We start from the raw sequence: 223,629 nt of genomic DNA on the forward strand, positions 1-223,629 counted from the left end.
GTCGCGGATGATGATGGCCGAGTCGCTCGATCGGCCGATCGTGATCTCGTCGCGTCCGAGGGGGAACTCGGCGCCGGCGCGCGCGCCGCTCGTGATGACGAGCCGCGACGCGTTCTCGGTCGACGCCGTCTCGCCGCCGGGGCCCGACGCGGGAGCCGCCGGGTGCGACACCGCCTCGGTGGGGGCACCGGACGAGGCCGGGAACACGGATGCCGCGACCGGCGCCGCGGCGGCCGCGTCGGGTTGGAGTTTCCGCACCCGCTGGCCGAAGAGGTCGCTGCGCAGGGAGTAGATGATCGCGAAGATGAAGACCCAGAGCAGCAGGAGGAATCCGAGCTGGAGGACCAGGAGGGTGAGTTCACTCATTCGCCGGGCCCCCAGAACCCGCCCGCGTCGTGGCGTTCGGTGGCCGGGTCGGGTCGCCGCGCCGCGGCCGGGGCGGATGCCTGGGCCAGCACTCGGAACACGATGCGGGTGCGGCCGATCGTGATGACGGAGTCGGGTTCGAGCACCGCATCCTTCACCGCGGCGCCGTTGAGCTGCGTGCCGTTGGTGGACCCGAGGTCGCGCACCCGGGCCCGTGAGCCGTCCCACTGCACCTCGGCGTGGCGGCGGGACGCCCCCGAGTCGTCGAGGGTGAGGTCGGCCTCGCTGCCGCGGCCGATGACCGTGCGGCCCTTGAGGATGGGATGGCGGGCGCCGTTGACGTCGAGGACCGGGGTCCAGGCGACCTGCCCCTTCACGTTGCGGGAGTCGACCTGCACCATGCCCTCGGCGAGGCCGGGGTCGGACTGCAGGGTGATCGAGATGCCGCCCGCGAACTGGAAGCGCTGGGTCGCGGCGTGCTTCTGCACGAGGTCGGTGAGCTCGTCGATGAGGGCGGGACCGAGGCCGGCCATGCGGTCGTGATCGGCCGGCGACATCCGCACCGCGAAGGTGTTCGGCACGAGCACGCGGTCGCGTGAGACGACCGCCGCCTTCGTGTCGATCTCGCGCTTGAGTGCCGCGGTGATCTCGACGGGCTGCAGCCCCGAACGGAAGGTCTTCGCGAAGGCGCCGTTGACGGCGCGCTCCAAACCCTTCTCGAAGTTGTCCAGTAGGCCCACAGGTCTCCCGATCCGGTATCCGTGATTGTGTGACATGGTAGCCCGAGCGGCTGTGAAGCCTCGCGCTCAGTCCACCGACAGGGGCAATTCCTCCTCGTCGACGTCGAGCGAGAGCGTCGGCAGCGACGCGGTGAGCAGGGTGCCGTCGGCGCGCCGGGATCCGGTGACATCCCGCATCGTGGGAGCCCCGTACAGCCGCGGCCCGTGTCCTTCCAGCGGCACGGTCAGGGGAGCGCCGGCGCTCACGACCACGTCGGTGCCGCGCACGCGCACGTGCGCCTCGTCGCCCGTCTCGACCGTGAACGAGATCGACTCGGGCACGAGCGTGACGCGGAGGCGCGCCCCGCGCAGCGTGATGCGGAACGTGATGCGGGTCCAGTCGTCGGGAAGACGCGGGTCGAACGTGAAGACGCCGTTGTGGTCGCGGAATCCGCCGAAGCCCGACACCAGGGCGCTCCAGACGCCACCGGTGGACGCCACGTGCACGCCGTCGGCCGCGTTGTGGTGCAGATCGGCCAGGTCGACGAACAGGGCCGCGCGGAAGTACCGGATGGCGAGCTCGTGGTAGCCGACCTCGGCCGCGATGATCGACTGCACGACCGCCGAGAGCGTCGAGTCGCCGGTCGTCAGCGGATCGTAGTACTCGAAGTTCGCGCGCTTCGCCTCGGTGGAGAACCGGTCGCCCTGCAGGTAGAGCGCGAGGACGACGTCGGCCTGCTTGAGCACCTGGAATCGGTAGATGACGAGCGGGTGGTAGTGCAGGAGGAGTGGGCGGCGATCCTCGGGGGTGTTCTCGAGGTCCCACAGCTCCTTCTGCAGGAACGCGGAGTCCTGCGGGTGGATGCCGAGCTGCTCGTCGAAGGGGATGTGCATGTGCGCGGCCGCGCGGCGCCAGCTCGCGACCTCGCCGGGCGTGACCCCGAGGCGCTCGACGAGCCGGTGGTAGGCGATCGGATCGAGCAGCTGCAGGTTGTCGACCGCGGCCGCGGCGGCGGCGAGGTTCGCCCGTGCCATGACGTTCGTGTAGAGGTTGTCGTTCACGACCGTGGTGTACTCGTCGGGCCCGGTCACGCCGTGGATGTGGAACACGTCGTCGGCGTTCGACCGCCAGAAGCCGAGGTCCTCCCACATCCGTGCGGTCTCGACGAGGATGTCGATCGCCCCGCGGCCGAGGAAGTCCTCATCGCCGGTGGCGGCGACGTACTGGCACAGCGCATACGAGATGTCGGCGTCGATGTGGTACTGCGCAGTGCCCGCCGCGTAGTACGCCGAGGACTCCTGCCCGTTGATCGTGCGCCAGGGGAACAGTGCGCCGTGCTGGTTGAGCTCCATGGCCCGGGAACGGGCGGGCTCCAGCATCCGCTGCCGGAACCGCAGCGCGTTCCGCGCGACGATCGGCGCCGTATAGGTGAGGAACGGGAGGACGTAGATCTCGCTGTCCCAGAAGTAGTGGCCGCCGTATCCGGTGCCAGTCACGCCCTTCGCCGCAACGCCGCCGCCGTCGGTGCGGGCGGTGGCCTGCGCGAGCTGGAACAGGTTCCACCGCGTGGCCTGCTGGATCGACGGTTGCGCCTCGACCTCGACGTCGGAGCGGTTCCAGAAATCGTCGAGCCAGGCGCGCTGCTGCGCGAACACCTCGGCGACGCCGAGTTCGGCGGCACGATCGAGCGTGCGATCGCAGCGATCGACCAGCTCGCGGGCAGGCACCCTGCGCGCGGTGTGGTAGCTGATCGTCTTGGTGATGCGGATCGGCATGCCGCGCCGCGCGTGCACCCGGTAGCTGTGCTTCGCGAGGTCGTCGCCGACCGACCCCGACTCCGTGTACGCGTTCTCGGTGGCGATCGAGTGCTCGGCGCCGATCGCGATCGTCATGCCCGAGTTGGTGGTCTGGTACCCGAGCACGTACCTGGCGTTCTCGGCGCGCTTGAATCGGGGTTGCAGCACGCGCTCGTTGAACTGCTCCGCCTGACGCGGATCGAACACGCCGACCGTCTCAGGCACACCCGAGCGGTACTCGTCGCGCCCGTCCTGGCGGTTCAGGATATGGCTCGTGATGGTGACCGCGGCATCCGCGTCGAGCAGTTCCACCTCGTAGTCGAGCACGGCGAGGTGCCGGTCGGTGAACGACACCATGCGCCGGCTCGTGATGAGCACGCGCTTGCCCGACGGCGTGCGCCACTCGATCGAGCGGCTGAGCGCCCCGAGCCGGAAGTCGAGGCGCCGCTCATAGGAGAGGAGTTCGGCCTCGGTGAGCACGAGCGGCTCGTCGTCGACGTAGAGGCGGATCACCTTGGCGTCGGGGACGTTCACGATCGTCTGCCCGACGCGCGCGAAGCCGAACGCCTCCTCGGCGTGGCGGATCGGCCACGTCTCGTGGAACCCGTTCACGAACGTGCCGTGGTAGTGGCCGTCGCGGCCCTCCTCGACGTTGCCGCGGAACCCGAGGTAGCCGTTGCCCACGGTGAACAGGGTCTCGGTGCGCCCCATGTCGTCGACGCCGAACTCGTGCTCGACGAGCGCCCACTCGTCGATCGGGAACCGCGTGCGGTTCAGCGGGTCGTGGTCGGCGAACCTCATGCGGGTTCCTCTCGGGTGCTGCCGGGGGCTGCGTCGGGGGTGTCGGATGCCGCCGCAGCGCGATCCACGGCGGGGATCAGCTCGTCGAGCTCGTCGACGATCACGTCGGCCCCGAGCTCGGCGAGGGTGTGGCGACCGACGCCGCGATCGACGCCGATGACGATGCCGAACTCGCCCGCGGCGCCGGCCTTCACACCCGACTCGGCGTCCTCGACGACCGCGCAGACGGTGGTCGGCAGGCCGAGGAGCTCCGCGGCGCGCTCGAACGTGTCGGGCTCGGGCTTGCCGGGGAGCCCGTCGCGCGCGGCCACGGTGCCGTCGACGACGACCTCGAACCGGTCGGCGAGGCCGGCGGCCGCGAGCACGGCGGGCGCGTTCTTCGAGCTCGAGACGACGGCCACGTGGCATCCGCTCGCCTGCACCGCATCGAGGAACGCGACGCTCGCGGGATAGGCCTCGACGCCCTCCTCGGCGAGGGTGGCGTTGAAGGCGTCGTTCTTGCGGTTGCCGAGGCCGTGCACGGTGTCTTCGGATGCCCCGTCGGTCACATCTCCCTCGGGCACGACGATGCCGCGGCTCGCGAGGAGGCTGCGCACGCCGTCGTACCTGGGCTTGCCGTCGATGTGCGCGAAGTAGTCGGCGTCGGTGTACGGCTCGGCGCCGTGCTGCTCGAGGAACGGCGTGAAGAGTCGCGACCAGGCGTGCATGTGCACGACAGCGGTCGGCGTGAGCACGCCGTCGAGGTCGAAGAGGTAGCCGCGGATGCCGGTGAGGTCGACGTCGCGGGGCGAGGCGGGCCGCGTGGGCGCGCTCTCCCGGGTGGGCTCGGTGGGCTGGGTTGAATCAGTGGGGGAAGTCATGGAATCACGGGTGTCGTCGGGCGAGGTCACGGCCGTCCTCTCGTCGTGTCGGTCGGGGCAGCGGACCCGCTGATCGATGCTATTCCCGTGCGAGGGGGCGAGCGCAAGTGGCTGGGGAACTCGAAGCAATCCCGAAGGGTCGCGTTGCCGTTCGGCCGAATGGCGATTCGCGTCGTCGGGGTGATAACCTCGATTGGTTGGCGCACTTCGGTGCGCCCCACGTGCGCGAGTGGCGGAATTGGCAGACGCGCTGGCTTCAGGTGCCAGTACTCGCAAGGGTGTGGGGGTTCAAGTCCCCCCTCGCGCACCACACGTCCTGCGTCGCGAGCCTCCAGGATCGACTCGGCGGGGTCGCTCCGTGCGCGGCGGCCGGCCCTGCGCCAAGAGGCTGCGGGGCCAATAGGCTGCGGGCATGCGTCCGATCCTCCGCCCGTTCGTCCACTCGGGACTCGGAGCGATCGCGATGCTCGGCGCCGCCGGTTGGGCCGTACGGCTCATCGGGGGCGACGACCCCCGGGAGGACCGAACAGTACGCGCGCTCCAGTCCGCGTTCGGCCACCGGCACGCCGACGACGGCGCGCCGCTCGACCCGCTCAAGCGTCGCGAGCTGCTCGATCGGGCGACCCAGCCGCTCTCGTGGTACTCGGGGGTGCCGCAGACGATCGCGAACGGGACGTTCTGGTGCGGCGTGGCCTGGTGGCTGACGCACGACCGCCGATCCGCCGTCGCGCCCGGCGCGGCGCTCGCGCTCGAGACCGCCTGCTTCGTCGCGGCCGCTGCCCTCGTCGGCCGGCCGCGGCCCCGGGGCGTATGGCGGCCGGAGAAGCCACACGCAACGTCGTCGTTCCCGTCCGGGCACACGGCGGCAGCCGTCGCGATCCACACCACGCTCGCCGACCTGCTCGACCGCCACGGAGTCGGCGGCGCCCGGGTCCTCGGGCACGTGCTGCGGTACGGGATTCCCGTCGGCATCGCGTTCTCACGGATCTACCGCGGGCAGCACCACATCTCGGACACGGTCGCGGGTGCTCTGTTGGGGTGGTGGAGCGCTGCGGTGGTCCGGCGGGAGTTGCTCTCGTCGTTCGACTGAAGCGCCGAGGCGACGAGCGGTGCTCAGAGTTCGGTCTCGAAGGGCCATCCCGTGTACGCCTCGGCGAGGTAGCGGCGGCCGGCCTCGGAATCGACGACCGAGCGGAGCTCGCCGGCCTGGCGCAGGCGGTCGAAGTCCGAGGCGTCCGGTGCCACGTGGAGCATGCTCGTCATCCACCAGGAGAAGTGCTGCGCCTTCCAGATGCGGCGCTGGGCGGCCTCGGCGTAGGCGTCGAGCGGCCGCTCGTCGTTCTCGAGCAGGAGCGCGCGCAGGGCGCGGTCGAGCAGGAGCACGTCGGCCACGGCGAGGTTCATGCCCTTGGCGCCCGTGGGCGGCACGGTGTGCGCGGCGTCGCCGACGAGCGCGACACGGCCGCGGCGGAGCTCGTGGGCCACGAAGCTGCGGAAGCGCAGCACGTCGCGCTGGAAGATCGGGCCTTCGATGAGCTCGTGCCCGTCGACGCGCGCCTGCAGGTCGTCCCAGATCTCACGCTCGCTGAGCGACTCGGGGTCGATCTCGGGGTCGCACTGGAAGTACATGCGCTGCACCGTGGCGCTGCGCTGGCTGATCAGGGCGAAGCCGTTCGGCGAGTTGCTGTAGATGAGCTCGGGTGCGCTCGGCGGTGCCTCGCAGAGGATCCCGAACCATGCGAACGGATATTCGCGGAAGTAACCTCCAGTGGTGGACCCCGTCACCGCGGTGCGGGCGACACTGCGCGAGCCGTCGGCGCCGACGACGAAGTCGGCCTCGATCACGAGCGGCTCGCCGTCGGCCGTGGTCGCGTGCACCGTCGGCCGCTCCGTGTCGGCGCCCTCGACGCTGACCGCCGTCACCCCGAACCTGAGGTCCTGGCCGGCGGCGAGGCGCACGGCGATGAGGTCGATGAGCACCTCGTGCTGGGGGTAGAGCCACACGCCGCGGCCGGTCAGCGCCTCGAAGTCGATGCGGTGGCCCTCACCCCCGAAGCGGAGTTCGATGCCGTCGTGGCGATGGCCGGCCGTCATGACTCGGTCGGATGCCCCCGTGGCGGCGAGCACCTCGGCGGTGCCGTGCTCGAGGATGCCGGCGCGGATCGTGTGTTCGATCTCCTCGCGCGAGCGCTGGTCGATGACGATGGACTCGATGCCCGCCGACCCGAGCAGGTGCGAGAGGAAGAGACCGGCGGGGCCGGCTCCGATGATGGCGACCCGGGTGCGGACGGCGTCGGTCATGGCGTCTCCTTCGACGAGCGTGGGGGCATGCGGATGTCGCCGTCCAGTGTGCGATGGAATCCGGGCCGCGCCGACCGCCTTCCCATTGATCGGGAAACGAAGTCACTCGCGTCGGCGCGACAGCACTTTGGTGATCCCCGCGGACGCCGCGGTCAGCTCCTCGATCGCCGCCGCCTCCGCGCCCGAGTCGCGGGGGAGCACCACGGACAACGCTGCGATGACGCGTCCCCGCTCGTCGCGCACCGGCACGGCGACCCCGGTGGACACGCGTTCGATCGACCCGGGCGAGACGACGTGCCCGCGCCGCCGCACGTCGGCGAGCGTGCGGCGGAGGACCGCGGCATCCGTGATCGTCTCGGCCGACACCGCTTGGAGCGGTGTCGCGAAGACCCGCTCGACGACGTCGGCGTCGGCGTACGCCAGGAGCACGAGTCCAGACGACGACGCGTGCAGCGGAAGGCGGCCCGCGACGCGCGTGATGTTGGCGCCCGAGGTCGGCGACGAGAGCCGCTCGAGGAACAGCGCCTCGTCCTGCTCGAGCACGGCGAGCTGAGTGTGCTCGCGAATGCGCGCCTGCACGCGCTCCATGAAGGGGAGCGCGGCCTGGCGGAGCCGGAGTGCGCGAGAGCCGCGTAACGCGAGCTCCCACAGCCGCATGCCGAGCCGGACCCGGTGGTGCTCGTCGCGTTCGAGCAGGCCCGCAGCGACGAGGTCGTCGACGATCCGATGCGCGGTCGACGACGGCAGCCCGGCACGCCGCCCGATCTCGGCGCCGGTCTGCACGGTGCGATCGGTGGAGAAGGTCTCGAGGATCCGCACGAGCCGGTCGATCGTGGAGTCACCGGATGGTGAGTTCGCCATGCCCTCAGCGTCTCACGCTCGGCGGGCGTGGGTACCGTGGGTACCGTGAGCGACGGCGACGAGGACACTCGGGCAGGCGAACCGGAGCCGGCCGAGGGCGTGCTGGCCCGCGCGGTGCGCGTGCTGAGCTGCTTCACCGAGGAGGAGCCGGTGCTCACGGCCGCGCAGCTCGCCGCGCTCACCGGCACCCCGACCTCGACCATGCATCGGCTGCTCGCCCAGCTCGTGGGATTCGGGCTCGTCATGCGCGTGTCCGGCCACGCCTACACGATCGGGGCCCGGCTCTGGGAGCTCGGCGAGCTCTCGCCGCTGTCGCTCCGGCTCCGCGAGACCGCGCTCCCGCACATGATGCGCCTCTACGAGGCCACCGGCGAGAACGTGCACCTCGCCGTGCTCGACGCGCCGACGCCCGAGACGGCGACCGCGTTGTTCGTGGGGCGGCTCACGGGGCAGGGATCGATCCCGACGCTGGGTCGCATGGGCGGGAGGCATCCGCTGCACACCACCGGCGTCGGCAAGGCGTTGCTCATGACCCGCGACGAGGCATGGCTCGCCCGGTTCCTCTCGGTGCCGCTGGAGCGGGAGACGACCCACTCGATCACCTCGCACGACGAGCTGCGCACCGACCTCGAACGCGCCCGCACCCGCGGCTACGCCACCACACGAGAGGAGATGACGCTCGGCAACCTCTCGGTCGCGGCGCCGCTCGGTCGCGTCGATGGTCTGCCCTCTGCCGCCGTCGGCGTCGTCGCGCACCTCAGCCGTGCCGATGAGCGACATCTCGGCCCGCTGGTCGCCCAGGCGGCGAAGGACCTCACGAAGACGCTGCGTGCGGGCGGATCCTGATTCATTCCCACTGAGTGAGAATCGGAACCGACCGAGGGTGCCTCGGATGTCACGCTGGATGAAGCCACCAGCCGCGGGTGACAGTCGAAGGAGACCCATGACCACGAACAAGACGGCGGCGGCGCCCGAGGAGCTGCTCGCAGCACCCGATCAGGCGACGCAGAACCAGATCACGCAGGAGATCCGCGACCTGCACGGTGAGTACGAGCGACGCGAGGGCGAGGGCGAGCACGTGCCCTCGACGCTCTGGAACTTCCCGCCCTACCGCTCGAGCATCCTGCGCCACCCGACCAAGAACCCGCGACTCGTCGACCCCGAGTCGATCGAGTTGTGGTCGCCGGCCTACGGCCAGCGCGACGTCGCGGCCATCGAGGCCGACCTGACGCTGCAGCACTCCGGTGAGCCGCAGGGCGAACGCATCACGGTCGAGGGGCGCCTCCTGGACTCGTGGGGCCGTCCGATTCGCAACCAGCTCATCGAGGTGTGGCAGGCGAATGCGGCCGGTCGCTACATCCACCAGCGCGACCAGCACCCGGCGCCGCTCGACCCGAACTTCACGGGCGCGGGTCGCATGATCACGAACGACAACGGCGAGTACAAGTTCACGAGCATCAAGCCCGGGCCCTACCCGTGGAAGAACCACGTCAACGCGTGGCGCCCTGCCCACATCCACTTCTCGATCTTCGGTTCGGGCTTCACGCAGCGGATCGTGACGCAGATGTACTTCCCGGGCGACCCGCTCTTCGCGCTCGATCCGATCTACAACACCATTCCGCGCCAGAAGGATCGCGACGCGCTGGTCGGGCAGTACGACCACGACCTCACGGTGCCCGAGTTCTCGATGGGCTACCGCTGGGACATCGTCGTCGACGGTCCGGATGCCACGTGGTTCGAGCCCGAGGGAGAGCACTGATGACCACCCGCACCGAGCGCGACCTCGGCCCGAAGACGCACGAGAAGACGCCCGGCCAGACCGTCGGCCCGTTCTTCGCGTTCGGCACCGTGTACGAGAAGATGAACGAGGTGGCATTTCCACACAGCCCCAACTCGATTCGACTCTCGGGCACCGTCTACGATGGCGCCGGCCAGCCGATCCCCGACTCGTTCGTCGAGATCTGGAGCGCCGACGCCGAGGGCAACATCCCTCGCGGCCGCGGATCGCACCGTCGTGACGACTTCACGTTCACGGGCTTCGGCCGGTCCGCCACCACCGACGAGGGCGCCTTCTCGTTCTGGACGGTGAACCCCGGGCCGGTCGACGGCAAGGCGCCGTTCTTCGCCGCGATCGTGTTCGCCAGGGGCCTTCCCGACAAGCTGCACACGCGCATCTACCTGCCCGACGACCAGGACCTCCTCGACGCCGACCCGTTCCTCTCCTCGCTCACGCCGGACGAGCGCGCTACGCTCATCGCAACGCGCACGCCCGACGGCAACCTGCACCACGACATCCGGTTGCAGGGCGAGAAGGAGACCGTGTTCATTGCCTTCTGACGCATTCCCCGACGAGGCGCCCAGCGCGCTCGACGTGGGTCTGCTCGCGCCGGTGGCCGTCGGCCACGACGCGGAGGTGACGGATGCCGCGGTGCTCGACGCACTCGTGGCCGCCGAAGTCGCGCTCGTGCGCGCCTACGCCGACGTCGGCACGGCCCCCCGCGCCGTCGCCGACGCGGTCGAGTCGGCGCTCGGATGGGTCGGCCCCGGCCAGCCGTGCCGCGGACACGGCGTCGACGTCGTGGCGCTGGCCGAGGCATCCGTCTCGGGTGGCAACCCGGTCATACCGCTGGTGGTCATGCTGAAGGAGCGGGTGCCCGACGACGCCCGACTGTGGGTGCACCGCGGCGCGACGAGCCAGGACATCCTCGACTCCGCGCTCATGCTCACGGCGTACCGGGCGGCGACGCACGTGGCCGCCGCGCTGCGTGCGACCGAGCGCGCGCTCGCCGCGTTCGCCGAGGAGCATCGCGACACGGTGGCTGCGGCCCGCACGCTCACGCAGCACGCCGTGCCCACGACCGTGGGACTGCGGGCGGCGGCGTGGCTCCGGGGCGTCCGCCGCAGCGCCGACCGACTCGTGCCGGCGATCGAGGAGCTGCCCGCCCAGCTCGGCGGCGCCGGCGGAACCATGGCGTCGTTCGTCGAGGTCGCGGGGCCGGATGCCGCGGGGCGGCTGGCCGAGCGGTTCGCCGCCTCGCTCGGGCTCGCCGCTCCCGAGGCGCCGTGGCACACCACCAGGTGGCCCGTCACCGAGCTCGGCGACGCCCTCACGGCGGCCACCGATGCGGTCGGCGTCATCGCGGCGGATGTCGCGACCCTCAGCCGCACCGAGATCGGCGAGCTCGCCGAGGGCGTCGGCGGCGGGTCATCCGCGATGCCGCAGAAGCAGAACCCCGCGGCCGCCGTGCTCATCCGCTCGGCCGCACTGCGCGCCCCGCAGCTGGCCGCCACGCTGCACCTCGCCGCCGCCACCGCGGTCGACGAACGACCCGACGGCGCCTGGCATGCCGAGTGGCCGACGCTCCGCGAACTGCTGCGACTCGCGCTCGGTGCGACGGCGCAGGCGGCGCGACTCGTCGAGGGCCTCACGGTCGACCGCGAGGCCGTCGCTCGCAACCTCACGCTGTCTCGAGGACTCATCGTCGCCGAACGACTCTCGCTCGTGCTCGGCCCGCGCATCGGACGCGACCGGTTGGCGGCGCTCGTCGCTGCGGCCGGCCGGGGCGACGCCGACGGGGACGGCGACGACTTGGCCGCGCTCGTGCGGGCGCTTCCCGAGGCCGCCGACCTCGACGTCGACGCGCTGCTCGACCCTGCGAACTACACCGGGCTCGCCGCCCGATTCATCGACGACGCCGTGGGCGTCGCAGGCATCTCGCACGCCGGCGGGCAGCCGGCTCGACCGGAGGACACCCCATGACCGTCCCGCCCATCGCCCTCACCCAGGAGTTCGGTCCGGCCGGCGCGCCGCTCGTCGTGCTGGGACCGTCGATCGGCACCTCCTCGATCCTCTGGGAACAGGTCATTCCCCTCCTCTCCGACCGGTATCGCGTCGTCGCGTGGGACCTGCCCGGGCACGGTCGAGCACGTCCGGCGACCGAGCCGTTCACCGTCGGCGAGCTCGCCGACGCGGTCGCCCAGGCGGTCGGAGGTTCGAAGCCATTCCTGTACGCGGGCGTGTCGCTCGGTGGTGCGGTGGGTCTCGAGCTGCTGCTGCGGCATCCCGAGGTCGTGAAGGCGGCGGCGATCGTCTGCTCGGGGCCGAAGATCGGCGAAACCGAGACGTGGCATGAGCGGGCCGAGCAGGTGCGGGCGCAGAGCACGTCGGTGCGCATCATCCCCTCCGCGGAGGTCTGGTTCGCGCCCGGCGCGATCGAGCGCGAGCCCGACCTCACCGGCCGCCTGCTGCACGTGCTGCAGGACGCCGACGACGAGAGCTATGCGGCGTGCTGCGATGCGCTCGCCGAGTTCGACGTGCGCGACCGGCTCGCCGAGATCACCGCTCCGGTGCTGGCGGTGTGGGGCGAGCACGACACGGCGACGCCCGAGGCATCCGCCGCCGAGATCGCGAACGGCGTGCGCGACGGACGTCTCGAGCGCATCGCGGGTGCCGCTCACCTCCCGCCCGCCGAGCGTCCCCAGGAGACGGCAGAGCTGCTGCGTGACTTCTTCGAGGCGAAGGGCTGAGCGCGATGGCCAGGCCACAGGGCGACGGGCTGACCGACGGCGAGCGATACGAGCAGGGCATGACCGTGCGGCGCGAGGTGCTCTCGAACGAGCACGTCGACCGGGCGACGGCCGCCGCGACCAGCCTGACCGCCGACTTCCAGGACTTCATCACGCGCGTGGCGTGGGGCGACGTGTGGTCGCGACCCGGCCTCGAGCGACGCCTGCGGTCGGTGGCCGTGCTCACCTCGCTCATCGCGCACGGACACCACGAGGAACTCGCGATGCACCTGCGCGCGGCCCGACGCAACGGCCTCACGATCGACGAGATCAAGGAGGTCATCCTGCAGTCCGCGATCTACTCGGGCGTGCCCGCCGCCAACACCGCGTTCCGGATCGCAGGCGAGGTGTTCGCCGACGAGGTGTCGTAGCGGTAGCGGCAGCGTCAGCCGCCGGCCGCGGCATCCGTCACGAACCGCCGCGGATGGAGAAGAACTCGCCCCGCAGGCCGCGGAGCGCCCGCTCGACCGTGTCGTACAGCCAGTCGAGTGCGGCGAGATGCTGCGTGGTCGTGCGGCGGTAGAGGCACACGTCGACCGGATGCATGTCGATGGGCAGCGGCTTCAGCGTGAGGGGCCAGGCGGTGGTCCACGCCGCCCCGATGGTGTCGGGCACCGTGGCGACGAGATCGGGGCTCGCCACGAGCATCGACGGCACGGAGGCGAAGTGGTTCACGGTGAGCGGATCCTCCATGGCGATGTCGGCCCGCCGGAGCGCGGCGCGCAGGTTCGGAAGCCCCGAGTCGCCGGCCACCACGATGTGGGTCGCCGCCGCATACGACTCGGCCGTCAGTTCGGCCCGAGCCAGCGGATGCCGCGTCGACATGAGCACCCCGTAGGCCTGCTGCTTCAGCACCACGTGCTCGAGCCCCGCACGCACGGGGGAGGAGGTGACCGCGAGGTCCACCGTTCCGGCCGCGAGCCATTCGGGCAGCGCCGCGACGTCGAGGGGCACCGCGTCGATGCGAACGTCGGGCGCGGCCTTGCGCACGAGCTGCGTGATCGCGGGCAGGTAGCCGATCTCGCCGAGCTCCGACAGCGCGATGCGGAACCGCCGCCGGGAGTTGCCGGGATCGAACGCGCGCACGGTGTCGAGCGTTCGGTCGACGCCCACGACGGCGTCGCGGAACCCCGGGAAGACGACGTCGGCCAGGGGTGTCGGCACCATCGTGCGCCCGACCCGACGGAACAACGGGTCGCCGAGCTCCCGTCGGAGGCGGCCGAGTGACTGGCTCACCGCGGGTTGCGTCACGTAGAGCCGTTCGGCCGCGATCGTGAGGCTCCGGGCCTCGTAGATCGCGACGAAGACGCGGAGGAGGTTGAGGTCCATGAATGTGCTCCGAACCACTCAGGAATCGTTCACCAAGGATAAGTGCTGCTTATCGGCAAACCCTCTCGCGACCGCGGCATCCTCATAGCATGGGCACATCCCCGCGCCTCGCTGCGCGATTCGAACGAAGGAGTTCCCCATGGCCGAGTCCCTTGCGGACGCCATCGCCCGCGCCGGAAGCGCGGTCGAGCTGCTGCGCAACGCGCCCGCGCGGCCGACGATCTTCCCGGTGACGCCCGAGTACAGCAACTGGCGCTCCGAGCAGCAGTCCTGGCGCACGTCGGTGGCGCTGCTCGACCAGTCGCACCACATGACCGACCTCTTCATCTCGGGACCCGACGCGCTGCGCCTCCTCGCCGACGTCGGCGTGAACAGCTTCGCGAAGTTCGCGATCGACAACGCGAAGCAGTTCATCGCCGTGAATCACGAGGGGTACCTCATCGGCGACGCGATCCTCTTCTACCTCGCCGAGAACGAGTTCGACCTCGTGGGCCACCAGATGGTCATCGACTGGGTGCAGTTCCACGGCGAGACCGGCGACTACGACGTCACCTTCGAGCGCGACGGCAACTCCATCGTGCGCGCCGGCGACCCGAAGCTCTTCCGCTTCGAGCTGCAGGGACCCGATGCGCTCGCGCTCATGGAGAAGGTGACCGGAGCCCCGGTTCCGCCGACGAAGTTCTTCCACATGGCGACATTCACGATCGACGGCTTCACGGTGCGCTCGCTCCGGCACGGCATGGCCGGACAGCCGGGCTTCGAGCTCTTCGGCCCGTGGGAGCAGGGCGAGCGGGTGCGTTCGGCGCTGATGCGCCACGGCGAGGAGTTCGGCCTCGTGCTCGTGGGGTCGAAGGCGTACTCGTCGGCGAACCTCGAGTCGGCGTGGGTGCCGTCGCCGCTCCCGGCGATCTTCAGCGGCGAGGGCACCGAGGAGTACCGGCGGTGGCTCCCCGCCGCTGCCGCCGGGTCGCTCGCCGGCAGCTTCGCCTCCGACCGCATCGAGGACTACTACATCACCCCCTACGACCTCGGCTACGGGCGGAGCGTCGCGTTCGACCACGACTTCATCGGTCGCGAAGCCCTCGAACGGCACGCGCAGAACCCCGGGCGGCAGAAGGTCACCCTGGTCTGGAACGATGCGGATGTCGCCGACGCCATCGGCTCCCTCATGAAGCCCGGTCTCCCGGCGAAGTACATCGACTTCCCGAAGGCGCGCTACGGCCTCTACCAGGTCGACCGGGTGCTCGCCGATGGTCGCGACGTCGGGATCTCGCACGACGCCGGGTACATCACGAACGAGCAGGTCTTCGCCTCGCTCGCGAGCATCGAGAACGACTTCGCCGCCCCGGGCACCGAGGTGACCGTCGTGTGGGGCGAGGAGCCGAACTCGCGCAAGCCGGCGGTCGAACCGCACCGGCAGATCGAGATCCGCGCCACCGTGCAGCCCGCGCCGTACTCGTCGTTCGCACGCGAGAACTACCGGAAGGACACGTCGAGCTGACGGGCCGGCGGTCGGGCTACCGCACCACCGCCATCGCCCCGCTGTGCCGCAGCGCCTCGTCGATCTGCGCCGCGGTGCGCAGGAGTGCGGGCAGGTACTCGTCACGAAGGCGCTCGAGGCTCGACGTGCTCGCCGCGCCCGACACGTTGACGGCAGCGGTCACGCTGCCGTCGCGAGCGTGCACGGGCGCCGCGATGCTGCGTACCCCGATCTCGAGCTCCTGGTCGACGAGCGCCCACCCCTGCGCCCGCACCTCGTCGAGGATCGCGCGGAGCTCGGCGGGGTCGGTCACCGTGCGATCGGTGTGATGCTCGGCGTGCAGGGTCCGCAGCAGCGGGTCGAGCTCGTCGTCGGGAAGCGAGGCCAGCAGCACCCGGCCCATCGAGGTCGCGTGCGCGGGGAACCGCGTGCCGATCGTGATGCCGACGTTCATGATGCGCCGCGTGGGTACGCGCGCGACGTAGACGATGTCGGCGCCGTCGAGCACCGATGCCGACGTCGACTCGCCGAGTTCGTGCGAGAGCGCCTCGAGGTGGGGCTGCGCGAGCTCGGGCAGCGACAGCCCCGAGAGGTAGCTGAAGCCGAGCTCGAGCACGCGCGGCGTGAGTTGGAAGAGCCGGCCGTCGCCCGACACGTAGCCGAGTTCGACGAGCGTGTGCAGGAATCGCCGCGCGGCCGCGCGGGTGAGCCCGGTGCGTTCGGCGACCTCGCTCAGGGTCATCCGCGCGTGATCCGCATCGAAGGCACGGATGACCGCGAGCCCCCGCGCGAACGACTGCACGTACTGGTCGCTCGGCTCGGGCTGCATGCGTGCCACGCTACCGTTCGAGCACGACGGCGAGGCCCTGGCCGACGCCGATGCAGATGGCCGCGACACCCACGCCGCCGCCCCGCCGAGCGAGCTCGTGCGCGACATGGCCGATGATGCGACCACCGGATGCCCCGAGCGGATGCCCCATGGCGATGGCACCGCCGTGGATGTTGACCTTCTCGGGGTCGAGGTCGGGCCACAGCCGGAGGCACGCGATCGACTGCGACGCGAACGCCTCGTTGAGCTCCACCACGTCGACGTCGGCCCAGGTGCGCCCGGCCCGCGCGAGCGCCCGGTTCGCCGCCTCGACGGGCGCGATGCCGAACGTGTTCGGGTCGTTGCCGAACGCGCCGCGACCCGTGATGCGAGCGAGCGGCTCGGCGTCGATCGGGGCGTCCTCGCCGCCGATGAAGAGCATCGAGGCGCCGTCGTTCAGGGGCGAGGCGTTACCGGCGGTGACGGTGCCGTCGGGCCGGAAGGCGGGCTTCAGGCCCGACAGCGTCTCGACCGAGGCATCCGGCCGGATGCCCTCGTCGCGGGTGAGCGACGTACCGGGCACGGGCACGACCTCGGGGTAGAGCCCCGCGTCCCACGCGGCGGCGGCGAGGTGGTGGCTGCGCACCGCGAACTCGTCCTGTTCCTCGCGCGTGATGCCGAACCGGTCGGCGAGCTGCTCGGCCGTCTCACCGAGCGACACCGTCCACTCCTCCGGCATGCGAGGGTTCACCATGCGCCAGCCGAGTGTCGTCGAGTGCATGGTCGCGGATGCCGCGGGGTACGGGTTCTGCGGTTTCAGCACCACCCACGGGGCGCGGCTCATCGACTCGACGCCGCCCGCGAGCACGAGGTCGGCGTCGCCGGTCTCGATGGCGCGGCTGGCCTGGATGACGCTCTCGACGCTCGAGCCGCAGAGCCGGTTCACGGTGCTGCCCGTGACCGAGGTCGGCAGGCCGGCCAGCAGCGCGGCCATGCGGGCGACGTTGCGGTTGTCCTCGCCGGCCTGGTTGGCGTCGCCGAGGACGACGTCGTCGATGCGGGCGGGGTCGAGGTCGGGATGCCGCGACATCAGCGCCTCGATGGTGTGCGCCGCGAGGTCGTCGGGGCGGATGCCCGCGAGGCCCTTGCCGAACCGGCCGAACGGGGTGCGGATCGCGTCGTAGACGTAGCTCGCGGTCATCGGTTCTCCTTCAGGTCGAGCCCGAGCAGCTCGCGCAGCTCGTCGACGGTGGTGCCGAACGTCTCGCGCACGACGAGGCCCTCGGGGGTGACGTCGAACACGGCGCGGTCGGTGTAGATGCGGTCGACGCATCCGACGCCCGTGAGCGGGTAGGTGCAGTCGGCGACGACCTTCGGGGTGCCGTCGCGGGTGAGCAGGTCCATCATCACGAACACCTGCTTGGCGCCGATCGCGAGGTCCATGGCGCCGCCGACCGCGGGGATCGCGTCGGGCGCGCCCGTGTGCCAGTTGGCGAGGTCGCCGCGCTCCGACACCTGGAAGGCGCCGAGCACGCACACGTCGAGGTGACCGCCGCGCATCATCGCGAACGAGTCGGCGTGGTGGAAGTACGCGGCACCGGCTTGCTCGGTCACGGGCTGCTTGCCGGCGTTGATGAGGTCGGGGTCGACCTGGTCGGGCTCGGGAGCCGGCCCCATGCCGAGCATGCCGTTCTCGGTGTGCAGGATCACGGCGTCGCCCGGCGGGAGGTAGTTGCCGACGAGCGTCGGGATGCCGATGCCGAGGTTGACGTACGAACCCTCGGGGATGTCGCGCGCGACGATCGCCGCGAGTTCCTGCCTGCCCATGCTCATGATGCTTCCTCCCCGATGAACACGCCGTCGCGGAGCCAGGGCCGCTCGCCCACCTCGACGACGTGGTCGACGTAGATGCCCGGGGTCACGATCACCTCGGGGTCGAGCGCGCCGAGCTCGACGACGGAGTCGACCTGCGCGATGGTGGTGGTGGCGGCAGCCGCCATGATGGGACCGAAGTTGCGTGCCGTCTTGCGATACACGAGGTTGCCCCACGGGTCGGAGTGGAGCGCGCTGATGAGCGCGAAGTCGGCGCGCAGCGGATACTCGAGCACGTAGGGGCGCCCGTCGATCTCGCGTGTCTCCTTGCCCTCGGCGAGGAGCGTGCCGTAGCCCGTCGGTGTGAAGAACGCGCCGATGCCGGCGCCCGCCGCCCGGATGCGCTCGGCCAGGTTGCCCTGCGGCACGAGTTCGAGCTCGATGAGGCCCGCTCGGTAGAGACCGTCGAAGACCTGCGAGTCCGACTGTCGGGGGAACGAGCAGACGATCTTGCGAACGCGTCGCGCGGCGAGGAGCGCCGCGAGGCCCGTCTCGCCGTTGCCCGCGTTGTTGTTCACGATCGTGAGGTCGGTCGCGCCCTGCTCGATCAGCGCATCGATCAGCTCGACCGGCTGGCCGGCGCGGCCGAAGCCGCCGATCATGATCGTCGCGCCGTCGCGGATCTCGGAGAGCGCGGCTGCGATGCTCTCACTCACCTTCGATTTCACCGAGCACCATCCTTGTGTTCGTGATACGAACAGTTGTTCGCACAGCGACAGAATATCATGAGGGACGCCGGCCCCGCGAGCGCTGTTGCGGAGACCGGGTCGGCGGGGAAGCGCTCAGTCGAGCGGTTCGATGAGCGACGGATCGTCGGGGTCGGCGGTGCGCGTGTTGTTCACCTTGCGATCGACCTCGTGGCTCTCGATGGTCGAGGCCACCTTCTCGGACTCGGCGTCGAGGAGTGCCACCATGCGCTGCTTGCCCTCATCGTCGAGCTTCTCAGGAGCGAGGTATTCGTCCCACACGTCGCGGTCGAGGAACACGGGCATGCGGTCGTGCACCTCGCCCGAGGCATCCCGAGCCTCGCGCGTGATGATGGAGGTCGAGACCTCCCACTCGTCGCCGACCATGCGCGCCGTGTAGATGCCGGCCGCGGCCAGCAGCGGCTGGTCACCGTGCAGGAAGAAGGCCTGCTTGTGCCCGGGCTCGCCCGTCCACTCGTAGTAGCCGCGCATCGGAACGAGGCAGCGCGACGACGCGAACGCGCCCTTCCAGAGACCGTTCGTGGCCACGGTCTCGATGCGCGTATTGAACTGCGGCCGCTTCGACTCCTTCATGAAGGAGGGGTGGAAGTTCCAGACGGCCGGATCGACCGATCGCACGACCTCGCCGGTGTCGCGGTTCGGCCGCTCGCGCACGATCGGGATCACCGCGGTGGGGGCGATCGAGTACTGCGGCCGCCAATCGCGGTAGTCGCCGCCCTGCGCGACGAACTCCTGGATCATCTCGTCGACCTTGGCGTCGTTGGCGAAGCGTCCGCACATGCTGCCAGTCTGCACCCGTCCGCCGACATGCGCAGCAGGTCGTCAGGCGGTCAGGCCGTCGGGCCCTCGGCCGGCTCGTCCTCCTCGTAGGTCACCGCGGGCGTTCGCGGCGGCGGCCCTGTGCGGAACCCCACGAGCTTGTGCGACCCGTCGCAGAACGGACGCACGGCCGACGCACCGCACCGGCAGAGCGCGAACGTGCGGCGGCCGGGCTCGACCGGTTCTCCGTGCTCGTCGAACAGCGAGAGATCGCCGCGAACGAGCAGCGGCCCGTCGGGGCATGCCGTGATCGTGGCCGGGCGGGCGGGGCCCGGGGGTCGAGCGGATGCCGCTGCGCCCATCACAGCGGTTTCCTCAACACGGATTCGCCGCGCTCGAAGTGCTCGCGCAGGCTGCCCCAGAGCCGCCCGTCGACCGTGAGGCACGCCGACGCACCGAAGAGGATGTCGCGGGCCAGGTCGGGTTCCTCCTCCGCGAGCGATCCGGCGAGGTCGCGCGCCGCGAGCTGCTCGTGCACCGCGTCGGCCTCGACGTGCTCGTCGAAGTAGTCGGCGACATCCTCGCCGAAGTCGAGCCGGCGCAGCCCGGCTGCATAGGCGCGGCAGGGCAGCGACGACGTCATCTCGTACGCGGCGAGATGACCGACGATCGCGCCGCGCAGGCGCCGGTGCAGCCCGAACAGCGACATGAGGTTCATCGACGTGTACACCTCGACCGGCACGTGGTCGGCGTAGGCGCCATATCGGTCGTCGAGCCCGGCGCCACGCAGGGTCTGCGCGAAGATCGTGGCATGCAGGCGGTCGGCGCGGCCACCACCGTACTCGTCGGCCTGGATCTCGACGAGCGCCGACTTCGCGTGCCCGTGCAGGCGCGGGATCGCCCAGCTGTGCGGGTCCGCCTCCTTGAGCGTGTAGATCGAACGGCAGACGAGGATCTCGCGCACCTGTTCGGCCGTGGCATCCCGTTCCACGAACGCCGACAGGCTCGGCCCGTCGTCGTCGCCGACGAGCGCGAACAGGGCCTCTGGCACGTCGCGCGCCGCGAGGGGCTGTCGCACCGTACGACGCAGGGCGCCCTCGAACTCGCGCTCGATCGGACGGCGCACGGCGAGCAACCGCGGGTCCCACTCCCATGAGTCGGGAACGCCGTCGAGGCCGCCGTAGTGCAGTTCGTACATGAGGAACAGCGCGAGTTGCACGTCGTCGTCGGCGAGCAGGTCGTCGGATGCCGCGAGCCCCTCGGTCGTCGCGACGGCGAGGTCGCCGACCGGGGCGCGCTCGGGTCCGGTGAGGAGGTTCATGAGGGCGGCGCTGACCGGCCCGCGCGGCTCGGGGAGTGCCATCGGCCGCATGGGCGCGTCCGAGCGCGACGCAGCGGCCTGGTCGCCGGCCATCGGCGCCGCGGCGGCCCGGTGTGGTTGGGCGGTGATGGTCATGACGGCCCCCCTCGGTCGGTCATCACTCCCAAGGTACGGAGGTCGCGGCGCCCGGCGGCAGGGGTTGACCCGGGCACTCCATGTGACCTTCGGCCCACGGATGCCGCGGGAAGGCGGAGATGATGCGGACATGCCCGACGCTGAGGGACCCGAACCCACCGGATCCGAGCCCTGAACCCGAGCCAGGACCGCCCGGCGTGATCGTCGGCGTCGACGGCTCCGAGCCGTCGATCTCGGCGCTCCGATACGCGGCCGACCTCGCTCCGAAGCTGGGCCTTCGCGTGCGAGCGCTCGCCGTGTGGAACTACCCGTCGTTCATGTACGGCGGCTTCTACCCGCAGCTGGACTGGACGCCCGAGGAAGACGCGGAACGCGTCGTGGCGAAGGTGGCCGAAGAGGTCTTCGGCACCGAGACGCCGGAGTGGTTCGCCACGCGAACGCGGCAGGGCCGCCCAGCCGAGGTGCTCATCGACGAGTCGAATCACGCCGAGATGATCGTGGTGGGCAGCCGAGGGCACGGCGGCTTCGCCGGCCTGCTGCTGGGATCGGTGAGCGGAGCGGTCGCCGAGCACGCGAAGTGCCCGGTGCTGGTCGTGCACGGGCGATGACGCGCGTGCCCGCCACCCTGCAGTTCCTCGGCGCGGCCGACACCGTCACGGGCTCGAGGTACCTCATCGAGACCGGCGACGCGCGCGTACTCGTCGACTGCGGGCTCTTCCAGGGCTTCAAGGTGCTGCGCGAGCGCAACCGCGCCCCCTTCCCCGTGCCGCCCGAGTCGATCGACGCGGTGGTGCTGAGCCACGCCCACCTCGACCACTCGGGGTACCTTCCCGCACTCGTGCGCGACGGATTCCGCGGGCCCGTGTACGCGACGCCAGGAAGCGTGGAGCTGTGCGGCATCCTGCTGCCCGACAGCGGGTACCTCCTCGAGGAGGAGGCCCGGCACGCGGCATCCGCTCGTTGGTCGTCGCATCGCGATCCGACCCCGTTGTACACGGCGGCGGATGCCTCGCGGTCGCTCGAGTCGTTCGCGCCCGTCGAGTTCGACCAGACCCGACGGATCGGCCACGACCTCGAGTTCACACTCGTGCCGGCCGGACACATCCTCGGGGCATCCGGGGTCCGCGTCTCTGTCGGCGGGAACGTCGTGCACTTCACGGGAGACCTGGGCCGTTCGTCCGACCCGCTCATGCGTCCGCCGCGACCGCTCGAGCCGGCGTCGGTGCTCGTCACCGAGTCCACCTACGGTGACCGGGTGCACACTGCGGACGACGTCGAGGCGGTGCTCGGCGACGTGGTGCGCCGGGTCGCGAAGCGCGGCGGCGTCGTGCTCATCCCGGCGTTCGCCGTCGGACGCACCGAGTCGGTGCTGCTGCACCTCTCCCGACTTCGCGACCGCGGCGAGATCCCCGACCTCCCGATCTACCTGAACAGCCCGATGGCCGTCGAGGCGGCCCGGATCTACGAGCGCCACCCCGACGAGCATCGGCTCGAGCCCGACGAGCTCGAGCGCATGTACCGGCTGCCGACGAGCGTGCACACGGTCGACGACTCGAAGCTGCTGAACCTGCGCGGCGGGCCGATGGTCATCATCTCGGCGAGCGGCATGCTCACGGGTGGCAGGATCCTGCACCACCTCGTCGCATATGGGCCGGATCGCCACAACGCGATCGTGCTCACGGGCTTCCAGGCGGGCGGCACACGCGGTGCCGCGCTCCTCGGTGGTGCGACGTCGTTGCGAATCTTCGGCCAGGACGTGCCGATCCGCGCCGAGGTCGTCCCGATCGACGGCATGTCGGCCCACGCCGACGCCGACGAGTTGATGGACTGGATGCGGGCCGTCGGCGAACCTCCCGCGGCCGTGTACGTGACGCACGGGGAGGCCGCCGCAGCCGACGCGCTCCGCGCCCGAATCAAGCGCGAGCTCCGCTGGCCGGTGCGCGTGCCCGAGCACCTGGAACGCGTTCCGCTGACCGAATCCGAACGACAGGAGATCGCATCATGACCGATCACGTGATCCTCGCCCTCGACGGCGGCGCCGCCAACTCGGTGGCCGAGCGCTGGGTGGCCGAACGGTGCCGGAACGCGCCCGTGGACATCGAGCTCACGACGGTGCTCGAGCATGTGCCGCTCGCGGCGGGGTACCCCGACACCGAGCGCGATCGGCGTCGGGAGCGGCTCGACCAGGCAGCCGATCGGCTGCGCGAGCAGCTTCCGGATGCCTCGGCGCGCGTCCTGATGCGCGAGGGCGACCTGGTCGACGAGCTCCTCGAGGCGTCGAGGCTGGGAAACATCCTCGTGGTCGGCATGACCACGGTCGACGCCGTCGACGAGCTTGCGCATCTCCCGCTGGGACTGCGGCTCGCGGGCCGCACGAAGGGCATGCTCGTCGTGGTCCCCACCGCGTGGACGGGCGGCGGCAGCGGCGTGGTCGTCGGGTGGGCAGCGGATGCCGCCGGCGAGGCCGCCATGGCGTTCGCGGCCCGCGAGGCGCGGCGTGCGGCGTCCGCTCTCACCGTGGTGCACGCCGGACGCGGAAGCGTGCCGCGCGAGCTCGAGCTGGCGACCGAGCGGCTCCGCGCGAGCCACCCCGAGAGCGTCGTGAACGTCGTGTCGAAGGAACGGTCGGCGGCGGACGCGATCCTCGAAGCCTCGCCCGGCGCGGCGCTCGTGGTGGTCGGCTCGCACGGCCGAGGCGCGCTCCAGGACCTGCTCGTCGGATCGGTGAGCGAACACGTGCTCGCGCGTTCGAGCGTTCCCGTCGCGGTCGCGCCCATGCCGACGGAGCCGATCGACGTGTCGCCCGACCTCGAGGACGAGGACCTCCTCTGACGCGGAGTCGCCCTTGGGGTCAGTCGCGTGGGCGGGTCAGTCGCGCGGCCCGACGATCATGAGCGGCGCGGGCAGGGAAACCAGCAGCTCGTGGCTCACCGAGCCGAGAAGGAACCTCGCGATGTTGCCGCCGCCGTGACTGCCGACCACGAGCAGCGCGGCGTCCTCGGCCATGCGGTGGAGCACCTCGGCCGCGGGCCCGGGCTCGAGTCGGCCGGTCGGACGGGAGTGCAGGCCGCGGGCGAACTCGACGGCCTCCTCGAGGAGGCCCCGATGCATGTCCTCGAGGGCCTGGATGTCGCCGAGGTACTCACCGTAGGCGGCATCCCAGTCGGGCGGGATGCTCCACGCGTGCACGACCTCGAGGTCGGCTCCGAGGCGCTTCGCCTCGGCGGCGGCGATCTCGACGGCGACCCTGGAGGCGGGCGAGCCGTCGACGCCGACGACGACCGCGGAGCCCGCGTCGGTCGTCGCGCCCGACGGGATCACCGCCACGATCCCCCCTCCGTGACGGCCCGCCAGGCGTGATCCCACCGTCCACCGCGAGCCCGCGTGTCTGGCCGGCGCACCCACGACGACGAGCGTGTCGGCGTCGAACTCGGCGGCGAGCACGCTGAACGGCGAGCCGTGCTCGGTCTCGGTCGTGACATTGAGGTCGGGTCGCTCGGTACGCAGCCGCTCGGCGAGGTCCATGAGGCGGACCCGCTCGTTCGACAGCTCGCCGCCCGCCCGCAGGTACTCGCTCGACGTGCTGCTGCCGCCGATGGCGTGCACGATCTTCAGCGGCGTGCCGACCCCGCGGGCGACCGCCCACTCGACGGCGGCCTCGGACTCCGGTGTGCCATCCCAACCGACGACGATGCGTGTGAACATGGCCCGAATGCTGCCCGCTCCGGCGCCAGGCGGCCGGGTCGAAGGTCACATGGGATTGTGCGAGGGCCGCGCGGGACCTTCGGCCCGAACGCGGCATCCGTCGCATCGTACGGTCGAACCGAACCATTTGAGCATCGCTCATGAAGGGAGCCCACCATGGCTGGATCGCTGAGTCGCTTCGACCCGTTCGCCGAGCTGTCGGCATTGCAGAAGCAGTTGTTCTCCGACGGATTGTTCGGTACCGGCAGGCGGCAGCTGCCGACCACCGACATCTTCACGGAGGACGACTCGAAGCTGACCGTCGAGGCGCACCTGCCCGGGTTCGCCGAGCAGGACATCGACATCGACGTCGACCAGGGCGCGCTCGTCATCCGTGCGCAGAAGCACGAGAAGGAGGAGGACAAGGGCAAGAAGTACGTCGTGCGGGAGTCGAGCTCGAGCTACTACCGGCGCATCCAGCTGCCCGAGCAGGCCGACGAGGACGCCGTGACGGCGTCGTTCGAGACGGGCGTGCTGCGGGTGACGGTGCCGTTCAAGGACGTGCCGAGCCCGCGGAAGGTCACGATCAACCGCGGCGGTGGTGCGACCACCGGCGGTGGCACGGCGCCCGGTGGCGGTGCAGCGCCCGGTGGCGGTGCCACGCCCGGCGGTGGTGCCCCCTCCGACAGCAGCGGCACCACGTGAACCAGGTCCGGGCGGGGTGGGCACCCGTCCGGCCCGACGGCGGGACCTTGGGCCTTGCCGACGGATGGCGCGGACGACGAGACTCGAAGCATGAACGATGACGACGTCAACAACCGCCCGCCGACCCGAGCCCTCACCGAGGACGAGTGCTGGCAGCGCATCGCCGAGGCCCCGTTCGGGCGCGTCGCGGCGGCCGCGGCGGGGGAGGTCGACATCTTCCCCGTGAACCATGCCGTGGACTCGCACGGCGCCGACGCCCGCACGATCGTGTTCCGCACGTCGGCGGGCACCAAGCTCCTCGAGCTCACCATCCACTCGGGCGTCGCGTTCGAGGTCGATGGCTTCACGGACACCGATGCCTTCAGCGTCGTCGTCAAGGGCATCGCACAGGAGTTCGACCGCCGCGGTGAGGTCGCGGCCGCCGAGAAGCTCGGCGTCACGCCGTGGGCTCCTGAGGAGAAGACCCGGTGGGTGCGCATCACCCCTACCGAGGTGAACGGTCGTACGTTCCAGCGACGGCAGGCCGTCGGAGCATGACGACGGATGCCGCGGGGCGGGCCCTGCGGCATCCGCTCCCTCACTGCTGGTCGCGGTGCTCGAGCTGGTAGACCGCCGCCTGCGTGCGGCGCTCGAAGCCGAGCTTGCGAAGCAGCCCTGAGACGTAGTTCTTCACCGTCTTCTCGGCGAGGTCGAGTTCCTCGCCGATCTGGCGATTGGTCAGCCCCTCGGCGATGAGCGCGAGCACCTGCCGCTCGCGGAGGTTGAGCGAGCCGAACCGCGGGTCTTCGCGGTCGTCGGAGGCGGCCCTGGTCGCCACCTGCCGCGTGACGGCTGGGTGCAGGAGGCTGCGCCCGGCTGCGGTGGCCCGCACGTGGTCGACGAGCTTCGAGCCGTTGATGTTCTTCAGCACGTAGCCCGATGCGCCTGCGAGCACGGCGCTCATCGCCGCCTCGTCGTCGTCGTACGCGGTGAGGATCAGGCAGTGGATCTCGGGATGTCGCGATCGGATCTCGCGGCAGAGGGCGATGCCGTCGCCGTCGGGCAGCCGCATGTCGAGCAGCGCGACGTCGGGCAGGGTCGCCTCGATGCGCGAGAGGGCGTGAGCGACGTCGCCGGCCTCGCCGACGACCTCGAGGTCGTCCTCACGCTGCAGGAGCTCGGCCACCCCGCGCCGCACGATCTCGTGGTCGTCGACCAGGAACACCCGGGTCATGTGTGGGCTCCGTCTGCCGTGTCTGCGGGTACCGTCCAGCGCACGGTCGTGCGACCGGGCTCGGAATCGATGTGCAGGCGGCCGCCGCGCCGCTCGGCGCGCTCGCGCAGGTTGGCGAGCCCGCTGCGCCGGCCGGTCTCGGGGATGCCGGTGCCGTTGTCATCGACGGCGACGCGCACCGCGCTCTCGTTCGCCACGAGGGAGAGCCGCACGTTCGACGCGGAGGCGTGCCGCACCGCGTTGGTGAGCAGTTCCCGCGAAACGGCCGCGACGTCCTCGGCGACGTCGCCGGTGACGACGAGGTCGACGGGTCCGCTGAAACTCACGGCGACGGGTTCGGGCAGCGACGGCGAGCACTCGGCGGCGATGTCGAGGAGGCGGCGCCGGAGCGAGCTGTCGGCCTCGGGGCGCGGCGACATCGCGAAGATGATCATGCGGATCTGCGCGATGCTGTCGTCGAGGGTCGACACCGCCGCCTGGAGACGCCGCGCGAGCTCCGTATCGGCCGCGCCACCGGCGAGCGCCTGCAGCTCGAGCCCGGTTCCGAAGAGCTGCTGGATGACGTGGTCGTGCAGGTCGCGGGCGATGCGTGAGCGGTCATCGGCGAGCAGGGCGCGCTGCTGCTCCTCGCGGGCGCGAGCCAGTTCGATGGCGAGTCCGACGCGGTTCGCGAGGTCGTCGGCGATGTCGAGCTCGGCCGGGGTGAAGTGACCACTGCCCGGGGTGCGACCGACGGCCACGACGGCCCAGACCGACGACGCGTTCTTCAGGGGCACGAACATCGTCGGTCCCACGCCGACGCCGCTGCCGACGTCGTCGTCGGCGACGATGGCGAGCGCATCGGCCGCTTCTCCGGCGCGTCCGCCAGAGCGGGCGCGGGACTCCCCGCTCTCGAACACCACGGCGGCGGCCGTGAGCATCGACGGGATCACCGTGCCGGCGAGGACCTCTGCTCCGACCCCGCGCGCCTCGGCGACGCGAACCGTGAGGGGGTCGGGGCCCGGAACGACGATGCCGATGCGATCGGCCGCCGTGCGCGCGATGAGCTCGTCGGCGAGCATCGGAATTGCTGCCGCGCTCGCGGTGCCGAGCAGCGCCGACGCGATCTGCGCCGACGACGCGGTCCACGTCTGGCGCATGCGGGTCTCGTCGAAGAGCCGTGCGTTCGCGATGGCGAAGCCGGCGGTCGCCGCGAGGGCCGAGATCAGGTCCTCGTCCTCGTTGGTGAACTCGCCGGCCCGCGGGTTCGACAGGTAGAGGTTGCCGAAGATCTCGTCGCGAACGCGGATCGGCACGCCGAGGAACGCGTCCATCGCCGGATGCCCCTCGGGGAAGCCGACCGACCGCGGGTCGTCGGAAATGTGCCGAAGCCGGATGGGATGCGGATCGTCGATGAGTGCGCCGAGCACGCCGTGACCCTCGGGGAGGTGGCCGATCTTCGCCACCAGGTCGGGAGCCATGCCGACGTGGATGAACTCCTCGAGTCCTCCTTCGGGCGCGACGACACCGAGTGCGCCGTACTCGGCGTCGACCAGCTCGAGGCCGGCGCGCACGATGCGCTCGAGCACGACGGGCAGCTCGATGGGTTCGACAACGGCCTGGGTGGCGTGCAGCAGTGCCCGCAGGCGGCCCTGCGTCGCGATGACGTCATCGGCGCGTTCGACGAGGTCGTGCAGAGCACGGTCGAGTTCCGACACCGGCTGTTCGGGTGGCAACGGATGCGATTCCGGCACGGCACCCCCTCCGTATCGCGGTCTGTCGGCAGGCTATCACCGGCGCACGGGCGGAGACGAGATGGTCGGCGATGGGATCCGGGGGACCAATGGCCCGAGGCGGAATGCCTCCGCCGGGTGATGCTGGGACGAAGCGATCGGAATCATCGCGGCAGCACCTTCGCCGCATCCGCGTCGCAGAGGAGACGGTGGAGCATGGAAAGGTCGATCCTCGTCGGCATCGACGGCTCGATCGCGAGTCGGGCAGCGGTCGCATGGGCGGTCGAGCGGGGCGAGGGCAGCGGTGCGCAGGTCGCGCTGCTGTCGGTCGTCGACGACGAGTGGGGCACGATCAGCGATCGCGACCTCGCCGAACTCCGCACCACGGCCGAGCAGATGGTTGCGCGTGAACTCGAGTACGCGCGTGAGCAGGCCGACGCCGTGGCGGTCAGCGCCCGCGTCGAGGTGGGCTCGCCCATGCTGGTGCTCGCCTCCGAGGCTGCCGGCCACGAGTCGGTGGCGATCGGCACGCACAAGATGGGATCGTTCCACGGCCACGCGCTGGGATCACGCGGCCTCCAATTGGCCGCCATGGCTTCGGTTCCGACCATCATCGTGCCGATCTCGACCTCCACCGGTCGCAGCGGCGTGGCGGTCGGCCTCGGCGACGAGCCCGGCTGGATCGACCCGGTGCGGTACGCCGCGCGCGAGGCCGTGCGCCTGGGCGAGCGTCTCATGCTCATCCGTTCGGGCGGGCCCGATGCCACCGACGATGAGCGGGCGCTCGGACTCGTGCGGGAGATCCCCGAGACGAGCGAGCTCACCGCGGGCATCGTGGTGCGCCGCTCGACCTCGTCGCCGGGCGAGGCGCTCGCCGCGGTGTCGCGTCGCGCGGTGCTCACGGTGAGCGGTCGGCCGACCGCCCCGGGCACGCAGGGATTCCGGCCCCTCGGGCGCACCAACAACGACCTGCTGATGAACGCCGGCGGACCGGTGATGATCGCCCCGTTCCTCGTGGGCGCCCCGGTCACGGGTTGATCGGCATGGAGGAGCGCCGCGGCATCCGGATCACCCTGCTGCTCGTGCAGGCCTTCGTGGCGCTCACCTCGATCGCCGGCGGCATCGCGCTCATCATGGGCGCGGTCGACGCCGAATTCACGAGCGTGCTCAACCCGCCGGGCGAGGAGCTGGCCGACTCGCCCTTCGGCTCCTACGTGTTGCCGGGCGTCGTGCTCGCGGTGGTGCTGGGCGGCCTGCACGTGCTCGCGTTCGCGATGCTCTCGCGACGGATGCCGCGCGCCCTCTTCTGGTCGGCGGCAGCCGGTTTCGCGACGCTCATCTGGATCTTCGTGCAGATGATCTTCATTCCGTTCAGCGTGCTGCAGGCCGTCTACTTCGTACTCGGACTCGTGGAGCTCGGCTTCGTGATGCTGGTGCTCGGGCTGTTGCGGCGTCGGGTCTGACGCCGCGACCCCCGAACTGGTGACGAGCGCCCCGTTCGCCCGGTATGGTGCAGGATCATGGGGGCAACCGAGACCGAAGAAGTCGTCGTCGACAAGCCGAAGCAGTTCGCCATGGAGGGGGCACCCGGCAAGGTGCTGTGGTGGGGCGTCGTGCTCGCCGTCCTCGGCGCGCTGCTCGTGGTGCTGGTGCCGTGGCTCCTCGACCAGCTGGGCGTCGGATTCGACGCGCAGGGGCAGGACCTCCGCGTCGGGCTCGAACTGGGGCTGCGGGTCATCCGTGAGCTCCTCGTCCCGCTCGGGGCGGCGCTCATCGCCGCGGCGATCGTGATGGGGTTCATCCAGGCGCGGTTCTCGCGTCGGGAGTCGGTGCGGCACAGTTGGAAGTGACGGCTTCGACGACGGCGCGGATGTCGGCGACGGCGCGGCCGTTGTCAGGTGCGTCGGGCACACTGAAGCGGTGATCGCCGAGCACGCCCTGACCTGGAGCCCGAGGCATCCGACCGATCTGCACCAGACGATCGGGTCGCTACGGCGAGGGCCCGGCGATCCGACGTTCCGTCGCGACGGGGGAGCGGTTTGGCGCACGACACGCACCGGCGAGGGCGTCGCGACGCTCCGGTACACGCAGCCCGCGGCCGACGAGCTGCACTGCGAGGGTTGGGGGCCGGGCGCCGGTGCGGCCGTGGCATCCGCACCCGAGCTCCTGGGCGAGCGTGACGATCCGAGCGGATTCGAACCCCGCATCCGGCTGCTCGACGACGCGCATCGGCGAAATCCCGGGCTTCGCATGCCGCGCACGGGCCGGGTGTTCGAGGCGCTGGTGCCGGCGATCCTCGAACAGAAGGTCATCACCCTGCAGGCGCACGACTCGTGGCGCCGGCTCGTATGGCGGTTCGGCGAGCCCGCGCCCGGGCCGACGCCGCGCCGCATGATGGTCACCCCGACGCCCGAACGATGGGCGTCGATCCCCGTGTGGGAGTGGCACACGGCCGGCGTCGACCCGAGGCGCGCCCGCACGATCGTGAACGCCGCGCGGTACGCGGCGCGTCTCGATGAGACGGCGAGCATGGGCCCAGCGGATGCCGCGGCTCGTCTCACCCTGCTGCCCGGCATCGGCGTCTGGACCGCCGCCGAGGTGGCGCAGCGGGCCCTCGGCGATGCGGACGCGCTCTCGGTCGGCGACTACCACCTGTCGAACTACCTGGGCCATGCACTGTGGGGGCGTGACATGACGGACGCGGAGATGGTCGAGGCGATGACGCCCTGGTCCGGGCACCGGTACCGGGTCGTGCGGCTTCTCGAGGCCGCGGGCGTGCGGGGGCGGCCGCGACGCGGGCCGCGGATGCCGTTCGTGGATCACCGGGCGATCTGAGGAGCAGGATGTACTACGGTCACGAGTTGCAGTTCGGCACGTTCATCACTCCCCGCAATGATCCGCCGCAGGCGGCGGTGCGGCTGGCCGAGCTGAGCGAGGCATCCGGCTACGACCTCGTCACCTTCCAGGACCACCCGTACCAGCCGAGGTTCCACGACACGCAGACCCTGCTCACCTGGGTCGCGGCGCGCACCGAACGTATCCAGCTCGCGGCGAACGTGACGAACGTGCCGCTTCGACCGCCCGCGGTGCTCGCTCGAGCCGCGGCAAGCCTCGACCTGCTCTCGGGCGGGCGGTTCGAATTGGCGCTCGGCGCGGGTGGATTCTGGGATGCGATCGACGCCATGGGCGGGCGGCGGCTCACGCCCGGCCAGGCGGTCGACGCGTTGTCCGAGGCGATCGACGTCATCCGCGGCATCTGGGATGCGGGCGAGCGCTCACGCTTCGAAGTCGATGGCCGATACCACCGGGTGAGCGGCGCGAAGCGGGGGCCGGCGCCCGCGCACGACATCCCCATCTGGATCGGTGCACTGAAGCCGCGCATGCTGCGACTGGTCGGGCGCAAGGGCGACGGCTGGTTGCCGTCACTCGCCCGCCTGCAGCCGGGCGAGCTTGCCGCCGGGAACGCGACGATCGACGAGGCGGCGCTCGCCGTCGGACGCGACCCCCGCGAGATCCGGCGCATCGTGAACATCGACGGTCGGTTCTCGGCTGTCGCCGGCGGGGGGTTCCTCGAGGGCCCGGCAGGGCAATGGGTCGAGCAGCTGCTGCCCTACGTCGTCGACGACGGTGTTGGAACGTTCATCCTCGCAAGCGACGAGCCCGGCGACATCCAGCGCTTCGCCGCGGAGGTCGTTCCGGCGCTGCGCGAGGCGGTCGCCCGCGAGGTGACGCTGAAATAGGGGATGGCGCCCGGGCGCGGGCGCTGACGCTACATCCGGGCGAGCTCGTGAACGACGACGCTCGTGATCATCGGGTTCGTCTTGGCGACCTCGATCGCGTCGTCCAAGCTGTCGGCAGTGACGATCGAATAGCCGGTGAACGACTCGAGGCCGGGTTCGATCGTGCGCACATCGCCGGGAGTGACCTCAGCCCCGCGGCTCATGGGTTTTCCACTGTCGACCATCCGGTCGCCGACGCTGGCGAACCAGTCCATCCAGGCCTTCTCGATCTCGGGGGTCGGGGTGACGTAGCCCTTGTAGAGGAACATGTAGGTGTTCATGGCTTCTCATTCCATCGGATCGGCGGGGTCGGATTCTCGTTCGGCAGTGTTGCCTGTTCGCTCGATGGCGGCGATGTAGTTCTCGAGGGTCTCCTCGTCGGAGCCCCAGTAGGTCTGGTACCGGTTCGTCCACTCCTGCAGGCGGCGAAGCTGTTCCCGCCGCAAGGCGAGGAAGTTGACCCGGCCGTGCTTCCTCCGCTGGACGAGTCCCGACTCCTCGAGCACCGTGATGTGCCGGTTGATCGCCGGCAGTGACATGCCGACGTGGTCGGCGAGCTGCCCGATGGATGCGGGTCGCATCGCGAGCAGGTCGATCATCTGCCGACGATCGGGGTTCGCAAGCGCGGCGAACACGGCGTCGAGGCCGTCGTCTTCGGGCACCTGATAGTTCACAATGTCGTTAACTATAGGAGCCGGACCCAGTGATGGCAAGGGGCGGCTGCCTGGCTCTGCCTCTGCGTCCGGCGATCGACCGTTTCGTGCCAGACACCGGTGCCGGAGTGCCGGAGTACCGAAGTGCCGGAGTACCGAAGTGCCGGGGTGCCGGAGTGCCGGGGTGCCGGAGTGCCGGAGTGCCGGAGTGCCGCGGTGCCGCGGTGCCGGAGTGCCGGAGTGCCGGAGTGCCAAAGTACCGAAGTGCCGAAGTGCCGGAGTGCCAAAGTACCGAAGTGCCGGGGTGCCGGAGTGCCGGGGATTGGAAAGGGTAAGTGTCGTTCGGCTCAGCTGAGCAGCGGGTCGAGGCTCGGGTGCAGGTGCCGCGTCGTGAGCACGCAGGCCGCGTTCCGTGCTCCGGCCCGCAGCGCCTCGGGCAGCGGTGACCCCGCGAGCGTCGCGTCGAGTACGCCCGCCATGAACGCGTCGCCCGCACCGTTGGTGTCGATCACCTCGACGGGGGCCGCCGCGACGGCGTGACGGGTCATCCGATCGTCCAGCGCGACCGCTCCCTCGGCGCCGAGCGTGCACACTACGAGCGACGCCCCGCCCTCGATGCACCGCTCCATGAAGGGCAGCGGGTCGTCGCCGATCCGGTCGGCGTTCATGAAGATCACGTCCGCCGCCTCGATGAACGGACGGTGGAACTCGGACTCGCCGTCGTAGTCGTGGATGTCGGTCCAGATCGGGCGGCCCGTCGCACGCGCGAGCGGGATGAGCCCGAGCGACAGCGGGGCGAGGTCGAGCACGATGGCCGAGGCATCCGTCATCGCCGCAACGGCAGACGGCGCCGGACCGCTCGCGGGAACATCGGGCGTCGCGAGGAACAGGGAGACGCGGGCACCGTCGCGCGTCATGAGGTTGAGGTGCCGTTCCGTGGTGCCGCCGTCGCCCGCGAGCAACTCGACACCCGCCGCCGTGAGCAGGTTGCGCACGCGCGTTCCCTCGACGTCGCCGCCGAGGAGCGCATGCAGCGTCACGTGTCGTCCGAGGGCGGTGAGCCCCAGCGCCTTGCCCGCCGAGGTGCCGCCCATCGTCTCCCACTCGCCGAGCGCGAACTGCATGTGCGGCACCGGCTCGGGCAGCCGGTCGAGCTCGACGATGCGGTTCCACGAGGCGGGTCCGGCGATGAAGACGTGATCGGTCATCCGTACATTCTGGCGGCGCCGACCGGCGCCACCCGCCAAGAGCCGAGCACCAGCCGCGCTACTCCAGCCACTCCGTGACGAAGCGAGGGTTCGAGTGGATGTTCGTCGACACGAACGGCTCGGGCCCCACCACCTCGAACTTGTGCGGCATGAACGCCGGAACCACGAGCACGAGACCGCCGGATGCCTCGAGCCGCTCGTCACCGACGGTGAACACCGCTCGTCCGCTCCGCACCACGAACGTCTCGGTGTACGGGTGCCGGTGGAGTCGCGGCCCCGCACCGGGCCGCGACTGGTACACGAGGATCACCGAGACGTCGGAGCCGATCGACTCGCCCTCGATGGACTCGTTCCAGCCCACGTCGTCGGTTGCGGCATCCGCTCGCTCGTGCATGAGCACCATGACGTTCCTCCCGTTCTCGAGCCCGATGCGCGCCACGATACGCCGAAGCCGCGCACCGCCGTAGTGTCGAGCCCATGAGCATCAGCGGACGACGGATCGTGGCGTGGCTGATCGACTGGGCGTGCATCCTCGGCTGGGTCGGCCTCACGGCCGCGATCGGGGTCCCGCTGTATCTCGCCGGGGTGACCCCGTCGATGGACGTGGCGACGTTGAACCTCGTCGGCGCTCTGGTCGTCGTCGTGCCCGCGGTCGTCGGCGCCGCCTGGTTCGAGTCCCGGCGGCGCGCAGCGACGCCCGGCAAGCGGGTCCTCGACCTCGAGGTGCGCACGGATGCCGGGAGCCCCCGATTACCCGTCGCGCTGCTGCGGAACGCCCTGAAGATCGGGGTCCCCTGGCTCATCGGCCACGCCGCCGTCTTCGCGATCACTTCGAGCAGCGCCGACGACGGCACGGTCGCGGTCGGAGTCTGGGTACTCACGGCTGCGGCCTACGTGATCCCGCTCGCCTGGATCGTGTTGCTGTTCGTCGCCGGCGGGCGCACACCGTACGACCGGCTGAGCGGCACGACGGTCGTACGTCGCCCCGCACCCGCGATAGCCGAGCCGCCCGTCGCGCCGGCTCGCGCCATGTGATGGATGACGGAGTGGGCGGGGTGGACGCGACGTTCGCGAGCGGCGCCGGGCTGAGTTCCGCCGAGGTCGCGGAGCGGACGGCCCGCGGCGAGACCAACGCGTTCGAGAGTCCCACGAGCCGCAGTTGGTGGAGCATCGTTCGGGAGAACGTGTTCACGCTCTTCAACGCGATCGTCGTGGCGTGCTTCCTCGTGCTGCTCGCCATCGGCCGCTGGCAGGACTCGCTGTTCGGCTTCGCGGCGGTCGCGAACATGATCATCGGTTCGGTGCAGGAGTTCCGAGCCAAGCGCTCGCTCGACCGGCTCGCACTCCTGCACGCGCCGCACGCGCGGGTTCGGCGCGACGGCGTCGACGTGGAGGTCGCGATCGGCGACGTCGTGCGCGACGACCTGCTCGTGCTTCGAGCCGGCGACCAGATCGCGGCCGACGGCGTGGTCGCGGCATCCGAGCGGCTGCAGGTCGACGAGTCGATGCTCACCGGCGAATCCGACCCGATCGACAAGGAGCCGGGCGAGCCGGTGCTGTCGGGCTCGATCGTGATCGGCGGCAGCGGAACGGCCGCCGTCACTCGCGTCGGGGCGGACTCGTTCGCCAACCGGCTCTCGAGCGAGGCGAAGCAGTTCTCGCTCGTGTCGAGCGAGCTGCGCCGCGGCGTCAACCGCGTGCTCGGCTGGGTGGCGTGGATCATCGGGCCCGTGAGCCTGCTCGTGCTCAACGCGCAGATGGTGAACTCGGGTGGCTGGGCCGCGGCGATCGAGTCGGGGGACTGGCAGGACGCGGTGGTGCGGGCGGTCGCGTCGGTCGTCGCGATGATCCCACTCGGACTCGTGCTCATGACGAGCATCGCCTTCGCGGTCGGCGCGCAGCGACTCTCGCGCCGACAGGTGCTCGTGCAGGAACTCGCCGCCGTCGAGGTGCTCGCGCGCGTCGACCTCATCTGCCTCGACAAGACCGGAACCCTCACCGAGGGCGTGATCGTGTTCGACGCGTTCCACGCGGTCGGGTTGGCGCCGCACGGGCTCGACGACGTGCTCGGTTGGTACGGCTCCGAACCCGAGGCGAATGCGACGGCCCGCTGCCTGACGGCCGCGTATCCGGTCGAGCATGCGCTCGAGCCGGCCGCGCGCATCCCGTTCTCGTCGGCTCGCAAGTGGAGCGCCGCGAGCTTCGACGGGCTCGGCACCTGGGTGCTCGGCGGTCCCGAGATGGTCTTGGCGGCATCCGGTGACGCAGAGGCATCCGGTGACGTGCTCGGCCGCGCCGCCGAACTCGCCGCGACCGGCCGTCGCACCCTGCTGCTCGCGCACGCCACGGCCGCGATGAGCGAAGCGGATGCCGCAGCCGAGCGCCTGCCCGCCGGGCTCGCGCCCGTGGCCCTCCTCACCTTCCGCGAGCGGGTGCGTGCCGATGCGCGCGAGACCCTCGCGTACTTCGCCGAGCAGGAGGTCGCCGTGCGCATCATCTCGGGCGACAACCCGCAGACCGTGGCCGCCATCGCGCGCGAGGTCGGGCTCGACGCGCCCAGCGGATACGACGCCCGCGAGCTGCCCGACGATCCCGCCGAGCTCGGTCGGGTGCTCGAGGAGCACGTCGTCTTCGGACGGGTCACGCCCGACCAGAAGCGCGAGATGGTGATCGCCCTGCAGCGGCTCGGACGCACGGTCGCGATGACCGGCGACGGCGTGAACGACGCGCTCGCGATCAAGCAGGCCGACATCGGCATCGCCATGGACTCGGGGTCGGCCGCGACCAAGGCCGTCGCCCGACTCGTGCTCCTCGACGGGCGGTTCGCGCACCTGCCCGGCGTCGTCGCCGAGGGCCGCCGGGTCATCGCGAACATCGAGCGCGTGTCGATGCTGTTCCTCACCAAGACGTCGTACGCGACGATCCTCGCGGTGCTGTTCGGCGTGCTGCTGCTCGAGTTCCCGTTCCTGCCGAGGCAGCTGTCGGTCATCGACGGGCTCGCGATCGGCATCCCCGCGTTCTTCCTCGCGCTGATGCCGAACGCGCAGCGCTATCTGCCCGGCTTCCTGCGGCGTTCGCTGTCGTTCGCGATTCCCGCCGGCATCGTCATCGGGCTCGTGCTCACGGCCTACAGCCTCGCGGCCGACGCGCTCGGCATTCCGCAGGGCGAGCTGCGCACGGGTTCGACGCTCATCCTCGGGGCGGTCGGCATCTGGGTGCTCACCGTGCTCTCGAGGCCGGTCGACGGGTGGAAGATCGTCATCGTCGGCTCGATGATGATCGGCCTCGTGCTGGTCTTCGCGGTGCCGTTCGCGAACGACTTCCTCGAGTTCGTGGAACTGACCCTGCCGACGATGCTGCTCGCGATGGGCGCGGTCGGCGTCTCGATCGCGGGCGTGGAGATCGTGCGGTTCGTGCACCGCAGGATCGACGCGCGAGACCGGGCGGGCCGCGACATCCGCCGCTCCGACGCTGCCGGCGATCGGGTGACGGGCTGAGCGGCGTGAGCCTCAGCGCCGACGCGCTCGCGCGCGGGAGCCCCGGAAGAATGCGGCCGACGTGCCGCGCCACAGGGCGAGGATCACGAGCACCGCGATCGCGATGACCGCGAGCTGGAACCACGGGTCTCCCGGCTCGATCGCGATGTCGACGACGGCGACGAGCGCCGAGACCGCGGCCCCGACCGTCGCGAGCGCGCGGGCATCGCGGCGGCCTCGGGTGAGTCCGGATGCCACGGCGATCACGAACAGGCCGACGATGATCATGGTGGCGCCCCACCAGGTGATGGCGAAGGCGTTGCCGGCCCGACGGATCTCCTCGTCGTAGCGGAGCAGGATCAGCACGAGCCCCGCGGCGATGTCGAGGATGCCGAGCGCGTACGCGAGCACCACGACGACCACGACCTGCGAGGGCGGCTTCGGGCGTTCGGGGCGTTCGGGGCGTTCGGGGCGACGCTGCACGATGCTCCTCCCGTTGTGGCGCGAGTCGCTCCAGCATACGCAGATCGTCATGTCGGGCACGGGCGCTCGGTGCTCCGCTACGCTGAGCGACGCCGCACACCGCGCACCCCGCACCCTGCACCCCCCGCGCGTGCCCCGCCGCGCTCGAACCCAAGGATGAGCCGTGCCCCGTTTCGATCTGCCCGTCGACGAGCTTCGCCGCTATCGACCCGACATCGCCGAGCCGGCCGACTTCGACGCGTTCTGGGCTGACACGCTCGCCGAATCGCGCGCGCTCGCGCAGCCGCCGAACCTCACCCGGGTCGACTCCCCGGTCACGGCATTCGAGGTCTACGACGTGTCGTTCAGCGGGTTCGCGGGGGATCCGATCGGCGGATGGTTCGTGGTGCCGGCGGGCGCCGAGGGCCCGCTCCCGACGATCGTCGAGTACAACGGCTACGGCGGAGGCCGCGGGCTTCCGCACGAGCGGCTCGCGTGGGCGGCATCCGGCTACGCGTACTTCTTCATGGACACTCGCGGGCAGGGCGGCGGCTGGGGCACCGGCGGCACCACGCCCGACCCGCACGGCACCGGCCCCTCGGCGCCCGGCTTCATGACGCGCGGCATCGAGTCGCCCGCGACCTACTACTACCGGCGCGTCTTCACCGACGCCGTGCTCGCGGTCGACGCGGTGCGCACCCTCGACCGGGTCGACGCCTCGCGCGTGTCGGTGGCCGGCGGCAGTCAGGGGGGTGGCATCGCGATCGCCGCGGCCGGCCTCTCGGAAGGGCTCGTGGCTGCCATGCCCGAGGTGCCGTTCCTCTGCCACTTCGAGCGGTCGGTCGGGCTCACCGACAAGTTCCCGTACCAGGAGATCGTGAAGTTCCTCTCCGTGCAGCGGGATGCCGCGGCGCGCGTGTTCGAGACGCTCGCGTACTTCGACGGCGTGAACCTCGCCAAGCGCGCGACGGCGCCGGCGCTGTTCTCGGTCGGACTTCTCGACCCCGTGTGCCCGCCGTCGACGGTGTACGCCGCGCGCAATCACTGGGGTGCGGCATCCGGAACCGCCGCGACCCCGACCGCCGACATCGTCGAGTACGCATTCAACGAGCACGAGGGCGGCGCCGCGGCGCACTGGCTGCGGCAGTCGGCCTGGCTCGCCGAGCGGCTCGGCTGACGCGGATGCCGCGGCCGCGCCTGGCGGCTCGGGGCGTCCGCGCGCTCCGACGTGCACGAAACGGCGGATATACGATCCGACACCCCGGGCCGGCTGGTCGCCGCGCGGCGCGCCGGATCGTATATCCGCAGAATGGGACGGTTGAGGACCGCGGATGCCGCGGCCTCACGCCCCCGCGTAGCGCACGAGGTACGCCTCGAGCCGGTCGAAGCCGCCGACCCAGGCCATCGTCTCGAAGAAGTCCCGTACCTCGGGGGTCGGGAAGCCCGTCTGCTCGACGGTCACGAGCGTGCCGCCGTCGTGGGGCTCGAACGTCATGACGATGTGCGTCGTGAGGGAGTTGCCGTCGGGCTCGTAGCCGGTCGATTCGCTGACGAGCCGGTGCGGGCGGTCGATCTCGAGGAACGTCTGCTCCTCGCGGAAGAGGGTGTCGCGGTTCGGCCCCCAGACGGCGACCTGCTTGCCGCCGACCCGCAGGTCGACCTCGATCTCGACGACGCCGGGTTCCTCGTCGAGGATCGAGAACCAGATCTTCTGCTTCTCGGCGTCGGTGTAGGCGTCGAAGACCTCCTCGGGGCTCGCGGGCAGCTGTCGCTGCATCCGCAGGCCGATGGCCTCGGTGGTCTCGCTGGTGTCGCTCATGATTCCGTTCCTTTCGCTCCGTTACGGAGGGTGAAGTAGGCCTCGAGACCGTCGAGTCGACGCTCCCAGAGCCGTTGATAGAAGGTGATCCATGCCATCGCGTCATCCAAACGCTCGGTGCCGAGCCGGACCTGCCGCACGCGGCCGACCTTCTCGGTGGTGACGAGGCCGGCGGCCTCGAGCACGTCGACGTGCTTCCGGAGGCCGGTGAGCGTCATGCCCGCCGGTTCCGCGAGCTCGGTGATCGTCGCCGGGCCGTCGCCGAGGCGGGTCAGGATGTCCCGACGCGTCTCGTCGGCGAGGGCGGCGAACGCCCGATCGAGTGCCTGTTGCTGAACCATGTGGTTCAGTGTAGAACACTGAACCGAAAAGTTCAATGTTTGATCCGGATGTCTCGGCCGCGACCTCCGAGGATCGACGCTTGACCTTGACGCAACGTCAAGGCTCAGACTCGTCGCATGACCACGATCAGCTCACCAGTGCCGGCGCCCCGACTGGGCGCCAAAGCCCCCGAGATCACGCGCGACATCTACGGCATGCCCGCGTTCGCGACGCTCCTCGCGGCCGACCTCGACGCCACCGTGTCCTGGTACACCGATGGCCTCGGTTTCATCAGCCTCTTCGCGATCCCCGGCCCCGGCGGAGCCCCGGTGCTGGTGCACCTGCGCAGGTGGCAGTTCCAAGATCTGCTGGTTCGGCCATCATTCGGCCCGGTCGAACCCGGATCCGGTCTCACGCTGAGCTTCGCCGCCGTCTACGACGAGCTCGACGAACTGGCTGATCGAGCTCGTGCCCACGGTGGGGGGATCGTCGACGGACCGGTGGATACGCCGTGGAACACGCGGGACCTGACAACGACGGATCCGGACGGGCACGTCGTGGTCTTCACCGCCGGCCGCCCGCCCGAACTCGCCGACGCCGGGTTCTCGGAGCGGATGGGCACATGGAACAGCGAGCAGGGCCTGAGCTGAGCCGCTGACGGTGAGCCCGCGGCATCCGCTCGGCTCAGGCCATCGTGTCGAGGATCCCCACGAGTTGCGCGAACGTCGTCATCGGGTTCACGATCGCGAACCGGGTGTTGGGTCGGCCGCCGTGCGAGCTCGGCGTCACGAATGCACGCTGCTCGTCGAGGAGCCGCGCCGACCATGCGGCGTAGTCCTCACGCGTCCAGCCCTCGCGCTCGAACACCACGACCGACAGCTGCGGATCCCGCACGAGCCGCAGGCCGTCGCGCGACGAGATCTCACGCGCGATGTCCTGCGCGAGCTGGAGCGCGCTCGTGATGGCGTCGCGGTAGGCGGCCCCGCCATAGGTGGCGAGCGAGAACCACAGCGGCAGGCCGCGTGCGCGCCGGGTGAGGTGCGCCGCGTAGTCCGACGGGCTCCACTCGCTCGTCTCGGTGAGCGTGTCGAGGTACTCGGCGTGCTGCGTGTGCGCCCGGCGCCCCGCCTCGGGGTCGCGGTAGATGAGCGCGCACGCGTCGAACGGCGCGAACAGCCACTTGTGCGGGTCGACGATGAGCGAGTCCGCCAGCTCGACGCCCGCGAAGCGGTCGCGCGCGAGCGGCGAGAGCATCGCGGCGAGGCCGTAGGCGCCATCGACGTGCAGCCAGAAGTCGTACTCGTCCTTGAGGGCGGCGATCGAGGCGACCTCGTCGACGATGCCGAAGTTGGTCGATCCGGCGGTGGCGACGACGGCGAAGACGGATGCCCCGTGCTCGGCCAGTGCCGCCCGCACCGCGCTGCCCCGCAGCATCCCGTCGGGGCCCGGGTCCACCGGAACCACGTCGACGTCCATGACCCGCGCGGCGGACGCGATCGAGGAGTGCGCCTCGGAGCTGCACACCACACGCCACCGGCTCGGGGCATCCGCTCCCCGCTCGCTCAATGTGAGGCGCGCCTGCTCGCGGGCGGCGACCAGCGCCGAGAGATTGCCGAGCGTGCCGCCCTGCACGAACACGCCACCGGCGGTGGGCGGCAGCCCGAACTCGCTCGCCAGCCAGGAGAGCACCTCGTTCTCGGCGTGCACGGCACCGGCGCCCTCGAGCCACGAGCCGCCGTAGAGCGCGCTCGCCGAGACGACGAGGTCGAACGCGATCGCGGCCTTCGTCGGCGCGGTCGGGATGAACGAGAGGTACTGCGGGTGGTCGGTCGTGATGCACGCCGGGGCCAGCACGTGCTCGAAGAGCGCGAGGGCGCGGCGGGCGCCGATGCCGCGTTCGTCGATCGTGCGGCCGGCGAGCCGGTCGAGCTCGAACTCCGAGATCGGCTTGTCGAGCGGGGTGTCGCTCGCGAGCATGCGACGCCGCGAGTAGTCGAGCACGAGGTCGACGATCTTCGCGGTCTCGTCGGTGACCGCGTGCATACGGGTGGCCTGCGATTCCATGGGGTGATCCTCTCGTGCGCGCCGGGTCGGCGGGGGCGGGGGCGGCCGCCGACCCTGTGAAGGGTCGCACGACGGATGCCGCCGCCGCAAAATCGGGCAACGGATGCGGCATCCGGCGCACTCATCGTGCGCGAACCCGGTGCGGCGCGCAGGTTTCCGATGGCTGCATCGACCGCTCCTCCACCGCTGCCCCGACCCTCGACTCACGAGTTGTGGCCGTTGCATCAGGTGCAGGGCGACCATAACCCGTGAGTCGACGGATCGCGGGGCCTCCACGCGTGTCGGCGGTCCGTGGTGGAGTCGGGGCATGGGCTTCGACGCGCAGTTCCTGGGGGTGGGCGCGGCGATGCCGCGGGTGGATGAAGCGGATGCCGCGACATCCGTCGAACTCGACTACCTGCACTTCACCGTGCTGCTCGACTGCGCACGGCGGCTGGCTCGGGTCACGGCCGTGAACGTCGACGGCGCGCAGCTCGTGGAGCTCGAGCGCGGCGATCGCTGGCAGCTCGACGAGCGTATCCCCGCCGACTGGCAGGCGGGACCCGAGATCTACGCCGACAACGACCTCGATCGCGGACACCTCGTGCGTCGCCGCGACCCGGTGTGGGGGACCCCCGAGGTCGCGGCGCGTGCGAACGCCGACACGTTCCGCTTCACGAACGCAGCCCCGCAGGCCTCAGGCTTCAACCAGTCGAAGGAGCTGTGGCTCGGCCTCGAAGACCACGTGCTCGAGCATGCCCGGGCGCACCGGCTGCGGCTCAGCGTGTTCACGGCACCGGTGCTCGCTGCCGGGGATCCGCCGTACCGCGGCATCCGGGTGCCCCTGCGGTTCTGGAAGGTGGCGGCCTGGAGCACGGGCACCGAACTCGCCGCGATCGGGTTCGTCGTCGATCAGACGCCGCTCGTCGACACCGGCGCGGTGCGCGAGCCGGCACCGGGCGACGTGCCTCCGCTCGGACCCTTCCGCACGTTCCAGGTACCGATCGCCGACATCGCCGAGCTCACCGGCCTCGCGATGCCCGACCTCGTCGCCGCCGATCACCTGCCGGCCGCGATCGCAGCGGTCGGGTGGCGCCGCATCGAGGAGCCGGGCGAGATCCTCCTCTGAGATGGTGGCGGCGGATGTTCCGCGGTGCGACAGTGGGGACATGGCCGAAGAGCTCCGCACCGACGTGCTCGTCGTCGGCGCCGGTCCGAGCGGACTCATGCTTGCGGTGTGCCTCGCAAAGCTCGGCGTCGACGCCGTCATCGTCGACGGCAAGGACGGCCCGACGCGCGAATCGCGGGCGCTCGGCGTGCAGGCGCGCAGCCTCGAGGTGTACGACCAGCTCGGCCTCATCGACCGGGTGTTCGCCGAGCGCTCGCCGGCGAGCGGCATCGCGCCTGCTGCGGGACGTGGCAAGCCGTTCGGCCGCATCGTCTTCCGCGCCATCGGTGATGGCGTCACGCCGTTTCCCGAGATCACGGTGTTCGAGCAGAGCCGCAACGAGCGGCTCCTCGTCGACACGCTCGGCGAATACGGCCGCGAGGTGCTCTGGCGTCACCGGCTCGACGGGCTCGAGATCGGCGAGATCGGCGAGGCAGGCGAGGCCGGCGAGGCATCCGTCACCGCGACCCTCGAGGGGCCCGACGGGCCGGTCACCGTCCGCGCGAAGTACTGCGTCGGCGCCGACGGTGCGCACTCACGGGTGCGGGAGGAGCTCGGCATCCCGTTCGAGGGCATCACGAACGAGCATTCCTTCTACGTGGCCGACGCCGCCGACGTGACCGGGCTCCTCGACGGGTCGATCAACCTGCGCGTCACAGCCGATCACTTCCTGCTCGCGTTCCCCATGGGCGGCGGACGGATGCGCCTCCTCGGCGTCGTGCGCGACCGTGACCTCGAGGCCGACCGCACCTTCGCCGAGTCGAGCATGCGTGCGCTCGTCGACCGGGAGTTCGGCGTCGAGTACACCGATTCGGCGTGGTTCACGACGTACCGGCTGCACCACCGGCTCGCCGCGCGATTCCGGGTGGGGCCGTGCTTCCTCGTCGGCGACGCCGCGCACATCCACTCGCCCGTCGGCGCGCAGGGCATGAACACCGGGCTGCAGGAGGCGCACAATCTCGCCTGCGCGTTCGCCGACGTGCTCGTGCGCGGCATGCCCGAGCGGCGGCTCGACCGGTACGAGGTCGAGCGCCGGCGCGTCGCCCAGACGCTCGTCGCGACGACCGATCGCGTCTTCGCCACCGTCACCTCCGAAACGCGGTTCGCGCGGTTCGTGCGCGGCCGCGTCATCCCCGTCGTGGGCCCCGTGGCGATTCGACTGCTGCCGCGCCTCGTCGGCGGTCGGCGCGTGTTCGGCTACGTGTCGCAGACCCGGATCCACTACCGGATGTCGCCGCGCGACGTGCACGCGCGCGGTCGAAGCCGGCGCGACCGACGCGACCGCGTCGTGGGCCGGCGGCTGCAGTGGACCGGCTCGAACTACGACGTGCTCCGCTCCATGACGTGGCAGGTGCACGGCTACGGCGTGTACGAACCCGAGGTGCGCGCGATCGCGGAGTCGGTCGGCCTCGAGGGGCACGCGTTCCCGCCCGACCCGTTCGACCGGCTGGATCCGTCGCTCGTCTACCTCGTGCGTCCCGACGGGTTCGTCGCGGCGGCGGCATCCGCCCGCGCCGTGCCCGGCGGACCGCCCGCGTTCCGTGAGCAGCTCGCAGGCTGAACCGAGCGGATGCCGCGGCCGCCGCCCGCGCCGCGTATCGTCGTCTGGTGCGACCTGACGATCACGAGGCGGATGCCGCGCTCAGCCGCCGCCGCTTCACGGGCGCCGCGACGCAGCTCGGCACCGAGGTCTCGATCAACTTCGGGTCGTCGCTCGCGGGCCTCGTCATCCCGATCGTCGGATCGTTCGTCGTCGTCGCCGTGCGGCAGATCGTCATGGTCGCGGCGGTGCTGCCGTTCTACCGGCCGAAGCGCGCGGAGCTCACCTGGGGGCGACTCTGGCCCGCCGTGCTCCTCGGCGTGGTGCTCGCCGTCATGAACCTCACGTTCTACGAGTCGGTGCACCTGCTCGGCCTCGGGATCGCCGCGACGATCGAGTTCCTCGGTCCCCTCGCGCTCGCACTCGCGACGTCGCGTCGAGTCCTCGATGTCGTGTGCGCGCTCGCCGCGGGTGGGGGAGTGGTGCTGCTCATCGGTCCGGGATCGTCGGATGCCGCGGCCATCGACCCGTGGGGCGTGGCACTCGCCCTGACCGCGGCGGCGAGCTGGGCCGCCTACATCGTGCTCACCCGACGCGTGGCCGTGGGGCTGCCCGGCCTCGAGGGACTCACGGTCGCGAGCATCGTGAGCCTCGCCCTGCTGCTGCCGTTCGCGATCGCGACCTTCGATCCGGCGGCGATCGACTGGCGGGTCGTGGGGCTGCTCGTCGGCGTGGGCGTGCTCTCGTCGGCGCTGCCGTACAGCCTCGACACCTTCATCCTGCGGCGCATCACGCCGCGGCTCTACGCGATCATCACGAGCTTCGGCCCGGTGATCGCCGCGGTGTTCGGCTGGCTGGTGCTGTCGGAGACGTTTTCGGTGCTCGAGGTCATTGCCATCGCCGTGGTCTGCGGCGCCGCGGGCACGGCCATCGCCACGCAGCGCGAGCGACCGAAGAGCGACCTCGAGCAGACCGCGGAGGGCCTGGCGTAGCGGATCGCGGCATCCGCCCGCACCCAGTCGACATGTGCACAAACGCACACCGGCTGTGCGGGATCGACGATTGCCGCGAACCTGAATCGCCCGTCAGAATCGCGGCATCGCGTGTCTTCCCCCGACTCGCGCCATCACTACAAGGAGGTAGTCGCCAATGGCTGTCGACAGCTCGACACAGGGCACCAATCCGTCTGCCGGATCATCCGGTGCGTCCACTCCCACCGGTCTGCGCAAGGTCGTCGCGGCCTCGATGGCCGGCACCATCGTCGAGTGGTACGAGTTCTTCCTCTAAGCCACTGCGGCGACGCTGGTCTTCAACGTCATCTTCTTCCCGGCGAGCGACAACCCGCTCGACAACATCATCAAAGCGTTCCTGACGTACGCGGTCGGCTTCGTCGCACGCCCGCTCGGCGGCATCGTCTTCGGCCACTTCGGCGACCGGTACGGGCGCAAGAAGCTGCTGCAGCTGGCGATCATCCTCGTCGGCGTCGCGACCTTCCTCATGGGCTGCCTCCCGACGTTCGACCAGATCGGCTACGCCGCGCCGATCCTGCTCATCGTGCTGCGCTTCCTCCAGGGCTTCGCGGTCGGTGGCGAGTGGGGAGGGGCGGTGCTCCTCGTGGCCGAGCACTCGCCCGACAAGCAGCGCGGGTTCTGGGCCAGCTGGCCGCAGGCGGCGGTGCCCGCCGGAAACCTGATCGCCACCGTCGTGCTGCTGACCCTCTCGTGGACGCTCAGCGAAGAGGCGTTCCTCGGCTGGGGCTGGCGCATCGGCTTCTGGCTCTCGGTCGTGATCGTGGCGGTCGGCTACTACATCCGCACGAAGGTGACCGACGCGCCGATCTTCAAGGAGACGCAGGCCGAGGTCGAGGCGGCCAAGAAGGTGCAGTACGGCGTCTTCGAGGTGCTTCGTCGCTACCCGCGCGGCGTCTTCACCGCCATGGGCCTCCGCTTCGCCGAGAACATCATGTACTACCTGGTCGTCACGTTCTCGATCACCTACATGTCGGCGCACCTCGAGATGAACACGTCGACGATCCTGACGCTCATCCTGTTCGCGCACGTCGTGCACTTCATCGTCATCCCGTTCGTCGGCCGCTTCAGCGACCGGCTCGGACGCAAGCCGGTGTACGCCGCGGGCGCCGTGCTGGCGGCGGTGTGGGGCTTCGTGGCCTTCCCGCTGTTCGACACGAAGAACGACTTCCTGATCGTCGGCATCCTCATCGTCGGCCTCATGATCCACGCGCTCATGTACGCCGGGCAGCCGGCGATCATGGCCGAGATGTTCCCGACCCGCATGCGCTACTCGGGCGTCTCACTCGGCTACCAGGTCACCTCGATCGTCGCGGGCTCGCTCGCACCGGTCATCGCGACCATGCTGCTCTCCACCTACGGCAACCGGGTTCCCGTCGCCATCTACCTCGCGCTCGCCGCGGCCGTCACCCTCGTGGCCGTCGCCGCGCTGCGCGAGACCGTCGGTGTCTCGCTCCGCGACATCGACGCCGCCGACCGCGAGAAGTTCGTCGAGAAGGTGCACGAGTAAGACCGGGGGCGCGGATGCCGCGGGCGGCTGCTCTTCGGAGTCGGCCGTGCCGCGGCATCCGTGCGTCTGCGCTCGCGCTGCACCGAACGCTCGTGCAGGAGAATGGGCCCCATCCCTGCGCCAGAGGCGGGGTGCCTTCACTTTTCCTGCACGAGCTGAGGGCGGTGCGCCTGCCACACCGTGCGGTACTCGACGAGCGCGCGGAACGCGGCGGCCACGGCGGTGTTGCGCAGGCTCTCCTCACGGGTGACCGCCCAGTACTCGACGGGGTGGTCGTACTGCTCGGCGAGCACGCGTCGCAGGCTCGGCTCGCGGGCGGCGACGAAATCGGGGAGGATCGCGATGCCCGCGCCCGCCACGGCCGCCCCGACGTGCGCGAAGACGCCGGTCGAGCGGATGCTCGGCGGCGACGGCGGCAGTTCGCTGAGCGCGTGGTCGAGTTCGTCGATCTGCAGCGCCGGCTCGATGTAGAAGATCAGGCGATGATCGGCCATCTCGGCGACCGTGCGGGGCTCGCCGTGCGCGGTGAGGTACGCCTCGGTCGCGAAGAGCGCCAGGGAGTACCGGATGATCGGCGTCGCGAGCGCCTTGCGCACATCCGGCCGGCCGACGGCGATCTCGATGTCGACACCCGAGCGGTGCTGCCGCACGCGCTGCGTGGCGCTGAGCAGTTCGAACGCGAGGTCGGGATTGGCCTCCTGGAGCGGCGCGATCGCCGGCACGGCGTAGAGCGCGGTGAACGCATCCGGCGCGGCGATGCGCACGAGCCCGGTGAGTCCCGCGTTCTCGTCGCCGACGAGCCCGTGCAGTTCGGACTCGATGCGCTCCGCGGCCGCCATCGCCCGCTGGCCGAGCGGGGTCACGACCCAGGCGCCGGACGCCCGCGTGAGCACGTGGCCGCCCATCGTCTCCTCGAGCGCGGCGATGCGCCGGGAGACCGTGGAGTGGTTCACGCCCAGCACCTGCCCTGCGGCGGTGTAGCGCCCGAGTCGGGCGACCGCGAGGAAGGTCATGAGGCCCTCGGCGTCGGGTGTTCGTGAGGTCGCCATCAGGACATGGTGCATCAATGCACAGCAGCGGTGCAAGATTCGCGCACGCTGTGCATTGAACGCGAGTCCACGCGAACGTAACGTGAGCGGTGCGCGGCGGGCCTTTCGGGCCGGAGCCGCATCACTTCACGTCGAGGACGCCGTAGGAGGCACACATGGCGACGATCGCCTGGATCGGGTTGGGCAACATGGGCGGTCCGATGACCGCGAATCTCGTGGCCGCGGGGCACGACGTGGTCGGGTTCGACCTCGACGCGCGGGCGACCGACGCGGCCGCCGAACGCGGCGTGCGCGTCGCGGCATCCGTCGCCGAAGCGGTCTCGGCCGCCGACGCCGTGTTCACCATGCTGCCGAAGGGCAGCCACGTGCGCGACGTCTACGAGGGCGATGGCGGGGTGTGGGCGAACGCACCGGCCACCGCGCTGCTGCTCGACAGCTCGACCGTCGACATCGAGACGTCGAGGTGGTGCCACGAGGGCTCGGCCGAACGCGGCTTCCGGTTCGTCGACGCCCCGGTGTCGGGCGGCATCTCGGGGGCCGCGGCCGGCACGCTCACCTTCATGCTCGGCGGCAGCGAGGCGGATGTCGCGGAGGCGACACGACTCGTCGACCCCATGGCCGGCAATACCTTCGCCGTCGGCGGCCCGACGATGGGCATCGCCGCGAAGCTCGCCAACAACATGATGCTCTTCATCTCGCTCGTCGCCGCGGCCGAGGGATCGCAGCTCGCCGCGAGCCTCGGGCTCGACGCCAAGACGTTCTGGGACGTCGCGCGCGTCTCGTCGGCCGACTCCTGGGCGGTGCGCACCTGGTACCCGGTGCCCGGGATCACGGAGTCGGCGGCCGCCAACCATAACTTCGACGCGACGTTCGCCACCACGCTCGCCCTCAAGGACGTCGCCCTGGCGCTCGAGGCGGGCGAAAATGCCGGGCTCTCGTTGCCGGCCGCCGCGCTCGCGCGCGACCAGTTCGAACGCCTGATCGAGGAGGGGCTCGGCGGCAAGGACTGCAGCCTCATCGCGAAGTACGCCTCCGCCGACGGCCGCGTGGCCGGCTTCGAGCCGGAGCCGGAGCCGGAGCCCGCCGAGCAGCCCGCCGCCTGACCCAGTTCCACCGAAAGGACAACCGACATGACCGACACACTCACCGCGGTGAAGACCACCGTTCCGCACGTCATCGCCGGCGCACGGGTCGACGACGACGCCCGACGCGGGCCCGTGTTCAATCCGGCCACGGGCGAGCAGACCGGAGAGGTCGTGCTGGCCGACGCCGCGCGCATCGACGAGGCCGTGGCCGCGGCATCCGCTGCGCAGAAGGCCTGGCGCGCGACCGGACTCGCCAAGCGCTCGCACGTGATGTTCAAGCTCCGCGAGCTCATCGAGACGCGCGCCGACGAGCTCGCCCGCATCATCACGGCCGAGCACGGCAAGACCGTCGACGACGCCAAGGGCGAGGTCGCGCGCGGCCTCGAGAACGTCGAGTTCTGCGCAGGCCTCATGCACCACCTCAAGGGCGACTACTCCGAGCAGGTCGCGGGTGGCGTCGACGTGCACCAGGTGCGGCAGCCGCTCGGCGTCGTGGCGTGCATCACGCCGTTCAACTTCCCGGCCATGGTGCCGCTCTGGATGGTGACCACGGCGATCGCGGCCGGCAACGCGGTGATCCTCAAGCCGTCGGAGCGCGACCCCTCCGCCGCGGTCTGGCTGGCCGACGCCTTCCGCGAGGCTGGACTTCCCGACGGCATCCTCAACGTCGTGCACGGCGACAAGGTCGCGGTCGATGCGATCCTCGACCACCCGACCATCAAGGCTGTCTCGTTCGTCGGTTCGACGCCGATCGCGAAGTACATCTACACACGCGCGGCCGAGCAGGGCAAGCGCGTGCAGGCGCTCGGCGGCGCGAAGAACCACATGGTCGTCATGCCCGACGCCGACCTCGACGCCGCCGCCGACGCGGCTGTGTCGGCCGCCTACGGGTCGGCGGGCGAGCGTTGCATGGCGGTCTCGGTGCTCGTGGCCGTGGGCGACGTCGCCGACCCGCTGATCGAGAAGATCGGCGAGCGGATGTCGCGGCTCGTCATCGGCGACGGCACCGACCCGGCGTCCGAGATGGGCCCGCTCATCACGCGCGAGGCGCGCGAACGCGTCGCCGGATTCGTCGAGGGTGCTGCGGGCGAGGGTGCCACGGTCGTGGTCGACGGTCGCGAGAAGCCGTTCGAGGGCGACGGGTTCTTCATCGGCGCCTCCCTCGTCGACAACGTGGAGCCCGGCATGCGGGTCTACGACGAGGAGATCTTCGGACCGGTGCTCTCGATCGTGCGGGTGGCCTCGTACGAGGACGCGGTCGAGCTCATCAACGCCAACCGCTACGCGAACGGGACCGCCGTGTTCACCCGCGACGGCAAGACCGCGCGCAGCTTCGAGTTCGACATCGAGGTGGGCATGGTCGGCGTGAACATCCCGATCCCGGTGCCGGTCGGCGCGTTCTCGTTCGGCGGCTGGAAGGACTCGCTCTTCGGCGACACCCACATGTACGGCCCCGAGAGCTTCAACTTCTACACGCGCCGCAAGGTCGTCACCACGCGGTGGCCGCTGCCCAGCGAGAGCCAGATCGACCTCGGGTTCCCGACGCACTGAGGGCGACACCGATGTCCAGGGTCATCACGGGGGCCGTGCTCGAGGAGATCGGGCGGGCGCGTCCGTTCGCGGAGTCCACGCCGATCACGGTCGGCGAGCTCGAGCTCGACGCGCCCGGCCCCGACGAGCTCCTTGTGCGCATCGAGGCCGCGGGCGTCTGCCACTCCGACCTCTCGGTGGTCGACGGCAACCGCCCGCGGCCCGTGCCGATGCTCCTCGGCCACGAGGCCGCGGGCATCGTCGAGGAGGTCGGGGCGGCGGCATCCGCTGCGGGCTTCGCGGTCGGCGACCGGGTGGTCACGGCGTTCCTGCCGCGGTGCGGCGAGTGCGACGGATGCCGCACCGATGGCGTCATGCCGTGCGTGCCCGGCTCGGCGGCCAACACGAAGGGCACGCTGCTCGGCGGGGGCATCCGGCTGCATCGCGACGGCGAGCCGGTGCACCACCACCTCGGCGTCTCGGGGTTCGCGACGTACGCGGTGGTCGATCACCGCTCGGCGGTGGTCGTGGGTGCGGATGTGCCGCCGGATGTCGCGGCCGTGCTCGGGTGCGCGGTGCTCACGGGCGGCGGCGCGGTCGTGAACGCGGGTGCCGCCGGTCCCGGGCAGGACGTCATCGTGGTCGGGCTCGGCGGCGTCGGCATGGCGGCGCTCATCACGGCGATCTCACTCGGCCACGGGCGGGTGATCGGCGTCGATGCGGTGCCGGCGAAGCTCGACCGGGCACGCGAGCTCGGGGCATCCGACGCCCTCAGCCCCGATGAGGCGGTCGAGGCGGGGCTGCGCGCGCCGGTGGTGGTGGAGGCGGCCGGGCATCCGCGTGCCTTCGAGACGGCCTTCGCGCTGACCGCATCGGGCGGACGCACCGTGACCGTCGGGCTGCCGGCGCCGGGCGCGATGTCGCAGGTGTCGCCGCTCACGATCACCGCCGAGGCGCGCACGATCGTGGGCAGTTACCTCGGCTCGGCGGTGCCGTCGCGGGACATCCCGCGATACGCGGACCTGTGGCGGCAGGGGCGGCTGCCCGTCGAGGCGCTCATCTCGTCGCACATCGAGCTCGACGAGATCAATGCGGCCATGGACACGCTGGCCGACGGCGCGGCGATCCGGCAGGTCATCCGGTTCTGAGGATGCGGGCGGACGCGCGGTCCCGACATCCGTCACGGTTCCGTCGTCTGGTTCCGTTGCCCGGCGGATGTCGCGTCCGTAGGGTTGGAGGCGCGGACGCCGGCCGGTGGCGCCGCGTAAACGCTTCGCGTCGACGACGTCGGGAGGGGTCATGGCGACGATCGCCTGGATCGGGTTGGGCAACATGGGCGGACCCATGTCGGGGCACCTCGTGGACGCGGGTCACACCGTGCGAGGCGTCGACCCGGTCGCCGAGGCACGTACCGCGGCCGCCGAACGCGGCGTCCAGCTCACCGACTCGGTCGCGCAGGCGGTGCGCGGTGTCGACGCGGTCTTCACGTCGCTGCCCCGAAACGAGCACGTGCGGTCGGTCTACGGGGGCGATGACGGCATCTGGGCGAACGCGCCGACCTCGGCGCTGCTGCTCGACACCTCGACCGTCGATGTCGCGACCTCGCGCTGGTGCCACGACGAGTCGGCCGAGCGCGGCTTCCGATTCGTCGACTCGCCCATCTCGGGCGGCATCGCGGGTGCGCACGCCGGGTCGCTGACGTTCATGCTCGGGGGCGACGAGGCGGCGGTCGCCGAAGCCGCGGCGCTCGTCGAGCCGATGGCCGGGCACGTGTTCCAGGTCGGCGGCCCCACGATGGGCATCGCCGCGAAGCTCGCGAACAACCTCATGCTCTTCGTGTCGCTGCTCGGCGTGGCCGAGGGCACCCAGCTCGCGGCCGAGTTGGGACTCGACCCCGAGACGTTCTTCAAGATCGCCACGGTGTCGTCGGGCGACTCGTGGCCGCTGCGCACGTGGTATCCGGTGCCGGGCGTCGTGCAGACGAGCCCGGCCAATCGCAACTTCGATGCGTCGTTCTCGACGCAGCTCGCTGAGAAGGACCTGCGCTTCGCGCTTGCCGCGGCCGAAGACGCCCGTCTGAACACGCCGGCGGCGCACCTCGCCCTGCAGCAGTTCGACCAGCTGCTCGAGGAGGGCTACGGCGAGAAGGACTGCAGCCTGGTCGTGAAGTTCGTACCGCCCGACGGCCAGGTCGCCGGCTTCGATCCCGGAATCTGAGATCCCGCGAGCGCCACCCGACGCTGCCGCTACGACGAACCGCCGCGCGCCAGCGCGCGGCTCACCCAGCGCCCGTACCGCGCCCATGGGTCGCCCACGCCCTCCTGCAACTCGGCGATGTGCGCCAGCAGTTCGTCGTGGACGGCGAACCACTCGGTACCGGGGAACCGGTGCTCGGCGAACTGCGCATGCCGACGCTGCTCGAGCGCCCGGCCGCCTCGCTCGAACGCCAGCACCTCGTCGTGGGGGAGCGTGGCAAGCCGGAGACGAGGGTTCATCGACGTGCCGATCTTCACCTGGTCGCGGTAGCGGATGTAATAGACCACCTCGACCACCGGACGCACGAGTTCGTCGTCGGGCCGCTCACCGACGCGCCACTCGCACTCCGCGCAGATCCATCCCGATGGATACCGAATGCCGACGTTGGATCCGCACGCCGCGCAGGCACTCGGCAGGAGGTCCGTCACGCCGACGTCTCGGGTGACCCAGTCGTGGGCGACGAGGAGGTGCTCGGTACACAGGTTCAGCGGCGCGCCGGGTTCGGCCGGCCGGCCGCAGGCTCGACCGTCAGCCAGCAGGATGCCGCAGCGGCATCCGTCGACCTCGACCTCACCCATGGCGGCAGCGTACGCGCGCCGGCTGACAGCACCTCGTGGCCGAGGCACCGCGATAGGCTCGGTCTCCGACCGCCCGGCGGCGGCGGACACGGACGTTCGGGGCGGGAGGCGAGCAGCGGATGCCCATCTGGCGGTGGCGGAGGCGGAAGCGCACCGGCGCGAGGTTCGCGCCGTTCGACCGCACGAAGCTGCCCGAACCCGAGCCGCTCACCTTCGACGAGTCCTTCGCCGAGGGGCTGCTCGTGGCCGAATCGGCCGCTCGCATGGCGTTGAAGAACCGCATCATCGTGATGGCGTTGCGCGGCGAGGAGCCGTATGACGCCGACCGGTCTGCGGCGGCAGCACGCGAGGTGCTGCACGAACTCGTCACGGAGATGGATGAGGTCGCCGAGTGGTCGGCGCACGAGCGCGAGGAGGCCGCCCGGCGCGAGGGCCGTGCTCGGCACCAGCACGACTACCACCGCCCGGATTCCTGGAACCTGCGGCTCCGAGAGCGCGTGAACGAGGCGGTCGCCGCCCGACTGACGGAGCTCCGGGCGGATCCCGGCTACCTCGCAGAGTTCGCCGAACGCGCTCGCGACGACGCGTGGGGCGAGATCGCGGGGGAGATCGAGCAGCGGCTCGCGCGTGAGTGGCCCGAGATCGACATCGATGAGGCGTACGTGCGCGAGCGCGACGAACGCATGCGGGAGGTGTCCCTCGACCTCGAGCGGGAGCTGCGCGAGGTGGTGCGGCGGCGTGAGGAGCGGGACGAGCTCGACGACTCGTTCGGGGCGTGGTGAGGGGTCAAACGGCCTTCGACTCGTGCTCATCGAGTTCGCCGAGCACCTCGAACGGCGACTCGACCTCGCCGCGCCACGCCTCGATTCCCTCGCGGATCGCGAGGCCGGCCACAACGAGCGCGGCGACGGAGTCGGCCCACATCCATCCGAACAGGGTGTTCGCCAGTAGCCCGAGCAGCACCGTGCCTGAGAGGTACACGCAGAGCAGCAGCTGCTTCGCGTCAGCCACCACGCTGCGCGAGCCGAGTTCACGGCCGGTGCGGAACTCGAGCCACGCGAGCAAGGGCATGACGAGCAGGCTGAGGGTCGCGATGCCGATGCCGAGTGGACTGTGGTCGACCTCCTGGACTCCCGCCAGCGTGAGGAACGCGTCGACGATCACATAGGTGGCCAGGGCGAAGAACGCGATGCCGATCGCGCGCACGGTGGGCTTCTCCCAGCGTTCGGGGTCCTTGCGTGTGAACTGCCACGCCACGGCCACCGCCGAAAGCACTTCGATGACCGAGTCCAGCCCGAAGCCGATCAGCGCGGCCGAAGAAGCCATTGCGCCGGCCGAGAGGGCGATGATCGCCTCGATGATGTTGTAACTGATGGTGAACGCGACGATGAGACGCACGCGGCGGTGCAGCCTCGCGCGACGCTCGGTGGAGAGTGGGGCGGTCATCACTCTCGATGGTATTCCGTCCGCCCGGTGTATCGACAGACGTCGATGTACCGGACTGCCGTAAAGGGGTGAGCCGCCTCGCCGAACCTGCCGTGACCGCGCGGCATCCGGTGCGGCTCGCCGCCCTGTCGCTCGGGCAGGTCGTGAGCTGGGGCATCCTCTACTACGCGCTCATCGTGGCTGCGCCGGCGATCGCGGACGATACGGGATGGTCCCTTGTCACCGTGACCGCCGCGTTCTCGGGCGGGCTCGTGGTGTCGGCGCTCGCGGGCGTCGGTGTCGGTCGGCTGCTCGACCAGCGAGGGCCGCGGGTCGTGATGACGGCAGGGGCCGTCGTCGGCACCGCGGGCCTCGTGATCTTCGCGCTGGCGCCCGACCCGCTCGTGTTCGCGGCGGGCTGGGCCGCGTGCGGACTCGCGCAGTCGGCCGTGCTCTACCAGGCGGCCTTCACCGTCATCACCAGGCGACACGGCGAACGGCGCCACACGCCGCTGACCATCGTGACGCTGGCCGGCGGACTCGCCTCGACCGTCTTCGCGCCCGTGACCGCGCTGCTCCTCGGCGTGCTCGACTGGCGCGGGGCGTTCCTCGTGCTCGCGGCGACGCTCGCCGTGATCACGGTTCCGCTGCACTGGTTCTCGCTCGAACGATCGTGGGCGCACCTCACCGCTCGCCACGACGACCAACCCGGTCACACGGTGGCGGGCGTCATCCGCACGCGCCGCTTCTGGTTCCTCGAGATCACCATGATCGTGCTGGCCGTCTCGATGTTCAGCGCGACCCTCACGGCCGTGCCGCTCTTCACCGAGAAGGGGCTCACCTTCGAGCTGGCGGCGCTCGGGCTCGGCCTCATCGGCGCCGGACAGGTCATCGGCCGGCTCCTCTTCCTGGTGCGGCCGAACCGCACGCCGCCGTGGGTGTTGCTCTCCGGCGTCGCGGCGCTCGCGGCCGTCTCGCTCGGGGTGCTCGCGGCGGTGCCCGGTCCGGCGTGGCTGCTGATCGTACTCGGCGTCGTCGCCGGCGCGGTTCGCGGCGCGATGACGCTCGTGCAGGCCTCCGCGGTGGCGGGGCACCCGCAACTACGGATCGATCAACGGGGCGTTCGCGGCGCCCATCACGATCGCCTCGGCCCTGGCGCCCGCCATCGGGCCGGCGGTCGCCGTCGGCACCGGCTCGTTCGCGGCGATGGTCGCGGTGATGGCGGGGGCGGCGCTCGTCGCCGCGGTGACGGCCCGCTTCACCTGACCGCGCTACTATTCCATAGATCGGTGTCTATGGAATGGAGTCACGACAGCATGAGCACTGCCCGACTGGAGACGCGCCCAGCCCCGACCCCACCGTTGGCGCGACGACTGCTGGCCGAGTTCCTCGGCACCGGGTTGCTCGTGGCCGTGGTGGTCGGCTCGGGGATCGCCGCCTCGAGGCTCTCGCCCGATGACCTCGGGCTGCAGCACCTCGAGAACAGCCTGGCGACGGCGCTCGGCCTGAGCGTGCTCATCGCCGTGTTCCTGCCGGTCTCGGGTGCCCAGTTCAACCCGCTCGTCTCGGCCGCCGACTGGGCACTCGGGCACCGCTCCGGGCGGGGGCTGGTGGTGGGCGACCTGGCGCCGTACGTGCTGGCGCAGGTGACCGGCGCGATCGCGGGCGCGGTGCTCGCGAACGTCATGTTCGGCGTGGAGACATCCGTCGCCTCGACCGACCGCACCGACCCGGGTGCTCTCGTCGCCGAGGTCGTGGCGACCGCCGGCCTGGTGATCGTGATCTTCGCGCTCGTGCGCACCGAGCGCCCGACGCTGATCGCTCCCGTGGTCGGCGCCTACATCGGTGCCGCCTACTGGTTCACCAGCTCGACGTCCTTCGCCAATCCGGCCGTGACCGTCGGGCGGGTCTTCTCCGACACCTTCGCGGGGGTCGCGCCGATGTCGGCAGTGCTCTTCCTCGCCGCTCAGGTCGTGGGGGCCGCGGTGGGCGCCGCGGTCGTCGCGCTGCTGTTCCCCACGCCCGTCGGCCGGCCCACCGAGGAACACGCCGACGCGGTGATCGCGGGGTAGCTCATCGCGGGTCGATGGCGCCCTTGACCTGGGCGAGTGCCGTGGCGAGCTCGCTCACGGCTAGGCCGCCGGAGCCGGCGCGATCTCGGCGATGAGCGATTCGACCCGGCCACGGATGTCGTCGCGCACGCGGCGGACCGTCTCGAGATCCTTGCCGGCGGGGTCTTCGAGCTCCCAGTCCTCGTAACGCTTGCCCGGGAAGATGGGGCATGCGTCGCCGCAGCCCATCGTGATGACCACGTCGGACTCCTTCACGGCCTCGACCGTGAGGATCTTCGGGGTGTTTCCCGCGATGTCGATGCCCTCCTCGGCCATCGCCTCGATCGCTACGGGGTTGATCTGGTCCTTCGGCTCCGAGCCGGCGGAGAGCACCTCGACGCGGTCGCCCGCGAGCTCATGCAGGTAGCCGGCGGCCATCTGCGAGCGGCCGGCGTTGTGCACGCAGACGAACAGGACGGTGGGCTTGGTGGTGGCGATCATGGATGCCTCACTTTCGACAGTCAAAGCATAGACCGTGATCTATCGATAGTCCATTAGGCGGATGCCGCAGCCAGCCCTCTTCAGGCGGCGTTCACGCCGAGTTCGTGGAGCAGGCCGCGCACGCGGGCTTCGATGTCGTCGCGGATCTCGCGTACGCGCGCCAGCGGGAGCCCCGCCGGATCGTCGAGTTCCCAGTCGAGGTACCGCCGCCCGGGGTAGATCGGGCACGCGTCGCCGCAGCCCATGGTGATCACGACGTCGGAGGCGCGAACCACCTCGTCGGTGAGCGGCTTCGGGAACTCGCCGCCGATCGGCACGCCGATCTCGTCGAGCGCCTGCACGATGGTCGACTTCACGGCGCTCGCGGGCTCCGAACCGGCCGTGCGCACGCGCACGCGGTCGCCGGCGAGCTGCCGCAGGATCGCCGCGGCCAGTTGCGAGCGGCCGGCGTTCTGCACGCACACGAACAGCACCTCGGGCGAGTCCTCGCCCTGCGGCGCGGCCGACTGGCGGGCGACCGCCGCGAGCGCGGCGAGCCGGTCGGCGGCGAACGCCGACGTGAGCGACGGCAGGTGACGCGTGATGTGCGCGCGCTCGGCGAGCAGGTCGTGGCTCTCGCGCACGTAGCGTTCCACGGTCTCGCGCGAGAAGACCCCCGCGAACCGCGCGGAGAGGTCGGATGCCACGCGCTCGAGCACCTCGTCGGACGCGGGCGCCGGGGCATCCGTCGCCGGCACCAAGTCGTTCACCCGCTCGGCCGCGTCGGGTGCGATCGAGTACCAGACCAGACGCCCCTCGGGCTCACGCTCGAGCACGCCCTCGTCGAGGAGGGTCTTGACGTGGTGGCTGACCGTGGGCTGGCGCAGGCCCAGCTCGTCGGCGAGCTTGCCCACGAGCGCGCGGCCGCCGGGGCTCGCACTGATCAGCCCAAGGATGCGCAGGCGGGTCGGGTCGGTGAGCACGCGGATGCCGCGTGCCGAATCGATCCCATCCATAGACGCAAGTCTATTCGCGGCTGCTGCCCCGGTGGGTCCCCCGATCGGAGGATGGCGAGTCGGTCGTGATCGGCGAAGCTTGCGGATGGAGTGCAGGCACATCGACGGTGCCCAGGTGCCCACCCGAACCGACGTGAGGAGGAGACGATGACGAACGCACGACCCAAGCCCACGGTGACCTACTACACCGCCACCACCCTGGACGGCTTCCTCGCCGACCAGGACGACTCCTTGGAGTGGCTGTTCCGCCAAGACCAGGACAAGCATGGCCCACAGAACTCCGACGACTTCATCGAGAAGATCGGTGCGATCGTGATGGGCTCGACGACCTACGCCTGGATCCTGGCCCACCTCGAGAGAACCGGAGAGCCGTGGTTCTATGCCCAGCCGTCGTGGGTGATGAGCACTCGTGACCTTCCGCGTCTCGCGGGCGCCGACATCCGATTCGCCGCCGGACCCGTGGCCGACGTCTACGCGGACCTGTGCTCCGCGGCGGGCGAGTCGGGTATCTGGGTGATCGGGGGTGGGGACCTTGCCGGGCAGTTCGCCGACGAGGGTCTCCTCGACGAAGTGATCGTCTCCATCGCGCCCGTCACGCTCGGCGCGGGGCGCCCGCTTCTGCCGCGGCGATTGGACCTGCGGTTGGTGGAGACGGCACCAAACGGGGCGTTCGTCACCGCGCGTTTCCAGGTCCTCGGACCCTTGCAGGAGGATCGGCCACCGAACGGCGACTGATCGCGGCCACGCTGGGCGACATCCGCCACACTGGGTGCATGACCAGGCACTGGAGCCCGCTCGCTGTCGTGTACCTGCTGCTCGCGATCGCGGGCCTCATCGGTACGTGGTGGTTCAACATCCGTGCGATCGCCGAGTCGCGCGACTACCTCGGCGACCTCGTCACGAGCGGCCCGGCCGTCTCGTCGATCACGGTCGACCTGCTCGTCGTCGCCGTGGCCGGCAGCGTCTTCATCATCGTCGAGGCGCGCCGGCTCGGGATGCGCCTCGGGTGGCTCTACGTCGTCGGGGCGGGGATCACGGCGTTCGCCTTCACGTTCCCGCTGTTCCTCGCGATGCGGCAGCGGGCGCTGAATGCGCGTGCGGCGGGTGCCGAGGGCGTGACGGATGCCGCGGGCCGATCGGGTTCGACCGGCACCGCGGCATCCGGCGACGCGACCGGCTAGCCGAGATCCGTCGAACCGGCGCGGTCCTCGACGATCGTCCTGCCGCGGTGCGTCAGTTCGAAGCCGCGGTCACCTTCGGCGACCCATCCGAGGAGCTCCAATCGCCAGAGCAGATGCCGGATCATCCGCGGCAACGCGCTGACGTGGCGCGGCGACATGTCGGGGCGGATCGCACGCCAGGCTTCCCGGATGCCGGCCTCGTCGGTCGGGCCGCCCGACGCGAGGATCTCCAGCACGGCGAGGCGGGGTGCCGTCAGGTGCCGTGCGATGTCGTCGGCGGGGCTCGCCATCAGGGATGCTGCATTCACGACCATGTCCTTCAGCCGCAGCAGCTCAAGCCCGAGGTCGAGCCTGATGCGGCAGGGGCTCCGGTCGAGCAGACGCCGGTGGCGGGCAGGGTGAGCTCCACGTTGCGCGCGGCGGCCGAGTCGCCCGCGAGCCACGCGGAGACGGAGCGGACCTGCTCGTACCCCGTGGCGAGGAGGAACGTGGGAGCGCGACCGTAGCTCTTCATGCCGACGATGAAGAAGTCGCGCTCGGGCTGGGTGAGCTCGGCGAATCCATGCGGTTCGACCGTGCCACACGTGTGCACGTTGGGGTCGATGAGGGGCGCCAGGCGCTTGGGCGCCTCGACGATGTCGTCGAGCTCGAGGCGGATCTCGCGCAGCATCCGGAGGTTCGGGCGGAAGCCCGTGGCGTTCACGACGCGGTCGGCCTCGATGGTCTCGAGCCCGTCGCCGCGGCGGCCGGTGACGCGCAGGCCGGATGCCTCGCCCTCACCCGTGCGGGCGAGCCGCACGATCTCGAAGTGGTCGACGACCTCGATGCGTCCCGACGCGACGAGCGCGTCGACGCGTGCGCCGATCGACGCACGCGCCTGCAGCTCGTCGTCGGCCGAGGTGGTGACGCGCACCGCCTGCGCGTTGCGGATGGCCCAGGTGACGCGGGTGCCGGGCACCTCGTCGGCGAGGGTTGCGAGGTTCAGGAGGGTGTTGGCGGCCGAGTGGCCGGCGCCGACGACGACCGTGTGGCGACCGGCGAACGCGTCGCGCTCCCGCCCGAGCACGTCGGGCATGGCCGGGCTCACGAGATCGGCCACTTCGCCGAGGCCCAGCGGGTCGAGGCCAGAGGAGCCGAGGCTGTTCGGGGAGTGGTAGGTGCCCGAGGCGTCGATGACCGCGCGAGCGGTGAGCTCCTCGACGCCGTCTGGGCCCGAGACGCGGAGGAGGAACGGCGTCTGAGCGCGGCCCTTGGTGCGAGTGCGGTCCATGCCCTCGCGGGAGACATCCGTCACGGTCACGCCGAGCCGGGTGCGCGCGGCGATGGCCGGGAGGTCGGCGAGGGGCACGAGGAAGTCGCGCACCAGCTCGGCGCCGGTCGGCAACGTGTCGGCCGGCGGCTCCTGCCAGCCGGTCTCGGCGAGGAGTCGCTTCGAGACGGGGTCGACGAGATGCTTCCACGGCGAGAACAGCCTGATGTGGCCCCACTGCTCGATGCTGGCGCCGACACGGTCGCCTGCTTCGAGCAGCACGAAGTCGATGCCGCGGTCGGTGAGGTTCGCCGCGGTGGCGAGGCCGATCGGGCCGGCGCCGATGATCACGACGGGCAGGCCCTGCAGGCGCGGGGCGAGCTGCTTCGGGGGAGTGAGGTCGAGGAGGGTCATCCGTCATCCTTCATTGCCGTGGAACGCTCTGTATTGACGTTCATCGATATTCCGAGTTTGGCGCTTCCATCGAAGTTTGTCAATGTTCAGGGTAGAGTGGAAGTCGTGACCATGACCGATCTGACACTCGTGCCCCGCGACGAGGCGATCGACACCGCTGCGGCGGCGCCCGCCGCGTGCTGCGGTCCGCTCACGCGCGAGACCATCAGCGCCGACGATGCCGAGGTGTTCGCGCGCCGGCTGAAGGCGCTCGCCGACCCGGCGCGCCTTCGACTGGTGTCGATCGTGGCGGCATCCGACGGGCAGGAGGCGTGCGTCTGCGACCTCATCGAGCCCGTCGGCCTCAGCCAGCCCACCGTGTCGCACCACCTGAAGATCCTCATGGACGCCGGGTTCCTCACCCGCTCGAAGCGCGGCACCTGGGCGTACTACAAGCTCGTGCCGGGCTCGCTCGACGCGGCCGCGGCGCCCCTCGTCACGGTCTGAACGGCGGAACGACGGCGGCTGTTCCTCGCGACGGCCGCGCGAGCTCGAGCCGCGATCGTGAGGACGACAACCTGCACGAGGACCCGCACGAATGAAGCCTCGGCCGTTGACCGACGGCGATCGCGCCCTCCTGCGCGAGGCGTGCCTCATCAACGTGAACCGGGTCGAGCCGATCGACTCGGGATGGCGAAGCGGTCCCTGGCGTCCTCCCCGTGGAAGCGAGGGTTTCCGCGCTTGTAAATATGTCAGAACCTAGTAGTCTGTCCCGCGGAGTTGCGAAGTCGCCATCTCCACGGTTGAGAGGACTCTCGGTGATCCGAATTGCGAACGCGCCGGTCAGCTACGGCGTCTTCGGTCTTTCCCGTCCCGATCTCGTGCCGCTGCCTGACGGTGAGCAGCTGGCAGCGTGGGTCGCCGAGGCCGGCTACGAGGGCGTCGACCTCGGCCCGATCGGCCTGTTCGGGGACCGTGACACCCTTCCGCGGCTGTTGGGACGCCACAGTCTCGCACTCGCCGGCGGCTGGATCGACCTGCCGTTCGCCGGCGACGATGCGGCCTTCGAGCACGCCATCGACGAACTCGGCCCGACCCTGCGGCTCTTCGCGGCCGCCGCGGCCATCGCCCCCGACTGTGCACCGAAGCCGACGATCGCCGACTCCGGGTCGGACGAGCGGTCCGCCCGCCCGGGCGGCGCCCCGGAGCTGGAGCTCGACGTGGAGACCTGGCGTCGGTTCGCCGCCCGCGTCCAGCGAGTCGCCGACCTCACCCGCGACGCCGGACTCGAGCCCACGTTCCATCACCACGCGAGCACCTACGTCGAGACGCCGCGTGAGATCGAGCGCCTGCTCGCCGACACCGACATCGACCTCACGTTCGACACCGGCCATCTCCTCATCGGCGGCGGCGATCCCGTCACGGACTTCCCGCGGTGGCGCGAGCGGATCAACCACGTGCACCTCAAGGACGCCGACCGTTCCGTGCTCCGCGCGGCAGCGGGGTCGGCCGATCCCATGCACGAGATCTGGGAGCGTCGCGTGTTCGTCGCACTCGGCGCCGGCGACCTCGAGGTCGACCGCATCGTCGATTCGATCGTCGACTCCGGCTACGACGGCTGGCTCGTCGTCGAACAGGACGTGATCCTGCAGGACGCCGCCGATGTCGATCGGGCGCGCGCCGACCAGGTCGCCAACCGCGAGCGTCTCCGTCGGTGGTTCGCGTGACGCAGCAGCGGATCGCCGTCGCGGTCATCGGCCTCGGCGCGATCAGCCGGAGCGTGCACCTGCCGCTCATCCGCCGCAACAGCGACCGGTTCGAGCTCACTGCGGTCGTCGACCTCTCGCTCGACCGCGCGCGCAGCACCGCCGCGGCATCCGGCCTCGGCGTCGCGGCGTTCGGGTCGCTCGACGCGCTGCTCGCCGCCGTGGCGGCAGGCGACGTCCGCGTCGACGGAGCCGTGCTCGCGACCTCGGGGTCTCACGCTCCCGATGTCGCGCGACTGGTCGAGGGTGGGATCCGAGTGCTCGCCGAGAAGCCACTGGCGTTCTCGCTCCGGGAGATCGATGACCTGTACGCTCTCGCCCGGCGCCTCGGCATCGAACTCGACGAGTGGGTGCGGGTCGGATACATGAAGGAGCACGACCCGGCCACCGCGGCCGCGAAGGCGCTGCTCGCCGACGTCGAGCTTCGGGCGGTCACTGTCGAAGTGCTGCACCCCGCCGACGGTGCGCAACTCGCGTTCGCGAACCTGCCAGCGCCCCCCGCCGACATCCCGGGTGATGTGCTCGCGCGGCTGGCCGAGGCGACCGACGCCACCGTCGCCTCAGCGATCGGACCGGTCGACGCACCCCTCCCGAAGCTCTACACCAATGTGGTCCTCGGTTCGGTCATCCACGACATCGGGGTGCTCCGGCACCTCGTCGGCGGCATCGGCACCGTCGATCGGGCGAGTCACTGGGGTCCTGGCTCTCCCGGCTCGCTCAGCCTCGGCGGCCGCCTTGCTGAGCAACCCGACGTGCCATGGGCGATCGACTGGCATTTCATCCCGCGATACCCCGAATATCGGGAGACCGTGACCCTCCACCACGAGGAGGGCACGATCGGTCTCACCTTCGCCGTTCCGTACGTGCTCAACGCCCCCACCGTGCTCACCGTGGTCGAGAACGCCGAGCCGCTCGGCTCCAGGCGCTCGGAGTCGCGGTGGATGCAGGAGGAGGCGTTCGAGCACGAACTCAGGGCGTTCGCCTCGCTCGTCGCGGGACATCCCGAGCCGGGTCCCTCGATCGCCGAGGGAGCCGCGGACATCGTCGTCGGACAGCGGATGATCCGCGCGATCGCCGACGCCCTCGGGTCACCGATCGTCGAGGGGGCGGAGGCCGCGGGCGACCGTCCCGAAGCCGTCGGGGCGACCCAGCACCACGATCACCCCTAGCACCACCCGCTGGCACGAGCACAGCGGTCGATTCGAGAGAGAGGTCGAACAATGATCAATCACAGCAGGCGCAGGACGGTGGCGGCATTCGCGGTCGCGACCGTCGGTGCCCTCGTGTTCGCCGGATGCGCCGGCAGCGCACCCGGAGCGGAGGATGAGACCGGGCCGGTCACGCTCACGCTCACCGCGAATGCGATCACGGGCGGCAAGAACGCCGCGGAGGCCGACTGGATCGCGGACTGGGTGATCCCCCAGTTCGAGGCCGCGATGGAGGAGGACGGCCGGGACGTCACCGTCGAGTTCGAACCCCAGGGCGTCGACGACGAGAACTACAAGACCAAGATCGCGCTCGACCTGCAGTCGGGCGAGGGGGCCGACGTCATCAGCATGGACGGCATCTGGGTCGGCGAGTTCGCCGAGGCCGGGTACATCGAGCCGCTCAGCGAGGTCGCGGGCGACGCGGTCGAGAGCTGGGAAGGCTGGGAGCAGATCCCCGAGGCCGTCCAGGCCGCGCTGTCGTTCGACGACCAGCGCTACGGCGTGCCGCAGGGCGCCGACGGCCGCGTGCTCTACTACAACAAGGACCTCTTCGAGCAGGCCGGCCTTCCGGCCGACTGGCAGCCCGAGAGTTGGGACGAGGTGCTCGACGCCGCTCGCGACCTCAAGAAGCTCGACGGCGTCACGCCGATCCAGCTGAATGCGGGAACCGCGATGGGCGAGGCGACCACGATGCAGGGCCTGCTGCCGATGCTCGTGGGCACCGGCGAGCAGGTCTACGAAGACGAGAAGTGGGTCGGCGACACGCCCGGACTCCGCGACGTCCTCGACCTCTACCACGCGATCTACGTCGAGGAGGGCCTCGGGGACGCGGTGCTGCAACAGGAGGCGGCCGGCCGTGACACGTCGTTCCAGTTGTTCGCCTCGAACCAGATCGGCATCCTCCTCGAGGGCGACTACTTCTGGCGCAGCGTCATCAATCCCGCCGAGGGCGTCGGCACCGCGCCGATGGCGAACCGCGACGAGGTCGTCGGGTACACGAAGATCCCCGCGATGAAGTCCGGCTCGGGCATCGATGGGCAGGACTTCGTGTCGATGTCGGGTGGCACCGGCCGTGTGCTGAACCCGAACAGCGACCACCCCGAGCTCGCCTGGGAGCTGCTCGCCTTCATGAACTCCGCCGAGGCCTACGAGGAGCGCAACGCCACGACCATCTCCATCACGCCGCGCACCGACGTGAACGACGCGATCCTCGCCGAGGATCCCATGCTGACGTACGTCAGCGAGGAGGTCCTCCCGATCACGGCCTATCGTCCGCCGCTCGCCGCCTACCCTCAGGTCTCGACCGCCCTGCAGCAGGCGAGCCTCGACGTCGTGTCCGGATCGAGCGTCGACGACGCGATCTCGGCCTACGTCGACGCCCTGAAGGACATCGTCGGAGACGACGCGGTCTCAGGTGACTGAGTCATTGACGACGAGCACCACCACGCCGGCGGGGAGCGCGATCGCTCCCCGCCGGCGGCGGGCCGACGACGTCGCGGGCCTCGGCACGGCCAGGGCCGGCGTCTTCGTCGCACCCGCGTTGATCCTCATCGGCGTCTTCCTGCTGTTCCCCGCCGTGTGGACGATCTGGCTCGGCATGACCGACTACCGGTTGACCGGCCTGCAGGCCGCGTCGCCAGAGTTCGTCGGCCTCGACAACTACCTCGACGCGCTCTCCGACCCCGCCTTCTGGAACTCGCTCTGGCTCACGCTCATCTTCGTGCTGTTCTCGGGCATCATCGGCCAGACCCTCATCGGCTTCGGGCTCGCCTGGTCGGTGCGAAACCTCCGCGGCTGGGCGAAGGCGCTCATCGAGGGACTGGTGCTCGCGGCGTGGGTCATCCCGGCATCCGTCGCCTCATTCCTCTGGCTCGCCCTCCTCGACCGGCGATCGGGCACCGTGAACGCGATGCTCGGCACTGAGGGGAACGCGTGGCTCATCGACCACCCGATGGAGGCGATCATCGTCTTCAACATCTGGGTGGGCACCGCATTCTCGATGCAGCTCTTCTCATCGGCCCTGAGCGCCGTGCCGCCATCGCAGATCGAGAGCGCGAAGATGGTCGGCGCGTCGGGCTGGCAGCAGTTGCGCGACGTGATCGTGCCCAACATCAAGGGCCACATCCTCACGAACACCCTGCTCATCACGCTGTGGACGTTCAACACCTTCACGCCGTACCTTGTGACGGCGGGCGGCCCGAACGGCAAGACGGAGATCCTCTCGGTCTACATCTACAAGACGGCCATCCCCGGCGGCCAGCTCGGACTCGGCGCCGCCATCTCGCTCATCATGCTGCTCATCAATCTCGTCATCGCGCTCGGGTACGTGCGCGTCTCGAGGGGACGGACGAAGCGATGACCACGACGGACCACGTGCAGAAGGTCGCCGCCGATGCGAACGTGCGGCACTTCCTCTCGCGCATCGCGTTCACGATCATCCTCACGATCATCGGCCTGCTCTTCGCCCTTCCGATGGTGTGGCTCGTGCTCGCACCGTTCGACGCGACGCCGACGCTGTCGCTCGAATGGCCCGACTGGACGCTGCAGAACTTCGCACGCCTGGCCGAGAACCCGTACGCCCTGCGATCGATCGGCAACTCGCTGCTCCTCGGCATCGGCACGATGCTCATCGTGGTGGTGCTCGGGGCGCTCGCCGCCTATGCGATGTCCCGCATCCGGATCCCCGGGCGTGACGGCATCCTCTACGGTCTGCTGCTGCTCTCGTCGATCGTCACGGGAACCGCGGCGATGGTCCCGACGTTCCAGATCATCACCCAGCTCGGTCTCATCAATTCCTACGTCGGTGTGCTCCTCGTGCTGGCCGGGGGAATCCTGCCGACCGTGATCTTCATCCTCAAGGACTTCATGGACTCGATCCCGAAGTCGTACGAGGAGTCGGCCCGACTGTACGGCGCGGGCCCGTTCCGGATCCTCCGCGACGTGGTCGTCCCCATCGCGCGCCCCGGCCTCGCGTTCATCGCGATCTGGACGATCGTGCAGGTCTGGGGCAACTTCCTCGTGCCCTTCATCCTGCTCCGGAGCCCCGACCTGCAGCCTGCGGCGGTGCTCATGTACACGTTCTACACCGAGAGCGGCCAGGCCGACCTCCGTCTCATCTCGACGTTCGCGCTGCTCTTCTCCGCGCCCGTCCTCCTCATCTACTTCATCGTCAACCGTCGCTACGGTTTCCGCTTCCATGGAGGTATCAAGTCCTGATGGCCGGCATCACCACTACGCAACTTGTCAAGGAGTATCCCGGTGGGGTGCGCGGCGTCGACGAGATCGACGTCGAGATCCACGACGGTGAGTTCTTCGCCCTGCTCGGCCCGTCGGGTTGCGGGAAGACGACGCTCCTGCGATCCATCGCGGGCCTCGAGGCGATCAGCTCGGGCACGCTCGTCATCGGCGACCGAGACGTCACGAACGCCGAGCCGGGCGTGCGGGGCGTGGCGATGGTCTTCCAGGACTACGCGCTCTTCCCGCACATGGACGTCGGCGACAACATCGCCTACCCGCTGCGGATCAAGCACGTGAAGCGCGACGAGCGCCGCGCCACGGCCGAGCGCGTCGCCGACGGGCTGTCGCTGCAGGGCCTCATCGAGCGGCGGCCCGGCCAGCTCTCGGGCGGACAGCAGCAGCGCGTCGCGCTTGCCCGCGCCGTGGCGACGCGGCCCGACGTGCTCCTCCTCGATGAGCCGCTCTCGAACCTCGACGCGCGGCTCCGGCTCGAGGCGCGCACATTCCTCAAAGAGCTCCAGCGCGACCTCGGTGTCACGACGGTCTTCGTCACCCACGACCAGGCGGAGGCGCTCGCCCTCGCCGACCGCATCGCCGTCATGCGTGCCGGAAAGCTGCAGCAGATCGGCACGCCGCGGGAGGTGTTCCAGCGGCCGAACAACACCTTCGTCGCGGGGTTCATCGGGTCGAACCCAATGAACCTCGTCGCGGCGACGGTCGAGGGCGGCGCGATCGCGATCGGCGAGACGCCCGTGCCCGTGCCCTCCGGCACCGAGTCGCTCGTGCACGATGGGCAGTCGGTCATCTGGGGGATCCGGCCCGAGTACCTGACGTGGTCCGACGCCGAGGAGCCGGGTGGCATCCCCGCGGAGGTCAGCGTCGTCGAGAACCTCGGCGCGAGCGTGCTCATCGCCGTCAACGTCGGCGGCCACAAGTTCCAGGTGGTCGTGCCGGAGCATCGCGAGCCCGCGCCCGGCGATCGCGGCTGGATCGTGCCGCAAGCCGCGAAGACCCTGCTCTTCGACGCCGAGACGACCGAGCGCATCGGCTGAGCGCGCGATGACGACGATCCACCGCCGGATCCCGGTCACGGTCGACCTGCAGAACGAGTCCCGGTACCTCGAGATCCCCTTCGAGGTACCGCCGGGCACCGACTCGATCGAGGTCGCGATCCGGTACGACCGAACGGATGCGGGCATCGACCTCGGTTGCGAAGGAGCGGCCGGATGGCGCGGTTGGTCGGGCGGGGCGCGCACGGAGTACCTCATCCACGCGGATGCCGCGACACCCGGATACCTCCCAGGTGCGCCCGAGGCGGGGGTGTGGAAGGTCGTGCTGGGCCTGCACCGCGTCCCGGCGGAGGGCATCGAGGTCGAAGTCGAGGTCACGATGCCGGCCTCGCGCCCGGTGCCTCCGGTGCCGGATGCAGCGCCGGCGCGTCGCACCGTCCGCGGGAGCGACCGCGGGCTTCCCGCCGTCGACGGGCTCACCTGGTTCGCCGGGGACTTCCACGGCCACACCATCCACTCCGACGGGCGGCTGCCGATCGGCGGGCTCGCCGCGCTCGGCGTGGCATCCGGCCTCGACTTCATGGCGGTGACGGATCACAACACCGTGAGCCACCATGCGCACCTCGGTGCGGAGGGAGCGAAGCACGGCATCACGCTCCTGCCCGGCCAGGAGGTGACCACGCACCTCGGTCATGCGAACGCGTTCGGCGACATCGGCTGGATCGACTTCCGCACGCCGGCCCAGGCGTGGGTGGACGACGTCGACGACCGCGGTGGAATCCTCAGCATCAACCATCCGATCTCCGGCGACTGCTCATGGGTGCACCGACTCGACCGACGTCCCGCGGCGGTCGAGCTGTGGCACTCGACGTGGTTCGCGGAGCTCATCTCGACGGCGCCGCTCGCGTGGTTCCGCACCTGGCCCGCCGGGGCGACCCTGCTCGGCGGCAGCGACACGCACATGCTCGAGGAACCCCAACGTCCGGGCACCCCGACCACGTGGGTCGCCGCCGAAGACGCCTCGGCGGACGCGATCCTCGACGGAGTGCGTGCCGGGCGCACCGCGATCACGGGCAGCGCCGTGGTCGGCGACGCCGCGCTGCTCCCCGAGCTCCTGCGGGCGCCGGCACTCGTGCGGCTCGGGGGTGATGTCGTGGCCGTCGACGCGGAGGGACTCGTGCTCGTCGACGGTGCAGGTCGACGCCGGAGCGTGCGCGCACCCCGCGAGACGTTCGCGGCCGACCCGACTGACGGGCCGTTCCAGCTCGTGCTCGCCGACCGACGCATCATGGCGCTCTGCGCCTGACGGCCGGCACCGCAGCATCACACCGACTCCGTAGACCACCCCGACCCCGACCGACACCCCTCATGACCATGACCCCGATCGATGCGAAGAGAGACGACCGAACCATGGATGCCCCCGACGAACTCGTCGTCGTCCCGCACACGCACTGGGACCGCGAATGGTACGAACCGCACGACGTGTTCCGCCTGCGCCTCGTGCACATGGTCGACCGGCTCCTCGACACGCTCGAGGAGCACCCGGCGTACCGGTTCACGCTCGACGGGCAGGCCGCCGCGATCGACGACTACCTCGAGATCCGGCCGGAGCAGCGTGAACGCGTGATCGCGGCCGTCGAGCGGGGTCAGCTCGCCGTGGGCCCGTTCCTGATCCTCCTCGACGAGTTCCTCTGCGACGGAGAGACGATCGTGCGCAACCTCGAGCTCGGCCTGCGCTCCGCTCGTCGCCTCGGATCCGAGCTGCGCACCGGGTATCTCCCCGACATGTTCGGGCATGCGGCGCAGATGCCGCAGCTCCTGCGCGGGTTCGGGCTCCGCGATGCGATGCTGTGGCGCGGAGTGCCGGCCCGCGTCGACCGGCACGCGTTCGCGTGGGTCTCGCCCGACGGCTCGACCGTGCGCACGGAGTACCTCCTCGACGGCTACGGGAACGCCCTCGACCTGTTCGCACTGCCCGGGCAGCTCGAGGCGCTCGTGGCCGAGTACGGACGATCGATCGCCGACTGGTACGGCACGGACCCGATCCTCGGCATGCTCGGCACCGACCACAGTGCCCCGCCGACCGACCTCGTGCCGACGATCGAGGCCGCCGCGGGACTCGGCGGGATCCGGCTGTCGATCGCCACGGTCGACGGCTACCTCGACCGGGTCGCAGCCGCCTGGCGGGCCGGTGACGACCACGCACTCGCAGGGTGGCCGCTCGTCGAGGGCGAGTTGCGTTCGCACGCGAGGGGCAACCTGCTGCCGGGGGTCTTCTCGATCCGCACCAACCTCAAGCAGGCCATGACTGACGCGGAGCGCCGGCTCTCGACGGCCGAGCGACTCGACGCCGCGTTCGGCGCCGACGATCATCGCGCGTTCTTCTCGACGGCCTGGTATCGCCTCGTCGAGAGCACCGCCCACGACTCGGTGACGGGCTGCGGCGTCGACGCGACCGCTGCGGAGGTCGAGGGCCGCCTGGCGACGGCCGGCCACGTCGCGCGAGCGATCGTCCTGCGCACCATGGAACGGCTCGCGGCATCCGTCACCCCCGACCGCCACGTCGTGGCCAACCCGACCGGCTTCGCACGTCGCGCGCACGTGGAGATCCGGTTGCACGACCCGGAGCGGCTGACACTCGGCGACGGAGTGCAGCTCCTCGACAACCTGCCCGAGGTGCTCGGCGACGAGATGATGACCACCGAGGAACTGCCGAAGCTCCTGAACCGCATCCACGGGCGCGAACTCTTCGGCCAGCTCATCAACGAGTGGAGGTTCACCGACGACGGCGTGCGGTTCGATGTCGCCGAGGCGCCCGTCGGCGACTTCGACCTCGCGGCATTCGTCCTGGAACTCGAGCGTCGCATGGCGTCGGATTCCACGGGCCGGCGTCGCTGGCATGTGGAGATCATCGCCGAGCCCCGCCGGACGGCCGTCGTGGCCGTTCCGATCGGCGGCATCGGCGTCTCCGAGCTCGATCCTGCGACGGCGCGGCTCGGCTCGGATGCCGTGCGGGTCGGCGAGCGTATCCTCGCCAACGACGCCATCACGGCCACCGTCGATGACCGGGGTGCGGTGCGCATCGAGTCCGCGGACGGCACCGTGCTCACAGACGTCCTGCGCCTCGTCGACGAGGGCGATCGGGGCGACTCGTACAACTACGGGCCCGTGGACCCGGCGACCGCGGTGACCGACCCGATCGCCGTCGACGTGCACATGCTCGAGCAGGGGCCGGTCCGCGGCCGTCTGCTCGTGCGACGCCGGTACCAGGTGCCCGCACGACTCGACGTCGTGGACCGCGATCGACGCGAGGGAACCCTCGTCGAGCTGCTCGTCGATACCCTGCTCGAGCTCCGCGAGGGCGAGCCGATGCTCCGCGTGACGGTCGACTTCGTGAACCCCGCCGCCGACCACCGACTGCGGGTGCTCGTGCCGACCGGCGTCGCAGAGTTGCCCGGCTCCTCGGCCGCGGGACAATACGCGGTGACCGAGCGCGGCCGCTCCGGGGAGGGCGGATGGGGCGAGTTCCCACTGCCGACGTATCCGGTCGCGCGGTTCGTGCACGCGGGCAAGGCGTCGCTGCTCGTGACGAAGCACTCGGAGTACGAGATCGTCCGCGACCCGCGGTCCGGCGGCGACGCGATCGCGCTGACGCTCGTGCGCGCGGTCGGGATGATGAGCGTCAACATCCATCCGCTCCGCGACGAGCCCGCGGGTGCCGAGTTCCCGGTGCCCGGGGCGCAGTATCTCGGCACGCGCGTGCGGACCGAGTTCGCCGTGCTGCCTTCCCCCGCGGGGTGGCAGGAGGCCGGTGCCGCCCGTTGGGCGGAGCTCCTGCGCGTCGAGCCCGAAGTCGTGCGCGGGACCCGCGGCGGGCCGACGGTCGTCGGCGGGGTGGCGGGTGCGGGTGGGGCCGCGGGCGCCCTCGCGACGCTGCCGACGGCGCCGGTCCTCGAGGTGCGCGGTGACGTCGTGCTGGAGTCCCTGCGTGTCGTCGATCCGGTGACGGATGCCGCCGGGTCGACGCATATCGCAGCGCACCCGCCAGTCACCGATGCCGTGCTCGAGGCGCGCTTCGTCAACTATCGCGCCGAGCCGCAGGTGCTCGGCGTCGTGGCCGCCGGCACATGGGATCGCACCGACCTGACCGGCCGCATCGTCGAGCGCGACGTCGACCTCGAGTCCACGGTGATCGGCGCCGCCCGGATCGAGACCTTCCGCCGCCGCGACCCGCGCGGACACGCGGACACCCCCGATCGCGGGTGAACCGCAGCATCCGACGACCGTCTACTGTCAGAACAACCGAACAACTGGAGAAGCCATGGCCCAGCTTCCTGAGCAGCGGCTCCCCGTCGAGCTGTTTCTCGACCTCGACCGGGCGGGTCCGGTTCCGCTCTACTACCAGATCGCGAGTCGCCTCGAGAAGGCGATCCGCGACCAGACCCTTCCCGCCGGCGCCCGCCTCGAGAACGAGGTGACGCTCGCCGGGCGTCTCGGACTCTCACGGCCGACCATCCGCCGCGCGATCCAGGAGCTCGTCGACCAGGGCCTGCTCGTGCGCCGTCGCGGGATCGGAACCCAGGTCGTCCACGGCAAGGTGACCCGGAACGTCGAGCTGACGAGCCTCTACGAGGACCTCGAGCGCTCGGGGCGGAAGCCCGAGACCTCCGTGCTGTCGGTCGAGGTGGTGCAGGCGGACGAGCGTGCCGCCGAGGCGCTCGGCGTCGAGCTCGGCGGTGACGTGGTGCACATCTCCCGGCTCCGCAGCGCCGACGGCGTGCCGCTCGCGATCCTCGACAACGTGCTGCCCGGGGCGTTCGCCGACCTCACGCTCGAGTCGCTCGAGAAGCATGGGCTCTACCAACTGCTCCGCGCCCGCGGCGTGACGATGCGAGTGGCGAAGCAGCAGATCGGCGCTCGTGCGGCGAACGCGCATGAAGCCGAGCTCCTCGACCTGCCCCGCGGCGGACCGATCCTCACGATGTCGCGCACCGTGTTCGACAACTCAGGGGTCGCGGTCGAGTTCGGGCAGCACTGCTACCGACCCGACCGCTACTCGTTCGAGGTGACGCTCGTCGATCGCTGAGCTCGACGAGCGACGAGCTCCGCACGGGGAATCCTTCGATCGCGGGTGCGGGGATGGTCAGGCAGCGTGCGCGAGTGCGGCTGCGGTGTCGACGGCGGCCTGGACGTCGCCGTCGGGCGGGTAGACGAGCGCCCTGCCGACGACGAGCCCGCGCACGCCCGGGAGCCCGAGCGCGAGCCTCCAGCTCTCATAGGTCGCTTCGGGATCGTCGCCCCGGTCACCTCCGAGCAGGAGGGTCGGCATCGTCGTGGATGCCATGACGCGCTCCATGTCGTCTACGACGGGCAGCTTCATCCACGTGTACGCCGAGCTCGTGCCGAGGCCCGCGGCAATGGCGACGGACGTGATCACAGCCTCGGGCGAGAGGTCGTTCGTGACGACCCCACCTCGGCGCGAGCACATGAACGGCTCGAGCATGATCGGCACACGGGCCACGGCTGCGGCGGTGACCGCTGCCGCACTCGCCTCGATGGTCGCGGCCGATCCGGGGTCGTCGAGGTCGATGCGGAGGAGTGCCTTCGCGAAGTCGAGGCGATCGCGCACGATGCCTGCGACGTCGTATGCCGTGTAGCGGTCGTCCATCTCGAACGTCGCGCCACGCAGGCCGCCGCGATTCATGGAGCCCACGACGACCTTGTCGTCGAGCGCCCCGAGGAGGGCGAGGTCGTCGATGATGTCGGGAGTGCCGAGCACGCCGTCGACGCCCGGACGGCTGAGCGCGAGCGTCAGCCGGTCGAGGAGCCGGTAGCGGTCGGCCATCGCCATCGGCTCGTCGCCCACGCCGAGGGCGCCACGGGCGGGGTGGTCGGCCGCAAGGATGAACAGGCGACCGTTCTCGCCGAGCAGTGGGCGCGTGGTGCGAGCCGCGTGGGCGGCCGCGATGGCACCAGGATCGGCTGCGCGGCGATCGCGGAGTTCCGCGAAGCGCGCCGGATCGAGGTAGCCGGGATCAGCTCCTGACATCGGCGGCCTCCTCGTCGCCCATGGGATGCAGGTCGATGCCCACACGGCCGATCGTGATGACGTCGAGCGGCGACGTTGCTGTTCTGGTCATGCTTCGCCGTACAACTTTCTCCGATCCCCCGATGCGGAGAACAGTCTACACAGAATGTCCTAACAAAGTTGGGAACCGGCGACGGCGGCCCGTCTTCGCGAGGGCAGCCCGAACTCGGGCCGCCCTCGCGAAGAGCAGGGCGCCGCCGCGCCGGCGTCAGCTCGCCGGCGTGATGTGGTGCGTCGGCCGGAACACGTCGGTCGGATCGACCTCGGCCTTCACGCGCCGGAGCCGCTCGAGCGTCGCCGGCGGGTAGATCGTCGCGGTCACCTCGTCGCCGAACTCCTGCGTGAAGTTGGCGTACGGCCCGCTCGTGAAGCCGAGCGCCTCGGCGAGGTCGGCTCGGATCGCCTCGGCCTGCTCGTCCGCGGCATCCGCCGGCAGCAGGGCGTTCACGATGAAGAGCGCCTGCGCGTCGCGGAACGCGATGGGCGTCGCGTCGGATGCCACGCGCGAGAACGCACCGCCGAGCGCCCGCAGCATGAGCATCGTCGGCGCGGCGACGCCGAGGGCACGTTCGCATGCGGCGAGGAACTCGTCGGAGAGGTCGGGCGCGAACCCGTTGCCACCGACGAAGCGGAACGGCGGCCGTCCGGGAGGCGCCGCCTCGAGCAGATCGCCATAGGCGACCGGGGCCAGCTTCACCTCGGTCACGGAGGGGAGCGACAGGAGTGGCTCGAGGAGCCGCCGCAGCTCCTCCTCGGTGCCGCGCAGCGCCACCGCGAGCTGCGGACCGGCGGGCATCTCGGGCATCAGCTGCGGCATGACGAGGAGCGTCGAGTTGAGCTCGTCAGGGGAGGCGACCGTGATGTCGCGCCAGGCCCGGAGCACCGCGCCGACGTCGGACTGGTCGAACTGCACGTGACCGCCGACGATCCCGTCGACGGGCGCGGCCTGCAGGGTGAAGCGCGTGGCGATGCCGAAGTTTCCGCCGCCGCCTCGGAGCGCCCAGAACAGCTCGGGGTGCGAGTCGGCGTTCACCGTGAGCACCTCGCCGGCGGCCGTGACGACCTCGATCTCGCGCACCAGGTCGACCGTGAGGCCGTGGGTGCGGGCGAGCCATCCGATGCCGCCGCCGAGCGCCAGCCCGCCGACGCCCACGTCGAGCGTGTCGCCCGAGGTGATGCCGAGGCCGTGCGGGGCGAGGGCCGCGGCGACGTCGCCCCAGTGGGCGCCGGCTCCCACGGTGACGAGGCCGTTGTCGCCGACCTCGATCCGGTCGAACTCGGCGAGGTCGATGACCACGCCGTCGGTGGCGGGGAGGCTCCCGTGTCCGCCGCTTCGGACGGAGATCTGCACGTTCGAGTCGACGGCGGCGCGCACGGCGGCGGCCAACTCGTCGACGGTGGAGGGACGGATGACGGCCTCGGGATCACCGGGGCCGTAGAACACGGTACGACCGTCGTCGTACTCGGTGGAGCCGGGGCCGAATGTTCGGCCGGGCACACGCTCGCTCAGGTCAGAGAGAATCGACATGGGTGGAATCCTGACACCGGGGTACGACATCCGACAGTGCCGCTCGCTCAGGGCGGAATCGCTGCGTTTGCATGGGTCGCATGCGGCTACTCGCCGCTCGGATGCGCCTTCGCCCGGTCGATGACCCACGCGTACGCGAAGGCCCGCTCGCGCCACGCCGAGTACCGCCCCGAGACCCCGCCGTGCCCGGCCGCCATCTCGATCTTCAGCAGCGCGTCGGCACCGGCCTCGCGCAGGCGCGCCACCCACTTCGCCGGCTCCACGTAGAGCACGCGCGTGTCGTTCAGCGATGTCACCGCGAGGATCGGCGGGTAGTGCGCGCCCCCGTGCGCACTGTCGTGCACGTTCTCGTAGGGCGAGTACCCCTTCATGTACGCGTACACCTCGGCGTCGTCGAGCGGGTTCCCCCATTCGTCCCACTCGATCACGGTGAGCGGCAGCGTCGGGTCGAGGATCGAGGTCAGCGGGTCGACGAACGGCACCTCGGCGAGGATGCCCGAGAAGTACTTCGGGGCCATGTTCGCGACGGCGCCCATGAGCAGTCCGCCGGCGCTCCCGCCCTGGGCCACGAGCCGGTCGGGTGCGGTGATGTCGTTGTCGACGAGGTGCCGGGCCACCGCGACGAAGTCGGTGAACGTGTTGCGCTTGGCGAGCTTCTTGCCGTGCTCGTACCAGAGCCGGCCCATCTCGCCGCCACCGCGGACGTGCGCGACCGCGAAGACCATGCCGCGGTCGAGGAGCGACAGTCGGGGGATCCCGAACCCCGGGTCGATGGAGTGCTCGTACGAGCCGTACCCGTAGAGCAGCGCCGGCGCGGGCGTGCCGAGCTCGACGAGGTCGGGCCGGTACACGAGCGACACGGGGATCCGCGTGCCGTCGTCGGCGACCGCCCACTCGCGGCGCTGGGCGTACCGTGTCGGGTCGTAGCCGCCGAGCACGGGCTGGCGCTTGCGCAGCCGCCGCTCGCCAGTGGCGACCACGATGTCGTAGACGGTCGCGGGCGTCACGAAGCTCGAGTATCCGAGGCGGAGGGTCGGCTGCTCCCAGGAGGGGTTTCCGCCGACGCCCACCGAGAAGAGCGCCTCGTCGAACGGAAGCTCGTGCAGGGTGTCGTCGGGCGTCGCATCCGCTGGGATCCCGGCCGGCGGCACCTTGGCGATCGCGACACGGGCCAGCCCCTCGCGTCGGTACTCGACCGCGACGAAGTCGCGGAACGCATCGATGCCCTCGAGGCGCACGGCGGGATCGTGCGGCAGCAGCATCCGTCGCGGTCCCTGCGGGTCGGATGCCGCGACGCTCACGAGCTCGAAGTTCACCGCTCCGTCGTTGTGCACGATGAGCAGGCGATCGCGTCCGCCGGCGATGACGTGATCGACGTCGTACTCGACGCCGTCCTTGCGCGGCCACACGACGCCGAACTCGCCCGTCGGGTCGGCGGTGTCGAGCAGCCAGGTCTCACTCGTGACGTTCGAGCCGGCCTCGATGACCATGAACCTGCGGCTGCGGGTGAGGCCGACCCCGAGCCAGAAGCGCTCGTCCTCCTCCTTGAAGACCGGGACGTCGTCGGATGTCGCGGTGCCTACCTCGTGTCGCCAGATCGTGTCGGGGCGCCACGACTCGTCGACCGTGGCGTAGAAGACGTAGCGACCGCTCGGGTCGAACACCGCACCGCCGGCCGTGCCCTCGATGAGGTCGTCGTACTCGCGACCCGATCCGTCGATGGCACGCAGGCGCAGCGTGTAGCGCTCGTCGCCGTCGGTGTCGATCGCGTACAGGAGCGTGGAGCCGTCGGCGGTCACGTCGAAGCTGCCGAGCGCGTAGTAGTCGTGACCCTCGGCCTCGATGTTGTCGTCGAGGAGCACCTGCTCGCCGGGGAGCGGCTCGTACGTGTCTCGATACGCGTCGCCTCCGGCGCCGCTGCTCGACAACCGATCCGTCAGCTCATCGCCCGTCATCTCGGGGAGCACCGGGGGTTCCCAGTCGTCGGATGCCGCGACGGGCGCGCGGCAGTGGATGCCGTACTGCCTGCCCTCGACCGTGCGCGTGAAGTACCACCAGTCGCCCTCACGAGTGGGAACGGAGAGGTCGGTCTCTTTCGTGCGGTCCTTGATCTCCTCGAACAGCTGCTCCTGAAGGAGCATGAGGTGCTCGGTGCGGGCCTTGGTGTAGGCGTTCTCCTCGTGCAGGTGCGCGATGACGGTGGGATCGTCCTTCGCGCGGAGCCACTCGTAGTCGTCGTGCACGACGTCGCCGTGGTGCACGCGCTCGGTCGGTCGCTTCTCGGTCTTCGGAGGAGTGAGCACGTGTCCACGCTACGCGCTCGCCGAAACACTCGGGAAACGAAGGGGTCTACCCCGTCTTGGTCCAGTCGAGGTTGATGACGTCGCCGATGTACACGGTCTCGCCGAAGTCGTGCACCTGCGGGTTCATGCGCAGGAGCTGCTGTTGCGGCAGTTCGAAGCGCTGCGCGATGTCGAAGAAGCTGTCGCCCTCGACCACCGTGTAGCTCGCGGGCACGCCGGCCGCATCGAGCACGGGCGTGCCGGTGGCGCCCGGTCGCGGGCCGGTGTCGTACGCCGGGCCCCACTCCACGACGGGCGCGGGCGCGTTCGGCACGGGCTCGGGCGCGGGCGGGGGTGGCGGCGCGGGCGGCGGCGGGGCGGGTTCGGGGGTGGGCGTCGGGGTCGGCGTCGCGGTGACCGTGGCGGTGACGGTCACCGGCGGCGGTGTCGGGACGGGCGCCCCGGTGCATCCGCTCAGCAGCAGGGCCATGAGCCCGGCGGATGCCGCAGCCGTGCCGGAATTCCGCCGCATCGAGCCTCCCCATCGACGTGCCAGGCGGCTCTCTCGAGGAGGGCCGGTCGCGCCAGCCTAGCGACCCTGGGCCCGGCCGCGACATCCGGCGTCCACAGGATGTCAGGTCGCGGCGACGATCGCCGCCCGGATGCGTGCGAGCGCCTCCGCGAGCTGGGTGTCGCCGACGCCGGCGTACCCGAACACGAGCCCGGCGTGCAATGCGTCGGGCACGGCGGAATAGCCGCTGAGCGCCGCGACCGCGACGCCCTCGCCCGCGAGCCGGGCGACCACGGCCTGCTCGGATTCATGATCGGCCAGCCGCAGCACCGCGTGCAACCCGCCGTCGAGTCCCGAGAGCGGGGCGCCGGGAAGGGCGCCCAGCACCTCGATGACGAGCCGACGCCGGTGCGCGTAGTCGCGGCGCGTCGCGGCGATGTGCCGACGCACCGCACCGCTCGCGAGCAGCGCGGCCGCGGCGTCCTGCGCCACCCCCGCGACCGGGCAGGGCTCGTCGTCCCTGACCTGCGCGAGGGCGCGACGGAACGCGGCGTTCGCCGGCAGCACGAGGTACCCGAGCCGCAGCCACGGCGTGAGCACCTTCGAGAAGCTGCCGACGAGCACGACGCTGCCGTTGTCGTCGTCGGCGTTGTCGTCGGCGCCGTCGCTCCCATCGCTGCCGTCCCTGCCGCCGCCGTCGAGCGACGCGAGCGCCGGCAACGGCGGACCCAGGTGACGGTACTCGCTGTCGTAGTCGTCCTCCAGCACGAAGCCGCCGTGCTCCCGCGCCCACTCGATGAGCGCGAGTCGTGCCGAGACCGGCAGCCGCCCGCCGAGGGGGTACTGGTGGCTCGGCGTGACCATGACCGCGTCGGGCGGCTGCGGCATCCGCTGCACCGCATCGACGACGATGCCGTCGGCGTCGACCGGAATCGGCACGATGCGGGCACCCCGCCGTTCGAGGGTGCGACGGGCGGAGGGGTAGCCGGGGTGCTCGACGGCGATCACGGGCGGACGGCCGGCGATGACGGCGAGACCGGATGCCGCGAGCGCGAGCGCGTCGCTGGTGCCGGCCGTGACGACCACGTCGTCGGCCTCGCATGCGACCCCCCGGGCCTGCCGCAGGTGGTCGGCGATCTCCTCGCGCAGGCGGCGGACGCCGAATGGTGGCGGCGGCTGCGACGGGATCTCGAGCGCCGCGGCGTGGCGCCAGGCCGACCGCCACGCCCGGGTGTCGATGCGCGAGGTCGACGGGCGGCCGGGCCGGAGGTCGATGCGCGGAGCTGCCGACTCGGCCAGTTCGGCCGCCGGCCCGGCCGCACCCGGTGAGCGAGTCGTCACCGACGGTTGGCTCGGATGCCGCGGAGGCGACCAATGATGACGACTCGATGGCGGAGCGGCGCCCGCGGCGCGCTCGGCGAGCTCCGCCACGCGCGTGGGCGCCCCCTGCCGCAGCTCCAGGTAGCCCTCACCGGCGAGCTGCTCGTACGCGGCGACGACGGCGCTGCGCGAGACGCGGAGCTCCGACGCGAGCGCGCGCGTCGAGGGCACGGCGTCGCCCGGACGAAGGGCCCCGTCGAGGATCCCGCGCCGCAGCCCCTCGACGAGTTGCACGCCCACGGTCTGTTCGGCGTTGCGGTCGATGGCGAGGATGGGGCCGTCCATGCGTCCTCCAAGGAACTCAACTGGACTGTCGGAAGCTGCAGCAACTGGACTGCTCGGCGAACCAGTGTGCTGGCGAGACTAGCAGCGTGACCACGACAGACACCACCGCCATCCGAAGCGGCCGACGCATCCGTCGCATGCCCGAACGGCAGACCACCGACCGCGATGCACTCCTCACCCTCCTCGACGGCGAGCTCGTCGGCCACCTGGCGGCCGTCGTCGACGACGAACCCGTCGTCGTGCCCATGGGCTACGCCCGGGTGGGCGAGCACGTCCTCGTGCACGGCTCGACGGGCGGTGGGTTCGCCCTGCGCGCCGCGGCCGAACGCGCGACCGTCGCCTTCGCGGTGACCGCGCTCGACGCACTCGTATACGCCCGCTCGCTCTTCGACAGTTCGATGAACTACCGCAGCGCCGTCGTCTACGGCGTGCTCGAGACCGTCCCCGCCGAGGAGACGGATGCCGCACTGCTCGCGCTCTCGGAGCGGCTCATGCCCGGCCGGGCCGCGGAGGTGCGCGGCACGACCCGCAAGGAGACGGCGGCGACGCGCGTCCTTCGCCTCGCGCTCGACGACGTGGTCATGAAGGTTCGCGCCGCCGGGGCATCCGAGGATCCCGACGACGGCGAGGACCGCACGGCGTGGGCCGGCGTCGTTCCGCTCGTGCGCACCTGGGGCGCGCCCGAGCCCTCGGTGCTGACCGCACCCGGAACCGCCGTCCCGGACTCCGTGATCGCACTGACGACCCGCGTTTCGGGCGGGCCTGCTCCGAGGCGGAAGTCCGTGGTTCCCCTGATGCCCGCCGTTTCCGGCGAATCCAGACTTTCCTGATGGAAAGGAGGTGCGACATGTTCGCGACCATGCTCGTGCTCGGTCTGCTCGCCGCTTCGGCGATCGCGACCGCGCTCGTGCAGTTCCGGCGCGACGGCTACGGCCGTACGCCGACGGTGCTGCACTGAGTCCACACGACCCGACGAACGTACGCGCCTCCGACCGACTCCAACCAGGTCGATCGGCCACGCCCGGACCCCTGCGTCCGGGCACGCCGGGCGGCTGAGCCACCTCAGGCGCCCGGAGCCCCACCCCCGCCCGGAAATAGGGCGATCTCCCGATGGTTCGAGGGTGCCTTAGCGCGCACGCTGTAGGCATCCGATCGAATGCATCGGAACACCCCAGGAGGAATCATGCAGTTCTCGGCAGACTTCATCGCACTCGGAACGCACCGCGCCGACGTGCGCGCCGCCGAGCACGAACTCGGCCTGCGGATGAGCGCCCGGGAGCGCGGAGCGGATGACGCGGACGCGTCATCCGCCGTCGCCTCCGAGCGCCGTCGCAGCCACCGTCGCGCGCCGCGCCTCGCGTTCCTCCGGTGAGTAGCGCGGCCGCGGTGGGCGCACCCGTGCCGGTTGTCGGCGGTGAGTGGCACCATGGGATGGTGACCACGTCAGCGCCGGCCATGATCGGCCGAGACGCCGACCTCGCGAGGCTCAACGAGCGCCTCGACGAGGTGCGTGCGGGTGCGCCCTTCACCGTCATCATCGGCGGCGAGGCCGGCATCGGCAAGACGCGGCTCATCCGCGAGTTCGAGGCGGGGCTCCCCGCCGAGGTGCGCCTGCTCGCCGGGCAATGCGTCGACCTCGGTGATGTCGCGGCCCCGTACGCGCCCGTGAAGGCGGCGCTCCGCGCCCTTGTGGCCGAGGAGGGCGCCGAGCGGGTGCTCGACGCCGTCGGCCCCGGTCGTGCCGCCTTCATCGCCCTCCTGCCCGAGCTCGCGCCGGCGGGAGCGACCTCGGCCACGGCCATCGCGAAGGCCGACGCCGGCGCCGCCCCGGGGCAGTTGCACGAGGCCATCGCCGTGCTCCTCGAGACCTTCTCGCGCGAGCGGCCCATCGTGCTCGTCATCGAAGACCTCCACTGGATCGACGCGGCGAGCCTCGCCCTGCTCCGCTTCCTCATGCACGCACTCGGCTCGAGCCGTGTGCTCACGCTGTTGACCTATCGCACCGAAGACGTCACCCGGGGGCATCCGGTACGTGGGTTCCTCTCCGAGGCCGAGCGCGACCGGTGGGTCGAACGCCGCGATCTCGCGCGGCTCTCGCGCAGCCAGGTGCGCAAGTTGGCGAAGTCGCTGATCACCGACCTGACCCCCAGCGAGCAGGTGCTCGACACGGTGTTCCGCCGCAGCGACGGCGTGCCGTTCTTCGTCGAGGAGCTCGTCGGCATCGACGGATGTCGCGACGAGGGCTTCGTGCCCGACACCCTCCGCGAACTCCTGCTCGGCCGCTACGAGCGCCTCAGCGAGCACGCCCAGGAGCTGCTGCGGCTCCTCTCCATCGGCGGCGTCTGCGTCTCGCACCCGATGCTCGCCGCGGTCTACTCCGGCACGGCCGACGAGCTCGACGCCGCCGCCCGTGAGTCCGTGCTCTTCGGCGTGCTCATGATCGACGGCGACGACTACACCTTCCGGCACGCGCTCGTGCGCGAGGCCATCCTCTCCGACCTGCTGCCCGGCGAACGGGCGCGGTTCCACGCCCGTTACGCCGAGGCGTACGAGGCAGCCGCCGCAGCCGGCACGAGGCGTTTGGCGGCCGAGATCTCGTTCCACTGGCTCGGCGCGAACAACGCCGGCCGGGCGTTTCCGGCCACCATGCAGGCCATGGACGAAGCACGATCCGCCGCGGCGTACGCGACCGCCGCGCAACTCGGCGAGCGGGCCCTCAGCCTGTGGGACGTCGTGCCCGATCCCGCCGCGGCAGCGGGCATGAGCAAGCTCGAGCTCATGGGCCGCACCGCGTCGCACCTTCGCCGTGCCGGCGAGGGCGAGCGCAGCCTTGCGCTCGTGAAGGCGGCGCTCGCCGAGTGCCCGGTGGAGGATCCGAACTACCCGCGCCTCCTGCGCGACAAGGCGCTGTACCTCGCGAATGTCGGCAAGCCGGGGTCGATCGCGCTGCTCGAGGAGGCGCTCGAGGCACTCGGCGCGCGCGGCGACCTCGGCCCCAGCGATCTCCGAGCCGATATCCTCGCCGTGCTCGCCGGCCGTCTCATGATCAGCGGCCGTCGCGACGAGGCCATCGGGGTGGCCGAGCGTGCGCTCGACGTCGCCACGGCGATCGGCTCGAGCCGCTACCAGTCGATCGCCCGGAACATCGAAGCGGTCTGTCGAATCACCCGAGGCGAGGTCGAGCGGGGCCTCGAGCTCCTCGAGGAGGTGCGACGCCTGGCCGACGGCGATGGCACGGCACTGCTGCGGTACTGGGTCAACGCGTCCGACGTGCACCACCTCATCGGCAACCACCACGAGGCGGTCCGTCTCGCCGAGGAGGGGCTCGCCGAGGCCCGATTGCAGGGTGTCGAGCGCAGCACCGGGGTCATCCTCGCCTCGAACGCCGTCGAACCGCTCCTCGCGCTCGGCGAATGGGAGCGGGCCGCAGAGCTCGGCGATCGGGCACTGGCGCTCGACCCGCCCACGCCGTTCACCGTCTACCTGCTGCGCGGCAAGATCTGGTCGCTGCTCTGGCAGGGCGAGACGGCCGCCGCAACCAGCCTCTTCCGCCGGGTGCGGCCGTCGATCGTGAGCGTGATGGAAGTCGAGATGCAGACGAGACTCGGCTCCGGTCGCCTGGCCGCCGAGCTCGCGCTCGCGAACGACGATCTGCCGGGTGCGTGGCGTGAGGCGAGGGCCATCCTCGACGAGGAGTTGCCGCCACTGCCCGGTTATGCGGCGCCGTTCCTCTGGGTGGCCGCTCGCGTGGTGGCCGCGGTGCGAGCACGACCCGAGGCCCTGCCCGACGAGGCGCGCGTCGAGGTCGAGGCGGCCGTGCCCGCGTTCCGGTCCCTGCTCGATCGCATCGGGTTCTGGCCGACCGCCTGGATCTGGTCGGCCATGTTCGAAGCAGAGCTCGCCGAGGCATCCGAGGGCGCGGGAGCAGCAGTCGCGGGCACGGATGTCGCGGCCTGGCGTGCGGCCGTCGAGGCGGCTGCGGCTCCCCAGGCACCCGGATTCCTTGCTCCCTACGCCCTGCTGCGCCAGGCCGAAGCGGAGCTGGCCATCGCCGACCGCGCGGCCGCACGGGGTTCGCTGCAGGCCGCCTTCGATGTCGCCGAGTCGAGCGGGGTGAAGGCCGTGCGCGATCGCATTCTGCGCGTCGGCTCCACCGCGGGAATCCCCATCGAAGGGGTGGGCGGCGGTGCCGGCCTCGTCACGCCGGCGGGCGGCATCGCCGACTCGGTGGCCTCCGACGACGCCGCTGCCGCGGCCGAACTCACCGCCCGCGAACGCCAGGTGCTGGAGCTCATCGCCGAGGGCCTCAGCAACCGGCAGATCGGTGAACGGCTCTTCATCAGCGGCAAGACCGCGAGCGTGCACGTCTCGGCGATCCTGCGCAAGCTCGGGGCGGCCACCCGCACCGAGGCGGCCTACCGGGCAGGTGCACTGCGCTGAGCGAAGGGCGCCGGCGGGCCGTTGGTCCCGAGTGCACGGCCGGGGCGCCGCCATGCTGTGCTCATGATTCCCCTCGTGGACGGCGTCTGACATGCGAACCCGACGGATCATCGCGATCGTCCTGGCCTTCGTCGCCCTGCCCCTGCTCGTGTTCGGCCTCATCGACCCGCTGGAGGGTGGCATCGCGCTGCTCGCCGCAATCGCGCTGGGCGTCGTCGTCTGGGCGCTCGCGCAAGTGCCTCTGCCCAAGTTGCTCTGGATCTCACTGATCGTGACGGTCGCGATCGGCGCGCTGACGCTCGGGCTCGCGATCTTCGGAGCAGGGGAGGGCGCTGGCGACGGCACCGCGACCAACCCGATCTTCCCGCTCATCGGGCTCCTCTGGCTGTGGCGAGTCGGCGTGCTCGTGGTGCTGGCCGGAGCGGTCCTCTACATCGTGCGTCTGTTCCAGAGCCTGCGGCACTCCTCGTCGAGGCCATCGTGATCGGCGAGGGATCGCCGGGGCCTGGCGGGGCGGTCGGCGACTCCCATTAGTCTGAGCGCATGCTCGACTGGGGTGAGTGGATCTCGTGGACGATCGCCGCGGGCGTGCTTGCCGTGGCCGCCGTGTTGCTCATCGCCCTCCGACCACGCGCCCGACGCGACCTCGCCGCAAGTGTGCAGGCATCCACCCACACGGGATCCGTTCCGGTGTCTGCGGAGGCGGCTCCCGATTCGGCCGCCACGCTCGCCGCCACCGAGACCGTGGGCGACGCGATGATCCAAGCGGGCTACTCGGTCACCACGGTGCGCAGCGCCCTCGAGGACATCGCACGTGTGAACAACCTGCCGGCGAGCCAGGTGGTGGTGTTCCCGACCGCGCTGCTCGTCTCCGCCCGCGGCGAGGGCGAGCATGTCGGCGAGCAACGCACGGGCGCCATCACGAGCGGTGAGGGCCGCCTGCTCCTGGCGCAGGTCGACGAGCTGCAACGAACCGTCGACGCCGCGCGCCTGGGAGTGCTCGATCCGGCGTCCACGATCGAGCGCATCCGGCGGATCCGGGAGCTGCCGCCTCCGTACGGACGGGTCTCGCGCATCATCGGCTACGCGTTCCTGAGCGGCGCGCTCGCGGTGATGCTCGGCACGACATGGACCGGCGTCGCGGTCGCCGTGGTGCTCGGGGCGCTCGTCGGCGCCGCCCTCCTCGTGGGTGAAAAGGCGCCACGACGGTACGGCGCCCTCATCACGGTCGGCGTTGCCCTCGGTGTCTCGCTCGTGGTGTTCCTGCTGCTCGACGCGGGCTTCGGGCCGCGCATCCTGGCCGCGCTCATCGCGCCGCTCGTCGTGCTGCTGCCCGGAACACTCCTCACCACCGCGGTGATCGAGCTGTCGACCGGGCAGATGATCTCGGGTGCCGGGCGCCTCGCCGCGGGAGGGATGCAACTGGTGCTCCTCGCCGCGGGCATCGTCACCGCGGGCGCGCTCGTGGGCGTGCCCGACTACGACTTCGCCGAGCACCCCGAAGCCCTCGGCCCCATCGCGCCGTGGATCGCCGTCGCCGTGTTCGGCGTGGGGATCGCCGTGCACCAGTGCGCACCACGGCGTTCGTTGCCCTGGATCCTGCTCGTGCTCTACGTCGCCTACGGGGCGCAGGTGATCGGCGACGTGTTCCTCGGCGGCGTGCTCTCCGCGTTCGTGGGGGCGCTGGTGGTCACGCCGGTGACGGCGCTCGTCGCCCGCCAGCCCTCGGGACCCGCGGCGCTCGTCAGCTTCGTGCCGGCCTTCTGGCTGCTCGTGCCCGGCGCGCTCGGACTCGTCGGGGTGGCCGACGTGCTCGGCGGTGACGCCGGCGGCACGAACTCCCTCACCGCGACGATCGCCACCATGGTGGCCATCGCGCTGGGAGTGCTCGCCGGGTCGGTCGTCTCGAATCGGATGCAGCGGCCACCACTCTGAGGGCGGTCAGACGTCGGCCGGCTGCCCCGTTGCGAGCACGAGTTCGAGCGCGGCGCGCCGCGGCATCGCCCGTCCGCGCGCCCGTGCCGCCTCGAACTCGGCGGCTCGCTCCGACGCGAGCACCTGTTCGACGAACGGCCCGTAGGTGACGTACGACCGCTGCTCGATCAGGCCCGTGCGGGTGCGCACCGTCTCGGCCGCCCCGAGGAGCAGACCGGAGCGTTCGATGTCGCCCATCACGGCGGCGCAGGCCGCCAGCCCCTCGAACGCGTATCCGACTCCGTCCTCGTTGCCCAGTTTCAACGAGAGCTCCAAGTGCCGTGCGAAGAGCTCGGGTCGGGCCTCGCCGAGCGCGAGCCGGGCCCAGCCGGCGTTCGTGAGCGACAGGCTCTCGACGAAGAGGTCGCCGAGGCGCCTCGCGTCCTCGCGCACAGCGTCGAAGATCGCGAGTGCCCGGTCGGCGCGCCCCCTGAAGAGCTCCACGCTGCCCAGCGCGCCGCGGAACAGCGCTTCGAACGTGGGGTCGCCACCCGCGACCAGCTCGAGCGCGTGCTGCTGCGTGGCGGCGGCGCGATCGAGGTCGGGCGGCGATGCCGACGTGCACGCGATGCTCAGCACCGTGAGCGCGCACGCCTCGCTCAACGCGTCGCCCGCCGCATGGAACAGCGCGACGCTCTCCTCGATCGGTGCGGGATCGACCACGGTGCCGGGTTGCGACAGGGAGACCCATGACGAGAACCCGAGGGCGATGGCGCGGCTGCGGTCGGCGAGCGGGACGCCGGCCGCGAGGATGTCCTGCATCCACGCCTTCGCCTCGGGGAGGAGGTTGCGGATCCACCAGTAGAGGAGGAGCCGCCAGACCGCGTCGGCGACCGCGTCGACCTCACCGATGGAGATCAGGTGATGGAACGCGGCGCGCAGGTTGTCACGCTCCGCCTCCAGCCTCGCGATCGCGGCCAGCTGCGTGGCGCCCCGCAGGAGGGGCTCGGTCTCGGCGGCGAGCCGCAGGAAGAAGGCGCCGTGCGCGCGACGCGCGGCGGCGGCATCCGGATCCTGCTCGAACCGTGCGGTCGCGATCTCGCGCACGGGCACCAGCATCGAGAAGAGCGGCAGTCCGTCGGCATCGTGCTGGCGCACCAGGCTCCCGTCGACGAGTTCGAGGAGCGTGCCGAGCAGATCACCGGCCCACGGGGCATCGCCGGCGACCGCCTCCACGGCGTCGAGGCTGAAGTCGCCCGCGAAGATGCCGAGCCGCGTGAACAGTGCCTGCGCCTCGGGTTCGAGCAGGTCGAGGCTCCACGCGACCGTCGCCTCGATGGTGCGCTGCCGGTCGGGGAGGTCCCGCGCGGCGGTGGTGAGCAGGGGGAGCCTCCGGTCGAGCCGATCGAGCATCGCGGCCGGGGTGAGGGCGCGAATGCGGGCCGACGCGAGTTCGATCGCCAGGGGCACGCCCTCGAGCGCTCGGCAGAGCCGGGCGACGTCGTCGGCGTTCTCGGCCGTGACGTCGAATCTGGGGTCGGCCGCGCGAGCTCGCTCCCGGAACAACTGCACCGACGGCGCCTCGAGGATCGCCTCCACCGAGCCGAGCTCGGGATCGGCGGGAACGCCGAGCGGCTCCACATCGAACACCTGCTCGCCGCGCACCCGCAGCCGGGCGCGGCTGGTGACGAGGAACGTCGCGCCGGGCAGGTCGGTCAGGAGGGAGCTCACGTCCGGCGCGGCCGCGATCACCTGCTCGAAGTTGTCGAGCACGATGAGGTCGCGACGACCGGCGCGGGCCGCGCGCAGGCGCTCGCCGATCGGTCTCTCGTGGCCGGCGACGAGTCCCAGGGCGCCGGCGATGGCCGGGAGCACGTCGGTCGGATTCGCGACGTGCTCGAGGACGACGAACGTCACCCGGTCGAACCGGTCGACGGCGCGGCGGGCCACCTCGATCGCGAGCCGGCTCTTGCCGATGCCGCCGGGCCCCGCCAACGTGATGAGGCGGCGACCGTTGTCGCCGAGCCATCCGAGGAGCGTCTCGATCTCACGTTCGCGGCCCACCGCATCGGTGTACGGAGCCGGGACGCGCCCCGTCGGGGCGTCCTCGTCGGGCGTCGGGCCCGACCGACTCACTCGTGACGCGTCGAACCGCTCGGCGAGGAGCGTCGCCAGATCTCCCGAGAGGAGCTCGGCGAGCTCGTCGGCGTCGGAGAACGACCTGTACGAGGCGTCGTCGTCGCTGCGGATGCGGGCGAGCAGCGCGCCCAGTCGCTCGTCGACCTGGGCGGGCTGCTTGAGGTAGATGAGCTTCGGCACGTCGCGGGCGGCGAGACGATACTCGTCCTCGAGGCCTGACACCTCCTCGCCGGGGGCGACCCAGCCGTACTGCTGCCAGTAGATGCCCACGAACACGTCGCTCTGCTCGAGGTACGCGCGGTACAGGTCGCGGGGCGGATGCGGGCGCGCGCCGAGCTCGAACATGACGGGCGCGAGCCGCAGCCGCTCGATCGCGTCGCGAACCGCCCGGCGTTCGGGTTCGAGCTCTCGCAGCGTCGAGCTCACGAACACGCGCAGCCGCTGGTCGGGGGTGCGGATCACGGATGACTCGGAGCCGGCGCTCACGACGACTCCGCCTGTGCCGCGCGGGCGCATCGCCGCTGGTGCCCCATGCTTGCCATTGTCGGGCGCGGCCCCGCCGGCGTCCAGCACCCGCCGGCGTCCAGCACCCGCCGGGGACGCTGTACGCTCCGCCCCAAGGCATCGGCCACCCATCCCTCCGCTCTGGCCGCGGCTCAGCTCGGGAACGCCTCCTCGGATTGCGGAACGCGCAGGAGTGCGCCCTCGTGCCGCACGGTGGCCGCGGCGATCGTCATCGCGTCGTCGAGGGCCGCGGTCCAGGCATCCGGCGTCTGCGGAAGGCCGTGCTGTGCGATGTCGTGCACGACCGCTGAGAGGGTCGCATCGCCCGCGCCCATCGTGTCGACGATGGGATCGGGGAGAGCGACGATGTCGGCGCGCACCGTCGTGTCGTCGTGGTACACCGTGGCCCCATCCCGTCCTGCGGTCGCGAGGATCGCACCGTGTGCCCCAGGCCGACCCCGGAGCCGATCGACGAACGCATCGAGCGAGTCGCCGAGAAGCAGCACGGCATCCTCATCGCCGACCTTGGCGAGCAGGGCGCGCGAGGCGAAGTCCTCGAAGTTGGCGAGGAACGCCGTGGGATCCGCGAGCATGCCCGCGCGCGGGTTGCCGTCGACGATGACGCGCTCCTCGGGCCGGGCGATCGCGGCGACGAGCTCGCCGTACTGCTCCGCAACGTCGAACGGGAAGCAGCTCACGACCACGAGGTCCGCCTCGTCGAGTGCGGCCCGGGTCGCTGCGTCGAAGCGGATGCCACGCCGCTTCGCGGCAGCGTTGAACTCGTAGCGGGGCTCGCCGTCGGTGCGATCGGAGATCGCTCGTGAGGTGCCGTGCGCCGACGGGCTCTCGACGAGGCGCACCCGGTAGTCGCGCAGGTACGCCCGGATGCGATCGCCGTCGGCGTCGTCGCCGAGCATCGTGATGAGCGTGACGGGCTGGCCGAGCAGCGAGAGCCCGACGGCGACATTGAGCGCGGCGCCCCCGACGAATTCGCGGGAACCGTCGGGATCCCGGAGTTCGTCGATGAGGGCGTCGCCGACGACGGTGATCCGCCTGGCGGGTGCGGGCGGTTGCGTCATCCGTCAGCCTTCCTGTCGTGGGGGGAGCTCGCCCGATCCGCGTTCGATCAGCCGCGTGGGGACGATCGTGCGCGCGGCAGGCGAGGTGTCGCCGTCGAGCCGCGCGAAGACGCGCTCGGCCGCGATGCGCCCGATCTGCTGCGGGTCCTGCGCGACCACGGTGAGGCCCGGCTCGAGCAGGTCGCCGAGCGGCACGTCGTCGAATCCGACGAGCGCCGTGTCGCGGTGGCGTCCGAGTTCCCGCAGGGCGTGCAGGACGCCGATCGTCACGAGGTTCTGGGCGCTGAAGATCGCCGTCGGGGGTTCGGGTGACTCGAAGAGGGTGATCGCCGCCGCCCGTGCGGACTCCTCGTTGTGGAGCCCCTCGACCACCGGGACGTCGCGCGTGGCGACGCCGGCTCGGCCGAGCTCCTCGAGGAAGCCTCGGCGGCGCTCGCGGGCGGTCTGGATCGTGGGCCGGTCGCCGAGGTAGGCGAGCCGGAGGTGGCCGCGCTCGAGGAGATGCCGCGTGGCAAGGGCGGCGCCCGCGGCGTTGTCGCTCACGACGGCGTCGGAGGTGATGCCCGCGGGCTCGCGGTCGACGAAGACGACGGGCGTGCCACGGCGCAGTTCGGGGGCGAGGTAGGCCTGACTCTCGGTGACCGTGGTGAGGATGAGTCCGTCGACGCGACGGGAGAGGAAGGCCGCAACTGCCTGCTGCTCGCGGGCGGGGTCGTCATCGAGGCTCGAGGCGAAGACCGCCACGCCGCGCTCGAGCGCTGCATCCTCGACGGCGCGGTGCACGGCGCCCGCGAACGGGTTGTCGACGCTGCCGACGAGGAGGCCCAGGGTTCGCGTCCGCCCGTCGGCCCGTCGGAGGTTCCCTGCGTGCAGGTCGGGCTGATAGTCGAGGGTGCGAGCCGCAGCCATCACCTTCGCGATCGTCGCGGCGGAGACATTGGGCTCGCCGTTGATGACGCGAGAGACGGTCTTGACGCCAACGCCCGCGAGGGCGGCGACATGCCGCATCGTCGGGCGGGTGCGCGCGCCATCCAGGGATGACATCGATTCTGACAACGGTGTCACGTCTTGGTCTCCAATGTGCAAGATTGACTTGACTATACACACGGACATGGTCTAGACCTAACGATGACATCGTTGTCAGGTGGCAACGGTCCCCCACCACAAGAGGAGATTCACCGATGAATCACGCAGCACCCGGCGCACTCCGTCGCCGCCTCATCGCATCGGGCTCGCTGGCGGCCGCCGCAGCGCTCGCCTTCACCGGTTGCGCGACCTCGGGCGCCGGAACCGCGGACGAGGGCGACGACGAGGCCGTCAGCGTCTCGCTCATCGTGAAGACGAGCACCAACCCATTCTTCGTCGCCATGCAGGAGGGCGCGGAGGCCGCTGCCGACGAACTGGGCGTCGAACTCACCTTCGCCGCCGGCAAGGAGGACGGTGACGAGGACTCCCAGATCCAGGCCATCGAGAACGCCATCTCCAAGGGCGACGCCGGCATCCTGATCACGCCGAACGGCCCCGCCGTCGAGGACGCGCTCGTGAAGGCCCGCGACGCCGGGCTCTACGTGATCGCGCTCGACACCCCGCCCGGCGACCCCGAGTCGGTCGACATCACGTTCGCCACCGACAACTACCTCGCCGGCCAGGAGATCGGCAAGTGGACCGCCGCGAAGCTCGACGGCGAGAAGGCCACGATCGCGCTCATCGACCTCTTCGACGACAAGGTCGTCTCGGTCGACGTCGCCCGCGACCAGGGCTTCCTCGACGGCATGGGCATCGACCTCGCCGACGAGTCCAAGAACGGCGACGAGGCCGCGACCGGCCAGTACTCGGGCGGCGAGTACGAGATCGTCGGCAACGAGGCATCCGGGGGTGCCGAGGACGGCGGCCGCACCGCCGCCGAGACCCTGCTCTCGAAGAACTCCGACATCAACGTCGTCTACACGATCAACGAGCCGGCCGCCTACGGCGCCTACGAGGCGTTCGAGTCGTCCGGCAGCACCGAGGGCCTCATCGTCGTCTCGGTCGACGGCGGCTGCGCCGGCATCGACGCCGTCACCGAGGGCATCATCGGCGCGACGAGCCAGCAGTACCCGGTCAAGATGGCCGAGCTCGGCGTGCAGGCGATCTTCGACCTCGTGACGACCGGCGAGACCCCCGAGACCAGCAAAGGCCTCGACTTCTACAACACCGGTGTCGCCCTGGTGACGGATGACCCGCAGGACGGCGTCGAGTCCATCGACACCGCCGAGGGCAGCGAGATCTGCTGGGGCTGACCCCCGGCATCCGCACCGCCCCACCCCGACACATCGGAGAGACAACGTGAGTCAGCACACGACGGAGCCGCCGACCTCGGCGCTCGACCTGGCCGAGGAATTCCTCGACCGCACCACCCCGCTCAGCCGCATCCGGAACACCCTGCACCGCTACCCGGCCATCAGCCCGGCGATCGTGCTCGTGCTCGCCGTGATCGTGTTCGGCCTGCTCAACGACCGCTTCCTGAACCCCGCGAACCTCTCGCTCATCACGCAGCAGGTCGCCGTGGTCGGCACCCTCGCGATCGCCCAGACGCTCATCATCCTCACCGCGGGCATCGACCTCTCGGTCGGCGCCGTCATGGTGCTGAGCTCCATGGTCATCGCGCAGAGCACCGTGCACCTGGGGCTGCCGGCCGTGCTCGGCCTCTTCCTCGGCCTCGTGGTCGGGCTCGCGGCGGGCGCCCTCAACGGCTTCCTCGTCACGCGCCTCAAGCTGCCGCCCTTCATCGTGACCCTCGGCACGCTGAACATCTTCGTCGCCCTCACGCTGCTCTACTCGGGCGGCGCGACCGTGCGCGGAGGCGAGATGCCCGACCTCCTCACCTTCATGGGCGAGACGTTCAACGTCGGCGGCGTGAACATCACGATCGGCGTGCTCATGATGCTGATCCTCTACGTGGCGATCGCGTTCATCCTGCAGAAGACCGCGTGGGGGCGGCACGTGTACGCCGTGGGCGACGATCCCGAGTCGGCACGCCTCGCCGGCATCCGGGTGAACCGCGTGCTCATGAGCGTCTACCTGGCCGCCGGAGCCATCCTCGTCATCGGCGCGTGGATCCAGATCGGCCGCACGAACGCCGCATCGCCCAACGCGGGCGCCGACCTCAACCTCGACTCCATCACCGCGGTCGTCATCGGCGGCACGAGCCTCTTCGGCGGCCGCGGCACCGTGTGGGGAACCCTCCTCGGGGCGCTCATCGTGGGCGTCTTCCGCAACGGCCTCTCGCTCGCGGGGCTCGACGTGCTCTGGCAGACCTTCGCCGTCGGCGTGCTCATCGTCGTCGCCGTCTCGGTCGACCAGTGGATCCGAAAGGTACGCAGATGACCGACACGATTTCAGCGGATGCCGCGGGCGGCGCGCCCGCCGAGACCCGCACGCCGATCCTCAGGGCCCGCCGTCTCGTCAAGACGTTCGGACGGGTCGTCGGCCTCGACGGGGTGAGTCTGGAGCTCTACCCCGGAGAGGTGCTCGCCATCATCGGCGACAACGGCGCCGGCAAGTCGACGCTCATCAAGTGCCTCACGGGCGCGGAGATCCCCGACGAGGGCGAGATCTTCCTCGACAGCAAGCCGGTGCACTTCAAGCGACCGCAGGACGCGCATGCCGCCGGAATCGAGACGGTGTACCAGAACCTCGCCGTCTCGCCGGCGCTCGACGTGGCCGCGAACCTGTTCCTCGGTCGTGAGGTGCGCAAGAAGGGCATCCTCGGTTCGGTCTTCCGTGTGGTCGACCAGAAGGGCATGCGGCAGAAGGCGAAGGACGAGCTGAAGGAACTCGGCATCTCGACGCTGCAGGATGTCACGGTGGCGGTCGAGAACCTCTCGGGCGGTCAGCGCCAGGCCGTCGCCGTCGCACGCGCCGCCGCGTTCGGGTCGAAGGTCGTCGTGCTCGACGAGCCGACGGCCGCGCTCGGTGTGCGCGAGTCGCAGCAGGTGCTCGAGCTCATCAAGAACCTGCGCGACCGCGGTATCCCGGTGATCCTCATCTCGCACAACATGCCGCAGGTGTTCGACGTGGCCGACCGCATCCATATCCAGCGGCTCGGAAAGCGTGCGGCGACGATCACCCCCGAGTCGCACTCGATGACCGACGCCGTCGCCATCATGACCGGCGCGGCGCGCGTGTGAGCTGGTCGAGCGCCACCGACCGGGTGGAGCTGGTCGCGCGGTTCACCGCCGTGCCCGGACGCGAGGAGGACGTCGCGCACCTCCTCCTCGCGCTCGCCGCGAAGGTTCGCCATGAGCCCGGATGCCTCGCCTTCGAGCCGTCCCGCGTGGCCGCGCCGCCCGCCGGTTCGGATGCGGTCGCGGGCCCCGAGGCGATCGGCGCCGGGTTCGTCGTGGTGGAGGCGTACCGGGATGAGGCCGCGTTCGCCGACCACCTCGCCGCACCGTACGGCGCGGCGTTCAACGCGGCGCTCCGCCCGCTCATCGTCGAGGACGGCTCGGTGCTGACCTTCCTCGCGCCGCTCGGCTGAGGAGTCCCGAGACGGTGCGCCGCGGCATCCGCTCGGCTACCAGCGGTTGGTGACGTACTCCGCCCAGCCGAGCAGCGACTCCACGGCGACGACCTCATCATCGTCGTCGACCACCGTGCCGCGATAGTGACCGAAGCACTGATGCGTCTCGGAGTGGATGACCCCGAGCGCCGTGCGCGCGAATCGGTCGTGGAACGGCTGGAACCGCAGGTCCAGGCGCGGGCCGCTGATCGACCACGGGGCGAGCCAGTCGCCGGCGTCGAATCGCCAGTCGAGCTCGTCGCCGAGCTTGTGCAGGCGTCCGTCGATCGAGATGGCGTTCTCGGTCGAACCGGTGCCCCGCGTCCAGAGGCCGCCGAGTTGCAGGCCGAGGCGGCGTCCGCGCTCGGTGCCGGATGCCGCGCCCCAGTGCCATCGCATCGAGTACGGCCAGCGGCCACGCCCGTGATCGAGCACCGCCCAGCTCTCGCCCGGCTGCAGCTCGTGGGCGACCCCGTCGACGGTGACCGCGCCGATCGCGGGGCGCGCGACATCCTTCACCGTGTACTGGAACCGCCGAGCACTCCACGGCACGACGACACCCAGCGCCTCGTGCCCCGGCGGCCGTTCGGCGAGCACGTCGATCGCCACGCGTGCCGTGGTGGCGCGGATGCGGGTGCCAGTGCTGCCGGCCTCCTCGTCGATGCGCACGTCGAGGCCCGGCACGCGGGCGGTCGCCGGGCCGCCGCCGAGCGACGCGGGCAGGGTGACGCCGCGGGAGAGCGGCGTGACGGCACTCCGGTCGACCTCCTCGCCGGTGCGGCGATCGAGCACCCACACCTGGCTCATGGTCGCGTAGTCGAGCGTCGCCACGGTGACGGCGGCGATCACCTCGGGCGACGTGAACGCCCAGTACTCCCACCGCTTGTTGCGGCCCCAGGCGCGTGCGCCCCGGCCGATTCCCGAGGTGTCATGCAGCGGATGCCGCGTCCAGCCCACTGCGGCCGGATTCAGCCGCCCGTTCGGCAGCGTGAGCGCCACGGGTTCGGTGAGCTCACGCTCGTGCGTCAACGCCCTGCCGGCCTCGGCCACGTCGCCTCCTCGGGTTCCCGCCCGAATCATCGCAGAGCGCGGCATCCGTGCGCCAGCGGCGGGTACGGTGGGTGGGACCACGAGGAGCACCATGAAACCCGGACCGAGGCGCAGCATCAGCCAGGCCGACATCGTCGACGCCGCCTTCGTGATCCTCGAGCAGAAGGGCTTCGCGGCCGTGTCGGTGCGCGGGGTCGCGGCGTCGCTCGGACTCACGCCGACCGCGCTCTACACGTACTTCCCCTCGAAGAACGCCCTCCTGCGGGCCATGGTCGAACACCTGCTGTCGACCGTGCGGTCGGCTGCGGCATCCGACACCGGCACACCGTGGCGCGAGCAGGTGCACGCCCACGCAGCCGCCCTGCGCGCCCGGCTCGCCGAGCACGTCGGCGCGATCGTGCTCGTCACGAGCGGCCCCCTCGACGGACGGCACGCGCTGGGCCTCAATGAGTCGCTCGTCGCCGGTTTCGTCGCCGACGGGATGCCGCACGCCGACGCCGCGCGGGCGGCCCAGACCGTGCGAGCGTACGTGCTCGGGGTCGCCGCGCTCGACGCCGCTCGGCGCGCGGGCGAGGTCGAGGAGTCATCTGCTGGAACTGGCGGGACCACCCTCTGGACGGATGCCGCCGCATTCCCGCTCACCGAAGCGGGCGCCGGCGCGACGGGTGACGGCTTCGCCTGGGGTCTCGACCGACTCCTCGATGGGCTCGAACGCCACGCCGCCTGAGCGGCGCCCGACGCCCGACGCCGACACCTGAAACGACGAGGCGCCGACCCCATGAGGGGCCGACGCCTCGCCGTTGGAGCAGCGGCTCAGCTCATCCGGCGTTCGGCGCGGTGATCTGGATCACCGCCGCGCGGTTGCCGTCGAGGGTCTGCAGGACCTTGACGACCGTTCCGTAGCCCACGCCGTCGTCGGCGGGGTTGCCCGACCCGAACGGCCCGAGCCCGATGTCGAGCCCGTCGTAGTCCGGCAGGCGGTTGCCCTGCAGGTCGTACAGCGGCGTCGAGTACTGCGCGTTGCCGACCGACGGAACCACGACCGAGGCATCCCGGTCACGGTAGAACAGCGCGCCGTCGGCCTCGCGCAGGGCGAAGCCGGGCACCCAGCCCTGATCGTCGGTGAAGGTGCTCACCGGCGACTGCGCCGCGACATCCGTACAGTACTCGACCGTGACGTCCCCGCCCGTGAAGCACTCCGTGAAGGGATACGTCTCGGACAGCCCGAATGCCGCGTTCGACGACTGCGCACGTGACGGCATCACGTTCAGGGTCGTCGGGTCGGCATCGGCCGCCGCACCGGTGCGCTGCAGCGGGTTGAAGTGGCTGTCGACGATGAGCAGGCCGCCCTTGGCGCCGAAGCTCGGCAGCGCGGTCTCGTTCGTCAGGATCTGGTTCGAGTTGCCGTACGTCGTGTCGCGGTACCACACCAGGGCGCCGGGCGCGTTGTACGCGAGCTTCTCGACCTTCCACGCGTCGACGCTGTACACCGAGTTGTAGGCGTACTTCAGGCCCTCGTCGAAGCCGTCGAAGTTGCGCCACTCGACCAGGTAGTACTGCGCCTTCACCGAGGTGCCGGTGTCCATACGCCAGCCGGGGCCGGTCGTCGTGGTGAACGAGGCGACCTCGGGAGTCCAGCCGTTCTCGCCGCTCTCGACGTCGTCGGCCCAGACCTCGGTTCCGGCGCTCGTGAGCGAGAAGTCGTCGCTGAACCAGCCACGATCCTGGTAGGCGGCATCCGTCGCGAGACGCAGGCGAAGGTCGATCGTCTGGCCGGCGTACGCCGTCAGGTCGACGTACTGGTGCTTCCACCCGTGCGAGTCGCCCGTGAGGCCGTACTTCTTGCCGCCGTAGTCGACCATTCGCTTGTTCGGGTCGGCGTAGCCGTCAGGCGTCGACACCTCGGTTCCGTCCTCCGCGTAGACCTTCTGCTCGGTCCAGCTGGAGCCGCCGTCGGTCGAGACCTCGACGAAGCCGTAATCCCAGTCCGCCTCGATCACGTAGTCGTTCCACATCCAGAACTTCGCGTCGGCCGGAACATCGGCGATCGTGCGGCCCAGGCGCAGGTCGGCCCAGTCCTGATCGGCGCCGGTGTACCACGCGTTCTCGCCGCTGTGCGGCTCGGTGAGCGTGATGACCTTGTCGGGAAGGTTGATCTTGACGCCGTCCTTCGTGCCCTTCTTCGGGCGCGAGGTCTGGCCGACCTTCACGTCGCGCGTCTCGGCACCCGGGTTCAGCACGAGCGGGTCGGCCCAGCCGAGCACCCACTTGTCCCAGAGACCCATGTGCGTCGGCATCGACTGGAAGATCGGTCCGGAGTGCGACCCCGAGGACATGAGGTCCCAGAAGTCGACGTCGGAGCTGCCGGCACCCGAGGTGTCGTACAGGTCGGGCAGGCCGAGGTCGTGGCCGTACTCGTGCGCGAACACGCCCACGCCCGAGTCCTCGGGCTGCACGATGTAGTTCGACAGCATGAGGTCGGTGCCTGGGATCTTCGCCCCGCCGGTGACCGCCGAGGAGTGCGCCCAGATGGCGTAGGTGCCCTCGGCGCCGCCACCGCCCGACTTGTCTTCACCGGCGTGCACGAGCACGACGTGGTCGATCACGCCGTCGGGCTCGAGGAAGTTCCCGTCGCCGTCACGGTCGCCCTGGTCCTCGATGTCGTACTCGTCCCACGGGAAGTCGGGCTGCGCGTCAGCGAGGGCCGCCACCGCGTCGATGGGCAGCTGGCCCGGACCGAGCGGATTCTCGGGGTGACCCTGCATGTCCTGGATCGCGCCGGCCTCGTACTCGCCCTCCTCGTTCAGGAAGCAGAGGCTCGCGCCGTAGTACGCCTCGGAGTGCGGCACGGTGACCCACGGGGTGGCTTCACCGGTCACGGTGTAGGCGCCTCGCGACATCTCCTCGTACATGGCCTTCATCGTGTAGCCCGAGATGTCGATGCCGGGCTGGCCGTCGGGGCCGGTGAGGTCGGGACGCACACGCTCCGTGATGCCTTCGTCGGTGAAGAGCATCTTGTTGAAGTGCTCCGACGAGAAGTCGGGCACCCACATCGTGTTGTTGTCCTCGAGCTCGTAGGTGGCCGGGTCGGGGATGTTGTTGTGGAGCGGGCCGTTCTGCACGTTGCCGGGTACGCATTCCGTCGCCCCGAACGCCTCCGGCACGTACGAGCCGGTGAAGTCGTCGTTCGCCGTCGTGCTGAACTCGACGAGGATCGTGAGGAGCTTCGCCTCCTGCGTCGACGTCGAGCTCTTCAGGTTCTTCAGCTCCTTCGGGCTCTTGCCGGTCTCGATCGACGTCGCCTCGAGCTTCGCCAGGCCGCGGGCAGCCGTGGGGTTGCCCTGGCTGAACTTGCGATCGAGGGCGTCGGCCTTCTCGATGGCGGCGTTCGCCCCCTCCGTGCTCCGGCCGGATGCGATCGATCCCACGATCTCATCGGTGCCGAAGGCGACTTCGGCACGCGGCGAGACGTAGTTCATGTAGTACTCCGAGTCGCTGATCACCGGGGTGGTGACCGGACCCGCTGCGACGGCTGCCCCGCTCGCACCCGCAGTCGCCAAACCGGCGGCGACGAGCGCGAACACTGGGATCACCGCCACCGCGCGCCTGCGCGCGCGTGTGGTCGTTCCAGACATGCATCTCCCTCCGAGTGCCGACGCGGGGTCGCCGCCCCGGCACGAACGAACGCCCGCCTGATGGCGACGGACGTACCCGGAATCCTGCCGTGCGATTCGGTGGCTACGGAAGAGCTCTGTGAAAACTCGATCGATCACGCACGTCTGTTGCTCGGGCACGCATGTTTTCGTCGTCGGATGCCGCCACGTCGCGCAGCTTCGATCGTTGCCCGCGCGGGAGATGCATGCTAGATGCGTTCACTGCATCCATGCCACGGAACGAGCCGTGTCAGCCGAGGAGCAGGTTGCGCAGCTGGTCGGTCGAGTGCACGGTCGCGATGGCGTCGCCGGCCTCCTCAGGGCCGCCGTAGCCCCACTCGACCATGATCGTGGGCACGCCGTTGGCGAGGGCGCCGAGCGTGTCGTACCCGCGGTCGCCGACCATGACGGCCGCGCCGGTGTCGACCCCGAGCGACTGGAGGCGTCGCAGCGCCTCGGCGACGACGTCGGCCTTGGTGCTGCGCTCCTCGTCGTCGCTCGCGCCGGCGATGACCGTGAAGTACTGGCTGAGGCCGTGGTGGTCGAGCACCGCGCGCGCCATCGACTCGGGCTTGGAGGTGGCGAGGGCGACGGGAACGCCGGCCGCATGCAGCCGCTCGAGCACGTGCGTGACGCCGGGGAACACGGGGGAGCGGAGCACGTGGTCGCCGTAGTGGTCGCGGTAGACGTTGAGTGCCTCCCACGCCTCGGCGTCGGTGAATCCCGCGGTCATGCGCAGGCTGTCGAGGAGCGGCGGACCCACGTAGGCGCGCAGCACCTCCTCCGACGGCGCCTCGAGTCCCATCTCCGTGAACATGTGCGCGAGCGACGCGGTGATGTCGGACGCCGAGTCGACGATCGTGCCGTCGAGATCGAACAGCACGGTCGACCAGGTGCGGGTCGGCGCGATGGTCTGGGTGGGGAGGGTGGAAGTCACCGTGACATCCTATGGGTACATTCCCTGAGACTTTCTCAGGGAAGAGAACGCTCTCACGCCGTCGTCGTCATGACAAGAGGGTTCTCAGAACAGGCGCGCGTGGCCGCTCTCGATGCCGCGCATGGCGTCGTAGTCGAGCACGACGCAGCGGATGCCTCGGTCCTCCGCGAGCGTGCGGGCCTGCGGCTTGATCTCCTGCGCGGCGAACACGCCGGTCACGGGCGCGAGCCGCGGGTCGCGGTTCATGAGCTCGAGGTAGCGGCTGAGCTGCTCGACGCCGTCGATGTCGCCGCGGCGCTTGAGTTCGACCGCGACCGAGGCGCCCGCCGCATCCGTCGCCAGGATGTCGACCGGGCCGATGGCCGTCATGTACTCACGACGCACGAGCCGGTGTCCCTCGCCGAGGAGCTCGATCTGCTCGGCGAGCAGCTGCTGCAGGTGCGCCTCGACGCCGTCTTTCACGAGGCCTGGGTCGGCGCCGAGCTCGTGCGCGGAGTCGTGCAGCACCTCGTGGATCGACACCACGAGCTGGTCGGCGGTCTTCTCATGGGTGACCTTCCACACCTCGACGATGCCGACGGCGCGCTGCTCGTCGTCGGGGTCGGCGGCCTCGAGCGTGCACGGAGGGCTCATCCAGTTGAGCGGCTTGTAGCTGCCGCCGTCGGAGTGCACGAGCAGCGAGCCGTCGCCCTTGACCATGAGCAGCCGGGTCGCGAGGGGCAGGTGGGCGGAGAGTCGCCCCGCGTAGTCGACGGAGCAACGGGCGATGACGAGGCGCACCTGTCGAGTGTACGGCGAGCCGCCGACGCGAGCGGATGACGCGAGCGGATGCCGCGAGCGGATGCCGCTGCCTCACCCCTCCGCGGCGGCGCGCGGCCCCGTGCGTTCCCGCGCGGCCGGCGCCGCGAGCCCGGCCATCACCATGAGCACGAGGATCACGAGCAGCGCGTTGAGGATGCCGAACTGCTGCCCGAGGAATCCGAGGAAGGGGGGCCCGACGAGGAACGCGCAGTACCCGATGATCGCGACGGCACTCACGCGGGCGGCCGACAGGCGCCGCTCGGGCACGTCGGCCGCCGCCGACATGCCGACGGGGAACCCGAGCGAGGCGCCGACGCCCCAGAGCACGGTGCCGACGATGAGCATCCAGGTCTCGGTGCCGTAGATGAAGAGGGCGAGGCCGGCCACGCCCGTCGCCGCGAGCACCCGCAGCGTGGGCACGCGGCCGAACCGGTCGATCACGGGGCCGCCGAGCACTCGTGCTGCGGTCATCGCGATCGTGAAGACGGTGAACACGGCGGCGCCGATGGTGGCGTCGAACCCGTGCCCGTCGACGACGGCGAGCGCGAGCCAGTCGTTGGCGCTGCCTTCGGCGAAGGCCATGCCGAGCATGATCACGCCGATGAGGAGGAGCCGCAGGTCGGCCCACACGGCGAGGCTCTCGCGCACCCGTTGCCCCAAGGGCGCGCGCGTTGCGTCGTCCTGCTCGTGGTGCGGCGGCTGCGCCGGGACGGACCGCACGGCCACCACCGAGGCGATCGCGACGAGCAGCGCCATGCCGGCGAGATGCCAGGAGAGCGGGATGCCGAGAGCGGATGCCGCGGCTGCGAGTCCGGCGCCGGCGACCGTGCCGAAGCTGAAGAACGCGTGCATGAGGGGCATCAGGGTGCGCCCGATCGCACGCTCGGCCTCGGCGCCCTCGACGTTCATCATGACGTCGACGGCCCCGTTGCCGAAGCCGAAGAGCGCAAGACCGATGACGACGAGAAGCACCGACGGCGTCGCCGATCCGCCGAAGCCCACGAACACCAGCCCGACCGAGACGATGATCATCACACCCGCCATGCCCACCCGCGGGCCGAGACGGTTGAGCAGCCACGGAGCGACGATGAGCCCGAGGATCGAGGCGATCGATCCGCTGAGGATCACGAACCCCACGCCCTGGGTGGTGAGCTCGGTGTGGTCGCGGATCGACGGGATGCGGGCCATCCAACTCGCGAGGCTGAAGCCCGAGACGAAGAAGACGGCGAAGATCGCGTTCCGCCACGCGATGAGCTCGCGCGGGGTGCGTTCGGTCTCGGCGGTCATCGGCGGCGTTCCGGTCATCGGCTCTGCTTCGTCATCGGTTGTGGTCCCGGGTGCGTGGGGCTGTCGAATCGATTCGATCTTCGATTCGAGAACGATATCGGGCGTGTCGGGCGACCGCAAGGGCACCGGTGGGCGATCGCGCGAGGTCATGGCGACGGGCGCTGCGGCATCCGTCGCTACCATGAAGGCACTGGCGCTCGGCGCACCCGGACACGACCCGGGAACCGACCCAGAGCCGGAACACCCCCCGGCTCGAGTACCAGAGACGACGAGGTTGTATCGATGAAGGCCCTCCGCAAACCCGCACCCGGCGCCGGCCTGGAGTACGTCGATCGACCGGAGCCCGAGCCCGGCCCCGCCGACGTGAAGATACGGGTGCTGCGCACGGGCATCTGCGGCACCGACCTGCACATCGAGCAGTGGGACGACTGGGCCGCGGCCGAGATCCGCACGCCGCTGATCCCCGGCCACGAGTTCTACGGCGAGGTCGTCGAGGTGGGCGAGCTCGTGCACGACGTCGCCGTGGGCGACCATGTCTCTGGGGAGGGCCACATCGTCTGCGGCATGTGCCGCAACTGCCGCGCCGGACGCCGGCAGATGTGCATCCGCACCAAGGGCGTCGGCCTGCACCGGGACGGCGCGTTCGCGGAGTTCATCGTGATCCCCGGCGAGAACGTGTGGGTCCACCACGCGGACATCGCACCCGAGGTCGGCGCGATCTTCGATCCGTTCGGCAACGCCGTGCACACCGCGCTCGCGTTCTCGGTCGTCGGCGAGGACGTGCTGGTCACGGGCTGCGGGCCCATCGGCCTCATGTCGATCGCGGTCGCCCGGCACGTGGGCGCACGCTTCATCGTCGCGAGCGACGTGAGCCCCGCTCGCCTCGAGCTGGCGATGCGGATGGGAGCGGATGCCACGGTCGACGTGTCGCGTGAACGCATCCGCGACGTGCAGCCGCGCCTGGGCATGCGCGAAGGCTTCGATGTCGGCTTCGAGATGTCGGGAGCTCCAGCGGCGCTGCCCGAGATGATCGAGAACATGAATCACGGCGGCCGCATCGCCCTGCTCGGCCTTCCCGCCGATCCGTTCGCGATCGACTGGGGCAAGGTCGTGACCCACATGCTCACAATGAAGGGCATCTACGGTCGCGAGATGTTCGAGACGTGGAACTCCATGAGCGCGATGCTGCAGACGAGCGCCGAGTTGCGCTCGCGGGTCGCATCCATCATCAGCGACCGCTACCCGGCGCGCGAGTGGCGTGCCGCGTTCGACGCCGCGGAATCGGGCGGCGTCGGCAAGGTCATCCTCGATTGGACGGAGGTCTGAGCATGTACGGATCGGTGCAGGCGCAGTTGCGCGCGGAACTCGACGAGATCGAGGCCGCCGGACTCACGAAGCGGGAGCGCGGCATCCACGGCCCGCAGTCCTCCGAGATCGAGGTCGCCGACCGCGAGGTGCTGAACTTCTGCGCGAACAACTACCTCGGCCTCGCGAACGACCCCCGAATCGTCGCCGCCGCGCACCGCGGCCTCGACGAGTGGGGCTACGGACTCGCGAGCGTGCGGTTCATCTGCGGCACCCAGGAGTTGCACCTCGAGCTCGAGCGGCGGGTGTCGGAATTCCTCGGCTACGACGACACGATCCTGTTCTCGTCGTGCTTCGATGCGAACGGCGGCGTCTTCGAGGTGCTCTTCGGGCCGGATGACGCGATCATCTCGGATGAGCTCAACCACGCGTCGATCATCGACGGCATCCGGCTCTCGAAGGCGCAGCGCCACCGCTACCGGAACCGCGACCTCGCAGATCTCGAGGCGCAGCTGAAGGCGGCATCCGGAGCCCGCCGTCGGGTCATCGTGACCGACGGCGTGTTCTCGATGGACGGCTACCTCGCGCCGCTGAAGGAGATCTGCGACCTCGCCGACCGGTACGACGCGCTCGTCTTCGTCGACGACTCGCATGCGGTCGGCTTCGTCGGGGAGCACGGCCGGGGCACCCCCGAGTACTGCGGGGTGGAGGGCAGGGTCGACATCACGACCGGCACGTTCGGCAAGGCGCTCGGCGGGGCATCCGGCGGCTACGTCGCCGCCCGACAGGAGATCGTCGACCTCCTGCGCCAGCGTGCACGGCCGTACCTGTTCTCGAACACGCTCGCGCCGATGATCGTCGCGGGCACCCTCGAGGCCCTGACGCTCGTGTCGGAGTCGGGCGACCTGCGCGCTCGTCTCACCGCGAACGCGGCGCTGTTCCGCTCGTTGATGACGGATGCCGGCTTCGACCTGCTGCCCGGCTCGCATCCCATCGTGCCGGTGATGTTCGGCGATGCGGCGCTCACGGCGCGCATCGCCGACGCGCTGCAGGAGCGGGGCGTCTACGTGACGGCGTTCAGCTACCCCGTGGTGCCGAAGGGGAAGGCGCGCATCCGCGTGCAACTGTCGGCGGCGCACTCCGAGGACGAGGTGCGGCGCTGCGTCGCCGCGTTCGTCGCCGCGCGCGACGCGGTGGGCTGACCTCCACTCGGTGGCCGCCCTCGCCACCCATACCCGCGCCGCCGGCGTCGCAATCTGCGGATATACGATCCGACACCCCGGGCGATCCGACGCGCCCAGGGCGCGTCGGATCGTATATCCGCAGAAAGGAGCGCGAAGCGGGCGGCTCGAATCGATTCGACCGTAGAATCGTAGACGTGACCCGCGAACCCGCAACCACGACCGGCGCCATCACGCGCCCGACCCTCGCCGACGTCGCGGCGAAGGCCGGCGTCTCCGCGTCGACCGCGTCGCTCGCCTTCAGCGGCTCGGGTCCGGTGTCGGATGCCACGAAGGAACGCGTCCTCGCCGCGGCATCCGAGCTCGGCTACGGCGGCCCCGACCCGCGTGCCCGCTCGCTGCGGCAGGGACGCTCGGGCATCGTCGGCGTGGTGCTCGCCGAACGGCTGCGCGCCGCGTTCCTCGACCCCGTGAACATCCAGATGCTCGACGGCATCACCGAGGGCATCGCGCCGCTCGGCGCGGGCCTGCTGCTGCTCACCGACCTCGGCGAGGAGGGCGGCAACGCGGTCGGCATCGAGAGCGCGCCAGTCGACGCGGTGGTGCTCATCGGCTGCAGCCCCCGGGTCGGCCGTTCCGTCGAGGTGCTGCGACGCCGGGGCATCCCCGCCGTCGCGATCGAAGGCGCCGTGGGCGAGGACATCCCCGAGATCTCCATCGACAACCGCGAGGCCACGCGCCGCGGCGCCGAGTACCTGCGCGAGCTGGGCCACGCGGATGTCGCGATCGTCACGCTCCCGTTCGATCCGGCCCGAACGCGCGGCCCCCTCACGCCCGATGTCGAGCGCGGCAGCACGGTCGACACCGCGAGCGAGCGGCTGCGCGGCGCTCGTGACGTCTTCCCCGAGATCACCGGTCGCGTCGCCGCGACGAGCTCCATCGAGGAGGGACGCGAGGCTGCGAAGGTGCTGCTCGCCGACGAGGCACAGCGGCCGACGGCGATCATCGCGCAGAGCGACCTGCTCGCCGCGGGCGTCGTGCTCGCCGCCGAGGAGCTCGGCATGTCGGTTCCGGGCGATCTCAGCGTGCTCGGGTTCGACGGCATCCGCGTCGACGGGCTGCTGCACGACCTCACCACGCTCGTTCAGCCGTCGGTCGCCAAGGGGCACGCGGCGGGCGAGGCGGTCGTCAGTCTCCTCCGGGGCGAGTCACCCGACTCCAGGTGCTTCACGAGCACGCTGCATGTCGGCGACACGACCGCCCCTCCGCGCTCCGCCGCTGCCCGGAGCTGATTCACGGCGCTGATGGCCGCGCCAACGACCCCGCTCCTAGGCTGACGCCATGAGCATCGACCTCGAAGCGATCTACCGCGACCTGCACGCGAACCCCGAGCTCTCGTTCCAGGAGCATCGAACCTCGGCAATCGTCGCCGATCAGCTTCGCTCCTTCGGCTACGACGTGACGACCCACGTCGCCAGGACCGGCGTCCTCGGACTCCTCCACAACGGCGACGGGCCCACCGTGCTGCTCCGCGCCGACATGGACGCGCTTCCCGTCGAGGAGGCGACGGGACTGCCCTACGCGAGCACCGCACGCGGTACCGACCCAGAGGGCAACGACGTTCCGGTCATGCACGCGTGCGGCCACGACGTGCACGTCACCTGCCTGCTCGGCGCGGCGGAGCGACTCGCGGCCGACCGCAGCAGTTGGGCCGGCACCCTCGCCGTGGTCTTCCAGCCCGCCGAGGAATGGGGCGGCGGAGCCGAGGCGATGATCGCCGACGGCCTCTTCGAGCGGATGCCGCGGCCCGACGTCGTGCTCGGCCAGCACGTCGCGCCGTTCCCGGCCGGGTTCGCCGGAGTGCATGCGGGTCCGTTCTTCGCCGGCGCCGACTCGCTCACGGTCCGTATCCACGGCGCCGGCGGCCATGGCTCGCGACCCGAGACCACCGTCGACCCGGTCTACCTCGCGGCGTCGACCACCGTGCGCCTGCAGGGCATCGTCGCGCGCGAGGTCGCGTCGACGGATGCCGCGGTCGTCACGGTCGGGCAGTTGCACGCGGGAACGAAGCACAACATCATCCCGTCGGAGGCGATGCTCGGACTCAGCGTGCGCTCCTTCGACGAGGCCGTGCGCGAGAAGGTGCTGGCATCGATCGAGCGGATCGTGAGGGCCGAGGCCGCGGCATCCGGCGCCCCGAGGGACCCCGAGATCGTGTTCGCCGAGCGGTTCCCGGTGACCGTCAACGACCCCGCCGCGACCGAGCGCACGGCGGGCGCGCTGCGTGCGGTCCTCGGCGCGGAACGCGTGATCGACCCGGGTCTCGTCTCGGCGAGCGAAGACGTGGGCGTGCTCGCGACCTCTTCGGAGGCCCCGCTGTGCTACTGGCTGCTCGGCGGCCTGGATCCGGCGCTGTTCGGCGACGCCATGCGGTCAGGGCGCATGCCCGAGGATGTCCCCTCGAACCACTCGCCGCATTTCGCCCCCGTCATCGAGCCCACCCTTTCGGTCGGCGTCACGGCACTCGTCGCGGCCGCCCGCGAGTGGCTCGCGAAGGGTTGAGCCGGCGAGGGCCGAAGCCGAACCCGATGCCCGGGCGCTTGCGTGAAGCTCAGGCCCGCGCGCCGGTTACCATCCATGCCGTGCCGCGCGCCCGCCACGACAGCGTCGCCGCCCGTGCCGCGAGGTAGCCGATCGCGAACGCGGCCATGAGCCACGCCGGTCCGGCGGCGCCGGCCGGTGCGATCGCGACGATCCAGAGTGCCAGCGGCACGAACACCGCGAGGTTCACGAGCCCCGTCCATGCGAGGTATCGCGCGTCGCCGGCGCCGATCAGCACGCCGTCGAGGACGAACACGACGCCCCCCAGCGGCGCCGAGATCCCGAGCACGACGAGCGTCATCGGCAGGAGGGCAGCCACGTCGGCGGAACTCGTGAACACCGCGGGCAGCACCCAGGCCGAGGCGATCACGAGGGCACCGAGCGCGGCACCGCTTGCGGCGCCCCACTGCAGGCACCGGCGCAGCACGGCCCGCACCGAGGCCACGTCGCCGGCGCCGAGTCCCAGTCCGATGAGCGCCTGCGCGGCGATCGCGAGTGCGTCGAGTGCGAACCCGATGGTGAAGTACAGCGTCATCGCCACCTGGAACGCCGCGAGCGCGTTGGAGCCGAGCGAGGTCGCCGCCCACGTGGCGAGCAGCAGGGCCGCCCGAAGGCTCACGGTGCGAAGCAGCAGCCACCCGCCCGAGGCGGCGCCGCGCAGCACGCCGGCGTGATGCGGCCACGGGCTCGCACCCACCCGAGCGGCATGGCGGGCGATGACCACCACGTAGACGGCGACCATGCCCCACTGCGCGACGACCGTGCCGATCGCCGACCCGGCGATGCCCCAGCCCAGGACGTAGATGAACACGTAGTTGAGCGCGATGTTCGCCGCGAACCCGATGCCCGCCACCCAGAGCGGAGTGCGCGTGTCCTGCAGCCCGCGCAGGAGTCCGGTCGCGGCGAACACCACCAGCATGGCGGGAAGCCCCGCCATGGAGATCGCGAGATACACGGATGCCGCGGCCGCGACCTCGTCGGCCGCGCCGAACGCCCCCACCAGCGCGGGGGCGGCGAACCATCCGGCGGCAGCGAGCACGGCGCCGAGTCCGAGCGCGAGCCAGACCCCGTCGATCCCGGATGCCACGGCACCGCGTTCGTCGCCCGTGCCGAGGCGGCGCGCCACGGCGGGGGTCGTGGCGTAGGCGAGGAACACCATGAGCCCGATGATCGTCTGCAGGATCGCGCTCGCGAGGCCGAGTCCCGCGAGCGGCGTCGCCCCGAGGTGGCCGACCATGGCGGTGTCGGCGAGCAGGAACAGCGGTTCGGCGACGAGCGCGCCCAGGGCGGGCACGGCGAGGCGCAGGATGTCGCGGTCGACGGCGCGACGAGAGTCGGTGGTGCTCATGACGTCACGAGCCTATGCGCGACCGGCGACGGCGTGCGGCTGCGGCATCCGCTCAGTGCTTCTCGATGATCTCCTTGCCGAGCGGCGCGAGCGAGACGGGGATGAGTTTGAAGTTCGCGATGCCGAGCGGAATGCCGATGATCGTGAGGCACATCAGCACGCCCGTGAGGAGGTGCTCGAGCGCGAGCCACCAGCCGGCGAAGATCACCCAGATCACGTTGCCGATGAACGACCAGGCGCCCGAGGTCGGCTTCGAGATCACCTCGCGACCGAACGGCCACACGGCGTAGTTCGCGATGCGGAACGCGGCGAGCCCCCAGGGGATCGTGACGATGAGCACGCACATGATGAGCCCCGCCACCACGTAGCCGATCCACAGCCAGATGCCGGCGAGCACGAACCAGATGACGTTCAGCAGGGTGTTCATGTCACGCCCATCCAACCACTTCGTCGCCGATGGGGCGAGGAAGCCACCCTGCGAGTGCGCCGAGAGACGCGCAGCCGCGGCGTCCGTCGTGAGGCACCTCCCCCGTAGGCTGTGGGGATGACGAAGCTTCCCTCAGGCATCGCGGTGGATGAACTCGACGAGGGGGTGCGTCCGCAGGACGACCTCTTCCGGCACGTCAACGGCAAGTGGATCGAACGCACCGAGATCCCCGCCGACAAGGCCCGCTACGGCTCGTTCCTCGTGCTGCACGAGGAGGCCGAGCAGGCCGTGCGCGAGATCATCGAGGAGGCCCAGCAGGCCGAGTCTGGCACAGAGGCGCGCAAGGTCGGCGACCTCTACGCGAGCTTCATGGACGAGCAGCACGTGAACCTCCTCGGTGCGACGCCGATCGCCGGACAACTCGTCGACGTGGCGCTCATCGGCTCCGTCGAGAACTTCCTCGGCACCCTGGGCCGGCTCGAGCGCCAGGGCGTCTCCGGCTTCGTCCAGCTCTACGTCGACAACGACCCCGGTGACCCCGAGCGCTACCTCGTGTTCGTCGAGCAGGGCGGTATCGGCCTGCCCGACGAGAGCTACTTCCGCGAGGAGCGCTTCGAGAGCGTGCGCGAGGCGTACCGGTCGCACCTCGAGCGCATGCTCGGGCTCGCCCAGCTCGACGACGCGGCCGGCCGTGCCGCTCGCGTGTACGAGCTCGAGACCGACCTCGCCAAGGTGCACTGGAACAACGTCGACACGCGCGACAGCCACAAGACGTACAACCTGTATCAGTGGGCGGATGCCGCGGCCGCCGCATCCGGTTCCGCCGAGCCCGGTCGACGCGTCGACCTGCAGGTGTGGCGCGACTCGATGGGCGTGCCCGCGGGTGCCTTCGACGAGCTCGTGCTGCGCGAGCCCTCCTTCGTCGAAGGGCTCGGTGCGCTCCTCACCGAGGAGCGGCTGCCGGCTTGGAAGGACTGGCTCGCCTGGCAGGTGATCCGCTCGAGCGCGGCCTACCTCTCGAACGACTTCGTCGAGGCGAACTTCGACTTCTACGGGCGCACCCTCAGCGGCACACCGCAGCTGCGCGAGCGTTGGAAGCGCGGCGTCTCACTCGTCGAGGGCGCCATGGGTGAGGCCGTCGGGCACATCTACGTGGAGCGCCACTTCCCGCCGGCCGCGAAGGCCGCCATGGACGACCTCGTCGCGAACCTCGTCGAGGCGTACCGGCAGTCGATCTCCGCGCTCGAATGGATGGGCGACGGAACCAGGGCGAAGGCCCTCGAGAAGCTCGAGAAGTTCACCCCGAAGATCGGCTACCCCGTGAAGTGGCGCGACTACTCCGCGCTCGAGATCGACGCATCCGACCTCATCGGCAACGTACGCGCCACCGCCGAGTACGAGTTCAACCGCGAACTCGGCAAGATCGGCAAGCCCATCGACCGCGACGAGTGGTTCATGACGCCGCAGACGATCAACGCCTATTACAACCCGGGATTCAACGAGATCGTCTTCCCGGCTGCGATCCTGCAGTATCCGTTCTTCGACGCCACGCGGGATGCCGCAGCGAACTACGGCGCGATCGGCGCCGTCATCGGCCACGAGATCGGGCACGGATTCGACGACCAGGGCTCCAAGTACGACGGCGACGGACGGCTCATCGACTGGTGGAGCGAGTCCGACCGGTCGGCGTTCGAGGAGCGCACCAAGGCGCTCATCGATCAGTACGACGCGCTCGCGCCCGACCAGGTGCCCGACCACCACGTGAACGGCGCGCTGACGATCGGTGAGAACATCGGCGACCTCGGCGGGCTCGCGATCGCCTGGAAGGCCTACCGACTCTCGCTCGGGAAGGTCAAGCCGCCCGTGATCGACGGCCTGACCGGTGCGCAGCGGTTCTTCCTGTCCTGGGCGCAGGCGTGGCAGATGAAGGGCCGCGACGAGGAGGTCATCCGACTCCTCGCCATCGACCCGCACTCGCCGAACGAGTTCCGCTGCAACCAGATCGTGCGCAACATCGAGGAGTTCTACGACGCCTTCGACGTCACCGAGCGCGATGCCCTCTGGCTCGACCCGGCCCAGCGCGTCACCATCTGGTAGGCGCCGGGCCGGTGGGCTGGGTCTGGGCCGTGTCGCCGTGCGCCGGGCCCCGGATCAGTTCGTGACCGAGATGTCGCCGACGCCCGAGGTGAAGTCGTAGTGGCGGGCCGCCGACGGGTCGTTCGGCACCTCGAGCTCGAGGTCGCCGATCGTCGTGTCCGCGCTCACGGCGTACCGGCCGTCGGGGAGCTTCACGGTCACCTCGCCGGTGTCGGTGTCGACGTCGATGCCGTCAGGCAGCGCATCGAGTTCGAGCGTGATGTCGCCGATGGCGGACTCCGCGGTCATCGCTCCGGCCGTGCTGAAGCGCGTCACGTCGATGTCGCCGGCGGTGGTGCGCACGTCGACGGATGCCGCGGCGCCGTGCAGCTCGATGTCGCCGACGTCGCTCCGGGCGGTCACGCCGCCGAACTCGCCGGTCGCCCGGATGTCGCCGACGTCGGTGCTCACCGCGAACGCCACGTCGCCCTCGAGCGAGGCGGGCAGTACGAGTTCGAGGCGCGGGCTGCGGGGGCCGAGCCACGGCCACCACTGCGGCAAGCCGACCTCGCGCACGTGTCGCAGCGAGATGTGCAGGGTGTCGCCGCGCACCTCGTGGTCGAGGTGGAGGCGCGCCCGGGAGTCGCCCTGACGGAGCGTGAGCTCGCTGCGGTCGAGGTCCCGGTAGGTGATGTCCACGTCGGCGAGGTCGCTGTCGAGCACGACCGAGTCGAAGGATTCGTCGATCTCCCAGGTGCCCGAGGCATCCGGCCGGGTCGCCGCGCGAACGGCGCCCACGACGAGCCAGACGATCAGTGCGGCGATGACCACCCCGGCGACGATCAACGCCACGTTTCGGCCGGTGCGGGAGGAGTTCGGGGGTGCGGTTGTCGTCATGATGGCTTCCTGCTCAAGGCCGCCGAAGCGGCATCCGATGGGATAGCACTCACGCTAGGAACCGCTGGCGAAGCGCGGGAGCAGGGGAGCCGCCCACTCCCGCGGGGGTTAACCCCCGCCACGCTCGGCGGGTGCGTTCGGAGGAGCATCGGGGCGTTCTACACTGGCTTCGGAGTGACTCCCGATGACGCCCGTCGGTTCGATCCGGCCGAGCGGGCGACGATCTGGCAGCCCACCCGCCGCAACCGTCCAGTCCGTAAGTTTCGTGCGCGCCGCAGACCGCGGTGGGGGAGCGCCGACCGTCCGAGGAAGATCGTGCAATCACCGTGGTGACGTCGTCGCAGGAATCCGAGCGACGGGCGCGGCACGCCTCCGTACGGCTCGGACGCCATCGCACCGACGAGCAGAACGAGAGTTTCGCGCGCGGGTTCAACATCCTGGGCGAGCTCGCGCTCGCCGGCGTGCAGGTGTCGGCCCGGGCCACCGACCTCGCCACCGGCAAGGTGCTGTTCTCGGTCGACGACCACGTGGTGATGCCCACGGCGTCCATCGGCAAGGTGCTGCTGCTCGTCGAGGTGGCCACACGGCTCTCGGGCACCACGCCCGAGACGTTCACGGTGCTCGATCGCGCGCCGAGCGACGCGGTCGGCGACTCCGGCATCTGGCAGCACCTGCAGTCACCGTCGCTGCCCATCGCCGACCTCGCCGCCCTCATCGGCGCCACGAGTGACAACCTCGCCACGAACGTGCTCATCCGCCACGTCGGACTCGAGGCCGTGCGCTCCCGCACGGAGGCGCTCGGGCTCACCCGCACGGCCCTCCTCGACCTCGTGCGCGATCACCGCGGACCTGACGATGCCCCGCAGCTGTCGATCGGCTCGGCGAAGGAACTGACGTGGCTGTTCGCGTCCCTCGCCCGCGGTGAGATCGTGAGCCCCGAGGTGTCGCAGCGGGTCGTCGGCTGGCTCTCGCTCAACGCCGACCTGTCGCTCGTCGCGAGTGCGTTCGGCCTCGATCCGCTCGCGCACCGGATGCCCGACCACAACGTGCTGCTCATGAACAAGACCGGCACCGACGGCGGGGTGCGCAGCGAGGTCGGCGTGCTTCGCGGCCCGCGTGCGGGCGTCGCCTACGCCGTGTCGATGTACTTCGCCGACACCATGCTCTCGTCGCGCCTGGCCGTGCTCGACGGCATGCGCCAGGTGGGGCTCGACCTGCTGGAGTACGTGCACTGAGCGGGGCGCGTCATCGTCGCAGCCACGCCTCGATGCCGGCGGCATCGATCGGGAGTGCGGCGGAGAGCACCTCGTGTCCCGTCGGCGTCACGAGGAGGTCGTCCTCGATGCGGACGCCGATGCCCCGCAACTCGGGCGGCACCGTGAGGTCGTTCGCCTGGAAGTAGAGCCCGGGCTCCACAGTGAGCACGGCGCCGGGAGCGAGCGGTTCGGCGAGGTAGCGTTCATCGCCCACCCTCGCGCAGTCATGCACGTCCAGCCCCAGGTGATGGCCGGTGCCGCTCGGCAGGTACCGGCGATGCTGCTGCCCGCCGGGCGACATCGCCTCGTCGACGGAGACGGTGAGGATGCCGAGCTCGTGCAGCGCGGTGGCGATCGACTCGTACGCGGTGGTGCGCATGTCGAGGAAGGACCTCCCCGGCCCGACCTGTGCCATCGCCGCTCGGTGGGCGCGCTCCACCAGGTCGTGCACGGTCCGCTGCGCCGGCGTGAAGGTTCCGTCGACGGGGAGCGTGCGCGTGACGTCGGCGGTGTAGAGCGTGCGCGCCTCGACGCCAGCGTCGATGAGCACGAGCTCTCCGGGCCGCACGGGGCCGTCGCACCGGGTCCAGTGCAACGTGGGAGCGTGCGGGCCGCTGCCGACGACCACCGAGTAGCCGACACCGTTCCCGAACGTCCGGGCGTGCCGCTCGAAGGTCGCCTGCAGCCACCGTTCGCCGCCGAACTCGATCGCGGCGGCGAACTCGTCGGTCACGGCGTGGAAACCCGCCACCGTGGCGTCGACGGCGGACCGAAGCTGCTCGATCTCCCACTCGTCCTTCACGAGCTTGGCCGCCGAGAGCGCGATGGCCAGGTCCACAGATCTCGCGAAGCGGTCGGCGAGGCGGGGTTCGGACGTTCCGGCCGCGAGGGTGCCGGCGGGCAGGGCGTCGAGCGCGTCCTCGAGGGCGTGAACCGGCATGACTTCGATGTCGAGTGCGCTCGACCAGTCGGCAGGTGCCGGCGCCGGTCCGATCCAGAGTTCACCCCGCAGCGGGTCCGTATAGAACGCGTCGTCCGAGCCTGCCGCGACGGGCTCGGGGAGGAAGAGGGTGGCTTCGTGGCCCGTCCCGACGGGCGTCATGACGAGGACGGCACCCTCGGCCTGGCAGGACGTCAACCACACGAAGTCGCTGTCGGCGCGGAAGGGGTACTCGGTGTCGTTCGAGCGCACGAGGGACCGACCGGAGGCTACGACGATCGCGCGACCCGGAAACTGCTCGCCGAGCTTCGCACGATGCGCTCGTGCCGCGGCGCCGGCGCCGGCGGCGACGTCGGTTCGACGGTCGAGTGGCCCCCACGCGCTCGCCATGTATTCGCGGAACACTTCGGTGGCGGGAAGCGGCTGGGTGCGCGGATCACGGAAGGTCAGCGGGTCTGGACGCATGGCCCCCAGTAAGGCACCGACTTCGAATGTCCGTCAAGTTGGAATTGTGCGGAAAGGCAGAATGTCATTCACACGACGCGAATTTCGGGCATTCATCCCAAACCTCTCGTCGATGCAGTTGCGATTCCGGACGGAACGTATGCAGTTTGACACCCGTTCCGGCCGCTTCCCAGAATGTGGTCATGACCGGATCGGACCATCAGATCACCCCGCAGGCCCTCGACGTCGACCTCGATCGGCGGGTGTTCGACATGGTCTCCTCGACGGCGAGCATCGTCGATGCTGACGCGCCGACCCGCTTCGTCTACCACGAGGAAGGCGGAGTGCTGTGGGGTGAGTACGTGGGCGACACGGTCGCGGTGGGACGCTTCTGCGGCGTGCGCCGGCGGGGGCGCATCGACATCTCGTTCGTCCATCGTGGTCACGGCGACGGGGACGCCACCAGTGGGAACGCGTCGTCGATCATCACTCGCGACGAGAACGGCGCGCTTCTCCTCATGGAGGAGTTCCTGGGGCCCGATGGCGTGCTGCACACGAGCGTCTGCCGTGAGGTCGTCGCGCCGGCCTGAGGAGTGCGCCGCTCAACGCCGGCGTCGGTCGGGCACTCGCTGTGCGCGCTCGTCGCTCGTGCGCACGAATCGCGTCATGCCGAACCGTTCGCCGGAGTCCTCGACCGAGGAATGCGGCGACCGCGTCATCCGGAGCGAGACCTGGGCTCGTTCCTCGTCCATGAGGAAGACCGTCGTGGTGGCCTTGATGGACGGCCACTGCGCCAACTGCGTCGCCACCAGCTCGTGGATCGCGGCGACATCGGGCGCGCGCACGAGCAGCATGGCGTCATGCTCCCCGGTCGTCACGGCGAAGTACTCGAGTTCCTGCACCGTCGACAGTCGGGCACGGAAATCGGCCCACTGGCTCTGGCGCAGGGTGATGAAGACCATCGCCGCGACCCCGAGCCCGACGGCCGCGGGATCGATCTCGGCATGGACCCCCTTGATGACGCCCGCCCGCGCCAACGCCTCGTACCGGGTGTAGGCATTGGAGCGCGAGATGCCGAGCCGCTCGGCGAGTGCTGCGACCGAGGTGCGGCCGTCATCGCGCAGCAGCTCGAGCATCCGGATGTGCGTGTCATCGAGTTGCATCAGATGCTCCATCTGTCCAGTGCCGGACGCCCGTGTGACCGTGATGTGAAGAGAATATGCGATTCTCATGCAGAGATCGAGACATTTCCACTTCGTTACCCGCTCGTTGTTTGACGAATGACCTCCCCGCCGCTACTTTCTCACTCATCCCTCCAGCCTGAGAAGGAGCACCACCTTGTCACGATCGTTCCGCCGCATCGCCGGCCGCGGCGCCGGGGCCGTCGGCCTCGCCCTCGCCGCCGCGCTCGCCTTCAGCGCCTGCTCCGCTTCCGCCTCGCCCGGGTCCGCTTCGGGAGGTTCGCTCGTGGTCGATGCATCGTTCGACCTCAAGACCGCCGACCCGAACCGCGAATACGAGACGACCGGTTCGATCGTCGCGAAGGCGCTCTACGAGACGCTCCTCACCTTCGACGGTGGAGACGTCACCCAGCCGGTCGACGGGCTCGCGAGCTACGAGATGAACGCCGACAACACGGTGCTGACCCTCACCATGAAGGAGGGGCGCACCTTCTCCGACGGTTCCGAGGTCACCGTCGACGACGCCGTGTTCTCGTTGCAGCGCGTACAGGGCGTGAAGGGCAACCCCTCGTTCCTGCTCGACGGGGTCACCGTGGAGAAGACCTCCGACACGACGCTCACGCTGACCAGCGAGACGCCGAACCCCGCGCTGCCGTTCATCCTCCCGAATCCGGCGCTGAGCGTGGTCAACCAGGACGTCGTCGAGGAGCACGGCGGCACCACCACGCCCGATGACGCGGCCGAGTCGTTCCTGAACTCGACGTCGGCGGGCTCCGGCCCGTACGTCCTGGAGTCCTTCGACGCCGCATCGCAGGTGGTCTTCACGGCCAACCCCGAATACAGCGGCGAGACGCCCGCGTACGAGCGCGTCGTGCTGCGCAACGTGCAGGGACCGACGCAGAAGCTGAACGTCGAGGCGGGCGACTCCCAGGTGGCCCTCGACCTCAACCCCGACCAGGTCGCCGAGATCGACACGTCGAAGGTCTCGATCATCGCGAATCCCTCGCGGTACATGATCTTCCTGTTCCTCAACCAGGACCCGGCGATCAGCGCGGTCACGAGCAACCCGAAGTTCCTCGAGGCGGTCAAGCTCGGCATCGACTACGACAAGATCATCGACCTTGCCGGCGAGGGTTCGGTGCGGCCGGGCGGGTTCATCCCCTCAATCTTCAACGGAGCGCTCGACGCCGCCGACGGCAACCAATACGACGCGGACGCCGCCAAGGCGGCGCTGGCCGAGTCGGGCTACGGAGGCGAAGAGGTCATGCTCAACTTCCCCAACGACATCACCGTCCAGGGGCTGTCGCTGCAGAGCGTGGCGGAGTCGATCCAGGCTCAGTTGAAGTCGGTCGGCATCACCATCACCCTTGCACCGGCGCCCGTCGCCACGGAGCTCGACGCCTATCGCAACGGCAAGGAGACCGTCGGCCTCTGGTACTGGGGCCCCGACTTCCCGGACCCGTCGAACTACCTCGCCTTCACCCCAGGCGAGCTCGTCGGCCTGCGCGCGGGCTGGGCGACCGACGCCGACCCGACGGTGACCGAGCTCGCGGCATCGGCTGTCGCCGCCGCGAATCCCGAGGCCCGCGCCGCCGCGTACGAGGAGCTCCAGACGGCGCAGAACGCGACGGGGCCGTTCATCCCGCTGCTGCAGCCGGCGCAGAACGTGGTCACCGCGACCACGATCACCGAGGTGCCGCTCAACCCGACCTGGACCGTCGACCTTGCCGGAATCAAGTAACGTCGCTCCCCGAGAGCAGGGCGCGCGAGCGGGCATCCACCCGCTCGCGCGCTACCTGGGCATCCGCGCCGCGCTCACCGTGCTCCTGCTGTTCGGAGTGACGCTCGTCACCTTCACGCTCACGAATCTTGTGCCCGCCGACCCTGTGCAGGCCGCTCTCGGGGAGCAGGCCGCAGCCGATCCCGAGATCGTGCAGCAGTTCCGCGAGAACGCCGGACTCGACCAGCCGTTGCCCGTGCGGTATCTGACCTACCTCGGCAATGTCCTGCAGGGTGATCTCGGCGTTTCGCAGCAGACGCGCGCGCCGGTCGCCCAGGACCTCGGCAAGGCTTTCCCGGCCACGGCCGAGCTCGCGATCACCGCGATCCTCATCTCGATCGTCATCGGCGTCGGCCTGGGCACGTGGGCGGCACTGCGTCGTCGCACTATCACCGACCAGATGATCCGAGTCGTGAGTCTCATCGGCATCTCCGTACCGTCGTTCTGGCTCGCGCTCGTCGTCTACTTCGTGTTCTTCTCGCAGCTGCACTGGTTTCCGGGATCCGGTCGGCTCTCGCCGGCGATCATCCCCCCGCCTCGGGTGACCGGCATGTACACGGTCGACTCGCTGCTCGCGGGGCAGTGGGCCACATTCAGCGACGCCGTCGCACATCTCGTCCTGCCGGCGGCGGTGCTCGCGCTCTACACGATCGGCCTCCTGACCCGGTTCGCACGGTCCGCAATCCTCGAAGTGCTCGACCTCGACTACGTGCGGGCGGCGCGCGCAAAGGGGCTGCCCGGACGCGTCGTGGTCACCCGGTACGTCCTCCGTGGGGCGCTGGTACCCATCATCACGGTGCTCGGCGTGGCGTTCGGGTCGCTGCTGTCGGGCACGGTGCTCGTCGAGAAGGTCTACTCGTGGCACGGGTTGGGCGAGTACGCCTACGCGGGGGCCACGAAGCTCGATCTGCCTGCGATCATGGGCGTCGGCCTGATCGTCGGGGCCGTCTACATCGGGCTGAACTTCCTCGTGGACGTGCTGTACGGCGTCATCGACCCGAGAGTGAGGGTGGCGTGAGCGACATCCTCGCGGTCCAGACCCGCCGCAGGGGTCGCCTGCGCCTGCCCGCGCAACTGCGGTCGCCGCTCGCCGTCACGGGCGTGGTCATCGTTGCGCTCTGGCTGCTCATCGCCGTCTTCGCGGGATGGATCCGCCCGTACGACCCGCTCGCCCAGGACTTCGAACGGTTGCTGCCACCCAGCGCCGAGCACTGGTTCGGTACCGACCAAGTCGGGCGGGACGTTCTCTCCCGGGTGATCTCCGGGGCGCAGATCTCGCCTCCGCTCGCCCTCATGCTCGTCGTGTTCGCGATGCTCATCGGCTCACTGCTCGGCGCCATCGCCGGGTACTTCGGCAAGGCGCTCGACGAGACGATCATGCGTATCGCCGACCTCGTGTTCGCGTTCCCGACGATCATCCTCGCGATGGTCATCGCGGCGGCGCTCGGCCCAAGCCTGACCAATGCCGTCATCGCCATGCTGATCGTGTCGTGGCCCGCATACGCTCGCGTCACCAGGTCACTCGTGCTCGGAGCCCGCAACGCGGAATACGTGATCGCCGGCCGGCTCCTCGGGAACGGACCGTTCACGTCGCTCGGCAAGGACATCCTGCCGAACGTGGTGTCACCGGTGATCGTGCTCGCCACCCTCGATGTCGGCACCGCGATCCTGCTCCTCTCGGGACTGTCGTTCCTCGGCCTCGGTGCCGTTCCGCCGACACCGGACTGGGGCGCGATGGTCGCCGATGGCGTGCAGAACTTCTCGTCGTGGTGGATCGCCGCGTTCCCCGGCCTCGCCATCCTGAGCGTGGTGCTCGCATTCAACTTCCTCGGAGATGCGCTCCGTGACGCGCTCGATCCACGGTCGCAGGAAGCCGTGCAGGGGAGGACCCTATGAGCGCCGACACGCCCGGCGGGGTCGTCATCTCGGATCTCACGCTCGCCTTCGGGCGGGGAGATGCTCGTCGGGAGATCCTCCGAGGCATCGATCTCGAGGTGCCGGCCGGGCGCATCACCGGGCTCGCCGGTGAATCCGGCTCGGGGAAGACGATGACCGGCCTCGCCGTATGCGGGCTGCTGCCGGCAGGGTCGCACCTCGGCGGCAGCATCCGGTTCGAGGGGAATGAGCTCATCGGCCTGAAGCAACGAGCGATGAACGCGTATCGCGGGGCGAAGATCGCCATGATCTTCCAGGATCCGATCGCGAGCCTGCACCCCATGCTCGACATCGAGGCCCAGCTCGTCGATCACTACCGTCATCACACGGGTGCTTCGAAGACCGCCGCACGAGCCCGCGCCCTCGAGATGCTCGGACTCGTCGCGGTACCTCATCCGGTGGCCGCGCTCAGCAAGTACCCGCACCAGTTCTCGGGAGGGCAGCTGCAACGGATCGCCATCGCGTCCGCGCTCATGTGCGAACCATCGGTGCTCATCGCCGACGAACCGACCACGGCACTCGATGTCACGGTGCAGGCGGGGATCCTGCGCCTCCTGCGTCGACTCTGCGACGAGCTCGGCATCGCCATCGTGCTGGTCACCCACGACCTCGGGGTGATGTCGGCGCTCGCTGACACGATCGCGGTCATGCGGCACGGCGAGATCGTGGAGCACGGAGATCGGTACCAGGTCATCACGGCGCCACGGCATCCGTACACCAGGTCGCTCATCGACGCGCTCCCCGAGGTGGGCTCGCACGCCGGCGCTCTGGCCGGCGGTTCCAACGGAATCGAGGCAGCCTCATGACCCTGCTGGGACTCGACGACCTGCGGGTCACGTACAGGCTGCCGGGGCGGGGGCAGCTCAACGCGGTCGACGGGGTGAGCTTCGATCTCGAGCCGCGTCAGGTGCTCGGGCTCGTCGGCGAGTCGGGGTGCGGCAAATCGACGCTCGCTCGCGCTGTGTGCGGGCTCGTGCCGATCTCAGGCGGGTCGATCTCATTCAACGGCAGACCGGTCGTTTCGCTCGGTCTCCGACGGCGTGACCCGGCGCTGATGCGAATCCAGATGGTGTTCCAGAATCCCTTCGCCTCGTTGAATCCCCGACGTACGATCGGCAGTCAGATCGAGGACGGGCTGCGGGTGAATCCCCAACGCGACGCCTGGACGGTCGGCGACCTGCTCGAGCATGTCGAGCTCGAGGCGACGAGCAGAACCAGATTCCCTCATCAGTTCTCGGGGGGCCAGCGCCAACGTGTCGCGATCGCCCGCGCGATCGCCGCGGGTCCCGAGCTGCTCATCGGTGACGAGCCGATCGCGTCGCTCGATGCCTCGCTGCAGGCACGCATCGCGATCCTCATGCGCAATCTCGCCGTCGAGACAGGGGCGGCCCTGCTCTTCATCAGCCACGATCTCTCGGTCGTACGCGTCATCGCCGACGATGTTGCGGTCATGAGCGCTGGTCGCATCGTGGAGCGTGGTCCCGTCGAGCGCGTCTGGATCGCCCCCGAAGACCCTTACACACGGCGACTCCTGGCGGCCATTCCAGCAGTCGACGGATTGGGTGTGCTGCCCGGCTGAGCGGATGCCGCGGGCGCGCGGCCGTGGCATCCGCCGACCCCCTCGAGCTGGGCACTTGAGACGCTGCGCGATGCGCGCAAGACTGAGCACACCTCAGGTATACGGCGACCGGGCACAGGGACGTGACTGGGGCCGCGAGCGGACGGGGTGAGTGCCGTGTCGGAGATTCGCAGGGAAGCGGGTGCGAGCCGGCCGATCAGCCGTCGCGCGTTCATCGCAGCGGCCGGAGCGCTCGGCGCCGGGTTCGTGATGTACACGGTGCTGCCCGGCGGCGAGCGCGTCGCCCTGGCCGAGATCCCGGGTGGCACGCTCGAGCCCGAGGCGGTGCCGAAGTTCCAGACGCCGCTGCTCATTCCGCCCGTGATGCCGAGGTCGGGCACGGCGGTCGCGCGTGGCGGCAAGAACGTGGACACCTACGAGATCTCGATGCGCCAGATCTCGCAGCAGATCCTCCCGGCGGGCCTGCCGCCGACGACGGTGTGGGGCTACGGCGCCGTCGCAGCGGCGAAGAAGCGCGGGCTGCTGCTCCACAACGCGCCGTCGCTCACCATCGAGGCGAGGTGGAACCGTCCGGTGCGCATCACCTGGATCAACGAACTCGTCGACGCGCAGGGGAATCACCTGCCGCACCTCCTGCCCGTGGATCCGACGCTGCACTGGGCGAACCCGCCGGGCGGCGTCGACGGGCGCGATTCACGGCCGGCCTTCGAGACGACCCCCGAGGCGTACGGGGGACCGGTGCCGATCGTCACCCATGTCCACGGTGCGGTGGGCGTCGGCGACGAGAGCGACGGCTACTCCGAGGCCTGGTACCTGCCCGCGGCCGGCGACATCCCCGCGGGGTACGCGACCGAGGGCACGTGGTACGAGTTCTTCGCGGGCAAGGCCGAGGCGAGGTTCGGTGCGGAGTGGGGCCCCGGATACGCGACCTTCCAGTACCCCAACGATCAGCGGGCGTCGACGATCTGGTACCACGACCACACGCTCGGCATGACGCGCCTGAACGTGTACGCCGGACCGGCGGGGTTCTTCCTCATCCGCGGCGGCCCCGACGGCGACGACGCCGTGCTCGACGGTCGCTCCGGCTCGACCGCGGTGCTTCCGGGGCCGGGGCCGAAGGAGAACGACAAGTTCCCTTCGAACAAGACGTACTACGAGATCCCGATCGCCGTGCAGGACCGTGCGTTCAACGACGACGGGTCGCTGTTCTACCCCGACACCCGGGCCTTCTTCGACGGCATCGTGGGCGAGTACATCCCCGTGGGCGAGTTCTCGCCGATCTGGAACCCCGAGTTCTTCGGCAACATGCTCATCGCCAACGGCAACACCTGGCCGTTCCAGGTCGTCGAGCAGCGCCGGTACCGGCTCCGGTTCCTGAACGGGTGCCAGTCCCGGTTCCTCATCCTCGACTTCACCGGCATCCCGGGCGTCGAGGTCTGGCAGATCGGCAACGAGGGCGGGTTCCTCGCGACTCCGGTCAACCTCTCGGCCGACCACGGCGGCCGGCTCCTCATGGGGCTCGCCGAGCGCGCCGACCTGATCGTGGACTTCACGAACGTCCCGGTCGGTGACTACGTGCTCGGCAACGTCGGGCCCGACGATCCCTTCGGCGGCGGCGTTCCCGGCGTCGACTTCACGGTCGCCGATCCCGATTCCACCGGCCAGGTGCTCCAGTTCCGGGTCGTGCCCGCGGTCGCCCCCGACCCCACGACACCGCCGCAGTTCCTCGTGCTGCCGCCGATCACCCCCCTGCCGCCCGAGACCGCCCGCCGGCCGCTTGCGCTCATCGAGAAGATGGGCATGGGGCATGATGCGAACGGCGACCCGGTCGAGGGGCCGGTGGAGGCGCTCCTCGGCGAGGTGGTCGACGGGGTGCTCGTGGAGCGGCTCTGGATGGATCCCGTCACCCAGAACCCCGAGGTCGGCGCGACCGAGGTGTGGGAGTTCGTGAACACCACGGGCGATGCCCACCCGATGCACGTGCACGAGGTCGCCTTCGAGGTGGTGAACCGCGAGGGACTCCGGCTGACCGACGACGACGAGGTGCTCGTGCCGATCGAACTCGACGGTGTCGTGACGCTGCCCGAGCCGTGGGAGACCGGGTTCAAGGACACGGTCATCGCCTACCCGGGCCAGGTCACGCGCGTGCGGGCGACGTTCGACAATTCGGGCCAGTTCGTCTGGCACTGCCACATCGTCGAACACGAGGACAACGAGATGATGCGGCCCTACCGCATCGGGCCGGAGCAGCCGGGGCAGCCGACCTAGCGGAGGAGGCCGGCCTCAACCCGCGGCGGCAGGTGACGTGAGCATCGCGATGCCGTCGAGCACCGCAAGCGCCGTCTGGTGCGCACCGAGGATGCGGAAGTGCCCCGCGACCGGCACGCGCACGTTCGTGGCGCCGTCGAGCACGCTGCCGTCGGGTACGTGCGGGTCGTACGTCCCGAACACCGACACGACGCGTGAGTTGACGGATGCCGCGCTCCCGAGCATCACGATCGTCTCATCGGTCGGCAGCAGCGCCCTGATGCTCGGGTCGCCGAACAGCCGCGCGAGCCGCGCCCCGCCGAACGGCGTGCACACCGCGACGAGCCCGCGGATGCCGAGTGCCTCCGCGCGCCCGTCGAGCAGCAGGTGCTTGCCGATGAGCCCGCCCTTGCTGTGTCCCACGATCACGCGTCCGGCCGGCGGGACGCGCACTCGCCCGAGCGCTCGCTCGACACCGGTCGAGGTCTTGACGATGGGCCGGCGGTTCGTGCGCATGCCGTGCACCACGACGACCCGATGTCCGGCGGCGTTGAGCGCGTCGCCGAGGTGCCGCAGGAACGACCAGTGCTCGTAGACGCCGGGCAGCAGCACCACCTCGGCCTTGTCGGGGCCACCGGTGCGCCAGTGCGCGGGCTCGCGGTGGGCGCCGAACACGCCGAACTGGTGCGCGACCGCGTAGGCGTAGTCGCGGGCGAGCCATCCGAGCCTGCGCAGTCGCCCCATCCGAGTGACCGCGAGCGGATCATCCGGTGTCGTGATGTGCCGGCCGGCACGTTCGCCGCGCGCGTGGCGCACGATGAGGTCGCCGACCTGCCGCCCGGAGACCACCATCGTGTCGTGGCCGCGGCCCGGCACCTCCGCGAATCGGCCGCTCGGCACGAGCGCCGCGACCTCCTCGGCCCAGTAGCGCGGCACGATATGGTCGTGTTCGCCGCGCACCACGAGGGTCTCGGCCTCGATGCGCGGCAGGGTGAGTTCCATGCGGTGCTGGAGCATGGGCCGGAGGTTCGCCGCATACCACTTCGGACCGGCCTCGGCGTACGCGGCGAGCCCGAGAGCGAGCGTCTTCGGATTCACGAGCGCGACGTCCTGCAGGAACCGCAGCGTCTGCAGGCCCAGCGAGCGTTCCCGCGGATTCACCGTCGGACCGATGAGCACGATGCGGTCGACGAGGTCGGGATGCCTCGCTGCGGTCTCCGACACGACCTGCGCGCCAGTGGAGTGGCCGATGAGCACGGGATGATCGAGGCCCTCCGCCGCGATCAACTCGGCGACGAGCTCACCCGACTCCGCCATGCTGAGCGGTCGCGGCGGCTCGGGCGCATCGCCGAACCCGGGCAGGTCGAGCGCGTAGACCGTGCCGCTCGCCTCGAGCACGTCGGCGAGGCCGTCCCAGTACTCGTGCGCCATGCCCAGGCCGTGCACCAACACGTAGTCGGCCCCATCGGCGATGCCGGACTCGCGGATCAGCACGACGCGATCACCGCTGCGGAACTCGCGGGTCGTCGCCATCACGGCAGTCTAGGTGCGCACGCTGCGACGCGACCGGCAGGATGGTGTGAATCCTCGATCCCGGTTCACCGATCAGTCGATGACACCGGATGCCTCGAGCCGCCGCAGCACCTCGGCACCCGCGGGTGGGCAGCGAACGGTGTCCGCCGTCGTCACCCAGTGCAGCGTGCCGACCTCGGCGGACGCGACGGGGGAGGCATCCGTCTCGGCCTGGAACACGCGCATGCGCACGAGCCGGCCATCGGGCTCGCCGTGCGCCTGCACGACCACCTCGAACAACTCGTGGAGGTCCTCGGGGTCGAGCTCGAGCGCGACCTCCTCCCGAGCCTCGCGCGCGGCGGCCTCTGCGGGGGACTCGCCCTCGTCGATCTTCCCGCCGGGCATGTAGTACACGTCGCGGTCGCGCGCCGTGACCATGAGCACCCGCCGGTCGCGCACGAGCGCGATGGCGGCGACGAGCAGGTCGGGCAGCTGGGACATCCGTTCCACCCTAGGGCTACGCTGACTCGCATCCGGTCGCGATGGAGCGAGCGAAGGAGCGGGCATGAGCGACGAGAGCCGCGGTTACGTGCGTGCCGTGCAGTCCGAGGTGTTCCGGGCGGGGGTGAGCGGTCGCAGGCCGGCCGTGCCGGTCGACCCGGCGGCGCTCGAACGGGCCGCACGAAAGGCGCTCCCGTCCGAGGCGTTCGCGTACCTCGCGGGCGGTGCCGGATCGGAATCCACCATGGCGGCCAACCGCGCCGCGTTCGACCGCCGGCAGATCTGGCCGCGCGTGCTGCGCGATGTGGGGAACCGCGACCTCTCCATCGAGCTGTTCGGTCGACGTCGTGCGACGCCGTTCCTGCTCTCGCCGATCGGAGTCGTCGAGCTCGCGCACGCCGACGCCGACGTCGCGGTCGGGCGGGCCGCGGCCGAGCTCGACGTGCCCTACGTGCTCTCGAACCAGGCCTCGCGTCCCATGGAGGAGGTCGCTGCGGCGATGGGCGACCGCGCCCGATGGTTCCAGCTGTACTGGAGCGGGTCGGACGACCTCAACGCCTCGTTCCTGCGGCGCGCCGAGGCGGCCGGCTGTGAGGCGATCGTGGTCACGCTCGACACGCACCTGCTCGGCTGGCGCACCCGCGACCTCGACGCGGCGTTCCTGCCGTTCACCCGCGGCCAGGGCATCGCCCAGTACACGAGCGACCCGGTGTTCGCGGAGCTCGTTCGCGAACGCGTCGGTCGCGGGGGCGGTGGCGGTTCACGTCCGCGTGTGACGCCCACCCTCCTGGCGTCGGCACTCTCGATCGCCCGCTCGGGCGCCGGCACGCTCCTGGTCGAGGGCGGGGTACGCGACGCGTTGCGCTCGCCGCTGCCGCGCGCGGCCGTCGAGACGTTCCTCGACGTCTTCGCGGACCCCAGGCTGACCTGGGACTCGCTCGCCAAGCTCCGACAGTGGACATCGCTGCCGGTGCTCCTGAAGGGCGTCATGCACCCGGATGACGCGAGCCGGGCCCTCGACCACGGCGTCGACGGCCTCGTGGTCTCGAACCACGGCGGTCGGCAGATCGACGGTTCGGTCGCAACCCTCGACGCGCTGCCCGGCGTCGTCGAGCGCGTCGCCGGACGCATTCCGGTCGTGCTCGACAGCGGCGTGCGCGGCGGCGCCGATGCGTTCAAGGCTCTCGCCCTGGGTGCGACGGCCGTCGGCATCGGCCGGCCCTACGCCTACGGCCTCGCAGTGGCCGGTGCCGACGGGGTTCGCGAGGTCGTGCGAAACCACATCGCGGAACTCGACGTCACGATGGCGCTCGCCGGGCACCGCTCCGTCGGCGAGATCGGTGCCGACTCCCTGCGGCCGGTCCCTGAGCTTCGCTTCGACGGGCTCAGCGAGCCGTTGGATCCCTGAGCCGGTCGAAGGTGCCGGTGCGGGCCCGCGGCATCCGTCACACCTTCGCCGCCGCGCCGCTCGTGAGGGTGCGCACGAGCGCCACCGTCTCCTTCGGCGACATCTCGGGCAGGTACGCCCTGCCGATGGCGAGGGCGATGGTCGGCAGCGCGAGCGGGTCGGGGTAGGCCATCGAGATGGTCTCGTAGTCGGGATTGAACTTCGCCTTGAAGCGGAACAGCGACGAGAACCCGTAGGCCGGTTCGAGCGTTCGCGCGAGGAACTCGAGCAGCCGCGTCATCACGGTCGGCTCGGACGGTTCCTCGCCGGCGGCGAGCGGCTTCGTCGCGAGCGGCGCGCCCGAGAGGCTGAGCAGCTCGGCGCCCTCGTCCTTCATGTGCAGCGCGGCGGACGCGATGAGGAACTCCATGATGCCGTTCATGCTGCCGTCGGCGCGGCGCATGAAGTCGATCGTCCAGCCGATCACCTCGCCGTCACGGTAGACGGGAAGCCAGCTGGTGATGGCCTGCATGCGGCCGTCCGGATCGATGGCGAGCATGAGGCGCACCTCGGGGTCCTTCAGCTCGTCCATGCCCCCGAGGGTGAAGCCCATCTCCGGCAGTTCCTTCTCGGCGACCCACTCCTCGGAGATCGCGTTGATCTCCGCGACCGTGGCGAGCGGCAGGTCGTCCCAGGTCGTCCATACCGTGGTCATGCCCTCCTTGATGCCGCGGTTCAGCGCCTGCCGCACCTTCTGCCACGGCTTGCCGGTGAGTTCGAGTCCCGTGGTGCGCACCAGCGTCTCCTCGCCGACCGACATGTGCTGCCAGCCGAGCTCCTCGAACACGGGCAGGTGCTCCGCGTGCACGCTGTAGAAGACCGGGGTCCAGCTGTTCGCGTCGCAGAACGCGACGAACTCCCGGACAACTTGGCCGGCGTCGTCGGGGGAACAGATCGGGTCCGACAGCGCGATGGCGATCCCGTTGATGACGCGATAGGCCACGGCGCCCTCGCGATCCTCGCTGAACCAGTACGCGTTGCCCGGCCAGGTGGCCATGAAGCCGAGGGTGCCGGCACCCGTGCGGCGGAGGAGGGCCCGCATGCGGAGATAATCCGCGAACCCCGTCTCCCGCTCCGTCCGCCGCATGAGGAGTACGGCCGCGACGATGAAGATCGCCCAGAACACCGGCCCCACGGCCTGGTACAGGAAGCCGGTGAGGTCGTGGCCCGGAAGCACGATCGGGTCCACCACGGCGAGGAAGTGCGGTGGCACGAACCGCTTGAACGTGTCGAGGAGCAGGTCCCACGGCGTCGCCGCCGGCCAGTACTCGCCGATCGTCGCGAGCCCGACGATGAAGTACATGGCACCCAGCACGAGGAGCGCGGTGACGACCGTCGCGACGAACGGCCCGAGCGCGGCTCCGGGTGTCCGCAGCCGGAAGTGCCGCCTCGTCACGAGGAGCATGACGATGATGCCGATCGGAAGGGCGAGACTCGCGACGATCCACACGATGAGTTCGCCGATGTCGAACACCGACCAGGTGCCGTCATCGACGTCGGCCGTCGTGATCGTCACCTCGTACGCGGTGCGCGCGAACAGCAGGATCGCCGCGTTCACCGCGATGGCCAACGCCCACGCGAAGCGGCGACCGCCGCGCAGGCCCCAGGCGGCGACGAGGAGCAGGAGCACCGGCATGAACGACAGCAGGAACATCCCGAACCCCTGCGCGCTCATGAGGGCGAGTTGCCTGAGGCATGACTCCCCGAACGTGCTCGCCGTGGCGCCGCACTGCGACACGACGGTGTCGAGGTCGATCGTCTCGTCGTCGAAGAGGTACGAGCCGAAACTGAACGGCGTGAGTTCGGTGCGGTTGACGAGCGCGACGATCGGCCCGATCGCCGTCACGGCGACGACCGCGGCGACGAGGGTGCGGGTCTCGGCATGCGAGCTCCGGTGCGCGCGCAGCGTCGAGGCGTCGCCGGTGAGGAGGGCACCCAGGAGGATGCCGGCGATTGCGGCGACGAGCCGGTACGCGTTCGACGAGTCGCCGTCGTACAGCACGAAGACGAGGATGACGGCGAACGTCACGATGCGGATGCGACGGCGCCACAGCACCCCCATGAACGCGGTCGCCGACATCAGGGCGCCGGCCACACCGGTCAGCGGATCGAGCGTCAGGTCGGCCGCCGTGCCGGTCGCCCACCACTCGCCTGCGAGCGATCCGAGCCACTGCAGCAGGGTGCCGAGGGCGACGCCGAGGACACCGGTCGCCATGAAGGCGACCATCGCGCGCAGCGATCCCATGCGCCGTTCCGCGATGCCGAGCAGGGTCAGGGCCGCGAGCACCCCGAACACGAGCTGGAACGGGTCGAACGGCACGAACAGCGCCGTCACGACCGTCCACCACTGGCCGTGCTCCAGCGTCGTCGTGACGCCCGCCGCCCACGTTCGCGCGGTCGCCTCGGAGGCGATGCCGAAGAGGGTGCCGGTCACCGCAGCGGTGGCGATGAGCGCGACACCGAACGCGAGGCTGAACGGGATGCGGCGGATGAACCCCCCGAGCGCCTCGGCGGTCGAGCGGAACCGGCCCGTCGGCTCGGCGTCGACCTCGTCACTCGGCACGTGCTCCATGCTGCTCGTTCCGGTCAGGGCGCCGCGAGTCCCAGTCGTGGGTACAGCAACGCGAACCCGGCCTCCAGCCCGCCGACGAGTCCCGAGATGCCGTGGTCGGCGGCGCGGATGCGCGCGAACGTCGTGAACATGCCGGCGCCACGCGCGGCATCCGCGAGTCGTTCGGCGCCGGGAGCGTACCCGGCGTCGTCGTCGCCGACCGTGAAGATCGCGGTCATGTCGGGGTACGACGCCCGCACGGCCATGATGCTCGCGGGCTTCACGGCGTCATAGGCGGTCTGGTCGCCGCCGAAGACCGAGTCGAGCACCTGCCGGCTCCGGTCCGAACCCGCGTACTCCACGGGCGAGACGGCGAGGATGTTGCCGAACACCTCGGGATACTTCGCACCCAGGTAGGCGGCGCACCCGCCGCCGTTCGAGTATCCGGCCACGGTCGTGAACTGGCGGCCCTGCAACACGTCGAGGTTCGCCCGCGCCCACGGCATGACGTCCTGCATGAGGTACGTCTCGACGTTGCCCAGGTCCGTGTCGAGGCAGAGCGGGTCGTTCGCCGGGTCGCCGAGCTGGTCGACGACGAGTGCGATGGGTGCGAGGCCGTCGTGCTCCGCCGCATACCCGTCGAGCACGTCACCGATGAAGCTCGCGTCGGGCTCACCGGGCTGCCCCATCATCATGACGACGAGCGGGAGGCGCGGGGCATCCGCCACCCGCGCTGCCGGCGGAAGGTAGACCTGCGCAGGTCGTGCCTCGAAGCCCGACGCCGTGTTCGGAATTCCGGGGTCGGGGACGCCGACGGTGCCGACCGCGGGCAGATCCGCCGGCGGCGTCCATGTGAGGTACAGCGACTCCGTCGGATCCGCGGCGGCCGGGTCGTCGGGCTCGTCCAGGTCGATGGTGTCGACCGTGGATGCCCCGACGAGGGCGCCGATCGTCCGGTCCATTCCGTAGGCGGCGTTGACGCCGAGCACCGCGGTGAAGGCGAAGACCGGTACGGCGATGACGGCGATGAGCTTGCGCCACCACCGCGAGTTCCAGAGATTCCAGACGGCGAGCATCATGCCCGCGAAGGCGAGGGGAACCCACCACCACCCGAGCACGGGCCCGCCGAACAGGGTCAGCACGTACACCGCGACCCACAGGACCGCTCCGCCGATGATCGCCCCGACGATCAGGAGCACGATCACCGTGAGCACCCACGACCAGCCGTCCCCCCGACCCAGGAGGTAGATGAACAACGCGGAGGCGATGACGTACATCGCGATGAGGAACGGACCATCGACGATGTCGATGTCAAGCAGGAGATCCCACACCTCGCCCCCCTCGGCACGGCGTCGTCTTGGGGCACAGCGTAGCGCCCGTAGGATGGGGACACCGTGTCGTTTCCGGGCAATCCCCCGATCTCATCAGGACCATTGGAGCCACCGTGGCCGCACAAAGCCGTCTCGAATCCGTCATCGCACTCGCCCAGCACCGGGGCTTCGTCTTCCAGGCGGGCGAGATCTACGGCGGATCCCGGTCTGCATGGGACTACGGGCCACTCGGCGTCGAGCTGAAGGAGAACATCAAGCGGCAGTGGTGGCGGTACATGGTCACCAGCCGCGCCGATGTCGTCGGCCTCGACTCGAGTGTCATCCTGCCGAAGCAGGTGTGGGTGGCATCCGGTCACGTCGGCGTCTTCACCGACCCGCTCGTCGAGTGCCTGCACTGTCACAAGCGCTACCGCGAGGATCACCTGCTCGAGGCGTACGAGGAGAAGAAGGGCCGAGTGCCCGAGAACGGCATGGGCGACATCGTCTGCCCGAACTGCGGGACCCGCGGCCAGTGGACGCCGCCGCGCGACTTCAACATGATGCTGCAGACCTACCTGGGTCCCGTGCAGGACGAGTCGGGCCTGCACTACCTGCGCCCAGAGACGGCGCAGGGCATCTTCACGAACTTCGCCAACGTGCTGCAGGCGTCGCGCATGAAGCCGCCGTTCGGCATCGGCCAGATCGGCAAGTCGTTCCGCAACGAGATCACGCCCGGCAACTTCATCTTCCGCACGCGCGAGTTCGAGCAGATGGAGCTCGAGTTCTTCGTCGAGCCGGGCACCGACGACGAGTGGTTCGACTACTGGGTCGACTACCGGTGGAAGTGGTACACCGACCTCGGCATCGACCCCGAGAACCTGCGGCTGTTCGAGCACCCGCAAGACAAGCTGTCGCACTACTCGAAGCGCACGATCGACATCGAGTACCGCTTCGGCTTCACGGGCGGCGAGTGGGGCGAGCTCGAAGGCGTCGCCAACCGCACGGACTTCGACCTCTCGACCCATGCCGAGCACTCCGGCAAGGACCTCTCGTACTTCGACCAGTCGAAGAACGAACGCTGGATCCCGTACGTCATCGAGCCGGCGGCGGGTCTCACCCGGTCGCTCATGGCGTTCCTCGTCGATGCGTACGACGTCGAGGAGGTGCCGAACGCGAAGGGCGGCGTGGACACCCGCACGGTGCTCCGGCTCGATCCGCGCCTCGCCCCCGTGAAGGCCGCGGTGCTGCCGCTCAGCCGCAACGAGCGCCTCTCGCCGCTCGCGCGCGAGATCGCGGCGACGCTGCGGAAGCACTGGAACGTCGACTTCGACGACGCCGGTGCGATCGGTCGCCGGTACCGCCGCCAGGACGAGATCGGCACGCCGTTCTGCGTCACGGTCGACTTCGACTCGCTCGACGACAACGCCGTGACCGTGCGCGAGCGCGACAGCATGCAGCAGGAGCGCGTGCCGATCGCCGAGCTCGAGGGCTACCTGGCGGCGCGCCTCATCGGCGCGTAGCGCTCTACCCCGCGAGCGTAACGGGCGTACCAAACCGGGTCGGATCGACCGGGTTCAGGATGTCGGACGGCGTCTTCGATCTCATCAACCTCGGAGTGCGTTCGGGGTCCACCCCGGGGGGCGGGATGAGCCAATACGTCGCGCCCTTCCGGCGAACCTCCCAGCCCTGGTTGTGATACCGGAGGTGATCTCGCCGGCAGAGCAGGATGCCGTCGGCGAGGTCGGTGCGCCCGCCATCGCGCTGCCAGTGGGCGATGTGATGGGCTTCCGTCCATGAGGGCGGTCTCGTGCAGTCGGGATCCATGCACCCGCCGTCTCGCACCGCGAGGGCGATCTTCTGACGTTCGGTGAAGAGCCGTTCGTCGCGCCCGAGGTCGAGCACCGCGCCATCATCGCCGAACCGGATCGGCAGGTGGCCCTCGCAGAGCCCGGTGTGGACGTCGGTGAGCGGAATGCGGTCGGGGTGACCCTCGATCATTCCCGTCCCTTCACCGGTCTTCAGGGCCTGCGCGTTCACGACGACACGCACCGACGGCTTGCGCTCGTTGAGGAGACGGCTCGGGTCGACGCTCGCGCCGGCGCGCAGCAGTTGCATCATCCCCTCGGCCGCTTCGCGCTCGCGGCCCGCACGGGCCTCGACGTAGCGACCGTCGCCGTGGGTGGGGTCACCGAAGCCTCGCCGCGTCTTCTGATCGAGCACGCGCGGGTGGGTGAGTTGGTCGAACACCGCCTTCACGAGCATGCCGGCCTGCGGTTCGAGCTCGAACTCGCCGCGCACCATCCCGTCGGGCTTGATCCACACTCGCCAGAACTGGTCGTGCCGTTGCCCCTCGGCCCGCGCCGCCACTCCGGCCGCGTCGATACGGCCGCGCGCCTGCCTCGCGGTACGGCGTGCTGCGTCGGCGTGCATCGACCGGCACTCCTCGACCAATGCCGCGAGGATCGCTGCGAGCGCCACCTCGTCGGCATCGCCACCCGGCGCGCCGAGGCCCGAGCGGATGGCGCTCGCCACCTCGACGGTGACGACCCCCGACGCGACAGCGGCACCCAACGCGGCAAACCACGGCGGTGCCGGCTCGGGCACCGCGTCGGCGAGCTGGGTCTCAGCCTGCCGTGCCGCCACGAGGGCGGCCGCGGCATCCGTCTCGGCCATCATCTGCCCGATGTTCACGAGCGTGGCGGCTTCCCGTTCGGAGGAGTGGGTGATGGATTGCACGAGTTGAGCCGTGCCGACGTGCCCGGCACGCTGGGCGAGCCCGCGACCTCCGAACGGCACGCTCGACCGCCTCGCCACCTCGGCCACCGCGATCGCCTGGCACCGTTCGACCTCATGGCGCAGCGCCGTCAGCTCCTCGACGGCGGCCAGGAGCGCTGCGTCGTCGAGGGGAATGAAGGTGCCCGACGACACTCCACGCCCGAGCAGCCGACGAGCGACGTCGGCCAGATCAGGCGGTATTTCGAGCATGTCTCATTCTCGCCGGCGCCGGCGACATTCGAACGGATGTTCCCATAACTGTGGAGAACATGTGGAATCGAGACTCGGGGAGGACGAGTGGCCCTATCGTCGCCATATGCACGTGATGAGCACAGGCCCCGGTGGCTTCTTCGATGAGGATGACGCCGCGGCCGCGAATCGCCCCGAACCCGAGGCGTTTCGCCCGCCGGCGTGGATGCAGGCTCCCGATGACGAGCTCTCGGCACGCCTGCTCCACGATAGAGTGCTCGCACGCACCGAAGCCGCGGTCGTGCTCCTTCGCGAGGTTTGCGTGTTCAGCGTCGGATTCGAGGTGCACGTGGAGTGGTTCCTCCGCCGCGGCAAGGAGGATGTGTGGGCGTGGCGGCAGCTCACCGAGTCCGCGATGGGAGGCCCGTGGCACGGCGCAGGGGCCGGATTCGGCGGGCGCAACACGAGCCTCCGATTCGGACTCGCGCTGCCCGACGGCGGCAAGGTTCCGGTGGCGGACTTCTCGCTCGCGACGCCGGGTGCCGCAGAGCCCGAACCACCGACGGTCATGCCGCGCCACGGGGGTGGTGGCGGCGGCGACCGCACCTGCACCGGCTCGCAGGGCCTCTGGGTCTGGGCGCCCGAGCCGCTGCGCGGCGAACTCACGCTCGTCACCGAGTGGGCCCAGCTCGGCATCCCGGTCACGACCACGACCCTCGACGGCGGTGCCATCGCCGGAGCGTCACGGCGCGTGCGTCCACTCTGGGACACCCGTTAGCGGCCCTCAGCCCCGCGCGGCCGCCCACTCGCGCCGCAGCACGCCGTAGATGGCGGTGTCCTGCCACTCGCCGTCGTTGTACTGCTCCTCGAGGATGGTCGCCTCGCGACGCATCCCGAGACGTTCGCACAGCGCAGCGGATGCCCCGTTCCGCGCGTCGAGGAACGCCTGCACGCGGTGGGGGTTCAGCGTCTCGAACGTGAAGTCGAGGAGCGCCTGGGCGGCCTCGCGAGCATAGCCGCGACCCTGGAAGTCGGGGTGCAGCACCCAGCCGAGCTCGAGCTGCGCGTGCAGCACGCTCGAGGTGCGGATCATGAAGTCGCCGATGATGCGGTCGCGTGTGGAGTCGTCGGTCGCGGGCGTGCCAGGCAGGACGGCGGCGAAGAACACGAAGTCGCCGTCGGCGGCGAGCACCCGTCCGGCCGCGCGCTTCGCGGTATGCGCGTATCCCTCGGTTCGGTCGCGTTCGGGCCACGGCAGGTAACGGATCACCTCGGGCAGGCGCTGGTATTCGTAGACGTCGGCGGCGTCGGATGCCTCGAGCGGCCGGAGCACGAGGCGCTCCGTGCGCAGCGGCTTCGCGACGAGCACGGTCGCGTCGTAGGGGAAGCGCAGCGCGGGCGGTCCGTCCGCGACGGCAGCGGCGACCCGATCGACGTCGGGGCCGGCTGCCATACGCTGGGCGCTCACGAGGCAGCGACGGCGCCGGCCGCGCCTGCGGGCCCATCGGCCGCATCACCGCGAGCTTGGCCGACCCGAGCTTCACGCACCGATTGCGCCTCCTCGTCGGGTGTCACCCCGAACAGCGCCTCCAGCCCGTCGATCCAGGCCGTCTGCTCGCCGGCACGCGCGAGCTCGCGCGAGCGCACCATGGGCGTGTGCAGGAGCACGCCGGCCATGTGCCGCAGCGCCGCTTCGGTGCGTCCGTCGTCGTCGCCGCGGGCCTTCGCCCGGGCGATCTCGCCGTCGAGGATGTCGTACACATGCCGTCGCAGGGCGACGACCGCCGGAGCGAGATCGCGCTCCTCGCCGAGGTCGCCGAAGTCGCGGGCGTCGCGATTCACGATCTCGCGTGCGGCATCCGTCGCCCCGAGCTCCTCGAGCGGAGCGTGGATCTTGATGGTCTCGAGGTCGAGCAGGTCGACGCCGGGCACGTCGACGACGTCGGGCGCGACGTTGCGGGGGAGGCCCAGGTCGATCACGAGCTGACGCACGTCGCGCACCGGGGCGATGCCGCCGGGCAGTAGGGCGACGGATGCCTCGAGCTGCTCGCGTCCCACCGCGATGAGCGCCCTGTCGACCACATGGTGCTCGGCCGTGGTGCACGTGACGATGATGTCGACCTCTGCGGCGGCGGTGGCGTACTCGCCGCGCGGCACGGCCTCGATGCCGTGGCTCGCGGCGAACTTCGCGCCCCGACCCGATGGGGAGTGGACCCGAACGTCGGTGACGCCGCGGTCGCGGAGCGCAGCGAGCGACGCCCCGGCGAAGCGGCCGGTGCCGACGAGCAGCACCCGGGTCGCGGCCCAATCGGTGATTCGGCTCTCGGCGAGGTCGAGCGCGAGGCGCACGAGCGAACGGCCCTCGCCGCCGATTCCGGTCTCGTTCTTCACACGCCGCGACGTCTGCGAGGCACGCTGGAAGAGCCGTTCGAGCGCGGGCGTCGTGGTGCCCTCCCGACGAGCGCGTTCGAGCGACCGACGCACCTGACCGGCGATCTCGCCCTCGCCGACGACGACCGATTCGAGACCGGATGCCACGGCGAACAGGTGGCCCGCGACGGCGTTGCCGTGCACGAACCCGAACGTGGCCCGAAGCTCGTCGGACTCGAGACCCGCGACCGTGCCGACCGCCCGGATCGCCTCGTGCACGGCGGGGACCGGTGATTCGCCCTCGGGGGCGTCGAGGTCGAGGTACGCCTCGAAGCGGTTGCAGGTGGCGACGACGACCGCGCCCTGCACGGCGTCATGACCCTCGAGGATCCGCGGTGCTGCGTGTTCCGCGTTCGCCGAAAGGCGCTCGAGCAGATCGAACGCGGCGTTCTTGTGACTCGCGGTGAGGCAGATGAGCACGAAGGGATTCTACCCGCCGTGGAACCCCTCCTCGATTCGTGCGTCACGCGACCGATCAGCGCGTGATGAGCACCTTCAGCGCGTTGTGCTCCGCCGCGTTGCCGAACACGTCGTATGCCTCGAGCACCTGGTCGAACGTGAAGGTGTGCGTCACGAACTTGTCGGCCGGCAGCTTCTTGGCCGCGACGAGCTTCAGGAGCATCCCGAGCGTGTTCGTGTTCACGAGTCCCATGGCGATGTCGATGTTCGAGATCCAGAGTCGGTCGAGTGGCAACTCGACACCGCGTCCGTGCACGCCGACGTTGGCCACGTGGCCGCCGGGCCGCACGAGCTCGGTCGCCATGGTGAAGGTGCTCGGGATGCCGACCGCCTCGATAGCCACGTCCACGCCGAGGCCGTCGGTGGTGGCGAGCACCCGTTCCTTCCAGTCGCCGGCGCCCGAGTTCACCGTGTCGGTGGCGCCGAACTCCCGGGCCCGCGCCAGCCGCGCGTCGTCGAGGTCGATGGCGACGACCCGCGAGGGACCGTAGAGCCGGGACGTCATGACCGCAGCGAGGCCGACCGGCCCCGACCCGATCACGGCGACCACGTCACCGGGCTTGACCTGTCCGTACTGCACGCCGATCTCGAAGCCGGTGGGCAGGATGTCGGAGAGCAGGATGCCCTCGGCGTCGCTCACGCCTTCCGGCACCTTGTACACCGAGTTCTCGGCGAACGGGACGCGCACGAGCTCGGCCTGTGTGCCGTCGATGAGGTGGCCGAAGATCCAGCCGATGCCCTCCGCGCCCTCGGGGCTCAGGCAGTGGCTGTACAGGCCCTGCCGGCAATTGGAGCAGAGCCCGCAGGCGCTGATGCAGGCGAGGATGACGCGGTCGCCCACCGCGAGCTGCGTGACGCCGCTTCCGATCTCGGTGATGACGCCGATACCCTCGTGTCCGAGCACCCGGCCGGGGGTGACCGCCGCGACGTCGCCCTTCAGGATGTGCAGGTCCGTGCCGCAGATGGTCGTCGCCTCCATCCGCACGATGACGTCCGTCGGATGCTGGATGACCGGGTCGGCCACGTCCTCCCAGCTCTTCTCGCCCGGACCCTTGTAGACCAGCGCCTTCATGTGCTTCTCCGCCTCCTGGCTTCTCCGGCGCGCCGCCGAACCGGCGCGACCGCACCAGTCAAGGACGCCGCGCCGCGCACGGGAGGGCCGAACGTCCCATCGACTCCGAAGAGCGCGACGTCAGCGCCGAGCGCCGACCGCCTCGGGGCGGATCACCGGGATCGGCGCCGTGAGCGGCGGCAGCTCGAGTCCCTCGGCGGCGAGGGCGGCGCGGTGCTTCGCCTTCCAGCTGCGCACCACCGCGAAGAAGGGCGCGTCGCTCATCGCGTACCGGCCGAACCGCCCGGCGGACAGCAGCACCGGCAGCTCGACGCTCGTGCCGTTGTGGCGCACACGCAGTACGAGCACGTGCTCCACCGATCCGCCGACGACCATCGAGTCGGCACGGATGTTGCGCACCTCGCGCCACGGGAACTGCACGGCGCGGCGCGGTCGGCCGCCGCCGTTCCAGAGGGCGACACCGAGTTCGTCGACGACGATCGAGTACCGCGCGCCGAGGCGTACACCACCGGTGTCGACGAGCTCGTGCAGTCGACGCATGAGCAGTCGGTTGCGGATGCCGCAGCTGAGCTCGCCACGCACGGTCGACGCCAGGGCGTTGCGCCGGGCGCGGGTGGTCGCCGCGCGGCTGAGCTGCACGATGAGCCAGATCACGACGACGATCACGCCGAGGGCGGCGAAGCCGACGGCGATGCTCGTCGTGGGCATGGCGGGAAGACGCGGCATGAGCCGCTCGAGCTCGGGGGATCCGGCAGCGAGACCGGCGATCACCGCGACGGCCGCCAGGGCGACGAGCACGGTGAGTTTGACGCGATGCGGGGCGGCGGTGTTCATCGGGATGCCCCGTGGGGGCGGGACATCCGGGCTCGCCGCAGCGGGATGGGCGGGGGACTCGACACGATCGGGGGCATGTCTTCTTCTCCGTGGGTGCGGAGGCGCGCCGTGGACCGGCGCGTCGTCGTGCGGGGGAACACGACGGAACCCACCGTACCGCGCGACACATCACTCGCGACAGAGGGAAACGCGCGTCGACACGACATCCGACGAACGATTCCGTACTCCGCGAGGAGTCCTCAGATCGCTCGGGAGAAGGCGACTCGGTGTTCGCCGGGTCCGTCGTAGTCGAGCCACGCGCGAACGCCGTCGATGTCGGTGTCACCGGATGCCTCGAACCCGAGCGCCGCGTGGAACGCCTGCGAGCCTCGATTCGGCACACCGGTGATCGCGTCGACGCGGTGGCATCCGGCTGCTCGTGCCTCGGCGAAGAACATCTCGTACAGGGTGCGGGCGAGGCCCAGCCCGCGGAGGTCGGGGCGGACGCCGACGAAGTGGATGTAGGCGACGTCGGGTTGGGCGTGCGAGTGGAACCCGATGAGGAACGCGCCCAGTCCGCCGGCGTCTTCGGCGATGAAGCCGGTGTCGCTGAAGTGCTGGAAGAACAGCGGGGGGAGGAGCAGGTGAATCGAGGAACCCATCGTCCCCCACCACTCCGGGATCGCGGCGACGACGACGGGGTGGTCGGCCACTCGGGGCCGTCGCAGCACGATGCCGGGGGGCAGGGCAGTGCCGGCGGCGAGGGCGATCGGCGGCTGCAGCATCCGAGGTTCGAGGGCCATGGTCGATTCTGGCACCGGTGCTGACGGAACGGCGATCGCTATCGCGGCACCGAGCCGGCCGTCTCGGGCACCCGCTCCTGGGGCTCGACGGGTGCCGCGGGCCGACGCCGCGACAGCGCGACCCCGACCAGCGCGACCGCGCCGCCGACGATGGCGAGCACCGCCGGCACCTCGGCGAAGAGGATGAGGCTCAGCACGATCGTGACCGGAGGCACGATGTAGGTCGAGACGCCGAGCTGGCCGGCCGGCATGCGCGACAGCGCGTACGACCAGGTCGTGTAGCCGAGGGCCGTGGGTACCGCGCCGAGCCAGACTGCGCCGAGCAGGCCCTCGACGGGAGCCGTCTGGACGCCGGCGATGAGTTCGCCGGTGAACGGGGTGCAGACGAGCATGCCGATGACCGCGCCGATCCAGACCACCTGCGCGTTGGGCAGGCGCCCGAGGACCGGCTTCTGGAAGAGCACGCCGGCGGTGTAGGTGAGCGCGGCGACGAGCGCCCACAGCACGCCGATGCCGGCGCCGACCACCGACCCGCCCGAGCCGAGGCCGATGAGCACGACTCCGATGAAGGCCACGCCCGTGCCGATGAGGAGCCACTTGGGCAGGCCCTCGCCGAGGAGCACACCGGCGCCGAGGGCGATCATGATCGGTGCGATGTTCACGATCATGGCGGTCGTGCCGGCGTCGAGGGTCTGTTCGGCGAGGTTGAGCACGATGCTGTAGCCGCCGAACCACAGGGCGCCGAAGCCGGTGAGCAGTAGCCACTCGCGCCGTGTGGGCGCGACCCAGCGGTGCCGCAGCAGCAGCGGGGTGAGCAGGACGGATCCGACGATGAGCCGGGCGAGGGCGAGCGCTCCGGGGGTGAAGTGCGGTGCGGTGCTGCGCACGACGATGAACGCGCTCGCCCACGCGAGGATCGTCACGCCGATCGCGACGTAGACGAGCGGCGAGACGGTGGTCGCGCGCGGGGCGGTGGAGGTGCTCACAGTGCGACGGTAGCTGCGGTGGCGTATGCCCCGGCCCGATGTGGCAGGCGATCGCGGGAGGACGGCCGAAAGACGACGGTCGCGGCGCCGGCATCCCGCCGTGCGCGGCATGCCCCCAGCCCGATAGGCGACAATGTCACGCGTGATCCTCTCCCCCCAGCACCCCCTGTCCGCCGGCCGCACGGGAGACTCGCGTCTCGTCCGCGCCTACCGAGGGGAGCGGAGCGACACCACGCCCGTCTGGTTCATGCGCCAGGCCGGCCGGTCGCTGCCCGAGTACCGCGACCTGCGCGTCGGCACGCGCATGCTCGACGCCTGCCTCGACCCGGCGATGGCGAGCGAGATCACGCTGCAGCCGGTGCGCCGCCACAAGGTCGACGCCGGAATCTTCTTCAGCGACATCGTGGTGCCCCTGAAGCTCGTCGGCGTCGACGTCGAGATCCAGCCGGGCCGTGGCCCCGTCTTCGGCAGGGGCTATGCAGATGCCGCGGCCGTCGCCGAGCTCACGAGCATCGACCCGGCACGGCTCGACGAGGCATCCGGACCCATCACCGAGGCGGTCGAGCGCACGATCGCCGAGCTCGGCGAGACCGACAACGGATCGGGCACGGCGACCCCGCTGATCGGCTTCGCCGGTGCACCCTTCACGCTCGCGGCGTACCTCACCGAAGGCGGACCCTCGAAGGACCACCTCGCGGCCCGCACGCTCATGCACGCCGACCCGGGCGCCTGGCGCGCGCTCATGGACTGGACGGCCGAGCTCACCGGGCGATTCCTGCGCACGCAGGTGCTGGCCGGGGCATCCGCCGCCCAGCTCTTCGACTCGTGGGCGGGCGCGCTCTCGCTCGCCGACTACGAGGCGCACGTGGCGCCCGCCTCGGCGAAGGCGCTGTCATTCGTGCACGACCTCTCATACGAGACGTCGGATGCCTCGGGCGCCGGCGTGACCCGCGCCGTGCCCGTCGTGCACTTCGGCGTCGGCACCGGGGAGCTGCTCGGCGCCATGCACCGGATCGGCGTCGACGTCGTCGGCGTGGACTACCGCATCCCGCTCGACGTGGCGGTCCAGCGAGTCGGCGAGGGCGTGCCGCTGCAGGGCAACCTCGACCCGGCGCTCCTCGCCGCCCCGTGGCCCGTGCTCGAGGCGGCCGTTCGCGACGTGCTCGCCCGCGCGGCGGCCGCCCCCGCACACGTCTTCAACCTCGGCCACGGCGTGCCCCCCGAGACCGACCCCACCGTGCTCACGCGCGTCGTCGAGCTCGTGCACGAGGCGGGCGCGGCGTGAACGACGGCCCTGCTCTCGAGCCGGCCGAGCCCGCGGTCGAGCATCGCGCCGCCGACGTCGTCGTGGTCGGCGGCGGTGTCGCCGGCCTCGTCGCGGCGCTCGAGTGCGCGAAGGTCGGCCTGCAGGTCACGGTGCTCGAGCGGCACGAGGGCATCGGCGGATGCGTCGGCCGCATCGAGCTCGACGGGCTCTCGCTCGACAGCGGCGCCGAGTCGTTCGCGACGCGCGGTGGGGCGGTCGCCGAGCTGCTCGAGTCGTTGCAGCTCTCGGACGACATCGAGAAGCCGAATCCCGCTGGCGCCTGGCTCGTGATGCCGGGCCAGAACGGCATTCCGGATGCCGCGCCGATGCCCCGCACGGGCATCCTCGGGATCCCCGCCAACCCGCTCGGCGACGACGTGCGGCGCATCATCGGCTGGCGCGGCGCGGTGCGCGCGTACGCCGACCGGGTCATGCCGATCCTCCGCATCGGCCGGTACACCAACCTCGGGCACCTCGTGCGATCCCGCATGGGCGACGCCGTGCTCGAACGCCTCGTGACGCCGATCTCGGCGGGGGTGTACTCGAGCGACCCGAACGTGCTCGACCTCGACGTGGTCGCGCCCGGTCTCAACGAGGCCATGACGCGTGCAGGCTCGCTGTCGGGCGGCGTCGCCCAGCTCGTCGAGTCGCGCAAGGCCGGCAGCGCCGTGCTCGGCCTGCGCGGCGGCATGCACCGGCTCGTCGACGCACTCGCCGCCGAGCTCGACCGGTTCGACGTCGAGGTCGTGACGGCCGCCGAGGTCACGTCGCTCACCCGATCGCCGGTCGAGGGGGGTGCGACGAGGTCGGACGCGCCTCGAGACCCCGATGCCGCCGCCCCCGGTTGGATCGTCGACGCCGCCCGCTCCGACGACCCGCCGCTCCGCTTCGATGCGACCTACGTGATCCTCGCCGCGCCGTCGGACGCCTCGCGCCGGCTCCTCGACGAGGCGTCGTTCGGCTGGTCGACCGCCGCGGACTGGCCGCACGCGGCATCCGTCGAACTCGTGACCCTCGTGCTCGACGCACCCGCCCTCGATGCCGCACCCCGCGGAACGGGCGTGCTCGTGGTGCAGGGAACGCCCGGCGTCACCGCGAAGGCGCTCACCCACTCGAGCGCGAAGTGGCAATGGCTCGCGGATGCCGCGGGCGGCCGCCACGTCGTGCGCCTCTCGTACGGGCGAGCCGGTGAGCCCAACCCACTCGACGGACGCACCGACGACGAGGTCGCCGACCTCGCCCTCGCCGACGCGGCCGCACTGCTCGGAACCCAACTCGACGCCACCATGGTGCGGGCCGCAGGCCGCACCGCCTGGCGCGACGCGCTCTCGCACGCGACGATCGGGCAGCGCGACCGGGTACGCGCCCTCGAGGACGTGCTCGCCGCCGAGCCCGGCATCGAGGTGACGGGCTCGTGGGTCGCAGGCACGGGCCTCGCGTCGGTCGTGCCGCACGCGCTTGCGGCGGCCCGGCGCATCCGTCACCTCGCCGTTCACCCCTCCGATCGGGGCGAGTGACCGAGCAGCGCCCCGCATAGCCCGAACGGCATATTGGCGGCGCAACCCCCTTGCGTGCCGTTTCTCGGGGTCTACGCTGGAAAGGTCGCGGTGGCGACGACACGCGTTGTACAGGGGAGATGGGGTGCACACATGAAGGGCAAGATCCTCTTCGTCGTCGGGCTGGGGGCAGGCTACGTGCTCGGAGCCCGGGCGGGCCGCGAGCGGTACGAGCAGATCCGCAAGGCGGCGATGAACGTCTGGAACCAACCTCAGGTGCAACAGGGCGTCGACACTGTGAAGGACTTCGCGAAGACGCGCGTCGGCGACCTCAGCGGCACCGTGCTCGATGGCGTGAAGGGACTCATCGGCAACGCCACGAAGAACTCCGGGGCCACGACATCCGCGACATCGACGACGTCCACGACGTCCTCGACGACGCGGCCGGCGACGACCTCGACGACATCGTCGAAGCCGGCCACCACCACCGCCTCGAAGCGGAGCTCGACCTCGAGCGGTGAGAAGCTGACCCCGCCCACCGGCACCGCGACGAATCCGGCCAAGGCGCCGGGCTCCTCGGGCGCCTGACAGCGGAGGGGAACATGGTCCTTCCGTCGAATGACGAACGTTCGCTGTTCACACTGATCGGGGAGTTGCCCGACCGGGTCTCCGACCTCGTCCGCGCCGAGATCGACCAGGTCAAGGCCGAGCTCAGCTACAAGGCAAAGCACTTCGGCATCGGCGCGGGGCTGATCGCCGCGGCCGCGTTCATCGGCATCTTCCTGCTCGGCACGCTGATCGCGACGGGCATCCTCGCGCTCGCGCTCGTACTCCCGGCCTGGGCGGCTGCCCTCATCGTGTCGGGCGTGCTGCTGCTCATCATCCTCATCCTCGTGGGCATCGCGGTACTCAACTTCAAACGCGGCAGCGAACCGCTCGAATCGATCGAGAGCCTGCGGCGCGACCTCGACATGGTGAAGGGGACGGGCGACTATGACCGCGACTGACGCCGGCCGCGAGCTGGCCACGCGCGACACCAAGACGCGCGAACGCAACCTCACGCGCATCGAGGCGAAGGTGAACTCCGAGCGTGCGCGCGCCGAGTTCGCGCGCACGCTGAACGCGCTCGAAGAGAAGCTCAACGTGCCCAAGCAGGTGCGCATCAAGACCGCGCGTGCGAAGGTGCGGCTCCGCCGGTTCGCCGACGAGCAGCCCGGCGTGGCCGTGGCGGTCGCCGTCGGCGTCGTCGCGGTCGTCGGCGTCACCGTGTGGCTCGTCGTGCGGTCCGCCGTCGACGGCAAGTAACGCGATCGAGCGGATGCCGCGATGTCGCCGCTCGACGCCGGGCGCCGTGCTCCGACCGGCCGACGGTCGGCCGGGCACGCGCCGACCGCGGTCGACCGCGTCACGGATGCGCTGCGCGCCGAGATCCTGAGCGGCGCGCTGGCGTCCGACGAGCCGCTCCGCGAGGAGGCGGCATCCGAGCGCTTCGGGGTGTCCCGGCACACCGTGCGGGCCGCCTTCCACCGGCTCGTCGCCGAGCGGCTGGCCGTCGCCGCGCCGTATCGCGGCGTGCGCGTCGCGAGCTTCGATCGGGCCACGATCATCGCGCTGCAGCAGTTGCGTGCGGCGCTTGAGGTCGAGGCCGTGCGCATCGCGGGGGAGCGGTACGGGTCGGTGTGGCCCGAGTCGGCGGTGGCGCCGGCGCGCGACGCGCTCGCCCGGATGGCTGCGCTCGGGGACGCGGGCGAGGCAGGATCCGAGGCGCTCGCGGGGCAGCCCATGGCCGAGGTCGACTGGCTCGAGGCGGAGCGGATCCACGCGGTGTTCCACGGCGCGCTCGTCGCGGCATCCCGCAGCCCCCGCATCATGGAGGTTCATGCCGCGCTGGGCAGCGAGTTGCTGCTCTTCCTCCTGCACGTGCGTCCGCACTACACGCTCGCCAGCCTGGTCGAAGAGCATCGGGCACTGCTCGCCGACGTGCAGACGCGTGGGCCCGATGCCATCCGCGAGCACCTCGAGCACTCGACCGCGCTGCTCCTCGGACGATAGCGCCGTCCGAGCCTGCGCGCAGCGAAAAACGCAGGAGAATCGGGTCCATGCGGCCGTATACGAGCGTCCGGGGCGGATTCTCCTGCATTTCGCATCTCATTCGGCCGTCCGGATGCCCCGGCCGACCCCATACGCCTCGCTGCGGCATCCGTCAACGCTTTTGGACGTTCAGGGAGGAAGGGGGAGACTGGGGGTATGTCTTCCCCCGCTGCCGAAGCGGCAGCCGACGCGCTCCAGACCGAATCCGACGCCGAGCAGTCCCCCGAGGGCTACACGGTGTTCGCCGTGCTCCGCCGGGACCCGGCACGCCCCGACGACCTCGACGGCCACGACGTGCCGCGCTTCGTGCGCGAGCTCGATGACATCATCGGGCTCGTCGAGAACGAGGCGGTGACCCTCCGCGGCATCTACGACGTCTCGGGCCTGCGCGCCGACGCCGACGTGATGCTGTGGCTGCACGGCGCCACCGCCGAGGGCCTGCAGTGGGCCCTGCGCGAGCTCCGCCGCGCTCGACTGCTGCGCTCGCTGCTCCCGACGTGGAACGCCATGGGCGTGCACCGCGACGCGGAGTTCAACAAGTCGCACGTGCCTGGCTTCCTCCGGGGCGTCGAGCCCAAGCAGTGGCTGACGATCTACCCGTTCGTGCGCAGCTACGAGTGGTACCTGCTCGCACCCGAGGAGCGCGGTCGCATGCTCGCCGAGCACGGCCGCAAGGGTGCCGCGTTCCGCGGTGTCGTCGCGAACACGGTCGCGTCGTTCTCGCTCGGCGACTACGAGTGGCTGTTGCCGCTCGAGTCCGACCAGCTCACCGAGCTCGTCGACCTGATGCGCGACCTGCGCGAAACCGATGCGCGCCGTCACGTCCGCGAAGAGGTGCCGTTCTACACGGGGCGTCGCATCTCGACCGCCGAGCTTGTGGAGGTGCTGCAGTAGTGGCGGCCGTGAACCTCGGCTCGGCCGGCGCAGCAACCGCCGGTGACTCGGATGCCACGGGCATCACGCATCGCGGACGCAAGCCGGCGCCCGCGGCATCCGCACCCCTCGCACCGGGCGCGGTCGTGCCGGGCGCGACGCCCGCCGCGCAGGCCGGGCCCGAGCACGTCTCGGAGCCGACCGCGTACGACGCGATCCTCCTCGCGGGCTTCGGCGGCCCCGAGGGCCAGGACGACGTCATCCCGTTCCTGCGCAATGTCACTCGTGGTCGCGGCATCCCCGACGAGCGCCTCGAGGAAGTCGCCCACCACTACCGGCACTTCGGCGGCGTCAGCCCCATCAACGAGCAGAACCGGCAGCTCAAGGCCGCGCTCGAGGCCGAGCTCGCGAACCGAGGCGTCGACCTGCCCGTCATCTGGGGCAACCGCAACTGGGACCCGTACCTGAACGACGCCGTTTCCGAAGCGAAGGCGCGGGGCTTCACGAAGCTCATCGCGATCGCGACGAGCGCGTACAGCTCGTACTCGAGCTGCCGCCAGTACCGCGAGGACTTCGCCGACGCGCTCGCCGACACCGGACTCGGCGAGGGTCAGGGCGCCATCCAGATCGACAAGGTGCGTCAGTTCTTCGACCACCCCGGGTTCGTCACGCCGTTCGTCGAGGGCGTGCGCGACGGGATCGCGCAGCTCGAGGCATCCAGTGGCTTCGACCGTGCGACCGAGATCGAGGTGCTCTTCGCGACGCACTCGATTCCGACGACGGATGCCGCGAAGTCGGGCCCCGCCGAGCGCGGCTTCGGCGAGGGCGGCGCGTACGCCGCGCAGCACCGTGCGGTCGCCGAGGTCGTCATGCGCGAGGCCGGCATCCCCGACGTGCCGTGGCAGCTCGTGTACCAGTCGCGCTCGGGGCCCCCGACCCAGCCGTGGCTCGAGCCCGACGTGAACGACGCGATCGCCGCACTGCCGGCGGCCGGCCGCAAAGCCGTCGTGATCGTGCCGCTCGGCTTCGTGAGCGACCACATGGAGGTCATGTGGGACCTCGACGAGGAGGCCATGGAGTCGGCGGAGGAGCACGGCCTCGCCGCCGTGCGCGTGCCGACGCCCGGCACCCACCCGGCCTACGTCGCGGGGCTCGTCGACCTCGTGCTCGAGCGCGTGAACGGCACGCCCGTCGCGGAGCGTCCGCACCTGACAGACCTCGGCCCCTGGTACGACGTGTGCCGTCCGAGCTGCTGCGAGAACGCCCGACTCGGCTTCAAGCCGGCGCTGGCGGGGATCGCGCCGTGACCACCATGACGGGCACGATCCGCGTCGGCACCCGCGCCAGCGCCCTCGCGATGGCGCAGACCCGGCAGGTCGCCGAGCGTATCGCGAAGGCCGCCGGGGCGGAGATCGAGCTCGTGCCCGTGACCACCGAGGGCGACACGTCGCGTGCGTCGCTGGCGTCGCTCGGCGGCACTGGAGTGTTCGCTGCAGCGCTGCGCGAGGCGCTCCTCCGGGGCGAATGCGACGTGGTGGTGCATTCCCTGAAAGACCTCCCCACCGCCGAGCACCCGGGCCTCCGTCTCGGCGCGATTCCGAAGCGGGCGGACGCCCGCGACGCGCTCTGCGCCCGCGACGGACTCACGCTCGAGACCCTGCCCGAGGGCGCCCGCGTCGGCACCGGTTCGCCCCGCCGCATCGCCCAGTTGCTCGCCGCGCGGCCCGACGTGACGCCGGTCGACCTTCGCGGCAACATCGACACCCGACTCGGAAAGGTCGAATCGGGCGAACTCGACGCGGTGCTGCTCGCCGCGGCCGGACTCGGCCGGCTCGGGCGAGCGGATGCCGCGACCGAGCTCCTCCCGCTCGAAGACTGGCCCACTGCGGCCGGCCAGGGCGCCCTCGCCATCGAGGTCCGTCGCGAGCGAGGCGAGCGCGCGCTGGAACGGGCGCTCGAGGCGATCGACCACGGCACCAGCCGAGCCACCGCGCTCGCCGAGCGTCTCGTGCTCGCCGGGCTCGAAGCCGGGTGCGCGGCACCGGTCGGCGTGACCGCGTTCGTGGACGACGAACTTCTGTTCCTCAGTGCGAACGTGTACAGTGCCGACGGGACGCGCAGACTGACGAGCTCGCATGCCGCGACCCCCGACAGCCGCTCGGCCGCCGATCTGGCGGATGCGGCACGCGACGTCGCCGATCGGGTCGTCGCGGAACTCCTCGGCAATGGCGCCGCCCAACTTGCACCACCTGGGGAGTCGCGATGAGCGAATTCGAGATGACGGGCGCGATCGGCCTGCCGTACTACGACTCGAGCAAGCCGCTCGCGGGCTGGCGCGTGCTCGTGCCGCGCGGCGGGCCCTGGGGCGACGGCGTCGCCGCCGCGCTCCGCGCCAGGGGAGCGACGCCGATCGTGGCGCCGCTCATCAACTTCGCGCCCACCGACGACCAGCCTGCCCTCGAGGCGGCACTCGCGAAGCTCGCCGCCGGCGAGTTCGACTGGGTCACGGTGACGAGCGCGACGACGGTCGACGTGCTCTCGTCGTACGGCGCCGTCATCCCGGCGTCCACGAAGGTCGCCGCCGTGGGTGAGACCACCGCGGCAGCTCTCGTGGCCGCCGGATACAAGGCCGACATCGTGCCCTCCGAGGACAACTCGGCCCGGGGCCTGCTCGAGGAGTGGGAGGCCGCAACCGACGGCCAGCGCGGGCTCCGCGTGCTCGCCCTCCGCTCCGCGATCGCGAAGCAGATCCTCTCGGTCGGCCTCGCGCGCGCGGGTCACCAGGTCGAGGCGGTCGTCGCCTACCGCACGATCGGCGTGCCCGTTGCTCCGAAGGTCGTCGAAGACGTGCGCGCCGGGCGCGTGAACGCCGTGCTCGTGACATCCGGAAGCGTGGCCGAGCAGGTGCAGCAGCAGCTCGGGCCGATGCCCGAGACGACGCTCGTCGCGGCGATCGGTCCGCAGACCAAGAAGGATGCCGCGAAGGTGGGTCTTCGCGTCGACGTGGTCGCGCGCGAGCGCACCGCCGAGTCGCTCATCGACGCCGTGGTCGAGGCCGCGACCGCGCACGCCTGAGAGATGCGCGCGGCGTCCGTCCAGCCGGCCGCGCGTAGGCTGTTCGGGTGAGTTCCGCGCCCCTGCCCCGCGTCCGACCGCGCCGCCTCCGGGAGACTCCCGCGATGCGCCGCCTCGTCTCCGAGACCCGCCTCCACCCGGCCGAGCTCGTGCTGCCGATCTTCGTGCGCGAGGGTGTGAGCGCTCCCGTGCCCATCGCGTCGATGCCGGGCGTCGTGCAGCACTCGCTCGAGAGCCTTCCCGAGGCGGTGGCGGATGCCGCGGCCGCGGGAGTCGGCGGCGTGATGCTGTTCGGCGTTCCCGAGCAGCGAGACGCGCGCGGTTCCGGAGCGACCGACCCCGACGGCATCCTCAACGTGGCCACCCGGGTCGCGGTCGAGGCATCCGCCGGCCGTCTGCTCGTGCAGACCGACCTGTGCCTCGACGAGTTCACCGACCACGGCCACTGCGGTGTGCTCGACGACCGAGGCCGCGTCGACAACGACGCCACGCTCGTGCGCTACACGGCGATGGCCCTCGAGCAGGCTCGTGCGGGCTCGGAGCTCCTCGGCCTGTCGGGAATGATGGACGGCCAGGTCGCCGCGGTGCGCACGGCCCTCGACGACCAGGACTTCACGGAGGTCGCGATCCTCGCGTACTCGGCGAAGTACGCGTCGGCCTACTACGGCCCGTTCCGCGACGCCGTCGAGTCGACCCTCGAGGGCGACCGCCGCTCGTACCAGCTCGACCCGGGTAACCGGCGTGAGGGGTTGCGTGAAGCGATGATCGATATCGAGGAGGGCGCGGACATCGTCATGGTGAAGCCCGCCGGCAGCTACCTCGACGTGCTGGCCGACGTGGCCGCGGCGTCCGAGGTGCCGGTGTGGGCCTACCAGGTGTCCGGCGAGTACGCCATGATCGAGGCGGCCGCCGCGCACGGCTGGATCGACCGCAAGCGCGCCGTCATCGAGTCGGTGCGCGGCATCCGTCGTGCCGGGGCCGACGTCGTGCTCACCTACTGGGCCACCGAGCTCGCCGGCTGGATCCGAGAGGGGATCGACCGATGACGGATCTCGATACGGCTGCTTCGCGGCCGACTCGATCAACGGGAGCGACGAACGACGAGCTCTTCGCACGCGCGCAGGCGGCCATCCCGGGCGGCGTCAACTCGCCCGTGCGTGCCTTCCGCTCGGTCGGCGGCACGCCGCGCTTCCTCGTCTCGGCCCACGGACCGTACGTGACCGACGCCGAGGGCCGCGAGTACGTCGACCTCGTCGCGGGCTGGGGTCCGGCGATCCTCGGCCACGCCGATCCCCGGGTCGTCGAGGCGGTGACGGATGCCGCACGCCTGGGTCTCTCGTTCGGCTCGTCGACGCCCGCTGAGACCGAGCTCGCCGAACTCGTCGAACGGCGCGTGGCGCCGGTCGAGCAGCTCCGCCTCGTGTCGACGGGCACGGAGGCGACCATGAGCGCCATCCGCCTGGCCCGCGGCTTCACCGGACGCGACGTGCTCGTGAAGTTCGCCGGTCACTACCACGGTCACTCCGACGGGCTCCTCGCCGAGGCCGGGTCGGGCCTCGCGACGTTCGCCCTGCCCGGCTCGGCCGGCGTCCCCGCCGCCATCGCCGCGCTCACGCTCGTCGTGCCCTACAACGACCTCGGCGCGCTGCGCCTGGTCTTCGCCGAGCACGGCGAGCGCATCGCCGCGGTCATCGTCGAGGCCGCCGCCGCGAACATGGGCGTCGTGCCGCCCGCGCCGGGCTTCAACCGCGCGCTCGTCGACCTTGCGCACCAGCACGGCGCGCTCGTGATCTCCGACGAGGTGCTCACGGGCTTCCGCGTGTCGGCCGCCGGCTGGTGGGGGCTCGAGGCCCAGCACGAGGCGGCCGCGTACACGCCCGACCTCATGACGTTCGGCAAGGTCATCGGCGGCGGCATGCCCGTTGCCGCGCTCGGCGGTCGTGCCGAGATCATGCAGCAGCTCGCTCCGGTCGGCCCCGTCTACCAGGCGGGCACGCTCTCGGGGAACCCGGTCGCGGTCGCCGCGGGCGTCGCGACCCTCAAGGCGGCGGATGCCTCGGTCTACGCGCGCCTCGACGCCGTCGCCGAGACGATCAGCGCCGCCGTCGCCGATGCACTCTCGGCCGAAGGCGTCGCCCACCGGGTGCAACGCGCGGGCAACCTCTTCAGCTTCGTGTTCGGTGCGGACGCGGCATCCGACGAGGTCCGCGACTACGCCGCCGTGCAGCGACAGGAGGCGTGGCGGTATCCGCCGTTCTTCCACGCGATGCTCGACGCCGGCGTCTCGTTGCCGCCGTCGGTCTTCGAGGCGTGGTTCGTGACCGCAGCGCACGATGACGCGGCGATCGGTCGGGTGCTCGACGCGCTTCCGGCTGCGGCACGTGCCGTGGCATCCGCCCGCCCGGCCTGAACGCCGCCCGCGACCCTCGAAAACCGTTATCCCATTGTGGGTTCCGCCACTCCGCGCGTGACGGTCGGCTCGGGCAGGATGGAACCATGTCCCACCTTCGCGTGCACAACGACCGGATCGAGGTTCACCTCACCCCGGCCGAGAAGTCGCTCGCGCTGCGCTCCGACGACATCGTGGTGCAGCGCGATGACATCCGCTCGGCGACGATCGCCGACGATCCGTGGGTGTGGGTCCGCGGCATCCGCCGGCGGGGCACCGAGATTCCGCTCGTCGTGGCTGTGGGGGTCTGGAAGTACCACGGAGGTTCGGACTTCGTCATCATCAAGGGCAAGCGCCAGGCGGTCGTACTCGAGCTGAACGCCGGCGAGTTCACGCGCATCATCCTGAGCACGAATCACGCCGCGACGCTCATCGACCGGCTGAAGCTGACCGACGAGCCCGAATCCGAAGCGGTGTCCGAGTAACGCCTGTCAGACGAACAGGAACAGCACGAACCCGATGAGCGGCAGCGTGCCCTGGATGAGCGCGGGCCTGATGAAGCCGCGGCCGGTCGTGGTGAGCACCGCTGCGGCGAGCACCATGCAGGCGGTGGTGAACAGCACGAGCGTCGTGCCCACGGTGTCGACACCCGCCCAGTACAGCACGAGCCCGATCGCCGCGCCGAGGCCGAGGAACAGGTTGTAGAACCCCTGGTTGTAGGCCATGGGCTTCGTCGCGTCGGCCTGCGCCTGGTCGGCGACGCCGAATCGTTTCCACGTCGCCGGTCGGGTCCACCACACGCTCTCCATGAGGAAGATGTAGCCGTGCAGGAGCGCGGCGAGGGCGACGAAGATGCTCGCGATGACGGCCATGGCGCGATCGTAGCGGGCGGGGGTCTCGGTGCGCTCGCCGGCTCGCTACTCGACCACGGCGGCGCTACTCGACCACCGGGGCGCGGTCGACGGTGACCGGCGTACCGAGGAACCGCTCGACCTCGGCGACGGATGCCGCGAGCGCGCGTTCCTCAACGGGTGAGAACTCGCGCCACGGCGCCAGCTTCACCGTTGCCGTGCGCGCGGCGACCACGGGCGCCCACCGGCCGGCGAGCACACCGTCGACGACGAGGGCGTGCATCGGGAACTCCGGAGCCGCGTTCGACGAACGACCGGGTGGGAACAGGTAGTCGCGCGGCGGCGCGTACCCCATGATGTATTCGTCGTACGCCTGCAGCAGGTCGACGACCGGGCCCGGGGCATCCGTCACCGACGCACCGGATGCCGCGTCGACGTGGTGCGGCGTGCCCTCGACGTCGATCGTCTCGAACTGCCCGCCCGCGCGGTCGGCGGCGTCGGCGAACGCGCGCCGGGCGTCGGTCAGGGTGAATCCCGACCAGGCGGCGAAATCGTGTGCGGTGGCCGGCCCGCGGGAGGCGATGAAGCGCTCGGCCAGCTCGGCGAGCGCCTCATCGCGGGGCCGAGGCGGAGACGGCGGCACGCGCTCGTCGAACGCGGCGTACGTGCGCTGCTTTCCCGCGTTGGCGCCGCTGATCGCCACGCGCTCGAGCTCCGCGAGCATGAGCAGGTAGGTGAAGGCGAGGCCCGGCATCGGGGTGCCGGCGCTCTCGAGGGCCGACACGAGCTCGGCCCGGGTGCGATGGCCACCGGCGAGCGACTCGGCGAGCACATCGAGTCCGTGTGCCGCGACCTCGCCCTCGACACCCGTGCGGCGGTAGTAGAGCGCGTTCTGCCGGTGAACGCGTTCGGCCGAGAGCTCCATGAGCCACCGGGCGTCTGCGGGATGCACGTAGTGCCACGTCGGGCGCAGCACGTGCGTGCGCAGGATCTCACCTGCGTCGATCGCGGCGGCGACGGCCGCGGCATCCGGTCGCCGACCTTCGGGGATGCGCTGGGCCAGCCCCCACTGCGACGGCAGGAACTCCTGCGCCTGCACCGCGACGAACCGGCGCACCACCTCGGGAGCGGAGGCGTCGACCGGCGCCCGAAGCCCCTGCACGCGCAGCCGCAGCGACCGGAGGGTGGCGAGGTCCACCGTTACGTCACGTCCCGTCGCCATGTCGTGGCGCCGCCGATCACGGTGGCGACGACCGCGAGACCGAGCAACACCAGGCCGCCCTGCCACCATTCGAGCGATGAGGAGCCGCCCATCGGCATCATCGTGTAGATCGAGGAGCCGACGAGGGCGTCGCTCGCGGCTCCGGGGAGAAACCTTCCGATGTTCGCGGTGACCTCGCTGAACGACGCTGCGAGCCGCAGGATCGGCTCGACGAACTGCGTGAAGGCGATCACGATCACGATCGCCGCGACCTGATTGGGCACGAGGGCTCCGAGGCCGACGCCGATCGCTCCCCAGAGCGCCATGGCGAGCACGCCGCGACCGATGAGCGCCCACGTGTCGCTCTGGTCGAGTCCGGTCTCGAGCCCGAACGCGGCGAGCGCCGCGGCACCGGCGCCCACTGAGGTCGCGAAGGCGGCGACGCCGAGCCCGGCGCCGAGGGCGAACTGGGACACGAACTTGCCCGCGAGCACGACCGACCGGTGCGGCTCGGCGAGGAACGTCGGCGTGAGCGTGCGGTGACGGAACTCGCTCGTCACCGCGAGCGCGCCGAGCAGCACCGGGAAGACGTACCCGATCGAGGAGGCGAACGTGTAGATGAGCGGGGGGAGGTCCAACCCGGCGGGGAGCCCGGTGGTGCCGCCGGACTCCGCCGCGGCCTCGGGGTTCTGCACCGCCCAGCCGAGGAACGCACCGAACCCGCCCGCGAGGACGAGCACGTAGCCGACGAGCAGCAGGCCGAGCAGCCACCACATGCGTGTCGTGAAGACCTTCTGGAACTCGGAGGCGATCGTGCGGAGGAACGACATCACTCCTCACCACCGCCCACGAGTGAGAGGAACGATTCCTCGAGTCCGGATTTCAGTCGATGCAGGGCGCTCAGTTCGACGCCCCCGAGGAAGGCGGCGTGGCCGACGCGACCGGGGTCGGGCTCGTCGACGATGAAGCCGCCGCGACCCTCGGTGTACGACATGCCGGCCTCGTCGAGCGCCTCGGAGAGCTTCTCACGGTCGGGAGCGTCGACGATCGTGCGCGGCTTCGCGGCGAGCTCGAGGCTCGAGAGGGAGCCCCGCTTCACGAGGCGCCCCTTCGAGATGATGACGACATCGTCGACACTCTGCTGCACCTCGCTCAGGAGGTGCGAGCTCACCAGCACGGTGCGGCCCTCGCGGGCGAGGGACTGCAGGAACCCGCGGATCCACTTGATGCCCTCGGGGTCGAGACCGTTGATGGGCTCGTCGAGCACGAACACGCCCGGGTCGCCGATGAGGGTGTAGGCCAGCGACAGGCGCTGCCGCATGCCGAGCGAATACCCGCCGACCCGGCGGTCGGCGAACTCGGCGATGCCGACCGTCTCGAGAACCGTCTGCACCCGCTCGGTCGGCAGCCCTGACGCCGTCGCGTATACCTTCAGGTGGTTGCGCGCGGTGCGGCCGGGATGGAAGGTCGCCTCGAGGGCGGCGCCGACCGTCTCGAGCGGCCTGGGCAGGTCGTGATAGGCCGTGCCGCCGAACGTCGCCGTGCCGGCGCTCGCCCGAACGAGCCCGAGCAGAACACGCAACGTCGTGGTCTTGCCGGCGCCGTTCGGACCGAGGAATCCGGTCACCCGACCCGGCTCGACCGTGAAGCTGAGGTCGTCGACCGCGGTGATCGGGCCGAACTGCTTGCTGAGCCCCTCGATCACGATCGGGATGCCGCCCGCCATGCGCGCTCCTCACGTCGGGGGGCGAGCAGAGCCGCGACGGCCGCGCCCCGGCCGGCCCAGGCGGTCGACCCGCCTCAGGGCCACCCTAGCGAGCGCCACCGGCACGGGGCATCCGTCACGTGGATGATTCCGCAGCCGCGATCAGTTCAGCGGTCGGATGTCGCTCGGCAGGACGCCGCCGCCGTAGAGGTCGCTCGCGACATCCTGCAGGGCGCCGAGCGCGACGCGCTGCGGGTGGGGACCGTAGGAGAGCCGCGCGACGCCGAGCTCCTGGAGGCGTGCCGGCGCCGGGATGTCGGGCAGCCCCATGAGGCTGATGCGCTGTTCGCCGATGCCCGCGACGAGCTGAGCCACGACGTCTTCTCCGAAGTTGCCGGGCACGAACACGCAGGTCGCACCGGCGTCGATGTACGCACGACCGCGCTCGATGGCGTCGGCGACGTTCGTCTCGAGCGTGCGGTCCTTGCCGCGCACGAATGCGTCGGTGCGGGCGTTCAATGCGAACGGCACGCCCTCCGCGTCGGCGGCGGCGACGATCGCCTCGACCGCGGCGACCGACTCGGCGAGCGGCTTCAACTGGTCTTCGATGTTCGCCCCCACGACGCCCACCCCGATGGCACGGCGCACGGTCTCGCCCGCATCGTCGTAGCCGCCGTCGAGGTCGGCGGTGACGGGCACGTCGACGGCTGCCGCGATGCGGCCGACCATGTCGAGCATGAGGTCGCCCGGGATCTCCCCATCGCGATACCCGAACGTCGCGGCGATCGAGTGGCCCGCGGTGGCCAGGGCCCGCGTCTCGGGAAGTGTGGCGATGGCTCGTGCGCTCACGACGTCCCACACGTTCACGACTTGGAGAAGCTCGGGTGCGGCGTAGAGGCGGCGGAGTTCGGCAGCGGTGTCGGCGAGAGTCATGAGCCCCAGCCTATGGGGGCTGACCTCGGGCGGGTCGGAGCGGGCGTGGTACGCGTCCGAAAATCGCGGGCTCTCAGTGCGCGAGGGCGGCGGCGAGCCCGTCGAGCAGACGTTGGACATCGGTGGCATCCGTGTAGGGCGCAAGCCCCATGCGCAGGCCGCCCGCATCGCCGAGTCCCAGGTGTCGCGACGCCTCGATCGCGTAGAAGTTGCTCGAGGGGGCGAGCACCTTGCGTTCGCCGAGCGACCGCGTCACGTCGGATGCCGCGTGCCCCGCGAACGTCGCGAGCAGCGTGGGCGTGCGCTTCGCCGCACGCGACCGCACGGTGACCCCCGGCAGAGCCGCGAGGCCCTCCTCGAGCTGCACGCGGAGGCCCTCCTCGTGCGCGTGCAGTGCGGCGTACGACGCCGCGAGGCGCGCTCGGCGCGACGACGCCGCGTCGGCGGCATCGGGATCGAGGCCCGCGAGCACCTCGACGGCAGCGGTCACGCCCGCGAGCAGCTCGTACGGGAGCGTGCCGAACTCGAACCGCTCGGGCACCACGTTCGTCGCGGGCAGCAGCTTGTCGGGCATGATCGTCTCGAGCAGGTCGGGCCGGGCGGCGAGCACGCCGCAGTGCGGTCCGAGGAACTTGTAGGGCGAGCACACGAAGAAGTCGCTGCCGAGCCGCGCGACGTCGGGGAGCTCGTGGGCGGTCGAATGCACGCCGTCGACGAACACGAGCGCGCCCACGTTGTGCGCGGCGGCCGCGATGGCCGGCACGTCGGGCATCGTGCCGATCAGGTTCGACGCGGCGGTCACGGCGACGATGCGCGTGCGCTCGGAGAGCAGGGCGGTCACGGCCTCCGTCGGCAGTTCGCCGGTCTCGGGGTCGAAGTCGGCCCAGCGCACGATCGCTCCGGCGTGCTCGGCTGCCTGCACCCACGGGCGCACGTTGGCGTCATGGTCGAGTCGCGTGACGACGACCTCGTCGCCGGCGTTCCACTCGCCCGAGAGGTGCCGCGAGAAGTCGTAGACGAGCTGGGTCGCGCTGCGGCCGTGCACGATGCCGCGCGGGTGCGCGTCGAGGAGGTCGGCCATGGCGAACCTGAACCCGTGCACGGCGGCCTCGGCCCGTTCCTCGGACTCGCCGATCGTGCCCCGGTTCGACAACGGACCGGTGAGCACGGATGCCACGGCGTCGCCCACTTCACGCGGCGTCTGCGTGCCCCCTGGCCCGTCGAAGTGCGCCCAGCCGCTCTCGAGGGAGGGGAACAGCGAACGGATGCGCGCGATGTCGTAGGCCATGGCGAGAGCCTACTTCGGCCCGCACACGGGGGTCGTGACCGCACGGGGCGAGGGACCATACGATGGGCCGATGCGCCGCACGCACGGGACGAACCTCCTGCTCGGGGCCACGCTGCTTGCCGGCGGTCTCACGTTGACGGGGTGCGTGCCGGCCGTCGCGCCCGCGTCCGCTCCTGCATCCGGCGAGGCGAGCGACGCCGACGCCGCGACCGGCGATCCCGAGGTGCTGCGACTCATCCGCCCCTCGTTCATCGACGCCGACGACCGGGTCGCGGTCGCCGTGATCGACGGCGACGACGTTCGCACGGCGTTCATGGGAGCCGACGCGTCCACGGCGTTCGAGATCGGCTCCATCACCAAGGTGTTCACAGGCGAGCTGCTCGCGGAGGCCATCGAGCGGGGCGAGGTGCAGGCCGACGACCCGGTCGGGCAGTACCTCGACCTCGGCGATGCGCCCGTGGCATCCGTGACCCTCCGAGACCTCGCAGCGCACCGCGCGGGCATCCCCACCTTCCCGACCGACGACGCCGCCTGGGTGGAGCGAGCCACCGCCGCCATGGAGGAGGGCCGCGACGGCGTGGACGAGACGCTCGACGAGCTCCTCGCCGAGGCCCGCGGTGTCGAGGTCGCGTCCGGCCATGGATTCTCGTACAGCAACATGGGTGCGGCGCTGGTCGGTCACGCGCTCGCCGCGGCCGCGGACACCGACTACCGGTCGCTCCTCACCGGCCGGCTCCTCGAGCCCCTCGGCCTCGACGGGGCGAGCCTGCCGCTCGTCGACGACGACGTACCCGACTCGCACGCCGGCGGCTTCGACGCCGAGGGCAACCCCGTCGAAGCCTCCGCGCTCGCCGCGTACGCCCCGGCCGGCGGCATCCACGCGACCATCGGCGACCTGGTGGCGTTCGCGCAGGCGGTGCTCGACGGACCCCTCACCGACAGCGCCGCGCAGAGCGGCACCATCGAGGTGGGCGACGGCTCGACGATCGGCTACTTCTGGAACGTCCGTGAACAGGGCGAGAGCCGGATCGTGTCGCACAACGGCATGACCCTCGGGTTCGCGAGCATCCTCCTCATCGACACGGCGAGCGGCACCGCCTCGATCGTGCTCGCCAATCAGGGCGAGCCCGTCGATGACGTCGGCGCGACGCTCCTCGCCCGTCTCGGCTGAACGGCACGGCAACAGGACGCGCTCGCGCTCGCCGCGGCTACCATGCAGTCATGGGCGAGGGCGCCGAGGCATCTGAAGCAGAGGTGGAGCAACCGACCGCGCGCCGGCTCTCGTTCACGACGATGCTCGACGGATTCTTCTTCGTGTTCGCGGGCGTCGCCTCGGTGTGGCTCGCGTGGCTCGTGCTCACGCAGTCCTTCGAGTTCGGATGGTTCGCCATCGCGTTCTTCGTGGTCTTCTGGCTCGTGCTCGCCTATCTCGTGCTGCCGCGACTGCACCGCATCCTCACCGCGGTCTACGTGCCCGAGTACTTCATCGGCCGTGCCCGCACGAGCGACGGGCTGCTCGGCGACCCGGTGAACCTCGCGTTCGAGGGGAGCGAGGCATCCGTGCACGCCGCCATGCGTGCCGCCGGCTGGACCCGCGCCGATGATGTCACGCTCGCCTCGAGCTGGCGCATCGTGACATCGACCGTCAGCCGGCGAAGCTACGACGAGGCGCCGGTGAGTCCGCTGTTCCTCTTCCACCGGCAGCAGGACTTCGCCTACCAGCAGGAGGTCGAGGGAAACCCCGCCCGCCGGCACCACGTGCGGTTCTGGAAGACCCCCGAGGGCTGGCTACTGCCCGGCGGACGCCGCGTCGACTGGCTCGCGGCCGGCACCTTCGACCGCAGCGTGGGGTTCTCGCTGTTCACGTTGCAGGTGACCCACAAGATCGACGCCGACATCGACGTCGAGCGCGACCACATCGTCGCCACCGTGCTCGGCGCGAACCCGGCCGCACGCGTCGACGTGTTGCGCGACTTCTCGACCGGCTACCACTCCAGGAACGGCGGCGGCGACACCATCCGCACCGACGGCGACCTGCCCGTGATCGACGTCGGCGACGTGCCGGTCGGGGCGATCGAGGCCGAGGTCGGCGACGTCGGCGAAGTCGACGCGACCGAGCCGACGGGAGCTGCGACGTGACCGCCCCCGAACGCCGGCGTGTGTCGGTCGAGAAGCGGCCGGCGTTCGAGTCGCCGGCCGTGCTGGCGACGCCGGTGACGCCGCCGGTGTCGATGCCCCGGCCGGCGGCGACGGCGTTCGGGGCCCTGCTCGTGTGGGGTCGCGTGGCGGCAGGGGTCGCCTGGCTCGTCTCCCTCGGCCTCCAGTGGGAACAGATCGTGCGCACCGAGCTCCAGATCGACATCGACGGTCGCGACGAGCAGGCGGCATCCGACCTGGTGCTCACCATCGTGATCGTGGCGGGAGCGGTGGTGCTCACCGCCGAGCTGGTGCTCGGACTCCTCATCTGGATCGGCAGCAACTGGGCGCGCATCACGGTGATGCTGTTCTCGACGATCAGCATCGTGGTCGCGTGGATCGACTCGGTGACCGGCACCACCGAGATCACGCTCCGTACGACGTTCCTCACGCTCGCACTCGACATCCTCGTGCTGCTCGCCCTCTCGAGCCGCAACGCGCGCGCCTACGCGCGGCGACCTCGGCAGCGGATCATCCTGCACCGGCGGTGGGCGGGCGACCCGGAACTGCGCCGCCGTCTGCAGCGCAGCACCTGAGCAGCGACGCAGGCCGCGCAGCGGGTAACCTGAGCAGATCTCACCTGATGATGGCCAAGGGGGACACGATGGAACTCGAAGTCTCGACGACGATCCGGCGGCCCGTCGCGGCGGTATGGGACTTCTGTGCGGTGCATCACGTGGAGAACCACCCGAGGTGGGACCCCGACATCCAACTCGAGGACCCCCAGGAGGGGCCGATTGGTGTGGGCAGCGTGATCCGGCGTCGGAGCATCCGATTCGAGCCCCCGACCGAGGGCACGATGGAGATCACGGAGTTCGAACCCGGGCGAGCAATGCGCACGACGACCCACGACGGGGCGATGACCATCCATGGATGGCTTCTGCTGGCTGCGCGGGGACCGGAGGCGACCCAGCTCACGCTCGGCGCCGAGTTCCCCGAGGTGGACGCCTCCATGGCGGACCGGATCAAGCCCCTGATGGAACGAAGCGCTGCGAACATCAAGGCGCTGATCGAGCATGAGACCTGAGACGTGCGCGTCTCGCTCGAAGCGGGCACCATGACCCGCGCCGTCGTGATCACGACGTGGACGCTGATCTTCCTCCTGATCACGATCGTGCTGGTGTTCGCCGGCATCCGGGTCGGAACCGACGGCCCGCTGATCGTCACGGGAACACCCGCGCAGGGGGATGCCTTCGAGCGGCGGTACGTCGAGTATCCGTGGCTCGCCTACCTGCACATCGTGCCCGGCGTGCTGTACCTCCTGGGCGCACCACTGCAGTTGTGGCGGCGCTTCCGTGATCGGCACTTCACCTTCCACCGCAGGTTCGGGCGGGCGCCAGGGCGAACGCTCCTCCTCGCGTACCGCGCGATCCGCAGCGGCGACGTCCGCATGCATCGGCGCTGGATGATCCGCGCGTTCGCGGTCGGGCTCGGCGTCGGCACGATCCGGAACTGGGTCGGGATCTTCGTGGGGTTCCAGATCTTCTCGCTCGAGGCGAGCTTCGCGCCGGCCTTCTGGCTCGGCCTCTCGATGCACGTCATCGCCGGTGAACTCTGGCTGTGGTGGCGTCCCGACGCCGACGCCGACGGCCTGCCGTGCCGCACTCGGGTGCCCGCGGCGGAGGCGTCGTAGACGTCTGTCGGCACGTGCCGGCTTCGTCACGGGTCTCGTCGATGCCGAGCAATGGTCGAGCTCTATGCACCGAGGGCCGCGTTGACCGTCTCCGCCGAGTACTCCCGCTCGACCACGAGCGTCGCGAGCCCGACCACACCGGCGCGTGGGCCGAGGTCGGACTGACTGATCGCCAGATGCCGCGTCGCCCGGGGGAGGGAACGTGGGTAGAGGGTCTCCCGCAAACCTGTCAGCAGCGGGGCCGAGGCGAGCGTGCCGCCGATGACGACTTCGCTGGGGTTGAGCACCGAGACGACGGTGGCCAGGACCTCACCGAGGACGCGACCGGCTGCCCGAGTGAGACGCGCCGCGTCGGCATCGCCGGCGGAGAGCAGGGCGCCGACGTCCGAGCCGGATGCCGCGGGCTTGCCCAGCTCGCTGAGTGAACGCGCCACCGCACCCCCCGAAGCGACGGCGGCGAGACATCCGTACGATCCGCACTGGCACAGACGGTCGTCGTACCCGACGAGCCTGATGTGCCCGATGTCTCCTGCGCCGCCATCGGTACCGGCGTAGACGCGCCCACCGATGACGATTCCCGTGCCTATGCCCGACGAGACCTTGATGAAGCAGAGGGACAGCGAGTCGGGGTGGGCGAAGCGCTGCTCGCCGAGGGCCGCCGCGTCGGCGTCATTCATGACGAGCACGGGTACGTCGAGCGCCTCGTGCAGGTGCTCGACGACCGGGTACGCGTCCCAGCCGGGCATGATCGGTGGCTGGCTCGGTCGGCCGGTGTCGGGGTCGACCGGACCCGGCACGCTGATACCCATTCCGCTGACCCGATCTCGCGCGATGCCGACGCGCTCGAGGAGGGCACGTGCGCGGTCTACGATCGCATCGAGTGTGAGGCCGGGGCCGTCGGCGATGACCACGTCGAGTCGCTCCTCGTCGATGATGCGCCCGGCGAGGTCGGTCAGCGCAACCGTCGTGTGCGTCGTGTCGACCGCGGCCGCGAGAACGAACGCGTGCGCCGTGTTGAACTGGAGGAGTCGTGAGGGGCGGCCGCCCGAGACGCGGTTGGTGCCCTTCTCGATGATCAGGCCCGCGTCCAGCAGCGCGTCGACCTTGGTGGCCACCGTCATCCGGGAAAGACCCGTGACGTCGAGCACCTCGCCGCGTGTTACGGCTCGGCCCGCGCGGATGAGCTCCAGCACGTCACCGGGTCCAGGCATATTCGACCTCCAAGTCGGCTACTCCCATTATGCTTGACAGTTAGTCATTATCTACCTAATCATTAGACTTATCTGGCACAGCGCTCAACGCAAAGAGCCATCGCTCGTCCTAGCGCAGGGAGGCGCACACAATGAAGCTTCATGCCACAGCCATCGCGATACCGGCAGTGTTGAGTGCTGCGGCACTTGCACTGACCGGTTGCACGAGTTCCCCTGAGACCGACAACGGCGGCGGGGAGGGCATCACCTTCTGGGTGCAGGAGGACCTGCCTGACCGGGTCGCAGCCACGCAGGAGATCGTCGACGCGTTCACAGCGGAATCGGGCATCGAGGTCGAACTGGTGTCGGTCGCCGAAGACCAGTTCAGCCAGCTCATCACCGCAGCGGCGGCGGCCGGGGATCTGCCCGACGTCATCGGCGGCATCTCCCTTCCGCAGGTTCGCACCCTCTCGGCGAACGAACTCATCGACACGGCGGCCGTTGGTGCGGTGGTGGACTCGCTCGATCGCTCGACGTTCTCGGAGAAGGCGCTCGAGCTCACGGCCGAGGGCGACACCCAACTGGCAGTCCCGAGCGAGTCGTGGACCCAGATGCTCTACTACCGCACGGACCTGTTCGAGGCGGCCGGGCTCGAGGCGCCCGACTCGTACGACGCGATCCTCGAGGCGGCAGAGACCCTTGACACCGACGAGATGGCCGGGTTCGTCGGCGCGACGGCGCCTGGCGACGCGTTCACGGAGCAGACATTCGAGCACCTCGCCCTGGGCAACGACTGCCAGCTCGTGAACGATGACGGCGACGTCGAACTCGATTCCGACGCGTGCGTCGCGGCGTTCGAGTTCTACGGCGACCTCGTCACGAACTACTCGGTGCCGGGTGCGCAGGACGTCGACACGACACGCGCGACCTACTTCGCCGGTGACGCCGCCATGTTCATCTGGTCGAGCTTCGCCCTCGACGAGCTCGCAGGACTCCGCAACGATGCCATGCCCTCGTGCCCCGAGTGCGTGGCGGACCCAGGGTTCCTCGCCGCCAACACCGGCGTCGTCACGGCAATCGAGGGGCCAGACTCGAGTGGCCCGGCACAGTTCGGCGAGATCACGTCATGGACCGTGACCGACGGAGCAAACGTCGAGAGCTCGCAGGCATTCATCGAGTACATGATGAGCGACGGGTACGAGCCGTGGATCGCGATCGCGCCAGAGGGCAAGGTGCCCGTTCGCACCGGCACCGCCGAGGAACCGACGCTGTACTCGGACCTGTGGGCCACGCTGCCCGCGGGAGTCGACACCAAGGCGCCGCTCTCGGACTTCTATGCTGCCGAGGTGCTCGAGGTCGTGGCGGCGGGTCCCGAAGATCTTGCTCGTTGGGGCATCTCCCAGGGCCAGGGGAATCTGCTCGGGGCGCTCCAGGGCGAGCATCCGGTCGCAGATGCGGTCAGCGAGGTCGCCCAGGGAGAGGACCCGGCGACGGCCGTACAGAACGCAGCTGAGGCGGTGCGCTCGATAGCGGAGTCACTCGAGTGACGCAACCGACCGGGGGGCCGGGGATCGCGGGTCCGGGTCCCGCGGCCCCGGCTGGCAGCACGCCCTCCGGCGCGCGGGCTCCTGGCTCCTCCTTCCGCAGGAAGGAGGAGAACCGCACCGGTCTCGCCCTGATCTCGCCGACCGTCGTCATCGTCGTCGTCGCCGTCGTGTTGCCGATCATCTGGGCGATCGCGTTGGCGTTCCAGCGGGTTCGGCTCATCAATATCAGGGGTACCGGCTTCATCGGCGAGTACACGCTCGCCAATTTCGTGAATGTCCTCACCTCGCCCGGATTCCTCGGCGCGCTGTTCACGACGCTGATCTACTCCGTGGTCGGCACCGCGCTCGCGATCGGTATCGGACTGGTCGCCGCGCTCGCCCTCCGCAGGCCATTCCGCGGGCGTGGTCTCATTCGCGCCTCGCTGCTGCTGCCGTACGTCGCTCCGGTCGTCGCCGCCACCTTCGTCTGGTCGACGATGCTGAATCCCCAGTTCGGCGTCGTCAACTGGTTCGGCACGACGGTGCTGGGATGGGACGACCCGGTCGCCTTCCTGTCCGATCGTGCGCTGCCGGTGTCGATCTTCGGACGGGAGGTGGAACTGCCGATCGCGCTGATCACCGTCATCCTGTTCGAGGGCTGGCGATCCTTCCCGTTCGCCTTCCTCTTCCTCACGGCGCGGCTTGGAGCGGTGCCCGAGGTGCTCGATGAGGCAGCCCGGATCGATGGCGCGACCCCGACCCAGCGTTTCCGTCACATCCTGCTGCCGCAGCTCCTACCGACGATCGCCGTGCTGACGGTGCTGAGATTCATCTGGACCTTCAACAACTTCGACGACATCTACCTCCTGACCGGTGGCGGCGCCGGGACCGAAGTCGTGTCCGTTCGCGTCTTCGACTACCTGACCGCGCGAGGCGACATCGGAGCGGCGGCGGCCCAGGCGCTGCTCCTGGCGGTGATCCTCGCCGTGCTCGTCGGTGTGTACCTCAAGCTGTTCGGCAGGGAGGAGGAGCAGGCATGAGCACGTCGACACTCGAAACACCACCGACGAAATCGTCCAGGACGGGCGGGTTCAACCGCGACCGCTTCGAGAACGCGCTGCTGAAGGTCGTTCGGCCGCTGGTCATCGTGGTCTTGCTACTGGCCGCGGTGTTCCCCTTCTACTACATGGTGCTGCTCAGCTTCCGATCACTCGATTCCCTGCTGCAGAACCCCGGATCGTTGTGGATCTCCGTCGACGAGTTCGACCCGTCGACGTATCTCGACGTGCTCGCCCCCATCTCGGACGGCGGGCAGGGGTTCGCCACGTTCATGCGGAATTCGCTGCTCGTCGCCCTCGGCACGGTCGCGCTCTCGCTGCTGGTCGCCATTCCCGGGGCCTACGCCGTGAGCCGGCTCGCGTTCTTCGGACGGCGGCAGGTCTCAGGACTCTTCCTCGCGGTGTACTTCTTTCCCAGCATCCTGCTGGCCGTTCCGCTCTTCGTGTTCTTCACGCAGGTCGGGCTGCGGGGATCGCTCGTCGGGCTCCTCATCGTCTACGTCTCGCAAGTCGTGGCCGTGTCGATCTACACGCTGCGCAACTACTTCTCGACGGTGCCGGTGTCCTTGGAGGAGGCCGCGGCGATCGACGGCTGCAGCCGGCTGCAGATCATGCGAAGGATCAGCCTGCCCCTTGCCATGCCGGCCATCATCTCGAACGGCCTGTTCATCTTCATGATCGCGTGGAACGAGTTCCTCTTCGCGCTGCTGTTCCTCGTCGAGCGACGGGACTCGTGGACCGTCTCGCTCGGGCTGTCGCAGCTCTCCGGCAGCATCGAGGTGCCCACCACCGTGCTGATGGCCGGCTCGGTCATCCTCACCCTGCCGATCATCCTGCTGTTCTTCGCCTCCGAGCGATTGCTGATCGGCGGTCTGACTGCCGGTGCCGAAAAGGGCTGACGAGAGCCCTTCGATCTTCCGTAGCGAAAGGAGGGCGCGCTATCGTGCCCCAGATCGTCCAATTCACCGGCCCGCGACGGGTCGAACTCGTCGAGACGGATGCCGCACCGCTCACGCCCGGCGACGTCCGGGTCGCCACCTGGTTCTCCGGGATCTCGGCCGGCACCGAGCTCACGGCATACCGCGGTACGAATCCGTACCTCACCTCGACCTGGGATGCCGAGCGCCGCCTCTTCGTTGCGGGTGAGCCGAGCTTCGGCTATCCCGTGCAGGGCTGGGGCTACTCGGAGGTCGGCCAAGTCGTCGAGGTGGCGGACGACGTCACCACGCTGAAACCCGGCGACATCGTGCACGGTATCTGGGGCCACCGCAGCGACGCGGTCCTCCCCGCATCGGCTCTGGCCTGGCGTGTCCTTCCCGAGGGTCTCGATCCAGTGCTCGGCACGTTCGCACGGGTGGGATCGATCGCCCTCAACGCTGTGCTCGCAGCCGAGGTGCGGTTGGGCGAGCAGGTCGCGATCTTCGGCCAGGGGGTCATCGGTTTGCTCGCCACACGTCTCGCGAAGCTGTCTGGTGCACGCGTGCTCGCGGTCGATGCCCAACCAGCGCGGCTCCGCGCCGCGACCGAGTTCGGCGCCGACGAGGTCATCGACGCGACACTCCCTGGAGCGGGAGAGCGAATCCGCGAGTTGACGGGCGGCGGCGCCGACACCGCGATCGAACTCTCGGGTGTCGACAGCGCTCTGCACGAAGCGGTTCGGTCCGTCGTCGTCGAAGGGCTCGTCGCCGCATGCGGCTTCTACCAGGGCGGCGCTGCGAACCTCCGTCTCGGCGAGGAGTTCCACCACAACCGCGTGCGCATCGTCGCAAGCCAGATCGGCGGCGTTCCCGTCGAGCTCGGGCGTCGCTGGGACCAGGCTCGACTCATTCGCACGGTCCTGGCGCAGATCGACTCCGGCGCGGTGGACGCCGGTGCACTCGTCACCGACGTCGTCGACGCATCAGATGTCGCGATCGTGTTCGAACGCCTCGACCGCGGCGACCCTGAACTGCTGCAGGCGGTGCTCCGCTTCGATGCTGCACCGGAGCCGACTCCGTGAGCGGCATCCCCGACTACCGACCACGATTCCCGGCTGAGCGGCCGGGAGTCGGATTGGTCGGCGCCGGCGCCATCGCGCGCACCGCACACCTGCCGGCGTATGCCGCCTGGCGTGTGCCTGTTGTTGCGATCGCCTCTCGCACCACTGCCACCGCGCGCGACCTCGCCGCGGAATTCGACATCGAGACCGTGCACGACTCGGTCGCCGAGCTCCTTGCCGACCCGCGCGTCGGCGTCGTCGACATCGCGACGAGTCCAGCGAGTCGCCTGGACCTCATCGAGGAGGCCGTTGCCGCCGGAAGGCACGTGCTCGCGCAGAAGCCCCTCGTCGTCGACCCCGCCGAGCTGACACGCCTCCGCGCGGTGCTCGCCGAGGCGCGCGACCGCGGCATCCGCATCGCGGTGAATCAGAACGGGCGCTGGGCGCCCGCGTGGCGCCTCGCCACCCTGCTCGTTCGCGAGGGAGCGGTCGGCGAGATCGTCGGCGTGACGCACCTGCACGACAAGCCGTTGCCACCGCTCGCCGACACGCCGTTCGACGACATTCCCCACATGCTGCTCACCGACTATCTCGTTCACTGGATCGACATCACGCGCTGCTGGCTCGAGGGCGCGCGCGTCGAATCCGTCATCGCACACGACTCCCGGGTTCCGGGCCAACCGCGTGATGCGCGGAATCCGTGGCAGGCCACGCTCCATGTCGGCCTCGACACAGGGGCGAGCGCGTCCATCCGGATCGTCGGCAACGCCTTCGCCCGCGCGGGCGGTTGCCCGTTCTGGATCCATGGAACCGAGGGCACGCTCCGTGGCAGCGTGCTCCTCGGCTCCGACTCGCTCGTGCTCGAGCGCGGCGAGACGAGCACTCGGTACGCCCTCGATGGGCAGTGGTTCACGGACGGCTTCGCCGGGGCGATGGGCGAGCTGCTGACGTCCATCTCCGAAGACCGTGAGCCCGAGAACTCCGCGGAGCACGTGCTCGCCACCGTCCGGCTCGGCATGGCGGCTGCCGCGTCCGCCGAGCATGGCGTGCCCGTCCATCCGGACGATCTCGTGTTCACCCGGCCAGGCGAACAGGCGGTCATCCCGGAATGAGCATCATCGATGAAGTCCCGGTCGGGCCCCGCGCTCGCGTCTACGCGGAAGGCTGGCAGAGCTGGAGCCCGACCAGTTGGTACGGCATGGGTGAACCTGCGGACCGTCCCGACGAGGGCTGGCAGCACCTCATGCGCTTCCGGCCGGGTACAGAGATCGCCGAGAAGGGCGTGCAGGGCGAAGGGCTCGTCGTGGTCGATCCCGGCGATGGATCGCCGGCGCGCGCGTACGGCGCCACGGATGCGTCGACGACGGTCCCCTCGATCCAGGCGACCTGGCGCAGCGACCGCGTGATCGTGAGCGCGTCGTCGAAGGTCGAACGTGTGACGGCGGATGCCTCGGGGCAGGCGGTCGGCGCGGAGCGAGGCTCCGCCGGACAGTCCGCGCTCGACGCATTCGGTGAGCGCTTCGGTACGGCTGCGAGCGCCCGCACCACCGCCCCTGTTCCGAGGGTCTGGTGCACGTGGTACCGCTACTTCGAAGAGGTCACCGCAGCCGACGTGCTCGAGAACGTGGCAGCGTTCGAGCGGCACGACCTGCCGGTCGACGTCGTGCAGGTCGATGACGGATGGAGCCTCGGCACCGGAGCGTGGACCGAGCCGGATCCACGTTTCGGATCGTTGCCCGACACCGTCACCGCGATCCTCGACAGTGGACGGCGTGCCGGCATCTGGCTGGCCCCATTCGTGGTCGGGTCGCGATCGGACCTCGCTCAGCGGCGCCCGGACTGGCTGACGGGGCCCGCCGGACACAACTGGGGCGACGACTTGATCGGGTTGGACCTCACGCACCCGGGGGTGAGGGACTACCTTGCCGAGGTCTTCACGGGGCTGCGCGAACTCGGCATCGATTACGTGAAGCTCGACTTCCTCTACGCCGGAGCGGTGCCGGGAGCCAGGCATGCCGTCGAGGTCGGCCCGATCGCCGCGTACCGTTCCGGCCTCAGCCTGGTCCGCGAGGTCATGGGCGATGACGCGTACCTCTTGGGCTGCGGCGCTCCGATCCTGCCGAGCGTTGGCCTGGTCGACGCGATGCGCGTCTCTCCCGACACGTTCCACGAGGGCGGCGAAGACGGGTCCCAGGGACTTCGAGGCCGGATGTCACTCGAGGCGCGTTCATGGCAGCACGGCAGGCTCTGGACCAACGACCCGGACTGCCTCATCGCACGACCCGGATTCGCACTGCGGGATGAGTGGGCGGAGGTCGTGCTCGCTGCGCCCGGGGTGCGTGGCTTCTCGGATCGGATCGCGGAACTCGACGAGCGCGGATTCGACTACGTGCGACGACTCCTGGGTCTGGAGGGCGCATGACCGATTTCGATGCGATGGTGCTCCGAGCGCGACTGGTGCCGCTCGTAGAACAGCTCTACCCCGACCGGGCCGATGACGTGCTCGGCCGCCTCGTGAGCCTGGCCACTGAATGGGCCCCCGCGCTGCACTCGCTGGAGCATGAGCGTCCCGACGAGGGCACGGCATACCTCATCACCTATGGCGATGCGTTCCGCAGGGCAGGTGAGGCTCCACTGCATACGCTGGCATCGGTGCTACGTGAGCATGTCCGCGATGCCGTCACCGATGTGCACCTGTTGCCCATCTACCCCTGGACCTCCGACGACGGCTTCGGCGTGACCGACCATCGGCGGGTGAACCCGGAGCTCGGTACGTGGGGGGACGTTGCCGAGCTGCGAGCCGATCACGCCCTCGCGCTCGATTTCGTAGCCAACCATCTCTCCAGCTCGAGCGAGTGGTTCCAATCGTGGCTCGCTCGCGATCCTCGTTACGAGGGGTACTTCCTGGAGCCGGACGCCGGCTTCGACACCTCGAAGGTCGTCCGGCCCCGCACGACGCCGCTCGTCCACGAATACCGACGTCCCGACGGCACCATCGCGAGGGCGTGGACGACGTTCGGCTCCGACCAGGTCGACGTCGACCCGAGCACGCCGGCCGTGCTCCTCGACCTCACGGACATCCTCCTCGGGTACCTCGCGCACGGCGCGACGACCGTGCGACTCGATGCCATCGGCTTCCTGTGGAAGCAGTCGGGCACCAGCTGCATCCACCTCCCGCAGACGCACACGATCATCCGAATCTGGCGTGTGCTCGTCGATGCGCTCGCACCGGGCACGCTTCTCCTCACGGAGACCAACGTGCCCCACGCCGACAACATCACGTACTTCGGGAACGGATCGGACGAGGCCAACCTCGTGTACCAGTTCGCGCTGCCACCGCTGGTGCTCCACGCATTCGTCACGGGGAGGGTGACCGCGCTCGCTTCCTGGGCTCGGGGGATCGGCCCGGTGGGACCTCGGGCAACGTGGTTCAACTTCCTTGCGAGCCACGACGGTATCGGCATCCGACCGACCGAGGGCCTGCTGAGCGCCGCCGACCGCGCACTCCTCGTCGAGCGCACGCTGGCCCGTGGTGGGCGTGTCACCATGGCGAAAGGACCCGACGGATCCGATGGCGTGTACGAGCTCAACACGAACTACCTCGACGCACTTGTCGACCCGGACGATCCCGACCCCGATGCCTCCGCCGTCACGCGCGGCCTCGCGGCACACGCAATCCTGCTGTCGATGGTCGGCGTGCCGGCGATCTACTATCACGCCTTCTTCGGGTCAGGCCAGGATCGAGCCGGCATGGAGACAAGCGACATCCCTCGCCGCATCAACCGGGAGGTCCTCGACGCCGATCGGCTCATCTCGGACCTGGCGTCGTCATCGCGCCGGCGTGGCATGCTCGAGGGGCTTCGCCACCTGCTCACGACGCGCCGAACCCTGCCCGCGTTCTCGCCGTTCGCCGATCAGTCGGTCGACCGGCTCGACGAGCGCGTGCTCGTCATCCGGCGTGCCGCTGGAACCGCCGACGAGGTGGTCGCTGCCGTCAACGTCAGTTCCGACGTCGTGCACCTCCCGGCACTCAGCGGGACGGACGTGATCACGGGGACACGACACGATGACGGACTTCGTCTCGAGCCGTACGGCTACGCCTGGTTGGTGGCACGTTGACCTGGGCGCCTGCGCGGATGGCATCCTCGTCGGGTTCCAGGCCGCCGCGTCCGTGCCCGCAGCTGAGGCCGAGCCGGGTGTCTGCCGGCCCGGCATACCGAATCGCAGCCGACCCGAGACATGCCGCGCGTGGGCCGCGCCGCGCGGGGCGCGGTCCGTAGGCTGGCGGAGACCGGACGCGCGACCCTTCGAGGAGGACGCATGCTCGACTACGACCCCTACGTCGCCCTGCAGCGACTCCGACCAGTCGGCACGTTCACGGTGGCGAGCGAGGACTTCGAGCCGAACGGCCCGCTCGCCCGGGCGCAGTGGGCCGCGCACGCCGGCGGCGCCGACCGGTCACCCCAGCTGTCGTGGACGGGGTACCCGCCGGGCACCCGGAGCTTCGCCGTGACCTGCCTCGACCCCGATGCGCCGACCGCGTCGGGATGGTGGCACTGGTCGGTGGCGAACCTCCCCGCGACGGTCACGAGCCTCGATGCGGATGCCGGCGCCGCCGGCGGCGCGAAGCTGCCCTCTGGCGCGCTCATGCTGAGGAATGAGGACGGCGAGGCCTCCTTCTCCGGTGCGGCACCGCCGCGCAGCACCGGCGTGCACCGCTACATGTTCGTCGTGCATGCCCTCGACGTGCCGAGCTTCGATCTCGAGCCGGATGCCTCGCCAGCGAGCCTTGGCACCCGTTGCTTCTTCCACGCCCTCGCGCGCGGCATCCTCGTGAGCACCGCGAACCGCGACTGAAACGCGACGCGCCGTCGGAACGGGCCCGCGTCCGGGACCGCGGTCAGGCCCGCGGTCAGCCGAGACGGGCGCCGCGGCGCCGGCCGAGCACGAAGTAGGCGATCGGTCCGACGAAGTTCACCGCGATGATCGCGGCCCAGACGAGCTTCGGGCCCCTCACGAGTTCTGACGGCCGTCTCGCGAGGTCGGTCCATGCGGCCGCCGCGAGGGCGATCTGCACGGATGCCGCGACCAGCAGCCCCGTCTGCTCCTGCGAGGTGAGGTCGCTCCAGTTCCGGTTCTCCATGCGAACCGCTCCCTTCCGGTCGATCCCGATCAGTGCTTGTTCCCCGACAGCGCGAGCACGCCGCCGAGGCCGATCATCATGACGCCACCGGTGGCGGCGAGGTGCGCCGCCCGCCTGGGCGAACGTGCGAACCAATCGCGCGCCGCGCTCGCTCCGATCGCCCACACGGAGTCGCACAGGAGCGCGAGGACGATGAACACGACGCCGAGCTCGAACAGCTGCAGCGGGATGGCGCCGGCGGTGAAGTCCACGAACTGCGGCAGCACCGCGACGAAGAATGCGATGGTCTTGGGGTTCGTGACCCCGACGACGAAGCCCTCGCCGAGCTGGCGCCAGTGCGAGCGCGGCAGCACCTCGCCGTTCACGGCGGCCGCGGCATCCGCTCGGTGGCGGATCGCCTGGATGCCGAGGTACACGAGGTACAGCGCCCCCGCGATCTTGATGACGGTGAAGAGGAGCACCGACTGTGCGACCAGCGCGCCCACGCCGAGGGCGACGGCTGCCACGAGCGGCACCATGCCGAGGGCGTTGCCGAGCACGCTGAGCAGGCCGCCGAGGCGTCCGAGCGCCAGTGAGCGGCCGATCACGAAGAGCACGCTCGGGCCGGGGATCACGATGAGCACGACCGACGCGAGCACGAATGCCCAGAGGTTGTCGAGGGGGACCACGCCAGCATGCTACTCCGAGCACCTTGTGATCTCATCAATGGTTATATACCGTGTTATGAAAAGGAGGAGCATGGTCGACGACATCGTCGGGCAATTGGGTCACCTCACGCTCGGCACGCGGTTCAAGCGGCTCGGTGAGCGGATGCATGCCGACACGACCAGATTCATCGAAGCTAGCGGCATGGCGATTCAGGCCAGCTGGTTTCCGCTGCTCGCCGCCCTCGAACGCGCCGGAGGCCTGACCGTGGGCGAGCTGGCCCAGTCGGTCGGAGTGAGCCAACCGGGCGTCACGCGCAGCGTCGGCAGGCTGGCGGAGCTGGGGCTCATCGAGGTCGTCGCCCACGGATCGTCGGATCGGCGTCGGCGGTCCGTGCAGCTGACGGCCGCGGGCGAGCGGCTCGTGGCTCAGGCGCGCAGCGACGTCTGGCCTCACGTCGAAGCGGCGGTCGTCGACGCCTGCGACGGTCTCGCGGGCTCGCTCCTCGATCAGCTCGCCGAGCTCGAGGCGAGGCTCGACCGCGAGCCCCTCGACCGTCGGGCCGTCCGTCTTCGGGAGGCAACGGCGGGAGGGAAGACGCGATGACGGGGCATCCGCTCGATCGCCCGGTGTGGAACGCCCTCGCGAACCGGCAGCGCGAGTTCGCGGTCGGCGACGATCGAGCGCGGCGCTTCGACCCGGGCATCGGCCCACTCGCCGCGGTCGCGGCGGACGACACCGAGCACCTCGACCGCCTCGGCGAGCTCGTGGCCGAGAGCGGACGCGTGCTGCTGCTGCAGCGCGGCGAGATCCCCGTGCCGCCGGGCACGACCGTGCGACTGGCCGGTCCCGGAGTGCAGCTCGTGCTCGACCGGCTCGCCGCGGTGCCGACGACCGCCGAGCTCGTGCCGCTCGGGCCGTCCGACGCCGCCGAGATGGTCGCGCTCGCGAAACGAACGGAGCCCGGGCCCTTCGAGGCGCGCACGCCCGAACTCGGCGGATTCCTCGGCATCCGGGTCGACGGTCGCCTCGTGGCCATGGCGGGTGAGCGCATGAAGCCCGAGGGCCACGCAGAGGTCAGCGGGGTGTGCACCGACGCAGGCCACCGCGGGCGAGGGTACGCCGCCATGCTCTCGGCGGCCGTGGCCGATCGCATCCTGGCCCGTGGCGAGACGCCCTTCCTGCACGCCTACAGGGGCAACCGGAGCGCGATCGCGCTCTACGAGCGACTCGGCTTCGTGCTCCGCACCCCGATCGGGATCCTCGTCCTCGATCCGGCGTGAGGTCGGCGACCGCGCCTACTCCTCATCGGGCGGCGGTGCGATCGCGGCACCGAGGCGGATACGCGTGCCGAAGGGATCGGTCAGCAGCGACGTGCGTTCACCCCACGGCTGGTCGAGCGGCTCCTCCTCGACCGTCGCGCCGGCGTCGGCGAGCGCCGCCGTGACCCGGTCGACGTCGTCGACGTAGAACCAGAGGAGCACGTTGCCGGGCGGCAGCGGCGACTCGGTCAGCCCGATGCCGACCGACGAGGTGCCGACCGCGAGCGACACGTAGTCGGGATCGCCCTCGGGGGGGAACCGGTACGACACGGCGCCCCCCAGTGCATCCCGGTAGAACGCCAGCGCTGCCGGCATGTCATCGACCTCGAGGATCGGAAACGCGGATTCGATCATGACCCCTCCTCGAACGGGAGGCTACGCCGTCGGCTGGGATGCCGCTACGGTGGCACACGTGGCACACGTCAGCGACCAGATCTCCGCGACCGTCGCCGACGGCGTCGGCCACCTCACGCTGGATCGCCCGAACGCGCTCAACGCGTTGAGCTACGAGATGATCCGTGAGCTCACCGCGGTGCTCGAAGTCTGGCGCGACCACTCCGAGGTGGGCCTCGTCGTGCTCGACGGTGCCGGTGAACGCGGCTTCTCGGCGGGCGGCGATGTGCGGGAGCTCTACGGGTACGCCGTGAACGACGACGCGGCCGAGGCGCGGGAGTTCTTCCGCTCGGAGTACCGGCTCGACGCCATGATCGCGCGCTACCCGAAGCCGGTCGTCGCCATCATGGACGGCATCACCATGGGCGGCGGCGTGGGCCTTGCCGGCCACGCCGCGATCCGCGTGGTCACCGAGCGTTCGCGCGTCGCGATGCCCGAGACCCGCATCGGGTTCACGCCCGACGTCGGCGGCTCGTGGCTCCTCGCGAAGGCGCCTGGCGAGCTCGGCGTGCACCTCGCGCTCAACTCCCGCACCATGGACGCCGCCGACGCCCTGCACGCGGGCTTCGCCGATGCGTTCGTGCCCTCCGAGCGCCTGCCGCACCTCATCGACGCGCTCGCCGAACGAGCCGACCCCGGCAGCCCCGCCGAGATCGTGACGCTCTTCGACGAGACGCCCGGCCCGTCGGCGCTCGCCCTCGCACGCGACTGGGTCGACGCCTGCTACTCCGCGCCCACGGTCGCCGAGATCATCGAGCGCCTGCACGCGTTCGCCGAGGGGCGGGCGACGGTGCCGACAGAAGGCGGCTCGTCCAGTCCGTTCCCGACGCATCCGCTGGACCCGGCCGCCCGGGCCTACGCGGCGGCCGCGGCGGACGAGCTCGCCACGCTCTCACCGACCGCGCTCACCGTCACGCTCGAGTCGGTGCGCCGCGCCCGCACCCTGCCGACACTCGAGGACGCGCTGGAGCAGGAGTTCCGGCTCGTCGCATGGTTCATCGAGCAGCACGACCTGATCGAGGGCATCCGCGCGCAGGTCATCGACAAGGACCGTTCTCCGAAGTGGAACCCGCCCACGCTCGAAAGCGTCGACCACGGGCTCGCCGCACGCGTGCTCGACACGCAGGTGCACGATCCGGTCTGGCCCGACCGCCCCTGAGCACGGTCGGACCGCGTTCCGCAACCCCGCCGCGCCCCCCGAGGCATCCGCACCGCGGTTCGATAGCGTGGGCTCGTGAAGATCCACCACCTGCGCACCCACCGGAGTGACGAGAACCTCTCCCGAGAGGGTCAACTCGCCTGGCAGCTCGCGGCCACGGCGATCGATCCCGTCGAGGTCGACGACGAGGTCGTCGACATGGTCGTGAACCGCGTCATCGACAACGCGGCGGTCGCGGCGGCCGCGCTGGCGCGCAAACCGGTGGTGGCCGCGCGCAGCCAGGCGCTCTCGCACCCGGTCTCGATCGGGGGCGACGGCTCGACCGTGTTCGGGGCGGATGCCGCCCGCCACACGTCGCCCGAGTGGGCCGCATGGGCCAACGGGGTCGCCGTGCGCGAGCTCGACTTCCACGACACGTTCCTGGCCGCCGAGTACTCGCACCCGGGCGACAACATCCCGCCCATCGTGGCGGTCGCCCAGCACCTGGCGGACCGGCGTGGATTGACGGGCCGTGACATCGTGCGCGGCATCGCGACGGGGTATGAGATCCAGATCGACCTGGTGAAGGCGATCTCGCTGCACGAGCACAAGATCGACCACGTGGCGCACCTCGGGCCGTCGGCCGCGGCCGGCATCGGCACGCTGCTCGGACTCGATCAGGAGACGATCTTCCAGGCCATCGGCCAGGCGCTGCACACCACCACGGCGACGCGGCAGTCGCGCAAGGGCGAGATCTCGTCCTGGAAGGCGCACGCGCCCGCGTTCGCGGGCAAGATGGCCGTCGAGGCGGTCGACCGGGCCATGCGCGGCGAGACGAGCCCGACGCCGATCTACGAGGGCGAGGACGGCGTCATCGCGTGGCTCCTCGGCGGACCCGAGGCCAACTACGACGTGCCGCTGCCCGAGGAGGGCGAGGCGAAACGCGCGATCCTCGACTCGTACACGAAGGAGCACTCGGCGGAGTACCAGGCGCAGGCGTGGATCGACCTGGCCCGCAAGCTCCACGAGGAGTACCCGCTGATCCTCGATGACCCCGGCCGAATCGAGTCGATCACGCTGCACACGTCGCATCACACGCACTACGTGATCGGCTCGGGGGCGAACGACCCGCAGAAGTTCGATCCGGATGCCTCGCGCGAGACGCTCGACCATTCGATCGCGTACATCTTCACGGTCGCCCTGCAGGACGGCGCCTGGGATCACGAGACGTCGTACTCGCCCGAGCGCGCGCATCGCGACGACACGGTCGCGCTGTGGCGCAAGGTCTCGACCGTCGAGGACCCCGAGTGGACCCGCCGCTACCACTCGCTCGACGTGAACGAGAAGGCGTTCGGCGGCCGAGTGGTCATCAAGCTCGCCGACGGCGGCGAGATCGTCGACGAGATCGCCGTGGCCGACGCGCACCCGCTGGGCGCTCGTCCGTTCGGCCGCGAACAGTACGTGCAGAAGTTCCGCACCCTCGCCGCCGAGATGCTCGAGGCCGCCGAGATCGAGCGGTTCCTCGACGTCGCGCAGCGCCTCCCCGAGCTGGGTCCCGACGAGATCGGCGGACTCACCTTCACGGCGGCTCCCGGTGCGCTCGTGGGGGTGGAGATCCCCACCGGACTCTTCTGACCCGAGCCGGGATCTCACTGCCGACGCCGGGTGCCCCTAGGCTGGGAGAGCGGTCGCGCTGCGGCGGCCGCTCCGTCACGAGGAGCACGATGAGCGATCAGCAGCAGGCGGCACCCCCGGTCATCTTCAAGGGCCTGGCCGGCGTTCCCGTCGATTACACGGCCATCTCGAAGGTGAGCCCCGAGACGAACTCCCTGCTGTACCGCGGGTACCCGGTGCAGGAGCTCGCGGCATCCGTCACCTTCGAAGAGGTCGCGTACCTGCTCTGGAACGGCGAGCTCCCCGACGACACGGAGCTCGCCGAGTTCGAGGAGCGCGAGCGCTCGCACCGCGGGCTCGACCACGAGGTCAAGCGCATCATCGACGAGCTGCCGCTCAGCGCCCACCCGATGGACGTCGTGCGCACCGCCGTGAGCGTCATCGGCGCGAGCGACCCGGCCACGTCGGACGACTCGCGCGAGGCCAACCTCGACAAGGCGATCCGCCTGTTCGCGAAGCTCCCGTCGATCGTCTGCTACGACCAGCGCCGGCGCCGCGACCTCGAATTCGTCGAGCCGCGCGACGACCTCGGCTACTCGGCCAACTTCCTGTGGCAGGCATTCGGCGAGGCGCCCGAACTCGCCGTCGTGAACGCGTTCGACGTGTCGATGATCCTCTACGCCGAGCACTCGTTCAACGCGTCCACGTTCGCGGCGCGGGTGATCACCAGCACGCTCTCCGACCTCTACTCGGCCGTCACGGGCGCCATCGGCGCGCTCAAGGGCGCGCTGCACGGCGGCGCCAACGAGGCCGTCATGCACGCCTTCGCCGAGATCGGCACCGCGGATGCCGCGGCGGCGTGGCTCGACGCCCAGCTCGCCGAGAAGCGAAAGGTCATGGGCTTCGGCCACCGCGTGTACAAGAACGGGGACTCCCGCGTCCCCACGATGCGCGACGCGCTCGAGCGGATGGTCGAGCACTACGATCGCCCCGACCTCATGCGCCTGTACATCGCCCTCGAGGAGGCCATGGCCGAGCGCAAGGGCATCAAGCCGAACCTCGACTACCCGGCGGGCCCGGCCTACCATCTCATGGGCTTCGACACCGAGACGTTCACGCCCCTGTTCGTCGCCAGCCGGGTCACCGGCTGGACGGCGCACATCATGGAGCAGAATGCGTCGAACGCGCTGATCCGCCCGCTCTCCGTCTACAACGGTCACGACGAACGGCACGTGCCCGTGCGGGGGTGATGCATGCCGCAGGTGTTCCTCGAGATGACGATGACGGTCGACGGATTCGTCACCGCGCCGGGCATGAGCCGCGAGCATCCGTTCGGCGTCGGCGGGGAACGCGTGCACGAGTGGATCCTTCGCCCCTTCGGGCCGGACTCCGCGCCCACGGGCATCATCCCCGAGCAGGCCACCGGCACCGTCGCGACTCCGGAGCAGGTGGATCGCCTCGTCGCCGCCGGCGTCCTCAACCGCACGGGCGCGTTCGTCATCGGTCGCCGCACGTTCGAGGCGGGGGAGCACCTGTGGGGCGATCGGACGGTGTTCGGCCTGCGTCCGTGCTTCGTGGTCACCGACCTGGCGCGCGACCCGATCGTGCGCGGGCGTTCGCGCTTCGAGTTCGTGACGCAGGGCGTTGGCGAGGCCGTCCGCCGCGCGGGCCTGGTCGCGAGCGCCGCAACGGTCACGGTGATCGGGAACGCGTCGATCGCGCGCGAGGCGCTGCTCGGCGATCTCGTCGACGAGTTGCGGCTCCACCTCGTTCCGGTGCTGCTCGGCGCGGGCGACCGGCTGTTCCCCGAGGTGCAGAGCCCTCCGGTCGAGCTCGAGCTGCTGCACGTCGAACGCGGCGCGCGGGCCACGCACCTGCGCTATCGCGTCATCCGGCAGCACCGGCCCGGCGGCGGCGTTCGCGCAACCGCACCATCCTGATCGCGCCGACTCGTCACGTCACCGCGTCCGGTCGGGCACTGCATCGATCGATGCGCGCGCCGACATGCGGCCCTATGCTTGCTCCCCGTGGGCATACCGCAACCGACCGAGCAGCAGGCCGTGCCGAAGCGGCGATTCCGCTGGGTCCGCGCGGCGGCCGACCGCTTGCCGACGAAGTGGATCGCAGGAATCGGGACCGGTGTGTTCCTGGCGGCGGCGGCCGCATTCGGCGGGCTCGAGACCGTGGAGGCCGCGAGCCTGCCCCGCCTTGATGCCGGCGAGGAACATCGCAACGAGCAACTGGCGGTAACCGTGCAACGCGCCGTGCTCATCGATGCGCTGCCCGAGGCCGGTGTGACGGTCGAGCCCGGCGAGCGGGTGCTCGCGCTGATCGTCGACGCCGAGAACCTCTGGGACGAACCGTTGCCCACGACCCGCGGCTACAGCCTGTCGTCCACGGTCGCGCTCGCCGATCATCCGGAGGCGGAACCCGGGGCGGTCGCCCGCTACGACGACATGACGGCGAACCCGTGGTTGCAGCCCGGGGTGCCCGCGACGATCGTGCTCGCCTGGGCGGTGCCCGCCGACCGTCACGCTGCCGGCGACGACGTGCGCGTGGTGCTGAACGACGAGACGCTCTTCACCGGCACCGCGGTGATCAGCGGGCGGTACTGGGACGACCCGAGGCCCGCCGCCGTGGTGACCGTCGACATCACGGACGTCGGCGCGGGCGTCGACGCCGCAGAGCCGGATCCCGGGACGGTCGACGAATGACGCGATGGGTCGCGGCGGTCGGAGGCGCGGCACTCGTCATCGCCGCGTGGGGCGTCGCGTTGGTGACGCCCGACGACGCGGCCGCCGAGCAGCCGTTCGTCGTGCCCGTCGAGGTCGGCGACGCCGGCGAAGGGCGCAACCTGGCCGTGACCATCACCGGCGTTCGAGCGGCGGATGCGGCGACGATCGACGGCTGGGTCGCGACCGGCCCGTGGCTCATCGTCGACCTCGAGGCGGCGGCGGTCGAGAGCGAATCGGGCGCGCTGCTCTCGCACGCCACGCTCTCGATCGACGGCCGCACGTTCCGAGCGAGCGAGCGGCCGCCCGACTCGCTGTTCCGCTCCGCGCTCTCGGTCGGCGTGCCGAGATCGGGCAGCATCGCGTTCGAACTGCCCGAAGCCGCGCTGGGCGATGACGTCGCCGTGCTGAGCCTCGGGCTCAGCGAGGATCCGAGGCTCGACTCCGTGATCGAACTGCACCTCGAACCACGTCGCCTCGATCGCGTCGAGGAAGCCGAGTTGGTGTCGAGCGGATGGGCGCGATGACGATGGACGCCGTCAGAGGCCGCCGCAGGTGGTGGCGGCGCAACGCCCTCCCGCTCGCAGGAGTCGCGGTGCTGCTCCCGGCGACGTTCGGCGTGATCGGCTGGAACGAATGGAACGACTACTTCTCAGGGAAGCCGACACAACCGGTCGTGGCACCGGCGGGGGCCTCTGTCGAGTTCGAGGGCGCCGTCTGGGGACCCGCCGAGAAGGCCGTCGTCGACCCCGGTGCGGAGCTCGACGTTCCCGCGGGTTCGCAGGTGGTTCTGGTCGCGGTGCCGGTCGATCCGGGAGCGGATGTCGCGAGCTGCCTCCCGCCGACCCTGCGCGAGATCACGGGAGCCCGCCGCGAATGGCAGCCCGTCAGCTTCGAGATCGGGTGGGCGCCGTCGTCCGAGCAGTTCGGCTCATGCGCCGGGACCGGGACCGACCCCTTCACGATCACCGTCGCGTTCCTCGTCCCGCTCGACGCCACCGGGCCGTTCGCCGTCGAGCTCGTCTCGCCCGAGGCGCTTCCCAGGTTCACCCGGTTGCTCGTCGAGCCCTGACGAGTCGGGAACGGATGTCGGAACCAATCGCGCGAGGGTCGCGTCGTAGGCGCTGGCGACGAGCGTCACGCGCAGCGGCTCGACGATGAGTGGCACGAGCAGCAGGACCACCGTGTCGGCGACCGTCCAGAATGCGTAGAAGTCCTGCGGGCCGATGAGGCGGGTGATCCAGAAGCGGAGCATCTGCTCGAACCCGAGCACGATCGTGTACAGGAGGACGTACCCGCCGACCAGCACCGGGCCGGCCCGCCACATCAGCACCACGGCGCGGCCGATGGGGCGGAAACGCGAGGCGAGTTCCCACCACAGGTCGCCGAGCCGTCGTCGCAGCGCCTCGGGCAGGCTCGAGAACCGTCCGCGGGCTCGGTCGACGAGCGCACCCCCGAGGCGCGGCGCCTGGGGTGCGACCGCCTGCCCGTAGACGACGCCGGCGATGGTGAGCCAGGCGAGCGGCAGCAGGATGATGCCTCCGGCCTCGCCCAGCAGCCACTCGACCCCCTCCCAGACCCACGCGATGGGCTCCACCTGGGTTGTCACCCACGTCCGGATGTCGGCGAGCCAGACCATCGCCTGCCGCGACTGCACCCATTCCGACACCCAGCCCAACGCCTGCGAGATGAGGATCACGGTGAGGAAGACCCAGATCGCCTCGAGATAGACCGCTCCGATGGCCGACCACTTGGGCAGCCGATCGCGGTACCGGTTCCATGCCCAGCGGCCGACGAAGGCGACCACGATGAGTGCGATGGTGGCGGGCTCGAACACGAGTTGGTCGAGGGTGCCCTCGGTGGAGACGGCTTCACCCGAGAGCATCGAACCGAAGATGATCCCCTGCTGCACCTCGAGCCCTCGCGCCAGATAGGCGAACCAGTCGTCGCGAAGGTAGCCCCAAGCCGCGTAGAAGGCGAAGAACGGCAGGATGCCGCCGAGCACCGCGTCGACGAAGGCGCGTCGGCGGGCGAGGGCGTCGCGTGGAAGTACCGCGATGGTGCCGAGCCGGGCCATGCCGTCGCGCAGTACGAGGAACATCGCCACGAAGCTGACGAGGCGGGCGAGGATGGCAAGGGGCAGGAGCAGCTGGCCGCCGAGGGCCGAGAACGCGCCGACGAACCCGGCCAGCTCGATGACGAGGTACCGGACGAGGATGCCGGCGAGGAACCACGCGAGCAGCGCGGGCCAGTGCGCCAGCAGCAGTCGGCCGGTCATCGAGATCACGGTGAGCACGAGACCACGGTAGTGGTTGCGCACAACGGCTCGGGGCGGCATCCGCTCGCCGATTGTGCCCAGCGCGCAACGATGGAAGACCGACACGATTCGGGCATACAGTCGTGGGTTATGCACATGTTGTTCCGCACGTTGCTGCACCTGCTCTTCCTCTCACGTCGCCGCCCCGACCTCGGGTATCGGGATGTCGCGCGCACCAGGTTCGTCACCCTGCCGACCGACCTCGACATCAACCGGCACATGAACAACGGCGTGTACTTCTCGATCATGGATGTCGCGCGCTTCGACATGCTGGTGCGCAACGGGGTGTGGAAGATGATGCTCGACAAAGGCTGGTACCCGGTCGTCGCGAGCGAGACCATCACGTTCCGAAAGTCGCTCAGCCTCTGGGACCGCTTCACGATCGAGTCGCGACTCGTCGGCCACGATGACAAGGCCGTCTACATGGAGCAGCGCTTCGTGCGCCCCGGCCCCGAGGGCCGGCCCGAGATCTATGCGACGGGGTTCATCCGTGCGCGCTTCCTTCGTCGTGCGGGTGGCACCGTGCCGATGTCCGAGATCGTCGAGGCGCTCGGCGTGACCGATGCGCACGGCATTCCCGACTGGCTCGAGCGATGGGGCACGGATGTCGCGCTGCCCGCGACGCGTGCGGAGGCGCCGTCGGTCTGGCAGTGAGCGGGGCTACGACCGCGCCTTCAGCGGCACGACGACCTCTTTGATGATCAGCAGGATACCGGCTGCGACCGGGATCGCGACGAGCGCGCCGGGCAGGCCCGCGAGCGTGCCACCCGCGAGCGCGGCGATGAGCACGATCGAGCCCGGCACCTGCACGGCCCGGCTCATCACCTTGGGCGTGAACACATAGGCCTCGACCTGCATGTACACGAGCATCGCGATGAAGACGATGAGCGCCGCGAGCGGCGACACGAACAGCGCGATGACCGTCATGAAGACGGTCGTCAGCACCGTTCCGATGAGCGGGATGAGCGTGATGAAGAACGCCGCCACCGAGATGACGAGCGCGAACGGCACCCCGACGAGTGACAGCAGGATGAGGCTGTACAGGGCGTTGAGGAACGCGAGCACGACCATGCCGCTGAGGTATCTGCCGACGTTCTGCATGATGCGCTCGGCGTAGTCGACGACGCGCGCGCGGTGCGACGCCGCGACGAGGCTGTAGACGGCGGCCTTCGACGAGTCGAGCGTCGCGGTGAAGTAGATGGTCAGGATGAAGATGAAGAACCCGCTCGAGATGCCGCCGACGATCGCGACGCCGATGTTCAGCGCCCCACCGCCGATGGTCGCCCAGAAGTTCGGGTCGCTGATGGTCTCGGTGATCCACGCGTAGACGGTGCCGAGGACCCCACCGGTTCCCGAGACCGCGTCCTGGAACCACTCCTGGGTCTGCAGCTCCTCGTACATCGAGGGCAGGGACCGGATGAAGGCCGCCGACTGCGTGATGACGAGCGGGAGCACCAGCCACAGGAGGCCCGCGATCACGAGGACGAACAGGATGATCACCGTCAGGATCGCGAGTCCCCGCCGCATGCCGCGTCGCTCGAGCCAGCGCACGAGCGGATCGAGTCCGAGGGTGATGAAGATCGCGGCGAACACCGAGAACACGACGCTCGACAGGCTCACCATCGCCGACGCGAGCGCGAGCGCCAGGAGCACGCCGAGCGTCGCGACGAACGCCCACACGAACGGGCGGTTCGCCATCAGGTTCACGTACCGTTCGCGGCGCCTCGCGCCCGTCTCGGCCGCGCGAGCTCGGCGCTCGATGCTCTTCACGGCGTCAGTCTAGGGGTGCGGATGCCGCGCGCCGGGGAGTCGGATCGGTAGCGCGTCGCGGTCAGGCGCGGTCGGCGAGGTCGCCGAACCACGTGAGCGCGTGGCGTCCGGCGGCGATCCCGTAGGCCAGGGTCGCGCGCTGGTACGCCACGAGGTCGCGATACTCTGCGGGCACATCCATCGCCTCGACGCGCTCGTCGAGGGCCATGAGCTCAGCCAGGTCGGCCGCGGCACGCTCCTGGATACGCCGCAGCACGGGGGCGCGATGCTCGGTGTCGAGCAGCCCCAGGAAGAACAGCCGGGGAAGCGCCGCCGCCTCCAGGTCCGCCCCGCTGAGTTCACCGGTCATCCATCGGTGGAACTCCTGCCCGCCGGCCCCTGTACAGCGATAGACCTTCCTGCCCCGCCCTCCCGGTTCGATGCTCGCCACCTCGATCAGTCCCTTGTCGAGCAGAGTGTCGAGGGCTCGCTTGATGCTGCCTGAGCTGGCGCTGTAGAACAGGGCCACACCAGCTTCGAAGCTCTTGATGAGGTCGTACAGGCTCTTCGGGGCGATCAGAAGCAAGCCCAGGATCACGTGTGCCACGACCCGAGTCTACCCGGTTGTGTCTCCTAGACATGTCTAGTAGACATGTCTAGGAGATATATAGTGACGAAAAGGACTCTCCCCGATGAGCTCACCACAGCGCACCTTCCTCGCGTCCGGCAATAACGTTGCCGCTGACGTCGATGCCGGCCTGACTGCCCTCGTGCAGCGGCTGAGCTCCCGGCCCGGTCTGCATCACGCCAGCCTCGCGCTGGCCAGCGGCGATGGCCAGCACCACTGGGCGGGCGGTTCCGGGCCGGCGGATGCCGGTGAGCCCGAGATCCGTCCCGAAACGCCCTTCTTCACCGCCTCGATCACCAAGCGTTTCATCATCACCCTCGTCCTGCAGGCTCACGAGCGTGGTGAACTCGACCTGGACGCCCCCATCGCGACCTATCTGCCCGCGTCCGTCGTCACCGGACTGCACGTCCGAGGCGGAGTGGACCGGACGCCGGCGATCACGCTGCGACACCTGGCCAGCCACACCTCGGGACTGCCGGACTTCTTCGAACGACGCCGTGGCGGACCCAGCCTGTATCGACAACTGCGTACCGGGCACGACACGTCCTGGAACTTCGAGGACGTCATCGAAATCACCCGCGAGCAGCAGCGCCCGCACTTCGATCCCCAAGACCTCGCCGCGGGAACGCAGAAGGCACGCTACTCCGACACGGGCTTTCAGTTGCTGATCCGGACCCTCGAGACCGTCACGTCCACCCGGTTCGCCGAGCTGTTGGCCGAGCGGATCACCCGCCCTCTCGGCCTCGCGCGCACCTGGCATCCCGCTGCCGAACCGGCCGAGCCGAACCTCGCGGCACCCCTGCCGCTCCACGCCAGGCATCGACGAACGGACGTGGCAGGGGTCATCCGATCGAGCAACGATCTGTTCAGCACCACCGGGGATCTGCTCGCCTTCGAGCGGGCGCTCGCGGCCGGGAAGCCCTTCCGGGATGCCGACACGCGGTTGTTGCTGACCGAGCGCCGCAACCGGCTGCGCAACGCCCCGGTTCTGCGTTACGGGCTGGGCACCATGATCTTTCGCGTCAACCGACTCATCTCGCCGCTGGCTGGACCCGTGTCCCTCGTGGGCCACTCCGGATCGACCGGTACCTGGCTGTTCACGTGTCCGGAACTCGATCTGCACTTGGCCGGCACGGTCGACCAAACGCAGGCCCAAAGCATCCCGTTTCGCATCATGGCAACGTGTCTGCGACTCTGGACTCGCTGAACGAACATCGGGCAGCCGGTTGGCGGCGGACCGACGGCAGCCGGACCGAGCCCGTCAGCTGCGGGCCGCGTCGGGAACGTGCAACTGCCGGTAGTGGTCGGAGAAGGCCGGGTAGTACTGCTCCCATTCGGGCATCGTGCGGCCCGCGTGGGCGGCGACGAGCCGGTCGAGGTAGTAGTCCCAGCCGGGGCCCATGCTCGGGGCATCCGCTGCGCTCTGCAGTCGGCTTCCGAAGGTGAGCGTGGTCATGCCGCCGCCCTCGACGAGATGGCAGTAGACGCGCATCGGCGATGGCCCCTCGCGCGAGTCGGCCATGAACCGGTGCGGCGGCTGGCACTCGAGGATCGAGACGTTCTGCCATTCGGTGCCCTCTTCGAACGACATGCGGAACTTCACCCCGCCGGTCGCGGGGCTGCCCGTGTACGTGCCGATCCAGGCCTGCATGGCCGTGGGATTCGTGAGCGTGTACCAGACCTCTTCGATGGGCGCATGGAACAGGCGGTCGAATTGCAGGTAGAGCCCGTCAGGCTTCAACGTGTAGTGGCCGGTCGGTTTCGCGGTCATCATCGCCCCCTGCTCGTCGTGCTCTCAGGCTAATGCGGCGGCCCGCCTATCTCCACCCGACGGGCCTCACGAGAGTGGCCGCAGAAGTTCCCGGGGAGGACACGCATGGGCACGAGCACTGACACGCATTCCGACGTCATGGATCGCAAGTCCGGCATGTGGGGGGCCCTGGCCGGCCTCATCATCGCCGCGTTGATCGCGGTGCCGCTGTCGGCGGCATTCGCGTTCGCGACGCATCCGAGGTCGCAGCAGCTGTTCGGCGGGCGCCTCGAGGAGGCCTCCACGGGCGGCTACGTCGCGTTCTGGTGGATCGTCACGCTGCTGCTCGCCGCCCTGCCGTTCCTCGTCGGTTTCGGCGTGGCGAAGCTGTCGGTGCGCTCGCTCACGATCGTCGGCGCGGTCATCGCGCTGTTCGTGATCGCCATCGTCGTGCTGGGGCAGATGTTCGTCTTCTGAGCGGCTCGCGTCGGGGTCGGGAGCAGTGGTGGATCGAGGTATCCTTCGGATCCGTACCATACGGTATGGTATGTAAATGTCCATTCTCCCCGATCCCGTATGGCCGGTCATCGCGCTCGCCCTGATCCAACTCGTCGACGGCGCCCTGAGCTGGAGGCCCGTGTCGTTCGTCGCGAAGTGCTTCGACGACGTCGGTTTCCCCCGCGATTGGTGGTGGATCTTCACTCCGATCAAGTTCGCGGCCGTGGCGGGCCTGATCGCGGGGATCTGGATCCCGTACCTCGGCGCCGTGACGTGCGGAGCGCTCGTGCTCTACTTCCTCGTCGCGATCGGCATGCACGTCGCGGCCCGCGACCTCGGCCGGAACCTCTTCCTCAACGCCACCGGGATGCTCGCGATCTGCGTCGCCACCGGGCTCTGGAGCTTCGTGCTCTGAATGCGGCGTACGAGCCCGCGTCGTACCTCACCCGCCGGGCGACCGCGGGACCCGCTCCAGCAGGAGTTCGTAGACATCGCGCAGGTCCCGGGGGGAGATCGGCGGCACGGTCACCGACGCGCCGAGTGACACGAGATACGGCACGAGGGCTGCGGTGCGCGCCGCGGCATCCGTCTCGACGGCCGGCCGCCATATGGCCTGCAGTGCGTCGATGACTGCGGCGTCGATGCGCGCCTGCACCGCCCGAGCGTCGGAATCGGATGCGGCCCACGCCCGCACGGCGAGGTCGAGTTCCGGCGCGCGGATCTTGCCACCCCCGGGGGTCTGCTGGTCGGTGTCATCGCCTTCTTCATCGCCCGAGACGAGGCCGGTGAGCCGGGCGAGCGTCGCGAAGGTGCCCTCGCCCCGCCCGGCGTCGAGGGCCTCGGCGAGCGCGCCCAGGGTGCGTGCTTCGTAATCGGCGAGCAGCGCCGTGCGGTACGCCGCCGCCCCGGCGAAGTGATGGAAGAACGAGCCCTTGGTCAGTCCGAGCCGTGCCGCGAGCCGGTCGATGCGCAAGCCGGCGGAGCCCTCCTCGGCGAGTACCGTCAGCCCTTCATCGAGCCATCGCTGCCTGGTCACGGACATGCCGCAACCATACCGGAAGGTACGGTCAGCCGACGGATGCCTCGAGCACCGCCATCGCGGCATTGTGCCCGCCGATGCCGCTCACGGCCCCGCCGCGCACCGCGCCCGAGCCGCAGAGGAGGATCCGCGGATGCCGCGTCGCCACGCCCCAGCGCTCGGCGGGCGTCGAGAGCGCCGCCTCGCCCTCCGCCCAGGGCCACGACAGCGGCCCGTGGAAGATGTTTCCGCCCGGCATGCGCAGCGCCTCCTCGAGGTCGAGCGTGGTCTTCGTCTCGATGCAGCGGCGGCCCGCGGCATCCGTTGCGATCACGTCCTCGATCGGCTCGGCGAGCACCGAGTTCAGCGACGCGAGCACGGCGGTCTGCAGGCGCTCGCGCAGCTCGTCGTTGCGGAACCGCTCGAGCAGGCGGTGCGGCACGTGCAGCCCGAACACCGTGAGGGTGTGCGCACCGGATGCCGCGAGCTCGGGATCGAGGATCGACGTGTCGCTCAGGGTGTGGCAGTAGATCTCGCACGGCAGCGGTGAGGGGATCTCGCCGCGCGCCGCCGCCCGGTAGGCGACGTCGAGCTGGGTTTCCAGTTCGTTGATGTGGAACGTGCCGGCGAACGCCGCCTCGGGGACGACCTCGGTGTCGCGGAGGCGCGGCAGCCGGGTGAGGAGGAGATTCACCTTCACCTGCGCGCCCTCGGGCGCGGCCAGCTGGCGGAGGCGCTCGCGCACCACAGGAGGAACGTCGGGCACGGTGTCGGGCGAGAACGGCGACTGGTCGCGCGGGGCGACCACGCCGGATCGGGGCCGGGCGGCGGCATCCGCTCGATGTGCCTCGATGAGTCGGTCGAGCACGGCGGGGGCGACGTTCGCGAGCAGCGTGGCGGCGGATGCCTCGTGCTCGGCGTTGTCCAGTCGGTAGCGCACGCGTCCTTCGGGGTCGACGGCGAGCACCTCGGCGCCCGTGACGAGCTCGGCTCCGGCTTCGCGGGCGGCACGGGCGAGCTCGCCCGTCACGGACCCCATGCCGCCGACCGGGACATCCCAGTCGCCCGTGCCGCCGCCGATGACGTGGTAGAGGAAGCAGCGGTTCGCGTCGAGCGCCGGGTCGTCGAGGTCGGTGAACGTGCCGATGAGCCCATCGGTCGCGACCACGCCGCGCACGAGATCGCTCGCGAAGCGTGCGTCGATCGTGCTTCCGAGCGGCTGCTCGACGAACTCGGTCCAGATGCGGTCGTCGCCGACGAGGGCGCGGGCTTCAGCGCGGGTGGGCAGCGGTTCGGTGAGGGTCGGGAACAGCGCCTCCGCGACGCGGGCCGTGTCGGCGTAGAACGCCTGCCACGCGTCGGTGTCGTCGGCCGCGCCGACCCGGGCGAACGCCTCTCGCGCGGATGCGGCATCCGCTTCGACGTCGACGAGGAGGCCACGCTCGGGGTCGCGCGGGTCGGGCGTGTACGACGAGTAGCGGCGCCGCACGAGCTGGACGTCGAGCCCGAGGTCGTCGATGATGCGCTGCGGCAGGAGGCTCACGAGGTACGAGTACCGGCTCAGTCGGGCATCGAAACCCTCGAACGCCTGCGTGGAGACGGCCGCGCCGCCGAGGTGGTCGTCGCGCTCGAGGAGCAGCACGGAGCGTCCGGCAAGGGCGAGGTAGGCGGCGGCGGTGAGGCCGTTGTGGCCGCCGCCGATGATCACGACGTCGTGGGACCTGTGCTGCTCTGGCATCCCTCGAGCCTATTCGAGCGGATGTCGCGGCAGTCGCTTCGGGGCGACGTCAGCTGCCGCGCTCGCTCACCTGCGCCGGCTTCGCCACTGGAACAGCACGGCGAGCGTGGCCGACGCGATCGCCTGGAATGCGAACCATGCGGTGCCGACTCCTGCGGCGCCCTCGCTCATGCGCAGAAACGCGACGATGCTCACGGCGACCCAGGTCGTGTCGTACGCGGCGAGGTAGAGCACGTAGCGGCGTGCCCGGTTCCGTCTCCCGAGGATCTCGGCGATGCCCGACAACGCCACGAGGAGCGCGGTGACGTAGGCGAGCCAGAGCGGTGCGCTGAGCCATTCGGTCATGGGAATCGCGAGCACCGCGTAGGCGCCCGCGAGCGTCAGCTTGAAGCATCCATCGGCGAGGAAACCGATTCGCAACCAACCGGAGTCGCTCGCTTCGACCGATCGCTCGGCTGTCGTCGCGCTCATGCTGCCACCGAGGCGGCGGCGCGGCTGGCCAGCCCGAATGCCCGGCCTGCGGCCCCGGGTCGCTCGGCGATCGCGAGCAGCGCATGCGCGAGGTCGGCCCGGTGCACCACGCCCATCGCGTTCATCTCGAGGCGAAGGTCGTAGGAGCCGCCCATCCGGTCGACGAGGTAACCGGGTCGCACGACCGTCCAGTCGATGCCGTTGCCCGACTCCCGCAACAGCGTCTCCATCGCCTCGAGGTCGGCGTAGATGTGTCGGCCGGCCAAACGCACGCATGGACGTACGGTCAGTCGGAACCAGGCCGGCTCGCCGGCTCCCGACCGCAGAACGGGCGAGGCCGAGACGACGATGAGGCGTCGAATGCCGTTGCGTCGCATCGAGGCGATGACGTTCGTCGTGCCGCGCTCGCAGACGGGCGCCCGGTCGCGGTTCGAGCGTTTCCCGAGAGCGGAGATCACGACGTCTGCGTCAGTGGGCAACTCGAACGCGGAGTCGGCGACGACGTCGGCCTGCATGAGGTGCACGTCGGCCGGCAGTGGTTCACGGTCTGGGCTTCGCACCACCGCGGTGACACGGTGTCCCGCTTCGGAAGCCTGCTCGATCACGAGGCGTCCGGTTCTCCCGGATGCGCCGACAACGACAACGTGCAACTCGTCCTCCGCTTCGGTCAGCTGGCGCCGCGTCCGCGACATCCATTTAGTACAGTTGTACTAGCAAATGGGTCGCCGTCGCAACGTGCGAACGCCGCGCCCGTATCCCGCCGATCGGAGGTTCGACATGACCGCCACGCGACTCCTCATCCTGGGGGCGGTGCGAGAGCGAGGAGTGGCGCACGGGTATCAGGTGCGCCGCGACCTCCAGTCATGGGGCGCGCAGCTCTGGGGCAGCATCCAGCAGGGCTCCATCTACCACGGGCTGAGAAAGCTCCGGGACGATGGCCTGCTCGTCGAGACCGCCGCAGAAGCTGCCGGCGGACCCGCCCGCACGAGCTACTCCGTGACTGAGGCGGGGGAAGTCGCATTTCGCGATCTCCTCGAGACGGCGCTCAGTTCCGAGGAGCCCGACCTCGCCATGACGATCGCTGGAATCGGGTTCATGACCGAGCTCACTCGGGAGCGCGCGATCGAACTTCTTCATGCTCGCGTCGACGCGTACGTGGAGTGGCGTTCGCGGGTCGTCGGTGAGTACGAGCGTCACAGCGACGAGGATTGGCAGCACCACGCGGAGGCGATCAAGCTCTGGGCGTATACCGCTGACAGCGCCCTCGCATGGACGAACGCGCTGATCGACCGGCTCGAAGCCGGTGCCTACACGATGGCCGGGGAGGGTGCGCCTCGTCCGTGAGCCTGGCGAGCGCAGGCGAGGGGCGAGCGGATGCGGCATCCGCTCGCCCCTCGACGGAGGTCGGTCAGTTCGCGCGGCGCATCGCCCGCACGCCGACGAACACCCCCACCGCGCACGTCGCGACCGCGGCGATGGCGCCGCCGACCACGTCGGGGCTGCCGAGGTCGCCCGCGAGCAGTGCGCGCTCGGCGGCGACGAGGTAGCTCAGCGGGTTCCCGGCCGCGGCGACCTGCATCCAGTCGGGGCCGTCCTCGAGGGGGAGCAGCATGCCCGAGAGGATCATGAGCGGGAACAGCAGCGTCTGGTGCACCATCCAGAACATCCAGTCGCGGTTGCGGCACGAGAGGGCGAGCGTGTAGCTCAGCGCGCCGAAGCCGATGCCGAAGACCGCGAGCACCGCGAGACCGGCGACGAGCCCGGGTGCGTCGAGCCGGAAGCCGAACGGCTCGGCCACGAGCACGACGATCGTGCCCTGGATGGTGAGCGGCACGACCTCCTTGAGCGCACGGCCGACGAGCAGGGCGCTGCGCGACAGCGGGGCGACGAGCGTGCGCTCGTGCGAGCCGGTCTGCATCTCGAAGAGCAGGTTGGCGCCGGTCGAGGCCGTGCCGAACAGCGCGACCATCACGAGGATGCCGGGCACGAACCACTGCAGCGTCCCGGCGACGTCGCCGCCGGCCGCGCCGATGAGCAGCGGGCCGAACAGACCCAGGAAGACGAGCGGCTGCACGAGCGAGAAGATGACGCTGAACGGGTCGCGCACGAGCGGGCGCGACTCGCGCACGAAGACGGTGGCGGTGTCGCGGGCGAACCCGGTGGGGCGGGCGGATGCCGCGGGGCTGGAGGTGGTGGCGGTGGTCATGGTGGTACTCCTTCGTGGGTTCGTCGTCGTCAGGCGGTGGCGAGGGCGGGCTCGGGCGTCGCCGCCTCCTCGCGGAGGCTGCGGCCCGTGAGCGCGAGGAACACGTCGTCGAGCGTCGGCTGGCGGTGGGTCGCCGCCACGACGTCGAGTCCCGCGTCCGAGAGCTCGCGGATCCAGCGCGGCAGCGCACGATCGCCGCCCTGCGCGGTGACGGTGACGACGGCCCCGTCGATCGCGCCGCCGATGCGGGATGCGGCGGCTGCGGCATCCGTCGCCGACCCGAAGGTGAGCGTCACCCGGTCGCCCGCGAGCGAGGACTTCAGCGCCCACGCGGTGTCGTCGGCGATGACCGCGCCGTGGTCCATCACCATGACGCGCTCGGCGAGCTGGTCGGCCTCGTCGAGGTAGTGCGTGGTGAGGAAGATCGTCGTGCCCGTCGAGCGGCGCAGGTCGACGATGTGGTCCCACAGGTTGGCGCGGCTGTGCGGGTCGAGGCCCGTCGACGGCTCGTCGAGGAACAGCAGCTCGGGACGGTGGATGAGCCCGAGCGCGATGTCGAGCCGGCGCTTCTGTCCGCCCGACAGCGACTGCACCTGCCGGTTCGCGACCTGGCCGAGCTCGAGCGACTCGATGAGCTCGGCGGCACGGGCGTGGGTCTCGCGTCGGCCCAGGCCGTAGAACGCGCCCTGGGCGTGCAGCTCGTCGCGCACGCGCTGCGTGTGCCCGCCCGACGAGCCCTGGCCGACGTAGCCGATGCGGCGACGCACGCCGGCGGGATCGTGGCGGATGTCGCAGCCGGCCACGCTCGCCTCGCCACTCGTCGGCGGCAGCAGCGTGGTGAGCATGCGGAGGGTCGTCGACTTGCCGGCGCCGTTCGGGCCGAGGAACGCGACGAGCTCACCGTCGGCGACATCGAGGTCGACGGCTCGGACTGCCTCGACGGTCTGCCCCTTCGAGCGGAACGTCTTCGTGAGGCCGCGGGCGGTGATCATCTGATCGGGGTGCGTGTGGTTCGTCATGTCCTCAGTCTCCCGAGGCATCCGGTCACTTTCTGTCCTGATACCAGGGATACTTGGGACATGGCTGCAACCACCTCCAGAACCCTCGAGCTCCTCTCCCTGCTGCAGAGTCATCGGCACTGGGCGGCGCGCGAGCTCGTCGACCGACTGGGGGTGAGTGAGCGCACGCTGCGCCGCGACGTCGAGCGGCTGCGCGAACTCGGCTACGGCATCGAGTCGATGCGCGGGAGCGCGGGCGGGTACCGCCTCGAGGCGGGCACGGGCCTGCCGCCGCTGCTGCTGACCGACGACGAGGGGGTCGCGATCGCGGTGGGGTTGCGCTCCCAGGCGACCGCGGGCCTGCGCGGTGCCGAGCACACGACGCTCAGCGCGCTGGCGAAGATCGAGCAGGTGCTGCCCGCGCCGCTGCGGCGCCGCATCGATGCGCTGGCGTCGCACGCGACCCCCGGGCCCGGAGGAGGAGGCGGAGGCAGCGCATCCGGTCGCCCGACGCCCGAGATCGACACCGAACTGCTCGGCGCCCTCGCGCTGGCATGCCGCGACTCCGAGCGGCTGCGCTTCAGCTACACGGATGCCTCGGGACAGGCGTCGGCGCGCGTCGTCGAGCCGTACCGGCTCGTGCCCGTCGCCCGGCGCTGGTACCTGCTCGCGTGGGACCGGCAGCGCGACGACTGGCGCACGTTCCGGCTCGACCGGATGGCCGACCTCTTCCCGACGCGCGTGCGCTTCGAGCCGAAGCCGCTGTCGGATGACGACGCCCGCCGACGGGTCGAGCAGGCGCTGCGGCACCGCGACCGCAGCGTGACGGCGCGCGTCATCGTCGAACTGCCGCGCGACGAACTCGTCGAGCACCTCGGCTGGTATGGGCGCGACGTCGTGGCCGATGGCCCGTCCCGCTCGGTGTGGCCGCTCGAGGCCGACTACCCCGAGAATCTCGCGATGGCGCTCATGTGGGTGCCCCGCGGCATCCGCTATCGCGTCGAAGGACCCGCCGAAGTGCTCGAGTTCCTCGCCGAGCAGGCGGAGCGGTTCGCAGCGGCGGCGGCGGGCAGCAAGAACGATTCGCGCCGCCGATCCTGAGACCTTTCGTGGATTGCCGGACACTCCACGGGTAGGGAGGTGTCGGGATGGGGTTTGCGAAGGGCGTCGGCCTGTGCGCGTTGATCGGGGGATTGGCGGCGCTCGTCGTCGGGTGGGCCACGCTGTCGTTCGCGACGGCGTTCCGGGGTGCGGAGATGGCGGTGACGACATCGACCGCGATCGTGGCGGTCGGTGGATGCGTCGCGGTAGTTGGGGCGAGCCTGCTCGCGATCGCGGTGGTGCTTCAGGCGGGGGAGCGGGCGGGCCCGGGCGGCGTTCGCGGGTGAGGCGTCGCCGTCTGCCGGGCCGCCCGGGCGAGCGCGTCCCGGCAGGCGACGACGGCGGGGCGCGCGGCCGCGGCATGGCGGGTCGAGGTGAAGACCTCGCGCTCCGGATGCCCCGGCAGGTCGACGAGGGTCACGGTCGGGTCCTCGCCCGCCCACACGAGATCGGGCAGCAGCCCCACGGCGTTGCCCGACCGGATGAGGCGGATGTGCGCCATCAGGTCGGCCGTCTCGAAGCGCACGTCGGGTTCGAAGCCCGCGTCGCGGCAGAGCTGCTCGGCCCACTCACGCGACGCGGTGCCCCGCGGCTCGAGCACCCATGGCATGTCGGATGCCGCGGCGAGGGCGCTCTCGTCGTCGCGCCGACGGTCACTCCCTGCGGATATACGATCCGCCACGCCGGTCGCACCCCCGACGGCACCGGGGTGGCGGATCGTATATCCGCCAGAAGGAGCGGTTGCGGGCGGCAGCGCCAGCCGGATCGTGTCGGCGGCGAGGTGCACGCGGTCGAGGTCATCGCGGTGCGCGCGGGTATGCCCCGGGTACTGCTCGGCCACCACGAGGTCGAAGTCGCGCGCGGCGACGTCGAAGAGTGCGAGCTCGGGCTCGCGTTCGGTGACCTCGACCCTGAGCGACGGATGCTCCGCTCGCAGCAGCGTGAGCGCCTGCGGCACCACGGCGTGGGCTGCGGACTGGAACACGGCGATGCGCACCGTGCCGCCGACTGCGGTGAGCGAGCGCGCGACATCCGCCTCCGCCTCCTCGAGGCGGTCGAGCACCGCCCGGCCGTGCTCGACGAGCACGAGGGCCTGCGGCGTGAGCTGCACGCGCCGGCCCACCTGCACGAGCAGCGGCACCCCGACCTCGCGCTCGAGCAGGCTGAGCTGCTGCGACACCGACGAGGGGCTGTACGACAACGCGTCGGCGACGGCGGCGAGGGTACCGCGCCGGCTCAGCTCGACGAGGAGGCGCAGTCGTCGCACGTCGAGCATCGCGGGGCCTCCGGCATCCGATCGCATCATTCGGTTCTCCTGAACAGTATGCGTCGGATTCATTCGCTGTACCGAACGGATGTCGCGGCGCACACTGGAGACGAGCGGCGCGGATGCCCGGCGCGCCCGGATCAACGGAGACTACCCTCGTGACCATGTCGAACGCCGCAACCGACGCACGACCGAACACCGATCACGTCGTCGCACTCGTGCGTCGCTGGCTCGCCGAGAGCGCCGACCACCCCGCCGAACCCGCCGCCGAGCGACTCGCCGGCGTGCTGAAGGACCCCAACGGACTCGCCTTCACGGTCGGGTTCGTCGACGGGGTCATGCGCCCCGAAGACCTCGGCGTCGCCGGACGCAACCTCGAACAGGTCGCGAGGCTCACGCCGAGGTTCCTGCCCTGGTACCTCAAGGCCGCCATTCGCGTCGGCGGCGTCGTCGCACCCGCCTTCCCGTGGCTCGTCATCCCGATCGCGCGGCGCGTGCTGCGGGCGATGGTCGGGCACCTCGTGCTCGACGCGACACCCGACAAGCTCGGCCCCTCGATCGCGACGCTGCGCGAATCGGGCAACCGCCTGAACCTCAACCTCCTCGGCGAGGCCGTGCTCGGCGAAGACGAGGCCGACCGACGGCTGCGCGGCACCCAGGAGTTCCTCGCCCGCGACGACGTCGACTACGTGTCGATCAAGGTGTCGAGCGTCGTCAGCCAGCTCTCGATGTGGTCGTTCGACGAGGCCGTGCAGCGGGTCGTGACCAAGCTCACCCCGCTCTACGAGCTCGCCGCTGCGAGCCCGACGCCGAAGTTCATCAACCTCGACATGGAGGAGTATCGCGACCTCGATCTCACGATCGCGGTGTTCACGACGCTCCTCGACCAGCCGCGGCTGCGCGGCCTCGAGGCGGGCATCGTGCTGCAGACCTACCTGCCCGACGCGCTCGGGGCGATGCAGGAGCTCACGGCCTGGGCCGTTGAGCGTCGTCGCTCGGGCGGCGCGCCCGTCAAGGTGCGCGTCGTGAAGGGCGCGAACCTCGCCATGGAGCACGTCGACGCGGCGATTCACGGTTGGCCCCTCGCGACCTACGACACCAAGCAGGACTCCGACACCAACTACAAGCGCGTGCTGAGCTGGTCGATGACGCCCGAGCGCACCGACGCCGTGAAGCTCGGCGTCGCCGGACACAACCTCTTCGACATCGCCCACGCGTGGCTCCTGGCGAAGGAGCGAGGTGTCGACTGGCGCGTCGACTTCGAGATGCTGCTCGGCATGGCGACCGGGCAGGCCGAGGCGGTGCGCCGCGACGTCGGCAACCTCCTGCTGTACACGCCGGTCGTGAACCCGAGCGAGTTCGACGTCGCCATCGCCTACCTGATCCGCCGCCTCGAGGAGAACGCCAGCCAGGACAACTTCATGTCGGCCGTGTTCGAACTCGCGAGCGACCAGCGCCTGTTCGAGCGAGAACGCCTCCGCTACGAGCGGTCGGTCGCAGCGCTCGAGGCCGAGGCGGCGCACGGGGCGGATGCCGCGCCGCCGCGTCCGAACCGCACGCAGAACCGACGCACGGAGTGGACGGAGGAGTCCTTCGCGGCCGCCATGGCGGTGTCCGATGCTCCGCCGCCCGGCGACGAGCTGGACGAGGACGCGTCGCTCACGAGCGTCGTGCTCGAGATCACGCGCGGCAGCGGAGGCATCGAACAGACGGATGCGGCGGCATCCGGTTCACCCGTCCCGGCGGGACCCGGCGCAACGCCGGGCTTCCGCAACGAGCCCGACACCGACCCGGCCCTCGCCCCCAACCGCGAGTGGGGCCGACGGATCCTCGCGCGCGTGCCCGAATCGCGACTCGGTGTCGACGCCGTGACTGCTGCCCGGGTGGGGGATGCGGCGACGCTCGACTCGATCATCGCCACGGTCGCCGACCGCGGCCGTGCTTGGGGCGCACTGTCGGGCGCCGAGCGCGCCAAGGTGCTGCATCGCGCCGGGATCGCGCTCGCCGCGAACCGTGACCGGCTCATCGAGGTCATGGCCGCCGAGACCGGCAAGACCATCGCCGAGGCCGACCCCGAAGTGAGCGAAGCCATCGACTTCGCGCACTACTACGCCGAGCGCGCCCGCGAACTCGACCACGTGCAGGGGGCCGTGTTCGTGCCGCCGAAGCTCACCGTCGTCACCCCGCCGTGGAACTTCCCCGTCGCCATCCCTGCTGGCGGTGTGCTCGCCGCGCTCGCCGCAGGCTCGGGCGTCATCATCAAGCCCGCGAAGCTCGCCCAGCGGGCCGGGGCGGTGATGGTCGAAGCGCTCTGGGAGGCCGGCGTGCCGCGGGAGCTCCTCGCCCTCGTCGACCTCGCCGACCACGAGCTCGGCCGGCAGCTCGTCGCGCACCCCGCGGTCGATCGGGTCATCCTCACGGGCGCGTACGAGACGGCGCAACTGTTCCGGTCGTTCCGCAACGACCTGCCCCTCCTCGCAGAGACCAGCGGCAAGAACGCGATCATCGTGACGCCGTCGGCCGACCTCGACCTCGCGGCATCCGACGTCGTGAAGAGCGCCTTCGGCCACGCCGGACAGAAGTGCTCGGCCGCGTCGCTCGTGATCCTCGTCGGCTCGGTGGCGAAGTCGGAGCGGTTCCGCCGCCAGCTCGTCGACGCCGCCGCCTCGCTGCGCGTCGGCTACCCCGAGCAGGCGTCGAGCCAGATGGGCCCCATCATCGAGCCGGCGAACGGCAAGCTCCTGCACGCGCTCACGCAGCTCGGCATCGGCGAGGAGTGGCTGGTCGAGCCGAGGCAGCTCGACGCCACCGGCCGGCTGTGGTCGCCCGGCATCCGCACCGGCGTCGCGGCGGGCTCGTACTTCCACCTCACCGAGTTCTTCGGACCCGTGCTCGGCGTCATGCACGCCCGCGACCTCGACGAGGCGATCCGCATGCAGAACGCGGTCGACTACGGGCTCACCGCAGGCCTGCACTCGCTCGACCCCGGCGAGATCGCCACCTGGATCGACCAGGTCGAGGCCGGCAACCTCTACGTCAACCGCGGCATCACGGGCGCGATCGTGCAGCGGCAGCCCTTCGGCGGCTGGAAGCGCTCCGCCGTCGGAGCCGGCGCCAAGGCGGGCGGGCCGAACTACCTGCTCGGGCTCGGCGAGTGGCGTCCGCGGCACGACCCGTCCACGTCGGGCACGCTGCACCTGCGCGGCCTCGAGCGCCGCGTCATCGAGTTTATCGAGGCATCGCAGCCGTCGCTCGACTACGAGAGCTTCGAGGTGCTGCGGCGGTCGGCCCTCTCCGACGAGCTCGCCTGGGCCGAGGAATACGGCATCGCGAAGGATGTCTCGGGCGTCGGCGCCGAACGGAACCTGTTCCGTTACCGTCCCGTGCCGGTGACGATCCGCATCGGCGAGTCGTCGGAGCTCGCCGAGGGGCTGCGCGTCATGGCGGCGGGCCTCCTCGCGAGGTCGCGGCTCTCGGTGTCGTCGGCGGTCGAGCTGCCAGCAGCGGTCCGCGCCGTCCTCGCCGCGCGCGGGATGCCGGTGGTGCACGAGGGCGACGCGGCGTGGCTCGGCCGCGCCGAGAACGGCGGGATCCGCACGCCCCGCGTGCGGCTGGTCGGGGGCGGTGCGTCGGCGCTCGCCGGAGCACTCCAGGGCACTCCGGATGTCGCGGTGTGGTCGCATCCGGTGACGCCGTCGGGTCGCGTGGAACTGCTGCCGTTCCTGCACGAGCAGGCGATCTCGATCACGAACCACCGGTTCGGCAACCCGACGACGATCTCCGACCCGATCGTGGGTTGAGCTCCGGAGGAGACGCACCCCCAAGTACGCTCGCGTCATGGGGGTCCTTTCCGCACGCATGCCCGCGGGCCGGTACTTCGCCCTGACGTGGTCGATCCCCGACCAGTTCGGCGGCATGACCGCGGCGATGCTGCACCGATCGGCGGCGTTCCACCGGGTGGCCGGCGTGTCCGTCGACATCCTGACGTTCGACGATCGCCCCGACTCGAGCTCCCTCGACCGACGCCTGCAGGATCGCGGAGTGCTCGCCGACGGAGTGCGGGTCGTGAACCTCTACGACTGGCTGCGGAAGCATCCGCTGCCCGGCGGTTCGCTCGCTGCCGACCGCGTGTTCACGCCGCTCGCCGAGGCGGAGGCGACCGAGGTGCGCCGCAGCGATCATGCCGTGGTCGCCCGGGTGCGCCGCGGCGATGACGGCCGGATCCTGCAGGTCGACCACCTCCGACCCGACGGTTCGCTGGTGCTCAGCGACCGGCGCGATGTTCGGGAGCGGGGCGCACTCGGTGGGCGGTCCGTCGTGCTCTGCGACGGCGAGGGGAGCCCCGTGCGGTCGTGGCGGCGCATCCGGCCGCTCTACACCGCGTGGCTCGACGCCCTCACGGCGCGGCAGCCGAGTTTCATGATCGTCGACAGCAAGACGGTCGCCCCGTTCATGCTCACGTACCGACGGGCGCACGTGGTCACGGCGCATGTTGTGCATGCCTCGCACCGGCCGGGTGCGGGCCAGTCCGGGACGGTGCGTGCCTCGCGGCGCGAAGTGTTCGAGCACCTCGATGACTACGACCTCGTCGCGTTCCTCTCGCGGCGGCAGGCGACCGAGGTCACCGAGCTCGTCGGAGCACAGCGAAATCTGGTGGTGATCCCGAACTCACTCTCGGTGATGCCGGTCGGCGACGTCGGGCAGCGCGACCCATTCCGCGGCGTCGTGCTCGCGGCGCTCGAGCAACGGAAGCGCGTCGAAGACGCCGTCGACGCCGTGCAACTGGCGAACTCCCGCCTGGAGAAGCCCCTGCGCCTCGATGTCTACGGCGACGGCGAATGCCGCTCCGCGATCGAGTCGCACATCGTCGACCCCTCGGTGGTGCGGCTGCACGGATACGACCCCGGCGCGCGGGCGAAGCTCGCGGAGGCGTCGTTCCTCCTGCTCACCTCGCGCTCCGAGGGCTTTCCGCTCGTGCTCGTCGAGAGCCTCGCCATGGGTTGCCTGCCGATCGCCTACGACATCCGGTACGGGCCTGCAGACATCATCCGCGACGGGCGCAACGGATTCGTCGTGCCCGCCGGAGACGTCGAGGCACTCGCCGCGGCACTGCAGCGACTGCGTGACCTGCCACCTGGGCGGGTCATGGCGATGCGGCGAGCGGCCGTGCGCTCGGCCCGGAGATTCGACGACGAACGGATCGTCGCGCTCTGGGCGCGGGAGCTCAAGCGTGCGGCGGCACGCAAGCACGGGCACTCGACGCTCGTCTACGCCCTGCGCACCGCGGCGGCTCGCATCCCGGGTGCGCGATCGGCGTACCGCGTGATCACGGGAGCCGGTGGCGGCATTCGGAACTGACGGCCCGACTGGGCCCCGCCCCTATGCTCGGGTTGTGGTCGTGCATGCCCCGATCGTCACGCTGACGATGAACCCCGCGCTCGACGTCTCGAGCTCGACCGAGCAGGTCGTGCCCGAGCACAAGCTCCGCTGCGGACCGACGCGGTTCGATCCGGGCGGTGGCGGTGTGAACGTGACGCGGGCGATTCGGAACCTCGGTGGCACCTCGATCGCGATCTGCCCGCTCGGCGGTCCGACCGGGCAGGCCTATCGGGGGTTCCTCGAGCACGAAGGCGTCCTCGCCCGCGTGGTCGGGGTCGCGGGGAACACGCGTGAGAGCTTCACGGTCGACGAGGTCGCCACGGGTGACCAGTTCCGCTTCGTGATGCAGGGGCCGACGCTGCGGGAGCCCGAATGGCGTGCCTGCCTGTCGGTCGTGGCCGACCTCCTCCCGATCGACGGCTACCTCGTCGCGAGCGGCAGTCTGCCGCCCGGTGTGCCCGATGACTTCTACGCCCTCCTCTCGCGGATCTGCGGCGAACACGACGTGCGCATCGTGGTGGATGCATCGGGCCCCGCGCTCGAGGCGGCACTCGACGAGCGGGTGTTCCTCATCAAGCCGAGCCTGCGCGAGCTGGCCGAGCTCGTCGACGCGGGCGACACCCTCGACGATGGCGAGCAGGTCGAGGCGGCCCGGGCGATCGTCGCGAGCGGACGGGCCGAGATCGTCGCGCTCTCGCTCGGCGCCGCCGGCGCGGTGCTCGCCACCGCCGATGGCGTGCTCCGGCTGCCGACGCCGCGGGTGGATGTGCGGAGCACCGTCGGCGCGGGTGATGCGTTCCTCGCCGGGCTCGTCCTCCGCCTCGCCGAGGGACGCAGCCTCGAGGAGGCGTTCCGCACCGCGGTGGCCGCGGGCAGCGCGACCGCGATGCTCGAAGCGACCGGGCTGTGCCGGTCGACCGACGTTGCGCGCCTGGAGGCGGATCTCGCGTCGGCTTAGGGCCCCGGTTCCGTTCGGGGTTCCAGCAGGTAGCCCTGCACGAACTCGTCGAAGAGGGCCGTCATGTCGACCGAGTCGTCGAGCAGCCACTGTTGTTGCAGTCCGTCCATGACGGCGGAGATCAGCCGCGCGGCGTGCGTCGTATCGATGTCGGACCTGATGAGACCGTCGCGCTGGGCGTCGGCCAGCACGCTGCTCGTCGACGCGGCGCTGTCGGCGTACCGCCGGGCGAAATCCTCGTGAGCCGGATGTTCCGTGTCGGTCGCCTCGGCCGAGATGACGGTGTACAGCGACGTGAGGCCGCGGGTGGTCTGGTTGTAGGCGACGACCTTCCGGACCTGTTCGAGCAGCGTGACTTCCGAGACGTCGCCGGCTGCGGCCTGCACCCGTGCGTCGCGCTGCCGGAGCACCTCCGTGAAGAGCTCCTCTTTGCCCGCGAAGTGGTGCATGAGCCCGGCGGGGGTGAGGTTCACGCGTTTGGCGATCTCGCGCAGCGAGCCGCTGTGGAAGCCGCTGCGCCCGAACACCACGAGGGCGGCGTCGACGATCTCCTGCCGCTTGGCCTGGCCTTTCGCATAGCTGCCGCGGCGCGCTCGTGCGGCGGGAGGATCGGGCACCTCGCGCTCGCGGGTCGTGCCCCCGGCATCCGTCTTCTGCTCGCCCATGTGACGAATCTATCCCATCGACGACGAAAACCTATCGCGTGTTAGGTTTTTACGTTATGGTGAATCGCGTCGCGGCCGAGGGCTGCGGCGAGCACCCCCCGAGAGGCAAGATGGACCGCCGACGAGCGGAAGCGACCAAATGGAGGCCGACCCGATGAATCAATGGAGATCACACCGAACCCTGAGGCGGGTGACGGCGGCGGGCGTCGTCTTCACCGCAGGTGCCTTGCTGCTGACGGCGTGCGGCCGTGGCGACGGCGGCGGCTCAGACGGCCCCGAGAGCAAGGGTGCGATCAACGACGAGCCCGCCACCGGCACCGTCGAGATCTGGGCGATGGGCAACGAAGGCGAGCTCCTGAGCGAACTCGCCGCCCAGTTCGAGGAGGAGAACCCCGAGGTCACGATCGACGTCACCGCAGTGCCATGGGACGGCGCGCACGATCGCATCGCGACGGCCATCGCTGCAGGCGAGACGCCCGACATCTCGATGCTCGGCACCACCTGGGTCGGCGAGTTCGGCGCGACGGGTGCATTCGAGCCGACGCCCGAGGGGCTCGTCGACGAAGGCAGCTTCTTCGAGGGCTCGTGGAACACGACCGTCGTCGACGGCGTCGCCTACGGGGTGCCGTGGTACGTCGACACGCGCGTGCTCTACTACCGCACTGACTTCGCCGAAGCGGCAGGCGTCGAAGCTCCCGAGACCTGGGACGAGCTCAAGGCATTCGTGACGGCCCTCCAGGGCCAGGGCGCGACGTCTGGAATCTCCCTGCCGCCCGGCGGGTTCGACTCATGGCAGTCGGTGTCGCCCTTCGTGTGGCAGGTGGGTGGCGACATCCTCGACGCCGACGGTGAGACCTTCACTCTCGACACCCCCGAATGGCAGGAGGCGTTCGAGTTCTACGCGAGCTTCTTCGAGGAGGGACTCGCCCAGCCGGTGCGACTCGAGGGCGGCGCCCTCGAGCAGCAGTTCATCGACGGACAGCTGGGTGCGTTCTACAGCGGACCGTGGCACGCGGGCATCCTGCTCGACCAGGGCGGCGCCGACTTCGCCGACAAGTTCGCGCTCTCAGTCGTGCCCGGCGCCGACAGCCGCACGAGCTTCACCGGCGGCGGCAACCTCGCCGTCTTCGACGACGCCGCGAACCGGGATGCCGCATGGAAGTTCGTGCGCTGGCTGACCGAGCCCGAGACCCAGGTCGCCTGGTACGACATCGCCTCGGTGATGCCGAGCGTCGAGGCCGCCTGGGAGGACGAGGCGTTCACCGAAGACCCGTACCTCGGCGTCTTCGGCGAGCAGCTCCTCGACGCCAAGGCTCCGCCGGCGATCCCGACCTGGGCGCAGGTGTCGGCCGTCGTCGACCAGGAGCTCGAGAAGGTCGCACGCGGTGAGACGAGCGTCGAAGATGCGCTTGTCACGATGCAGTCGCAGGCCGAGTCGATCGGCACCGGCTTCTGAAGCGAATGGTCGCACTCACCCCGTCGGCTCCGACGCGCGCCCGTGCGGTGTCGCGTCGGAGCCGACGCATCACACTCATCGCGTGGGGCTTCGCCGCACCATTCCTGATCCTGTTCCTCGTCTTCATGGCGGGCCCGATCGTCGCCTCGCTGTCCATGAGCTTCACCGACCTCACGACCCGCGACCTGCAGACCCCCTTCAACGTGAACTTCGTGGGCTTCGACAATTACGCGCGGCTCTTCGGCGACCCGCGGTTCGTGCGGTCGCTGCTGAACACGGCGATCTTCGTGATCGTGGGCGTGCCGCTTACCATGGCCATCGCGCTCGCCGTGGCGCTCGCGCTGAACACGGGCATCTCGAAGTTCCGCACCGTCTTCCGGGTCGGCTACTACGCGCCGGTCGTGACGAGCATCGTCGCGATCGCGGTCGTCTGGCGGTTCATCCTCCAGCCCGACGGGCTCCTGAACGCCTTCCTCGGATGGTTCGGCGTCAATGGGCCCGACTGGCTGCAGTCGACGACGTGGGCAATGCCCTCACTCATCCTGATGGCGATCTGGCGCAACATCGGCACGCTCATGGTGATCTTCCTCGCGGGCCTCCAGGGTGTGCCGAAGGAGCATCACGAAGCCGCGATGGTCGACGGCGCCAACGTGTTCCAGCGCTTCGGCAACATCACCCTGCCGGCCATGCGACCCACCCTGCTGTTCGCGGCGGTCATCACCGGCATCGGCTTCCTGCAGTTCTTCGAGGAGCCGTTCGTGATGACCAGGGGCGGCCCACTCGACGCCACCCTCTCGACCGCGATGTACACCTACAACCAGTTCGGGTTCGGCAACTACTCGTTCGCCTCGGCTGCGAGCTATGTGCTGTTCCTCGCCGTCGTCGCGCTGTCGTTCATACAGTTCCGGTTGCTCGGGAAGAAGGATTGACATGGCGACGACCACGAGCAACGCTCAGGTGACGGATGTCGCCCGCAACGCGGCATCCGTCAGCTCACCCCTTCGCGCCGCACGACGTCGCCGGCCACGTCCGAGGTGGTGGCTCTACGTCGTGCTCATCCTCGGCTTGGTGGCCATGGTGATGCCGTTCGTCTGGATGATCCTGGGCTCGTTCAAGACGACAGCCGAGATCCGGCAGCACCCGACGAACTTCTGGCCCATCGACCCGACCCTCGAGAACTACACGCAGCTCTTCGGACGCCTCGACTTCACGACGTTCTTCGCGAACAGCATCATCGTCGCGATCTTCGTGACGCTCGGCAACATCGTCTTCTCGTCGATGGTCGGCTACGCGCTCGCGAAGCTCGAGTTCCGCGGCAAGAAGCTGCTGTTCGCGCTCGTGCTCGGCACACTGATGGTGCCGGGGGTCGTCACGTTCGTGCCCCTGTTCGTGCTCACCGCGAACCTCGGCCTCGTGAACTCGTATCCGGGGCTGATCCTGCCGTTCCTGATCACGCCGCTCGGGGTGTTCCTCATGCGGCAGTTCATGCTGAGCCTGCCCGACGACATCATCGAGGCCGCGCGCATCGACGGTGCGGGGGAGTGGCGCATCTTCCTGCGGGTGATCATGCCGCTCTGCGGCCCGGCCGTGGCGACACTGACGATCCTCACGTTCCTCGGCAGCTGGAACAACTTCCTCTGGCCGCTCGTCGTGGCCACGACCGAGGACAAGTACACGCTGCCGGTGGCGCTCGCGCTGTACTCGGTCGGCCAGCACGCAGCCCGATACGGACTCATGATGGCCGGCGCCGTCGTCGTGGTCGTGCCCGTGCTGCTCATCTTCGTGGTGCTGCAGCGGTACTTCGTGCAGGGCATCGCGCTCACCGGAATCAAGTAAGGCCGAACCAACCAAGAAGGAGGGCTGCGTGCCCGACATCCGCTTCCCCGACGGCTTCCTCTGGGGTGCCTCGACCGCTGCTCACCAAGTGGAGGGCAACAACGTCAACTCCGACTGGTGGCAGCGCGAGCACGGTCACCTGCCCGGAGCACCGGTGGAGGCGCCGTCGGGCGACGCCGCCGACAGCTTCCACCGGTATCCCGACGACATGGCGCTGCTCGCGGGCGCGGGCCTGAACGCCTATCGGTTCAGCGTCGAGTGGGCGCGTATCGAGCCCGAGCAGGGTTTCGTGTCGCGGGCGATGATCGACCACTACCGACGCATGGTCGATACCGCGCGCAACCTCGGACTCGAGCCGATGATCACACTGCATCACTTCACGAACCCGGCGTGGTTCGCACGCGAGGGCGGCTGGCTGACGGATGCTTCAGTCGACCGCTTCGTCCGGTACGTCGAGGCCGCGCTCCCGATCGTCGACGGGGTCGACCTCGTGTGCACGATCAACGAGCCGAACATGGTGTCGGTGCTCGCCGATCCCTCTATCGGCTTCCCGTCCGTCGGACTGCCGCCCGGCGTGCCCGAGGTGACTGATCGGCTGATCGCGGCGCACAAACGTGCCGTCGAACTCGTGCGCGGGGCGGGCGGTTCGGCCGGGTGGTCGGTGGCGACGCAGGCGTACCAGCCGGAACCCGGTGCCGAGCAGGCGGCGGCCGACTACGGCTGGTCACGCGAAGACGTGTTCCTCGACGCGGCATCCGGCGATGACTGGATCGGTGTGCAGGCGTACACGCGCACCAGGATCGGGATCGAGGGGCCACTGCCGATCCCGGATGCCGCCGAGCGCACCCTCACCGGTTGGGAGTACCACCCGCCGGCCATCGGTGACGGCATCCGCAATTCATGGGCACGCAATGGCCTCCCCATCTACGTCACCGAGAACGGGATCGCGACGGCCGACGATGCTCGCCGCATCGACTACACGCGTGGGGCGCTCCACGCGGTCGCTTCGGCGATGGCCGACGGCGTCGACGTGCGCGGCTACCTGCACTGGAGTGCCCTCGACAACTACGAGTGGGGCAGTTTCCGGCCGACGTTCGGGCTCATCGGGTGGGATCCGCAGACCTTCGCACGGCGACCGAAGCCGAGCCTCGGATGGCTCGGCGAGGTCGCGCGTACCGGAGTGGTGGCGACCGACGTGACCGCGTGACCTGTAGCCTCAACGGCCGCGATTCCGACGGCGGATGCGTCCGGGCGCCCGCCCGCCCGTGAACGACTTCGACGCATCGACCACGAAGCCCTGTCGCAGAACCTCCCGGCCGATGAGCATGCGGAAGCCCATCTCGTCGCGGTTGGTGAGCGTGACCTCGGCCTTCACGGGCCGCCCGCGGAGCACCACCTCGAGGAGCACCACGATGCGCACCTCGGTGTGCCCCGATGAACTGCGCACGGCGCGTCGATCCTGGATCGGGAACTCGACGACCATGGCGTCCTCGTCGGTGTCCTGCCAGGGGTGCACCCCGAAGCGCACGAAGTGCCTCTTCTTCCGTCGGAACTCGAGGATGTCGAATGCGTGCAGCGACGAGGTGCGGGCACCGGTGTCGACCTTCGCCTTGATCCACGGCACGCCGACTCCGGGCAGGCTGACCCACTCGCGCCATCCGACGATGGTGTTTGAATGGGATGGCTCTACCACCCGACCATCTTCGCAGGGGCAACACGATGAAATTGGCGATCCTCTCGCGCGCGCCGCAGGCGTATTCCACGCAGCGACTCCGCGCGGCCGCGCAGCAGCGCGGTCACGACGTCAGGGTGCTGAACACCCTGCGCTTCGCCATCGACCTGGCCGGCCCCGAACCCGATCTGCAGTACCGGGGTCGCCCCCTGTCGGACTACGACGCGGTGCTGCCGCGCATCGGCAACTCCATCACCTACTTCGGCACGGCCGTGGTGCGCCAGTTCGAGCAGATGGACGTGTACACGCCCAACACGGCCAACGGCATCACGAACGCCCGCGACAAGCTCCGCGCCAACCAGATCCTGTCGCGGCACAACATCGGCATGCCGGCGACGGCATTCGTGCGCAACCGGGCCGACGTGCGCCCGGCGATCCAGCTCGTCGGCGGCGCACCGGTGGTCATCAAGCTCCTCGAGGGAACCCAGGGCATCGGCGTCATCCTCGCGCCTGAGGTGAAGGTCGCCGAGGCGATCATCGAGACGCTGCACTCCACGAAGCAGAACGTACTCATCCAGCGGTTCATCGCCGAGAGCCGCGGCCGCGACATCCGTGCCCTCGTCGTGGGCGACCGCGTGGTCGCGGCCATGCGGCGCCTCGCGAGCGGCGACGAGTTCCGCTCGAACGTGCATCGTGGCGGCACCGTCGAGCCGGTGGAGCTGACGCCCGAGTACGAACAGGCGGCCGTGCGCTCGGCGCAGATCATGGGCCTGAAGGTCGCGGGCGTCGACATGCTCGAGGGCAACGAGGGCCCGCTCGTGATGGAGGTGAACTCGTCGCCCGGCCTGCAGGGCATCGAGACGGCGACGAACCTCGACGTCGCGGGCGCGATCATCGACTACATCGGCGGCCAGGTCGCGTTCCCCGAGATCGACGTGCGCCAGCGCCTCACCGTCTCGACGGGGTACGGCGTCGCCGAGCTCCTCGTGCACGGCGCCGCCGATCTCGTCGGCAAGACGCTCGGCGAATCGGGGCTCTGGGAGCGCGACATCACGGTGCTCACGCTGCACCGGGGCACGAACGTCATCCCGAACCCGCGCAAGGGCGTGGTGCTCGAGGCCGAAGACCGCATGCTCTGCTTCGGCAAGCTCGAGGAGATGCGTTCGATGGTGCCCGAGCGCCGCCGTCGCCGTGCGAAGGTGCGTCGCCTGCCGAAGCAGCCGATCCCCGAGGCGAGCTGAGCGCAGGACCCGGGAGCGCAGACAGGTCGATTCCGCCTGTTCTCGATGCCGCGGCGGCGTGTCGCCCTGTTTCCGCGGCGACGGAGTCGGCCGCTTGAGCGGGCGTCAGCTGAGCGCCGCGTCCACGATCGCGCGAGCCTCGGATGCCTCGACCCCGAGCCGACGCGCGAGTGCCGCGTAATCTGCGGCCGCACGCTGCAGCCGTCGTTCACCGGGGTCGCCGTGCTCGGCCACGAACGTGCCGTTGCGTCCGCGGGTTTCGATGATCGCGTCAGCCTCGAGCGCCCGGTACGCCTTGGCGACGGTGTTCACTGCGAGGCCGAGCTCATCGGCCAGCGCGCGCACGGTCGGCAGCTTCGCGCCGACCGCGAGCCGTCCGTCGCGCACGGCTTCGACGACCTGCGTGCGCACCTGCTCGAAGGGCGGATCGGATGCCTCGGGGTCGATCCTGAACCTCATGCGCCGAGGTCCTTCTCGTGCTTGAGCGTGCCGTCGGGATGGTAGCTGCGCCAGATGCCGGCCTTGCGGCCGTCGCGGTACTCGCCCTCGTCGATGAGCGAGCCCGAGTCGAACCAGCGTCGCCACGGACCCACCTGCGCATTGCGGTCGAACGCGCCCTCCTGCAGCGGGCCACCGCCCGCGCGCCAGAATCGCCAGTGCCCGTCGAGCGCATCGTCGACGCGGGTGCCGATCGACTTCAGCCGGCCGGTGCGGAACCAGGTGCGCCAGACCCCCTGCTGCAGGCCGTGGACGTACTCGCCCTCGGACGCGACCCGGCCGTTCGCGAAGCGCTCCTGCCAGAGCCCGTGCCGTCGGCCCTCGTCGTCGACCGCGTTCGGGGCGGAGCCGCTCGGCGCAGACTCGCTGTCGGAGGCGGTGGGCCCCGCGGCATCCGCCATCGTCAGTCCCGGTTGCGGTTGACGAGCCGCGAGAGCACGATCGCGCTGCGCGTGTGGTCGACGTTCGGGGCGATGCGCACACGTTCGAGCGCGTCCTCGAGCGAGGTGATGTCGCGGGCGCGCATGTGCACGATCGCGTCGGCGCTCCCCGTGACGGTGCCGGCGTAGACGACCTCGGGCACGCCCTGCAGGATCCGCTGCAACTCGTCGGGGGCGACGGTGCCGCGGCAGAACAGTTCGACGTACGCCTCGGTGGACATGCCGTCGACCGCCGGATCGACCTGGATGGTGAATGCCTTGATGACGCCATCGGCGACGAGTCGGTCGACGCGTCGCTTCACGGCCGACGCGGAAAGGCCCACGGACGACCCGATGTCGCCGTAGCCTGCACGCGCGTTCTGCCGGAGCAGGTCGAGGATGGCGCGGTCGAGGTTGTCCATCCTCGGAGTGTACGTCGATTCGTTGCGTTCTCACATCACCGGACGCCGATATCCTGCGCCGTGCGCGCGGGAGCAATCGCCCATTCACTGGGCGGATGCCACGGCCACGCGCCGCGGCATCCGCCCTAGTGTGGAACGCATGCCTCTCGATTCCCCCGTGCGCCTCGGCATCCAGGTGCAGCCGCAGCACGCCGAGTACTCGGCCATCCGTGACGCCGTGCTCCGCCTCGAGGAACTCGGCGTCGACATCGCCTTCAACTGGGATCACTTCTTCCCGCTCAGGGGCGACCGCGACGGCAAGCACTTCGAGGCGTGGACCATGCTCGGCGCGTGGGCTGAGCAGACCGAGCGCATCGAGTTCGGCACGCTCGTGAACTGCAACTCGTACCGCAACGCCGACCTGCAGGCCGACATGGCCCGCACGCTCGACCACATCAGTGCGAAGGGAGGCGTGGGCCGGTTCATCTTCGGCACCGGTTCGGGCTGGTTCGAGCGCGACTACGACGAGTACGGGTACGAGTTCGGTACGCCGGGCCAGCGCCTCAATGCGCTGGCCGACGCGCTGCCGCGCATCGAGGCGAGGTGGGCGAAGCTGAATCCCGGGCCGACCCGCAGGATCCCGGTCATGATCGGCGGCAAGGGCGAGCAGAAGACGCTGAAGATCGTCGCGCGGCACGCCGACATCTGGCACTCGTTCGTCGCGCCCGGCGACCTGCCGCACAAGCTCGACGTGCTGAAGCGGTGGGGAGACGAGGTCGGCCGCGACGTGTCGGAGATCGTCGTGTCGAACGAGCTGCCCCACCGGCAGGTCGACCTCGACTACGCCGACGCGCTCCACGGCGCGGGCGTGCGGCTGTTCACCTTCGGCCTCACCGGGCCCGGCTACGATCTCAGGCCCGTGCGCGAATGGATCGCCTGGCGCGACGCGAAGAACGGCTGACGGCGAACCGCGCTCAGTCGTCGGGCGCGGCGATCGGCAGCACGTCCACGGGGGAGCGGGCAAGGGCGTTGGAAGCGCGTGCGATTCGAGGCATCCGTCGGTGCATCCAATGCACGATTCGCCCGAAACGGCGGCGAATGCGCAGGGAAATTGCGCCGGAAACCCGGAATGTTCCCGCCGGTTCGGTTCACACTGAAGGTGGCGTCTCGACGGCGGCGCAACCCGAACGTCGTCGTCGAGGCTCGAACGAGCGACCTGGTCCGCCGACATTGCCAATACGGCGGATGTCGCCCGACGCGACGACATCGGCCCGACGCGAAGGAGCGAGATGTCGACCGCGATCCAGACCGACGAGCAGTCGGGCACGAGGCCCGAGCGACGGCCCACCCGGCGCACCGTGCTGATGTGCCGGCCCGAGCACTTCACGGTCGTCTACCGCATCAACCCGTGGATGAACCCGGCCGAACCGACCGATACGAGCATCGCCGTCGCGCAATGGCAGGTGCTGTACGACACCTACCTCGGTCTCGGCTACGACGTGCACCTCATCGACCCGATCCCGGGCCTGCCCGACATGGTCTACGCCGCCAACGGCGGGTTCGTCATCGACGGCGTCGCCTACGGCGCGAAGTTCACCTACCCCGAGCGCCAGCCCGAGGGGCCGGCCTACATGGACTGGTTCCGCGCGGCCGGGTTCGACGTGCGCGAACCCGAGGAGATCAACGAGGGCGAGGGCGACTTCCTGCTCGTCGGCGAGACGATCCTCGCGGGCACGGGATTCCGCAGCCACTCCCTCTCGCACGAGGAGCTGGCTCGCATCTACGACCGCGAGGTGGTGACGCTGCGACTCGTCGACCCGAGCTTCTATCACCTCGACACCGCCATCGCGGTGCTCGACTCCACGCCCGGACAGGAGCACATCGCCTACCTGCCGACCGCGTTCGATGCCGACTCCCTCGCCGTGCTGCGCGAACGCTTCCCCGACGCGATCCTCGTGAACGAGACGGATGCCGCGGTGCTCGGCCTCAACTCGTTCAGCGACGGCTACCACGTGGTCATCGCCTCACGCGCGATCGACTTCGAGCGGCAGCTGCGCGAGCACGGTTACCACCCGATCGGCGTCGACCTCTCCGAGCTGCTGCTCGGCGGCGGCGGCGTCAAGTGCTGCACCCTGGAGCTGCGCCGATGACGCCTTCGACGAACCACGACGTGATCAACGACCCGGATGCGGCCGTACGAGCCGAAGGCTCGGGTGTGGTCGGGCGTCTACGGGCGGAGCCTTCGGCTCGTACCGCCGCAGCCATCCGGGATGAGGACGAGCACGCCGCGCACAACTACCACCCGCTGCCCGTGGTCGTGGCATCCGGAGACGGTGCGTGGGTCACCGATGTCGACGGCCGACGCTACCTCGACTGCCTCGCCGCCTACTCGGCCGTGAACTTCGGGCACGGCCACCCGCGCCTCGTCGACGCGGCACGCGCGCAACTCGACCGCATCACGCTCACGAGCCGCGCATTCCACAACGACCGGCTCGGATCGTTCGTCGCCGAGCTGGCCGCACTCTGCGGCAAGGACATGGTGCTGCCGATGAACACCGGCGCCGAGGCCGTCGAGACCGGCATCAAGGTGGCCCGCGCGTGGGGCTACCGGGTCAAGGGCGTCGAAGCGGATGCCGCGAACGTCGTCGTGATGGCCGGCAACTTCCACGGGCGCACCACGACGATCATCTCGTTCAGCGACGACCCCGACGCGCACGACGACTTCGGCCCGTACACACCGGGCTTCCGGATGGTGCCATACGGCGATGCCGGGGCGGTCGAGGCCGCGATCGACGAGAACACGGTCGCGGTGCTCGTCGAGCCGATCCAGGGCGAGGCCGGCATCCTCGTGCCGCCCGCCGAATTCCTGCCCGGTGTGCGGCGGATCACCCGCGAGCACGGCGTGCTCCTCATCGCCGACGAGATCCAGTCGGGGCTCGGACGCGTGGGCGCGACGTTCGCGTGCGACCTTGTGGGCGTGGTGCCCGATCTGTACCTGCTCGGCAAGGCCCTCGGCGGTGGCATCGTGCCGGTCTCGGCGGTGGTCGGCGACCGTGACGTGCTCGGAGTGATCCGCCCGGGCCAGCACGGCTCGACGTTCGGCGGCAACCCGCTCGCTGCCGCCGTGGGACTCGAGGTCGTGCGCATGCTCGCGTCGGGCGAGCCGCAGGCGCGAGCCCGGGAGCTCGGCGCGCACCTGCACGACCGGCTCGAGGCGCTCATCGGACACGGTGTCGTCGCGGTGCGCGGTGCGGGGCTCTGGGCGGGCATCGACATCGATCCGGCGCTCGCGACCGGCCGGCAGGTCTGCGAGGCGCTCATGCGGCGCGGGGTACTCGCGAAGGACACGCACGGCTCGACCATCCGGCTCGCTCCGCCGATCGTCGTCGAACGGAGCGACCTCGACTGGGCCGTCGATCAGCTGGAGGCGGTGCTGGAAGAGTTGCGCGACAGCCGCCGGTGACGACGAGGAGCGGATGCCGCGGCATCCGCTCGCTTTCCCCTCGCCCGGTCAGCCGGTGACGGTGATGGACCCGTTCGACGTGCGCAGATCCAGTTCGAACTCGCCGTCGGGGTCATTGGCGACGCCGATGTCCTCCGAGCCGTTCGACGTCTCGGCGGTCACCCGGTAGGTCCCATCGGGCACGCTGACCTCGATCGCGCCGTTCGAGGTGCGCGCCTCGACGTCCTGGGCCTCGCCCAGCTCGAGCTCGATGCCGCCGTTCGACGTGCGCGCCCGCACGCCGTCGCCGTTGAGGTCGCGGCCGATGATGCGACCGTTGCTCGTTTCGGCGTCGACCCTGCCCGCGACATCCTCGAGCTCGATCCGGCCGTTCGATGTGCGCACGTCGACCTCGCCGACGCCGGTCAGTTCGATCGCGCCGTTCGCGGCGGTGCCGCCCACGTCGAGGCCCATCGGCGCCTCGATCGTGTAGTCGACCGAGCAGAACCGGCCGCAATTGCCGAGTTCGAGCGTGTCGCCGTCGACGTCGTGCGTCTCGCCGATGTCGCGGTTGCCCATGTACGACACCGTGCGTTCGACGGTGATGTCGGTCGCGCCCTCGCTGCCGGTCACCGTCACGCTGCCGGTCGCGTCGTCGAGCTCGATCACCGCGATGTCCTCGGTCACGGTGAAGTCGTCGGTGAAGCGCTGCGGCGGGCCGATGAAGTTGCATGCGGCCAAGCCGGCGACGGTCATCGCCGTCACCGCGGCCCCGACCGCGACCCGAACGAACCTGTTCATGAGATCCCCCTTGCGACGTTCGACCTTAGGCACGCCACCGCGACGTCGACATGGACGAAGGTCCCGTCTACTTCGCCTTCGCGATGAACCCGAGCAGCGCGGCATTCACCTCGTCGGCGTGCGTCCACAGCATTCCGTGCGGTGCGCCCTCGATCTCGACGTATTCCGCGTCGGGCAGCCGCTTGCGGAACTCGCGCGCGGTCACGTCGATCGGGAGGATCCGGTCGGCGGTGCCGTGCAGGATCAGCGCCGGCACGTCGATCTTCTCGATGTCGGCGCGGAAGTCCGTGAGCCACGTGTCGACGACCGCGGCAGCGGCGTGCCATGAGGCCCGGGTGGCGACGTTCCAGCTGCCCCGCACGGCCTCCTCGCTGATGCGGGAACCGAGGTTCTCGTCGAGGTTGTAGAAGTTCTCGAAGAACCCGGTGAACCACGCGAACCGGTCGTTCACCGCCTGCGCGGTGAGGTCGTCGAAGTCGGGCGCGGCGCCGCCGGGGTTGTCGTCGGTCTTCCGCAGGTACGGCTCGAGCGAGCCCAGGAATGCGGCCTTCGCGACCCGGTCGCTGCCATGGCTGGCGAGGTACCGGCCGACCTCGCCGGTGCCCATCGAGAAGCCCACGAGCACGACGTCCTGCAGGTCGAGCGTGTCGAGCAGGGTCTTCAGGTCGGCGGCGAACGTGTCGTAGTCGTAGCCGGTCGTGGGCTTGCCGGATGCCCCGAACCCGCGACGGTCGTACGTGATCACGCGGTACCCGGCCTCGAGGAGCGCCCGCGACTGCTTCTCCCACGAGTCCCCGTCGAGCGGGTAGCCGTGGATCAGCACGACCGGCTGGCCCTGGCCGTGGTCCTCGTAGTAGAGCTCGATAGGAGCGGAGTTCTCGGTTCCGACGGTGATGTACGGCATGGGCGTCCTCACTGTTCGATGACGGATGTCTCGATGACGGATGTCACGATGACGGATGTCGTTGCGACAGCTCGCGCCGTCGTCGCCAGTCCATCACCTGCCGGCCGAAGCACACAAGGGCGGCACTCAGGCGGCCATCGCCGGGCCGCGGCTGCCGGTGCTCACACCGCGGACCTGAAGGTCCTGGGGGAAACAGGGCCTGGACTGCGCTCAGCGGCATACTGACGACAACGAAGCCGACGTTGCGCCGTGATGCTCGCTTGGGCAGCGCGCACGCGTTGCCGACCAGTACTGCCACGTGGCGATGGCGAGGGCAGCGCCCCACGCGAGAAAGCTGACGTAGACGAGCGTGAAGACCCAGGCTCGAAGGATGCCGCTGTCGACGTCGACCACGCCCAGTGCAGCGCCCCCCAGCATGACGGCGCCCGCGGTGCCGATCGGCAGGAGCATGGTCGAAGCCACGATTCCGATGATCACCAACGCGGATCGCGGGATCCAGTGCCGCGGCCGTGCCAGCATGATCGCCGCCGCCACCACTCCAAGGACGCCCAGCGCAACGGAATCACCGAATCCAGGGGTGGTCAACGTGACACTCGAGAAGTAGTCGGGATCGGCAAGCCCGACACTCGAACCGGTCGACCACGAGAGCTTGAGCCAGAGGTAGGGGAGGGGAGCGACGATCGCGACGACGCCGGTCACCCGGAGCAATCGGAGCCGAGCCGGCGGTGGCCCGGCATCCGCTCTGCCGCACCACGAGCAGACTCCTCGGAATCTGCGTCGCGCGACCACCGCAACCCGGAATGCAAGCACGCCGACACCCAGGACGAGCACGTTGCGACTCAGTGCGAGCCAGGGCGGGGAGACTTCGAAGAGCGCGTCACCGCCGGTGACCGCCGCGATCGTCGCGGAGATCACGACGAAGAGGTCGTGAGGCAGACGCGGAAGACTCGACAGCACGAGGAGCGCGACGGCAGCCGCCCAGAGCGTCGATGATGCTCGATGCGCCCAACCGGAGAGCGTGACGGCAGCAATCCCAAGGACCGCCGCGATGAGGGTGGTCCACCACGGCAGTACGGGCATCTCCGACACCTCAGGTGCACCGACGACGTGTACCGCGGCGTCGGCCGCGACGGTGAAAACGAGCACCGCCGGCATCCGGTCGAGGATCCGGCGTTCGATGCGAGGGAGCATCCCGGCCACTTGCGAATACCCCATGGGAGCGGTTCCTCTCTGTCGCGCGGCTCCGGCACCGGATCGCGTGGGCGTGAGCACTCGTGCAACCAGTGCTCCCATCAACACACCATGTCGTGCTGTCGGGTACATCCCCCGGATGGGCGACCCTGCCGGAATCGACGTGGTGCTCCGGTGGGGGCAACGCAGCACACAGCGCGGCGTGGTTTTCATCGGGTGAACGGGCGGATTGACAGAGGCACAGGATGCCGGATGCTGGACCCAGTGCCGTTCGACGACGAAAGGACCACCATGCCGACCTCCGCGAGCGAGCTTCCGCGCACGATGCGCGCCGCCGTCCTCCACGACGAGGAACCGCGACTTCGGGTCATCGACATCGACGTGCCGGTGCCCAGGCAGGGAGAGGCGCTCATCAGGGTCATCGCCTGCGGGGTCTGCCACACCGACCTGCACGTGGTGAAGGGGGAGGTCGCCTTTCCGCGGCCGGCCGTGCTCGGCCACGAGATCAGCGGCACCATCGTGAGCTTCGGTCCGGGCACCGACGTGCCCGAGGCCCTCGAGGTCGGCGCAACGGTCGTGGGGGCGTTCATCATGCCGTGCACCGAGTGCGACGCCTGCCGGCGCGGGCGTGACGACCTGTGCGCGAACTTCTTCGCGCAGAACCGGCTGCGCGGCACGCTCTACGACGGCACGAGTCGCCTGAGCATGCCCGACGGCGGCTTCCTTGCGATGTACTCGATGGGCGGACTCGCCGAGTACTCGGTCGTGCCCGTCTCGGCGCTCGCCCCGCTCTCGGAGGCGACGGATGCCACGTCCGCATGCATCGCGGGGTGCGCAGGGCTGACGTCCTACGGCGCGGTGAAGCGCGCGGGCCACGTCGAGGCGGGCGACTCCGTCGTGGTGGTCGGCGTCGGAGGCGTCGGCTCGAGCATCGTGCAGATGGCCGCCGCGGTGGGCGCGACCCGCATCGTCGCGGTCGACATCGCCGACGAGAAGCTCGAACGCGCGCGACAGCTCGGCGCGACGGACACCGTCAACTCCCGCGAGGTCGACCCGGTCGACGCGGTGCGAGGCATCCTCGAGGGCGGCGCGGATGTCGCATTCGAGGCGCTCGGGCGCCCCGATACGTTCGTGCAGGCGTCGCGCATGCTGGCCGACGGCGGACGCATGGTCGCGGTCGGCATCGCCGCGGGTGCAGCCACTGCGCCGATCGAGATCACCCCGCTGGTGCGGCGCGGATACACCATCACCGGTTCGTTCGGCGGGCGGACCCGCTCCGACCTTCCGGCCGTCGTCGACCTCGTCGAGTCGGGCGCGTTCGACGCCGAGGGTCTGATCACCCGCCGTTACTCCCTGGAACAGGTCGACGACGCCTACCAGGCGCTCGCCCGTGGCGAGATCACGGGCCGCGCCATCATCGTGATGGAGGATGATGGGATGCGTGACGACGGAGCCCACCGATGACGTTCCCGATGGAGGCGCACCTCGATCGGTGATCGACCGAGCCTTCGCCATCCTCGGAACGTTCCAGGGCGGCCGCGTGCGGCAGTCGCTCTCCGACATCAGCCGGCGCACGGGGCTTCCGATCGCGACCTGCTACCGCATCGTGCAGCGCCTCGTGGAGTGGGGAGCCCTCGAGCGCGATGGCGAGGGACGATACCGCGTGGGCCTGCGGCTCTGGGAGCTCGCGTCGCTCGCGCCGCGCTCCGTCGGGCTTCAGCGACTGGCCCGGCCGTACATGCAGGACCTCTACGAGACCACCGGGTACGCGTCGCACCTCGCGATCCGCGAGGGTCTGGAGCTCGTGTCGATCGAGCGGTTCCAGAGTCCTCGGCGCTCGGTGCGGCGTCCGCTCGTCGGCGCGCGCTACCCGTTGCACGCCACCGCGATCGGCCAGGTGCTGCTCGCGCACGCGCCGCCCGAGGTCCAGGAGGAGGTGCTCTCGGGCGACCTCGAGGCCTTCACACCGCGCACGTACACCGACCGCGACACGCTCGAACGACTGCTCAGGGACATCCGTCACATCGGCTACGCGGTGAGCGACCGTCAGGTCGACAACGTGCACATCGGCGTGGCGGCCCCGGTGCGCGACGCGAACCACACGGTGATCGCGGCGATCTCGCTCGCGCTCACCGAGAAGGACGTCGACGGCAAGAACATGATCCACCTGGTGCGCGTTACAGCGGCGTCGATCTCGCGGACGCTCGAGGCCGCCGGCTATGTGGAGCAGACCGACTGACGCCTCGACTCGCCGGCGTCAGGCGAAGCCCTCGGGGTTGCGCGGCCGGTAGGGCGCCTCGAGTCGCTCGACCTCCTCGGCGCTGAGCTCCAGATCGAGGGCCGCGACCGCATCCTGCAGGTGCTCGGGCTTGGTCGCGCCGATGATCGGCGCCGTCACGGCGGGCTTCGCGAAGTGCCACGCGAGCGCGACCCGCGCGCGGGAGACGTCGCGCTCGGTCGCGATCTCGCCGACGGCTGCCGCGATGGCCCGGTCGGACTCCTCGTCCTGCCGGTAGAGGTTGGCGCCCGTCGCGTCGAGCTCGAGTCGCGGACTCGGCGCCCCGTACTCACGCGAGAGCCGCCCGCGCGCGAGCGGGCTCCACGGGATGACGCCGACGCCCTGGTCGACGCAGAACGGATGCATCTCGCGCTCCTCCTCGCGCATGAGGAGGTTGTACTGGTCCTGCATCGAGACGAAGCGCGTCCAGCCGTGGAGGTCGGCGACGTACTGCATCTTCGCGAACTGCCAGGCGTGCATCGAGGATGCACCGAGGTAGCGCACCTTCCCCGAGGCGACCACGTCGTGCAACGCCTGCATCGTCTCCTCGACGGGAGTGCGATGGTCGAGGCGGTGGATCTGGTACAGGTCGATGTAGTCTGTGCCGAGCCGCCGCAGCGAGTCGTCGACCTGCGTCATGATGGCCCCGCGTGAGAGGCCGGTAGCGTTCGGCCCCTTGCCCATCGGCATGCCGAGCTTCGTGGCGATCACGACCTCGTCGCGGCGGGTGAACTCGCGGATCAGCTGCCCGGTGATCTCCTCGCTGGAGCCCAGCGAGTACACGTTCGCCGTGTCGAAGACCGTGATGCCCGCTTCGACCGCCGCCCGGAAGAAGGGGCGCGAATCATCGAGCCCGAGCGACCAGCCGTGCGCGCCGCGGTCGGGCTCGCCGTATGACATGCAGCCGAGGATGATGCGCGAGATCCGCAGGCCGCTCGCGCCGAGGGTGGTGTATCGCATTGCAGGCTCCTGGTCGGCGTGGCGCCCCGTCGTTGGGCGCGCCCTCGAGGTGGGGGCGCCTGCGATGGTGGCAGACGGCTGAACCGCCGTCCAGCAGCTTTCCACTGTGCGGCGTATGGGGGACGCGTTGCGTTCGCCTGGGGTAGTGTCCGATGGCGCGGATCACGAGGACCTTCGGATGCCGCGCACGAAGGAGGCAACGTGGCACACATCGCGATCGTCGAGTTCCGCATGGATCCCGCACGCCTGGATGAAGCGCACGCCGTGGTGGCGGACCTGCTCGAGGACACGCGGTCATTCCCCGGATTCGAGCGCCTCGAATGGCTCGTGAACCGTGACGACCCAGCCCACTGGACCCTCTACGAGACCTGGGAGTCGTGGGAGGCGGAGCAGGCCTACCGCGACTTCCGCGCGGGGGAGGGCGCCGTGCCCGGCCTCGCCGAGCTCCTTGCCGCACGGCCCACCCTCGTGCGGTACGAGTCGCACGCGTCCTACGAGGCCTGACCCGCGAACCGAGCGGACGCTGACGCCGAGCACGGGCGCGGAATGAACCGCGTCGCAGGTCGGTTGCCACCAGTGTGACCGACGGCGCCCATGTCATGCCCCACGCGTTCACCCTTGATCGCTACAGCCCCGTCCGATTCGACGCGGGGCACAGCTTGTCGAGTGGAGAGGTCGACCTTCTCCTCGAGTCGGCACGCCGCGCGCCATCGGCCGGCAATTCGCAGCCGTGGTCGTTCGTCGTGGGCCGGCGCGGCGACCGGGTGCACCAGCGGCTCCGACGTCACCTCGCCCGAAGCGCGGCGAGATGGGCACCCGACGCCAGTGTGCTCGTCGCGAATCTCGCACACCGCTTCGTCGAAGACAGCGACATGGAGTACTCCGAGTTCGCGCACTACGACCTCGGGCAGGCGGTCGCCCACATGACGTTCCAGGCTCACACGATGGGGCTCTTCGTGCACCAGTTCCGCGCGTTCGATCGCGACGGGGTCTCCCATGAGTTCCAGATCCCCGCGCATTGGGAGGTGACCAGCATGGCGGCCATCGGCATGCCGGTGGAGGGATCACGGGACATGCAGGGAGCCGGCACGGGCGACGAGCGGTTCCCGCTTCAGGACATCACGTGGGAGCGCGCCGGATAGGGCAGCAGTTCAGGCCTCGTCGACCCGCAGCTCCTCGGAGCCGTGCCCGGTGGGCGCGGATGGGACCGTCGCATGAAGCTCGTCTCGTGATCGAACCAGCGTGGGGATCGGGATATCGAAGCACTGCTGAAGCATCCGTTCGGGTGCTGCATGCGGATCGGACTCCTGCCGCCGACGTTGATTCCGCGCAGTAGCGCTACGTGGGTGGCCATACGGCACGATGGCATGGACGACTGACATCGGATGTCGCGTGACCCATGGAGGAGGACCTCGATGGCACTTCAGCACGCACTGGGCGATCTCCGCGGAAGCCTCGATGGTGAGGCGCTGGCGCCGGGCGCTCCAGGCTTCGCCGACGCGACCCGCACCTTCAACGGCCGCCACCGCGAGGTACAGCCCGCGATCATCGTGCGGTGCGCCTCCAATCGCGACGTCGCCACTGCGCTCGCCTTCGCCCGGCAGCACGGCATGCCCGTCGCGATCCGAAGCGGCGGACACAGCTTCGCCGCACTGTCGACGACCACTGGAATCGTCGTCGACACCGGCCCCATGGACGGCATCACCATCACCGGCAACCGAGTCATCGTGGGCGCCGGAGTCCAGCTCGGTCAGCTCTACGACGCCCTGGCTCCCCATGGCCTGACCATTCCCGGCGGCACCTGCCCGACGGTCGGGATCGCCGGGCTCACCCTCGGCGGCGGGCTCGGCATCCTGGGTCGCAGTTGGGGTGTCACGAGCGACCGCCTCATCCGGGCCGAGGCCGTTCTCGCGGACGGCACCCTCGTAACCTGCGACGCGAACCAGCATCCCGACCTGTTCTGGGCGCTGCGGGGCGGCGGCACCGCCGGCCTCGCCGTCGTCACCACCCTCACCTTCGAAGCGGTGCCGGCCCCCGGCCACGCGGTCACGTTCCATGCCCGCTGGCCCATCGCCGCCGCCTCGAACGTCATCGCCGCCTGGCAACGGTGGGCACCCGACGAACCCGACGCCCTTGCCGCCAGCCTGAAAGTGACCGTACCCGCCGTCGAGGAGCCGCGGGTCGACCTGTACGCCACCTGGTTCGGCGACCCCGGCGATGGCGTGCGTCGGATGCACCGGTTCACTCGACAACTCGGCGAGGCGGGTGCCGCAGCCGCCGACGTTGCAAGCATGGAGACGGACGCTCGCGGCGCAAGGCGGTTCTGGGCCGATCTCGGCCAAGCCACTGCCGATACCGGAGCCGGCGGTGAGAGCGAGCCTGGTGCCGAGGCGACCCAAGAGCTCCTGTACTCGACGTCGCAGTACTTCGACGGCCCCATGTCGCCTCGCACCACGGATCGGCTTCTCGAGGTGGTGGCCACGGAGCGGCGACACGAGCACGCCCGTGAACTCGACTTCATGCCGTGGGGCGGCGCCTACAACCGCACCGCCGACGCCGACAGCGCGTTCGTCCACCGGCACGCCGCCTTCCTCCTCAAACTCACCACCACCCTTCCGTTGCGCGCACCCTCCGATGCACGGGATGCCGCGTCGGAACACCTCAAGCGGATGGCCGACGCCACACGACCTTCGAGCACCGGCCGGGCGTTCCAGAACTTCGCCGATTCCGACCAGCTTCGCCACGCCGAGGCGTTCTACGGGACCAACCTGCAACGGCTGCGAGACATCCGGGCGCACTACGACCCTGGCGGTCTGCTCTCGCAGGGGCACTCGCTCGACTGAATCGGTTTCGGCAACTACCGCAACTGGTCGCGGCGGCGGGTCAGGTAGGCGGACTCGCCGGTGTTGCCCGCAAGCTCGATGGCGTTGTCGTACGCCGCGCGCGACTCATGGCTGCGGCCCAGCCGCCGCAACAGGTCGGCGCGGGTCGCGTGGTAGGCGTGGTATCCGGCCAACCTGTCGGCGAGTCG

The 223,629-nt window shown here is 70.4% G+C and carries 219 protein-coding genes, 1 tRNA gene and 1 pseudogene (2 of these 221 running past the window's edge); 128 read left to right on the top strand and 93 right to left on the bottom strand.

The window, feature by feature from the left end; all coding sequences use genetic code 11:
• From AB0K73_RS03610 to AB0K73_RS03625, 4 genes are all read right to left on the bottom strand, one after another.
• Positions 1-366, bottom strand: the 5' portion of a protein-coding gene (locus AB0K73_RS03610) for an FHA domain-containing protein (protein WP_360510564.1). It extends 177 nt beyond the left edge of the window; only the first 366 of its 543 coding nucleotides appear in the window; the start codon lies at positions 364-366; its stop codon lies off the left edge, out of view.
• Positions 363-1,106, bottom strand: a complete 744-nt coding sequence (locus AB0K73_RS03615; protein ID WP_360510563.1) for a DUF3662 and FHA domain-containing protein — start codon at positions 1,104-1,106, stop codon at positions 363-365. The genes AB0K73_RS03610 and AB0K73_RS03615 overlap by 4 nt, the downstream gene beginning before the upstream one ends.
• A gap of 66 nt (positions 1,107-1,172) precedes the next feature.
• Entirely contained in the window at positions 1,173-3,683 is a 2,511-nt protein-coding gene (locus AB0K73_RS03620) for a glycosyl hydrolase family 65 protein (RefSeq protein ID WP_360510562.1), read from the bottom strand.
• Positions 3,680-4,543, bottom strand: coding sequence for a beta-phosphoglucomutase family hydrolase (locus AB0K73_RS03625; protein WP_360510561.1), 864 nt, complete (start codon positions 4,541-4,543; stop codon positions 3,680-3,682). Before AB0K73_RS03625 ends, AB0K73_RS03620 begins: the two co-directional genes overlap by 4 nt.
• Positions 4,544-4,766: 223 nt before the next feature.
• Between AB0K73_RS03625 and AB0K73_RS03630 the strand changes: the two genes are divergently transcribed.
• Both AB0K73_RS03630 and AB0K73_RS03635 read left to right on the top strand, forming a co-directional pair.
• Positions 4,767-4,853: transfer RNA gene (locus AB0K73_RS03630), tRNA-Leu, on the top strand.
• A gap of 102 nt (positions 4,854-4,955) precedes the next feature.
• On the top strand, positions 4,956-5,633 hold the full coding sequence (locus AB0K73_RS03635) for a phosphatase PAP2 family protein (RefSeq protein WP_360510560.1): 678 nt from the start codon (positions 4,956-4,958) through the stop codon (positions 5,631-5,633).
• Positions 5,634-5,656: 23 nt separating this feature from the next.
• On the opposite strand, the gene AB0K73_RS03640 is transcribed toward AB0K73_RS03635, so the two are convergent.
• Complete coding sequence (locus tag AB0K73_RS03640; protein ID WP_360510559.1) at positions 5,657-6,844, bottom strand: 4-hydroxybenzoate 3-monooxygenase; 1,188 nt, start codon at positions 6,842-6,844, stop codon at positions 5,657-5,659.
• Between the two features lie 102 nt (positions 6,845-6,946).
• Positions 6,947-7,705 carry an IclR family transcriptional regulator gene (locus tag AB0K73_RS03645; RefSeq protein WP_360510558.1) on the bottom strand — a complete coding sequence of 253 codons (759 nt, stop codon included), beginning with the start codon at positions 7,703-7,705 and terminating at the stop codon, positions 6,947-6,949.
• Between the two features lie 45 nt (positions 7,706-7,750).
• On the opposite strand from AB0K73_RS03645, the gene AB0K73_RS03650 reads away from it, so the two are divergent.
• From AB0K73_RS03650 to pcaC, 6 genes are all read left to right on the top strand, one after another.
• Positions 7,751-8,551, top strand: coding sequence for an IclR family transcriptional regulator (locus AB0K73_RS03650; RefSeq protein ID WP_360510557.1), 801 nt, complete (start codon positions 7,751-7,753; stop codon positions 8,549-8,551).
• Between the two features lie 97 nt (positions 8,552-8,648).
• Entirely contained in the window at positions 8,649-9,464 is an 816-nt protein-coding gene (gene pcaH, locus AB0K73_RS03655) for a protocatechuate 3,4-dioxygenase subunit beta (protein ID WP_360510556.1), read from the top strand.
• Positions 9,464-10,042, top strand: coding sequence for a protocatechuate 3,4-dioxygenase subunit alpha (gene pcaG / locus AB0K73_RS03660; protein WP_360510555.1), 579 nt, complete (start codon positions 9,464-9,466; stop codon positions 10,040-10,042). Before pcaH ends, pcaG begins: the two co-directional genes overlap by 1 nt.
• Entirely contained in the window at positions 10,032-11,465 is a 1,434-nt protein-coding gene (locus tag AB0K73_RS03665; protein ID WP_360510554.1) for a lyase family protein, read from the top strand. Before pcaG ends, AB0K73_RS03665 begins: the two co-directional genes overlap by 11 nt.
• Positions 11,462-12,232, top strand: coding sequence for an alpha/beta fold hydrolase (locus tag AB0K73_RS03670; RefSeq protein WP_360510553.1), 771 nt, complete (start codon positions 11,462-11,464; stop codon positions 12,230-12,232). The genes AB0K73_RS03665 and AB0K73_RS03670 overlap by 4 nt, the downstream gene beginning before the upstream one ends.
• Positions 12,233-12,237: 5 nt before the next feature.
• Positions 12,238-12,642: a 4-carboxymuconolactone decarboxylase gene (gene pcaC / locus AB0K73_RS03675; RefSeq protein ID WP_360510552.1), complete on the top strand. Its 405-nt coding sequence runs from the start codon at positions 12,238-12,240 to the stop codon at positions 12,640-12,642.
• A gap of 37 nt (positions 12,643-12,679) precedes the next feature.
• Here pcaC and AB0K73_RS03680 read toward each other — a convergent pair whose 3' ends face one another.
• Entirely contained in the window at positions 12,680-13,600 is a 921-nt protein-coding gene (locus AB0K73_RS03680) for a LysR family transcriptional regulator (RefSeq protein ID WP_360510551.1), read from the bottom strand.
• Positions 13,601-13,739: 139 nt separating this feature from the next.
• Here AB0K73_RS03680 and AB0K73_RS03685 point away from each other — a divergent pair, with 139 nt between their 5' ends.
• Positions 13,740-15,101: an aminomethyl transferase family protein gene (locus AB0K73_RS03685; protein WP_360510550.1), complete on the top strand. Its 1,362-nt coding sequence runs from the start codon at positions 13,740-13,742 to the stop codon at positions 15,099-15,101.
• A gap of 16 nt (positions 15,102-15,117) precedes the next feature.
• On the opposite strand, the gene AB0K73_RS03690 is transcribed toward AB0K73_RS03685, so the two are convergent.
• The 7 genes from AB0K73_RS03690 to AB0K73_RS03720 all read right to left on the bottom strand — a co-directional run bounded on the left by AB0K73_RS03690 (position 15,118) and on the right by AB0K73_RS03720 (position 20,589).
• A complete protein-coding gene (locus tag AB0K73_RS03690; RefSeq protein WP_360510549.1) occupies positions 15,118-15,909 on the bottom strand; it encodes an IclR family transcriptional regulator in 792 nt (263 codons plus the stop codon).
• Positions 15,910-15,919: 10 nt separating this feature from the next.
• Positions 15,920-17,089, bottom strand: coding sequence for a thiolase family protein (locus AB0K73_RS03695; RefSeq protein ID WP_360510548.1), 1,170 nt, complete (start codon positions 17,087-17,089; stop codon positions 15,920-15,922).
• A complete protein-coding gene (locus tag AB0K73_RS03700) occupies positions 17,086-17,721 on the bottom strand; it encodes a 3-oxoacid CoA-transferase subunit B (RefSeq protein ID WP_360510547.1) in 636 nt (211 codons plus the stop codon). Before AB0K73_RS03700 ends, AB0K73_RS03695 begins: the two co-directional genes overlap by 4 nt.
• Positions 17,718-18,428 (bottom strand): 3-oxoacid CoA-transferase subunit A, encoded by a 711-nt coding sequence (locus AB0K73_RS03705; protein WP_360510546.1) that lies wholly within the window; start codon positions 18,426-18,428, stop codon positions 17,718-17,720. The genes AB0K73_RS03700 and AB0K73_RS03705 overlap by 4 nt, the downstream gene beginning before the upstream one ends.
• A 114-nt stretch (positions 18,429-18,542) precedes the next feature.
• Complete coding sequence (locus AB0K73_RS03710) at positions 18,543-19,247, bottom strand: SOS response-associated peptidase (protein WP_360510545.1); 705 nt, start codon at positions 19,245-19,247, stop codon at positions 18,543-18,545.
• A gap of 50 nt (positions 19,248-19,297) precedes the next feature.
• Positions 19,298-19,588 carry a CDGSH iron-sulfur domain-containing protein gene (locus AB0K73_RS03715; RefSeq protein ID WP_360511264.1) on the bottom strand — a complete coding sequence of 97 codons (291 nt, stop codon included), beginning with the start codon at positions 19,586-19,588 and terminating at the stop codon, positions 19,298-19,300.
• Positions 19,588-20,589, bottom strand: coding sequence for an iron-containing redox enzyme family protein (locus tag AB0K73_RS03720; protein WP_360511262.1), 1,002 nt, complete (start codon positions 20,587-20,589; stop codon positions 19,588-19,590). The genes AB0K73_RS03715 and AB0K73_RS03720 overlap by 1 nt, the downstream gene beginning before the upstream one ends.
• Positions 20,590-20,879: 290 nt before the next feature.
• Between AB0K73_RS03720 and AB0K73_RS03725 the strand changes: the two genes are divergently transcribed.
• The 3 genes from AB0K73_RS03725 to AB0K73_RS03735 are packed head-to-tail and all read left to right on the top strand — an operon-like array spanning position 20,880 to position 23,514.
• A complete protein-coding gene (locus AB0K73_RS03725) occupies positions 20,880-21,290 on the top strand; it encodes a universal stress protein (protein ID WP_360510544.1) in 411 nt (136 codons plus the stop codon).
• Positions 21,287-22,687: an MBL fold metallo-hydrolase gene (locus AB0K73_RS03730; protein WP_360510543.1), complete on the top strand. Its 1,401-nt coding sequence runs from the start codon at positions 21,287-21,289 to the stop codon at positions 22,685-22,687. Before AB0K73_RS03725 ends, AB0K73_RS03730 begins: the two co-directional genes overlap by 4 nt.
• The gene (locus tag AB0K73_RS03735; protein ID WP_360510542.1) at positions 22,684-23,514 is read left to right on the top strand and encodes a universal stress protein; all 831 of its coding nucleotides are present in this window, start codon (positions 22,684-22,686) and stop codon (positions 23,512-23,514) included. Before AB0K73_RS03730 ends, AB0K73_RS03735 begins: the two co-directional genes overlap by 4 nt.
• Positions 23,515-23,550: 36 nt before the next feature.
• Here AB0K73_RS03735 and AB0K73_RS03740 read toward each other — a convergent pair whose 3' ends face one another.
• Positions 23,551-24,387, bottom strand: coding sequence for a universal stress protein (locus tag AB0K73_RS03740; RefSeq protein WP_360510541.1), 837 nt, complete (start codon positions 24,385-24,387; stop codon positions 23,551-23,553).
• Positions 24,388-24,543: 156 nt separating this feature from the next.
• On the opposite strand from AB0K73_RS03740, the gene AB0K73_RS03745 reads away from it, so the two are divergent.
• Positions 24,544-25,071, top strand: coding sequence for an Hsp20/alpha crystallin family protein (locus AB0K73_RS03745; RefSeq protein WP_360510540.1), 528 nt, complete (start codon positions 24,544-24,546; stop codon positions 25,069-25,071).
• 90 nt (positions 25,072-25,161) lie between these two features.
• Entirely contained in the window at positions 25,162-25,608 is a 447-nt protein-coding gene (locus AB0K73_RS03750) for a pyridoxamine 5'-phosphate oxidase family protein (RefSeq protein ID WP_360510539.1), read from the top strand.
• Positions 25,609-25,648: 40 nt separating this feature from the next.
• Here the strand turns inward: AB0K73_RS03750 and AB0K73_RS03755 are convergent, their stop codons facing one another.
• Together AB0K73_RS03755 and AB0K73_RS03760 are read right to left on the bottom strand one after the other, a co-directional pair.
• A complete protein-coding gene (locus AB0K73_RS03755) occupies positions 25,649-26,284 on the bottom strand; it encodes a response regulator transcription factor (protein ID WP_360510538.1) in 636 nt (211 codons plus the stop codon).
• A complete protein-coding gene (locus AB0K73_RS03760) occupies positions 26,281-28,017 on the bottom strand; it encodes a GAF domain-containing protein (protein WP_360510537.1) in 1,737 nt (578 codons plus the stop codon). The genes AB0K73_RS03755 and AB0K73_RS03760 overlap by 4 nt, the downstream gene beginning before the upstream one ends.
• A gap of 195 nt (positions 28,018-28,212) precedes the next feature.
• On the opposite strand from AB0K73_RS03760, the gene AB0K73_RS03765 reads away from it, so the two are divergent.
• The 5 genes from AB0K73_RS03765 to AB0K73_RS03785 all read left to right on the top strand — a co-directional run bounded on the left by AB0K73_RS03765 (position 28,213) and on the right by AB0K73_RS03785 (position 31,736).
• Positions 28,213-29,034, top strand: coding sequence for a universal stress protein (locus tag AB0K73_RS03765; protein WP_360510536.1), 822 nt, complete (start codon positions 28,213-28,215; stop codon positions 29,032-29,034).
• A 5-nt stretch (positions 29,035-29,039) separates the two neighbouring features.
• Positions 29,040-29,459: a hypothetical protein gene (locus AB0K73_RS03770; protein WP_360510535.1), complete on the top strand. Its 420-nt coding sequence runs from the start codon at positions 29,040-29,042 to the stop codon at positions 29,457-29,459.
• A 57-nt stretch (positions 29,460-29,516) separates the two neighbouring features.
• Positions 29,517-29,846 carry a hypothetical protein gene (locus AB0K73_RS03775; RefSeq protein ID WP_360510534.1) on the top strand — a complete coding sequence of 110 codons (330 nt, stop codon included), beginning with the start codon at positions 29,517-29,519 and terminating at the stop codon, positions 29,844-29,846.
• A 70-nt stretch (positions 29,847-29,916) separates the two neighbouring features.
• The gene (locus AB0K73_RS03780; protein WP_360510533.1) at positions 29,917-30,831 is read left to right on the top strand and encodes a DNA-3-methyladenine glycosylase 2 family protein; all 915 of its coding nucleotides are present in this window, start codon (positions 29,917-29,919) and stop codon (positions 30,829-30,831) included.
• Between the two features lie 8 nt (positions 30,832-30,839).
• Positions 30,840-31,736: an LLM class flavin-dependent oxidoreductase gene (locus AB0K73_RS03785; protein ID WP_360510532.1), complete on the top strand. Its 897-nt coding sequence runs from the start codon at positions 30,840-30,842 to the stop codon at positions 31,734-31,736.
• A 29-nt stretch (positions 31,737-31,765) separates the two neighbouring features.
• Here the strand turns inward: AB0K73_RS03785 and AB0K73_RS03790 are convergent, their stop codons facing one another.
• From AB0K73_RS03790 to AB0K73_RS03805, 4 genes are all read right to left on the bottom strand, one after another.
• The gene (locus AB0K73_RS03790) at positions 31,766-32,056 is read right to left on the bottom strand and encodes a hypothetical protein (RefSeq protein WP_360510531.1); all 291 of its coding nucleotides are present in this window, start codon (positions 32,054-32,056) and stop codon (positions 31,766-31,768) included.
• A 6-nt stretch (positions 32,057-32,062) separates the two neighbouring features.
• Positions 32,063-32,449, bottom strand: a complete 387-nt coding sequence (locus tag AB0K73_RS03795; protein WP_360510530.1) for a metalloregulator ArsR/SmtB family transcription factor — start codon at positions 32,447-32,449, stop codon at positions 32,063-32,065.
• Positions 32,450-32,775: 326 nt separating this feature from the next.
• Positions 32,776-33,636: a carbohydrate kinase family protein gene (locus AB0K73_RS03800; RefSeq protein ID WP_360510529.1), complete on the bottom strand. Its 861-nt coding sequence runs from the start codon at positions 33,634-33,636 to the stop codon at positions 32,776-32,778.
• Between the two features lie 58 nt (positions 33,637-33,694).
• On the bottom strand, positions 33,695-34,039 hold the full coding sequence (locus AB0K73_RS03805) for a cupin domain-containing protein (protein ID WP_360510528.1): 345 nt from the start codon (positions 34,037-34,039) through the stop codon (positions 33,695-33,697).
• A gap of 74 nt (positions 34,040-34,113) precedes the next feature.
• Here AB0K73_RS03805 and AB0K73_RS03810 point away from each other — a divergent pair, with 74 nt between their 5' ends.
• Entirely contained in the window at positions 34,114-34,671 is a 558-nt protein-coding gene (locus tag AB0K73_RS03810; RefSeq protein ID WP_360510527.1) for an RDD family protein, read from the top strand.
• Complete coding sequence (locus tag AB0K73_RS03815; protein ID WP_360510526.1) at positions 34,671-37,133, top strand: HAD-IC family P-type ATPase; 2,463 nt, start codon at positions 34,671-34,673, stop codon at positions 37,131-37,133. The genes AB0K73_RS03810 and AB0K73_RS03815 overlap by 1 nt, the downstream gene beginning before the upstream one ends.
• Positions 37,134-37,145: 12 nt before the next feature.
• Here the strand turns inward: AB0K73_RS03815 and AB0K73_RS03820 are convergent, their stop codons facing one another.
• On the bottom strand, positions 37,146-37,595 hold the full coding sequence (locus AB0K73_RS03820; RefSeq protein ID WP_360510525.1) for a hypothetical protein: 450 nt from the start codon (positions 37,593-37,595) through the stop codon (positions 37,146-37,148).
• A gap of 163 nt (positions 37,596-37,758) precedes the next feature.
• Between AB0K73_RS03820 and AB0K73_RS03825 the strand changes: the two genes are divergently transcribed.
• Positions 37,759-38,751, top strand: a complete 993-nt coding sequence (locus tag AB0K73_RS03825; protein ID WP_360510524.1) for an acetylxylan esterase — start codon at positions 37,759-37,761, stop codon at positions 38,749-38,751.
• A gap of 165 nt (positions 38,752-38,916) precedes the next feature.
• On the opposite strand, the gene AB0K73_RS03830 is transcribed toward AB0K73_RS03825, so the two are convergent.
• Both AB0K73_RS03830 and AB0K73_RS03835 read right to left on the bottom strand, forming a co-directional pair.
• Positions 38,917-39,393 carry an SRPBCC domain-containing protein gene (locus AB0K73_RS03830; RefSeq protein WP_360510523.1) on the bottom strand — a complete coding sequence of 159 codons (477 nt, stop codon included), beginning with the start codon at positions 39,391-39,393 and terminating at the stop codon, positions 38,917-38,919.
• On the bottom strand, positions 39,390-39,734 hold the full coding sequence (locus AB0K73_RS03835; RefSeq protein WP_360510522.1) for a metalloregulator ArsR/SmtB family transcription factor: 345 nt from the start codon (positions 39,732-39,734) through the stop codon (positions 39,390-39,392). Before AB0K73_RS03835 ends, AB0K73_RS03830 begins: the two co-directional genes overlap by 4 nt.
• 117 nt (positions 39,735-39,851) lie before the next feature.
• Here AB0K73_RS03835 and AB0K73_RS03840 point away from each other — a divergent pair, with 117 nt between their 5' ends.
• The gene (locus AB0K73_RS03840) at positions 39,852-40,364 is read left to right on the top strand and encodes a VOC family protein (RefSeq protein ID WP_360510521.1); all 513 of its coding nucleotides are present in this window, start codon (positions 39,852-39,854) and stop codon (positions 40,362-40,364) included.
• 34 nt (positions 40,365-40,398) lie between these two features.
• Here the strand turns inward: AB0K73_RS03840 and AB0K73_RS03845 are convergent, their stop codons facing one another.
• Complete coding sequence (locus AB0K73_RS03845; protein ID WP_360510520.1) at positions 40,399-41,778, bottom strand: pyridoxal-dependent decarboxylase; 1,380 nt, start codon at positions 41,776-41,778, stop codon at positions 40,399-40,401.
• A 346-nt stretch (positions 41,779-42,124) separates the two neighbouring features.
• Between AB0K73_RS03845 and AB0K73_RS03850 the strand changes: the two genes are divergently transcribed.
• The 4 genes and pseudogenes from AB0K73_RS03850 (at position 42,125) to AB0K73_RS03865 (ending at position 47,003) form a co-directional block, all read left to right on the top strand.
• Positions 42,125-42,886, top strand: a complete 762-nt coding sequence (locus AB0K73_RS03850) for a DNA/RNA non-specific endonuclease (RefSeq protein ID WP_360511260.1) — start codon at positions 42,125-42,127, stop codon at positions 42,884-42,886.
• A gap of 40 nt (positions 42,887-42,926) precedes the next feature.
• On the top strand, positions 42,927-44,486 hold the full coding sequence (locus tag AB0K73_RS03855) for an FAD-dependent monooxygenase (RefSeq protein ID WP_360510519.1): 1,560 nt from the start codon (positions 42,927-42,929) through the stop codon (positions 44,484-44,486).
• A gap of 47 nt (positions 44,487-44,533) precedes the next feature.
• Positions 44,534-45,457: an EamA family transporter gene (locus AB0K73_RS03860; protein WP_360510518.1), complete on the top strand. Its 924-nt coding sequence runs from the start codon at positions 44,534-44,536 to the stop codon at positions 45,455-45,457.
• Between the two features lie 157 nt (positions 45,458-45,614).
• Positions 45,615-47,003, top strand: a pseudogene (locus tag AB0K73_RS03865) (MFS transporter).
• Positions 47,004-47,140: 137 nt separating this feature from the next.
• Here AB0K73_RS03865 and AB0K73_RS03870 read toward each other — a convergent pair.
• Positions 47,141-48,052, bottom strand: a complete 912-nt coding sequence (locus AB0K73_RS03870) for a LysR family transcriptional regulator (RefSeq protein ID WP_360510517.1) — start codon at positions 48,050-48,052, stop codon at positions 47,141-47,143.
• A 155-nt stretch (positions 48,053-48,207) separates the two neighbouring features.
• Between AB0K73_RS03870 and mmsB the strand changes: the two genes are divergently transcribed.
• The 4 genes from mmsB to AB0K73_RS03890 all read left to right on the top strand — a co-directional run bounded on the left by mmsB (position 48,208) and on the right by AB0K73_RS03890 (position 52,884).
• Positions 48,208-49,155, top strand: a complete 948-nt coding sequence (gene mmsB / locus AB0K73_RS03875) for a 3-hydroxyisobutyrate dehydrogenase (RefSeq protein ID WP_360510516.1) — start codon at positions 48,208-48,210, stop codon at positions 49,153-49,155.
• Positions 49,156-49,182: 27 nt separating this feature from the next.
• On the top strand, positions 49,183-50,688 hold the full coding sequence (locus tag AB0K73_RS03880) for a CoA-acylating methylmalonate-semialdehyde dehydrogenase (RefSeq protein WP_360510515.1): 1,506 nt from the start codon (positions 49,183-49,185) through the stop codon (positions 50,686-50,688).
• A gap of 11 nt (positions 50,689-50,699) precedes the next feature.
• Positions 50,700-51,815: an alcohol dehydrogenase catalytic domain-containing protein gene (locus AB0K73_RS03885; RefSeq protein ID WP_360510514.1), complete on the top strand. Its 1,116-nt coding sequence runs from the start codon at positions 50,700-50,702 to the stop codon at positions 51,813-51,815.
• A 151-nt stretch (positions 51,816-51,966) separates the two neighbouring features.
• Positions 51,967-52,884 (top strand): NAD(P)-binding domain-containing protein, encoded by a 918-nt coding sequence (locus tag AB0K73_RS03890; RefSeq protein ID WP_360510513.1) that lies wholly within the window; start codon positions 51,967-51,969, stop codon positions 52,882-52,884.
• 29 nt (positions 52,885-52,913) lie between these two features.
• On the opposite strand, the gene AB0K73_RS03895 is transcribed toward AB0K73_RS03890, so the two are convergent.
• Positions 52,914-53,501 (bottom strand): GIY-YIG nuclease family protein, encoded by a 588-nt coding sequence (locus tag AB0K73_RS03895; RefSeq protein WP_360510512.1) that lies wholly within the window; start codon positions 53,499-53,501, stop codon positions 52,914-52,916.
• 119 nt (positions 53,502-53,620) lie between these two features.
• Between AB0K73_RS03895 and AB0K73_RS03900 the strand changes: the two genes are divergently transcribed.
• A complete protein-coding gene (locus AB0K73_RS03900; protein ID WP_360510511.1) occupies positions 53,621-54,283 on the top strand; it encodes a hypothetical protein in 663 nt (220 codons plus the stop codon).
• A gap of 4 nt (positions 54,284-54,287) precedes the next feature.
• Here AB0K73_RS03900 and AB0K73_RS03905 read toward each other — a convergent pair whose 3' ends face one another.
• Positions 54,288-54,947, bottom strand: coding sequence for a cation transporter (locus tag AB0K73_RS03905; protein WP_360510510.1), 660 nt, complete (start codon positions 54,945-54,947; stop codon positions 54,288-54,290).
• A gap of 68 nt (positions 54,948-55,015) precedes the next feature.
• Here AB0K73_RS03905 and AB0K73_RS03910 point away from each other — a divergent pair, with 68 nt between their 5' ends.
• Positions 55,016-56,998 (top strand): MFS transporter, encoded by a 1,983-nt coding sequence (locus AB0K73_RS03910; RefSeq protein ID WP_360510509.1) that lies wholly within the window; start codon positions 55,016-55,018, stop codon positions 56,996-56,998.
• Between the two features lie 60 nt (positions 56,999-57,058).
• Here the strand turns inward: AB0K73_RS03910 and AB0K73_RS03915 are convergent, their stop codons facing one another.
• Both AB0K73_RS03915 and AB0K73_RS03920 read right to left on the bottom strand, forming a co-directional pair.
• Complete coding sequence (locus AB0K73_RS03915) at positions 57,059-57,478, bottom strand: arsenate reductase ArsC (RefSeq protein WP_360510508.1); 420 nt, start codon at positions 57,476-57,478, stop codon at positions 57,059-57,061.
• 80 nt (positions 57,479-57,558) lie between these two features.
• Positions 57,559-58,473: a metalloregulator ArsR/SmtB family transcription factor gene (locus AB0K73_RS03920; protein ID WP_360510507.1), complete on the bottom strand. Its 915-nt coding sequence runs from the start codon at positions 58,471-58,473 to the stop codon at positions 57,559-57,561.
• A gap of 147 nt (positions 58,474-58,620) precedes the next feature.
• On the opposite strand from AB0K73_RS03920, the gene AB0K73_RS03925 reads away from it, so the two are divergent.
• Positions 58,621-59,208, top strand: coding sequence for a dihydrofolate reductase family protein (locus AB0K73_RS03925; protein ID WP_360510506.1), 588 nt, complete (start codon positions 58,621-58,623; stop codon positions 59,206-59,208).
• Between the two features lie 38 nt (positions 59,209-59,246).
• Positions 59,247-59,654, top strand: a complete 408-nt coding sequence (locus AB0K73_RS03930; protein ID WP_360510505.1) for a DUF2834 domain-containing protein — start codon at positions 59,247-59,249, stop codon at positions 59,652-59,654.
• On the opposite strand, the gene AB0K73_RS03935 is transcribed toward AB0K73_RS03930, so the two are convergent.
• Both AB0K73_RS03935 and AB0K73_RS03940 read right to left on the bottom strand, forming a co-directional pair.
• Complete coding sequence (locus tag AB0K73_RS03935) at positions 59,651-59,962, bottom strand: hypothetical protein (RefSeq protein WP_360510504.1); 312 nt, start codon at positions 59,960-59,962, stop codon at positions 59,651-59,653. The two genes, AB0K73_RS03930 and AB0K73_RS03935, sit on opposite strands and share 4 nt — an antisense overlap.
• Before the next feature lie 11 nt (positions 59,963-59,973).
• Positions 59,974-61,317 carry an FAD-dependent oxidoreductase gene (locus AB0K73_RS03940; protein ID WP_360510503.1) on the bottom strand — a complete coding sequence of 448 codons (1,344 nt, stop codon included), beginning with the start codon at positions 61,315-61,317 and terminating at the stop codon, positions 59,974-59,976.
• Positions 61,318-61,428: 111 nt separating this feature from the next.
• Here AB0K73_RS03940 and AB0K73_RS03945 point away from each other — a divergent pair, with 111 nt between their 5' ends.
• The 10 genes from AB0K73_RS03945 (at position 61,429) to AB0K73_RS03990 (ending at position 73,603) form a co-directional block, all read left to right on the top strand.
• Entirely contained in the window at positions 61,429-61,803 is a 375-nt protein-coding gene (locus AB0K73_RS03945; RefSeq protein WP_360511257.1) for a metalloregulator ArsR/SmtB family transcription factor, read from the top strand.
• A 311-nt stretch (positions 61,804-62,114) separates the two neighbouring features.
• Positions 62,115-63,023, top strand: a complete 909-nt coding sequence (locus AB0K73_RS03950) for a TIM barrel protein (RefSeq protein WP_360510502.1) — start codon at positions 62,115-62,117, stop codon at positions 63,021-63,023.
• Positions 63,020-64,231, top strand: a complete 1,212-nt coding sequence (locus AB0K73_RS03955) for a Gfo/Idh/MocA family oxidoreductase (protein WP_360510501.1) — start codon at positions 63,020-63,022, stop codon at positions 64,229-64,231. The genes AB0K73_RS03950 and AB0K73_RS03955 overlap by 4 nt, the downstream gene beginning before the upstream one ends.
• 78 nt (positions 64,232-64,309) lie before the next feature.
• Positions 64,310-65,692, top strand: a complete 1,383-nt coding sequence (locus AB0K73_RS03960; protein WP_360510500.1) for an extracellular solute-binding protein — start codon at positions 64,310-64,312, stop codon at positions 65,690-65,692.
• A gap of 4 nt (positions 65,693-65,696) precedes the next feature.
• The gene (locus AB0K73_RS03965) at positions 65,697-66,629 is read left to right on the top strand and encodes a sugar ABC transporter permease (RefSeq protein WP_360510499.1); all 933 of its coding nucleotides are present in this window, start codon (positions 65,697-65,699) and stop codon (positions 66,627-66,629) included.
• On the top strand, positions 66,626-67,486 hold the full coding sequence (locus AB0K73_RS03970) for a carbohydrate ABC transporter permease (RefSeq protein WP_360510498.1): 861 nt from the start codon (positions 66,626-66,628) through the stop codon (positions 67,484-67,486). Before AB0K73_RS03965 ends, AB0K73_RS03970 begins: the two co-directional genes overlap by 4 nt.
• Positions 67,486-68,559: an ABC transporter ATP-binding protein gene (locus tag AB0K73_RS03975; RefSeq protein ID WP_360510497.1), complete on the top strand. Its 1,074-nt coding sequence runs from the start codon at positions 67,486-67,488 to the stop codon at positions 68,557-68,559. Before AB0K73_RS03970 ends, AB0K73_RS03975 begins: the two co-directional genes overlap by 1 nt.
• Positions 68,560-68,566: 7 nt before the next feature.
• Positions 68,567-69,823: a CehA/McbA family metallohydrolase gene (locus tag AB0K73_RS03980; RefSeq protein ID WP_360510496.1), complete on the top strand. Its 1,257-nt coding sequence runs from the start codon at positions 68,567-68,569 to the stop codon at positions 69,821-69,823.
• A 68-nt stretch (positions 69,824-69,891) separates the two neighbouring features.
• A complete protein-coding gene (locus tag AB0K73_RS03985) occupies positions 69,892-72,783 on the top strand; it encodes a hypothetical protein (protein WP_360510495.1) in 2,892 nt (963 codons plus the stop codon).
• Positions 72,784-72,838: 55 nt separating this feature from the next.
• On the top strand, positions 72,839-73,603 hold the full coding sequence (locus tag AB0K73_RS03990; RefSeq protein ID WP_360510494.1) for a GntR family transcriptional regulator: 765 nt from the start codon (positions 72,839-72,841) through the stop codon (positions 73,601-73,603).
• Positions 73,604-73,660: 57 nt separating this feature from the next.
• Here the strand turns inward: AB0K73_RS03990 and AB0K73_RS03995 are convergent, their stop codons facing one another.
• The 5 genes from AB0K73_RS03995 to AB0K73_RS04015 all read right to left on the bottom strand — a co-directional run bounded on the left by AB0K73_RS03995 (position 73,661) and on the right by AB0K73_RS04015 (position 80,591).
• Positions 73,661-74,566 carry a deoxyribose-phosphate aldolase gene (locus tag AB0K73_RS03995; RefSeq protein WP_360510493.1) on the bottom strand — a complete coding sequence of 302 codons (906 nt, stop codon included), beginning with the start codon at positions 74,564-74,566 and terminating at the stop codon, positions 73,661-73,663.
• Positions 74,567-74,813: 247 nt separating this feature from the next.
• Entirely contained in the window at positions 74,814-76,133 is a 1,320-nt protein-coding gene (locus AB0K73_RS04000) for an FAD-binding oxidoreductase (protein WP_360510492.1), read from the bottom strand.
• Between the two features lie 86 nt (positions 76,134-76,219).
• The gene (locus AB0K73_RS04005; RefSeq protein ID WP_360510491.1) at positions 76,220-78,436 is read right to left on the bottom strand and encodes a S9 family peptidase; all 2,217 of its coding nucleotides are present in this window, start codon (positions 78,434-78,436) and stop codon (positions 76,220-76,222) included.
• 46 nt (positions 78,437-78,482) lie between these two features.
• Positions 78,483-78,947, bottom strand: coding sequence for a LysM domain-containing protein (locus AB0K73_RS04010; protein ID WP_360510490.1), 465 nt, complete (start codon positions 78,945-78,947; stop codon positions 78,483-78,485).
• Positions 78,948-79,049: 102 nt separating this feature from the next.
• Positions 79,050-80,591 (bottom strand): PLP-dependent aminotransferase family protein, encoded by a 1,542-nt coding sequence (locus AB0K73_RS04015; protein WP_360510489.1) that lies wholly within the window; start codon positions 80,589-80,591, stop codon positions 79,050-79,052.
• Positions 80,592-80,677: 86 nt separating this feature from the next.
• Here AB0K73_RS04015 and AB0K73_RS04020 point away from each other — a divergent pair, with 86 nt between their 5' ends.
• From AB0K73_RS04020 to AB0K73_RS04040, 5 genes are all read left to right on the top strand, one after another.
• A complete protein-coding gene (locus AB0K73_RS04020) occupies positions 80,678-81,421 on the top strand; it encodes a pyridoxamine 5'-phosphate oxidase family protein (protein ID WP_360510488.1) in 744 nt (247 codons plus the stop codon).
• A 353-nt stretch (positions 81,422-81,774) separates the two neighbouring features.
• On the top strand, positions 81,775-81,963 hold the full coding sequence (locus AB0K73_RS04025; protein ID WP_360510487.1) for a hypothetical protein: 189 nt from the start codon (positions 81,775-81,777) through the stop codon (positions 81,961-81,963).
• 62 nt (positions 81,964-82,025) lie between these two features.
• Complete coding sequence (locus tag AB0K73_RS04030) at positions 82,026-85,031, top strand: AAA family ATPase (protein ID WP_360510486.1); 3,006 nt, start codon at positions 82,026-82,028, stop codon at positions 85,029-85,031.
• Positions 85,032-85,122: 91 nt separating this feature from the next.
• Complete coding sequence (locus tag AB0K73_RS04035; RefSeq protein ID WP_360510485.1) at positions 85,123-85,515, top strand: hypothetical protein; 393 nt, start codon at positions 85,123-85,125, stop codon at positions 85,513-85,515.
• Positions 85,516-85,574: 59 nt separating this feature from the next.
• Entirely contained in the window at positions 85,575-86,966 is a 1,392-nt protein-coding gene (locus AB0K73_RS04040) for a threonine/serine exporter family protein (RefSeq protein WP_360510484.1), read from the top strand.
• A gap of 6 nt (positions 86,967-86,972) precedes the next feature.
• On the opposite strand, the gene AB0K73_RS04045 is transcribed toward AB0K73_RS04040, so the two are convergent.
• The 3 genes from AB0K73_RS04045 to AB0K73_RS04055 all read right to left on the bottom strand — a co-directional run bounded on the left by AB0K73_RS04045 (position 86,973) and on the right by AB0K73_RS04055 (position 91,711).
• Complete coding sequence (locus AB0K73_RS04045; RefSeq protein WP_360510483.1) at positions 86,973-89,570, bottom strand: DUF4062 domain-containing protein; 2,598 nt, start codon at positions 89,568-89,570, stop codon at positions 86,973-86,975.
• A gap of 170 nt (positions 89,571-89,740) precedes the next feature.
• Positions 89,741-90,667, bottom strand: a complete 927-nt coding sequence (locus AB0K73_RS04050) for a PfkB family carbohydrate kinase (protein ID WP_360510482.1) — start codon at positions 90,665-90,667, stop codon at positions 89,741-89,743.
• Positions 90,668-90,670: 3 nt separating this feature from the next.
• Complete coding sequence (locus AB0K73_RS04055; protein WP_360510481.1) at positions 90,671-91,711, bottom strand: LacI family DNA-binding transcriptional regulator; 1,041 nt, start codon at positions 91,709-91,711, stop codon at positions 90,671-90,673.
• A 137-nt stretch (positions 91,712-91,848) separates the two neighbouring features.
• On the opposite strand from AB0K73_RS04055, the gene AB0K73_RS04060 reads away from it, so the two are divergent.
• From AB0K73_RS04060 to AB0K73_RS04075, 4 genes are read left to right on the top strand one after another with little or no spacing between them, the layout of a single operon-like run.
• Entirely contained in the window at positions 91,849-92,946 is a 1,098-nt protein-coding gene (locus AB0K73_RS04060) for a substrate-binding domain-containing protein (RefSeq protein WP_360510480.1), read from the top strand.
• 46 nt (positions 92,947-92,992) lie between these two features.
• Positions 92,993-94,033 (top strand): ABC transporter permease, encoded by a 1,041-nt coding sequence (locus AB0K73_RS04065; protein WP_360510479.1) that lies wholly within the window; start codon positions 92,993-92,995, stop codon positions 94,031-94,033.
• Positions 94,030-94,836, top strand: coding sequence for an ATP-binding cassette domain-containing protein (locus AB0K73_RS04070; protein ID WP_360510478.1), 807 nt, complete (start codon positions 94,030-94,032; stop codon positions 94,834-94,836). The genes AB0K73_RS04065 and AB0K73_RS04070 overlap by 4 nt, the downstream gene beginning before the upstream one ends.
• The gene (locus tag AB0K73_RS04075) at positions 94,833-95,186 is read left to right on the top strand and encodes an antibiotic biosynthesis monooxygenase (RefSeq protein WP_360510477.1); all 354 of its coding nucleotides are present in this window, start codon (positions 94,833-94,835) and stop codon (positions 95,184-95,186) included. The genes AB0K73_RS04070 and AB0K73_RS04075 overlap by 4 nt, the downstream gene beginning before the upstream one ends.
• A gap of 36 nt (positions 95,187-95,222) precedes the next feature.
• Here AB0K73_RS04075 and AB0K73_RS04080 read toward each other — a convergent pair whose 3' ends face one another.
• Positions 95,223-96,257: a DUF2804 domain-containing protein gene (locus AB0K73_RS04080; RefSeq protein WP_360510476.1), complete on the bottom strand. Its 1,035-nt coding sequence runs from the start codon at positions 96,255-96,257 to the stop codon at positions 95,223-95,225.
• A 91-nt stretch (positions 96,258-96,348) separates the two neighbouring features.
• Between AB0K73_RS04080 and AB0K73_RS04085 the strand changes: the two genes are divergently transcribed.
• Positions 96,349-96,984 carry a TetR/AcrR family transcriptional regulator gene (locus tag AB0K73_RS04085; RefSeq protein WP_360510475.1) on the top strand — a complete coding sequence of 212 codons (636 nt, stop codon included), beginning with the start codon at positions 96,349-96,351 and terminating at the stop codon, positions 96,982-96,984.
• 91 nt (positions 96,985-97,075) lie between these two features.
• Here the strand turns inward: AB0K73_RS04085 and AB0K73_RS04090 are convergent, their stop codons facing one another.
• From AB0K73_RS04090 to AB0K73_RS04105, 4 genes are all read right to left on the bottom strand, one after another.
• Entirely contained in the window at positions 97,076-99,892 is a 2,817-nt protein-coding gene (locus AB0K73_RS04090) for an immune inhibitor A domain-containing protein (protein ID WP_360510474.1), read from the bottom strand.
• A gap of 268 nt (positions 99,893-100,160) precedes the next feature.
• The gene (locus tag AB0K73_RS04095) at positions 100,161-100,847 is read right to left on the bottom strand and encodes an HAD hydrolase-like protein (protein ID WP_360510473.1); all 687 of its coding nucleotides are present in this window, start codon (positions 100,845-100,847) and stop codon (positions 100,161-100,163) included.
• An 84-nt stretch (positions 100,848-100,931) separates the two neighbouring features.
• Positions 100,932-101,627 carry an endonuclease NucS gene (gene nucS / locus AB0K73_RS04100; protein ID WP_360510472.1) on the bottom strand — a complete coding sequence of 232 codons (696 nt, stop codon included), beginning with the start codon at positions 101,625-101,627 and terminating at the stop codon, positions 100,932-100,934.
• Positions 101,628-101,699: 72 nt separating this feature from the next.
• Positions 101,700-102,953: an MFS transporter gene (locus tag AB0K73_RS04105; RefSeq protein ID WP_360510471.1), complete on the bottom strand. Its 1,254-nt coding sequence runs from the start codon at positions 102,951-102,953 to the stop codon at positions 101,700-101,702.
• A 264-nt stretch (positions 102,954-103,217) separates the two neighbouring features.
• Between AB0K73_RS04105 and tdh the strand changes: the two genes are divergently transcribed.
• From tdh to AB0K73_RS04125, 4 genes are all read left to right on the top strand, one after another.
• On the top strand, positions 103,218-104,261 hold the full coding sequence (gene tdh / locus AB0K73_RS04110) for an L-threonine 3-dehydrogenase (RefSeq protein WP_360510470.1): 1,044 nt from the start codon (positions 103,218-103,220) through the stop codon (positions 104,259-104,261).
• Positions 104,262-104,263: 2 nt separating this feature from the next.
• Entirely contained in the window at positions 104,264-105,442 is a 1,179-nt protein-coding gene (locus AB0K73_RS04115) for a glycine C-acetyltransferase (protein WP_360510469.1), read from the top strand.
• Between the two features lie 176 nt (positions 105,443-105,618).
• Complete coding sequence (locus AB0K73_RS04120; protein WP_360510468.1) at positions 105,619-106,713, top strand: LacI family DNA-binding transcriptional regulator; 1,095 nt, start codon at positions 105,619-105,621, stop codon at positions 106,711-106,713.
• Between the two features lie 49 nt (positions 106,714-106,762).
• Entirely contained in the window at positions 106,763-107,983 is a 1,221-nt protein-coding gene (locus AB0K73_RS04125; RefSeq protein WP_360510467.1) for an amidohydrolase, read from the top strand.
• 49 nt (positions 107,984-108,032) lie between these two features.
• Here the strand turns inward: AB0K73_RS04125 and AB0K73_RS04130 are convergent, their stop codons facing one another.
• Positions 108,033-109,370 carry an MATE family efflux transporter gene (locus tag AB0K73_RS04130; RefSeq protein WP_360510466.1) on the bottom strand — a complete coding sequence of 446 codons (1,338 nt, stop codon included), beginning with the start codon at positions 109,368-109,370 and terminating at the stop codon, positions 108,033-108,035.
• A gap of 52 nt (positions 109,371-109,422) precedes the next feature.
• Entirely contained in the window at positions 109,423-109,797 is a 375-nt protein-coding gene (locus AB0K73_RS04135; protein ID WP_360510465.1) for a YccF domain-containing protein, read from the bottom strand.
• Positions 109,798-109,914: 117 nt separating this feature from the next.
• On the opposite strand from AB0K73_RS04135, the gene AB0K73_RS04140 reads away from it, so the two are divergent.
• Positions 109,915-111,894 (top strand): M13-type metalloendopeptidase, encoded by a 1,980-nt coding sequence (locus AB0K73_RS04140; RefSeq protein WP_360510464.1) that lies wholly within the window; start codon positions 109,915-109,917, stop codon positions 111,892-111,894.
• Between the two features lie 54 nt (positions 111,895-111,948).
• On the opposite strand, the gene AB0K73_RS04145 is transcribed toward AB0K73_RS04140, so the two are convergent.
• Positions 111,949-112,770 (bottom strand): DUF4097 family beta strand repeat-containing protein, encoded by an 822-nt coding sequence (locus tag AB0K73_RS04145; protein ID WP_360510463.1) that lies wholly within the window; start codon positions 112,768-112,770, stop codon positions 111,949-111,951.
• 329 nt (positions 112,771-113,099) lie between these two features.
• Here AB0K73_RS04145 and AB0K73_RS04150 point away from each other — a divergent pair, with 329 nt between their 5' ends.
• Positions 113,100-114,005: a serine hydrolase gene (locus AB0K73_RS04150; protein ID WP_360510462.1), complete on the top strand. Its 906-nt coding sequence runs from the start codon at positions 113,100-113,102 to the stop codon at positions 114,003-114,005.
• Positions 114,006-114,015: 10 nt separating this feature from the next.
• On the opposite strand, the gene AB0K73_RS04155 is transcribed toward AB0K73_RS04150, so the two are convergent.
• Positions 114,016-115,431, bottom strand: a complete 1,416-nt coding sequence (locus AB0K73_RS04155; RefSeq protein ID WP_360510461.1) for an aminopeptidase P family protein — start codon at positions 115,429-115,431, stop codon at positions 114,016-114,018.
• 182 nt (positions 115,432-115,613) lie between these two features.
• Between AB0K73_RS04155 and AB0K73_RS04160 the strand changes: the two genes are divergently transcribed.
• The gene (locus AB0K73_RS04160) at positions 115,614-116,000 is read left to right on the top strand and encodes a hypothetical protein (RefSeq protein ID WP_360510460.1); all 387 of its coding nucleotides are present in this window, start codon (positions 115,614-115,616) and stop codon (positions 115,998-116,000) included.
• Between the two features lie 12 nt (positions 116,001-116,012).
• Here the strand turns inward: AB0K73_RS04160 and AB0K73_RS04165 are convergent, their stop codons facing one another.
• On the bottom strand, positions 116,013-116,573 hold the full coding sequence (locus tag AB0K73_RS04165) for an Lrp/AsnC family transcriptional regulator (protein WP_360510459.1): 561 nt from the start codon (positions 116,571-116,573) through the stop codon (positions 116,013-116,015).
• 175 nt (positions 116,574-116,748) lie between these two features.
• On the opposite strand from AB0K73_RS04165, the gene AB0K73_RS04170 reads away from it, so the two are divergent.
• The 6 genes from AB0K73_RS04170 (at position 116,749) to AB0K73_RS04195 (ending at position 124,153) form a co-directional block, all read left to right on the top strand.
• On the top strand, positions 116,749-118,332 hold the full coding sequence (locus AB0K73_RS04170) for an ABC transporter substrate-binding protein (RefSeq protein WP_360510458.1): 1,584 nt from the start codon (positions 116,749-116,751) through the stop codon (positions 118,330-118,332).
• On the top strand, positions 118,316-119,389 hold the full coding sequence (locus tag AB0K73_RS04175) for an ABC transporter permease (protein ID WP_360510457.1): 1,074 nt from the start codon (positions 118,316-118,318) through the stop codon (positions 119,387-119,389). Before AB0K73_RS04170 ends, AB0K73_RS04175 begins: the two co-directional genes overlap by 17 nt.
• Positions 119,386-120,267 (top strand): ABC transporter permease, encoded by an 882-nt coding sequence (locus AB0K73_RS04180; protein WP_360510456.1) that lies wholly within the window; start codon positions 119,386-119,388, stop codon positions 120,265-120,267. The genes AB0K73_RS04175 and AB0K73_RS04180 overlap by 4 nt, the downstream gene beginning before the upstream one ends.
• Positions 120,264-121,112, top strand: coding sequence for an ABC transporter ATP-binding protein (locus tag AB0K73_RS04185; RefSeq protein WP_360510455.1), 849 nt, complete (start codon positions 120,264-120,266; stop codon positions 121,110-121,112). Before AB0K73_RS04180 ends, AB0K73_RS04185 begins: the two co-directional genes overlap by 4 nt.
• Positions 121,109-121,885, top strand: a complete 777-nt coding sequence (locus AB0K73_RS04190) for an ABC transporter ATP-binding protein (RefSeq protein WP_360510454.1) — start codon at positions 121,109-121,111, stop codon at positions 121,883-121,885. Before AB0K73_RS04185 ends, AB0K73_RS04190 begins: the two co-directional genes overlap by 4 nt.
• Before the next feature lie 156 nt (positions 121,886-122,041).
• Positions 122,042-124,153, top strand: coding sequence for a multicopper oxidase (locus tag AB0K73_RS04195; RefSeq protein ID WP_360510453.1), 2,112 nt, complete (start codon positions 122,042-122,044; stop codon positions 124,151-124,153).
• A gap of 15 nt (positions 124,154-124,168) precedes the next feature.
• Here AB0K73_RS04195 and AB0K73_RS04200 read toward each other — a convergent pair whose 3' ends face one another.
• Together AB0K73_RS04200 and AB0K73_RS04205 are read right to left on the bottom strand one after the other, a co-directional pair.
• Positions 124,169-125,665, bottom strand: coding sequence for an alpha/beta fold hydrolase (locus AB0K73_RS04200; RefSeq protein WP_360510452.1), 1,497 nt, complete (start codon positions 125,663-125,665; stop codon positions 124,169-124,171).
• A 72-nt stretch (positions 125,666-125,737) separates the two neighbouring features.
• On the bottom strand, positions 125,738-126,145 hold the full coding sequence (locus AB0K73_RS04205; RefSeq protein ID WP_360510451.1) for an NUDIX domain-containing protein: 408 nt from the start codon (positions 126,143-126,145) through the stop codon (positions 125,738-125,740).
• 64 nt (positions 126,146-126,209) lie between these two features.
• Here AB0K73_RS04205 and AB0K73_RS04210 point away from each other — a divergent pair, with 64 nt between their 5' ends.
• Positions 126,210-127,553 carry an alpha-hydroxy-acid oxidizing protein gene (locus AB0K73_RS04210; RefSeq protein ID WP_360510450.1) on the top strand — a complete coding sequence of 448 codons (1,344 nt, stop codon included), beginning with the start codon at positions 126,210-126,212 and terminating at the stop codon, positions 127,551-127,553.
• Positions 127,554-127,590: 37 nt separating this feature from the next.
• Here AB0K73_RS04210 and AB0K73_RS04215 read toward each other — a convergent pair whose 3' ends face one another.
• Together AB0K73_RS04215 and AB0K73_RS04220 are read right to left on the bottom strand one after the other, a co-directional pair.
• Entirely contained in the window at positions 127,591-130,155 is a 2,565-nt protein-coding gene (locus AB0K73_RS04215; RefSeq protein ID WP_360510449.1) for a rhomboid family intramembrane serine protease, read from the bottom strand.
• A 23-nt stretch (positions 130,156-130,178) separates the two neighbouring features.
• Positions 130,179-131,474 (bottom strand): alpha/beta hydrolase-fold protein, encoded by a 1,296-nt coding sequence (locus AB0K73_RS04220; RefSeq protein WP_360510448.1) that lies wholly within the window; start codon positions 131,472-131,474, stop codon positions 130,179-130,181.
• Positions 131,475-131,587: 113 nt separating this feature from the next.
• Between AB0K73_RS04220 and AB0K73_RS04225 the strand changes: the two genes are divergently transcribed.
• A complete protein-coding gene (locus tag AB0K73_RS04225; protein WP_360510447.1) occupies positions 131,588-132,973 on the top strand; it encodes a glycine--tRNA ligase in 1,386 nt (461 codons plus the stop codon).
• Between the two features lie 4 nt (positions 132,974-132,977).
• Here AB0K73_RS04225 and AB0K73_RS04230 read toward each other — a convergent pair whose 3' ends face one another.
• Complete coding sequence (locus AB0K73_RS04230) at positions 132,978-134,438, bottom strand: DUF222 domain-containing protein (protein ID WP_360510446.1); 1,461 nt, start codon at positions 134,436-134,438, stop codon at positions 132,978-132,980.
• 115 nt (positions 134,439-134,553) lie between these two features.
• Between AB0K73_RS04230 and AB0K73_RS04235 the strand changes: the two genes are divergently transcribed.
• On the top strand, positions 134,554-135,195 hold the full coding sequence (locus tag AB0K73_RS04235; RefSeq protein WP_360510445.1) for a hypothetical protein: 642 nt from the start codon (positions 134,554-134,556) through the stop codon (positions 135,193-135,195).
• Between the two features lie 6 nt (positions 135,196-135,201).
• Here the strand turns inward: AB0K73_RS04235 and AB0K73_RS04240 are convergent, their stop codons facing one another.
• The 6 genes from AB0K73_RS04240 to AB0K73_RS04265 form a co-directional block, all read right to left on the bottom strand.
• On the bottom strand, positions 135,202-135,885 hold the full coding sequence (locus AB0K73_RS04240) for a GNAT family protein (protein ID WP_364774872.1): 684 nt from the start codon (positions 135,883-135,885) through the stop codon (positions 135,202-135,204).
• Positions 135,882-137,267 (bottom strand): glutamyl-tRNA reductase, encoded by a 1,386-nt coding sequence (locus AB0K73_RS04245; protein WP_360510443.1) that lies wholly within the window; start codon positions 137,265-137,267, stop codon positions 135,882-135,884. The genes AB0K73_RS04240 and AB0K73_RS04245 overlap by 4 nt, the downstream gene beginning before the upstream one ends.
• A 55-nt stretch (positions 137,268-137,322) precedes the next feature.
• Positions 137,323-138,378: a zinc-dependent alcohol dehydrogenase family protein gene (locus AB0K73_RS04250; protein WP_360510442.1), complete on the bottom strand. Its 1,056-nt coding sequence runs from the start codon at positions 138,376-138,378 to the stop codon at positions 137,323-137,325.
• A gap of 120 nt (positions 138,379-138,498) precedes the next feature.
• On the bottom strand, positions 138,499-139,212 hold the full coding sequence (locus AB0K73_RS04255) for a hypothetical protein (protein WP_360510441.1): 714 nt from the start codon (positions 139,210-139,212) through the stop codon (positions 138,499-138,501).
• A gap of 239 nt (positions 139,213-139,451) precedes the next feature.
• Positions 139,452-139,994 carry a GNAT family N-acetyltransferase gene (locus AB0K73_RS04260; protein ID WP_360510440.1) on the bottom strand — a complete coding sequence of 181 codons (543 nt, stop codon included), beginning with the start codon at positions 139,992-139,994 and terminating at the stop codon, positions 139,452-139,454.
• 38 nt (positions 139,995-140,032) lie between these two features.
• Positions 140,033-140,980, bottom strand: a complete 948-nt coding sequence (locus tag AB0K73_RS04265) for a DMT family transporter (protein ID WP_360510439.1) — start codon at positions 140,978-140,980, stop codon at positions 140,033-140,035.
• Between the two features lie 133 nt (positions 140,981-141,113).
• On the opposite strand from AB0K73_RS04265, the gene hemE reads away from it, so the two are divergent.
• The 13 genes from hemE (at position 141,114) to AB0K73_RS04330 (ending at position 152,695) form a co-directional block, all read left to right on the top strand.
• Positions 141,114-142,265, top strand: coding sequence for a uroporphyrinogen decarboxylase (gene hemE, locus AB0K73_RS04270; RefSeq protein WP_360510438.1), 1,152 nt, complete (start codon positions 141,114-141,116; stop codon positions 142,263-142,265).
• Positions 142,262-143,803, top strand: coding sequence for a protoporphyrinogen oxidase (hemG, locus tag AB0K73_RS04275; protein WP_360510437.1), 1,542 nt, complete (start codon positions 142,262-142,264; stop codon positions 143,801-143,803). The genes hemE and hemG overlap by 4 nt, the downstream gene beginning before the upstream one ends.
• 132 nt (positions 143,804-143,935) lie before the next feature.
• Positions 143,936-144,370, top strand: coding sequence for a YtxH domain-containing protein (locus AB0K73_RS04280; protein ID WP_360510436.1), 435 nt, complete (start codon positions 143,936-143,938; stop codon positions 144,368-144,370).
• Positions 144,371-144,384: 14 nt separating this feature from the next.
• Positions 144,385-144,789 carry a phage holin family protein gene (locus AB0K73_RS04285; RefSeq protein ID WP_360510435.1) on the top strand — a complete coding sequence of 135 codons (405 nt, stop codon included), beginning with the start codon at positions 144,385-144,387 and terminating at the stop codon, positions 144,787-144,789.
• On the top strand, positions 144,776-145,087 hold the full coding sequence (locus AB0K73_RS04290; protein ID WP_360510434.1) for a DUF3618 domain-containing protein: 312 nt from the start codon (positions 144,776-144,778) through the stop codon (positions 145,085-145,087). Before AB0K73_RS04285 ends, AB0K73_RS04290 begins: the two co-directional genes overlap by 14 nt.
• Positions 145,088-145,108: 21 nt before the next feature.
• Positions 145,109-145,834, top strand: a complete 726-nt coding sequence (locus tag AB0K73_RS04295) for a GntR family transcriptional regulator (protein ID WP_360510433.1) — start codon at positions 145,109-145,111, stop codon at positions 145,832-145,834.
• 195 nt (positions 145,835-146,029) lie between these two features.
• The gene (gene hemQ / locus AB0K73_RS04300; protein ID WP_360510432.1) at positions 146,030-146,767 is read left to right on the top strand and encodes a hydrogen peroxide-dependent heme synthase; all 738 of its coding nucleotides are present in this window, start codon (positions 146,030-146,032) and stop codon (positions 146,765-146,767) included.
• Between the two features lie 125 nt (positions 146,768-146,892).
• On the top strand, positions 146,893-148,053 hold the full coding sequence (locus AB0K73_RS04305) for a ferrochelatase (RefSeq protein WP_360511255.1): 1,161 nt from the start codon (positions 146,893-146,895) through the stop codon (positions 148,051-148,053).
• Positions 148,054-148,058: 5 nt separating this feature from the next.
• Positions 148,059-149,012, top strand: a complete 954-nt coding sequence (hemC, locus tag AB0K73_RS04310) for a hydroxymethylbilane synthase (RefSeq protein WP_360511253.1) — start codon at positions 148,059-148,061, stop codon at positions 149,010-149,012.
• Positions 149,009-149,821 (top strand): uroporphyrinogen-III synthase, encoded by an 813-nt coding sequence (locus AB0K73_RS04315; protein WP_360510431.1) that lies wholly within the window; start codon positions 149,009-149,011, stop codon positions 149,819-149,821. Before hemC ends, AB0K73_RS04315 begins: the two co-directional genes overlap by 4 nt.
• A 62-nt stretch (positions 149,822-149,883) precedes the next feature.
• Positions 149,884-150,867, top strand: a complete 984-nt coding sequence (gene hemB, locus AB0K73_RS04320) for a porphobilinogen synthase (protein WP_360511251.1) — start codon at positions 149,884-149,886, stop codon at positions 150,865-150,867.
• On the top strand, positions 150,864-152,231 hold the full coding sequence (gene hemL, locus AB0K73_RS04325) for a glutamate-1-semialdehyde 2,1-aminomutase (protein ID WP_360510430.1): 1,368 nt from the start codon (positions 150,864-150,866) through the stop codon (positions 152,229-152,231). The genes hemB and hemL overlap by 4 nt, the downstream gene beginning before the upstream one ends.
• A gap of 86 nt (positions 152,232-152,317) precedes the next feature.
• On the top strand, positions 152,318-152,695 hold the full coding sequence (locus AB0K73_RS04330) for a hypothetical protein (RefSeq protein ID WP_360510429.1): 378 nt from the start codon (positions 152,318-152,320) through the stop codon (positions 152,693-152,695).
• A gap of 6 nt (positions 152,696-152,701) precedes the next feature.
• On the opposite strand, the gene AB0K73_RS04335 is transcribed toward AB0K73_RS04330, so the two are convergent.
• From AB0K73_RS04335 to AB0K73_RS04360, 6 genes are all read right to left on the bottom strand, one after another.
• Positions 152,702-153,082, bottom strand: coding sequence for a DUF1304 domain-containing protein (locus AB0K73_RS04335; protein WP_360510428.1), 381 nt, complete (start codon positions 153,080-153,082; stop codon positions 152,702-152,704).
• A 64-nt stretch (positions 153,083-153,146) separates the two neighbouring features.
• The gene (locus AB0K73_RS04340; RefSeq protein ID WP_364774879.1) at positions 153,147-154,259 is read right to left on the bottom strand and encodes a winged helix DNA-binding domain-containing protein; all 1,113 of its coding nucleotides are present in this window, start codon (positions 154,257-154,259) and stop codon (positions 153,147-153,149) included.
• A 2-nt stretch (positions 154,260-154,261) separates the two neighbouring features.
• Positions 154,262-155,092 (bottom strand): ABC transporter permease, encoded by an 831-nt coding sequence (locus AB0K73_RS04345; RefSeq protein ID WP_360510426.1) that lies wholly within the window; start codon positions 155,090-155,092, stop codon positions 154,262-154,264.
• Complete coding sequence (locus AB0K73_RS04350; protein WP_360510425.1) at positions 155,092-155,988, bottom strand: ATP-binding cassette domain-containing protein; 897 nt, start codon at positions 155,986-155,988, stop codon at positions 155,092-155,094. The genes AB0K73_RS04345 and AB0K73_RS04350 overlap by 1 nt, the downstream gene beginning before the upstream one ends.
• A 141-nt stretch (positions 155,989-156,129) precedes the next feature.
• A complete protein-coding gene (locus AB0K73_RS04355) occupies positions 156,130-156,900 on the bottom strand; it encodes an isocitrate lyase/phosphoenolpyruvate mutase family protein (RefSeq protein ID WP_360510424.1) in 771 nt (256 codons plus the stop codon).
• Positions 156,901-156,973: 73 nt separating this feature from the next.
• On the bottom strand, positions 156,974-158,188 hold the full coding sequence (locus tag AB0K73_RS04360) for a cysteine desulfurase-like protein (protein ID WP_360510423.1): 1,215 nt from the start codon (positions 158,186-158,188) through the stop codon (positions 156,974-156,976).
• Between the two features lie 70 nt (positions 158,189-158,258).
• Here AB0K73_RS04360 and AB0K73_RS04365 point away from each other — a divergent pair, with 70 nt between their 5' ends.
• From AB0K73_RS04365 to AB0K73_RS04385, 5 genes are all read left to right on the top strand, one after another.
• Positions 158,259-159,359: a serine hydrolase domain-containing protein gene (locus AB0K73_RS04365; RefSeq protein ID WP_360510422.1), complete on the top strand. Its 1,101-nt coding sequence runs from the start codon at positions 158,259-158,261 to the stop codon at positions 159,357-159,359.
• A 50-nt stretch (positions 159,360-159,409) separates the two neighbouring features.
• Positions 159,410-160,327: an LssY C-terminal domain-containing protein gene (locus AB0K73_RS04370; RefSeq protein ID WP_360510421.1), complete on the top strand. Its 918-nt coding sequence runs from the start codon at positions 159,410-159,412 to the stop codon at positions 160,325-160,327.
• Positions 160,324-160,920, top strand: coding sequence for a hypothetical protein (locus tag AB0K73_RS04375; RefSeq protein WP_360510420.1), 597 nt, complete (start codon positions 160,324-160,326; stop codon positions 160,918-160,920). The genes AB0K73_RS04370 and AB0K73_RS04375 overlap by 4 nt, the downstream gene beginning before the upstream one ends.
• Positions 160,921-160,988: 68 nt before the next feature.
• Positions 160,989-161,411, top strand: coding sequence for an SRPBCC family protein (locus AB0K73_RS04380; RefSeq protein WP_360510419.1), 423 nt, complete (start codon positions 160,989-160,991; stop codon positions 161,409-161,411).
• A 30-nt stretch (positions 161,412-161,441) separates the two neighbouring features.
• Positions 161,442-162,017 (top strand): DUF2306 domain-containing protein, encoded by a 576-nt coding sequence (locus AB0K73_RS04385; RefSeq protein ID WP_360510418.1) that lies wholly within the window; start codon positions 161,442-161,444, stop codon positions 162,015-162,017.
• Positions 162,018-162,079: 62 nt separating this feature from the next.
• Here AB0K73_RS04385 and AB0K73_RS04390 read toward each other — a convergent pair whose 3' ends face one another.
• A complete protein-coding gene (locus AB0K73_RS04390; RefSeq protein WP_360510417.1) occupies positions 162,080-163,228 on the bottom strand; it encodes an ROK family protein in 1,149 nt (382 codons plus the stop codon).
• 131 nt (positions 163,229-163,359) lie between these two features.
• Between AB0K73_RS04390 and AB0K73_RS04395 the strand changes: the two genes are divergently transcribed.
• The 8 genes from AB0K73_RS04395 to AB0K73_RS04430 all read left to right on the top strand — a co-directional run bounded on the left by AB0K73_RS04395 (position 163,360) and on the right by AB0K73_RS04430 (position 172,626).
• Positions 163,360-164,754 carry an extracellular solute-binding protein gene (locus tag AB0K73_RS04395; RefSeq protein ID WP_360510416.1) on the top strand — a complete coding sequence of 465 codons (1,395 nt, stop codon included), beginning with the start codon at positions 163,360-163,362 and terminating at the stop codon, positions 164,752-164,754.
• On the top strand, positions 164,751-165,773 hold the full coding sequence (locus tag AB0K73_RS04400) for a sugar ABC transporter permease (protein WP_360510415.1): 1,023 nt from the start codon (positions 164,751-164,753) through the stop codon (positions 165,771-165,773). The genes AB0K73_RS04395 and AB0K73_RS04400 overlap by 4 nt, the downstream gene beginning before the upstream one ends.
• Positions 165,770-166,690, top strand: coding sequence for a carbohydrate ABC transporter permease (locus AB0K73_RS04405; RefSeq protein WP_360510414.1), 921 nt, complete (start codon positions 165,770-165,772; stop codon positions 166,688-166,690). The genes AB0K73_RS04400 and AB0K73_RS04405 overlap by 4 nt, the downstream gene beginning before the upstream one ends.
• A 44-nt stretch (positions 166,691-166,734) precedes the next feature.
• Positions 166,735-167,790, top strand: coding sequence for a zinc-binding alcohol dehydrogenase (locus AB0K73_RS04410; RefSeq protein ID WP_360510413.1), 1,056 nt, complete (start codon positions 166,735-166,737; stop codon positions 167,788-167,790).
• The gene (locus tag AB0K73_RS04415; RefSeq protein WP_360510412.1) at positions 167,787-168,881 is read left to right on the top strand and encodes a Gfo/Idh/MocA family oxidoreductase; all 1,095 of its coding nucleotides are present in this window, start codon (positions 167,787-167,789) and stop codon (positions 168,879-168,881) included. Before AB0K73_RS04410 ends, AB0K73_RS04415 begins: the two co-directional genes overlap by 4 nt.
• Entirely contained in the window at positions 168,878-170,191 is a 1,314-nt protein-coding gene (locus AB0K73_RS04420; RefSeq protein WP_360510411.1) for a glycoside hydrolase family 36 protein, read from the top strand. Before AB0K73_RS04415 ends, AB0K73_RS04420 begins: the two co-directional genes overlap by 4 nt.
• The gene (locus tag AB0K73_RS04425) at positions 170,188-171,888 is read left to right on the top strand and encodes an alpha-amylase family glycosyl hydrolase (protein WP_360510410.1); all 1,701 of its coding nucleotides are present in this window, start codon (positions 170,188-170,190) and stop codon (positions 171,886-171,888) included. The genes AB0K73_RS04420 and AB0K73_RS04425 overlap by 4 nt, the downstream gene beginning before the upstream one ends.
• 201 nt (positions 171,889-172,089) lie before the next feature.
• Positions 172,090-172,626: a YbhB/YbcL family Raf kinase inhibitor-like protein gene (locus AB0K73_RS04430; RefSeq protein ID WP_360510409.1), complete on the top strand. Its 537-nt coding sequence runs from the start codon at positions 172,090-172,092 to the stop codon at positions 172,624-172,626.
• Positions 172,627-172,681: 55 nt separating this feature from the next.
• On the opposite strand, the gene AB0K73_RS04435 is transcribed toward AB0K73_RS04430, so the two are convergent.
• Both AB0K73_RS04435 and AB0K73_RS04440 read right to left on the bottom strand, forming a co-directional pair.
• Entirely contained in the window at positions 172,682-172,912 is a 231-nt protein-coding gene (locus tag AB0K73_RS04435; protein ID WP_360510408.1) for a PLD nuclease N-terminal domain-containing protein, read from the bottom strand.
• A 29-nt stretch (positions 172,913-172,941) separates the two neighbouring features.
• Positions 172,942-173,580 (bottom strand): LysE family translocator, encoded by a 639-nt coding sequence (locus AB0K73_RS04440; protein WP_360510407.1) that lies wholly within the window; start codon positions 173,578-173,580, stop codon positions 172,942-172,944.
• Positions 173,581-173,650: 70 nt separating this feature from the next.
• Between AB0K73_RS04440 and AB0K73_RS04445 the strand changes: the two genes are divergently transcribed.
• Positions 173,651-174,163, top strand: coding sequence for a MarR family transcriptional regulator (locus AB0K73_RS04445; RefSeq protein WP_360510406.1), 513 nt, complete (start codon positions 173,651-173,653; stop codon positions 174,161-174,163).
• A complete protein-coding gene (locus AB0K73_RS04450; RefSeq protein WP_360510405.1) occupies positions 174,160-174,840 on the top strand; it encodes a GNAT family N-acetyltransferase in 681 nt (226 codons plus the stop codon). The genes AB0K73_RS04445 and AB0K73_RS04450 overlap by 4 nt, the downstream gene beginning before the upstream one ends.
• Positions 174,841-174,855: 15 nt before the next feature.
• On the opposite strand, the gene AB0K73_RS04455 is transcribed toward AB0K73_RS04450, so the two are convergent.
• On the bottom strand, positions 174,856-175,233 hold the full coding sequence (locus AB0K73_RS04455; RefSeq protein ID WP_360510404.1) for a VOC family protein: 378 nt from the start codon (positions 175,231-175,233) through the stop codon (positions 174,856-174,858).
• 58 nt (positions 175,234-175,291) lie between these two features.
• Here AB0K73_RS04455 and AB0K73_RS04460 point away from each other — a divergent pair, with 58 nt between their 5' ends.
• From AB0K73_RS04460 to AB0K73_RS04485, 6 genes are all read left to right on the top strand, one after another.
• Positions 175,292-176,431 (top strand): enoyl-CoA hydratase/isomerase family protein, encoded by a 1,140-nt coding sequence (locus AB0K73_RS04460; protein WP_360510403.1) that lies wholly within the window; start codon positions 175,292-175,294, stop codon positions 176,429-176,431.
• A 75-nt stretch (positions 176,432-176,506) separates the two neighbouring features.
• Positions 176,507-178,045 (top strand): MmgE/PrpD family protein, encoded by a 1,539-nt coding sequence (locus AB0K73_RS04465; protein WP_360510402.1) that lies wholly within the window; start codon positions 176,507-176,509, stop codon positions 178,043-178,045.
• A gap of 89 nt (positions 178,046-178,134) precedes the next feature.
• The gene (locus tag AB0K73_RS04470) at positions 178,135-179,274 is read left to right on the top strand and encodes a bifunctional 2-methylcitrate synthase/citrate synthase (RefSeq protein WP_360510401.1); all 1,140 of its coding nucleotides are present in this window, start codon (positions 178,135-178,137) and stop codon (positions 179,272-179,274) included.
• 3 nt (positions 179,275-179,277) lie between these two features.
• Positions 179,278-179,964 carry a dihydrofolate reductase family protein gene (locus AB0K73_RS04475; protein ID WP_360510400.1) on the top strand — a complete coding sequence of 229 codons (687 nt, stop codon included), beginning with the start codon at positions 179,278-179,280 and terminating at the stop codon, positions 179,962-179,964.
• Between the two features lie 87 nt (positions 179,965-180,051).
• Complete coding sequence (locus tag AB0K73_RS04480; protein WP_360510399.1) at positions 180,052-180,738, top strand: hypothetical protein; 687 nt, start codon at positions 180,052-180,054, stop codon at positions 180,736-180,738.
• Positions 180,735-181,283 carry a hypothetical protein gene (locus AB0K73_RS04485; protein WP_360510398.1) on the top strand — a complete coding sequence of 183 codons (549 nt, stop codon included), beginning with the start codon at positions 180,735-180,737 and terminating at the stop codon, positions 181,281-181,283. Before AB0K73_RS04480 ends, AB0K73_RS04485 begins: the two co-directional genes overlap by 4 nt.
• Before the next feature lie 404 nt (positions 181,284-181,687).
• Here AB0K73_RS04485 and AB0K73_RS04490 read toward each other — a convergent pair whose 3' ends face one another.
• On the bottom strand, positions 181,688-183,094 hold the full coding sequence (locus tag AB0K73_RS04490) for a hypothetical protein (RefSeq protein ID WP_364774889.1): 1,407 nt from the start codon (positions 183,092-183,094) through the stop codon (positions 181,688-181,690).
• Between the two features lie 69 nt (positions 183,095-183,163).
• On the opposite strand from AB0K73_RS04490, the gene AB0K73_RS04495 reads away from it, so the two are divergent.
• A complete protein-coding gene (locus AB0K73_RS04495; RefSeq protein ID WP_360510396.1) occupies positions 183,164-183,727 on the top strand; it encodes a thioesterase family protein in 564 nt (187 codons plus the stop codon).
• Positions 183,728-183,733: 6 nt separating this feature from the next.
• On the opposite strand, the gene AB0K73_RS04500 is transcribed toward AB0K73_RS04495, so the two are convergent.
• Positions 183,734-184,843 carry an AI-2E family transporter gene (locus tag AB0K73_RS04500; RefSeq protein ID WP_360510395.1) on the bottom strand — a complete coding sequence of 370 codons (1,110 nt, stop codon included), beginning with the start codon at positions 184,841-184,843 and terminating at the stop codon, positions 183,734-183,736.
• A gap of 61 nt (positions 184,844-184,904) precedes the next feature.
• On the bottom strand, positions 184,905-185,429 hold the full coding sequence (locus AB0K73_RS04505; RefSeq protein WP_360510394.1) for a PadR family transcriptional regulator: 525 nt from the start codon (positions 185,427-185,429) through the stop codon (positions 184,905-184,907).
• Between the two features lie 85 nt (positions 185,430-185,514).
• Here AB0K73_RS04505 and AB0K73_RS04510 point away from each other — a divergent pair, with 85 nt between their 5' ends.
• Entirely contained in the window at positions 185,515-186,657 is a 1,143-nt protein-coding gene (locus tag AB0K73_RS04510) for a serine hydrolase domain-containing protein (RefSeq protein WP_360510393.1), read from the top strand.
• Between the two features lie 54 nt (positions 186,658-186,711).
• Here the strand turns inward: AB0K73_RS04510 and AB0K73_RS04515 are convergent, their stop codons facing one another.
• Entirely contained in the window at positions 186,712-187,224 is a 513-nt protein-coding gene (locus tag AB0K73_RS04515) for an SRPBCC domain-containing protein (RefSeq protein ID WP_360510392.1), read from the bottom strand.
• 102 nt (positions 187,225-187,326) lie between these two features.
• Here AB0K73_RS04515 and AB0K73_RS04520 point away from each other — a divergent pair, with 102 nt between their 5' ends.
• Positions 187,327-187,677: a hypothetical protein gene (locus AB0K73_RS04520; protein WP_360510391.1), complete on the top strand. Its 351-nt coding sequence runs from the start codon at positions 187,327-187,329 to the stop codon at positions 187,675-187,677.
• A 76-nt stretch (positions 187,678-187,753) separates the two neighbouring features.
• Entirely contained in the window at positions 187,754-188,113 is a 360-nt protein-coding gene (locus tag AB0K73_RS04525) for a DoxX family protein (RefSeq protein ID WP_360510390.1), read from the top strand.
• 27 nt (positions 188,114-188,140) lie between these two features.
• Here AB0K73_RS04525 and AB0K73_RS04530 read toward each other — a convergent pair whose 3' ends face one another.
• From AB0K73_RS04530 to AB0K73_RS04545, 4 genes are all read right to left on the bottom strand, one after another.
• Entirely contained in the window at positions 188,141-188,740 is a 600-nt protein-coding gene (locus AB0K73_RS04530) for a TetR/AcrR family transcriptional regulator (RefSeq protein ID WP_360510389.1), read from the bottom strand.
• Between the two features lie 25 nt (positions 188,741-188,765).
• The gene (locus AB0K73_RS04535) at positions 188,766-190,454 is read right to left on the bottom strand and encodes an NAD(P)/FAD-dependent oxidoreductase (protein WP_360510388.1); all 1,689 of its coding nucleotides are present in this window, start codon (positions 190,452-190,454) and stop codon (positions 188,766-188,768) included.
• Positions 190,455-190,520: 66 nt separating this feature from the next.
• On the bottom strand, positions 190,521-190,925 hold the full coding sequence (locus AB0K73_RS04540; RefSeq protein ID WP_360510387.1) for a hypothetical protein: 405 nt from the start codon (positions 190,923-190,925) through the stop codon (positions 190,521-190,523).
• The gene (locus AB0K73_RS04545) at positions 190,922-191,617 is read right to left on the bottom strand and encodes an NAD(P)H-binding protein (RefSeq protein ID WP_360510386.1); all 696 of its coding nucleotides are present in this window, start codon (positions 191,615-191,617) and stop codon (positions 190,922-190,924) included. The genes AB0K73_RS04540 and AB0K73_RS04545 overlap by 4 nt, the downstream gene beginning before the upstream one ends.
• 85 nt (positions 191,618-191,702) lie before the next feature.
• Here AB0K73_RS04545 and AB0K73_RS04550 point away from each other — a divergent pair, with 85 nt between their 5' ends.
• On the top strand, positions 191,703-192,269 hold the full coding sequence (locus AB0K73_RS04550; RefSeq protein WP_360510385.1) for a PadR family transcriptional regulator: 567 nt from the start codon (positions 191,703-191,705) through the stop codon (positions 192,267-192,269).
• A gap of 64 nt (positions 192,270-192,333) precedes the next feature.
• Here AB0K73_RS04550 and AB0K73_RS04555 read toward each other — a convergent pair whose 3' ends face one another.
• Positions 192,334-193,131, bottom strand: a complete 798-nt coding sequence (locus AB0K73_RS04555) for an ABC transporter permease (RefSeq protein WP_360510384.1) — start codon at positions 193,129-193,131, stop codon at positions 192,334-192,336.
• A gap of 29 nt (positions 193,132-193,160) precedes the next feature.
• Positions 193,161-194,150: an ATP-binding cassette domain-containing protein gene (locus AB0K73_RS04560; protein ID WP_360510383.1), complete on the bottom strand. Its 990-nt coding sequence runs from the start codon at positions 194,148-194,150 to the stop codon at positions 193,161-193,163.
• A 60-nt stretch (positions 194,151-194,210) separates the two neighbouring features.
• Between AB0K73_RS04560 and AB0K73_RS04565 the strand changes: the two genes are divergently transcribed.
• On the top strand, positions 194,211-195,230 hold the full coding sequence (locus AB0K73_RS04565) for a YafY family protein (protein ID WP_360510382.1): 1,020 nt from the start codon (positions 194,211-194,213) through the stop codon (positions 195,228-195,230).
• Between the two features lie 47 nt (positions 195,231-195,277).
• Positions 195,278-195,517 (top strand): hypothetical protein, encoded by a 240-nt coding sequence (locus AB0K73_RS04570; RefSeq protein WP_360510381.1) that lies wholly within the window; start codon positions 195,278-195,280, stop codon positions 195,515-195,517.
• Here the strand turns inward: AB0K73_RS04570 and AB0K73_RS04575 are convergent.
• Positions 195,475-196,506 carry a LysR substrate-binding domain-containing protein gene (locus AB0K73_RS04575; RefSeq protein WP_360511249.1) on the bottom strand — a complete coding sequence of 344 codons (1,032 nt, stop codon included), beginning with the start codon at positions 196,504-196,506 and terminating at the stop codon, positions 195,475-195,477. The two genes, AB0K73_RS04570 and AB0K73_RS04575, sit on opposite strands and share 43 nt — an antisense overlap.
• A gap of 155 nt (positions 196,507-196,661) precedes the next feature.
• On the opposite strand from AB0K73_RS04575, the gene AB0K73_RS04580 reads away from it, so the two are divergent.
• Genes AB0K73_RS04580 through AB0K73_RS04590 form a run of 3 tightly spaced genes read left to right on the top strand, consistent with a single transcriptional unit; the run spans position 196,662 to position 202,834 of the window.
• On the top strand, positions 196,662-200,297 hold the full coding sequence (locus tag AB0K73_RS04580; RefSeq protein WP_360510380.1) for a bifunctional proline dehydrogenase/L-glutamate gamma-semialdehyde dehydrogenase: 3,636 nt from the start codon (positions 196,662-196,664) through the stop codon (positions 200,295-200,297).
• A 37-nt stretch (positions 200,298-200,334) separates the two neighbouring features.
• Positions 200,335-201,855, top strand: coding sequence for a glycosyltransferase (locus AB0K73_RS04585; RefSeq protein WP_360510379.1), 1,521 nt, complete (start codon positions 200,335-200,337; stop codon positions 201,853-201,855).
• Positions 201,856-201,889: 34 nt separating this feature from the next.
• The gene (locus AB0K73_RS04590; RefSeq protein ID WP_360510378.1) at positions 201,890-202,834 is read left to right on the top strand and encodes a 1-phosphofructokinase family hexose kinase; all 945 of its coding nucleotides are present in this window, start codon (positions 201,890-201,892) and stop codon (positions 202,832-202,834) included.
• Here the strand turns inward: AB0K73_RS04590 and AB0K73_RS04595 are convergent.
• Entirely contained in the window at positions 202,831-203,499 is a 669-nt protein-coding gene (locus tag AB0K73_RS04595; RefSeq protein WP_360510377.1) for a TetR/AcrR family transcriptional regulator, read from the bottom strand. The genes AB0K73_RS04590 and AB0K73_RS04595 overlap by 4 nt on opposite strands.
• A gap of 190 nt (positions 203,500-203,689) precedes the next feature.
• On the opposite strand from AB0K73_RS04595, the gene AB0K73_RS04600 reads away from it, so the two are divergent.
• The 4 genes from AB0K73_RS04600 to AB0K73_RS04615 are packed head-to-tail and all read left to right on the top strand — an operon-like array spanning position 203,690 to position 207,998.
• Positions 203,690-204,955: a sugar ABC transporter substrate-binding protein gene (locus AB0K73_RS04600; protein ID WP_360510376.1), complete on the top strand. Its 1,266-nt coding sequence runs from the start codon at positions 203,690-203,692 to the stop codon at positions 204,953-204,955.
• Between the two features lie 5 nt (positions 204,956-204,960).
• Positions 204,961-205,884 (top strand): sugar ABC transporter permease, encoded by a 924-nt coding sequence (locus AB0K73_RS04605; RefSeq protein ID WP_360510375.1) that lies wholly within the window; start codon positions 204,961-204,963, stop codon positions 205,882-205,884.
• A gap of 1 nt (position 205,885) precedes the next feature.
• The gene (locus AB0K73_RS04610) at positions 205,886-206,791 is read left to right on the top strand and encodes a carbohydrate ABC transporter permease (RefSeq protein WP_360510374.1); all 906 of its coding nucleotides are present in this window, start codon (positions 205,886-205,888) and stop codon (positions 206,789-206,791) included.
• A gap of 37 nt (positions 206,792-206,828) precedes the next feature.
• Complete coding sequence (locus AB0K73_RS04615) at positions 206,829-207,998, top strand: family 1 glycosylhydrolase (protein ID WP_360511247.1); 1,170 nt, start codon at positions 206,829-206,831, stop codon at positions 207,996-207,998.
• 9 nt (positions 207,999-208,007) lie between these two features.
• On the opposite strand, the gene AB0K73_RS04620 is transcribed toward AB0K73_RS04615, so the two are convergent.
• Positions 208,008-208,484, bottom strand: a complete 477-nt coding sequence (locus AB0K73_RS04620) for a RimK/LysX family protein (protein WP_360510373.1) — start codon at positions 208,482-208,484, stop codon at positions 208,008-208,010.
• A 26-nt stretch (positions 208,485-208,510) separates the two neighbouring features.
• Between AB0K73_RS04620 and AB0K73_RS04625 the strand changes: the two genes are divergently transcribed.
• Complete coding sequence (locus AB0K73_RS04625; RefSeq protein WP_360510372.1) at positions 208,511-209,704, top strand: RimK family alpha-L-glutamate ligase; 1,194 nt, start codon at positions 208,511-208,513, stop codon at positions 209,702-209,704.
• Positions 209,705-209,809: 105 nt separating this feature from the next.
• Here AB0K73_RS04625 and AB0K73_RS04630 read toward each other — a convergent pair whose 3' ends face one another.
• Genes AB0K73_RS04630 through AB0K73_RS04640 form a run of 3 tightly spaced genes read right to left on the bottom strand, consistent with a single transcriptional unit; the run spans position 209,810 to position 211,043 of the window.
• Positions 209,810-210,163, bottom strand: a complete 354-nt coding sequence (locus AB0K73_RS04630; protein WP_360510371.1) for a GntR family transcriptional regulator — start codon at positions 210,161-210,163, stop codon at positions 209,810-209,812.
• A complete protein-coding gene (locus AB0K73_RS04635; RefSeq protein ID WP_360510370.1) occupies positions 210,160-210,603 on the bottom strand; it encodes a hypothetical protein in 444 nt (147 codons plus the stop codon). The genes AB0K73_RS04630 and AB0K73_RS04635 overlap by 4 nt, the downstream gene beginning before the upstream one ends.
• Positions 210,604-210,605: 2 nt before the next feature.
• Positions 210,606-211,043, bottom strand: a complete 438-nt coding sequence (locus AB0K73_RS04640; RefSeq protein ID WP_360510369.1) for an Lrp/AsnC family transcriptional regulator — start codon at positions 211,041-211,043, stop codon at positions 210,606-210,608.
• 139 nt (positions 211,044-211,182) lie between these two features.
• Between AB0K73_RS04640 and AB0K73_RS04645 the strand changes: the two genes are divergently transcribed.
• The 3 genes from AB0K73_RS04645 to rocD all read left to right on the top strand — a co-directional run bounded on the left by AB0K73_RS04645 (position 211,183) and on the right by rocD (position 214,485).
• A complete protein-coding gene (locus AB0K73_RS04645; protein ID WP_360510368.1) occupies positions 211,183-211,983 on the top strand; it encodes an LLM class F420-dependent oxidoreductase in 801 nt (266 codons plus the stop codon).
• A 328-nt stretch (positions 211,984-212,311) separates the two neighbouring features.
• Positions 212,312-213,172: a dimethylargininase gene (gene ddaH, locus AB0K73_RS04650; RefSeq protein WP_360510367.1), complete on the top strand. Its 861-nt coding sequence runs from the start codon at positions 212,312-212,314 to the stop codon at positions 213,170-213,172.
• Positions 213,169-214,485 (top strand): ornithine--oxo-acid transaminase, encoded by a 1,317-nt coding sequence (gene rocD / locus AB0K73_RS04655; RefSeq protein ID WP_360510366.1) that lies wholly within the window; start codon positions 213,169-213,171, stop codon positions 214,483-214,485. The genes ddaH and rocD overlap by 4 nt, the downstream gene beginning before the upstream one ends.
• Before the next feature lie 48 nt (positions 214,486-214,533).
• On the opposite strand, the gene AB0K73_RS04660 is transcribed toward rocD, so the two are convergent.
• The 3 genes from AB0K73_RS04660 to AB0K73_RS04670 all read right to left on the bottom strand — a co-directional run bounded on the left by AB0K73_RS04660 (position 214,534) and on the right by AB0K73_RS04670 (position 217,384).
• Positions 214,534-215,265, bottom strand: coding sequence for a DUF4097 family beta strand repeat-containing protein (locus AB0K73_RS04660; protein ID WP_360510365.1), 732 nt, complete (start codon positions 215,263-215,265; stop codon positions 214,534-214,536).
• 67 nt (positions 215,266-215,332) lie between these two features.
• Complete coding sequence (locus tag AB0K73_RS04665) at positions 215,333-216,169, bottom strand: alpha/beta hydrolase (protein WP_360510364.1); 837 nt, start codon at positions 216,167-216,169, stop codon at positions 215,333-215,335.
• Positions 216,170-216,379: 210 nt separating this feature from the next.
• Positions 216,380-217,384: a hypothetical protein gene (locus AB0K73_RS04670; protein ID WP_360510362.1), complete on the bottom strand. Its 1,005-nt coding sequence runs from the start codon at positions 217,382-217,384 to the stop codon at positions 216,380-216,382.
• 228 nt (positions 217,385-217,612) lie between these two features.
• On the opposite strand from AB0K73_RS04670, the gene AB0K73_RS04675 reads away from it, so the two are divergent.
• Both AB0K73_RS04675 and AB0K73_RS04680 read left to right on the top strand, forming a co-directional pair.
• Positions 217,613-218,824, top strand: a complete 1,212-nt coding sequence (locus AB0K73_RS04675) for a zinc-binding dehydrogenase (RefSeq protein ID WP_360510360.1) — start codon at positions 217,613-217,615, stop codon at positions 218,822-218,824.
• Complete coding sequence (locus AB0K73_RS04680) at positions 218,802-219,599, top strand: IclR family transcriptional regulator (RefSeq protein ID WP_360510358.1); 798 nt, start codon at positions 218,802-218,804, stop codon at positions 219,597-219,599. The genes AB0K73_RS04675 and AB0K73_RS04680 overlap by 23 nt, the downstream gene beginning before the upstream one ends.
• Positions 219,600-219,617: 18 nt before the next feature.
• On the opposite strand, the gene AB0K73_RS04685 is transcribed toward AB0K73_RS04680, so the two are convergent.
• Positions 219,618-220,598, bottom strand: a complete 981-nt coding sequence (locus AB0K73_RS04685) for an aldo/keto reductase (RefSeq protein WP_360510356.1) — start codon at positions 220,596-220,598, stop codon at positions 219,618-219,620.
• Positions 220,599-220,799: 201 nt separating this feature from the next.
• On the opposite strand from AB0K73_RS04685, the gene AB0K73_RS04690 reads away from it, so the two are divergent.
• A complete protein-coding gene (locus tag AB0K73_RS04690; protein WP_360510354.1) occupies positions 220,800-221,102 on the top strand; it encodes an antibiotic biosynthesis monooxygenase in 303 nt (100 codons plus the stop codon).
• A gap of 95 nt (positions 221,103-221,197) precedes the next feature.
• A complete protein-coding gene (locus AB0K73_RS04695) occupies positions 221,198-221,740 on the top strand; it encodes a nitroreductase family protein (protein WP_360510352.1) in 543 nt (180 codons plus the stop codon).
• On the opposite strand, the gene AB0K73_RS04700 is transcribed toward AB0K73_RS04695, so the two are convergent.
• A complete protein-coding gene (locus AB0K73_RS04700) occupies positions 221,710-221,967 on the bottom strand; it encodes a DUF1697 domain-containing protein (RefSeq protein WP_364774902.1) in 258 nt (85 codons plus the stop codon). The two genes, AB0K73_RS04695 and AB0K73_RS04700, sit on opposite strands and share 31 nt — an antisense overlap.
• A gap of 46 nt (positions 221,968-222,013) precedes the next feature.
• On the opposite strand from AB0K73_RS04700, the gene AB0K73_RS04705 reads away from it, so the two are divergent.
• Positions 222,014-223,441 (top strand): FAD-binding oxidoreductase, encoded by a 1,428-nt coding sequence (locus AB0K73_RS04705; RefSeq protein WP_360510348.1) that lies wholly within the window; start codon positions 222,014-222,016, stop codon positions 223,439-223,441.
• A gap of 14 nt (positions 223,442-223,455) precedes the next feature.
• On the opposite strand, the gene AB0K73_RS04710 is transcribed toward AB0K73_RS04705, so the two are convergent.
• Positions 223,456-223,629 carry the final stretch of an RNA polymerase sigma factor gene (locus tag AB0K73_RS04710; protein ID WP_360510346.1) on the bottom strand. Its footprint extends 1,053 nt past the window's final position, so 174 of the gene's 1,227 nt are visible here — the last part of the coding sequence; its start codon lies beyond the right edge, outside the window — the gene reads right to left on this strand; the stop codon is at positions 223,456-223,458.

The organism is Agromyces sp. NPDC052230 (assembly GCF_040679595.1).
GTDB lineage: Bacteria > Actinomycetota > Actinomycetes > Actinomycetales > Microbacteriaceae > Agromyces.

Coding starts and splice junctions, on each gene's coding strand:
- AB0K73_RS03620 (WP_360510562.1), bottom strand. CDS start 3,683: ATGAGGTTCGCCGACCACGACCCGCTGAACCGCACGCGGTTCCCGATC.
- AB0K73_RS04430 (WP_360510409.1), top strand. CDS start 172,090: ATGCTCGACTACGACCCCTACGTCGCCCTGCAGCGACTCCGACCAGTC.
- AB0K73_RS04645 (WP_360510368.1), top strand. CDS start 211,183: ATGCCTCTCGATTCCCCCGTGCGCCTCGGCATCCAGGTGCAGCCGCAG.
- AB0K73_RS04670 (WP_360510362.1), bottom strand. CDS start 217,384: ATGGGGTATTCGCAAGTGGCCGGGATGCTCCCTCGCATCGAACGCCGG.
- AB0K73_RS03890 (WP_360510513.1), top strand. CDS start 51,967: ATGGCGACGATCGCCTGGATCGGGTTGGGCAACATGGGCGGACCCATG.
- AB0K73_RS04630 (WP_360510371.1), bottom strand. CDS start 210,163: ATGAGGTTCAGGATCGACCCCGAGGCATCCGATCCGCCCTTCGAGCAG.
- AB0K73_RS03730 (WP_360510543.1), top strand. CDS start 21,287: ATGACGCGCGTGCCCGCCACCCTGCAGTTCCTCGGCGCGGCCGACACC.
- AB0K73_RS04595 (WP_360510377.1), bottom strand. CDS start 203,499: ATGGGCGAGCAGAAGACGGATGCCGGGGGCACGACCCGCGAGCGCGAG.
- AB0K73_RS04025 (WP_360510487.1), top strand. CDS start 81,775: ATGCAGTTCTCGGCAGACTTCATCGCACTCGGAACGCACCGCGCCGAC.
- hemE (WP_360510438.1), top strand. CDS start 141,114: ATGTCACGCGTGATCCTCTCCCCCCAGCACCCCCTGTCCGCCGGCCGC.
- AB0K73_RS03905 (WP_360510510.1), bottom strand. CDS start 54,947: ATGACCGCCCCACTCTCCACCGAGCGTCGCGCGAGGCTGCACCGCCGC.
- AB0K73_RS04295 (WP_360510433.1), top strand. CDS start 145,109: ATGTCGCCGCTCGACGCCGGGCGCCGTGCTCCGACCGGCCGACGGTCG.
- AB0K73_RS03850 (WP_360511260.1), top strand. CDS start 42,125: ATGCCGCGGGTGGATGAAGCGGATGCCGCGACATCCGTCGAACTCGAC.
- AB0K73_RS03790 (WP_360510531.1), bottom strand. CDS start 32,056: ATGAACACCTACATGTTCCTCTACAAGGGCTACGTCACCCCGACCCCC.
- AB0K73_RS04105 (WP_360510471.1), bottom strand. CDS start 102,953: ATGACCGGAACGCCGCCGATGACCGCCGAGACCGAACGCACCCCGCGC.
- AB0K73_RS04585 (WP_360510379.1), top strand. CDS start 200,335: ATGGGGGTCCTTTCCGCACGCATGCCCGCGGGCCGGTACTTCGCCCTG.
- AB0K73_RS04060 (WP_360510480.1), top strand. CDS start 91,849: ATGAATCACGCAGCACCCGGCGCACTCCGTCGCCGCCTCATCGCATCG.
- AB0K73_RS03985 (WP_360510495.1), top strand. CDS start 69,892: ATGACCCCGATCGATGCGAAGAGAGACGACCGAACCATGGATGCCCCC.
- AB0K73_RS04370 (WP_360510421.1), top strand. CDS start 159,410: ATGGGCGAGGGCGCCGAGGCATCTGAAGCAGAGGTGGAGCAACCGACC.
- hemC (WP_360511253.1), top strand. CDS start 148,059: ATGACGGGCACGATCCGCGTCGGCACCCGCGCCAGCGCCCTCGCGATG.
- AB0K73_RS03695 (WP_360510548.1), bottom strand. CDS start 17,089: ATGACCGCGAGCTACGTCTACGACGCGATCCGCACCCCGTTCGGCCGG.
- AB0K73_RS04695 (WP_360510352.1), top strand. CDS start 221,198: ATGCCCCACGCGTTCACCCTTGATCGCTACAGCCCCGTCCGATTCGAC.
- AB0K73_RS04675 (WP_360510360.1), top strand. CDS start 217,613: ATGCTGGACCCAGTGCCGTTCGACGACGAAAGGACCACCATGCCGACC.
- AB0K73_RS03810 (WP_360510527.1), top strand. CDS start 34,114: ATGAGCATCAGCGGACGACGGATCGTGGCGTGGCTGATCGACTGGGCG.
- AB0K73_RS03645 (WP_360510558.1), bottom strand. CDS start 7,705: ATGGCGAACTCACCATCCGGTGACTCCACGATCGACCGGCTCGTGCGG.
- AB0K73_RS03835 (WP_360510522.1), bottom strand. CDS start 39,734: ATGGTTCAGCAACAGGCACTCGATCGGGCGTTCGCCGCCCTCGCCGAC.
- AB0K73_RS04405 (WP_360510414.1), top strand. CDS start 165,770: ATGAGCACGTCGACACTCGAAACACCACCGACGAAATCGTCCAGGACG.
- AB0K73_RS03770 (WP_360510535.1), top strand. CDS start 29,040: ATGGAGGAGCGCCGCGGCATCCGGATCACCCTGCTGCTCGTGCAGGCC.
- AB0K73_RS03840 (WP_360510521.1), top strand. CDS start 39,852: ATGACCACGATCAGCTCACCAGTGCCGGCGCCCCGACTGGGCGCCAAA.
- AB0K73_RS04435 (WP_360510408.1), bottom strand. CDS start 172,912: ATGGAGAACCGGAACTGGAGCGACCTCACCTCGCAGGAGCAGACGGGG.
- AB0K73_RS04395 (WP_360510416.1), top strand. CDS start 163,360: ATGAAGCTTCATGCCACAGCCATCGCGATACCGGCAGTGTTGAGTGCT.
- AB0K73_RS03855 (WP_360510519.1), top strand. CDS start 42,927: ATGGCCGAAGAGCTCCGCACCGACGTGCTCGTCGTCGGCGCCGGTCCG.
- AB0K73_RS03940 (WP_360510503.1), bottom strand. CDS start 61,317: ATGACCCTCCTCGACCTCACTCCCCCGAAGCAGCTCGCCCCGCGCCTG.
- AB0K73_RS03625 (WP_360510561.1), bottom strand. CDS start 4,543: ATGACTTCCCCCACTGATTCAACCCAGCCCACCGAGCCCACCCGGGAG.
- AB0K73_RS03740 (WP_360510541.1), bottom strand. CDS start 24,387: ATGTTCACACGCATCGTCGTCGGTTGGGATGGCACACCGGAGTCCGAG.
- AB0K73_RS04000 (WP_360510492.1), bottom strand. CDS start 76,133: ATGTCGATTCTCTCTGACCTGAGCGAGCGTGTGCCCGGCCGAACATTC.
- AB0K73_RS04550 (WP_360510385.1), top strand. CDS start 191,703: ATGACCGCCACGCGACTCCTCATCCTGGGGGCGGTGCGAGAGCGAGGA.
- AB0K73_RS04365 (WP_360510422.1), top strand. CDS start 158,259: ATGCGCCGCACGCACGGGACGAACCTCCTGCTCGGGGCCACGCTGCTT.
- pcaG (WP_360510555.1), top strand. CDS start 9,464: ATGACCACCCGCACCGAGCGCGACCTCGGCCCGAAGACGCACGAGAAG.
- AB0K73_RS04470 (WP_360510401.1), top strand. CDS start 178,135: ATGAGCGATCAGCAGCAGGCGGCACCCCCGGTCATCTTCAAGGGCCTG.
- AB0K73_RS04315 (WP_360510431.1), top strand. CDS start 149,009: ATGAGCGAATTCGAGATGACGGGCGCGATCGGCCTGCCGTACTACGAC.
- AB0K73_RS03930 (WP_360510505.1), top strand. CDS start 59,247: ATGACCAGGCACTGGAGCCCGCTCGCTGTCGTGTACCTGCTGCTCGCG.
- AB0K73_RS03870 (WP_360510517.1), bottom strand. CDS start 48,052: ATGGCGACCTCACGAACACCCGACGCCGAGGGCCTCATGACCTTCCTC.
- AB0K73_RS04145 (WP_360510463.1), bottom strand. CDS start 112,770: ATGACGACAACCGCACCCCCGAACTCCTCCCGCACCGGCCGAAACGTG.
- AB0K73_RS04530 (WP_360510389.1), bottom strand. CDS start 188,740: ATGTCCGTGACCAGGCAGCGATGGCTCGATGAAGGGCTGACGGTACTC.
- AB0K73_RS03700 (WP_360510547.1), bottom strand. CDS start 17,721: ATGAGCATGGGCAGGCAGGAACTCGCGGCGATCGTCGCGCGCGACATC.
- AB0K73_RS04070 (WP_360510478.1), top strand. CDS start 94,030: ATGACCGACACGATTTCAGCGGATGCCGCGGGCGGCGCGCCCGCCGAG.
- AB0K73_RS04515 (WP_360510392.1), bottom strand. CDS start 187,224: ATGATGACCGCGAAACCGACCGGCCACTACACGTTGAAGCCTGACGGG.
- AB0K73_RS03920 (WP_360510507.1), bottom strand. CDS start 58,473: ATGGATGGGATCGATTCGGCACGCGGCATCCGCGTGCTCACCGACCCG.
- AB0K73_RS04380 (WP_360510419.1), top strand. CDS start 160,989: ATGGAACTCGAAGTCTCGACGACGATCCGGCGGCCCGTCGCGGCGGTA.
- AB0K73_RS04285 (WP_360510435.1), top strand. CDS start 144,385: ATGGTCCTTCCGTCGAATGACGAACGTTCGCTGTTCACACTGATCGGG.
- AB0K73_RS04135 (WP_360510465.1), bottom strand. CDS start 109,797: ATGAACACCCTGCTGAACGTCATCTGGTTCGTGCTCGCCGGCATCTGG.
- AB0K73_RS04190 (WP_360510454.1), top strand. CDS start 121,109: ATGACCCTGCTGGGACTCGACGACCTGCGGGTCACGTACAGGCTGCCG.
- AB0K73_RS04055 (WP_360510481.1), bottom strand. CDS start 91,711: ATGTCATCCCTGGATGGCGCGCGCACCCGCCCGACGATGCGGCATGTC.
- pcaC (WP_360510552.1), top strand. CDS start 12,238: ATGGCCAGGCCACAGGGCGACGGGCTGACCGACGGCGAGCGATACGAG.
- AB0K73_RS03975 (WP_360510497.1), top strand. CDS start 67,486: ATGGCCGGCATCACCACTACGCAACTTGTCAAGGAGTATCCCGGTGGG.
- AB0K73_RS04155 (WP_360510461.1), bottom strand. CDS start 115,431: ATGCGTCCAGACCCGCTGACCTTCCGTGATCCGCGCACCCAGCCGCTT.
- AB0K73_RS04290 (WP_360510434.1), top strand. CDS start 144,776: ATGACCGCGACTGACGCCGGCCGCGAGCTGGCCACGCGCGACACCAAG.
- AB0K73_RS03970 (WP_360510498.1), top strand. CDS start 66,626: ATGACCACGACGGACCACGTGCAGAAGGTCGCCGCCGATGCGAACGTG.
- AB0K73_RS04210 (WP_360510450.1), top strand. CDS start 126,210: ATGAGCGACGAGAGCCGCGGTTACGTGCGTGCCGTGCAGTCCGAGGTG.
- AB0K73_RS04335 (WP_360510428.1), bottom strand. CDS start 153,082: ATGGCCGTCATCGCGAGCATCTTCGTCGCCCTCGCCGCGCTCCTGCAC.
- AB0K73_RS04420 (WP_360510411.1), top strand. CDS start 168,878: ATGAGCATCATCGATGAAGTCCCGGTCGGGCCCCGCGCTCGCGTCTAC.
- AB0K73_RS04350 (WP_360510425.1), bottom strand. CDS start 155,988: ATGGCGGGCGGCATCCCGATCGTGATCGAGGGGCTCAGCAAGCAGTTC.
- AB0K73_RS04010 (WP_360510490.1), bottom strand. CDS start 78,947: ATGCGGCGGAATTCCGGCACGGCTGCGGCATCCGCCGGGCTCATGGCC.
- AB0K73_RS04510 (WP_360510393.1), top strand. CDS start 185,515: ATGAGCTCACCACAGCGCACCTTCCTCGCGTCCGGCAATAACGTTGCC.
- AB0K73_RS04050 (WP_360510482.1), bottom strand. CDS start 90,667: ATGACGCAACCGCCCGCACCCGCCAGGCGGATCACCGTCGTCGGCGAC.
- AB0K73_RS04355 (WP_360510424.1), bottom strand. CDS start 156,900: ATGACTCTCGCCGACACCGCTGCCGAACTCCGCCGCCTCTACGCCGCA.
- AB0K73_RS03895 (WP_360510512.1), bottom strand. CDS start 53,501: ATGGGTGAGGTCGAGGTCGACGGATGCCGCTGCGGCATCCTGCTGGCT.
- AB0K73_RS04235 (WP_360510445.1), top strand. CDS start 134,554: ATGAGCACAGGCCCCGGTGGCTTCTTCGATGAGGATGACGCCGCGGCC.
- pcaH (WP_360510556.1), top strand. CDS start 8,649: ATGACCACGAACAAGACGGCGGCGGCGCCCGAGGAGCTGCTCGCAGCA.
- AB0K73_RS03805 (WP_360510528.1), bottom strand. CDS start 34,039: ATGGTGCTCATGCACGAGCGAGCGGATGCCGCAACCGACGACGTGGGC.
- AB0K73_RS03900 (WP_360510511.1), top strand. CDS start 53,621: ATGCCCATCTGGCGGTGGCGGAGGCGGAAGCGCACCGGCGCGAGGTTC.
- AB0K73_RS03670 (WP_360510553.1), top strand. CDS start 11,462: ATGACCGTCCCGCCCATCGCCCTCACCCAGGAGTTCGGTCCGGCCGGC.
- AB0K73_RS03720 (WP_360511262.1), bottom strand. CDS start 20,589: ATGGCACTCCCCGAGCCGCGCGGGCCGGTCAGCGCCGCCCTCATGAAC.
- AB0K73_RS03710 (WP_360510545.1), bottom strand. CDS start 19,247: ATGTGCGGACGCTTCGCCAACGACGCCAAGGTCGACGAGATGATCCAG.
- AB0K73_RS04200 (WP_360510452.1), bottom strand. CDS start 125,665: ATGGCGACGACCCGCGAGTTCCGCAGCGGTGATCGCGTCGTGCTGATC.
- AB0K73_RS03755 (WP_360510538.1), bottom strand. CDS start 26,284: ATGACCCGGGTGTTCCTGGTCGACGACCACGAGATCGTGCGGCGCGGG.
- AB0K73_RS03750 (WP_360510539.1), top strand. CDS start 25,162: ATGAACGATGACGACGTCAACAACCGCCCGCCGACCCGAGCCCTCACC.
- AB0K73_RS04185 (WP_360510455.1), top strand. CDS start 120,264: ATGAGCGCCGACACGCCCGGCGGGGTCGTCATCTCGGATCTCACGCTC.
- AB0K73_RS03745 (WP_360510540.1), top strand. CDS start 24,544: ATGGCTGGATCGCTGAGTCGCTTCGACCCGTTCGCCGAGCTGTCGGCA.
- AB0K73_RS04610 (WP_360510374.1), top strand. CDS start 205,886: ATGGCGACGACCACGAGCAACGCTCAGGTGACGGATGTCGCCCGCAAC.
- AB0K73_RS03640 (WP_360510559.1), bottom strand. CDS start 6,844: ATGACCGACGCCGTCCGCACCCGGGTCGCCATCATCGGAGCCGGCCCC.
- AB0K73_RS04035 (WP_360510485.1), top strand. CDS start 85,123: ATGCGAACCCGACGGATCATCGCGATCGTCCTGGCCTTCGTCGCCCTG.
- rocD (WP_360510366.1), top strand. CDS start 213,169: ATGACGCCTTCGACGAACCACGACGTGATCAACGACCCGGATGCGGCC.
- AB0K73_RS03995 (WP_360510493.1), bottom strand. CDS start 74,566: ATGTCAGGAGCTGATCCCGGCTACCTCGATCCGGCGCGCTTCGCGGAA.
- AB0K73_RS04575 (WP_360511249.1), bottom strand. CDS start 196,506: ATGCTCGACGTGCGACGACTGCGCCTCCTCGTCGAGCTGAGCCGGCGC.
- AB0K73_RS04260 (WP_360510440.1), bottom strand. CDS start 139,994: ATGGCCCTCGAACCTCGGATGCTGCAGCCGCCGATCGCCCTCGCCGCC.
- AB0K73_RS04425 (WP_360510410.1), top strand. CDS start 170,188: ATGACCGATTTCGATGCGATGGTGCTCCGAGCGCGACTGGTGCCGCTC.
- AB0K73_RS03690 (WP_360510549.1), bottom strand. CDS start 15,909: ATGCAGCCCGAGCCGAGCGACCAGTACGTGCAGTCGTTCGCGCGGGGG.
- hemL (WP_360510430.1), top strand. CDS start 150,864: ATGACGGATCTCGATACGGCTGCTTCGCGGCCGACTCGATCAACGGGA.
- AB0K73_RS04360 (WP_360510423.1), bottom strand. CDS start 158,188: ATGGCCTACGACATCGCGCGCATCCGTTCGCTGTTCCCCTCCCTCGAG.
- AB0K73_RS04485 (WP_360510398.1), top strand. CDS start 180,735: ATGACGCGATGGGTCGCGGCGGTCGGAGGCGCGGCACTCGTCATCGCC.
- AB0K73_RS04520 (WP_360510391.1), top strand. CDS start 187,327: ATGGGCACGAGCACTGACACGCATTCCGACGTCATGGATCGCAAGTCC.
- AB0K73_RS04605 (WP_360510375.1), top strand. CDS start 204,961: ATGGTCGCACTCACCCCGTCGGCTCCGACGCGCGCCCGTGCGGTGTCG.
- AB0K73_RS04160 (WP_360510460.1), top strand. CDS start 115,614: ATGACCGGATCGGACCATCAGATCACCCCGCAGGCCCTCGACGTCGAC.
- tdh (WP_360510470.1), top strand. CDS start 103,218: ATGAAGGCCCTCCGCAAACCCGCACCCGGCGCCGGCCTGGAGTACGTC.
- AB0K73_RS04445 (WP_360510406.1), top strand. CDS start 173,651: ATGGTCGACGACATCGTCGGGCAATTGGGTCACCTCACGCTCGGCACG.
- AB0K73_RS03635 (WP_360510560.1), top strand. CDS start 4,956: ATGCGTCCGATCCTCCGCCCGTTCGTCCACTCGGGACTCGGAGCGATC.
- AB0K73_RS04660 (WP_360510365.1), bottom strand. CDS start 215,265: ATGAACAGGTTCGTTCGGGTCGCGGTCGGGGCCGCGGTGACGGCGATG.
- AB0K73_RS04580 (WP_360510380.1), top strand. CDS start 196,662: ATGTCGAACGCCGCAACCGACGCACGACCGAACACCGATCACGTCGTC.
- AB0K73_RS04390 (WP_360510417.1), bottom strand. CDS start 163,228: ATGCCTGGACCCGGTGACGTGCTGGAGCTCATCCGCGCGGGCCGAGCC.
- AB0K73_RS04165 (WP_360510459.1), bottom strand. CDS start 116,573: ATGCAACTCGATGACACGCACATCCGGATGCTCGAGCTGCTGCGCGAT.
- AB0K73_RS03685 (WP_360510550.1), top strand. CDS start 13,740: ATGGCCGAGTCCCTTGCGGACGCCATCGCCCGCGCCGGAAGCGCGGTC.
- AB0K73_RS04250 (WP_360510442.1), bottom strand. CDS start 138,378: ATGAAGGCGCTGGTCTACAAGGGTCCGGGCGAGAAGAGCTGGGAGGAC.
- AB0K73_RS04705 (WP_360510348.1), top strand. CDS start 222,014: ATGGCACTTCAGCACGCACTGGGCGATCTCCGCGGAAGCCTCGATGGT.
- AB0K73_RS03815 (WP_360510526.1), top strand. CDS start 34,671: ATGGATGACGGAGTGGGCGGGGTGGACGCGACGTTCGCGAGCGGCGCC.
- AB0K73_RS04495 (WP_360510396.1), top strand. CDS start 183,164: ATGCACATGTTGTTCCGCACGTTGCTGCACCTGCTCTTCCTCTCACGT.
- AB0K73_RS03925 (WP_360510506.1), top strand. CDS start 58,621: ATGACGAACGCACGACCCAAGCCCACGGTGACCTACTACACCGCCACC.
- AB0K73_RS03880 (WP_360510515.1), top strand. CDS start 49,183: ATGACCGACACACTCACCGCGGTGAAGACCACCGTTCCGCACGTCATC.
- AB0K73_RS04385 (WP_360510418.1), top strand. CDS start 161,442: ATGACCCGCGCCGTCGTGATCACGACGTGGACGCTGATCTTCCTCCTG.
- AB0K73_RS04625 (WP_360510372.1), top strand. CDS start 208,511: ATGAAATTGGCGATCCTCTCGCGCGCGCCGCAGGCGTATTCCACGCAG.
- AB0K73_RS04130 (WP_360510466.1), bottom strand. CDS start 109,370: ATGAGCACCACCGACTCTCGTCGCGCCGTCGACCGCGACATCCTGCGC.
- AB0K73_RS04205 (WP_360510451.1), bottom strand. CDS start 126,145: ATGTCCCAGCTGCCCGACCTGCTCGTCGCCGCCATCGCGCTCGTGCGC.
- AB0K73_RS04700 (WP_364774902.1), bottom strand. CDS start 221,967: ATGCCATCGTGCCGTATGGCCACCCACGTAGCGCTACTGCGCGGAATC.
- AB0K73_RS04085 (WP_360510475.1), top strand. CDS start 96,349: ATGAAACCCGGACCGAGGCGCAGCATCAGCCAGGCCGACATCGTCGAC.
- AB0K73_RS03800 (WP_360510529.1), bottom strand. CDS start 33,636: ATGACCGATCACGTCTTCATCGCCGGACCCGCCTCGTGGAACCGCATC.
- AB0K73_RS03735 (WP_360510542.1), top strand. CDS start 22,684: ATGACCGATCACGTGATCCTCGCCCTCGACGGCGGCGCCGCCAACTCG.
- AB0K73_RS04635 (WP_360510370.1), bottom strand. CDS start 210,603: ATGGCGGATGCCGCGGGGCCCACCGCCTCCGACAGCGAGTCTGCGCCG.
- AB0K73_RS04685 (WP_360510356.1), bottom strand. CDS start 220,598: ATGCGATACACCACCCTCGGCGCGAGCGGCCTGCGGATCTCGCGCATC.
- AB0K73_RS04535 (WP_360510388.1), bottom strand. CDS start 190,454: ATGCCAGAGCAGCACAGGTCCCACGACGTCGTGATCATCGGCGGCGGC.
- AB0K73_RS04455 (WP_360510404.1), bottom strand. CDS start 175,233: ATGATCGAATCCGCGTTTCCGATCCTCGAGGTCGATGACATGCCGGCA.
- AB0K73_RS04280 (WP_360510436.1), top strand. CDS start 143,936: ATGAAGGGCAAGATCCTCTTCGTCGTCGGGCTGGGGGCAGGCTACGTG.
- AB0K73_RS03830 (WP_360510523.1), bottom strand. CDS start 39,393: ATGAGCGACACCAGCGAGACCACCGAGGCCATCGGCCTGCGGATGCAG.
- AB0K73_RS04545 (WP_360510386.1), bottom strand. CDS start 191,617: ATGTCGCGGACGCGGCGCCAGCTGACCGAAGCGGAGGACGAGTTGCAC.
- AB0K73_RS03990 (WP_360510494.1), top strand. CDS start 72,839: ATGGCCCAGCTTCCTGAGCAGCGGCTCCCCGTCGAGCTGTTTCTCGAC.
- AB0K73_RS03845 (WP_360510520.1), bottom strand. CDS start 41,778: ATGGAATCGCAGGCCACCCGTATGCACGCGGTCACCGACGAGACCGCG.
- AB0K73_RS03945 (WP_360511257.1), top strand. CDS start 61,429: ATGACCGATCTGACACTCGTGCCCCGCGACGAGGCGATCGACACCGCT.
- AB0K73_RS04525 (WP_360510390.1), top strand. CDS start 187,754: ATGTCCATTCTCCCCGATCCCGTATGGCCGGTCATCGCGCTCGCCCTG.
- AB0K73_RS04565 (WP_360510382.1), top strand. CDS start 194,211: ATGGCTGCAACCACCTCCAGAACCCTCGAGCTCCTCTCCCTGCTGCAG.
- AB0K73_RS04345 (WP_360510426.1), bottom strand. CDS start 155,092: ATGTCGTTCCTCCGCACGATCGCCTCCGAGTTCCAGAAGGTCTTCACG.
- mmsB (WP_360510516.1), top strand. CDS start 48,208: ATGGCGACGATCGCCTGGATCGGGTTGGGCAACATGGGCGGTCCGATG.
- AB0K73_RS04570 (WP_360510381.1), top strand. CDS start 195,278: ATGGGGTTTGCGAAGGGCGTCGGCCTGTGCGCGTTGATCGGGGGATTG.
- AB0K73_RS04090 (WP_360510474.1), bottom strand. CDS start 99,892: ATGTCTGGAACGACCACACGCGCGCGCAGGCGCGCGGTGGCGGTGATC.
- AB0K73_RS04560 (WP_360510383.1), bottom strand. CDS start 194,150: ATGACGAACCACACGCACCCCGATCAGATGATCACCGCCCGCGGCCTC.
- AB0K73_RS04255 (WP_360510441.1), bottom strand. CDS start 139,212: ATGAACACCGCCGCCCCGCATCGCGTCAAACTCACCGTGCTCGTCGCC.
- AB0K73_RS04330 (WP_360510429.1), top strand. CDS start 152,318: ATGTCCCACCTTCGCGTGCACAACGACCGGATCGAGGTTCACCTCACC.
- AB0K73_RS04475 (WP_360510400.1), top strand. CDS start 179,278: ATGCCGCAGGTGTTCCTCGAGATGACGATGACGGTCGACGGATTCGTC.
- AB0K73_RS03680 (WP_360510551.1), bottom strand. CDS start 13,600: ATGGACCTCAACCTCCTCCGCGTCTTCGTCGCGATCTACGAGGCCCGG.
- AB0K73_RS03915 (WP_360510508.1), bottom strand. CDS start 57,478: ATGATCGCCACCACCAAGCCCACCGTCCTGTTCGTCTGCGTGCACAAC.
- AB0K73_RS04450 (WP_360510405.1), top strand. CDS start 174,160: ATGACGGGGCATCCGCTCGATCGCCCGGTGTGGAACGCCCTCGCGAAC.
- AB0K73_RS04015 (WP_360510489.1), bottom strand. CDS start 80,591: ATGGACGGCCCCATCCTCGCCATCGACCGCAACGCCGAACAGACCGTG.
- hemQ (WP_360510432.1), top strand. CDS start 146,030: ATGTCTTCCCCCGCTGCCGAAGCGGCAGCCGACGCGCTCCAGACCGAA.
- AB0K73_RS03765 (WP_360510536.1), top strand. CDS start 28,213: ATGGAAAGGTCGATCCTCGTCGGCATCGACGGCTCGATCGCGAGTCGG.
- AB0K73_RS04115 (WP_360510469.1), top strand. CDS start 104,264: ATGTACGGATCGGTGCAGGCGCAGTTGCGCGCGGAACTCGACGAGATC.
- AB0K73_RS04490 (WP_364774889.1), bottom strand. CDS start 183,094: ATGCCGCCCCGAGCCGTTGTGCGCAACCACTACCGTGGTCTCGTGCTC.
- AB0K73_RS03785 (WP_360510532.1), top strand. CDS start 30,840: ATGTACTACGGTCACGAGTTGCAGTTCGGCACGTTCATCACTCCCCGC.
- AB0K73_RS04040 (WP_360510484.1), top strand. CDS start 85,575: ATGCTCGACTGGGGTGAGTGGATCTCGTGGACGATCGCCGCGGGCGTG.
- AB0K73_RS03980 (WP_360510496.1), top strand. CDS start 68,567: ATGACGACGATCCACCGCCGGATCCCGGTCACGGTCGACCTGCAGAAC.
- AB0K73_RS03775 (WP_360510534.1), top strand. CDS start 29,517: ATGGGGGCAACCGAGACCGAAGAAGTCGTCGTCGACAAGCCGAAGCAG.
- AB0K73_RS03885 (WP_360510514.1), top strand. CDS start 50,700: ATGTCCAGGGTCATCACGGGGGCCGTGCTCGAGGAGATCGGGCGGGCG.
- AB0K73_RS04640 (WP_360510369.1), bottom strand. CDS start 211,043: ATGGACAACCTCGACCGCGCCATCCTCGACCTGCTCCGGCAGAACGCG.
- AB0K73_RS03715 (WP_360511264.1), bottom strand. CDS start 19,588: ATGGGCGCAGCGGCATCCGCTCGACCCCCGGGCCCCGCCCGCCCGGCC.
- AB0K73_RS04540 (WP_360510387.1), bottom strand. CDS start 190,925: ATGAGCGCGACGACAGCCGAGCGATCGGTCGAAGCGAGCGACTCCGGT.
- AB0K73_RS04125 (WP_360510467.1), top strand. CDS start 106,763: ATGAGCATCGACCTCGAAGCGATCTACCGCGACCTGCACGCGAACCCC.
- ddaH (WP_360510367.1), top strand. CDS start 212,312: ATGTCGACCGCGATCCAGACCGACGAGCAGTCGGGCACGAGGCCCGAG.
- AB0K73_RS04140 (WP_360510464.1), top strand. CDS start 109,915: ATGACGAAGCTTCCCTCAGGCATCGCGGTGGATGAACTCGACGAGGGG.
- AB0K73_RS04665 (WP_360510364.1), bottom strand. CDS start 216,169: ATGCCGTACATCACCGTCGGAACCGAGAACTCCGCTCCTATCGAGCTC.
- AB0K73_RS04555 (WP_360510384.1), bottom strand. CDS start 193,131: ATGACCACCGCCACCACCTCCAGCCCCGCGGCATCCGCCCGCCCCACC.
- AB0K73_RS04230 (WP_360510446.1), bottom strand. CDS start 134,438: ATGCTCGAAATACCGCCTGATCTGGCCGACGTCGCTCGTCGGCTGCTC.